The following is a 178365-nucleotide window of genomic DNA, read 5'->3' as shown; positions in this document are numbered from 1 at the left end:
GAAGCCGCAGCCCCAGCCCCAGCCGCAACCCCAGCCGCAGAAGCCGCGGCCGAAGCAGAGGTCCCAACCGTCGCCACGCGCCGCCGCCTCCTTCCTCCTGCGCTGGTCGGTGTTTTTCGGCGCCGTCCTCTGCTGGGAGGCGGCTGCCCGTGCCCGGCACAACGTGTACTTCCCGCCGCCCCTGCGGATCGCCCGGCACACCCGCGACCTGTGGTTCTCGGGCCCCGCCCGCCGGCTGTTCCTCACCTCGGACGCCGTCGGCACCATCCTGCCGAGCCTGGGCCGGATGGCGGCCGGCTTCACGCTCGCCGCCGTCTCCGGGATCGCCCTGGGGATCGCGGTGGGCCGCTCACGCCGGGCGTACGCGCTGTGCAACCCGGTGCTCCAGTTCGCGCGGGCCGTCCCGCCGCCCGCGCTGGTGCCGGTGTTCGTCGTCGTCTTCGCCGTCGGTACGCCCATGCAGGTGGCGTCGATCGTGTTCGGCGCCGTGTGGCCGGTGCTGGTCAACTCGGCGGAGGGCGCCCGCGCCACCGATCCGCTGCGGCTCCAGGTGGCAGCCGTGCTGCGGCTTACGGCGCCCGAGCGGCTCTGGTTCCTGATCCTGCCCTCGGCGCTGCCCCGGATCTTCGCCGGGCTCAGGCTCAGCCTGTCGCTGTCCCTGATCCTCATGGTCTTCTCGGAACTGCTGCCGGGCAGTGCCGACGGCATCGGGTTCACGCTCACCGACGCCGAGACCCGCTCCGACCTGCTCACGGTGTGGTCGGCGCTGCTGCTGCTCGGCGTACTCGGGTATCTCCTCAACTCCGGACTGCTGGCGGTCGAGAAGCGGCTCGCCGGCCAGGCATCGCCCGCAGGGAGGACGGCATGACGACGACCACGGTGCGCGAGGCGGTCGTACGGTTCCTGCGCGACACCGGCATGACCACGGTCTTCGGCAATCCGGGCTCCACGGAACTGCGGATGTTCCGCGACTGGCCGGACGACTTCACCTACGTCCTCGGTCTGCAGGAGTCCGTCGCCGTCGGCATGGCGGCCGGTCACGCGCTCGGCACCCGGCGGGCCGCGTTCGTCAGCCTGCACTCGGCGGGCGGGGTCGGGCACGCGCTCGGCGCGGTCTTCAACGCCTTCCGCGACCGGGTGCCGCTGGTGATCGTGGCGGGTCAGCAGACGCGCTCGCTGCTCCAGCTGCGGCCGTTCCTCGGCGCCGACGAGCCGGCCCTGTTCCCGCGCCCGTACGTGAAGTCCGCGCGCCAGCCGGAACGGGCCGAGGACGTACCGGCAGCGCTCGCCGAGGCCCACCGGCTCGCGATGACGCCACCCCGCGGCCCGGTCTTCGTGTCCGTGCCCGAGGACGACTGGGACCGGCCCGCCGAGCCCGTCACCCCGCGTACGGTGCACTCGCAGTTCACGGCCGACGAGGACGCCCTGGCCGCGCTCGCCGCCCGGCTGGAGACCTGCGCACGCCCGGCACTCGTGGTCGGTCCCGGAGTGGACGACGAGGACGCGCTGGAACCGGTCCGCGCGCTCGCCGAGCGGCTCCGCGCCGGCGTGTGGATCAGCCCCCTCTCCGGCCGCTCCGGCTTCCCCGAGTCACACCCCCTCTTCCAGGGCTTCCTGCCGCCGGTCGCCCGGCCGCTCGCCGCGCGCCTCGCCCCGTACGACGTCGTCGTCGCCCTCGGCGCACCGCTGTTCACGTACCACGTGGCGGACGGCGGCCCGCCGCTCGCACCCGGCACCGAGCTGTTCCACCTGGACTGCGACCCCGCCCAGGCCGCCTGGCTGCCCACCGGCACCAGCATCGTCACCACCCTGCGGCCCGCGCTGGCGCGGCTCACCGGACTGCTCCGGGACCCCGACCGCGCCCCGCCGCCGCCCCGTCCGGCACCGCCCCCGGCCCCCGCCGACGGACCCGTCACCCCCGACCTGCTCTTCGACCTCCTGCACACCCGGCTGCCCCGCGACCGCGTCCTCGTCGAGGAGGCGCCGAGCCACCGGGACACGCTGCACGCGCGCGTGCCCATCGCGTCGAGCGGCGGCTTCCTCACCACGGGCAGCGGGGCGCTCGGCTGGGGCCTGCCGCTCGCGGTGGGCCGGGCCCTCGCCGACCGGCGCCGGGTGGTGTGCGTGGTCGGGGACGGCTCGGCGCTGTACTCGGTGCAGGCCCTGTGGACCGCGGCCCGCCACACGGCACCGGTCACCTACGTCCTGCTGGACAACGGCGGTTACTCGGCCGTCCGCGCGCTGGGCCGCCGTATCGGCGTCGCACCCGTCCCCGGCGCGGACATCGCGGGCATCGACTTCGCGGCCCTCGCCGCCTCCTTCGGCTGTGCCGCGGCCCGCGTCGAGCACTCCGGGGAACTGCCGGCCGCCCTGGACCACGCCCTGGGCCGCGGCGACGACGCGGGCCCCTTCCTCCTGCACGTCGTGGTGACCGACAGCACGGACACCCTCCACGGCACCCGGACCGGGTGAGGGGATGCTGCGCCTCGACTCCGTCAGCCGGCACTTCGGCGACCAGCACGTCCTGGACGGCATCAGCCTGACCGTGCCGGACGGTCAACTCCTCAGCGTGGTCGGCCCGTCCGGCTGCGGCAAGTCCACGCTGCTGCGCACCGTCGCCGGGCTGCTGCCCCCGCAGGACGGCACCGTCACGGTCGACGGCACCCCGGTCACCGGCGTACCGGAACGCCTCGCGGTCGTCTTCCAGGAGTACGGCCGCTCGCTCCTGCCCTGGCTCACCGTCCGCGACAACGTGGCCCTCCCGCTGCGCCGCCGGGGCCTGACCCGCGCCGCCCGCCGCGCCGAGGCCGAGGCGATCCTCGAACGCGTCGGACTGCACGGCGCCGCCCGGCGCCACCCCCGGGAACTCTCCGGCGGCATGCAGCAACGCGTCGCCATCGCCCGGGCCCTCGTCTGCCGGCCCTCCCTGCTGCTCATGGACGAGCCGTTCGGCTCCCTGGACGCGGGCACCCGCGAGGACCTGGAGGACCTCCTCCTCCAGGTCCATCGCACCGACGCCACGACCATCGTCTTCGTCACCCACGACATCGACGAGAGCGTGTACGTCGGCGACCGCGTCGTCGTCCTCTCCCCGGGCCCCGGCTCCCGCGTCATCCGCGACCTCCCGGTGACCCTGCCGCCCGACCGGGACCAGATCACCACCCGCAGCTCTCCCGACTTCGTCGCACTGCGCACGGAGGTGGGACGCGCGGTGCGGGGCGCTCCACGGGGAGGGCGGAGCATTCCGGGGGAAGGGCCGGCATGAGCGTGGGCGCCGGTCCTACTTCTCGACGAAGACGAGGTCCTCGATCGGGCGGGTCATCCGGAACGGGCCGTTGGTGACCTCGACCACGTGCTGGAGGCCCACGACGCTGTCGCCTTGGCCGGCGACGAAGAACTCGTCCGCGCCCCCGGCCGGACAGGCGGGGAGACAGGCGAGGGAGGGGCCGAAGAGCCGGATGTGGTCGGCGACGCGACGGAACGGCTTGGGCACGATCACCAGATCGTCGGTGAGCCACGCGAGGCTTTCGACCTTCGCGCCGCTGGTCGTCACGTCGTGCGCCCAGACGCCGTTGGCTGCCATGGCCGCCCCAGCCTGCCGCGTGGTGGCCGCCATGTCCTCCGGCAGCACCCGGGGGAGGTGGCTCGAAATCAGTGTCGCAAGCCGGACCGGCGGCGAGTCCGTACCCCTGGCCTAGAACGTTACAGAGAAGGGTCCCGGCGAGGCGCCGGGCCGCTCGTCGCGCGCTCCACCAGGCGGGGGGTGAGCACGGTCTCCCGCGGGATGCCGCCCCGGACCAGATCCAGTGCGGCGGTCACGGCGGCCTCCGCCATCGCGGACGCGTCCTGGGAGACGGTGGTCATCTGCACGTGCGGCATCTTCGCCAGCCGCGAGTCGTCGTAGCCGACCACGGAGATCTCCCCGGGCACGCTGCGGCCCTGATGCGCGAGGACGTCCAGGACACCGGTGGCCGTACGGTCGTTGAAGGCGATGACGGCCGTGGGCGGCGGCACCTGACGGCCCAGCAGGTAGCGCATGCCCTCAGCGCCGGCCTCCTCGGTCAGGCCGCCCGCGAGCACGTCGGCGGAATCGGCCAGCCCGTGATCCGCCATCCCCTGGAGGAAGCCGAGCCGGCGATCGGAACTGCCGGGGGCGCCGGCGCCGTCGATGTGTGCGATCCGCCGGTGTCCGAGGCCGACGAGGTGGTCCACCGCGAGCCTGATGCCCATCATGTCGTCACCGCGGACGGACCCCACGCTCGCCAGTGTGCTGCGGCGGGCCACGAGAAGGGTGGGCAGTCGGCGGGCCAGGCGTTCGAGTTCCTCGTCGGACAGGCGGCTGCCCAGCAGGACGGCGGCCTCGCAGCGCTCCCGGAGCAGGGCGTTGACCGCCGTGGACTCCGCACGGCTGGGAGCCACCGCACTGATCACCGCTTCGTAGCCGTGGCGGGCCGCGGCGGCGTAGAGATGCTCGACGAGGTCGCCGTGGAAGGGCTGCTGGAGCTCGAAGACGACACCGAGCACCCGCGAACTGGACCGCCGGAGCTTCTGGGCGCGCTGGTCGGGGACGTATCCCAGTTCGTCGGCGATCCGCAGGACGCGCCGCCGGGTCTCCTCACTGGCGCCGGGGACACCGCGGATCACGATCGAGACCAGGGCGGTGGAGATACCGGCGGCTCGTGCCACGTCCGCCATGGTCGGGCGCCCGCCGCGCGTGGGGTCGGGTCGCCCCTTGCGCGTGGCGTCGTCAGGGGCCTGCGCGAGGGGCGACTGCCCGGCGCCGTCGCGGGCGTCGTCGTCCGACTCCCTCACGTCACCACTCCCCACCTGCCCGAATGCGGTCCCGCCGCCGGTCCCGGCGGCCTTGTGCCGAGCATATCGACCCCTTGACCGACTTCCGGGTGTGCGCCTACCTTCCCGACTAGAACGTACTAGTTCCCAGGAGTCGCCGACATGATCGTCGCTGTGAATTCCCCCGGCCCTCTCACGCTGCGGTCGGCCTGGACCGCCGCGGGCCGTATCGGGTCCGGCCACGCGGCGATCGTCGCCCCGGACGTCCCCGGCGTCACACCGGCCGATGTCACGTCGGCGGCCGTCCCGTCGGCCGTTGTCACGTCTGCCGCTGTCACGCCGGCGGCCGTCGCCGGTCACGGCGCCCGCCGGGCCCTGAGGTCTGCCGCTGTCACGCCGGCGGCCGTCAGCGGTCACGGCGCCCGCCGGGCTCAGCCCATCGTCCTGGCCGCGATCCGCAGCGTGCAGACCGACCGCCCCATCACGATCGCCGAGGTGACCGCATGACCCGCACCACGTCTCCCTTCGTCCTGGCCGCGAGCGCCGAAATGCTCTACCGGGACCGCCCGTTCACCGAGCGCGTGACCCGGATCGCCGAGCGCGGCTTCCAGGTGGAGATCTGGGGCTGGTCGGCCAAGGACCTCGACGCCCTGGCCGCCACCGGCGCGACCTTCTCCTCCATGACCGGCTACCTCACCGGCAACCTCACCGACCCCGACGGCATCGAAGCCCTGCTCTCCTCCGCGCGCGCCTCCCTGGAAGCCGCGGCCCGGATCGACAGCCCCCGTCTGAACCTGCACGGCACCGGCCTCGACGACAAGGGCCTTCCCGTCCGCCCCGTCGAGACCGTGACCCCGGACATGTGGCTCACGGCCGCCGCCACCCTGCGGCGCCTCGCGGAACTGGGCGAGGCCGCGGGCCGGGTCTTCACCCTCGAGAACCTCAACCTGGCCGTCGACCACCCGGGCACGCCCTTCGCCCGCGCCGCCGACACCCTCACCCTCGTCCGAGCGGTGGACAGCCCCTACCTCCGGATGAACCTGGACCTCTACCACGCCCAGATCGGCGAGGGAAACCTCGTGGAACTCTGCCGCCGGGCGCTGCCGTACATCGGCGAGATCCAGGTCGCCGACGTTCCCGGACGCTGCGAACCGGGCACCGGCGAGATCCACTACCCCGCCATCGCCCGCGCCCTCCACGCCCTCGGCTACACCGGCGTCATCGGCCTCGAAGGCTGGGCCCGCGACGACTCCGACGCCGCCCTGGACGCTTTCCGAGACGCCTTCACCATCGCCGTACCGGCCTCCCCCAACGCCCCCACGACCGACTCCGCTGCGGCCGCGGTCGGCACCTGACGACTGCGTATACGAGCGAACCTGCAACTGGATCTGCACAGCGAAGGCGCAACTACGGCACAGGGGGGTTCGGTTGATGCGGAGTTGTCCGGGTCGAAGCAGACCTGGCAACAGCTGGTGGCCCCCATGTGCAGCACCACATGTAGAGAAGCTGCCCCCAATTCGTGTGCGGACAGCCACGGATGAGTGGCCGCCCCCCTCAACTGCCCTGCTGGGAGCAGCGACCGACTGGATGCCGGGCACCCTCCGTGGTTTGATCCTTCGCACCGCCGGGATCGCGCCAAGGAGTCCGGAAAGGGATGGCGCGGCCGGCGGTCGCGGCCGACCGTCTGTCCCCAGCTTGGCCGCTCCCCCTTGTGGAACATCCATACGAAGGGCAGTTTCATCATGAACTCCGCTCCCCAGGTTCAGACCCTCGAGATCTCCGACGCCGAGCTCGACACCGTCTCCGGTGGCCTGAGCCCGCAGATCGGCATCACCGCCGGCCCCACGGCGATCAGCAGCTCGGACCTCGTGTCTCAGCTCGGCGCGGTCAAGGACGAGGTCCTGGGCACCGTCGGCCAGTACCACCAGGTGGGACTCGCCGTCTCCTTCTGATCGTGGGGTCGCGGGACTCCGTCATGGGCTTGATCGCCTCCTGACACGACGAGGGGCCGGCTCAGGAGGAAAACCCTCCTGAGCCGGCCCTTCCTGCTGTGGCCCGGCAGGATTCGAACGCGTGACACCCGCTTCAGAGCGAGCTACGGGTGTCTCGTCACACCTTCTCGACTCGCACGGCCTGTCCCGCGAGCAGTTCATTCATGTCGTCGGTGTCGGCGAGGAAGACGGTTGCCTGGGCTCCGTGCGCGGTTGCCCGCCCGGCCACAGCCGCCTAGGACGGCGGTGACGGCGGACGTGTGCCCATGCGGGCCTGCCGCCTTCAGCATGTCGCACGCCATGGCGATCACCTGGTGTGGATCTCGCCGGCGCTACCAGGCCGGTCCGCCTGGAGGCAATCCGAAAGGATGTTTCGGACGTATTGGAAGTAGGCCGCATTTTGGGAGCGCGTACCTGATCGGCCGGTCCAGTAGAGCGGGATCTTGGATGCGGGACGTGCTCCTCGGCTGCAGCCATTCCATCTCGTGCCACCGAGAGTCGCGCGAGACGTCGGAAGGAAGGGCGTATCCATCATGCGAGCACAACGCGCGAGGCGTCTCGGCGCGACGTTCGCTGCCAGCATTCTGATGGCCGGCGGCGCTGCGGTCAGCGCAGCCGGCACGGCCGCGGCAGCCCCTGCCGTGCACACCCAGGCGCCCACCGATTGGTGCTTCGGCAACAACGACTGGCGCTGCTCCGACCACGGCGGGTTCCGCTTCGACAACCGCTTTGACAACCGCTTCGATCACCGCTTCGACAACCGCTTCGACAACCGCTTCGATCACCGCTTCGACAACGGGAGCATCGTGATCGTCGTGCCTCGGTAGCGGTCACCGCAGTTACACAAGGGCGCGCCCGTCCTGGGCGTGCCCCGAGTCACTCCACACCCTCCTCACAGCGGCAGGAGCCGCGCCCGCGTGGTGACGGAGATCCTCGGTCGCTCCCGGAGTCATCGCCAATTTGGACGTGTACACGCACGTCGGAAACCTGGCGTGTGGTCATGAGCCACGTCGGACCGACTGTCCAGAAGGCGTCCCGGTCGTCAGGCGGGGACCGTCCGGTCACGGTCAACGGTCAGACGCGAGCGCGGCCCTCGCTGACGAGCGTACGCAGTTCGTGGGCGCTGAACTGTTCGCGCATGTGCTGGGAAACGTACGGGCGGACGCTGATCACATAGCCTCTCCTGGCACGCGCACGACAAGGGGAGGATCATGCGAGGCAGAACGGCCTGGGTCGCGGCCGGCGGGGCGGCGGCCCTGGCGCTGGTGACGGCGACCGGAGCGCACGCGGAGGGGCGGGGCGACGTCCGGGTGGTGAAGACCGTCGTCAACGGCGGCGGCAACGTCATCGTCGGTACGTCGAAGACGATCAAGTACCCGATCGACATCACCGTCAAGGACAACTCGGGGGTGAAGGGGCTCACGCACGTCAGCACCTTCAACAAGACGAACGCCTACACCTTCGCGACCTGGAACGACGACTCGTCCTGCACGAAGAAGAGCGCGACCACCTCGGTGTGCCGGGCCACGATGACCATCGACCCCGCCTGGATACCCGACAGCGACGACATCGACTCCAACAAGGTCGCCGGCGTCTGGCGGGTCGACGCCACCGTCAAGGCGAACGACGGTGACTACTGGATCTCCGACGACGTCGCCGAGTACAAGGTCGAGCGCGCAGCCCAGCTCACCACCGTGATCACGCCCGCGAGGGTCACCAAGGGCGCCAAGGTGACCGTCACCGGAAAGCTGTCGCGCGCCAACTGGGAGGACCTGAAGTACCACGGGTTCACCGGGCAGCAGGTCAAGCTTCAGTTCAGGAAGAAGGGCGCCGCCCACTACAGCACGGTCAAGACCGTGACGACGGGCGATGCCGGAAAGCTGACCACCAAGGTGACCGCCACCTCGGCGGGCAGCTGGCGCTGGTACTTCCCCGGCACCACGACCACCTCACGGAAGGTGTCAGTTGGAGACGTACTCAACCTGAAGTAGCCGTCAGCACGCATCCAGGCCGGCCCATTCAGGCCGGGGCGGGGGACGGCGGAGCGGGCCGTCGCGGTGCCTTTCCTCTTCATGGCCTCGGTGACTGGGCCTGCCCGCGTCGGGAAAGCGGACCTCGTCACGGAGCGTCGCTCCGCTGACCTCGGGGCGCGACAGTGATTCCCACCGTCGAAGCAGGCACCGGCGTCGGGCCGGTCCCGGAGATTCCGGCCCCCCGGCGCTACGGAGTAGCGTGATAGGGGCGAGGCGAGTCCCGGGTTCGCACCGGTTCCGGAAGACGGGTGGTCTCCTATGACCGGCTCCGATTCACCGCCTGTTTCCCGGCACCTGCCGAGTGGCGTTCACGCGGCCGTGCGGCCAGGGTGTGCGCTGCTCCGGCTGGAGACGACGGAGTCGCGTGAAGGTGTCCTGGACGGTGCGTGGTGGCCGCGGTCGCGCGACATCGTTGCCGAGCTGCCCGCGCTGCTGAGCGCTCTCATCGCACATCTCGGCCCCGTGACGCGCGTCGGGCTGGACTCCGCTGCCTGGGAAGGACTCCCGACGCGGATCGTCGTCGACGACCGGGTGGTGCACATCGACTCCTTCCCGGTGGGCGATGACACTGTCCTGATTACCCGCGGCGACCACGACGTGTTCTCACTGCTGGTGGTCCCGCCGCATGCGACGCCGGAGGCCGCACATGCCGCGATGGCACAGGCCGTACGGGCCGACAACATCAGTCAGGCGGAACAGATCCTCATCGACACCGGGAGCGGATGGGGCCCTCGGACGGACGAGCCGTCCCGTCCCTCGGCGGAGGCCGACGGACGACAGCGATGAAGGTCAGACGAAGGTCATCCACGCCACTCCACCATGAGAAGCGTCGCGTCATCCGTGGTGTGTCCGCCCCGCGCCCGCTTGAGTGTGTGGGACAGGCAGCGCGTCACCGCCCGGACCCCGCGGCCGGTTCTCTCCAGCTTGTTCACACAGGTGATCAGCTGGTTCTCCCCGAACTCCTTCCTGCTCATCTTGTGCTCCTCGACCAGTCCGTCGCTGAAGCAGAGGACGCGGTCCCCGCGCTCCAGTCCCAGTTCGCTGATCCGTGGCTCGGCACCGCCCAGGCCGACAGGGAGGGTCGTCGGGGCGTCCAGGCGGCCCGCGACGCGGTGGTTGCGGACGAGGATCGCCGGCGGGTGCCCTGCGTTGACCCACCGGATCCGTCCTGTCGTCGTGTCCAGTTGCATCATCTGCGCGGTGACGAAGTGCTCGGGACCGAACTGCTTCGCCACCGCGCGGTCCATGAAGTCGTAGATCTCCGAGAGCCCGATGCCGGCGCGGCGGGCGTGGCGGTAGGCGCCGATGGCCACGGTGGCCATCGTGGCCGCGTCCAGGCCGTGTCCCATCGCGTCGATCATGACCACGTGGAGGATGTCCCCGTTGAGTGCGTAGTCGAAGCTGTCACCCGCCACGTCGTAGGCGGGTTCCAGGATCCCGGCCACGGCGACCCTGGGCATGATCATCGCCAGCGGTGGCAGCAGGGACCACTGGATCTCCGCGGCGACGCTCATCGGCTCATCACGTCGGGTGGCGAAGAACAGGTCGGAGTAGCCGTGCTTGGTCACCAGCAGGTCGGCCACCAGGCCGGAGATCCTGTGCAGCAGGCGGCGGTCGTGGTCGTCGACCCTGTCCAGCGTCACCGCCATGACACCCACCTGGTCACCGCCGTCCAGCAGCGGCAGGTGGACCCGTACGCCGTCGTCTTCGGACACCTCGACGCAGACCGCGTCGAGGAAGCAGCGTCCCGCGTCGGACTCGTCGATCAGCTGCGGCTCCCCGCCCGCGAGGCCCTCGCCGGGCAGGGGTACGAGCATCAACTGGCCGTAGTCCTGCAGCAGAACCTGCGGACGGCGGCCCCCCAAGCGCTCCGCCACGTCGGCGACCAAGGGACCGATGAGATGGGGAGGAAGCTCGTGCGCGCGGTCGAGAACCGCTCCCAGCAGCGCTTCCCCGAAGCTCTCGGAGCGGTCCGCGGGCCGTCCGGGCATCACCCGCTCACTCGCCATGATCCGCACGCATCGGTCGCGGCGGGGTGGGACGACGAAGAGATCGTTCGTGCCATGGCTCCACCGGCTACGTCGACGACCGGACCGGGTGGCCGGTCACGTGGGCCCGACCGCGTCGGGCCTCTCACCTGAGTCCGGCGCCTCCTTCCGACTCCCATGTGGCTTCTCCGCCGAGGCCGCTCTCGGCGAGTTCCAGGATGCGGGGAGCCGACAGCGGGTTTTCGGTGTCGGCGGCGGCGGACAGCAGCCGGGTGGCTGCTCCGGCCGGCTCGTCGGGCGGGATGACCAGCAGTTCCCAGCGTCCCGTGGTGCTGCAGTCCAGGGTGATGGCATGCGCTTCGGCTGCGAGGCCGCTCTGGGCCACCTCGATCACGTGGCCGGGCGTCATCACCTTCTGCGGGGCATCGGGCCAGGACGCGGGGTCCACGGTGACCCGGGTGACGGTGCCGACGGCCGGGTCCAGTGAGCCGACCAGCGCGGGCAGCTCCAGTTCCAGCGCGTCGCAGCGCGGCCACCACGCTCCGTCCAGCGGGCCGTGGCTGACGCCCGGCGTAAGGCTCAGACGGGGCAGGGGCATCCGGTAGATGTGCGCATCACCTAGTTGTGTGCCTTCGGCGGGTGTGATGGTGTCCATCGTGCGATCCCGTCCCGGGCGGTCCTCGGCTGCCCGCGTCTGTCACTCGCCGGGAACGGCCTCGCCGTGGTCGTGCGGCCGAAAAGCTCTCGGTGACTGCCAGAATACTCCCGGCCGTGGTGGACGGCGCGGGGCGCAACCGCCGTGCGCAGGGCGCATCCGCACTGCAGATGGCGGCTGGCAGCCTGCCGCGGCTGGTACGACCCGCCGGGTCGTCGACGACAGCGGTCTGATCACCCGCCTGCCGGTGAGGGGCTCTCCAGGGGAAGGGTCAGCACGCAGGGGGCTGTAGGGCCGGGCAGCCCGACGACCTGTCCCATGTTCTGCCAGCCCCAGGACTCGAATGCGGCATGTCCGGCCTGGTCGGCCGGATGGAGCAGGGCGACTCCGAGGGCGGCGTGCCGGTCGGCGAGCAGGCGCTGTTGCAGTCGGCGGGCGATGTCGCGGCGCTGAGCGTGCGGATGGGCGACGACCTGCGTGAGGACTACGAACCGTGCGTACGTGGTGAGCCGTTGGATGCTCTCCTGCAGCGATCGGTCGAACCCTCGCCGGCCGTAGCCGTCCGGGCCGAGCGGAAAGCCGTAGGCACAACCGACCAGCACCGTCGTCTCGGCGACCAGCAGCGCGAAGCCGGGCCGCCTGGCACTGGCGGCCAGGTGGCGCAGGAACTCTCCGCGGCTGTGGAACGACGCACCGGGAGTGTCCGCGACGGACGCCATGGCCAGGTCCGCGATGTCCTGCTCCACTCCTTCGGTCTGCCAACGGGTCAGCCGACGCAGGCGGATTCCGTCCTCGAGGACCCGTTTGCGAGCGGTGTCCTCAGGCGTCCGCGTTCCGTCGGCCGACGGACCCGAGGAGGCCGCTTCCAAGAGGTCGCGGGGCAGCGCGGGCGGCACGGGACCCGTGGGGGCTGCGAGGAGCAGGGGGGTGCAGCCGGTGACGGCGATGAGCTGGGTGATCTGCGCGCACGGGTGGTGCAACCGTAGGGACGTGTGCACCCGGCCGGCGCGCTGTGACATCGACAGCAAGACGTCCAGGCCCCTGGCGTCGCAGGAGCCGACCGTGGTCAGGTCGACGTCGATGACGGTGACGTCGTCGCGCAGACACTGCTCCAGCGCGGCCCGCAGCAGCGGTGCCGTGGCCGGTCCGATCGCACCGGCGAGCGTGACGAGCGCACCCTCCCCTCGGTTCCGCCGGTGGATGTCCAGCCGGGAAAGGACCATCACGCCTCCCCACGGCAGAAACGCGGGCCGGTGCGGGCACGCGGTACGCGGGCGGCCATGACGAGCGCGCCCGGAGTTGCTTCGACCGCGGCGGACATGATGCCGACCCGTCTCCGCGCCGACCGCTGGGGTGGCTCGGGGTTTCCTCTCTCGCCGAGGACGGCCCGGCGTGGCGGCCGGAGTGCGTGATGCCCTCGGTACTTCCCACCGTACGTCGCCGAGGCCGGAAGCGGCCGCAGCGAGGGTGCCCAGGAGTACGTCGGAGAGAGTCGAGGGTACTTCGTACTCCGGTGACAGGACTGGTCTCGTCCTCGGCGCGCGGCACGGTAGGGCCGCGTGACACGAGCCATTCCCACGGCCCGGGGCAGGTGCCGATCATGACCACCCAATCCCTGCAGTCGCACTCACCCTTGACTGAGAACTTCCCGGACGACGCTCCCGCCGGGGGCACGGTCGAGGTGCGCATCGTCTCCATGGATGCCGAAGTGGCCCGGCACGTGGCGGACGCTCTCCGGCTGCTGTTCGCCGGGGGCGAGCAGCGCAGCTATCCGGCGTTCACGTCGGGGCGAGGGACACGTCTGCACCTCACGCTCGACCCCGCGCGGGCGCCGGCCCACTCCGTTCCTGGCCGGACGTCAGCAGACCGCCCGTCGACCGGACGCATCCGGGCGAGACGAGCCGAAGTACCCGGGCTGGTTCGAGGTCGACCTGCCGTCCCTGAACGGTCGTCCTTACACGGCCTTCCGTTCCCATGACGGTTCCCATGGGGCCCTCGGAGGCCCTTCGGGACCGGGGGTAGGGGAGTCGTCCGAGGTCAGCTGCGGTCGGCGAAACGGTGACCATCGCAGACCCTTTGGGGGACGACGAAGGCCCCGCCCCGCCAGGCGAATTCCAGCGGGTAGGGGCCTCTGGACGTCTGCGCACGCACCGCCGTGCCGCTGCGCACAGGTCAGCGGCACGGGCTGATCTGCACGTGGGGCACACTCTCTCCGGTGGTCCCGATGTGCGCTACCCTCACCGGCCCGAAGCGGGGGGAGCCTTCCCGAGCCGCTTCATCAGGCGCTGATCCGGCGCCGTGTCGCACCGCGATGTGCGAAGGCCATGGTTCACGAGTGACCCACAAGGCCACACACAAGGGGTGCGCACCGCACCGACGGCGTTCACCAGGGCTCTCCTGTTACCGCTGCCCTACCTGGCCAGGCGGGCGAGAACCAGGTTGGGGTCCTCGGCGGTGTTCCAGGCGGCGCTCAGCACGTAGACGGTGTCGCCGTGCAGGGCGATGGACGTGGGGTTCTGCAGACCGTCCGCCGGGCTCAGCACGGTGGAGTGGCTGCCGTCGGGCTGGACGAGCGCGACCTCGTTCGACCCGTCCAGGGCGGCCAGGAACTGGTCGCCGCGGCCGGTGAAGGCGATGTCGTCGATTCCGGGCATGCCGTCGGCCCGAGTCTGCGCCTGGCCGGCGCGTCCGTCCCTCAGGACGGGGATGCGCAGGACGGTGCCCCGGTCGAGGTTGGTGGCCCAGACCGCGCCGTCGTGGACCTTCAGCCCGTTGGCGCCGAGGAAGCCGGCGGGGGCCAGCTCGGGGGCGGTGGACCAGGCGGTCGCGGTGCCGCCGCTGGTGGGCACCTTCCAGATGGTGCCAAGCACGGAGTCGGCGACGTAGAGGGTGTGGGTGCGCGCGTCCAGTGCCAGTCCGTTGGGCAGGCCGTCCGCCGGCAGCGCGGCGATCCGTTCCGGTCGGCCGCCGGGGCGCATCCGCCATACGCCGGTGAGGTCGGCGGTGCCGGTGGCGTACAGGAAGTACAGCGTTCCGTCGTGGGCTCGGGTGATGCCGACGGTCAGCGGGAAGCCGAGAGCGGGGGTGTGAACGCCGCCGTCGGCGGGTTCGGGCAGGGTGGCCAGGATCCGGACCGTGCCCTCGGGGGAGACCTCGGCGATCTGGCGGGCCTTGGCGAAGGTGAGGTACGCGCGGCCGCCCGGTGCCAGGGCGACGTTCTCCGGCGTCTGGCCCTGGGCCAGGTCGAAGTGCGCGGCGATCCGCGCACCGCTCAGGGGCGCGGAGGCGGCCGAGGCGGGAGCGGGGTTGAGCACTGTCGCAGCGGCGGCGACCAGCGCGCCGACCGCCGCAGCGGATATGGAGAGCTTCTTGAACATGGCTTCTTTCTCGTCTTCGGGCTGTTTTCAGGCATGCGGCGGCAACACGCCGACGCATGAGCTGGGATACGTGGGTTCTTCCTGCGGGGTGGTGTCCGGCGGGAGCCCTGAGGTAAGGCGGGTCAGGGCCGGGACTCGGGCAAAGGACGGGCGTCGGCCCGTTGAGGCAACACCTGGTGATGGTGTGGGTATCAGCCCCTGTCGGCGCGGGGCCGTGGCTGCACCGCGTCGGAGGACAGGTCGGCCCGGGGGGCGGCACACTCGCCGGTGGCCTGGGCGAGCAGGGTGAGAGCGGCCCGCGACGGCGAGCCCGCCTCTGTGGTGGCGACCACGACGACGGGACCTTGCCCGCTGCTCATGGTCTGTTGGATGACGGTCAGCGGCCCGACCAGCGGATGGCGCATCTCGTATTCGGCGACGGCACAGGCCTTGACCCGGTGGTCGGCCCACATCGAGGCGAACTCAGCACTTTTCGCGGACAGTTCGCCCAGGAGTGCGTGCAGTGCCGCGTCCTCCGGATACTGGGCCGCGGCCAAGCGCAGGTTGCCCACGACGGCCCTGGCCTTGCTGGGCCAGTCCGCGTACAGGTCACGGACGTGGCCGTCGAGGAACACCAGCCGGGCCATGTCGGGACGCCGCGCCGGCAGGTCGGGGGCATCGAAGTCCAGGTGCCCGGCGAACAGCGCATGGCCCAGGCGGTTCCACGCGAGCACGTCGCTGCGTCGGCCGAGCACGATGGCGGGAACGTCGCCCAGTACCTCCAGGAACTGGCGCAGCGCCTCCGGCACCTGTTCCGGCGCCGGCCGCCGCCCCCGGGTGCGCCGCCTGTCCACCCGGGCCAGGTCGCGCAGGTAGCGCCGCTCGGACTCGTCCAGTCGCAGCGCCCCGGCGATCGCATCGAGAACCTCGGGCGACGCGCTCAGCGACTGTCCCTGCTCCAGCCGGGTGTAGTAGGAGGTGCTCACCCCCGCCAGCAGCGCCAGCTCCTCGCGTCGTAGCCCTGGCACACGCCGGCGCTCCCCGTAGGTGGGCACCCCGATGTCCTCCGGGCGCAGCTGGGAGCGCCGCGTCTGCAGGAAGTCTCCGAGCTGCGTCTTTCCGTCCATGGCTCCGAGTATGGGCCGCCACGCGACACCCGGCCTGACCCAGCTGTGGATAGGAAACGGCGGGTCAGGTTCCCCGCCCGCATCCTCGATGAAGTGGGAGGCGCCGAATGCGGCACCCCGCGCTCACCCAGGAGGCCACCTTGAGCACCACCACCGAGAACGCTCCCTCCGAGGGGCTGGACGCGGCCGACTTCGCCTTCACCAGACGCACTTGGGTCGACGCCGCGCCCGCCCTCGTCTACGAACTGGTCAGCGAGGTGTCCGCGATCAGCCGCTGGAGCCCCGACGCCGACGACGTCGCTTTCGACCCGGATGCCGGCCCCTGGGCCGGTGCCTGGTTCAGCGGCCGTAACCGCAGGAACGGCAAGCTGTGGACCAGCCGCTCCCAGATCGTGCGAGCCGACCCCGGGACGGCTTTCGGCTTCGTCGTCGGCGGCGCGGAGAACGGCATCGTGTCCTGGGAATGGACCCTCACTCCCCAGGGGCGCGGAACCGTCGTCCAGCAGTCCTGGCGACTGCTCCGCCTCGATCCGGTGCTGGGCGCCACCCGCGCCGACCTGGATGCGCTCCGCCGTCACATGACGGTCAGCGTCGAGAGCACCCTTGTCGCCCTCGCCGAGTGGCTCGCCGAAGAACGCTGAGGACGACACACGCTTCGGCCGCGTCGGGCGGAAGTGAGGCGTCGTACGTCGTCGATGTCGACCTGTTCACGCCTGGAACTCGGTGAGATCGATGGCATGAACGCGCAGTGGGTAGCCGTACACCGGGTGTACCGTCTCCCGCTCGGGCACCATGCCGAGCTTGCGGATGACGCTCTCGGAGGCGTTGTCCCCCACCCGGTTGATGCTGATGACGCGTTCCAGGCCGCGGTCCTGGAGCGCGAACTCCAGCGTGGCGTGCGCGGCTTCGGACGCGTATCCCTGGCCCCAGAACTGTGAACCGAGCCGCCAGCTGATCGCCACGGCGGGGATCACCTCCGGCAGGAACTCGGGTACGGACAGTCCCGTGAAGCCGATCAGTTCACCTGAGGCCAGCAGTTCGACGGCGAAGAGTCCGAAGCCCTCCTCGTCCCACTCCTCCTCCCACCGCTCGATGTCCTCGGCCGTGTGGTCCAGGTCGCGCACCGAGCCGTCGTCGATCCAGTGCATGACCCGTGGGTCCGCGTTGATGTCCGCCATCGGCATGAGGTCGTCGTCGTGCCAGCCACGGAGGAGGAGACGGGGTGTGCGGATCTCGGTCATGCGCCCATCCTGCCGAAGGCAAGCGCCTCATCGGTAATCCGGCACTCGCCCGCGCTGCCGCTCCGGAACCACAAGGCGTCAAGCCGCCTGCACCACACACCGTGACGACACTGCGACGAGGGAAACATAGGGCCGACGGCTGGGCAGACGACGTACCGCTTCGGCAGCGCGGTCGCAAGGTGAGACCTATGCGGGGCAGCCTGCCGCAGCACCAAGATCGTTCACGGAAATCGCGGTTCGCGCCCCGCTGACAACAGAACTGAATCCGTTCCGGGAGTGGTGACTGGCCATGGAGACCGTCACCCCCATGCCCCGAGGGGCAGGCAGTCCGAAGCGTGCCACGAGTGAGGTGCGATCATGTCGTGGTGACGGCAGGACCCGCAGCGCGGTTCGTGGCGGCCCCGATGCTCACCCTGGGACTGCTGCTCACCGGCTGTGTCTCCGGGCCCACACGGTCCGCGAAGCCGGTGGACGACGCGGTGCGGCGGGTCACGACACCGCAGGGCCGGTACTTCGGGGTGAGCACCCGGCAAGCCCCCTGGTCCCGGGCGGAGACGGACGCGGTGGCCCGCAGGGCGGGGAGCGCGCCGAACCTGCTGGAGTACTTCGTCAAGTGGACGGAGGACTTTCGTCCGGCCGCGGTGCGGGCGTCGTATGCGCAAGGCGCGGTGCCGCTGCTGACCTGGGAGCCCTGGGCCGGCTCCGGCGCGGGGACCCGGCAGCCGCGGTACGCGCTGGCACGGATCGCCGAGGGCGGCTCCGGCGCCTACGTGACGCGCTTCGCGAAGGCGGTACGCGCGCAGGGGCGACCGGTGGTGATCCGCTTCGCGCATGAGATGAACGGCACGTGGTTCCCGTGGTCGGAGCAGCGCAACGGCAACCACCGGGGCGACTACGTGAAGGCGTGGCGGCACGTCCACGACCTCTTCGAGCAGGCCGGCGCCGACAACGTCGTGTGGCTGTGGAGCCCGAACGTGGTGCGGGACGCGCCCGCGGTGTCGCTGCGGGGGCTGTACCCCGGGGACGCGTACGTCGACCTGGTGGGGATGACGGGCTATCAGGACGACGAGTCCACGGCGGGCGCGGTGTTCGACGCGACACTCGCCGGGCTGCGCGGGCTCACCGGTCGCCCGGTGGTGATCGCGGAGACCGGGGCCCGGCCGGGCCGGAAGAAGGCCGCCTGGATAGCCGCCTTCTTCCGCTGGTTCGCCGCGCACCGGGAGGTGATCGGCTTCGTGTGGTTCGAGCGCAGCCGTGCCGAGGGCGGCCACCAGGACTGGCGCTTCACCCAGACCCCGGGGACCACCCGTGCCTTCGCCGGCGGGCTGGAGACCGTACGGCTGGCGAGGATCAGCCGTTCGTAGTGGTGGCGGAGGCCGTCGGGGTCCCCGACGTGGACAGGTCCGCCGACCCGGTCAGGTCGATGTGTGCGAGCCCGTGCCGGAATGCCTTGAGCGTCGCCTCGTTCTCGGTGAAGCGCCAGTCCGCGCCGCCGCCCTGTTCCCGGTCGCGTTCGAACCAGACGAAGCCGATGACGTCGTCCTGCTTGCTCTTCCCGAGCCACTTGAAGAAGTCAGTGATCCATGCCGCCTTCGACGCGCCGGGCTGCGCGCCGGCCTCGGTGATGACGATCGGGTGGCTGGTGAGCTTGCGCAGCTTCTTCAGGGTCGGGTTGAAGACAGCGACCGCGGTCTTCTCGTGCACGGCGTAGCCGACCGTGCCGATCCAGTCGGTGTAGTCGTCGCCGGGATACAGCTCGGCCAGGCTCACCTTGGGCACCGGGCGCAGGATGTTCGGGCTCCACAGCCAGATGACGTTGTCGGCGCCGGCCTGCTCGAAGAGGTCGTGGACGTGCCGCCACGCCTTGACGTAGTCGCCCTTGTGGTTGCCGCTGCGCTGCTCCGACCAGGGGTACCAGGCGCCGTTCATCTCGTGCGCGAAGCGAACGACCACGGGCCACCGGTGGGCGGCGACGGCTTTCGCGAAGCGCGTGACGTACGCGTCGTACGCGCCATCGGCGATCTTCGAGAGGGCGTACTTCGGCTGGTCGGCGCCGTACTTCCGGCCGGCCCAGGGCTGCCAGGAGATCACCGGGAGCATGCCCTGCCGGTAGGACGCGTCGACGGCGGTCGGGTCGAAGCCTTCGTTCCAGTTGACGAAGTACTCGGACATGGTCGGCCGCTGTCCGGCCGCCTTCGCCAGGGTGTTCGTCTTCTTGGACGACCAGGGGATCTGGGTGCTGCTGAGTCCGAAGTACTTGCCTCCGGGAGCGGTGAAGGAAGCTTTCTTCGGGACGGTGGAGCGGGCGGTGGACGTTCCGGACGTGAGCCGGTCCTTGATGCCCGGCTCGGCCGCGGGGACACCGAGGCCCTGGTAGACCGGCTCGGAGCTGGAGTTGGCGAGGAGGTAGACGCCGTAGCTGAGGAGCGTCAGTACGACGACGTTGACGGCCATCCACAGCCGCAGCCGGACACCGCTACCGCGGTTCCACCAGTGCAGGCGCTGGGCATGGGACCGGCCGGAGGACTCGGCTGTCTCAGACACTCATCATCACCGATCCGAAGAGCAGGGCGGCGCCCAGCAGGTAGGGGACCACGACGAGGGGGCTGCGGGTGCGTTCGCCGGCGAAGCTGTCGGCGCGGGTTCCCCAACTCGCGTTGTGGGCCATGCGGAAGAAGCCGAGGAGCCGTACCGGGAGCAGGAGCAGCGTGTTGATGATCATGAACACCGGCAGGAAGACCATGTCCTTGGGCCGGTAGGCGAAATGGCGGCCGAAGCGGATGGCCATGGAGATCAGGGACATGAGGGCGGCCAGGCCGAGGACGAACACCAGCGCGTGCCACGGGGTGTGCGGCAGCGGCAGCTGGTTGTAGATGCCGGGCTTGTCGCGCTGCCAGGCGGCGACCGCCCAGGACGCGAAGGTGCCGAGCAGGACGAAGGGCACCAGGATGTCGGCGACGTAGAACAGCCAGAGCATCTTCGCGTGGCGCAGCATCCACCAGAACATCCGCAGGGTGTTGTACTGCGAGCCGCGCGCCCAGCGGTACTGCTGCTTGGCGAGCTTCCGCAGCTCCAGCGGGGCGTCGGTGTAGACCAGCGAGGTGGACTGGTAGACACTCCTGTACCCGGCCTTGAGGGTGTAGTTGGTCAGCGTCCGGTCGTCGCTGACCTCCAGGAAGACGCCGAGGAACTTCTCGCTGAGGAAGTCCTCCATGCAGTCCTCCAGGATGTTCCGGCGGAAGGCGATGGTCCGGCCGGGCAGGCAGCCCACCGTGCCGACCACGCTCATCGCGGGCATCGAGTAGTGGCAGCGGACGCTCTCCAGCCAGTCGGCCCAGCGGGTGAGTACCGAGCGCCCAGGGTCAAGGATCCGCTGCCGGGTGGTGACACCGCCGACCTCGGGATCGCGGAAGGGTTTCACCAGTTCGGCCAGGGTGTCCGTGGTCCAGATGGTGTCCGAGTCGACGAGTACGGCGATCTCGCCGGTCGCCTCCGCCAGGCCGACGCGCAGCGCGTTGCGCTTGCCGGGGGTCTCGGTCCAGCGCCAGTCGACACCCATGTCGGTGCAGATGTCCTCCAGGACCGGGTTGCGCCGGCCGTTGATGACGACGATGACCTCGGTCGGCTGCTGCTCGGTTATTCGCTGGAGCACGGAACGGAAAAGGCCTTCCGGCTCGTCGACGACGGGAATGATGACGGAGGTCGTCGTCTGCCAGGGTCGCTTCCACGGTTTGTAGCGGCGGGCCAGCAGAATGCGGATGATCCAGAGCGACCAGACCATGGTCATGAAAACAGCGAACGGGTAGACAGCCCCGTTGTTCCGCCATTCTCTCAATTCCAGCAAATATGCAAGCATGACGTTCCCTGAGCCGTGGAATCGGAGATTCAGACACGGGAGGTCCTCTGCCGGCAGGCCGTGCCGACTGCTCCGCCGGGCCTGTGCAGCCCCGGTCGCCCTCCAGCCCCTGGTGTCGGCGACCTCGACACTGATCTCGCCAACTGGCCGGAAACTAGCAGGAGTTACAGTGCGCTAAATCATGAAAAACACCTCAAAACACCACATCAAGATCGTTCGTTATTGAACGGAGATGTGAAAGATGTGTGAGGGTTACACGTTCAGACCGCGAAAGATCACGCTCGTGTGACGTTTGTGCGGCATGGGCTGGTGGGGTCGATTCACCCTCTTCCCCGGGGTTATGGTTCCGCTCTCCACAGACCTCCAAAGGGTCATTGAGCACCATGTGCGGAAGGCGATTCAGTGTCTGCCCGTGTGACAGTCATCGGTACCGGGTATCTCGGTGCCACCCATGCTGCCTGTATGGCGGAAATAGGCCACGAGGTTCTCGGGCTTGACGTCGACCCGGACAAGGTTGCCGCACTGCGATCCGGCCGGGTCCCTTTCTATGAACCCGGTCTGGAAGAACTTTTGGCCAAACACGTGGCCACCGGGCGGCTGCGCTTCACCACCTCGTACGAGGAAGTCGCCGAATTCGGCGAAGTCCACTTCTCCTGTGTTGGTACCCCGCAGTCGCCCGGCGGCAACGCGGCGGACCTGCGCTACGTCGACGCCGTCATCGAACACCTGGCCCCGCTGTTGGCCGGCCGGAACGCGCTCGTGGTCGGCAAGTCCACCGTCCCGGTCGGCACCGCCGAGCGACTGGCGGCGATGCTGCCCGAGGACGCCGAACTCGCCTGGAACCCCGAGTTCCTCCGCGAGGGCTTCGCCGTCGAGGACACCCTGCGCCCCGACCGACTGGTCTTCGGCGTGCGCTCGACGACGGCGGAGGCCCGCCTGCGCGCGGTCTACGCCCCCGTCATCTCGAACGGCACCCCTGTCGTCGTCACCGACTTCCCGACGGCGGAACTGGTGAAGACCTCGGCCAACGCCTTCCTGGCCACCAAGATCTCCTTCATCAACGCCATGGCCGAGGTCTGCGAGGCCGCCGGCGCCGACGTCACCCTCCTTGCCGAGGCCCTGTCCCACGACACCCGCATCGGCGGCCGCTTCCTGCGCGCCGGCGTCGGATTCGGCGGAGGCTGCCTGCCCAAGGACATCCGCGCCTTCATGGCCCGGGCGGGAGAACTGGGGGTGGGCCAGGCCCTGACCTTCCTCCGCGAGGTCGACGACATCAACATGCGCCGCCGCAGCAGGGTCGTGGACCTGGCCCGCGAAGCGGCCGGGGGCGGCTTCCTCGGCCGCCGGATCGCCGTCCTGGGCGCTGCCTTCAAGCCCGACTCCGACGACATCCGGGACTCCCCGGCCCTCAACGTGGCCGCACAGATCCAGCTCCAGGGCGGCAACGTCAGCGTCTACGACCCGAAGGCCATGGACAACGCTCGCAAGGCGTTCCCGACCCTGGCCTACGCGGCCTCCGCCGAGGACGCCCTGTCCGAGGCCGACGTCGTCCTCCACCTCACCGAGTGGCAGGAGTTCCGCGATCTGGACCCCGCCGTACTGAGGGACACGGTGGCGCGGCCATACGTCATCGACGGCCGCAACGCCCTGGACGCCGGACGGTGGCGCGCGGCGGGATGGACGTACCGGGCCCTCGGCCGCCCCTGAAATCAGCCGACGCGCCCGACGAACGCGTCGACCGGAACAGCCCCGGGGCGCGGGGGGATGAGCGCCCCGGGGCTGTTCCGGTCGAGCGGCCGCAGGAATCGCACCACCCGCACGGTGCTCCGGACCGCGCCCGGCATCCTGGCCGCCCTGCCCGTCGTCGTCGCATCCGGAGTTCGGTCCGGACCCCACGCACGCGGACACGAAGGACCGCGGCAGCCCTGCGACCAGGCGCCGCCCCTCACGCGATCACCCGCCCAGGACCCCGGCTCGCTCACGAAGGAGCCGCAGCATGACCACCGCCACCGTCGAACTCCCGACCGTGCCGGAGGTCATGACCCCGGCCCAAACTCGGACGCTCCAAGGTCTACGACCTGATCCGGTCGCACCGCCTCGTCGCGATCAAGATCGACGGCGCCCGGCGGATCCCCGTTGCTGCGGTCCGGGACTTCGTCCTCGGCCAGATGGAGGAGGCTGCCTGATGGCCAGTCAGCGCAAGCGCAACCCGAACGGTGCCGGCACCATCACCAAGCCCCTCGTCACCGACACGCTCGGCCTGGTCCTCGCCGTCCTCATCGCCGCCGCGAACGTGCACGACACCGCAGGCGGCAAGCACCTCCTCGATGACCTGGCCGCAGCCCATCCGAGCGTGACCAAGGTCTGGGCCGACGGCGGCTACCAGAGCAGCATCCTCAACCACGGCGCCGGGCTGGGTCTGCCGCACGATCGGGTGACATCTTGACCTGTCACCCGAACCTGCATCAGACCCCATCAGCTTGGGAAGCTGCGGACATGCAGGCCCCGTTGTGGGGGCTGACCTGGTCGAACGGCTGGTCCGTGATCTCCGCGGACTTGTGTGCAGTCACCGTGATTCCCCACTCCCCGGTCGATCTGGTCCGCTTGTGGTGCGCCCTGTCCCCCATCCAACTGCTCACCAGGTCGCCCGTAGCTGCACGGGCCGTGGGTTGCGATCAGTCTTGATCGCAGCGGTTTCCCATGGGATCTCCGACTGGCACCGGCCCCGGCCCGGGACACAGACCCCGTGCCACCCCAAATCCAGGCACGGTCCTGTGATCTCCGCTCCGGCTGTCGGTGCCCGACTGGCCCGTGCTACGTTGCGCCCCTTGATCGTGAAGGTTAGGTGGGGGCCTTTCATGAAGCTGGCGCGATTCTCGCCGCCAACCGCGGCAGCGCTGCTCCTGGGACTGACGACTGTCATCGGTCCCGGCGCGGTCGACTCGTACGCGGCGTCGGACATACCGCTACCGATCGCGCACTTCGCGCACATGGTCGTGGACGCTCCGCACGGACACCTGTTCATCAGCGGCGGTGCTGGCACCGACGGCATTCTCGTCACCGACCTCGACGGCGGGAACCCGACGATGATCAGTGGTGAGCCGGGTGTCACGGGTCTCGCCCTCTCCGACGACGGAGCCGCACTGTACGCGGCTCTCCCGGACCAGGACGCGATCGCGGCGATCAGCACGGAGAAGCTGACCGAGTCGGCCCGTTACGGCACGGGCGCGGGCACCCATCCGGACTCGCTGGCCGTTGCCGGGGGCGCCCTCTGGTTCGGGTACGGCACGGCAGGCGTCGACGGCATCGGATCCGTCGACGGGTCCGGTACGGTCACTTTGCGGCAGGATTCCGGGAGTTGGGCAGCGCCACCCATGCTGGCGACGACCCCGACGCCCTCCGGCGTCCTCGCGGCCGCCGTACAGACGGGCGACACCTCCGCCTTCGTCACGTACCACGCCGAAGGCGGTGCGCTGACCCGGCAAGCCGCGAAGGCGCTGCCTCTCCCCGACCTGAGCGACTTCGCGGTCACGGCGGACGGGCAGCATCTGGCGGTCTCGACCCGGTCGGACACGTGGTGGAACGACCGGTACCGCACCTCGGATCTGACGGTGGACGGGCAGTTCGCCACGGGAGTGGGCACCGGTGCCGTCGCCGTAGCCCCGGACGGCACCATGGCCAAGGCCTACAACCGCCTGGTCGAGACATTTCCGGAGAGGGGAGAGGGCTACTACAACGACTACTCCTACGAGGATCCGCTGCGCCTGGCAGCACACGGTCTCGCCTGGGCACCGGACGGGAGCCGGCTCTACGCCGTGGCTGTGGACGCCTCCGGGGTATCACCGACCCTCCAGATTGCCCGTAGCCCGGAAACCACGTGGGTCCGTCTCTACGGGGACTCGACCACCACTCCGCTCGCCCCCGGCGAGGCTTATTCGTTCAGGGCAGGCTTCGATTCGCCCCTCAGCCTCGATGCCGGACAATCCATGATTCCAGGCACCGTACGGATCACGCGCTACGACGACGCCGATCCGGACGGTGTGCTCATCCCGGACCCGACAACCACCCCGGCACACGAGCCGGTCGACTTCTTCGGCTCCTACTACGTCACCGGCACCGCTCCCCTCACCGGTCCGCTGAGCTTCCGCGTCGACTACTCCGGAGGCGGCCACTACGGCCCGGCCATCGGGACCTTCGACATCCCCGTCGCGAAGTATGCGCCCACCATGGCGCTGACCGCTCCCTCCGCCAGCGACCGCGCCGCGGCGATGACCGTCGTCGGGCAACTCACCTGGCCGCATGCCCATGTGACGACCGGCGCGGTCCACGTCGTCAAGACCGACCTGGCGCACCCCTCCGGCTACTCGGTGGGCACCGTGCCCGTCGCGGCCGACGGCGGCTTCGCCTTCCACGACAACCCGCAAGTCGGCGGCGTGAACACGTACGCCTTCACCTACGACGGCGGCACGTCCTACCTCCCGGTCACGGCGTCGGCGAAGGTGCAGGTGTCCCGAGCCACTCCGGGCCTGACCGTGGCGACCGACGCGAAGTCGTACCACTCCGGCGCGACCGTCAAGGTCACCGCGCATCTGGGGACCACGTACAACTCCCGTTCCGTGACGCTGTACGACCAGCCTGCGGGCATGTCGCGGACGCAGCTCAAAAGCGGCAAGGTCGACGCGCACGGGAATCTCGTCGCGTACTACAAGGTCACCCGCAACACCGTCTTCAGCGCGGCCTTCGCGGGTGACTACCGCTACGCGCCGCGCACGGTGACCACCAGTGCGACCCTCACGCCGACGGTCCGGACGCAGATGCAGTGGCCGGTCTCGACCACCCGCATTGGATCCACCACCTACCAGGTCTTCTACAAGTCCGAAGTGAACATGGGCTTCGACCTCCAGGTCACTCCCCATCAGTCCGGCGGCTGCACGTCGGTGTACCTCGAGCACTACTACTCGGGGGCCTGGCACCAGGTCACCTCGCAGAGTTGCGTGCCCTTGTACTCCGACGGCTGGTACGGCTATGGCCGCGCTCTGAAGCTCTTCACGAGCAACGACCACTACCGCACCCGCGGCCACTACACGCCGCCGGCCAAGGGCGCACAGACCGGCAGCGTGTGGAGCCAGTGGACCTACCTCACCGTTCGCCCCGGCAGCCCCTCGTGAGGCCGGAGCCCTCGGGGCCGTCCAGCACCCGCAGCTGAGCCGAAGCGAGTCCGCATGGGGCGCCGCCCGGCGTACAGCACGACCGCGTCCGCCTTGAACTCCGGTGGGTACTGCTTTACGACCACACGGTGGACCACCTCGCCGACGTGCGATCCGCCTTCGGTACATGCGACGGAAGGGCATTGAGACTCAGGACCTGGACAGAGCGGTGCAACTCCTGGCCGGAATGACCAGCCGGTGCGCGTCGGTCAGATCACAGCTGCCGACCGCACATGGATCTTCACGCTAGGAGCGAGGTTGGGTGGCGGCTGGCGTGACCTGCGGGTCTCCTGCCTTGGCGGCGTCCGTCGACTGTGCCGGTGAGTACCGCGGCTCCCCGTGAGTCACCGCCTGTTCTGGCACACGAGTGGCACGCCCGGTCTACTGAAGCTCTCGCCGGGCACCTGGGATGCCGGGCGGTGTTTGAACGTCAGTGCTTACCTGGCCGCCCAAGGTCATCACGTTGAGGGTCGCAGAGTTCTCGTTGGCGATTGCGCTCTCTACACGGGCGACCAAGGTCGTGAACGCTTCGCTCTCCGAGAGACCTGAGTAGGGCCCGACCTTGGTTTCGAAGTAGATCCGCTCATGCCCAAGAAGCTGTTCGGTCGACCTGTAGTTCTTCCACTGTTCGCGGTAGCGGTACACGCTCTCCAAGGAGACGGAGCCGACAACGATCAAGCTCAGCACCGTAGCGGTGAGCTTCGCGAATGACAGGTCAAGGTTGACTAACACGGGGACCAAGGCTCCTCCGACGACGGATATCGTCCTCATCCGGAGATGCATGGCCTTCGTCTTAACGGCCTTCTTGTCGTACCACTTCTGGTACTGAGACAGCCTCCCCTCCACGTAGTCCTGCGCTACAGCCACCGGCCGGGAGGCAGTGGGGTGAGCTTCGAGTGACTGACCGTCATCCGTTGCTGACATGCGTGGAAGTACATCTGTGGTGGGACGACGCAGTCAACTCGGCGGCTCTGCCCTGGAGCACCAGTTTGGAAGATCGTGTATGTGGACCGGGGCTGAGCTGGCGATTCGCTGACCTGGCGTTTCCCGGTCCGCTCCCCGGTGTTCCCCGTCACTCCCCGCCGGTTGCCGTTCGGTCGGGCACGTGGGGGACACACTCCGGACTTCCCGCCTCGCTGGCACGTGGGCTACGGCTCACCCCACTCGGGGACGCACATCATGCTGTGTGCCGGCACGACCGGTTCGCCCGGACGCGGATCGATTCCACGGACCCGTACGGCCACGATATCGGCGGGGGTGGGGGAAGATCGGGTCGGGAGCGGCATCAAACGCCATCTGAAGGCCTCTGGGACGTCTTTGGCGGGCAGCTCCAGCATGGCGAGGCTGACCCATCGGTCATAGAGCGTTGGGTAGATACGAATCAAGGCGCCGCATTCGGGGCAAACCGGCGGCTCGATCCAGGTCACGTCATCGGGGTCGGGCTCCGGTCGGGGTGGGGCTGTGGCTCCGTCGGCCTCGGCCATCTCGTTGGCGAGGGCGTCCCAGCACCTCTGGCAGTAGCTCGCCATGAGGCTGATACGCCCACGCTCGCGTACGGAGCCGCCGGTCTCTCCGCAGCGAAGACATGCGACCTGGTCACTATCCCGCGTCGCCCCCACGGGTTCGAGTGTGAGCGGATCTGGCCGGGTCCTAGTAGGTCGCGATTTAGCCTCATTTGGCGATCACGTCGGACTGCGGCTCCCTCGAACCGCATCGATCAAGACTCTCGCGGCTCCCCCGAGGCAGTGTCATCCGTGGAACCTCTGCGGCCTCGTCTGGTTGCTCGAATTCGGTCGATGACGAGTCCCGCAAGTGCAGCCAGGAAACAGATCGCCGCTAGGCCGAAGCCCACCCGCAGTAGTGTCGGTCGCCCGTTACTCAACGCGCGGGCGCAGGCCCAGACCGCTGCGGCCGTGAGTCCGAGACCCTGTAGCCACCATTTCTCACCCTTGGCGTCTGTCATGTTCTTCATCAGTGCCATGCGTGATGATCCCACTCATCCCAGCTCCCATCCCGTCTGCCGTCGGCCCACACACCGTGGAGCGGGCGCGGTTCATGGCGTCCAGGCGGAGCGCGCCACTGTACGAACGACCTGGACGCCATGGGCCGCGTCTGCTCGGCTCTGCCTGGGTCGATGGCAGACCGGATGGGAGCACTCCGCGCACGCCACTGCTCGCCGGCACTCGCGAACGGCGCCCCGCCATCTCGGAGCCTGAGCGCCCCCGCCGGAGGCTGTTCTGACCGGGGCCGCCTCTCTATGGTGATCGACTCATGACCCGGCCGGCGTGCACGTGGGCGCGCGTCGGCGCAGCGCGGGCGGAGCGGGCCGAAGGCAGGAGCGTCGCCCGGAGCGGAGCCGGAGCGCGCCCGGCGGAGCGGAGCGCAGCCGGGACTTGATCAATGCCAGGAAGGATGCCGGGGTCACGGTGGATGCCCACTTCCACGATCTTCGGCACACGGGGAACACCCTCGCTGCGTCCGGTGCGAGCCTGCGTGAGCTGATGACCAGGATGGGGCACAGCACGCCCCGCGCGGCACTGATCTGTCAGCACATGGTCAACGGCCGTGACCGCGAGATCGCTGATCGGCTCGGTTCGATGATCCGGAAGGAGCGTGGGGATGTGGCACCGTAGTGGCATTTCTGGCACGTGAGTGGCACGGCCGCGATTATGGCGAAGGGCCAGTTCGAGAGGATCAAGCCTCTGAACTGGCCCTTCGTCGCGTGCCCCCGGCAGGATTCGAACCTGCGACACCCGCTCTAGGAGAGAGTCTATTGATCACCCTGTCTGTCCTGACCTTTCCCTGGCTTCACCGTTCATGCTGGTCAGCGCGGCGGAGTCTTCCGGCTCCTTCCGGTTCCTCCCTGTCTTTACTCGGCCTTCCGTTCCCACGACGTTCCCATGAGGGGCCCGCAGAGGCTCCTGGAAACGGGGGGTGGGGGAGCCGGCAGAGGCCAGCCGGGGAGGCCGAAGCGGTGAGCACCGCAGACCTCTTGGGGGCGGCAAACGCCCCGCTCCACTGGAGGACGAACTCGTGATCACGGTCAGCGACAACGGCCCGGGCACGGAGGACAAGTGGGGTCGGGGGCTGCTCGGGCTGCGGGAGCGGCTGGCGCTATACGGCGGAGCGTTCGATGCGGGGCCGCGCGCGGAAGGCGGATGGCGGGTGAGGGCGGTTCTGTCGGCATGAAGGTCGTCAGCGCCGATGATCAGGCGCTGGTCCGCGGCGGGTTCCGGCTGATTCTGCGGGAGGCGGGAATCGACGTCGTGGCGGAGGCGGCCGACGGAGCGGAGGCGGTCGTCGCCGCTGCTCAAGTACATCTCACCCGAGCAGCTGGTCGCCTCTGTCCAACTCGTCCGCGCCGGAGACGCGCTCCTGGCCCCGTCGATCACCCGGCGCCGCCGGGCCGCCCCCTCGGCTTGACCGATCGAGGATGCGGGCGATCAGGTGCTGGTAGCAGCGGAGTATCCGCGCGGACCAGCCGGGCTCCCAGCCCATGATCGCGTCTACGACCGTGTCCGGAGCCCAGAGGCTTACGGCGCAGAGTCCTTCACGTTCTTGGCAAGGGCGTACGCCTCGGTCGGAGAGGTGCTGGACGGCGGGTGATCCTCGCTGGTGGGCATACCGTTGGCGTCCAGCCCGATGACGTCGTTGTAGGGGCTGACCGTCGCACACTTCCTGGTGTCGCCGGTCTGCTGGTGGGAGCCGTTCAGAGCCACCTGGGTGTCGACGTGCGTCGGAGTCGGCCCCCCGCCGGGGAAGGTGTCGCCGGTCGTCCAATCGGTGCCGATGAGCAGCACGATCTGGGAACCGGTGCCCTGCGCGACCGTCCTGGACGGGAGGCCGAGCGCCTTGGCGACCGCCTGGGCCTGCGCCTTCCGCCCGGCCGGGTAGGTCAACGAGGTGGCGGTCGAGAAGGTCCCGTTTCCCGAGTCGGTCTCCTTGCTGAAGCCCTGGTCGATCAGCGCCTGGGCGATCGACAACCCCCGGTGGTACACCCCGGTGCCGTTCTCGACGTGGACGGCGACCGAGGCGGCGGAGATCGGGCCGGCGGTCGCCGAGGAGGAGCCCTTCTTCCTGGTGGACGCGGTGAGCGACTCGTCGTCCGCGATGGTCTTGAACAACTCCTTGGCGCCCGGGCCGATCAGCGTCTCGGACCCGCCACCCGGCAGGTCGACGTCCTGGGTCTGCATGGTGGCCCAGGTGATCCGGTCGGCGGGCACCTTGTTGAGGTCGAGGGCCAGGTCGATGAGCTTGTTGGCGGAGTCCAGGCTGTTGTCGACGGTCAGCGCCTTGGTAGCGGCGTTGGCTATGCCCCACATCTCCGAAGGGCTGCTCAGCGTGCCCTTGCTCTCCAACTGGTTGAGGAGGGCGTTGAGGAAGATGTGCTGGGCGTCGGTCCGGCCGCGGCTGTCGCTGGAGTCACCGAAGCCGTGCCGGGTCCGCACAAACTCCAGCGCGGCATCACCCTTCAGCGTGTGCGACCCCTCCTTCAGCTTCAGGTGGCTGTAGGGGTCGTAGACATTCTTGCTGACGCAGACGCGCGCCCCGCCGACCGCGTTGGACATCGCCACCACGCCGGCGAAATCGATCATCATGAAGTGGTCGATGGGTATCCCGGTGAGCTGGTGCACCGCGACGACGCTGCAGCCGGGGCCGCCGTTCAGCGCCGAGTTGATCTGCGCGCGGGTCTGCGTCGGCATGCTCGGGTGTCCCGGGTCGTGGCAGCCGCTCCAGTCGGTCCGCAGGTCGCGGGGGATGCTCATCACCGTGGCATTGGACCGGTCGGCGGATATGTGGACGATCATCTCCACGTCCGCTCGGGCACCGCCGGCCGTTCCGCAAGCGCCCCCGAGCCTGCAGTCCGCCGCGCTGTTACGGGTGTCGGATCCGATGACCAGGATATTGATCGGGCTGCGTCCGAACGCGTCGGTCTTCTCGTGCCCGGCGCCGTCCTTGCCGTTCGCGGACAGATCGTCGGACTTGATGTTGCTGTTCAGCTTCCAGTACGCGTACGCGGCAGTTCCGACGCCGAGCACCAGCACGAACCCGAGCAACAGCCCGACGATCTTGAGCGCGCGCCTTCTGTCGGGCTTCTTGCCGGCTCTGCGCACGGCAGCCCTGCCACCGCCGGCCAACTCCGCCGGATCCGCCTTCTCGGCCCTGATCCGGCCGATGGCGTGCCTTCGCGATCTGAGGGACTGCGTCATGAGAACTTCCTCGCACCTTCAGGAGGCGACGAACGGAACCATCCGTAAGTGGGTCTCGCAGAAGGCAAGTTGGGTTGAGTATGGCTTGTTTCGAGGGGACACCTGACCAGGGAGCCGTGCTGGCTCCGCGCCGCCCGCGCGATGTCGTTCCGCGCCTGTAGGCAGATCAGTACTGCCGGCGCGAGCCCCGGCGCGGTCAGGCAGTCGCCGAACGCCGAGGTGATCTGCTCGCCATGATCGTGTCGGCCCGCCGCACGGCCGCGGCGGGCGTTACTGCCACTGCGAACTGGTTGCGATGGTTCGTAGTTGGGCCAGTGTCAGGACCGGCGTAGAACGAGTCGAGGGGGCGTTCCGGCTTGGTGCCCCCCACTGCATGATGGTGATGTAGAGCCCGTCAGGATGCAGAACGTTCACCGTCTCGTGCCCGGGGTCCGTTCCGGGTGGTGCCTGCCGGGACTGGATCAGGGTGCCGTCGGCCAAGGTCGTCGCGCTGGCGAAGACGTGGCTGCGGATCGCGGTGGTGGAGGTCTGCCGGGAGACGTGTACCTCGAACAGCGACTTGCCGTGGCCGTCGTCCACCCACAGCTGTCCGGACCGCCCGCTGCCGGGCGGGATCGAATGCGTCAGGCCGGTCGGCAGCAGCGCGGTCAGGATGGCAAGGGCGCGGTCGGCGGGCAGTGAGCCGGTGAAGGTCGGCTTCGGGGTGGCGGATGCCGTGGCCGCGCCGGTTGTGGCCGAGGCCGCCGGACCGGCGATCGTGTGGTGTGTTGTTCGTCCGACGGACAGTAGTCCGGGAACGGCCGCCGCGCCGAGCCCGACGAGCGCGAGTACGGCTGCTCCGCTCACGCCGACGACCGTGGCGCGGCGCCGCCGCCTGCGCCGGCCGTTGCGGACACCGGCCTGTACAAGTGACGGGGTGTTGGGCGGCTCGAAGGTCAGGAGGGTGGTGCGGAGGGCTTCGGTGAAGTCTTCTTCGATGGGCATGGTGGGTCACCGCGTTTCGGGGGTCGGTGATGAGGGCGAGGTAGGTGCCGCGGCACCGGGGTCAGGGGCTGACGAGCTCGGACAGGTCGTGGCCCAGAAGGTCCCGGATCCGAGTGAGCGCGCGCATGCTCTGGTTGCGTACCGCGCCAGGCCGGACCTGAAGGATCGCGGCGGTCTGTTCGACGCTGCGGTCCTCCCAGTACCGCAGGAGCAGCACGGCTCGGTCCCGGGCGGAGAGCCGGCCGAGAGCTTCGAGCAACGTGACCCGCAGCGTGGCGTCGTGCTCGGTGATGGCACCGGAGTCCGGAAGGGTGCCGATGGGCTGCTCAGAGCTGCTGCGCCGACGGCGGTAGGAGAGGTAGGTCCGTACAAGGACGGTGTGGGCGTAGGCCGCTGGGTCGTCTATCTGCGCGTTCTTGCGCCAGTTGGCATACATGCGGCCCAGCGTGTCCTGCACCAGGTCCTCCGCGAGGTGTACATCACCGCTGGCGAGGACGCACGCAGAACGGAACAGAGGTGCGGATCGCGCAGCGGCGAACGCCATGAATTCCTCTTCGTACCGGCGCTTCATCCCAGATCCTGTTCGTCGTCCACACTCTGAAGACGCTGTGGCCGCAGGGTTACGTCCCACCCGGAGAAGCAGATATCTGGATGCCACAGGCGACCTTCCATTCGGCGACGTTGGCGTCGGCCTGTTCGCACGCCTACAAGGAAGGGCACTTGGTGCCACGGCGCCCGCCCTCCCGGCCTATCTCCTTTTCCTGGGACAGGAGTTGGCCGGACAGCACATCACGGTCGGAGTGTTCGACGGCGCCCGCTGGCGGGATCTCGGCGCGACCTGCAACCCCCGAGGTCGGTACACCAGGAAGCGCGGCGGGTGCTTCGTGCGCACGCAGTATGGACCCGAGGCGCGGGACGCCGGGCGGGTGTGCGCCAGGGTGGTCGAAGCGGTGAGCGCCGCTTTCGCCGGTGGATTCTCCAGATGCGCGAGCCAGGTGCTTCCGCTCCGCTGGGCGTCGCCCAGAGAGTAGTTCGCCGGGGCTGGCAATTCCCCCTAGATCATGATGAAGCCACGAAAGGCAACCATGAGGTAATCGACGAAGGGTTACTACTCGTTACCCATCGTGCCGTTCCCATCAGGTTCCCATCTAGGGCAAAAGCACCCGCCTGCGATCCTCGCCGACGGGTGCTATGTCCAATTATCCAGCACTTTGTTGTGCCCCCGGCAGGATTCGAACCTGCGACACCCGCTTTAGGAGAGCGGTGCTCTATCCCCTGAGCTACGAAGGCGGGGGCTGGTAGAAAACCTTGTTGAAAATCCAGGATGTGGATCTTCGACGAGGAGCACAAGCCCGCTGGTCAGACGTGGTGCGACGCTCTCCACAGGATCACCTGAGCAGACAACGCGACGTACCGACGGCTGACCAGTCATAGCGTAGCGGATGCGCGTCGGCGAGGGTCCTCCGTATAGGGACAGGAGGACAGGAAGGCGAGCTGGAGTGCCTCTGACCTGCTGTGCCTGTGGCTCGGAGTGCATGATTGGTGGACGCTGAGGGGGCAGGGGCCGAGGGCGGTTGGACCGTTCTGCTCCCTGTGTCAGCTTGTGGGGCTGCTTGCCGCTGCCTCGGGGCGCCTGGCAGGACAAACCGCCCCTTGTGCGTGGAGGTAGGGGCCTCATGCGCTGCCCGCAGACCGGGGCTCACATTTCGCTGGTGCGGTGGCCAGGCCGCGTCCGCCAGGGAGGGCGGGAAATCCACAAGGCAGACGGGCATCAGACTGAGCATGGAAAATCAGCTGACGGTTCTGGCTCGTCGTTTTCTCCATCGGTCGAGTGGAGATCGGTTTAGCCGACCTTCGATGATTAGCGCGGAGATGGCGTATCAGCAACGTCGGGTTCGAACCTGCGTTCCGGTTCCGCTGGCTGAGTCTCGACCACCGGCGGCGCGGCAAGGCGTGTGTGCTCAGATTCCCGGCGGTCGCCCGGGAGCGGAAGGTCCTGCTCCGTCCAGATGCATTTGCCGTCGCGGAGATAGCGGGCGCCCCAGCGCCGGGACAGGGCGGCGACGAGTTGCAGACCGCGGCCGCCTTCATCGGTGTAACTGCGGCAGACGGTCCCTGTCTCCCCGGACGCCCTGGCCTACCTGGCCTCCTACCTGGAGGAAGCGGGTCTGCCCGCTGGTGACGAACCCGTCTGGCGCACCCGGCGGGGCGAGCCCCGGACACTGAGTTACTGGGCAGCGCGCCGGATTCTTCAGCGCGCCGGTGAGCGACTGGGCACGAACTGGACGCTGCACGATCTTCGGCATACCGCTGCCACACGGATGGCGCGATCCGGCGTTGACGCTGGTAGAGGTGCAGACCATCCTGCGGCACGCGCATATCAACACCACCGCTCTATACACGGCGGTGCGCCTGGACGACCTGCTCGATCAGCTCGCCGAACATTACCGACGGCCTGCAGACCCAGCCCGGTGGTCAGAGAATTACGACGCCGACGACATTGCGGTGGTGTTCGGTGACCGATAGCGCCGTCGGGCCGAGCATGCGCCCGCACCTGACCTCGAACCGGATCCGCCGCCATGCCGCCGAGCCCGCCACCCTGCTGCCGGACGGGCAGCTCACCCAGATCGTGCCGGAACCGCCGCCGGTCCCGAACCGGCCGCCACGGCCGCTCGGGGAGTTGTCGTCCGCCACGATCGACCAGATCGTCGCGCTCGTCGCCGAGGAGTTCACCGATGTCAACCGCAACACCCAGGCCGACTACAAGCACGGCATGCGCCGCCTGCTGCAGCAGCTGGCCGCCGAACCGGAGCAGACCTGGCAGGAACGATGGGAGGCGGCCGGCCTGAACCAGCCCGGCCAGGTGGTCGCCAATCTGGCCGACGGCCACTCCAAGTGGATCAGCCGGCTCACCCGGGCTGCCGGGATCGCCTTCGCCATGCGGCCGATCCAGCCAACCGAGGACGCCTTCCGGGCCACCAGCCCTCCGCAGTACACCGAGAAGTTCCTGGCCCTCAGCCGTGATCCGCTCCTGGAGGAGTTCCGCACCCGGCTGCAACGGCACCCCGTCAGCGCCGACGGACGCAAGAGCGCGATCCGGCACCTGTGCCGGGCCCTGACCGTCTACGGGATCAGCCTGGCCGACCTGACCCCGGGCGCGCTCGTGCACTACGCCAACGCCCATCCCGGATGCGGGATCGCCGCTGCCTGGCCGTTGCTGCGCGACATGGGTGTCCTGCCGGCCTGGGTCCCGCAGACCTTGCAGGACGCCAGGGTCCGCGGCCGCCAGTCCGTCGACGACCTGGTCGACCGCCACCAACTGCGCAACCGCGAGATCCGCGACCTGCTGGTCGACTACATCCGCCGCCGCGCCGTCGAGGTCGACTACGGCACGCTGGACAACCTGGTGCGCAACCTGGTCCGGTACTTCTGGAGGATCGTCGAAGAGATCAACCCGGACCAGGCCGACCTGCGGCTGAGCGAAGAGATCGTCCAAGCCTGGAAGGAACGACTGCTCGTCCGCCAGGACGGCAAGCCCCGCCAGCACATCGACGGCCCTTTCCTCGCCGTCCGCGCCTTCTACCTGGACCTGCAGACCTGGTCGGCGGCCGAGCCCGAACGCTGGGGACGCTGGGTGGCTCCCTGCCCGATCAGGGACGCCGATCTACGCTGGTTCCACATCCGCCGGCGCCGCCTGCAAGAGCGGATGGCCAACCGCACCCGCGAACGCCAGCCGCTGCTGGCGATCCTCTCCGAGCACGTCACCACCGAATGGCACCGCCTGCGCATCCTGCTGGAGGCGGCGAAGACGGCCCGGCTCGGTGAGCAGTTCACCGTCGACGGTGTTGCTTGGCAGCGCGCCGCCAGCGAGTCCACCGTTCGCAGACCCGAACTCCTCGACTCTGAACCGATCCGAGCGATCAACAGGGACAGCGGCGAACTGGTACGCCTCACGCACGAGGAGAACAACGCCTTCTGGCAATGGGCCGTGGTGGAGACCCTCCGCCTGGCCGGCCTGCGCCGCGAAGAACTCGTTGAGCTGACCCACTTGAGAGTCCGGCAATACCAGCGCCCCAACGGCGAGGTCGTCGCCCTGCTGGTGATCAGCCCGTCCAAGAGCGACCGCGAGCGCGTCATCCCCATGTCAGCCGAGCTGTTCCACGTCACCGCGCAGATCATCCGCCGCCACCGCGAGGGGTACGGGACCGTCCCGGTCTGCCCCCGCTACGACCAGAGCGAACGCACCTGGTGCGAACCGCTGCCCTACCTCTTCCAGCGAGTGCAAAGCGGCACCCAGCGCGCGCTGTCGGTCAGCGGAGTGCGCCAGATCGTCCTCAACGCAGCCAAGGCCCTGATCCCCACACACCCGGAGTTCGCCGAGATCCGCTTCGCCCCGCACGACTTCCGCAGGCTGTTCGCCACCGACCTGGTCAACAACGGCCTGCCCATCCACATCGGCGCGGCCCTGCTCGGCCACCTCGACGTCCAGACCACCCGCGGCTACGTCGACGTCTTCGACGAGGACGTCATCGCCCACTACACCGAATTCCTTGACCATCGCCGGGCCAAGCGGCCGCCCACCGAGTACCGCCGGCCGACCGACGAGGAGTGGAGCGACTTCCAGGAGCACTTCGACAAGCGCAAGGTCGAACTCGGCTCCTGCGGACGCCCTTATGGCACGCCCTGCGCGCACGAGCACGCCTGCATCCGCTGCCCGATGTTGTCGATCAACCCCAAGATGCTGCCCCGCCTCGACGAACTGGAGACCGACCTGCTGACCCGCCGTCAACGCGCGATCGACGAAGGCTGGCGCGGTGAGGTCGAAGGACTCGACCTCACTCTGAGGTTCCTGCGCAGCAAACGCGCCCAGGCCCACCGGGCCGCCGCCCCAGGCAGCGTGGACCTGGGCATGCCCGCACTGCCCCGGCACCGCCCCGGCCACGTCCGTGCTGGCCGGCGCCCACGGCCGGGCCGCGAACCGCGTTCGGGGCTGACGGGCACTGAGTGGCGTGCATCGTGAGGTGCTGGTCACGGGTCTGGTGTGAGGGTCGGGAGAGCTACTCGCGTTGGTCGTCGGCCGGTGTCCATGGCGAAGATCGTCTGACATGTCGTTCGGGGCGGTCCTCGGCTTCTGATGCGCCGACCGCTGTGGCGCTCCTACGATCCGTGGCTGGCCGGTACGCCGGGAGAGCCTAAGCCTCGATCCACCGGCTGATGGTCGGTCCAGTAGCCAGATATGACAGCGCGGATGCCCTCTGAGCTGGGACGGTGGAACTTCCTACGGCTTCATATCTACAGATCGGGAGAACATCCGCGAGATGCGATCTTTCGATGCCGCTTTGGCGGTCTCCGCCGTGTTCGATGGGCTGAACCTGATGGCGGACGCCGGTCTGGTCCCGGTGGTCCGTCTGGCGGAGCGGGCCCGGCTGGTGGCGCTGGCCCGGGAGTCGATACGCATCATTGACGCGGATAACGGTGGCGGGGCGAATCCGGACGCGGAGGTGATGTCGCTGATCGCAGCGATGTGCACCGGGGCGGACAGTATCGAAGACGCCGGCCGGCTGCGGCACGGTGCCATGCCGACCTGCCTCGGCGGCATTCGCGCTCCCTCGCCAGTTGGCGCGGATGGTCGAGGCGGTCACGAGAGCGCGGTTCGCATCATTAGCGACCGGCTGACGCCGGTCGGCTCTTGACGGACGTGGCCGCGGTCTGTGGCGCCCGGTCGAATCGTTCGCGGGATTCCTCGATGTGTTCCAGGTACCGGCGAGTCCATGCGCACATGCCGTAGACGGTGTGCCGCAGCGCCTGACCCGCGTCCGTGAGCGTGTATTCCACGCGCGGCGGCACGGTCGGGTAGACGGTGCGCTCGACGAGCCCATCGCGTTCGAGGCCGCGCAGCGTCTGCGTGAGCATCTTGTGGCTGATGCCCTCAATCTCACCGCGAAGTTGCGTGAAGCGCAGGGTGCGCTCGCCGAGGATGCTGACCACCAGCAGCGTCCACTTGTTCGCGATGCCGGAGAAGATCTCACGCGCCAGGGAGTGGGCGCGCGTCACATCGGCGTCCTCCGAAGCGCGCCTGACCTCTTCGGTAACCACCAGGTGCCCTTCTCTCGCAAAAGTGCGTTCTTCCCTCTGACCTCTTCACTCTCCTACGGTTCCCAGGTATTCACAAGTTACCGTGAGGACACGCCATGACCATTCTCAAGACGTACGCACGCCTGTGGACCGACGAGTTGGACAAGTCGCTGGCACTGCTGCGGGAACTGACCGGTGCAGAACCCGATCTCCGCTTCGCCTTCGACTCCATCGAACTCGCAGCGATCGGTGACTTCCTCGTCATCGCAGGGCCGCCTGCGGAGCGTGCCCGCTATTCCCACGCCAGCGCCACCGTGATCGTCGACGACCTCGATACCCTGACCAAGACGCTCGCGACCGCCGGCGCCGAGATCACCACACCGGAAAGCGCCAGCGCCACCGGTCGGTTCCTGTACGCGCGCCATCACGGTGGCGCAGAGGTCGAGTACGTGGAATGGGTCCCGGAGTTGGTGGAGCGCATCGTGCAGGCGTAGCCAGTGCGTCCGTGCCCTCCGACGAGCCCGGGGCACGGACTCTCCCTCATGTCGGCGGCGTGTACGCCAACTGCTGCCGCAGCAGCCGCTCCACCGCTCCCGTGTCACCGGTCGCCACGGGGCAGGCACGAGCCGGGGGCTACCGGTCAGCCCGTGTCCTGTGGATAAGGAATCGAAGAGAGGTGCCTGCTGACCTGCGAAGATGGGAGTTACCGCACAACCATCACGCACACTCGGCAAGGCAAAAGTTTGCCACACTCCGGCGGCGGTCTCCGCTGCGTTCGATGACGCGAATCTGATCGCGCATGCCGGGCTGGTCCCGGTGATGCGGCTGGCCGAGCGGTGCGGGCTGTCGCGGCTGATCGCGGGGAAGGTGAAGCTGACCGGGGCGAAGAACGGCGCGGGTGCGGCGGCGGACGCCAAGGTCACCAGCATCGTGGGCGGCATGGTCGTGGGCGCGGGCAGCATCGACGACCTGGACGTCCTGCGGCACGGTGCGATGCCCACCGTGTTCGGCGGTATCCGCGCCCCGTCCACGCTGGGGACGTTCCTGCGCGCGTTCACCGACGGCCACGCCCTCCAACTCCACGCCGTCCACCGCAGATTCCTCGGTGAACTGGCCGCGCACACCCCGCTGCTGCTCGGCTCCGGCGAGAAGCCGTTCATCGACATCGACTCCACCCACAAACGCGTCTACGGCCGGACCAAGCAGGGCGCCGAGTACGGCCGGTTCAAGGGCATCCGCACCCTGCACCCCCTGCTTGCCACCATCTGCACCCCTGCCTCCCGGCCGGTGATCGCCACAGTACGGATGCGCCGCGGCAAAGCCGCCGACTCCCGCGGCGCTCCGAAATTCGCCGCCGAGGCCCTAGCCACCGCCGTCGAGGCAGGCTGCACCGGAACCCGCATCCTGCGCGCGGACTCCCAGTTCTACAACGCCGGTGTCATCGCCGCCTGCCGCCGGGCCGGCGCCCGCTTCTCCATCACCACCGGGATGAACCCCTCCGTCAAACGGGCCATCGCCGCCATCCCCGCCACCGCCTGGCAGCAGATCACCTACCCCACCGCCGTGCCCGACCCTGAGACCGGCGTCCTCGTTTCCGACGCCGAAGTCGCCGAGATACCCGCGTACACCGCGTTCGCCAGCCGCAAGAAGAGCGAGCGAGTCACCGCACGGCTGATCGTGCGCCGCGTCCGTGACCTGGCCAAACCCGCCGTCATCGGTGAGCAGGGCGAGTTGTTCCCCGTCTGGCGCCACCACCCGTTCTTCACCGACAACCCCGCGCCGACACTCGTGGCCGAGCGGGAACACCGTCACCATGCCGTCGTCGAACAGGTCATCGCCGACAACAAAGCCTCCGCCCTGGCCCACCTGCCCTCCGGGCACTTCAACGCCAACGCCGCCTGGCTCACCCTGTGGGCGATGGCCTACAACCTGCTACGCGCCACCGGCTCACTGGCCTCCGCCTTCCACGCCAAGGCCACCACCGCCACCCTCCGCGCCCACCTGATCCGTGTCCCCGCCCGGATCGCCCGCTCCGCCCGCCGTATCACCCTGCACCTACCGCATAACCGGCGACGGCAGCACGCCTGGACACGCTGTTCGACACCGTCCACCGCCCACCAGAACCCGCCTGACAGCCCCTGCCCACCCCGCCCGCCAGGACCCGACCAGAACCGAAACGTGGAAAAGCTGGGCAACCAGCGGATACAGCATGCCCATGCCCATGCCCATCGGCCGATCCAACACCGGCTCGGAAACCCGTCAGAAGATCACTTTCAGACACGTCGGTGGATCAAGGCTAAGAGGGTGGGGACGCGGAAGCTGGAGCGGATCACGGCTCGCCGGAGTGAACTGGACACGCTCGCTGTGGAGTTGGCCAGGCAGTTGCAGGAGGTCCAGGCCGAGCGGGAGGAGTTCGTGATCGCCGAGCGGTCCTGAACCGGGTGGCCAGGCAGGACCGGGCCGCGGCGGAGGCCGCCGCAGTCGTCGCCCCGATGCCCGCCCGGGAGGAGGCTGACCCGGAAGAAGCCTGCCCGCGGCTGGGCGAAGAAGCCGAGTTCCAGCGGCCGAGCTCGCCTACGAGGAAGACCCGGCCCTCATCGCCGAACTGCCGGTGTCGGGTCATCGAGCGGCGAGGACGTGCGCCCACGGCTCATCGATGTCGGCCAGACCCAGCACGGCGACTACGTTGTCGAGCATTCCGGCGCCGAACCAGCGCCGCACGGCGTCGTCGTCGCCCAGCAGTTGCCGAACGGTGTCAACCTGCTTGGCGTAGCACCGGCGCACGGCCTCTGCTACCAGCGGCTCGCCGGCGGCACAGTTCGCGTGCATGAGGAAACGCAGGATGTTGCGGTCCGCGACGAGCGCGGCGTAGGCGCCGCGCGCCGCATCCAGCGCCGCCTCGGGCGCCGACCCGGCCCCACCCGACGCCGGCGAGTGGGCGACCAGCGTTTCGGTCATGACGACGGACACGTGGTCGACCGCCGCCGCGAACAGCGCTTCCTTGTTCGGGTACAGGCGATAGAGATACGGCTGGGAGATGCCGACCCAGTCTGCGATCTCGTGCGTAGTCGTACCGTAGAAGCCTTTTTGCGCGAAGCAATCGACCGCGGCGGCCATGATGGTCCGACGTCGTTCGTCGCTCTTCGTGCTGGTACCGGCGGCGGGCATGGCGATCAGTTAAACAGGCTTCCCCCTCAGCCTCCAAAAGTCACGCTGAGGTCAGGGTCGGACGGCACGTCGTGGGGTGTGAGCGCCTCGATCGCCACCAGCGGGTTCCAGTAGTCCAGGTAGTGGGTGATGCGCGCGTCGTCATCGGTCCGGACGACGGAGATGCATGTCTGCTCGTACGGCTTGCCGGTCGGCAGCGCCGTGCCCGTCGAGCGGAATTCGGCGATCACCAGACTCGGATCGGCCGTCTCGTGGAACACCAGGTCGACGAACTCGACGTCAAAGGTCTCGGGAAAGTTGCTCATGTGCGCACGCAGGGCGTCTCGCCCCGTTACCCGCTGGGGCACGCCGGCCGGCGCGTACGGGAACTCGAGCACCGCGTCCGGGGTGAACAGCTTCACCCACTCCTCGGTCTGTCCGGCAGCGGTGAGGCGCAGGTGCTCTGCCACGGCGTGCTGGGCAGCGGTGCGGCGGGCGGCGTCGTCTTCCTGGACTGTCATCTTCACTCCTGAATTAGTGGTCGACCTATAACCTAGCATGGCCGCGGCCGTTGCGGGGAGTCGAGCAGAGGTAACGCATTGACGCCGCCACAGCCACGGTCAAAGGGCTCACCACCGAGATCGACCGCCGCCTTGAGCCCTACCGGCGCCAGCTGGAGCTGCTGGTGACCATCCCGGGAATCAGTCTCACCGCAGCCCAACTCGTGGTCGCGGAGATCGGGGTCGACATGCGGCGCTTCCCCACAGCCGGCCACCTCGCCTCCCGGTCCGAGGCCTGCCCGGGCAACCACGAATCCGCCGGCAAGGTCACCAGCGGACGCACCCGCCACGGTGAATGCCTGGCTCAAGGGAGCCCTGGGCAACGCTGCCGCCGCAGCGGCCCGCTCGAAGAACACCTACCTCGCTGCCCAGTTCCGGCGCCTGGTCGGCCACCGGGGCAAGAAACGCGCCCTCGTCGCCGTCGAGCACTCGATCCTCGTCGCCGTCTGGCACATCCTCACCGGTGACACCCCCTACCAGGACCTCGGCGCCGACCACTTCATCAACCGCATCCGCAAGTCCCGGCAGACCCGCAGACCCTCGGCCAACTCACCCAGCTCGACTACGACATGACCCTCGAACCCCGCACCGACGGCTGATCGGACGAGGATCTTCAGAGCAGATCGAGGCTGAGGCGGTCACCTGCCACCGTGAGCCAGCCAGCCAGCCAGCCAGCCAGCCAGCCAGCCAGCCAGCCCGCCGCCGTCGACCTCGATCCGTGTGCCGGTGATGCATGAGGCTGAGGCGATGCCAGGAAGGCGACCACATCTGCGATCTCTTCCGCCTCGGCCATGCGCCCCAGCGGTGTGCGGTGGGTGATGTCCTTGTCGGAGAAGTTGCCCGCGCGCATCGCTTCCTCGGCCAGCGATGTGGTGACGTATCCGGGAGCGACGCAGGACTCTCTTGAGGTTGCTGTTGCCCTGTCGGGTGCGGCCGGACTGTTCACCCCCGCTAATTCGTTCTGGCCAGGACGGACACCGATCCACGAGGCGAGGTGCAACGCGTCGTGTCCCCTCCCGTCTCCGTGAAGATGATCTCTGCGGCAAGCCGGCCGATGCCGGGGGTCGAGTCCAGCCGGTCCAGATCGGCTTGCCGGTCCGCCGGCATGGTCATGCCGTGAGTTCTGTTCTCACCGCGCCGGGCCGGTCTCTGGTCCTGTGGTGCGTGCGGCGTGGGCATAGCGGGCGGCGAGGTCCCCGAATGCGGTGGCCAGTTGCGGTGGGCCGATGACTTCGATATCGGTGTCGAAGCGTCCGATGGCGGCGGCGAGTCCGGTCCATGACCAGGAGCCGAGGATGAGTCGGCAGTGGCGGGGGCCGAGTTCCTCAACGATTCCGTCCTGGGCGAAGGGTGCGACGTTGGCGGCCGGGAGGCGGAGGATGACTTCGCCTTGGCAGGGCCAGTCGATGGTGGTGCCGTCGTTGCCGCGGAATCGGCTGGTGATGAAGGTGGAGACGTTGCCGCCGGGGAGTTCACGAGGGGTGAAGCGGGGGCCGGTGGGTGTGCGGGGCCGGATGCGGTCGACGCGGAAGGTACGCCAGTCCTCGCGATGGAGATCCCAGGCCACGAGGTACCAGTGATGACGCCAGGTGACCAGGTGGTGGGGTTGTACACGGCGAGGGTGATCGGCGGTGCTTGAGCTTGGGGCGTAGTCGAAGCGCAGTTCCTCGCGGGCATGGATGACGCGGCTCAGGTCCATCAGGACCTGAGCCGCGACCTGGAGGGTGTCATGAGCCGCGGGCGGTTGGACCGCGGTGGTGGCGCGCAGCAGGTCGATGTGGTGGCGAAGGCGGGGTGGCATGACCTGGCGGAGGGTGGCCAGGGCGCGGGAAGCGTCTTCGGCGACGGTGGTGCCGGCGGCCGCAGTCTGCAGCGCGACGGCCAGGGCGACGGCCTGGCCGTCGTCGAACAGCAGGGGTGGCAGGGTAGTGCCGGCCTCCAGTCGGTAACCGCCGGCCGGTCCCTTGACGGTGGTGATCGGGTAGCCGAGTTCACGTAGACGGTCGATGTCACGGCGCACGGTGCGCGAGGTGATGTCGAGACGTTCGGCGAGATCCTCTCCCGACCAGTCACGGTGCGTTTGAAGCAGGGAGAGCAGCGCGAGCAGCCGCGAGGACGTTTTATGCATGACACCCGCTTCCCAGCAGTACAGGACACAACCTGTCCTCTAACTCTGCCATCGTGGCATACGAGTCGTTCGGGAGGCATCGCTCCTGGTCACGACGGCCGCCGCTGGATCTTGGATGGCCGGCGGCGTATTCATCACATGGAGCAAGGAGCAGGTCAATGCCTTTCAAGACCACCACTCACCTGAACTTCCGGGGCACTGCACGTGAGGCGCTGGACTTCTACCAGTCCGTCTTCGGCGGACGTACTGTCGCGGTCACCTACAAGGACGCGGGCGCCGTCCAGAACGAGGCCGAGGCGGACTGGGTGATGTGGGGCGAGGTGGCCGGCGACAACGGCTTCCACGTCATGGCCTACGACGTGCCCTCGCAGCTGCCCTGGAACCAGGGCGAGAACCCGTTCTTCGTCTCCGTGCGCGGCGACGACGCCGAGGAGATCAGCGCCCTGTGGGGCAAGTTCGCCGAGGGCTCGATCATCGTGCGTGCGCTGGAGCCTGCGCAGTGGGCACCGCTGTACGGCATGCTCACCGACCGCTTCGGCATTACCTGGGTCCTGGACGTCACCGCTCCGTACAACGGCTGAACCTACCGACCGACCTGACGTGCCTGCGCCGTCCGGGCCGCCGCAGCCGCACGGGCGGCCCGGACGGCGCAGGCACCGAACACGTACAGCAGCGGAAGGAAACGGGGCCGTGAGGATGCGGAAGCTGGGACGGACCGGCATCGAAGTGAGTGCTTACTGCCTGGGCACCATGGTGTTCGGCAAAATGGGCAATCCTGATCACGACGACTGCGTGCGCATGATCCACCAGGCGCTGGATGCGGGCATCAATTTTGTCGACACCGCCGATGTGTATGGCTACAGCGAGACCGAGGAGATCGTCGGAAAGGCCCTCAAAGGGCGCCGCGACGAGGTCGTGCTGGCAACCAAGTTCAACGGACCGATGGGCGAGGAGCCCAACCGCATGGGCAGCTCCCGGCGCTGGGTCGTCCAGGCGGTCGAGGGCTCACTCAAGCGGCTGCAAACCGACTACATCGACCTCTACCAGATCCACCACCCCGACCCGCACACCGACATCGAGGAGACCCTCTCCGCGCTCACCGACCTCGTGCGTGCCGGGAAGGTCCGCGCGATCGGCTCCTCCAACCTCCCAGCCTCGGAAATCGTCGAGGCCCAGTGGGTGTCCCAGCAGCGTGGACTGCACCGCCTGCGAACCGAGCAGCCCACCTACTCCATACTCAACCGCGGCATCGAGCGGGAGGTCCTGCCCACCTGCCGCCGCTACGGCCTGGGCGTTCTGGTATGGAGTCCGTTGGCCATGGGTCTGCTCACCGGCCGCTACCGCAAGAACGCCCCGCGGCCCGACAACGCCCGCATGCAGTGGGTCTCCCGGCACCTCACCGACGAACGCAAGCTTGACGCGGTGGAGCAGCTGCTCACCCTCGCCGAGGAAACCGGCCACTCCCTCACGCACGTGGCCATGGCCTTCGCCACCAGCCACCCCGACGTCACCGCCGCCATCATCGGCCCGCGCACCATGGACCAGCTGGACGACTTGCTCGTCGGCGCCACCCTCACCCTCGGCGACGACATCCTCGACAAGATCGACGCAATCGTCCCGCCCGGCACCGACATCAGCCCTCTGGACGTCTCCTACGTACCTCCCTCCCTCACCCACACGAACCTGCGCCGACGCCCGTCCCACGAGCGAGCCGCCCGCGTGAGAATGCCATGACTGTTCTTGACGCCCGTGCCCTCAATCGCGCCGCCCTCGCCCGTCAGCACCTGCTCAAGCGCAGCGACACATCCGTGTCGGAGGCAGTGGCCCATCTGTGCGGCCTGCAGGCACAGGATCCTCAGGAACCCTTCACCGGGCTGTGGTCCCGCCTGTCCGGCTTCAAGCCCAAGCAACTGGACGATGCGCTGACCGGTCGCGTGGTGGTGCGCACTCACCTGATGCGGCGCACCGTCCACCTCGTCACCGCCGACGACGTGGTCACCTGGCGAGCCCGCCACGACACAATGCTGCGCCAGCGAGTGCTGGGAACATACCGGCGTGAACTGGCCGGCATCGACGTGGACGAGGTCGCCGCAGCCGGCCGCGCGGTCATGGCCGACCACCAGCCCCGCACCATGACCGAGCTCGTACAAGCTCTCGAAGACCGCTGGCCTGGCCCACCACGCCGTGTCCTGGGCGAGCTGCTCATCGCAGCCCTCATCCCCATGGCCCAACTCCCGCCCCGCGGCCTGTGGCACCAGACCGCCGGCGTACGCAACCTGCCGTTGAGTACCTGGCTGGAACGGGACCTGGACCCCCTGCCCGTCGATGGCAGTGATCCTGTCGGACAGCAACTGCTGCGCCGCTACCTCGCCGCGTACGGGCCTGCCGCCAGCGCGGACCTACGTGCCTGGTGCGGCCTCGCCGGCCTTCCCGTCGCCGTCAAAGCCGCCCGAGAAGAACTCATCGTCTTCCGTGACGAACGCGGCCGCGAACTGCTCGACCTGCCCGACGCACCCCGTCCCCACCCTGACACTCCCGCCCCTGTCCGGTTCCTCCCGGCCTTCGACAACGCCATCCTCGGCTACCACGACCGCAGCCGCATCATCGACGCCCCCCACCTCGGTCTGTCCGTCACAGGCCACCGCACCGTCCTTGTTGACGGACGCGTCACCGCCACGTGGACCGTGCGCGACCACCAACTCCGCATCAGCTCCCTGCGCCCCCTCACAGCCCTGGAACAAGAGGCCGTTTACACCGAAGCCCAGGACCTGACCACCTTCCTGGACAACGACATCGAGCAGATCCAACTCGACACCGAAAACTGACGATCACGCACTCCAGGTCCCGACGTGCCGGGACCATTCGCACAACGTGCTGGCGCGGGTCTGTCAAACGAACGGCCCTGTCTCACATTCGGTTTGCGCCGTGAGGCGCTGTTGGTTCGAGTGGAGGTGGAAGACCTGCACCAACCCGCTGTCGCAGCAGTGGCGTTGAAGCTGAGGGCAGCCTGATCCGGGTGATGCCGGGAAGGGTGGGAGCAGCCCTGACAACGCCGGGACGTGTCCAGTACTGCCAGATGGGGCGGGTCCGGCAAGACCGCCGAAGCTCCAGCCAGCGATGCGGATCCAAAACCACCGTCAGCCGCCCCTCTGCCACCCCGAACCGACAGCAGCAGACTCGTGGCCCTTGCCCCTCACCGCATCAAGAACGGTGCACTCTCATCCGTACGAGGTGGTGCACGTTCACTTGTACGCGGACAACTACCAGCGCAAGAGGGACGAAGGGAAGGGACACAAGCAGGCGCTGCTGGCGCTCGCGCGCCGCCGCGTCAACGTCCTGTGGGCCATGATCCGCGACGGGGGCGTGCTACCAAGCCACACCACCTGTCACGGCAGCGGCTTGACATCAGCATTGGAAGCCTTTCTCGGCTCGTGGGCAAGTGCAGTCTGAGTGCCTGCCGGTGGAGGCGGTGGCGTGTCCGCTGCGAGTCAGCCGACCGGGCCGCATCTGCGTGAGGGAGATGGCGGTTGCGAGGGGGCTGATCACCAGACTGGGCCCTCGGTGAGCGCCCGCAAGCGAACCGCTCCGTGTGCGTGTTACACCGCGACGAACCGAAGCTGTTCGACGATCTTGCCGCCCTCACGGCGGGTGAAGGTGGCCGATCGCTTGCCCAGTTCGTGGCCGCGGATGACCGCGCTCCAGCCGGGACGGACGTCGGCTGCCACCTGAAGCGGCTCGCTGTCGGGCTGGTGATGGTGACGAAGGGTTTCTCGGCGTTGAGGTCGGGCGCTGCCTGTGCCAGCTCTCGCATTCAGGACAGGGCCCGCCGTCAGAGGTGTTACGAAGCAGTCAGCGTTGCCGGGGCCTTCGTGAGGTGCCGGGCGAGGTAGCTGTTCCAGGTATGGCGGAAGCTCTCCGCGAGATGGGACTGCGGGGCGAACAGGTCGAAGGCGTGGTAGGCGCCGGGGTAGAGGTGCAGCTCGACGGGGACGCCGCAGGCGCGCAAGCGCGCGGCGTAGTCGAGGTTCTCGTCGCGGAAGACGTCGAGTTCACCGACGCCGATGAAGGTCGGGGGCAGGCCGGCGACGTCGGTCGCCCGGGAGGCGGCGGCATAGGACGTGACGTCCTGGGTGTCGACGCGGTCGCCGAGGATCGCCTGCCAGGCCAGGAGGTTGGTCGCGCGGTCCCAGATGCCGATGTCGGTGATCTCTCGGCTCGAGTCAGTCGTGTTGCGGTCGTCGAGCATCGGGTACATCAGCATCTGGAACAGGGGGGTCACTGCGCCGCGGTCGCGGATCACAAGGGCGGTGGCGGCGGCGATGCCTCCGCCTCCGCTCTGGCCGGCCAGGCCGATCCGGGTGGGGTCGAGGCCGAGATCGGTGGCGTTGTCGCTGATCCACCGGTAGGCGGTGTATCCGTCCTCGGCGGCGCCGGGCGCGGGGGTTTCCGGGGCCAGGCGGTAGTCGACGGCGGCGACGGTGCAGCCCAGTGCCGCGCTCAGCTGCTTGAGCCAGGGGGCGTCCTGGGCGGCGAAGCCGAGCACCTGCCCACCGCCGTGGAACCACATGATGACCGGCAGCGGTCCGGGCGCGTTCTGCGGACGCAGCAGGAGGACCGGAACGTCGGGGGCGTCGGCGCGCGGCACGTGGATCTCGTCGGTGGTGACGGTGGGTTCGTCGGGGATGGTGCTGGCGATGGATTCAGCGAGCGCGCGGACGGCCTGGCGTGTGGCGGGGATGTCGGTCAGGTCGAAGACGCCGTTCGGTCCGATCGGCATGGCCTGGAGTGCTGCGGCCAGTTCGCTGTCGATCGCGGGACGGGAGCGGGGCATGGTTCTTCCCTAAGAATGGTTGGCGGTCCGGGACACGGGAGGGTGATCAGGCCGTCGGTGCGGTGAGGTCCTCGCCGCACCCCAGGTCTTCGAGCAAGCCCGGCTGGCTGAGTGATCAACCGAGCAGGGCCCGGATGCGGCGCGGGGACAGGGCGGGATGGAGGTGGGGCGGGCTCAGCGTGTGGTGCTCGCCGGGACGTCGAAGTAGTGGCCCTGACGGAGGTCTGCGAGGAGGCCGGGCTGGACGGGCTTCCAGCCGAGGAGGTCCTGGGTCAGCGTGCTCGAGGACAGGTTGTCGGCCGTGGCGTGGGCGCTGAGGAAGCCGAAGTGGGCGTCGGCCTGCGTCGACGGGATGCTGACCACGGGCACGTTCAGCCCGCGGCCGATGGCCTCGGTGATCTTCCGGAAGGCGATCCCCTGGTCGTCGACGGCGTGCAGCCGGGATCCCGCCGGCGCGGATTCCAGCGCCAGCCGGTACAGGCGGGCCGCGTCGAGCGTGTGCACGGCGGGCCAGCGGTTTGCCCCGTCGCCGACGTAGGCGGCGACGCCCTTGGCGCGGGCGAGGGAGATCAAGGTCGGGATGAAGCCGTTGTGGTCGAGCGTGCTGTGCACGGTCGGAGCAAGCCGGACGACAGACGACCGGACGCCGCGCTGTGCAAGAGCGACCACCGCGTTCTCGGCGTCGATCCGCGGCCCTGCGTCGATCACGTCGGCCTCGGTGGCGGCGTCTTCCAGCCCCGCGAAGGCGAGCAGCATGGTTCCCGACGTGGTCACCAGAGGCTTGCCGGTGCCGGCGAGCGCGTTTCCGAGCGTCTCGATGGCGCGCAGATCCGCTGTGACCGCGCTGTCGAAGTCGCCGGCGAACATGGCGTCGTGCTTGAAGGCCAGGTGGATGACGCCGTCGACCGCCGCGGCGGCCGCGGCGAGGCCGTCGGGATCGTCGAGGTCGCCTCGGTGCACCTGGGCACCGGCGGCCGTCAGCGCGGCGGCGGACTTGTCCGAGCGGGCCAGGCCGACGACCTGGTGTCCCGCTTGAAGGAGTTCGGGAACGACGGCGGAGCCGACGTGTCCGGAGGCTCCGGTGACGAATACGCGCATGGTGCGCCCTTCCTGCTGCGGCAACCCCGCCCAGGGGCGGGGAACCTGATGTCAGTTCGTGTCATCACCGTAGCGGCGATGTCAGATCCTGTCATCACCCGATGTCAGATTCTGTCATCGCGGGCTAGGATCGGAGCATGAGCCGATGGAAACCCGACGCACGAGGCCGCCTGGAGAAGGCGGCGCTGGAGCTCTACAACCACCAGGGCTTCGACGCCACCACCGTCGCGGAGATCGCCACCCGCGCCGGGCTCACCGAACGCACCTTCTACCGGCACTTCGCCGACAAACGGGAAGTCCTCTTCCCGGGCGACAACCCCCTCGCCGACATCCTCGAGGACGCCACGGCTACCGCCCCCGTCCCACTCCCGCCGCTCGAGGTGATCACCCACGCCCTGACCGAAGCCGCTCCCGTCTTCGAAGAACGCGCAGACCTGGCACGGCAACGCCAGGCAGTCATCGCCGCCAACCCCGAACTCCAAGAACGCGAACTGGCCAAACTCGCCGCACTCTCCGCCACGCTCGCCCACGCCCTGCGCGAACGCGGTCTGCAGACCACCACCGCAGCACTCGCGGCCGAAATCGGGATCGCTACGTTCAAGGTCGCCTACGACCGCTGGGTCAACGACCCCGACCGACACCCCCTCGCCCAGCACATTCGGGAAACCCTGGACACCGCCAGGCACCTCACCGCACCCGCCGAACATGTCGCCGCGACCGACGACGTGAACTTCACAGGCCAGGAAGGAGCGGCGTAAAGGCGGGCCACCCCTGAGCAAGGGGCCCGCGGGCTATCAGCGTTCCGATATTCCCGAGGGCCTCACGCACCCACCACGTACGCCGTGGCGGGATACTCATCCCAGGCCCGGCCATCGAGCAGGCGGCCAGCAGCCTTCGGGGTCAGCCCGCCGACCTGCTTGAAGAACAGAGCCACCCGAAGATCGACACACCGATCGCGAATGTCACGGACCCGGGCCAAGTTCAGCGGCCGGTGAGCCGGGCACTCTCACCACCGACGACCACCCAGTCGATCCGCGACAACTCCAGGGACGGCACTGGCCCAAGCAGCGGCTCCAGCCGAGCTCGACTGGGACGCCTACCGGGAGCGCTACGCCGGCATCCGGCTGCTATAGATGATCAGTCTGCTCCGGGTGTCGACGAGTATCTTGAAAGCAGTTGCCGCTGTTGCCCCTTCCATGGAGCGGGCGTACAGGCCGAGGACTTCCAGGGCCTGGGCCGGGCTGGGGACGGCCCGGATCGCCGCGCTCAGGGCACTGCGAAGCATGCCCATGACGGCCGCGGCGTGCAGACCGTGACCGACGACGTCCCCGACCGCCACGGCGAAGCGGTCGGGTGGCAGGTCGACGACGTCGTACCAGTCGCCGCACACGTTGAGTGATGTCGTCGCCGGCAGGTATCGCACGGCGATCTGCTCGATGTGCCGGTGCAGGTCCGCGACATCAAGCATGGCTTCCTGCAAGGTGACCGCCACCTGGCGCTCCCGGGCATTCGCCTGGCGGAGCTCCTGGTTCAGCCGGTACAACTCACGGGCGCGGACGTAGAGTTCAGCCGCCATACCTTTCTCGCGCTCGGTGAAGTCACTGGTGAGCCGACGCACCCGGGGCGAGTGCACGAAGGCGGTGACGTCCTCGGCTCGTTGAACGACCCACTTCACCCGGCCGTCGGGCCCGGGAAGCGGGGTGTGGGCAAAAGACCACCACCGCTCCTGGAACCCAAGCGGCCGTCCGGGGGCAGGGAGGTCGTACCGTTGCAGCACCAGAGAGTCCGGGGTGCCGGTGTCGACGACCTGGTGCAAAGACGCCTTCAGATTCTGTCCCTCGTGGTCGGGCGGAGCTTTGGGGTTCTCCGGCAGCGCGTCGAAGAAGTACTTCCCGGTCACCTCTTCCCCGGCCACCCCGATGGCCTGCAGATACGCCCGGTTTGCATAGCGGATCACCAGGTCACTGTCGAGCACCAGGTACGGACTCGGGGTGGTGGCGAAGAACGCCGTGAAATCGATGTCCGCTGTCATCACGTGCTCTCCGTGGTCACGGAGCGTGGCTTCTGCCCTTACCAATGTACGAGCCCTCTCCGATCTGGGCCTGTCGACCGGGAGCCCGCCCTTGCCGGTCGTCGCTTCGGACAGGTGCGAGCCGGCAAGCGCGGCGATTCGGCGCTCCGCGGTGGCGTCGTCGGCATAGGCTCCGAAGGCGAGGGTTCCGTTTCACGGAACGGACCATGGGAGACAGGATGAAGTGGTTGGTCTCGCTCGTCGGTGCCGGGCTCGTCATGATCACCCTGCGGGACCTGTTCCACACCCTCTGGCACCCCACCCGTCACGGCGGCCTGAGCCGTCTCGTGATGACCACGCTGTGGCGACTGGCCAGGAGTCTCCGGGCGCGCAGGCGAGTGGTCGGACTCGTCGGGCCGCTCGCCATGGTCACGGTGGTGGTCATGTGGGCCGGCACCGTCATCCTCGGCTGGGCCATCGTCTACTGGCCCCACATGCCCGGGGCGTTCACCTTCTCGCCCGGTTCCGAAGCGGCACAGGAGCCGGCGGTGCTGGACTCCGTCTATCTGTCGCTCGTCACGGTGGCCACACTGGGCCTGGGGGACATCGCACCTGCGGACAGCTGGCTGCGCCTGGTCTCACCGTTGGAAGCCCTCGTCGGCTTCGCCCTGCTGACGGCCACGGTCTCCTGGGTGCTGGAGATCTACCCGACGCTCACCCGCCGGCGGGTCCTGGCCGTCCGACTGGCGCTGCTGCGCGACTCCGCCCCGATGACGCAGCAGATCGACTGCACGGCGGGGGCGCTGCTGCTGGATGGCCTGGCCACCGAAGTCGTACGCGTCCGTATCGACTTCACCCAGTACGCCGAGGTGTACTACTTCCATGACGGGGAGGACCACTCGTCGCTCGCGGCCACGGTCGGCTACGCCGACGCCCTTGCCCAGCGCGGCCGGGCAGCGCGGCGGCCGGAGGTGCGCCTGGCTGGTGACCTGCTCGCCGGTGCGCTGAAGGACCTCGCCACCATCCTCGACCAGCGTTTCCTCCATACGGGCGGAACACCCGCGGAAGTCTTCGCCGCGTACGCCGCCGACCACGGCCGCAGCCGCGCGCAGCCCTGAGCCGGGGAACACCCTGAAAAGGCGGGGCCCGCTCCTCGGGACGATGGCCGGGGTCATGACGGGAGTGATCCGGAGAGACGCCGACCCGAAGCCCGCTGCGGAGGTCAACCGGCACCGGGGAGCGGCTCCCGCCACAAGTCTGTCGTCGGACTACTCTCCACCACTGGGCACACGATGGCCCCCTCCACCAGCTTGACGATCTCGTAGGGAACCTCGTCCAAGAGCAGATGCCCGAGCCATCGAGGACGTGCACCGTAGTGCCCAAGTGCCGATGCGCTGCCGGCTCTACGCGCCGAGGCGGCAGGTGACGTCGTGGCGGCCGGTGGCTACGAGGCACGGCACGAGCCTTCAGTCGGCCAGCAGCGCCCGCGGCAATGGAGGCGGGGCAAGAAAGCAGGCAGAGAGCCGCCGACTGATCTTCTCGGCAGTACTACGCCGGCTTCCGCCCAGTTCCCACCACCTGCAGTGCCCCTGATCGCTCCAGGGAGACGCGTCTGCTGGTGGCGTTCTGGGCGAGGGCGAAGCCGAGGAGGAAGACCTTCTGGCGTTCGAGGCCGTAGGAGATCATGCGGTTGTTCCACATGCTCTGGTCCAACTGGTTGTGTACGGACTCGGAGTCGCTGCGGTAGGGGTAGAGCTGCTGGTGGGTGAGGGTGGACTCCGGGATCTGTTGAAGGTGTTCGGCGCGGTGGAAGTCGCGCTCGGCGTCGCTCTTCAGCCTGCGGCCGGTAGCCGGGTCCGTGCCGATGCGGTCATTGGGGGTCGTGGTGATCGCGACCTGGACGCGGTACGCGTGGGCGCCGTGGCGGCAGGGGATGAGCAGCAGGTGGTACCAGCGTGACTTCGTGCGGCCCTGCCGGTGTTCGAGGCGACTGATGGGGACGGGGATCAGGGTGCTCGTGCCGTCGTCGAGGAGGACGCGCTCGGCGATGCGGCCCTGGTCGCACCACAGGTCGTGGCGGCAGCGCCCGAAGCGCAGGAGTTCGTAGGCACGCGGCTTGACCGAGCCGTGCTGCCGGTTGATGACCAGCAGTCCGCGCCGGGCGAGGGCGTCGCGGTGGACGCCGCGGAACGCTCCGTCGTAAATGACGCCCATGCAACCGGGCAGCAGGCTGCTCAGATGGCTGAAGGAACGGACGGCGACGGCGGCCTCGTCTTCGTAGTCACCGCCGGCGACATGCCGGACGGCCAGGATGACACGCCGCCAGTAGCCGTCGTCGCGGGCCGAGGCGAAGAACCACTTTGTGCCCCGTGCGGGACGCTTCTCCTTCTCGCCGTTCTCATAGTAGAGGCGGGCCGCGGGGTCCACCCGATGCCTGCGCATCTCCCCGGTAGTGGTGTCGACGGTGAAGGAGTGCTCCGCTTTGGAGGGCGCTTTGGGGACAGTGGCGTCGCCGACGAGGAGCTGGCGCCGCTCGGGCCTCACCCAGTTGCGCGTGGCGTTCTCCGGGAACAGGCCCTGGCGCAGAGCCTGTTGGACAGCGTGCTGCTCGAAGAGGTCCTGGAGCAGATCGATGCTGGGGGCCAGGAGCTTCAGCTCGGCGTACTGGTACTGGAAGCGACTCGGTGCGGTGAGCGGTAGCAGGGCGGCTGCGGTGCGTCCGGCGTTCCGTCGTATGGAGGCGCGGACGGCACGCCACTGTTTGTCGTCGAGGGTGCCGACGGCGGAGCGTTTGGAGCCGGTGACGGTCATCAGAGCGGCGAGCAGGAGGTAGACGACGGCTGGGTACTGGCGGGGGCAGCCGCGGCTGGCCGGCGCGGGCAGGTGCTCGGCCATCTCGTAGATGAGGGGTTCGTCGAGGCAGTCCGCGATCCGCTGTGGCTGGGTGCGCTGTTCCTTGTCGCTCAGCTGGCGCTTTCTGCTGGGCCGGAGTTCCTGAGGGACAGGGTCGCCGAAGATGTCGTCAGGCACCGACCGCCTCCTGCCCGTCCTCAGCGCTGGGAGTGCGCCACGTGTGGCCGACGACCGCTGCGGCGCGATCCAGGGAGCGCAGGCCGAGGCGACGGGCGGCGTCCTCGATGCGCCCGGTGCGTTCGAACTCCGCGACCGCGGCCCACGCGGTGATCGAGGACGGTTTGACGTCCTCCTCGTCACCCAGACCGATGCGCCTGAGGAGGTCGCCCAGGGCGACACAGGCACGTGCCTGCAGGTAGGCGTCGGAGCCGTGCCGGTCGGACACGGCCAGGCGGGCGTTGGGCGCGGACTCCTTGCGCAGCTGCCGTGCGCTGACGAACTTGGCGCGGCTGGTCAGGACGTTGAGGCTCCAGTCGTCCAGGGGGCACCAGCGGGCGTCCACCTTGGTGGAGCCGTGCATCCACACGCGGCGACGGTTGACGTCGAGGTCTCGTACGCGGATGTGCCCGATCTCCCCGCTGTGACCGCCGGCCAGCGCGAGCGCGGCGGCGGCTCCATGACGGCTGGGGCGGGTGACGAACGAGGCGCGGTGGCGCAGGTCGATGACCTCGTCCTCGGCCAGCGGCCGGACACCACCGATCGCACGAGCGGGCAGGACGATGTCCCGGGTGGGATCGGTGTCGCTCAGACCGAGTTCGCGCAGGGTGCGGTAGGCGGTGCGGACCACCGAGCGGCGTAGCCGCATCGTGGCCGCCGCAGAGTCGGTGACGTGGCCGTGGCGGCTGCGGCCGCGGGCGGTGACGAAGTCCTCCGCCAGATCGGCGGTGACATCGCCGAGGACGACGACGCCGCGCAGCTGCATATAGCGCTCGCAGCGTTTGAGCAGCAGACCGAACTTGTCGAGGGTCTGCTCGGTGAACTCGCCGCATGCGGCCATGGTCTGCCAGGCGTCCTGGACACGGTCGAACGCGTACGCGAGAGAGGGGTCGCTTCCCACTGTGAGGGCCCTTCGCCGGGGTGGCACCAGCACAACCGGCTCTGATCCGTGAACAACAGGATGCGCGAACGGAGGGATCAAAACGGTTGAAATCGTGGTGTTCCATACATGCGACACCTTGGGCATGGATGATCTCCGTGGCAACAGGAGGAGCGTGAAGGGGTGAATGACGCCGCATGGGCAGGGGTGATCACGGCGCGCCGGCGTTCCGGTGCGCCGCGGTCGAGCGAGCGCGGCATGAGGGGGTGAATCGCACGACTGGACGGGCAGGGGCGCATGCCGGGGTGCGGGCCGTATGCAGGCCCGAGGCACCCCTCATTTGGTAAGCGCTGGTCAGCTGCCGGGCTGACGCGGGATCGTCGGCGTGAGGGACGCGAAGACCGTCCTGTAGGCACTCATCAGGGCGATGAACTCAGCGTCGGGCAGGGCGGAGAGCTGCTCAGCGGACGCGTTCAACAAGGGGTCGAGGACCCCCATTGGGCCAGAGGGCCCCGGGCCGGAGGGTGCCGCAGGCTGCTGCGTGGCAGGCAGGGTGAAACGTCCCTGCTCGTCACGCTCGATCAGCAGGGCGTACGTCATCCATTCCGTCAGATACAGTCCACGCTCGACCGGCCCGGGCCGGTCGGCGCACAGATGGGCGGCAAGTTCGGGTGGACCGCAGCCGGGCCAAGGAGTACCCGAGCTCGGTCACGGCCCATGCGCCCCGGCCGGGACGGAGGATCCCTGCGTGCGTGAGGAACCCGGTCGCTCTGCTGATGGTCTTCGGCGTAATACCGAGTCTGGCGGCAAGAGCCTTGGCAGTTACGGGGCGGCAATCCGGGCCGCCGAGGTCGGCGATGGCGTCGACCACCGCGAGCTGGCGGCGCGGAGTGAGGCGCTCGGTGGGGAGCGCGTTCAGTTGCTGGGATCCAGCGATGGTCACCGGCTGCCTCCCGCCGGTGCGCAGGCGGACGGGGTGGGAACCGCTATGCCGAGACCGTCGTCACGGGACGGTAGGAAAAGAGTCATTTTGGGCCCTCAAATAGTGCGCGAATGCAGGGATTTCCTAGCGAGGGCCTGGCTCGGACGAGCGGGCATGGCGCTGCACGAACGGGCGGGCATGCCTTAGGGTGGATCCGATGCGTGGGCCCTCAGCTGACGCGTCGCGGGCGCCGCTGGAAGACCGACCAAGTATTCCGGCGGCGCCTTTGTGCGCGTCACTAGGGTGATGGATGCGTTGTGATCTCTATCCGTCCGTCTGGTAGTCCTCCGGAAGCTTCAGGAGACGGTAGACGCTCCGACTGACGATCTCCACGGAGCCCTTCTTGTGCAGCTGTGACAGCGCTGAGCGGACCGCACTGTTGGTGGTTCCGGGCCGCAGGCGCCGCACATCCCCGTAGATGGCGTGGAGCTCGGTGGCTTTGTCCAGCTCCAGAGTCTTCACGATCAGATGCATGACTGATCGGGGTTTCGGACCCGCTGGCGTCGTCGGTCCCGCCGTGGGTGCGCTGTCTGATTGGGGCTCGGCGGCCTTGTGCTGCGTGTCGGCGAGGTCGAGATCGGCTGCGTAGGCTTCGGCGGCTTCGACCGTCGCGAGGACAGCGGCGTGCCGCTCTGCCGCGACACGCTGAGCCTCGCGTGCTTCCTGCAGGATCCGCTCGGCTTCGGCGACGGCCGCTTCGGCCTGCTGCCACCGGGTCTGCTCGGCGTCCGCGATCTGCCGCAGTCGGGCGATGAGCGGCTGCGTGGGCCCGCTGGTCGCGTTGCTCAACACACCCTCCTCATCCGCATCCGAAGCGACTTGCGGCACACCCTACCTGTCCTCGAAGCGGAGCGCACTCACTGCCCGAATCATCGTGAAGCCAGACGCATCTGAGGTTTCGTCATGTACTGGAGAGTGGCAGATGAGGCCATGTGCAGGACTGTGGGATCCGTTCGTAAAACTTGGTTCTGTTTAGCTTTAGGGGAGTTGGCGTATCGCCAGAGTGACGTCATCCCAACTGTCCCGTCTGGCACGGCCTTTACCGTGAATCATGGGTGCCAGAGCGAGGGCGGCGCCGGAGCGCCCTCGGGCGGCGGCAGCTGACCGCAGAGCAAACAGGACGCGGAAGGTGGCGCCAGACGCCGCGCAGAGAGCCCGGTCGAGCCCGGCGGTCCTGGGCGGCCGTGGCACGCCACGACAGCCCGCGGGCCTGCCGAAGTGATCTTTGCCGCGTGGCACGATCGGAACATGCCGCGCAGTAACAACGACAAGTACCCACTGTTTTATGTAGCGGACGGCACCTGGCCCGAGGTGATCCTCGCTGCTGACGCACCGCTGAGCGCACACTGCGGCCTGTTGCTCGCCCGCGACTTGAATAGGATGATGCGATCACGTGGCCTGTCCCTGAGGAGCCTGGCTGAGACCGCCTGCGTCGCTCACTCCACTGTCGCCCGCGTTCTCAACGGTGACGTCCTGCCGGACATCGGCACTCTCACCCGCCTCGAGGACGCCCTCGACTTTCAGCTCTGGCCGGGACCGTCCGCGGTCAGAGCCGCCGCTTCAGGTAGGGCACCGCTTCATAAGAGGTGACCTCAGCCGCGCCTCAGGCGTGGTTCCAGCGCCGCAGCGCGCAGACGTCCCACGAGAAGCTCCGAAGTCGTGCTGCTCGACATGCGTGGCCATGTCGCCGTACCTGGTGTTGAGATGGCGTCCGAGGGCGACGACTGCCACGCTCCCCGCGCCGGCCGACTTCAGAGCTTCCGCCGCGGTCTGGGCGTGGTTGCCGGTGGTCCAGGTGTCGTCGATGAGCAGTACGTTGTCGCCCCACAATGCCGATGACGTGTAGCGCTGTGAGGAGGCGGCGCGGCCGAGAGCGGCCGCGTCCGGCATCGGGCTGAGCAGGTCGCGGTAGCCGGTTCGGGTGATGGCGACCAGGCCGGCGACGATGTCCCGCAAGGGATGGGTCGGGCGTCCGCTCGTGCTCGGCACCGAGGTGACCGTCGAGGGCGGGTACCGCGCAGTGCGCTGCGACACAGGCTTCGTGCAGTGCGAGAAAGCGACAGTTCGCCGACGGTTGCCACCCGGGCCGCCGGTTAGGCCCAGGTGAGCTCGCCCGTGGAGGGTAACGAGGGAGTCGAGTTGGGCGAACACGTCGTCCGGACCGTCAATGACGGTGGTGTTGGGCCGAGACGCGTACTCGCGCGCCCATACATGGGTCATGAGGGATGGCACCCGACAGGGTGCCTTCGACCACGTCGCGGAGCTGAGAGCGGGCGGTGATGCCCAGTTTGGGGAACACCCGGTAGAGGTGGGAGCCGACCGTGCGCGGCGAGAGGAACAGTTTCTCTCCGATCTCACGGTTCGTCAGGCCGCGGGCCGCGAGCTGGACGATCTGCTGCTGCTGAGGGCTGAGTTCGGTGAAGGCACTGGGCACTACGCTGCCGGCGGCCTCGATGCCGGCGGCGCGCAGTTCTGCCTTGGCCCGCTCGATCCATGGCCGAGCGCCCAGCCGCTGGAAGGTTTCCAGGGCGGCGCTCAGCAGCGGACGGGCCTCGGCGATACGGCGCCGCCGCCGGAGCCATTCCCCGTAGTCGAGCCGTGTCTGCGCCCGCTCGAACGGCCACTGCTCACCTGTAATGTCCGCCAGTGCCGCCTGGAAGTACGGTTCCGCGTGCTCCGGTTCGGCGAGCAGGGCGCGGCCCCGGTCGATCAGTGCGGTGAGCCGTGCCGACATGCCCGTACCCAGGCGCCGCGCCGATCGTTCCAGCAGTTCGGCGGCGTCCTCCTGTCGGCCTCGGCGGACGGCCGCCGCGGCGAGTTCGGCCAGGACGGTGTAGGAGACGTGGTAGTGAACCGGATCGCCGTCGTCGGTGAACGCTGAGCGGAACTGGGCGTACGCGGTGTCGTAGTCGCCGTCGGCCACCGCCGCCAGGCCCAGGGCCCGACGCGCGAAGACCGCGACGGAGCGGCTTTCCAGCGGGTCGACAAGGGCCAGCGCCTGCTCGGCTCTCCGTCGCGCGTCGGCCGGCTCGCCGAGCAGGGCGAGCACCGTGGCGTCGAGTGCCTGGGCACACGCCTCGGCGTGGTCGAGTCCGGCCGACGATGCCATTGCCGCGATGTCGGCGGCCACCGAGCGGGCCTCGGCCCATCGGCCCTGCTCCAGGCGGGTCCAGCCCGCCGCGCATCCCAGTCCGTCCGGGAGCTGTCCACGGGCCTGCCACTGGTCGAATGCCTCGTCGAAGGTCCTGGCGGCGAGGGTGGTCTGGTCCAGCAGCCAGGCGACGATGGCCAGTGCGGTCAGGCGACTGGCGTCGCCCTTGGCCTCGGCGATGAGCCCGGGCAGCACCGGTGCGAGGGAGGCTCCTGCGCTGCTGGGGTCGGATATGGCCAGTACCCAGACGTGCAGGGCCGCTCTGGCGGCATCGTCGGGCATGCGGGAGAGCAGGCTCTGGATCTGTCGCTGTTGGGACTCCTCGCCCGAGTAGTAACGGACCACGGCCGCCGCGGCCAGCGCGTCGAGTACGAGGGGCGACCGGGCGTCCGCCGCCTCGTCGGCGACACGCATGAGCAGGGCGAAGGCTGCTGTGTGATGGGGGCCCAGGGACATGAGCTGTCCGGTGGCCAGCGCGGCCTTGCTCAGCAGTGCCTGGTCGTCGGTGCACTCGCGGACTGCGGCGGCCAGGTGTTCCACCCAGCCGAGCTGACCGGTGAAGACGGCGGTGGCAGCGGCTTCGGTCAGCAGGCGCGCCCGGTCCTCGCGGCGCGGGCTGAGTTCCGCGGCGCGCTCCTGGGCCGCGGCAGCGGCCGCGAAGCCACCCCGGCGCCGGGCTCGGTCGGCCGTCTGCTGCAGGGCGGCCGACACGTCCTGGTCAGGGCGTATGGTCGCGGCGGCGAGGTGCCAGGCGCGGCGGTCGGGCTCCTCGCGCAGCAACTCCCCGAGGGCGAGGTGCGCCTGCCGGCGTTCCTCGAACGACGCGGCATGGTAGACGGCGGAGCGGACGAGCGGGTGACGGAAGGAGATCCCGGCCCCGTCCTGGCGTACCAGACCGGCCCGGTCCGCGGGTACCCATGCCTCGTCGTCCACCTCGGGAAGTCCCACGGCCGCCGCCTGAGCGTCCGCCGCGTCGGCGGCCGCGAGCAGCAGCAGGATGCGGCGGGTCGGTTCTGGCAGGTCCGCCGCGTGCCCCGCGAAGATCCGCTCCAGTCGGTCGGTGACCGGCAGCGGGCCCTCCACGCCACTGCCCTCGGGGTGCAGGATCGCGGTGGCGTGGGCGAGTTCCACCAGGGCCAGCGGGTTGCCGGCCGCCTCCTCGAGGATTCGCACCCGGGTTCGGCCGGTGGGCGGCGTGGGCTGCCGGTCCAGCAGCCGGTTGGCCGCCTCGGCGTCCAGCGGGCCGAGTTCAAGGCGCTCGTATCCCTTGTCGAAGCCGGGCAGCGCGTCCGCGGTGCGGACTCCGACAAGCAGCGTGACGGGCTCGCTGTCCATGCGTCGCGCCACGAAGGAGAGAACGTCCAGTGATCCACGGTCGATCCACTGGGCGTCGTCGACCACCACCAGCAGCGGGGCGGTTTCCGCCAGGTCCGACAACAAGGTCAGAACCGCCAGACCGACGAGCATCGCGTCGGGAGTCTCCGCACACTCTTCGAGCCCCAGGACGGCACGGAGCGCGGAGCGCTGCCGCGACGGCAGTCCCTCCGCTTCACCGAGTACCGGGCGCAGCATCTGATGAAGACCGGCGAATCCAAGGTGCGCCTCGGATTCGCTCCCCACCGCCCGCAGCACTCGGCCACCCGCACCCCGTGCGCGATCGGCCGCGAGGCCGAGCAGCGTGCTCTTTCCGGCACCGGGATCACCCGTGACGATCAACACGTCGCTGTGGGACCGGTCAGCGCCCACACGCCGGATGATTTCTGCGGTCTCGGTTTCTCGGCCCACCACCGCCAGACCGGAATTCCGCATCGAGGACTGGTCCCCACGGGCCCTTCCATCGTTTTCCACGGATGCTCCAAGGAATCGAGATACCCCCCAGACACTAGCGTGGGGGAACAGCCGCAGCGCCCGCAGGAGCGGTGTCGAACCCGCTCGAGAGCGGCCGGACAACCGGCAGACGTATACGCCCCACCCCTGTGCACGAACAGCGCCGATGCAGTCACGTGACGCATACCCCGGCTGTTCGTCCAGCCACAGAATCGTGAAGCAGGCACGGCCGCGCCTTTCCGGGTCGGCGGGCAGGAACGGCCGTGCGCCGCCGGTGGTGTCGTGCCATCGAAGACGGGGGATCGCGTAGGCCGTACATCCCAACCGGAAGGCCCTGTCATGGTCACTGGACGCTCGTGGCTGGTCGGACTCGGGTTCCTTACGCCATGCGGTCGGCTTGTACGCCACTTCCACGTAGTCGAGGGCATGGCCGATCCGGAAGCAGGCCCACGAGGCAGCTCTTGAACGGGCGAACGACCCGAGCGAACGCGCGGGGCGCGGAAACCTGCGGCTCGACGGCGGCGCCGCGCCGTCGCCAACGCCGACAACGGACGCCTTGTCTCGTTTCACCGTCCAGGCCACCGTGACTACGCCACGGTTCTCCGCCTGCGTGCCGCAGAACCTCCGAGAGCAGTCACCTGACGCATACCGGACGGAACCTCCGCGCACCGAGACTGGCGACGCGGGCGGTGGCCGGCCAGAACCTCGAGACACCCCTCACGGTCGTGCACACGCGAAAGGACCTACGGAGATCACCATGGTGGCAAGGGCAACGGCATCGCTGTGGGACCGCTTCGCCGCCTTTGACCCCGGGCTCATACGTCTGACCTCCGCGATGCGCGCCGTGCTCGGCTCAGCCGCGGCCCTTGCCGTGCTGACAGCGCTCCGAGCGCCCGAAACGGCGCTGGTGGTCGGCGGTTTCACCGCGATGACGACGTCACTGGCGATCAGCGACCTGCATCCGCGCAACCAGCTCATCACCCTCGGACTCGGCGCCCCGCTCTCTCTCGCGTCCCTGGCCGCCGGAGCCGTGCTGACGCCGTACCCGACGGCAGCCAAGCTGATCTTTCTGGTGGTGATCTACCTCGCCGTTCAGGCCCGCCGGTTCGGCCCACGAGGGCTGGGCCTGGGGATCTTCGGTTTCATGGCCTTCCTGCTGTCTCAATTCATCCAGGCCCGAGCAGACCAGCTTCCGCAACTCGGGGCATCGGTACTTGTGGCTTTCGGGGCCGTCACGACCGTGTGGTACTGCGCCGGCCCCATCACGGCGGCCGGAGCTCTGAGGCGGCTGCGGCACGCATTCGACGTGCGTCTGCACGACGTCCTGCGGGACACGGCCTCGATGGTCGCCACCGGGCAGGACGACGGCACTCTGAGCCACTTGTTGCAGGACCGCCTCGACAGACTGCACGCATCCGTGCTGCTGATCGAGGACTTTCTCGACGAGCGCGCCGTCGACGAGGGCACCGAGGCCCTGCTGCGGCACCTTGGTCGTGTGGAGGTGGCCGCGCAGCGCTTGGCCGTACTCACGGTCCGCGCGGTCCGCACACCGGCGGCCCGCCACGATCTGGCGGAACGGACGGCGCGACAGCGGCTCGCGCAGCGGATCCGGGCTCTCCGGCACCAGCTCACCGTGGGAACGGCCTGTGCATCCGAACAGTGCGAGGAGAGGTACGAAGGCGGCCCGGCGAACCGGCCGGCCGGCTCCGCACATGTGCAGGACTGCTTCCCAGCGGTCGACGAACTCGCCGCAGCCCTGCGGGTTCTCGGACCACGCGGCCGCACAGCAGGGTTCGGGACACCTCTTCACAAGCCCGCCCCACCAACCGTCGGGGCGATGCCGCGCAGGGACGCAGACACCGAAAGCCTGAAGCGCCAGGCCACCCGTCAGGCGTTCCAGGTGACAACTGCCTCGGCCCTCGCCGTCGCGGGCGGTCATCTCCTGTCTCCGCACCTGTGGTACTGGGCCGTCGTGACTGCATGGGTCGTCTTCATCAGGACCGAGAGCACCGGCGAGGTGCTGCTGCAGAGTGCCCGGCGACTGGCGGGCACCGTCCTCGGCGTGGTGTTCGCCTACGGCCTTGCCGCCCAGGTCGGCGGCGACGGCCCTGTCCTCCTGCTCCTGCTCCTGCTGTGCATGTTCGGGATGTTCTACACCCCGTCACAGGCCTATTGGGCCGTGACGTTCTTCATCACCGGCACACTCAGCATGCTGCTCGCACTGCTGGACACCTTCTCGACGCACGTGCTGCTCCTGCGTGTCCAGGAGACCGCACTGGGAGTGTCCTGCGGGATCCTTGCCGCCGTCCTCGTACTTCCCACCACGGTCCGCCGGGCCAGTGACGAGGAACTGGTCGGTTTCCTGCGCGTCCTCGACCGCCTCCTTCGGGCCATCGCGTCAGGAAGCACGGACGCGGAAACCCCGACGAGCTGGGTCCGCGCGGCACACGACCTCGACCAGGCACTGGAGTCCTTCCGCAAGGCCTGTCTGCCTCTCACCCATCCGCTCAATCCGCAGCGCGGCCGACGTCACCACGCCCGCCACCTGCTGGAACTTCTTGAGGCCGGCGCGTACCACGCACGGAGCCTGGCCGCCACGGCCGAGCGTCTCCCGGCGGGCCATGTCCCGGAGTGCGCCCCCCGCCTCACCGCCGCGGCCGACCGTGCGCACGAGACCGTGGCCCACCTGATCCGCGTCACCGGCCATCGACCGGGAATCTCCTCGCACACGGCACGCCCCAGAGTCGTCAGGGCACTGTCCCTGCTCTCGGAGGAGCGGCGTGTGAGCCGCAGCCGGCCGTCGCCGGAGTATCGCCTGCTGCTGCACATCAATCGTCTCGACGCGACCTTGACCGCGCTTGTGCGAGCCCTGGACCCGCTCGTCTCGGACCCCGGCCGCACCACCATGGTTCCGTCCGAGAGCGTCGACATTCCGTCGCCGCACGGGCCGGCCCCGGCTGCCGCGGTGCGCTGCGTCGATCTCGCGGACCAGTGTGAACGGGCCCAAGCCGTCTGACACCCCGACAGAACGCATCACGGGGTGACCGCACACCCTTGCATTTCACTGATCGGCAGGCATCAAAAAGCCGCAGACGTGAAAGGCAGGGACAGCCACCGCACACGACACGGCCGGCAAGCGGGCATACGGATCCGGCTGCCGCCCCGTGAACGCGGCGAGGTAGCCACGTGCTCGTCCAAAGGTATCCGGGAATGGAACTCGGAACGGGGAGCCGCCTCGCCTTTCACCTGGCCTACAAGAGGAAAAGCCCCGTGCTCAGAGCCGTACGCACCGGTGCAGTCACGTGACGGATACCGCGCCCGCTGGAGCCGCTCGTACGGTTGGGTAAACCTTCCGAACTCCAAGGAAATCGCATGGAACAGATCACACTCGGCAACGTCTCCATCACCCGTGTCTGGGAATACTACGGGTCAGTCGGAATGGAGCCCCACGCCTTCTTCCCGGAAAGTTCGCAGGAAGTCTGGAAGGACGGCGTCCACTGGCTGGCCCCGCATTTCCTGGACTCCGAGACCAACATCGTGAATTCCGCGATCCAGACCTGGCTGCTGCGCAGCGGGGGCAAGACCATCCTCGTCGACACCGGTGTGGGTAACCACAAGGAGCGCCCGTACGCGCCGGTCTGGAGCCACCTGGAGACGGACTTCCTGGCCAACCTCGCCCGGGCAGGCGTCCAGCCCGAAGACGTGGACATCGTGATCAACACGCATCTCCACATCGATCACGTCGGCTGGAACACGTACCTGGACGGGCGGAGTTGGGTTCCCACCTTTCCCAACGCCACCTATCTGATGCCGAAGGACGACTTCGACTTCTGGAACCCGGCAAACGGCCACCAGCCGCTGCTCGGCCGCGGCAACCAGAACGTCTTCGAGGACAGCGTGGCCCCGGTACACGAGGCCGGCCAGACGCTGCTGTGGGAGAACAGCCACCAGATCGACGCCGACCTGCGCCTGGACGCGGCTCCCGGTCACACCCCCGGCTCCTCCGTGCTGACCCTCAGCTCCGGGACGGACCGCGCGGTGTTCGTCGGTGACATGCTGCACAACCCGGTGCAGATCATCGAGCCGGACGCCAACAGCTGCTTCTGCGAGGACCCCGCAGGCGCCCGCGCCACCCGCCGCAAGGTTCTGGGCTGGGCGGCCGACAACAACGCGCTCCTGATCCCCGCGCACCTGGGCGGCCACGGCGCCGCCGAAATCGCGCGGAACGGCAACACGTTCGACATCAAGGGCTGGGCGCCCTTCGCCCCGTACTCCGAGCAGGGCTGACACCCGCGGAAAGGCACAGCTGTGAGCAACCAACCCGACCCCGTCGTCACCACCGCACGGGGAGCCGTCCGCGGTCTCCGTCAGGACGACGGCACCGCCACCTTCCTGAACATCCCCTACGCCGCTCCTCCGCTGGGCGCCGGCCGGTTCGCCCCGCCGCAGCCGCACGAGCCCTGGGACGGTGTACGGGACGCCACCGCGCCCGGCCCCAACGCCCCGCAGTCCGAGCGCAAGCTCGGCAGCATCGACATGGCCCCCTACTTCGGCGCCGGCTGGAGCCGCGGCGAGGACTACCTCACCGTCAACGTCTTCCAGCCCGCGGCCGGTGACGGCGACCTGCCCGTGATGGTGTTCGTCCACGGCGGCGGATTCGTTGCCGGGTCGACGCGGTCCGCGCTGTACGACGGCTCCGCCTTCGCCCGCGACGGCGTCGTCCTCGTCACCCTCAACTACCGGCTCGGCATCTCCGGGTTCCTCGACATCCCCGGGGCACCCGCCAACCGCGGCCTGCTCGACGTCGTCGCCGCACTGCGCTGGGTGCGGGAGAACATCGCCGCCTTCGGCGGTGACCCGGACAACGTCACCCTCTTCGGCCAGTCGGCCGGGGCGACCGTCGTCGGCGGCGTCCTCGCCACCCCTGAGGCCGCGGGCCTCTTCCGCCGGGCGATCGTACAGAGCGGCAGCGGTCTGGGTGCCTTCACCACCGAACAGGCCGCCCGCGTCACCAAGGCCGCGACCGAGGAACTGGGCATCGAGCCGCACGTCGACGCCTTCGCGGACATCTCCGACGAGCGCCTGGTGGAGGCCGCCTCCCGGCTCGCGGGCATCGACCTGCAGACCGAGACGCACCACGACCCGCTGATCGGCCTCAGCCCCTTCAGCCTGGTGCTCGACACGCAGCCCGCCGTATCCGTCGCCGCCGGCCTGAGCGCCGATGTCGACCTGCTCGTCGGGACCAACACCGAGGAGGGAAACCTCTACCTGGTCCCGGTGGACAAGTACGCCACCTCGACCGCCGACGATGTCGACGACACCGCGGCGCGCTCGCACCCGAAGCCCGCGCAGCTCGTGGAGACGTACCGCAACACCCGCCCCGAGGCGTCCTTCGGTGAGCTGCGGTCGGCCATCATGGGCGACGCGCTGTTCGGCGCGGGCAGCTGGGCCCTGGCCGGCGCACATGCCGCCCACCCCCAGTCCGCCACGTTCAGCTATGAGTTCGCCTGGCGCTCGACGGCCCTGGGCGGAGACCTCGGCGCCACCCACGCGATGGAGCTCCCCTTCGTCTTCGACATCGCGGAGCTCCCGCAGCTGGCGGGTGAGGGCGCCCTGCTCGGCCCCGACAAGCCCCCTGCGGACCTCGCCGCCCGCACGCACGAGGCCTGGATCCGCTTCGCCAGGACCGGCAACCCCGGCTGGGACCAGTACGACACCACACGCCGGGCCACGATGCACATCGACGCCGAGTGGACCCAGGTCGACGACCCCCGCAGCCAGGAACGACAGGCCTGGGCCTGACCCCTCGCACAGACCGCTCTGTGCGCCCTTCCGTCAAGGACACACCATGACAAGAACCGTCATCACCACCGAGAACGCACCCACTCTGGCAGCCCCACTGTCCCAGGGCGTCCGCAAGGGCCCGATCCTGCAGGTCTCCGGGCAGCTCCCGTTCGACCCGGCCACCGGCGAGGTCGTCGGCACCACGGTCGCCGAGCAGACCACGCAGACCCTGCGCAACGTCACCGCCGTACTCAAGGCGGCCGGCGCCGGCCTGGAGGACGTCGTGATGCTCCGCGTCTACCTCACCGACCCCGCCCACCTGCCCGAGCTGAACGAGGCGTATGCGGCGGCCGTCGGCGAACCCTTCCCCGCCCGCACCACCGTCTACATGCAGCTTCCTCCCGGACTGCTCGTGGAGATCGACGCCCTGGCAGTCCTGGACGACTGACTCGGCTGCAGAGCAAGGCCGGTCTGGCACGGTCCCCGGGATCGCGCCAGACCGGCCTCCCTCCCTGAGAGAGAAAAGGGGGCACGATGGATGATCGCCTGTCGAGGGCGTGCGTCAACCTGAGGGTTGTACCGGTGGACCTGCTGGACGCCTTGTGCTCCCTGTCGGGGCGCCCCTCACCGCCCTCCGGTTCTCATCCGGTACGGCGCGTCTACGAGCACGTGCTCCACGCAGCGGCCTCACTGCCGCTGGGCGCGCTGCAACCGGGCGACGTGAGCGCGGCCACCGAGGTGCGCGCCGGCCTCCTGAACGCCGACGTCCCGCCCCCGTCGGACGCGGCCGCCCGCTGTATCCAGCACACGGTCGACGACCTGGGACCCGCCGACCTGTGGACGCTGGCCCACGGCAGCGCCATGACCCCCGACGACCTCGCGTGGGGCGCCGCCGCAACTCTGACGCGGGAACGCCTCGAACAGCCGGACTCTCTGGACGAGATCGCCGCGCAGGCCATCGTGGGCGAAATCGCCGAACGGACCCCATGCCGGTGGGGCCGTCACCACAGCGACGCGGTTCGTGCCGCGCTGTATCGGATTCTGGCCGACCTCGCCGACGTCCTCCTGGAAGTGTCGGAGTCCTCCCCGACACCCCTGGCCTGGAGCACCGACGACGACGTAAGGCGCGCCTCAACGGTGATCGGCGGAGTGGTCCACGACGTACTGGTCCAGAATGCGGAGACTCCCCCCTCCTCCGCACAGCCCGTCTGGCACCACCCCTCGCCCCCTGCCACACGCACCGCCTGGCAGTGGCGTATCACGGACGGACCGGCCGGCCGTGCCTCCCACGGTTGCGGGCCCTTCCCTTCCGCGCTCGCGGCACGGCACGCCGCCGAGTGCGCGATCACGGCACTCGCCGCCGGGAGATGCAGCCTATGAGGGGCGTCGGCATGTGAATCCGTGCCGGCGCCCACGCGACATCGTGTCTCCCACAGTTCGTTCCGCGCTCGGAGTGCGACAGCGGCCGAGTCATGAACAGATACCGGGGTTACCAGGGCAGTGGGAAACGATCTCCGTGAGCGCGGGAAACGACCTCCGGCCAGCCTCGCGTACGCGCTGATCAGCGAGTTCCGTCGGTGCCCCGGACGGGGAGGGGCGGTCTTGGACGTGTCCGGGGAACTGGCGACTGTGGGGACGGCCGGTGCGTTGGCGCTGGTCACAGCAATGACGACCGACTCGTGGCGTGGTGTCCGCACATGGTTCGGACGGTGGCTCGGAAGAGGGAGGTCCGAGGCCGAGGCGCATCAGCACACCCGCCTGGACCGGGACCAGGGAGTGTTATCGGCCGCGGGAGCCGATGGCGAGGAGCAACTGGCGCGCGAGCTGGCCGCGGCGTGGGCCGTCCGGCTGCAGGACATCGCGGACATGGACCAAGGCGCGGGCCGAGAATTGCTGGAGTGGGTGGCCCGGTGGCGGGCGGAGAATCCGGAGGCTGCCCGGTCGGCGGCGGTCATCAAGCAGAACACCAAGGGGAGCGGACGGTCCCGCATCACTCAGGTCGGCGGCAACCAGACCATCATCCGCCCGGAGCGCTCATGACAGCCGGGGACGGGGCCGCTCCTGAGCGGCCACAGATGGAGGCAGAGGCATCCGACCACGCCGTCGTCACACAGGTGGCCGGGGACTACGAGGAACACCATCACACCTATGTGCGCGGCTGGGAGTACCTGAGCGCTGTCGGCGTCAGCGAGGACGAGATCAGCTTCGTCGAAGAGGCTTACGTCCATGACACCAGCGACGCCGGGGTGGCACAGCCGGTCCAGCGTGCCGTCAACGCGCTCAGGCGCCCGGTGGGCCAGGGCAACATCGTGATCCTGGTCGGCCGTTCGGGGACGGGACGCTACACCACAGCGCTCCGCGTACTGCGAGACGTGGGAGTGGCGGGTAAGGCCATCCACAGCCTGATCCCAGACTGGGACCGGCCCCGCACAGCCCAGGTTCCCAGCACCTCGGGGCACGGCTTCATCCTTGACCTGTCCGCCTACAGGAGTCTGCCGAAGGACTTTTACCAGGGCCTGGGTGACTACCAGCGGGAGGCCGCGGGCAAGGACGCGTATCTGGTCGTGCTGGTCACGCCGGAGACCTGGAAGCCCGGAGGCCTGGTATCGGTACCCGCCGTCGAGTGCGTGGGACCGCGGGCGGACAAGGTCGCCAGGGCGCATGTCCGTCACATGGCAGCCGATCGTGAGAACTGGCTCGACGAGCTGAAGAATCTGATCGGCAATACGACGTCGCCGGAGGACGCCGCACGGCTCGCCCGGATCATCGCCGGTTACCAGGGTCGTGATTGAGGAAGGCGACGAGACCACCGTGCGGGTTCTGTCTCACGGGGACGGGTCGGAGTCATCAGAGCCGTCAGCGACCCCATGGAGTTCCGTAAGGATCCGCCGGATATCCGCAGCCAACGTCACGGGTGTGGCAACCCTGCCGGCTCGAACGGACAGAGCACCCGGAGTGTCAGGGGGATCAGCCTCCACCAGATAACCCACTTCCGTCAGGATGCCGAACACGGCCGCGTGCAGATGGCGTCGAGCGGCTTCCTGTGCACGGTCCGCAGCACCCATGGGCCAGCCTCGCAGCTGCTCGTCGGCCGCGGCGCGGCGCAGACTGCGAGAGACGAACCACTCCACGCCGACTGACTCACCGCGATCGGTCACCAGGACACCGTGGGCGCGGTAGCGGTCGTCGTTGTCTGCTTCGGGCAGTCCGGCGGCCGCCAGAAGCGTTCGGATCTCCAGCCTCAACGGGCCACGACTCGGAGGCTGGCGCCGGTGCTGAGCACTTGTCACAGGGCACGCTCCTTGGTTGGAACTGAGCGGTCATTCGACGAGAGTGATGACGCCGTCAGGAATCCATCCCTCGATATATCCACGGAGAAATGGGCCGAGCTCGCGTGGGTACACATCGAATTCCTCGTCCTCGACATTCGACAACGGATGCCAGACGTAATCGGTGTCCGTGTTGGTTCGGGCGCGGGCGCGAAGGCTGATCGATCTCATTTTTCCGTGACGGACCACAAAGATGCGCGTCGATTCGTTCGGACTGTCCCGGTCGGGTAGCGGACTGTAGCTTCCGACAACTGGAGTGCGCGCAAGGAACCAGTGCGAGAAGAGTGAGTCCAGAACGTGAATGACGGAGAGTTGTGACGGCAAGATGCGGATTACCCGAGAAGTGACCGGTCGACAAGAGGACTCGCCATGAACCCTGCATAGCAGTACACGATCTTCGAGGTCGATCACGGCCAAGGCTGTGTGTCGCGACTTATTTCGGAATGCGGTCCTCATGTCTTGATCATCAGTCAGAACAGGTACACACGCCCACGCTGAGCCGGAAAGGAATGAAGCCGAGAAGAATGGGCCATTCATTGAAGCGGGACGTTGGCTACGACGGCGTCTGGCTGTTGATGCTGCAACGCTGGCCGACGCAACCGAGGACAGGCCCTGACCTGCAGCGATCCGCTGAGCGTTCCCGAATCGACGGGTATGCGTTCCGGAGCGATCTCCTGGCCACCCGCTGACCTGCGGCGGCGGAGTTCTCTACAAGCCCCACGAAGGCGGGGTGTGGCCGCCATCGGTGGCGGTCCCTGACAGCGTAGCGGATCAGCGAACGGCGGTGGGGCGAGGTGGGGGCCCGAGGCGTGGTCGGGCTGGGCACGCTGGGTGCTCGGCTCATGTGGGCAGGCGGGGTGAGTCGTCTGAGGTTGGTGTGTTCTGCGTGGTGTCGGCGGCGTGGAACGTGACCGATGTGCCCGAGAAGTGGGCCGTGAGGCCGGTCTCCGTGGCCGTGGCCGAGCGCAGGTGCAGGCCGTCGGGGATGTTCTGGAGCTGGATGGGCTGCTCGAAGGCCTTGTCGAGGATGGTTTGCGCCGGCCCGGACACGAGGCCGGCCGTGACCTTGAAGTTCTTGAAGGTGATGCGGTTGCCGGGAGCTGCGGAGAGGGTGGTCGTCGCGGTGACGGTGTTGCCGAGAAGGAGGGTGGCGGTCGCCCTGAGTTGGTCGGGGCGGCTGCCCTGGGAGATCTCCAGGCCGAGGGTGTGGGAGATGTCCGGGTAGGTGAGGAGGGCGGTCGCCTGGGCCGAGCGGGCCCGGGCCTGCTGGTCGTCGTCGGACTTCGTCAATCCCCTGAGGTGCAGGGAGAGTTCGCTGACCGGCAGGAGGCCGGCCGTGTCGTCGGCGGGGATGTCGTGGGCGGTGACGTCCACGTCCCGCAGGCGGCCGGCCGCTATCTGGGTCAGGACCGGGAAGCCGTGCACGTGGACCTCCGGCGGCAGCGGGGTGTGCATGCCCTGCTGGAAGGCCTTGGCCGCGCGTGACTCCACGTGTACGGCCATGAAGCGGTCGACGGCGACGGGGATCAGGAGGAGGGGAAGCAGGGCGGCGACGGCGATGACGGCCGGGCGTCGGTTCTTGTCGCGGCGTACGGCGGGCGGCTCGTAAGGCTCGTAGGGCTCATGCGACTGGTAGGGCTCGTAGGGCTCGTACCGGTGGGGCTGCTGCATGCGGGTTCCTTCAGTGGGGAGCGGGGCGGGTTCACGTCGTGGTGTGCAGGTGGTGGACCGTGGCTGTGGCACGGGCGTTGTCGACGCCCGCGGCGATGAGGGTCGTGGTGGCGGCGGTGGGGCCGTCGTTGGTCCAGGGGGTCGAGTCGGAGGTCTCCAGGAGGGACAGCAGGTAGGCCTCCAGGGCCCGGCTGAGCGGGCCGGGCGGGACGGTGGTGTGGAAGACGCCCTGCCGCTGGCCCTGGGCGAGGATGCCGGCGACCGCGGTGCGGGCCGGTGTGAGGACTTCGGTGACGCGGTGGGCGCCCAGGTCCTGGCGGGCGAGGTTCACGAGCACGAGGTAGCGGTCGGCCGCCGGCCACAGCGTGAGGACGAAGCAGGCCAGGGCGGTCGCCGGGTCGGGGGACGGGGTGCGGCTGGCCTCGCTCGCGAGCCGGACCGCCTCGGCGGCGTCCGCGGCGAGCCCTTCGACGAGTGCTGCCCGGCCCGTGAAGTGGACGTAGACGCTCCGTCGGGCCACCCCCGCGGCCTCGGCGATGTCGGCGAGGGTGCAGTCGGGGTCGCGGCCGAGTTCGAGCCGGGCCGCCTCCAGGATGCGGGCGCGGGTGCGCGGAGCGGTGTAGGGGCGAGTTCGGAGGTGCGTGGGGGTGGTCACGTCGGTGGGTACCTCGGACGCGGATGGACGGGGCTCTCGATAGTTGCACACCGGCGAGCAATAAAATAGCGTGCACATCGATGGGTAATTAAGTGAGGCCCTCGGCCCCTCGTGCAACCCGCGTCCCTGGGAGACTTCCGTGCCGTTTCTTGCCAACACCCCCGTCGAGAAGATGAGCGAGCCGTATCCACGGCGCTGGTGGGCCCTGATCGTGCTGTGTCTGAGCCTGCTGATCGTCGTCATGGCGAACACGTCACTGATCGTGGCGGCGCCGGACATGACCACGGACCTGGGGCTGAGCAGCAGTGATCTGCAGTGGGTGATCGACGGGTACACCGTCCCCTACGCCGCGCTGATGCTCGTGCTCGGCTCGATCGGGGACAAGTACAGCCGTCGCGGCGCCCTGATCCTGGGCCTGCTGGTCTTCGCGGGCGGTTCGGTGATGGGCAGTCAGGTGCACCACACCGATCTGGTCATCACCGCCCGCGCGATCATGGGCGTGGGGGCGGCTGTCGTCATGCCGGCCACGCTGTCGCTGCTCGTCGCGATCTTCCCGAGGCATGAACGGGCCCGGGCCATCACCGCGTGGACCGCGACGTTGGGGCTGGCCATCGCGGTCGGGCCGCTGGTCGCCGGGTGGCTGCTGGAGGACCACGCCTGGGGTGCGACGTTCCTGATCAACGTTCCGATCGCCGTCGTCGCCGTCTTCGCCGCCCTCGCGCTCGTGCCGCCGTCCAGGGCGGAGGACCTCGGCCGGATCGACTACGTCGGCGGGCTGCTGTCGATCGTGTCGGTGGGCAGCCTCGTCTACGCGACCATCGAGGGCCCGCACTTCGGCTGGGGGAAGGGCCCGGTCACCGCGGCGGTCGTCGCGGGTGTCGGGCTCGTCGCGTTCGTGGGCTGGGAGCTGCGGCATCCGCACCCCATGCTGAACGTGCGGAAGTTCGGCCGGCGCCCGTTCTCCGGGTCGATGCTCGCGGTGCTGTTCTTCTTCTTCGGCACGTTCGGCGCGATCTACTACGCCACCCAGTTCCTCCAGTTCGTCCTCGGCTACAGCGCGCTGGAGACCGGCGTACGGCTGCTGCCGCTGGCCGGGGCGGTCTTCGCCGGCGCCGCGATCACCGGGCGGCTCACGCCGAAGCTGGGCATGAAGCCGATGGTGGTGGCCGGGATGGTGATCGGCACCGTCGCCGTCTTCCTGCTCACGCGGGTCGACAAGGGCTCCGTCTACACCGACTTCCTGCCGACGATGACGATGCTCGGCTTCGCGATCGGCCTCAGCGTCTCTCCGGCGACCGACACCATCATGGGCTCCTTCCCCGAGTCGGAGCTGGGAGTGGGCGGCGGCGCCAACGACACCGCGCTGGAGCTCGGCGGGTCCCTGGGCATCGCGATCCTGGGCTCGCTGCTCGGCACCGCCTACCGGGACAGGCTGACTGGGCTGGTGGGCGGCCACCTCCCGGCCGCCGCGCTGGACACCGCCAAGGACTCGGTCGGCGGCGGGATCGCGGTGGCCGAGCAGGTCGCGAAGAACCCGGCCGCCGGCGGACCGCAGCAGGCCCAGGCCCTGCTCGACGCCGTCCACGAGGCCTTCGCCCACGGCGTCGCGCGGACCAGCCTGATCGGCGGGATCATCATGGCCGCCGGGACGATGATCGTCCTCGCCGTACTGCCCGGACTCCGGGGTGAGGCCGGGCCCGAGGAGACCGCCGAACCGCAGGAGAAGGAGCGGGCCGGCGTCGCCTGAACCGGGCGCCTCCTCCCGGGGGAGCGGGCGTCGCCTGAGCCGCGCACCCCCGGGCATCGCCGGAGCCGTGCCGTCCCCCCGGGCGGACCGTGCGCCCAAAGGCTCCGGCGGCTCAGGACAGCGGGACGCGCGTGAAGCGGGACGCGATGTGGAGGTCGTCCTGGACCTGGGCCGCCGTGGCGTGCAGGGCGGGCAGTACCTCGCTCACGCAGTCCGCCAGGGTGCGGCGGGCCGCATGGGTGGCCACGTTCACGGCGGCGACCGGGCGGCCCGCCCGGTCCCGTACCGGTACCGCGATCGAGCGCAGACCCGACTCCAGCTCCTCGTCCGCCAGGGCGTACCCGCCCGGCTCGGCGAGGCCGAGCAGGGCCCGGCCGAGCGCCGTACGGCTCGCCGGCAGGCGGGTGCCCACGGTGATGTCCACCGTCAGGACCCGGCGCGCGGCCGCCACCGCCACGTACTGGATCTCCGCCGGACCGGTCCCCGGGACCAGCACCGCCAGCGCCGTCGGCTCGTCGAGCCGGTCCGCGAGGGCGCGCAGCCGGGGGGCCGCGAGGCGGGAGAGGGTGGTGCGGGACAGCGGGGGGTAGCCCAGCGACAGCACCCGCGGGGTGAGGGCGAACTCGCGGCCGTCCGCGGTCACCAGGCCCAGGTGCTCGTACGTGATCAGGGCCCGCCGGGCCGTCGCCCGGGCCAGGCCCGTCGCCTTCGCCACGTCCGTCAGGGTCAGCGCCGAGCGGCCCTCGCCGAAGGCGGTGAGGACCGTCAGGCCCCGGGCCAGCGATTCCACGAAGTCGCGGCCGAGTTCGTGCTTCGAGGCGGTGGTCCACACGGCGAGGCCGGCGGGTGGCGGGCCGGGCTCCGCGGGCCGGGCCCCCGCCTCGCGCAGCTCCGCCTCCATCGCCGTCACCGCCGTACGCAGCCGGGGGAGCAGGGTCTCGCGCAGGTCCGCCGCCGTGTGGCGGCTGGTGTGGCTGACGACGCTCGCCACGCACGCGATGCGCCCGGTGCCCGGCTCGCGCACCGGGACGGACACCGCGACCAGGCCCGGTTCGACCAGCTGGTCGTCCAGGGCCCAGCCGCTGTGCCGGGTCTCCTCGGCCCGCGCCTCGAAGTCGTCGGCGGCGGCCGGGTTCCGGGGCGGTACGGCGGGGAAGCCCGCGTCGGTCGGGTCCGCGGCGCGCCTCGCCCGCCAGGCAGCCCACTCCCGCTCCGTCCACTCGGCCGCGAACAGCGCGCCGGGGGCGGTGCGTTCGGCCGGCAGCAGGTCGCCGATGCGGAAGCTGACGGACATCGCGCGGCGCCGGGTCGCCTGGTGGATGAACCGGATGCCGTCCCGGTCGGCGACCGCGAGGGAGACCGACTCGTCCAGTTCGTCGGCGACGGCGTCGGCGTGTCCGTCCAGGAGCGCGGGCAGGCGCAGGGCGGCCAGGTAGGCGTTGCCCAGTTCCATCACGCGGGGGGTGAGCACCGAGTCCCGGCCGTCCGGGCGGACGTAACCCATCCGGGAGAGGGTCGCGGTGATCCGGTCCACCGTGGAACGGGCGAGGCCGGTACGCCGTTCCAGCGCGCTCGCGCTCAGCGTGCCGCCCGCCTCGGTCAGCGCCGCCAGCACCGCCACCCCCCGGATCAACGGCGTCACCGCCTCGGCGGGCGGCTCCTCCGCCACGGGGGACGAGGACAAGGGGGCGGTCATCGACTCTCCGGCTCCGATACGACGGTTCCTGCGATCTCTGCGATCTCTGTGATCTATGCGATCTGCGCCCACCGTAAACCGTGCCCCGCCACCCCCACCGCCCCTACCCCCGAGTCACCCGCACCCGGTAGTTCCCCTCCCCGTCCACCCCCGTCACCACCACCTCGATCCCGTGCGCGGGATCCTTGAAGCTCTCGCCCGGTCCGAACGGAGCGTCGGAGAGCTCCGCCTGGACGTTGGGGCTGCGGGTGCAGCCGCCGGTGTCGCGGTGGGCGTCGTACACCTTGATCGGTCCGCGGCCGGTGTCGACGTTCGCGTCGACCTTGTAGATGAGGACGCCGGGGTGGCAGATCTCCTCGTCGTTGCCGCCCGGGGTGCGGACCTCCAGGGCGTAGCCGGTGCGGGCGTCGACGGGCACGAAGACCAGTTTCCTCCCGCCGGGGCGGGAGAGGGGGGTCAGCGTGTACTCGGTGCCGCCGCGGGCCGCCGCGCAGCTGACCTGGTCGGGGTCGAGCCAGCCCAGCTTCCACTTGTGCCAGGCGAGGAGGTCGTTGTCGGCGCCCCAGTCCTCGCTCATGATGTCCCAGTGCCCGACCGCGCCCCCGCCCTCCTGGGTGTAGAGGTCGGGCAGGCCGAAGACGTGGCCGTTCTCGTGGGGGAGGACCCGGTAACCGGTGCGGGCGTAGGAGCCGGAGCCGTCGTCCTGGCGGGAGTAGACGAAGGAGGCGTTGGAGACCGGCGTGCCGTCGGCGACCGGGGCGTCGCCGTTGCCGGCGAAGGTCACGGACAGCACGGTGTCCAGGGCGGAGGGGCCGGCGTTCGGGGTGACCAGCACGTTCAGGAGGTCGTACGACCGGAAGTCCACGTCCGGGTCGGCGGCGGCCACGATGTCCTGGACCAGTTGCCGGTAGCCGGGGTCGAAGGGGGCACCGCGCTCTATGCCGTACGCGCTGAACGGCTTCGGCATCCGCAGCCAGTGGTCGATCGGGGCGTCCGGCCGGTAGTCGAGCTTCCCGTAGGAGGCGGTGCGGAACCACTCCTGGGTCTGCGGGAAGAACTCGTGGTAGCGGTCGAGCGCGCTGCCCTGGCCGGGCGCGTCGGGGAAGTCGACCATCAGGGTGAGGGCGTGCACGGTGCCGGTGGAGCGGGAGTAGCCGCCCGGGGTGGGGACGCCCTCGGTCATCTGGATGTCGCGGCCGCCGCTGATCATGCAGGGGCCGTAGACGGAGGAGCGGGCCAGCGCGATCGGGCCGGCGCCGGCCGGTGTGGGGGCCGCCGTGAGACGCCCGGAGCCCGCCGAGGTGCCGACCGCGAGGATCAGCGCGGCCACGGCGGCGAGGCAGACCGCACGGCGGGGGCGTATGCGACGGCCAGGCGGTATCCCGCGACCCCGGGCCGGGGCCGGGCGCCGGGACGGCGGCGTACGACGGCGCGGCGAGCTGTGGAGGTGCGGGAGGTCCGTGCGGCTCCGAAGTGTCAGTAGGCGAAGGGGTATACGGCGGCGGGCGGGTATACGGCGGCTGGGCTGCGGCTGCATGCACGGACCTTTCGCGCCACGGCAGCCGCCGGTCTCCGACTGCACCCTTTGGATCACCCTGTGTCGGCGGGGCGGCGGGCGCGCGCTGGAGGGGCCGATCGTGGGATCCGCCGAAGCGAGAGGGTGTGACTCAGGTCACGTGAAATTCGGGGAAGGCGGGGAAATAACCGGGGACCGTCTCCCCGTTTAGACCTGTGTCCGCGCGAAACGGGGAGCGCCTCCCCGGATCGCGGAAGCCCGTAGACCAGGAGTACGCCGTGCAGACCGCGACCGCCCTCCCCGCCGTGCGCAAGGCACCCCGGCCCCGCGCCGACGCCCTGCGCAACCGGGAGCGGATCGTCACCGCCGCCCGCGAGATGTTCACCGAGTACGGCCCCGACGTGCCGCTCGACGACATCGCCCGCCGGGCCGGCGTCGGCAACGCCACGGTGTACCGCAACTTCCCCGACCGCGACGCGCTCGTCCGTGAGGTCGTCTGCTCCGTGATGGACCGGACGTCCGAAGCGGCCGAGCTGGCGCTCGCGGAGACCGGGGACGCCTTCGAGGCGCTGGAGCGCTTCGTGCACGCCGCCGCCGACGAGCGGGTCAGCGCGCTGTGCCCCATGGTCTCCAGCACCTTCGACAAGAACCACCCCGACCTGGAAGCGGCGCGTCAGCGGTGCGAGCAGCTCATCGAGCAGCTCATGGACCGCGCCAAGGCGGCCGGGCAGCTCCGTCCGGACGTGGGCGTCGGCGATGTGATGATCGTCGTGGCTCAGCTCAGCCGGCCTCCGTTCGGCACCGACTGCCTGGTCAGCGACCGCTTCGTCCACCGCCATCTGCAGCTGTTCCTGGACGGACTGCGGGCCCCGGCCCGCTCCGCCCTGCCGGGCACGGCCGTGACCGTGGAGGACCTGCGCCAGGCCTGAACGACCGAGAGCGACAGCACAGTCCCGTAGGGGCCGATCAGTTCCGGACCGAACACCGGTCCCACCTCACACGGCCCTGGTTCCGCACCGAACACGCGGTCCCTGTTCCGCACTGATCACGCGGCCCTGGTGCCGCACCGAACACGCGGTCCTTGTGTCCCGCGCCGACCACCCAGCCAGCGCTTCACCGATCCGTTTTCCCGTCACGAACCATCGACTTTCCGTCATGAAGTCACGAAGTGGGTACCCCCATGTCTGAAACAGCCGCCAAGGCTCCTGGCGCACCGGCGCAGTCCGGTGATGCCAACCGCTGGAAAGCGCTCGTCTTCATCGCGCTCGCCCAGCTGATGGTCGTCCTCGACGCCACCATCGTGAACATCGCGCTGCCCTCCGCCCAGTCCGACCTGGGCATCTCCGACGGCAACCGGCAGTGGGTCGTCACGGCCTACGCCCTCGCCTTCGGTGGCCTCCTCCTCTTCGGTGGCCGTATCGCCGACCTGTGGGGCCGCAAGCGGGCCTTCGTCATAGGCCTGACCGGCTTCGCCGCGGCCTCCGCGCTCGGCGGCGCCGCGACCAGCGGCGCCATGATGTTCGGCGCCCGTGCCCTCCAGGGCGTCTTCGGCGCCATGCTCGCCCCGGCCGCGCTCTCCCTGCTCGCCGTGATGTTCACGGACGCCAAGGAGCGCGCCAAGGCCTTCGGTATCTACGGTGCGATCGCCGGTGGCGGCGGCGCCGTCGGCTTCATCCTCGGCGGCGTGCTCACCGAGTACCTCGACTGGCGCTGGACGTTCTTCGTCAACATCCCCTTCGCCATCGTCGCTGCGCTCGGCGCCTACTTCGTCATCCGTGAGCCGGAGGGCGGCCGCAACCGCAACCCGCTCGACATCCCCGGCGTGCTCCTGTCCACCCTGGGCCTGGTCTCGCTGGTGTACGGCTTCACCCGCGCCGAGTCCGACGGCTGGGGCGACGCCACCACCGTGGGCCTGTTCGTCGCCTCCGCGGTGCTGCTGATCGCGTTCGTCGTCACCGAGATGCGGGTCAAGGCCCCGCTGCTGCCGCTGCGCGTGGTCCTCGACCGCAACCGCGGCGGTATCTACCTCTCCCTCGGCGTCGCGATCATCGCGATGTTCGGCACCTTCCTCTTCCTGACCTACTACCTCCAGGTCATCAAGGGCTTCTCGCCGATCAAGACCGGCTTCGCCTTCCTGCCGATGATCGCGGGCATGATGATCGGCTCCACCCAGATCGGCACCCGGCTGATGACCCGGGTCCCGGCCCGGGCGCTGATGGGCCCCGGCTTCCTGGTCGCCGCGGCCGGCATGCTGGTCATGACCCAGATCGAGATCGGCTCGTCGTACGCCTCGACGATCCTGCCCGCGATGGTGCTGCTCGGTCTCGGCATGGGTACGGCGTTCATGCCGGCCATGTCCCTGGCCACGCTCGGCGTCGAGCCCCGGGACGCCGGTGTCGCCTCCGCGATGGTCAACACCTCGCAGCAGGTGGGCGGCGCCATCGGCACCGCCCTGCTGAACACGATCGCCGCGTCCGCGACGACGTCGTACATCAAGGACCACATCGCGACCGCCACCTCCAGGTCCCAGCAGCAGCTGGTCCAGATGCAGGGCGCGGTGCACGGCTACGCCAACGCGATCTGGGTCGCCGTCGGCATGCTGGTGCTGGCCTCGGTGATCGTGGTCGCCCTCGTCAACGCCGGCAAGCCGGAAGCCACGCCGGTGGCCTCCGGGGACGGCGCGGAGGACGAGGTGGCGGTCCCGGTGATCGCCCACTGAGCCTCTGAGCGAACGACCGTAGGGTACCCGCACGCGGACCTGTCCCTGAGCTCCTCAGCGGAGCCAGGGCAGGTCCGCGCCCGCTTCGTCGGGCTGCAGGCCCTCGGCGACGATCTGCATGATCTCGCCGAGGGCCTGCTGCTGTTCCGGCGTCAGCCGCTCGAACAGCGCCTGCCGTACGGCGGCCACATGGCCCGGCGCGGTGCGCCGCAGCACCTCGGTGCCCTCGGCGGTCAGGACGGCGAACTGGCCCCGCTTGTCGGAGGGGCAGTCCTCCCGCCGTACCCAGCCGTTCTTCTCCAGGCGGGCGATGGCGTGCGAGAGCCGGGACCTGGTGATCTTGGCCTTCATCGCCAGCTCGGTCATCCGCAGCCGTCCCCCGGGAGCCTCGGCGAGCCCGACGAGGAGGCCGTAGTAGATGTGCGGCATCCCCGCGTCACGCTGGAGCTGACGGTCCAGATGGTCCTCCAGCAGGGTCGTGGCGTGCAGGTACGAGCGCCAGACGCGCTGTTCGTGGTCGGTGAGCCAGCGGCTCTGCGTGGTGGCGGATCCGGATGCCGTAGTCATGTGTCCCACTGTACGAGGCCTCTCCTTGAAACTTAAACAAGTGGGGCGTAAACTGAGGCACGGAAAGCTTGAGAGTTAAAGCAGTCGTCGCGTGAAGAGTCGAAGGATGGGGGCCGGGAAGGCAGCCCGGCACCCGGAGGGAGCCGCCGCCATGTCCGCCGCCGCACCGGAGCGCATGCCCGCCCTCTATCTGAGCCACGGCGCGCCGCCGCTCGCCGACGACCCCGTCTGGCCCGGCGAGCTCGCCGAGTGGAGCGCCGGCCTCCCCCGTCCCAAGGCGATCCTGATGGTCTCCGCCCACTGGGAGGAGGCCCCCCTCGCCCTCGGTGCCGTGCGGACCGTCCCCCTCGTCTACGACTTCTGGGGATTCCCGAAGCACTACTACGAGGTGCGGTACGAGGCCCCCGGCGCGCCCGGGCTGGCCGAGTCCGTGCGCAAGCTGCTGCGCGCCCCCGGCACCCCCGTGCAGGACATCCCGGACCGCGGTCTCGACCACGGCGCCTACGTGCCCCTGGTGGAGATGTTCCCGGCCGCCGACATCCCCGTCCTGCAGATCTCCATGCCCACCCTCGACCCGGTCCGCCTGATGGAGATCGGCCGCCGGCTCGCCCCGCTGCGCGACGAGGGCGTGCTGATCGTCGGCTCCGGCTTCTTCACCCACAACCTGGCCGCCCTGCGCCACACCGGAGGCGGGGTGCCGACCTGGTCCTCCGAGTTCGACGACTGGGGGCACCGCGCCTTGGAGAACCGTGACTGGGACGCCCTCCTCGACTTCCTCGACAAGGCCCCGGCCGGCCGCTACGCCCACCCGCGCACCGAGCACTTCGCCCCGCTCTTCGTCACCATGGGCGCGGCGGAGGCGGGCGGCGAGCTGGACGCGCAGAAGTCGGTGATCGACGGGTTCTGGATGGGGATGGCGAAGCGGTCCGTGCAGTTCGGGTGAGCTCCTCGCGCCGTCAGAGCGGGCGCTCGTACCAGGCCACGTCCCAGTAGCGGCCGAACTTGCGGCCCACTTCGCGGTACGTGCCGACGTACCGGAACCCGAAGCGTTCGTGCAGCCGGGTGGACGCCTCGTTCGGCTGCGCGATGCCCGCGTAGGCGCGGTGCACGTCCTCGCCCGCGAGCGCCTCGAAGAGGGCCTTGTAGAGGAGCGTGCCCACACCGCGCCGGCCGGCCTGCGGGGCGACGTACACCGTGGTCTCCACGGAGGTCGCGTAGGCCGGTTTCGCTCGGTAGGGGCTGGACGTGGCGTACCCGAGAATCTCCTGTGAGTCCGCTGACGTGGCAACCATCAGGCGGTACGGGCCGTCTTCCGGGTGGGAGAGCAGCCACGGACGACGCTCTTCCGGCGTGAAGGCCACCGTGTCGAATGTGATGGGCGTCTCACGAACGTAGTGATTGTAGATCTCCGTGAGGGTTACGAGGTCCCCCTCGGCTCCCGGTCTGACCTGCACCTCTGTACGTTCTGACGGCACCGCGCCTCCTCACGTGGTCGCACAGGGTACTGCATGATCAGAAAAATCGGGGGGCAGCATGGGAATTCTGTCCGGATTCCAGTCGTTGTTTCCTTCAGATGCCGGGCACTCGACGACAGTCCGAGGAGTTCCAGAAGTGGAGTTCCGGGGCGCTGCAGTCCGAGTGCCGAGCATTCGCTGAAGGACCGAGAAGAACCGACAGGACCACCCGCCCGCCCACCATCGCAAGGGAGCACGCATGGCAACCCGTGCCGTCGCCCGTCGTCAGTCCGCCGCCACCGGCGAGACGGCCGACTCGGCAAGCAGTGTTCGCGCCCATGGCGTTCGCGGCCATGGCGGCGAGATCGCCGACCGCGATCTGGTCGGCATGTACCTCGACGAGATCGCGCGCACACCGCTCCTCGACGCCGCCAAGGAAGTCGAGTTGTCCCAGACCATAGAGGCGGGTGTGTTCGCGCGGCAGGTCCTCGACGGCGAGGAGGAGTCCGCGTCCGACGCCACCCGCGAGGAGCTGGAGGCGCTCGTCGCCGCCGGTGAGCGGGCGAAGGACGTCTTCATCCGCTCCAACCTCCGCCTGGTCGTGGCCGTCGCGCGGCGCTACCCGCGCAGCGGTCTGCCGCTCCTGGACCTGATCCAGGAGGGCAACGCCGGCCTGGTGCGAGCCGTCGAGAAGTTCGACTACCGCAAGGGCTTCAAGTTCTCGACGTACGCCACCTGGTGGATCCGCCAGGCGATCACCCGCTCCATCGCCGACCAGTCCCGCACCATCCGGCTCCCCGTCCACCTGGTGGAGGAGCTCGGCCGGATCCGCCGCGTCCAGCGCGAGTTCAACCGGGAGAACGGCCGCGACCCGGAGCCCGCCGAGATCGCCACCGAGCTCGGCTCCACGCCGGAGCGCGTGATCGACGTGCTGGACTGGGCCCGTGACCCGGTCTCGCTGAACATGTCGGTGGACGACGACGGCGACACCCAGTTCGGCGACCTCCTGGAGGACACCTCGGCGGTCAGCCCCGAGCAGTCCGTCCTGACCCTGCTGCGCAGCGAGGAACTGGACGACCTGATCGGCCGCCTGGACCAGCGCACGGCCTCGATCATCAAGATGCGGTACGGCATCGAGGACGGCCGTGAGCGCACGCTGACCGAGGTCGGCAAGGAGCACGGCCTGACCCGTGAGCGCATCCGCCAGATCGAGAAGCACGCGCTCCTCGAGCTGAAGAAGCTGGCTCGCTCCACCGGGTTCGAGCCGGCGGCGTAAGGGAGTTGTACGGGGGCAGGGGGTTCGCACGAGTGGGGCTCGCGTGACCAGTGCGCGCGAGGCTCCACTCACGTCGGGGCGCGTGCGCCGGGTGGCGAAAGACGGCGCAAACATGGCGCGGTACCGTCGCTTCGGGGCTCCGCGTGTAGGGAACAACCATCCAGGGCCGGGGAGTCGAGGTCCAGGGTGGACCACTTCCCGCGCGGCCGAAGGCTCCTGACGGGGCGGCAGCCGCCGACGGACCACGACGACCCGGACGCCCCCCCTCGCTCCAACAAGCCACGTCCCGACGCACCATCCCCCCGGCGCCGGGACTCTCCCCGAGCCGGGCTCCGGCGCCCAACCCCCCCGGGTGCCGGAGCCCGGCTCCACCTCTGCGCGGAGGCTCTCCACAAGGGCTTCCCGCCAGGGCTCCCCGCTGGGGCGCTGGGCCCGTGATTGCCCTGGCCCGGTGCCGCCGGGCATGCTGAAACGGTGGTTCACCCCGTACCTGAACCACGGGGTGAACCACCGGATGGCAGATTCTGCCACATGGGCATAGCCTGCCGAGATGAGCACCACCGGCAGCACCCCCACGCAGGACCCCGCCCCCCTCTCCCTCACGGAACGGCGCAAGGCGGAGACCCGCATGGAGATCGCCCGGGCGGCCGCAGGCCTCTTCGTACGGCGGGGACTGCGGGCCACGCGCGCCGAGGACATCGCACACGCCGCGGGCATCGCACCCCGCACGTTCTACCGCTACTTCGCCACGAAGGAGGAGGCGGTGGCCCCGCTCTACGCGGCGGGCGCCCGCCGCTGGGCGGAGGCGGTACGGTCGGCCCCCGCGTCCCTCTCCGTCCCCGAGGCCCTCGAGCACGCCGTCCGGCACACCCTGCTGCCTGGCGCCGGGGTCTCCGCGGCCTCCTGGGACTGGGTCCGCACGCTGATCCACCTGGCCGACACGAGCCCGGCGCTGCGGAAGGTGTGGGCGGAGGTGTGCCAGTCCTCGGACCAGCTCCTGACGTCGATCCTGGCGGAACGCACGTCCACCCCGGCCGACAACGTTGCCCCGCCTGCTCACCTCCGCTTCGCGGCGGCGGTGGCCGGCGCGGCGGTGCGGGTGGCGGTCGAGTCCTGGGCGTCGGGCACGGCCGCCCCCACGGGGCCGGAGGGGCCGGCGGCCCTGGCGCTCCAGAACCTGACGGCACTGCGAGGGTTCGCGTGGGAGGGCCCCGGCGGCACGTAGCCGTTCGGCTGCGGGCGGGTGGGGGCTGGTCGCGCAGTTCCTCCCCAGCCTTCGGCTGGGGGTACCCCCAGCGCCCCTGACGGGGCGCTGCAGTCGCGTCAGCTGCATACATAGCTGCGGGCAGGCGTGCCGCAGGGCGGCACGGGTGGGCGCTGGGGGTCCCCCGGCCGAAGGCTGGGGGTGGCACCCTGCAAGCGCCGGTAAGCCTCCCCACCCCCCGCCCCACCCACCCGCACTCCTCACCCGCCCCCGGCCCGGCTCAACCGGCCCCCCAACTCCCGCACGCACGACACCAGTTCCGCAGGCTCCCGCACCACGAACTCGCACCCCACCGTCGCCAGCCGCACGGCCAGCCACTCCACCGGCTCCCCGGTGTCCCCCCGCAGCACGCACCAGCCGCCGCCCCCTTCCTCGGCCACCGGCGTCCCCAGCCACCCCGGCAGCCGGGCCCCCACCTCCGCCGCCGACCCGGCGAACGCGACAGCGAACCGGTACGTCTCCTGCCGCCGCTGGATGGACCGCCGCAAGTATTCCGCCGCACTCCCCGTCGGCATCTCCCGCGGAGCGAACCGCGCCCCGGTGGCGAACGGCTCGCTCACCCGGTCGACCCGGAACGTCCGCCAGTCGCCGCGATCGAGGTCGTACGCCACGAGGTACCACCGCCGCCCCGTCGACACCAGCCGGTACGGCTCCGCCTGCCGCCGGGTCTCACTCCCGTCCGCCGCCCGGTACGCGAACCGCAACCGCTCCCGCCCCGCGACCGCCGACGCCATCACGGTCAGCGTCTCGGGCGCGATGCTCGCCCCGTCCCCGCTGGTCAGCGGTGTGGTCGCGGCCTGGAGCGTGGTCACCCGGTGCCGCAGCCGGGCCGGCAGTACCTGCTCCAGCTTCGCCAGCGCCCGCACCGACGCCTCGTCCACCCCCGCCACGGCATGCCCCGCCCCGGCCCGCAGCCCGACCGCGATGGCGACGGTCTCCTCGTCGTCGAGCAGCAGCGGCGGCATCGCCTTCCCGGCGACCAGCCGGTAGCCCCCGTCGGCCCCCTTGCTGGCCTCGACGGGATACCCCAGCTCCCGCAGCCGGTCGATGTCGCGCCGCACGGTACGCCGCGACACCCCGAGACGGTCGGCGAGCTCACCGCCGGGCCATTCACGGGGTGTCTGGAGAAGAGACAGCAACTGGAGCAGCCGAGCGGGAGTGTCTGTCGTCATGCACCCGAGCATGCCTCACCACTAGGACAGAATCTGGCCTAGTGCGTCCCTACGGTACGAACATGACTTCCACGGCCACAGGCGCCCTGAAGGGGCACGGGACTGTATCGATCAGCGGCTCCGCCGCGGTGCGCAATCAGCCACGACGAACCGGCACGGACACCACCACCACACCGACCCCGACGGCGCTCGAACCGTCGGCCTCCCCCGGTGCACCGCACCGCTGGCTGGCCTTGGCGATCGTCATGACGGCCGCCTTCATGGACCTCGTCGACGTCACGATCGTCAACATCGCCATCCCCTCCATCCAGCGGGACGCCGGTGCCTCCTTCAGCCAGATCCAGTGGATAACCGCCGGCTACGCCCTCGCCTTCGCCGCCGGCCTGATCACCGGCGGCCGTCTCGGCGACATCCACGGCCGCAAACGGCTGTTCCTGATCGGCGTCGCCGGCTTCACCCTCGCCTCGGCCCTCTGCGGCTTCGCCGCGAACCCGGAAATGCTGGTCGCCTCCCGCATCCTGCAGGGCGCCATGGCCGCGCTGATGGTCCCGCAGGTCCTGTCGATCGTGCACGCCACCTTCCCGGCCCACGAGCGCGGCAAGGTCTTCGGCCTGTTCGGCGCGATCGTCGGCCTGGGCGCGGTCTCCGGCCCGCTGCTCGGCGCGCTCCTCACCGAGTGGGACCTCCTCGGCCTCGAATGGCGCCCGATCTTCCTGATCAACCTCCCGGTCGGTGTCGCCGCCCTGCTCCTCGGCCGCCGTTACATCGGCGAATCCAAGGCCCCGCGCGCGCTGCGGCTGGACCTCGTCGGCGTCGCCCTGGTCACCGTCGGCCTGCTGATGCTGCTCTACCCGCTGACCCGCGGCCGTGAGCTCGGCTGGCCGTTGTGGGGGTACGCGTCGATGACCGGCGCACTCGTCGTCTTCGCCGTACTGGTCGCCTACGAACGCCGCAAGGCGGCCCGCGACGGCTCCCCGCTCATCGAACCGTCCCTGTTCACGGTGAAGAGCTTCGCGGCCGGCATCGCCGTGCAGACCGTCTTCGGTGTCGCACTCGGCATCTTCTTCCTGGTCTGGACGCTGTACATGCAGGTCGGCCTGGGCTGGAGCCCGCTGCACGCCGGTCTGACCGGGGTGCCGTTCTCGATCTCCGTCTCGGTCGCGGCCGGGCTGTCCGTGCAGAAACTGGTCCCGCGCTTCGGCCGCAAGGTGCTCCAGGCCGGCGCCCTGCTGATGGGCCTCGGGGTGCTGCTCTACGTCTGGGAGTCGCACCGCTACGGCCTCGCCATCGCCTCCTGGCAGATGGCCCTGCCGCTGGTCGTGATGGGTGCGGGCATGGGCCTGATCGTCGCCCCGCTGACGGACGCGGTGCTCTCGGAGGTGCCGCGCGAGCACGCCGGTTCCGCCTCCGGCCTGATCAACACCGTGCAGCAGATGGGCAACGCGCTCGGCCTCGGCCTGGTCTCGGTGGTCTTCTACGGCGTCGTCGACGACCGCCTGACCTCCTCTGGGGTCGGTCCGGCCTTCGCGGACGCCTTCCGGCACGCCCTGCTCTGGGTGGCCGCCGTCCTGGCCGTGATCTTCCTCCTGATGTCCGCCCTGCCGAAACGCCCGGCGCAGCACCTGGAGGCGGACGACAGCGAGGCACCGCTCCCCGCCGCGGAGGAGAGGCCCGAGCTCGTCCACTGACCGCCTCCGGTCGAAGGGCCCGGCGCCGGAGGGCGCCTGCCCTTCCGCGTGGACATCCTGGGAGGCGCCTCCGATCCCTGGGAGGCGCCTCCGAGCCGCCCTGAACAGGCCGAACGCCCGATCATGTCCGTTTGCGGCCCGAACCTGTTTACTTTCCGGAAATCCCGGCGTAGCCTCCTCGCGAAACCACAAGTTCGGGCATCAGTCGGACGCGGTCGGACATGAGTCAGGCGCGAGTCGGACATGAACCGGACGTCGGTGGCACGTATCTCGGAGCGGAGGCGCAGGGCATGTACGCACCGGAACGGCAGCAGGAGATCCTCCGGCTCGCCCGTGACGGCGGCCGGGTGGACGTCGTGTCGCTCGCCGAGGAGTTCCAGGTCACGCAGGAGACGATCCGCCGTGACCTGAAGGCCCTCGACCGTGCCGGCCTCGTCCGCCGGGTGCACGGCGGTGCCATCCCGGCCGGGCGGCTCGACTTCGAGCCGGACCTCGCCGAACGCGAGTCCACCTCGGCCGACGAGAAGGACCGCATCGCCAAGGCCGCCGTGCCGGAACTGCCGACCGAGGGCACCCTGATCCTCGACGCCGGGTCCACGGTCGCCCGCCTGGCCGCGGCCATCCCGCTGGAGGCGGCCCTCACCGTCGTCACCCACAGCCTCCCGATCGCGGCGCGCCTCGCCGACCACCCCGGCATCCAGCTCCACCTCGTCGGGGGGCGCGTACGGCACCGTACGCGCGCCGCCGTGGACGCCTGGGCGCTGCGCGCGTACAGCGAGATCCGGGCCGACGTCCTCTTCGTCGCCGCCAACGGCTTCTCCGCCGACCAGGGCCTGACCACCCCCGACCTCGCCGAGGCCGCGGTCAAGCGGGCGGCCGTCGCCGCGGCCCGCCGGGTGGTCCTGCTCGCCGACTCCGCCAAGCACGGCCAGGAGCACTTCGCCCGCTTCGGCGACATGGGCGACGTGGACCTGCTGATCACCGACAGCGGACTGAGCCCCGAGGACGCCGCCGCCATCGAGCGCGGCGGCACGGAAGTAGTACGAGCATGAGCACCACGAGCACCACGATCGGTACGGGCATGATCCTCACCGTCACCCCCAACCCCTCCCTCGACCGGACCTACGAGGTCCCGGCCCTGGAGCGCGGCGAGGTCATCCGCGCCTCCGGCGAGCGCATGGACCCCGGCGGCAAGGGCGTCAACGTCTCCCGCGCGGTCGCCGCCGCCGGCCGCCGCACGGTCGCCGTCCTGCCCCTGGGCGGGGCGCCGGGCGCCCTGATCGCCGACCTGCTCGACGCCCAGGGCATCGAGGTCGCGCCGGTCCCGGTCGCCGGGGCCACCCGTTCCAACATCGCCCTCGCGGAGTCCGACGGGGTGCTCACCAAGATCAACGCGCCGGGCCCGGAACTCTCGGCCGAGGAGCAGGAACTGCTCCTGGAGACCGTGCGCGAGCAGTCCCGCGACGCCGACTGGATCGCCTGCTGCGGCAGCCTGCCGCGCGGGCTCGCGCCCTCCTGGTACGCCGATGTCGTCGCCCGGGCCCACGCCGGGGGCGCACGCATCGCGCTGGACACCTCGGGGCGCGCGCTGCTCGAGGCGCTGCGCGCGCAGCCCGACGTGGTGAAGCCGAACGCCGAGGAGCTGGCGGAGGCCGTCGGGCGCCCCCTGGCGACGGTGGGCGACGCGCTGAAGGCGGCCGAGGAACTGCGCGGTATGGGAGCCCGCGCCGTCCTCGCCAGCCTGGGCGCCGACGGCCAGCTGCTCGTGGAGGACGGGGGCGCCTGGTTCGCGAGCGCCCGCGTGGCCACCGTGCGCAGCAACGTCGGCGCCGGCGACTCCTCCCTCGCCGGCTTCCTCGTCGCCGGTGGCAGCGGCCCGAAGGCCCTCGTCTCCGCCGTAGCGCACGGCGCCGCCGCCGTCCAGCTGCCCGGCAGCGTGATGCCCACCCCGGCCGACCTGGACCCGACGGCGGTCACCGTCACCGACGTCGTACCCGTCGACCGCGAACTGACGGAGCCGGTGTCATGAGGACCCAGATTCGTACGACCGCCCACCCCGCCGCGCCCCTGCCCGGCGCCGCCCGCCGACAACCGGCCCAGGAGCGGCAGGGCGTCTCGTTACTCGCCGCGCCGACGGGCCGGCGGGGCACCCTGAGCCGCCCCGCCGTCCCCGGGAGGCGGGGCTTCCCCGGCCCCGTCTCCCGACCCGCCCCCCACGGCACCCCCGTCCCCACCCCCGCCCACCCCACACTCCGGGCGATACGCGTGCATAGGAGCCCGCGATGAGCGACATGATCACCGCGGACCTGGTCGATCTCGACCTGTCCGCCGAAACCAAGGAAGCGGCGGCGCGCGCCCTCGCCGAGCGCATGGTGGCCCTGGGCCGGGTGACCGACCTCGAGGGCTTCCTCGCCGACGTGGCCGCCCGCGAGGCCCAGATGCCGACCGGTCTCGACGGCGGCATCGGCATCCCGCACTGCCGCAGCGTCCACGTCACCGAGCCGACGCTGGCCTTCGGGCGCAGCGCTGCCGGCGTCGACTTCGGCGCCCCCGACGGCCCGGCCGACCTGATCTTCCTGATCGCGGCCCCCGCCGGCGCCGACGACGCCCACCTCACGATCCTCTCCTCGCTGGCCCGCCAGCTGATGAACAGCGAGTTCACGGACGCGCTGCGGTCGGCGGGCGACGCGCGGACGGCGGCAGCGCTGATCCGCGGCGACGAGACGCCCGCGCCCACCGAGGGCGCGGCGGCGGCCGCGAGCGCCCCTCAGAACCCCGCTGCGGCGCCGGTGGCGGCCTCCGCCGGCACCGCAGCGGCCACCGGGGACGCAGGCCCCAAGGCCGGTGAGCGCCCGTTCCGCATCGTCGCCGTCACCTCCTGCCCGACCGGCATCGCCCACACCTACATGGCGGCCGAGTCGCTGGAGAACGCGGGCCGCGAGGCGGGCGTCGAGCTCGTCGTCGAGACGCAGGGCTCGGCCGGTTTCACCCGGCTCGACCCCGAGGCCATCGCGGCGGCGGACGGCGTGATCTTCGCGCACGACGTGCCCGTCCGCGACAAGGACCGCTTCGCCGGCAAGCCGACCGTCGACGTCGGCGTGAAGGCAGGCATCAACCGCCCCGCCGAGCTGATCGGCGAGGTCCGCGCCAAGGCGGCCCGCGGCGAGGTGACGTCCGGCTCCGCCCCGGCCACCCCGGTGGAGCGCGCGGGCGAGGCCGGCGAGGGCTACGGCACCAAGCTGCGCAAGTGGCTGATGTCCGGCGTGAGCTACATGGTCCCGTTCGTCGCGGCCGGCGGTCTGCTGATCGCCCTCGGGTTCGCGATCGGCGGCTACGAGGTCAAGTCGGCGCCGTCGGTGCTCAACCACTTCGTGTGGACGCAGACCGACAGCTGGGCCGCCCTGATGTTCCAGATCGGCGCCGTCGCCTTCGGCTTCCTGGTGCCCGTCCTGGCGGGCTACATCGCCTACGGCATGGCCGACCGGCCCGGCCTGGTCCCCGGTTTCGTGGGCGGCATGATCGCCTCCACGATCAACGCCGGCTTCCTCGGCGGCCTCGTCGCCGGTCTGCTGGCCGGTGGCGTGGTGATGGCGATCCAGAAGATCGACATCCCGAAGGTGCTGCGCGGCATCATGCCGGTGGTGGTCATCCCGCTGATCTCCACGGCGATCGTCGGCTTCCTGATGTTCGTCGTGGTCGGCAAGCCCATCGCCTCCGCGCAGAAGGGCATGACCGACTGGCTGAACGGCCTCTCCGGCTCCAACGCCATCCTGCTCGGCGCCCTGCTCGGCCTGATGATGTGCTTCGACCTCGGCGGCCCCGTCAACAAGGTCGCGTACACCTTCGCCACCGCCGGTATCGCGGTCTCCAACCCCAGTGACTCCGCGATGAAGATCATGGCGGCGGTCATGGCGGCCGGCATGGTCCCGCCGCTGGCGATGGCCCTCGCGACGACCGTGCGCGGCAAGCTCTTCACCGAGACCGAGCGCGAGAACGGCAAGGCGGCCTGGGTGCTGGGCGCCTCCTTCATCTCCGAGGGCGCGATCCCGTTCGCGGCCGCCGACCCGCTGCGCGTCATCCCGTCCTCGATGGTGGGCGGTGCCATCACCGGCGCGCTGTCGATGGCCTTCGGCGCCACGCTGCGCGCCCCGCACGGCGGGATCTTCGTGGTCCCGCTGATCGGCAACCCGTTCCTCTACCTGATCGCCATCGCCGCCGGTGTCTGCGTCACCACGGCCCTGGTCGTCGTCCTCAAGGGCCTGCGCAAGCCGGCCCAGCAGGCCTCGGCGGGCGGCTCCGCCGGGACGGCCGCGACCGCGAAGGAGGACCGGCAGCCGGTCGCGGCCTGAGCCCCGCACCGCGTCGCCGTCTTGTCCCTTTGATTCGCTGTGAGTTGTTCACGGCACCTGCGAGATACGTCACGGTCCGGGACCAAAGTCCCGGACCGTGGTGTGTACTGGGGCGTATGCCCGCGCACGTCTCGACCCTCCAGCTGATCGGCATGACCGCGCTCACCCTGGCGACCGTCGCCTGGGCGGCCGTCGTGACGCGCCTGCTGCGCCGCAACCGCCGCGAAGCCCTCGCCTGGCACGCCGCGCGCACCCTCCCCGCCTTCCCGCACCAGTACGAGGCCGCCCCGCCCCGCGAGGCCGTCGAACTGACCCCCGCCGAACAGGACGCCTTCGCCGGCCTGGTACGGCGCCTGGGCCACCGCTGAGCCTCCCGGCACGGGAGGGCGGGCTACCTCTGCCGCGCCGCCCGCCGCTCCATCGCGTCCCGGGCCGCGTCCTCCGACGGGTACACCTCGCACATGTGCCGGCCGTCCGGCGTCGCCGTGTGCTCGACCTCCCACAGGGACAGCTCCCGGCCGTCCCGCAGCAGGAACGCGTGCTCGTAGAGCGAGAAGACCAGCCCCGGCCTGCCTGTCCGCCCCGGCCGTCCGAACGCCTGGGTGATCTGGTGTGCGAACGCCGCCGACAGCGCGTCGGCCGTCTCCGTGCCCGGCCGGTCCGGGTTCTCCGCACGGCGCAGCAGCCGGCGCGCGTGGTCCGCCGAGTCGTCCGGCACGTACACGTGCCTCGGCTCCGGGACCGGCGCCAGCGTCACCAGCACCGGCAGCTCGAAGTCCGGGGTGTCCGGCGGCAACGGCAGCCGCGCGGTCGCGGCCCGCAGCTCCTCCTCGTCGACGTACACCTCGTGCTGCGGGTCGCTGCCCGGCACGGTGTTGTGCACGATCTCCCACAGCGTGACCGCCGAGCCGTCCGCCAGCAGCCAGGTGTGCCGGTACGTCTCCCGGTGCAGCCCCGCGCTGTGGTGCGCCGAGTGCAGCGAACTGTCGTGCGCCAGCGCGCAGTCCAGTTGCCTTATGGCCTCGTCGGGCAGCTCGAAGGAGTTCAGGGCACGGCCGAGGAGCCGCGCGAGGTGCTCCTCCGGAGACTCGGGCGACTCGGCTGGTTCGTACGCTGCCGTCTCGTACGGAACGCTCAAGGTTTCTCCCGGCGTTGCTGCATGTCACCTTGTGGGTGCATACCGTAGCTCCTCGGTCGGACATCATGTCCGGGAACCGGGAAAACGTACGCCGGGAAAACGCGCGGGCCGCGCGAAAAGTTCCCGCGCGGCCCGGCGATCAGTCAAAAGGTGCCGGTCAGACGGCACTTCCCGCGGTCCACTCGCTCCACGACAGGTTCCACCCGTTGAGCCCGTTGTCCGGCTGCACGGTCTTGTCGGGGGAGTTCTTCACGATCACGACGTCGCCGATGAGCGAGTTGTCGTAGAACCACTTGGCCGTGGTGTCGCCCTGCGCCCCCTGCACGTCCGCCATGCCCACACAGCCGTGGCTGGTGCCCTGCTGCCCGAACGGCGGGTTGGACTTGTTGTACCAGTAGTTGCCGTGGATGAACGTCCCCGACGTCGTCAGCCGCATCGCGTGCGGCACGTCCGGGATGTCGTACTCCCCGCCGAGGCCCACCGTCTGGCTGTTCATCCGGGTCTGGGTGAACTTCTCGGAGATCACCATCTGCCCGTTGTACGTCGTGTGCTCCGGGCTGCCCGTGGAGACCGGTACCGACTTGAGGAGCTTGCCGTCCCGCATCACGGTCATGGTCTGCGTGTTCGCGTCCACCGTGGAGACCTGCGAACGTCCGACGGTGAACGTCACCGTCTTCTTCTGCACCCCGTAGACGCCGTTCGCGCCCTCGACGCCGTCCAGGTCGATCTTCATCGTGACCTTGGAGCCGGCCTTCCAGTAGTCCTGCGGCCGGAAGTCCAGCCGCTGCGCCCCGAACCAGTGGCCCACCACCTGCTGGCCGCTGCTGGACGTGACCGTGATGTGCGACTGCACGGCCTTCTTGTCGGCGATGACCTTGTCGAAGGTGAACGACACCGGCATCCCCACGCCGACCGTCGTCCCGTTGTCCGGGGTGTACGTGCCGATGTAGCTGTTCGCCGAGTTGACGGTGGTGAAGATGGAGTTGGCCGCCGCCGTGAGCCCCCCGGAGTCCTTGGCGGTCGCCGATATCTCGTACTTCGTGCCGCGCTCCAGCTGCTCCTTCGGCTTCCAGCTGCCGCCGTCCGCCGAGAGGGTGCCGTCCACGGCCTGCCCGGACCCCGCCACGGTCATCTTGACGTCGGTCAGCTTCCCGCCGCTGACCTGCACGCCGGTCGTGTTGATGGACGCGCCGGTCGAACCGTCCTTCGCCGAGATCACGATCCTCGCGGCCGACGTCTTCGCGGCGGTGTCCTGCCCGCCCTTGCCGTCGTCGCCCTTGTCGTCGGCGTTGGCGTTTCCGCCGCAGGCGGTGAGGGTGAGGGCGCCGACCATCAGGGCGGCACAGGCCCCCAGTGCGCGCCGCGCTGCAATGTCCGGCGATGTCACGGGCTGCTCCAGGTTCTTATGAGTTCTTGTGATGTGCGTGATCCGCTCCAGTGCGTGGAGGAAGAGGCTCAAGGCCCCTGCCGGGGTTCCCTCCGGAGCCCGCGAACGCCATCACGTGACAGAACCAGGACAATCGACAGCTACGCGCAAGGTTCGGGACGCGCCGACGACGGTCCGGGGGCGCGCCACCCTCTCACCTCTCCCCGTACAACTCGCTGTACGACGGCCACGCCCCGCCCGGCCCGTCGACCGACCCGGCGGCCCGCACCGCCCGCACGATCGAGCGGGTCACCAGGTCGGCACCGGCCGCGAGGATCTCGTTGAGCGCGCCCGGGCCCGCGTCGAGCGGGCGCGCGCCCGTCGCCAGCGCGAAGACCGTGTCCCCGTCGTGCAGCAGGTGCACCGGCCGCACGGCGCGCGCGATCCCGTCGTGCGCCGTCCCGGCCAGCTTCTGCGCCTGCGCCTTGGAGAGTCCGGCATCGGTCGCGACCACCGCGAGCGTGGTGTTGAGCGGCGGCAGTGCGTTCCGGGCGGCGGTCTCGGCGAGCCGCCGGCGCGCGGCCTCGTGCACCCGCTCCTCGGGATACTCCACGCGCCCCTCGAACAACTCCCCGTACAACACCCCCGTTTCCGGATCGAGGACCGCGCCGGCCGCGTTGGCCACCACCAGCGCGGCCACCGTGATCCCCGAGTCCAGCACGGTGCTCGCGCTGCCCACCCCGCCCTTCAGCGCCCCGGCCACGGCGCCCGTGCCCGCGCCCACGCACCCCTGGGGCACCCGGGCACCCGGCCCGCTCGCCGCGGCGGCCTCCACCGCCGCCCGCCCGGTCGCCGCGTCCGGCCGGGCCCGGAAGTCCCCGCCCCGCCCCAGATCGAAGACACAGGCCGCGGGCACCACCGGCACCACATGCGCCGGATCCGGCCCCACCCGCACTCCGCGCCCCCGCTCCTCCAGCCAGGCCATCACCCCGGACGCCGCGTCGAGCCCGTACGCGCTGCCGCCGGTGAGCACGATCGCCTCCACCCGCTGCACCAGGTTGCGCGGGTCGAGCGCGTCCGTCTCCTTGGTGCCCGGGCCCCCGCCCCGCACGTCCACCGCGGCCACCGCGCCGCCCTCGGGGGCCAGGACGACCGTGGTGCCGGTGAGCCGGCCCTCGCCGGTGCGGGTGGCGTGCCCCACCCGGAGCCCGGCCACGTCCGTCAATGCGTCAACAACTGTCATGACGGCCAGTCTGGCCCAGCCCGGCACCCCCGCGGAGAGGTCAGGAGGCGGTCGCCGCGGTGTCGGCCGGGCGCCGGCGGCCGGCCGTGCGCGCCGTCAGGGTCGTGCCCGTGACCACCGCGGCCGCCGACACCAGGCCCGCCGCCGGCACCGCCCAGTCGCCCAGGAAGGTGCAGCAGATCACCAGCAGCGCGGTGACCGGCAGCACCAGCTGCTGGGCGAGACCCACCTTGAAGTGCCGCGAGTGCAGCGCCCACACGGTCAGCAGGTACAGCGCCGTCGGCACGGTCACGGCCGCCGACGCGGCCGTCGTGGAGAGGTGCGCCTTGCCGACCGCCTCCTCGACGGCCACCTCGATGCCGGCGCCGATCGAGGCCGCCGACGCGAAGATCAGGTAGTGGCCGTAACCCCACAGGAAGGACTGCCTGTTGGAGCGCAGATGGCCGTGGATCGGCACCACGAAGTAGATCCACCACGCCGAGAACACGATCAGCAGGCCGCCCGCCGCGATCGGCAGCAGCTCGCTCACCGCGTCGTGCTCGGCCACGGCCGACTTCACGGCCACCGTCGCCGCCGCGATCGTCTCGCCGAGCACGATGATCGTGAACAGCCCGAACCGCTCGGCGATGTGGTGCGGGTGCCAGGAGGTGCTGTGGTTCTTCTCGGCGTACACCGGCACGCACAGCTCGGCGATCGCCATCACCAGGAACACCCAGGGGCGCGCGTGCTCCGGCAGCACCACGAGACCGAGCCAGCCGACCTGGCACAGCAGCACCCCGCCCGCGTACCGCAGCGCCATGGTCCGCTCCGCCCCCTCGGCCTCCCGCGCGGCTCGCAGCCACTGCGAGGCCAGCGCCACCCGCATGATCACGTAACCGATCAGGACCAGTGCGAAATCGTGGTCCGTGAAGGCCCGCGAGACACCGGCCGCCAGCACCAGGACGCCCGCGATCTGGACCAGGGTGACGACCCGGTAGAGGGCGTCGTCGTTGTCGTAGGCCGAAGCGAACCAGGTGAAGTTCATCCAGGCCCACCAGATGGCGAAGAACAGCATCGCGTAGTTCAGGACGCCCTCGCCCGCGTGGCCCACGGCGACCGCGTGCACCAGTCCCGCGCCGGCCTGGGCGATGGCCACCACGAAGCACAGGTCGAAGAAGAGCTCGAGCGGTGAGGAGACCCGGTGGGACTCCTCGCGCCCGCGTGCGGTCAGGCGGCGCAGCGGCCGGAGGGGCTGGGGCGCGCCCGGGGAGGCGGGCGCCGGGGTGGAACTCGACGTCATGCCCCCCAGCACAGCAGAAAACCGCGGCGTTATCGCGCGCGGGGTCCGGTGCGGGGCGCTGCGCGGGCGGCCGGACCGGGTCGGGAGCGGGCGGGCCGGGAACGAGCGGGCCGTACTCTTGACGCATGAGCAGCGCCCCCGAGCCCGAGCCGCGCGACCCGAAGCCCGCGCTGATCTTCGACGACCCGCTCGACCGGCAGTCGTCGGACGACACCGACCGCGGCTGGGGCGACCGCCCGGAGGGCGACTCCGCCGCCGACCTCAGGCGTTTCCTCGACGAGAAGCCGCCCCACCACCTCTGAGCCGCCCGCGCGACCGCCCGCAGCCTCCGCGGCAGCGCCGCTAACGCTGGATGTGGCCGTTCCCGCGCTGCGCCACCAGCGCGTCGCGGATCTCCTTCAGCACCTCCAGCTCGGTCACCTCGACCACCTCGTGCGTGCCCTCCCGCGCCTTGCGGCGGGCCTCCACCCGGGCCAGGTACTTCGCCATCGGCAGGACCATCAGGAAGTACACGACCGCCGCGGTGATCACGAAGGAGAGCGTGGCACCCAGGACCGAGCCCCACATGATCTGGATGCCGCTCCTGACCGTGCCGTCCGCGGCCACCTTGCAGGGCTCCTTCAGGCACGAGCTGTAGCTGTCGAGGTTCTTCGTGCCGATCGCGCCGACCACCGGGTTGATGATCCCCTTCACCACCGAGTTGACGATGTTCGTGAAGGCGGCGCCGATGACCACCGCGACTGCCAGATCGACGACGTTGCCGCGCATCAGGAAGGTCTTGAAGCCCTGCCAGACACTCGGTTCCTTCTTCTCGATCACCTCGGGGACTCTCCTCACATGCACAGGGTGTGGAACAAAGCGCTCCGCAACCTACGTCACCATGCGGCCATTGCGCCCAGTCCCGCAGCTCGAACGAGCGACTTGACACAGAGTGTCCCGGAAATCGCCCCAGGCTGTTCAGCACAGTGTCACCGCCAGCCGTGCCGTGGCGCTCGCGCCGACCAGTCGTGCCGCGGTGTCGCGCGGAGCCGAGAGCACGACCAGTGCCCCGCTCTCCGCCGCCGGGCCGACCGGCTCCGGCAGCCTCGTCACGCGCACCCCGCGCGCGATCACCCGGGCCGCCCCGCCGGCCGCGGGATCCCCGGCGGCGATGACGTCCACCCGGTCACCGGGGCGCAGCAGCCGGACGGTGGCCGCGTCGGCGATCCGCACCGGCGCCGTCACCATGTCCACCGGCGGGGCGTGCCGTCGTACCGGCTGGGTGACGACCGGGTGGCCCCGGGGCCGCTCGGCCCGCAGGGCGTCGAGGGCGGCACGCGGTCCCGCCGCGACGAGCGCCGCCGCCGTGACCGCGAGGCCGGCCGCGAGGGCCCGCCTGCGGTGCCGCAGCAGCCGGTCCAGCCCGTACCGCCCGCCGCGTACCCGCACCGGTTCGAAGTGCGGGACCTCGCAGGTGGCGGGGGCGTCCGTGCCCAGCGGGCGCGGGACGCGGAGGGGAGGGGGGAAGGCGGGGGACAGCGAGGGGGGAACGGACATGGGGATCACCACCTGCGACGGGAATCGGCTTGCGGGACCACGATGAGGTCTCGCGCCGGAACCCGCCGGAGCCGGTGTGCTACTGGCCGGTTGTGGACAACTCGGCCACCCGAACGAGGAGTTCAGCCTCTGCCCGCCCGGTGGAAAGCGACCGCGTCACGGCCCGCTCGACGGCCCGCTTCAGGGCAGCGCGAACCCTGGGTCCATGCCGCCGAGCGCGTGCGTGCACAGGCAGTCCCGTGCCGCGTTCTCCGGCAGGGCCGCCACGGCGTCGAACAGCACGCCGCGCAGCCGGTCCACGTTGGCCGCGAACACCCGCAGCACCTCGTCGTGCGAGACGCCCTCGCCGGTCTCGGCGCCCGCGTCCAGGTCCGTGACCAGCGTCAACGACGTGTAGCAGAGCTCCAGTTCACGGGCGAGCGCCGCCTCGGGGTGGCCGGTCATGCCCACCACCGACCAGCCCTGCGCCTGGTGCCACAGCGATTCGGCGCGGGTCGAGAAGCGCGGCCCCTCGACCACCACGAGCGTGCCGCCGTCCACCGGCTCCCACTCCCGGCCGCGCGCCGCCTTCAGGGCCGCCGTCCGGCCGGTGGGGCAGTAGGGGTCGGCCAGCGAGACGTGCACCACGTTCGGCACGGCGCCGTCGGGCAGCGGCAGCCCGTCGAAGTACGACTGCGCCCGGGACTTCGTACGGTCCACCAGCTGGTCCGGTACGAGCAGCGTGCCCGGGCCGTACTCGGGGCGCAGACCGCCCACCGCGCACGGGCCGAGCACCTGCCGCACGCCGACGGAGCGCAGTGCCCAGAGGTTGGCCCGGTAGTTGATGCGGTGCGGCGGCAGATGGTGGCCGCGTCCGTGGCGGGGCAGGAAGGCGACCCGGCGGCCGGCGATCTCGCCGAGGAAGAGGGAGTCGCTGGGCGGCCCGTAGGGCGTGTCGACCTGGATCTCGGTCACGTCGTCGAGGAACGAGTAGAAGCCGGAACCGCCGATTACGCCGATCTCTGCGTTCACCATGCGCAGCACACTAGCCGCCCGCCCGAACCGGCCGCCCGGGCAGGTGCCGGGGTCCGGCAACGCCTCGGACCCCGCTGTCGCGCGACGGCGGGGTCCGAGGGGTGAGGTCTCAGGCGGCGGAGCTGCTGGCCGAGCCCGACGAGGACGACGTCGAGGACGACGCCTTCGAGTCGGAGGCCTTCGAGTCGGACGACTTCGACTCCGACGACGTGCTCGACGAGGCCGAGCCCGACTTCGACGCGGGGCTGCTGCTCGACGAGGAGCCGCGGCTGTCGTTGCGGTAGAAGCCCGAGCCCTTGAAGACAATGCCCACCGCGGAGAACACCTTCTTCAGGCGGCCACCGCAGTTGGGGCACTCGGTCAAGGCGTCGTCGGTGAACTTCTGCACCGCCTCGAGGCCCTCGCCGCACTCGGTGCACTGGTACTGGTAGGTCGGCACTGTCTTCCTCCTGGCACTCTCACTCAGTGAGTGCTAACGACGGTCCATACTGACGTATTCCTGAGGATCAGTCCACCGTCAGCGGTACTCGGTGACCGACGCCACGTGCGACGGTACGGTTCCGGGGCGGGCCGACCAGCCGTGCGCGCAGCGCCACGAGGGTCACCAGGGCCAGCACTGTGCCGGCCATCGGCACCAGGAACCCGGCACCGCCCCACAGGCGGTCCTCGAGCTGGCCGGCGACCGTGACCGCGGCCGCCTGGCCGAGCGCCACCGCGCCGGTCAGCCAGGTGAACGCCTCCGTGCGGGCCCCGGCCGGGACCAGGCCCTCGACCAGCGTGTAGCCGGTGATCAGGGCGGGCGCGATGCACATGCCGACCAGCAGGCCGAGACCGGCCAGGACGAGTACCGAGTGGGACGTCCACAGCGCCGACGCGGTCAGCGCGAGCGCCGCGTAGCCGACGACCAGGCGCCGGTGCGGGGCGGCCTTCCAGGCGAGCGCGCCGCAGACGATGCCGGAGAGCATGTTCCCCGCGGCGAAGGTGCCGTACAGGACGCCGTTCAGGCCGGGCTCGCCGATCGACTCGGTGAACGCGGCGAGGGAGACCTGCATGCCGCCGAAGACGGAGCCGATGCCCAGGAAGGCGACGACCAGGGCGCGCACGCCCGGGACGCGGAGCGCCGAGGCGTGCCGCACGCGCGCGTGGCCGCTGCCGGTCACCCGGGGCTGGGTGCTCTTGCGGGCGGCGAACAGCAGACCGCCGGCCAGGGTGAGGGTGGCCTCCGTGACCAGGCCGGCGGCCGGGGCCACGGTGGTGCACAGGGCGGTCGCGAGCAGCGGGCCGAAGACGAAGGTGAGCTCGTCGGTGACGGACTCGAAGGCGGCCGCGGTGGACATCAGGGGGGAGTCCTGGAGCGTCACGCCCCAGCGGGCGCGCACCATGGGGCCGATCTGTGGCACCGAGGCGCCGGTCGGCACGGCAGCCGCGAACAGTGCCCACAGGGGCGCGTGCGCCAGCGCGAGCGCTGTCAGGACGAGGCCGGACAGCGTGTGCACGAGCACGCCGGGGACCAGCACCGCGCGCTGGCCGTAGCGGTCGGCCAGGCGGCCGCTGTAGGGCGCGAACAGCGCCATGGAGACACCGGTGACGGCCGCGGCGGCGCCCGCGGCGCCGTAGGAGCCGGTGGTGTGCTGCACGAGCAGCACGATGGAGATGGTGAGCATCGCGAACGGCTGGCGCGCCGCGAAACCGGGGAGCAGGAACGTCCAGGCGCCGCGGGTGCGCAGCAGCTGTCCGTATCCCGGGCGGGACGGCGCCGCCGGGTTCTCCGACGGCTCGGTGGTGACCGTGGATGCCACGGCCCGTGCCTTTCTGCCGCCTGGTAGCGCGCCCGTGCGGGGGCGCCGAGAGCTGTCCTCTTGCGCGGAACTGCGGTAGATACCGGCGCCCACTGCGAGGAGTGATCCGGCCGCCATACGGTCGCGCCAGCTCTGCGTCAGGCAGAGTTGGTTCGATCAGGGTGCTTTCATCGTACAGGGGGGAGGGTCCGGTACACCTGTGAAAACGAGCACCGTGACCCCCGTTCACCTGGGATTGCCCGAGGTGTGAAGTGCCCGAAACACGCCCTTAACGCACGCCCGCCGTCCCGTTCGTGCCCAGCCAGCCCGCCAGCTTGCCCCCGGCGCCGACCGCGCGCAGCCGCCGTTCCGCGGCGTCCCGCACCGGGTCGGTGGCGACCACGAGGAGTTCGTCCCCGCGCCGCAGTACCGTCGCGGGCAGCGGAACAAACGATTTTCCTTCGCGGACGACCAGGGTGACGGCGGCCCCGGCCGGCAGCCGCAGCTCGTTGATCTCCACGCCGTGCATCCGGGAGCCCTCGGGGATCGACACGGACAGCAGGTGCCCGCGCAGCCGCTCCAGGGGTGCGGACTCGATGCCTAGGTCGGCGGCCTCCGGGCCCTCGCCGAGCCGCAGTTTGCGGGCCAGCCAGGGCAGGGTCGGCCCCTGGACGAGGGTGTAGACGACGACCAGGACGAAGACGATGTTGAAAATCCGGTGGCTGGTGTCGACGCCGTTCACCATGGGGATCGTCGCCAGGATGATGGGCACGGCGCCGCGCAGCCCGGCCCAGGACATCAGGGTCTGCTCCCCCCAGGGCAGCCGGAAGGGCGCGAGACTGACGACCACGCTCAGCGGCCGCGCCACCATGGTGAGCACCAGCCCGATGACCAGTGCGGGCAGGAAGTCGTCGCCGAGCTCGTGCGGGGTGACCAGCAGGCCGAGCAGCACGAACATGCCGATCTGGGCGATCCAGCCGAGTCCCTCGGCGAAACCACGGGTGGCCGGCCAGTGCGGCAGCTTGGCGTTGCCGAGCATCATGGCGGCCAGGTAGACCGCGAGGAAGCCGCTGCCGTGCGCCAGCGCGCCGGCGGCGTAGGCCGTGACCGCGATGGCCATCACGGCGATCGGGTAGAGGCCGGAGGCGGGCAGTGCGACGTGCCTCAGCCCCCAGGCGCCGAGCCAGCCGACCGCGAGGCCTATGGCGGCGCCGATGGCCAGCTCCATGGCTATCTCGCCCAGCAGCACGTACCAGTGCTCGACCGGTCCCGCCGTGGAGAAGGCGACGACCAGGATGACCACCGGGGCGTCGTTGAAGCCGGACTCCGCCTCCAGCGTGCCCGTCACTCGCGCGGGCAACGGAATGCGCCGGAGCACGGAGAAGACCGCCGCCGCGTCCGTGGAGGACACCACCGCACCGATGATGAGCGCCTGCCGCCACTCCAGTCCGACCAGGTAGTGCGCGCCCGCGGCGGTGACACCGACGCTCACCCCGACCCCGGCCAGGGCCAGCATGGAGGCGGACGCCAGGACGGGTTCGACCTCCTTCCACTTCGTGCCGAGACCGCCCTCGGCCAGGATCACGACCAGGGCCGCGTATCCGATGACCTGGGTCAGCTCGGCGTTGCTGAAGTGGATGTTCCCGATGCCGTCCTGGCCCATGAGGACGCCGATCCCCAGGTACACGAGCAGGCTGGGGAGCCCGCTGCGCGAGGAGATCCGCACGGCCGCGACCGCGACGAGCAGGACCAGGGAGCAGACGAGCAGAAGCTGGTTGAGGTGGTGGACAGTCAGCGGCGGTTCCCTTCCTTGGCTCGCGCGTGGGCGACGCGGAAGCGCACGTACACAGGACCGAGAGTGCGGCACTCCGCACCCAAGTACTTCGTTACCTTACCTAACTCTTGACGCTTTCTTGACGCTTCCCCGGGCAAGATCGAACGCCCGTGCCCGCAGGTTCCCCACTCCGGGTCAAGTGGCGTGAGGCCCTGCGCCTATGGTTGCTCCAGCGCTCAGTCAAAAGCACATGCCCGTCTGCCGCTCGCGTTAGGACAGCAAGGACAGCGATGCCCCCCAACACCACCGCCACAACGGGTGACAAGCCTGGCAAGTCCGGCAGGAAGAAGGGGCGCAGAGCCCGTCTGATCGTGCTCGTACTCGTCCTGGCCGTCGTCGGTGGCGTCTTCTACGGGGCGTACTGGTCGGTCAGCACGGTCCGCGCGTCCTTCCCGCAGACCAAGGGTTCGATCACGGTCGAAGGCCTCTCCGGGCCCGTGACCGTGAAGCGCGACAGCTACGGCATCCCGCAGATCTACGCCTCGACCGACGAGGACCTGTTCATGGCGCAGGGCTACGTCCAGGCGCAGGACCGGTTCTACGAGATGGACGTGCGCCGCCACATGACCTCCGGGCGCCTGTCGGAGATGTTCGGCAAGGGCCAGGTGAAGAACGACGAGTTCCTGCGCACCATGGGCTGGGACCGGGTCGCGAAGGAGGAGTACGACACCAAGCTGTCGGCCTCCACGAAGAAGTACCTCCAGGCCTACTCCAAGGGGGTCAACGCCTACCTCCGGGGCAAGAGCGGCAAGGACATCTCCCTGGAGTACGCGGCCCTCGGGTTCGTCAACGACTACAAGCCCGAGCAGTGGACCCCCGTCGACTCGGTCTCCTGGCTGAAGGCGATGGCCTGGGACCTGCGCGGCAACATGGACGACGAGATCGACCGCGCCCTGATGACCAGCCGTCTCGGCCCGCAGCAGATCAAGGACCTGTACCCGGACTACCCGTACAGCCGCAACCAGCCGATCGTCCAGGAGGGCCAGTACGACGAGGTCACCAGGACGTTCGAGCAGAGCGGCTCCGCGAGCGGCTCCGGGACCTCGACGGGCACCGGTGGCACCACCACCTCGTCGTCCGGCGGTTCGGCGGTCACGAGCCAGCTGGAGCGGCTCTACGACGTCCTGGACGACGTCCCCACGGCCGTCGGCGTGAACGGCCAGGGCATCGGCTCCAACTCCTGGGTCGTCGGGGGCCAGTACACCATCACCGGCAAGCCGCTGCTCGCCAACGACCCGCACCTGTCGGCGTCGCTGCCGTCCGTCTGGTACCAGATGGGCCTGCACTGCACCACGGTCTCCAGCAAGTGCCAGTACGACGTCACCGGCTACACCTTCGCCGGCATGCCCGGTGTGATCATCGGCCACAACGCGGACATCGCCTGGGGCATGACCAACTCGGGGGTCGACGTCACCGACCTCTACCTGGAGAAGCTCTCCGGCGACGGCTACCTGTACGACGACAAGACCAAGTCCTTCACGACCCGCACCGAGACCATCGAGGTCGCCGGCGGCGCGTCCAAGAAGATCGTGGTGCGCCAGACCGCCGACGGCATGCCGCTGCTGTCCGACCGTGACGACGAACTCGTCGAGGTCGGCAAGAAGGCCTCCGTGGACACCGCGGCACCCGACCGCGGCGACGGCTACGGCATCGCCCTGCGCTGGACCGCCCTGGACCCGGGCACCACCATGGACGCCGTCTTCGCCATCGACAAGGCGTCCGACTGGAGCGAGTTCCGGGCCGCGGCCGCCCAGTTCGACGTGCCCTCGCAGAATTTGATCTACGCCGACACCAAGAACAACATCGGCTACACGCTGCCGGGCAAGATCCCCACGCGCTCGTCGGCGGACGACGGGTCCATCCCGGCGCCGGGCTGGGACTCCACGTACAAGTGGACCGGCTACATCAAGCAGGACGAGCTGCCCTACGAGTACGACCCGAAGCGCGGCTACATCGTCACCGCCAACCAGGCCGTGATCGACAAGGACAAGTACCCCTACACGCTCACCACGGACTGGGGCTACGGCACCCGCAGCCAGCGCATCACCGACCTGATCGAGTCCAAGATCAAGGACGGCGGCAAGATCTCCACCGACGACATGCGCCAGATGCAGACGGACAACAGCAGCGAGATCGCCAAGCTGCTGGTGCCCAAGCTGCTGAAGATCAACCTCGACGACAAGGACGTCCGCGAGGCGCAGAAACTCCTCGAGGGCTGGGACTACACCCAGGACGCCGACTCGGCGGCCGCGGCCTACTTCAACGCGGTCTGGCGCAACATCCTCAAGCTCGCCTTCGGCAACAAGCTGCCCAAGGAGCTGCGGGTCAAGGGCCAGTGCCTGTGGGTCGACAAGATCGACAGCACCGGTCCGGTGGACGACGACGCCAAGGTGCGCGAGTGCGGCGAACGCGACGCCGACCAGGCCCAGCCGGACGGCGGCGACCGCTGGTTCGAGGTGGTCCGCAACCTCATGAACAAGCCGGACAGCGACTGGTGGAAGACGCCGGCCGGCGCGGGCGACCGCCCCAAGGCCGACACCATGGACGAGCTCTTCAAGCGCGCCATGATCGACGCCCGCTGGGAGCTGACCGCGAAGCTCGGCAAGGACATCGACACCTGGAGCTGGGGCCGGCTGCACCGCCTGTTCCTGAAGAACCAGACCCTCGGCACCGACGGCCCGGCCGTCGTCCAGTACATCCTCAACCGCGGCCCCTGGAAGCTCAGCGGCGGCGAAGCCACGGTCGACGCGACCGGCTGGAACGCCGCCGGCGGCTACGGCGTCGTCTGGGTGCCGTCCATGCGGATGGTCGTCAACCTCGACGACCTGGACAAATCCAAGTGGATCAACCTCACCGGAGCCTCCGGCCACGCCTTCAGCGCCCACTACACCGACCAGACGGGCAAATGGGCCGCCGGCGAACTGCTCCCGTGGTCGTTCTCCGACAAGGCGGTCGACCAGAGCACCAGTGACACCCTCGTCCTGAAGCCCTAGACCCGACGGCCACCCGCCGCTGGAACGGCCCTCCACGCACGCGTGGGGGGCCGTTTCGCGCCGGAGCGGCTCAGGGGCTCGCGAAACGTCGCACCCCCGACGGCGTCACCACCGCCTGCACCGGCCGGTCGTGCGGCTGGGCGGGCACCCGCTCGACGACCTCCGTGTCGTACAGCAACACCACGAGGGCCGGGCGCGCGCCCGCACGCTCCAGACGCGCCAGCACCCGGTCGTAGGACCCTCCGCCGCGCCCCAGGCGCATCCCGCGCGCGTCCACCGCGAGCCCCGGCAGCAGCACCACGTCCGCGGCGAGCACGGCATCCGGCCCCAGTCGTTCACCGGAGGACTCGAACAGCGCCATCTTCCCGCCGTGTTGGACGCGGGCGAGGGAGCCCTCCCCGGCGTACGCGCCCCAGTCCAGGTCGTGGTCCGGCAGCAGCGCGGGGAGCAGTACGCGCACCCCCCGTGCGACCAGCGCGTCCAGCAGCGTGAGCGTGCCGGGCTCGCTCCCGACCGAGACGTACGCCGCCACCGTGCGCGCATGTGCCAACTCGGGCAGTTCCAGCGCGTGCCCGGCCAGCGCGTCGGCCGCTTCCCCGACGACATCCGTCGTCAACCTGTTCCTCACCCCGAGGAATTCTCGGCGCAACGTTCGCTTGTCACTCTCGGCCTCAGGTCCACCGTGCTCCACAGGTCGTTCCCGCACCCTTCCCTAATCAGCCCATATGGGCACCAATTGTCCGGAGCCTCGGATTCTCCGCAAAGGCACCCGATAAGGTTGCGGACATGACTCAGTCGCACCCCAGGATCAGCAAGGCTGTCATTCCCGCGGCAGGCCTCGGCACCCGGTTCCTGCCGGCCACCAAGGCGACTCCCAAGGAGATGCTGCCGGTCGTCGACAAGCCGGCGATCCAGTACGTGGTCGAGGAGGCCGTGTCGGCGGGGCTCGACGACGTCCTCATGATCACCGGACGCAACAAGCGTCCGCTCGAGGACCACTTCGACCGCAACTACGAGCTGGAGTCGGCGCTCCAGAAGAAGGGCGACGCCGGCCGGCTCGCCAAGGTGCAGGAGTCCAGCGACCTCGCCACCATGCACTACGTCCGCCAGGGCGACCCCAAGGGCCTCGGCCACGCCGTGCTGTGCGCCGCCCCGCACGTGGGCCACGAGCCCTTCGCGGTCCTGCTCGGCGACGACCTGATCGACCCGCGCGACCCCCTTCTCCAGCGCATGATCGAGGTCCAGGAGCAGCACGGCGGCAGCGTGATCGCGCTCATGGAGGTCGACCCCGAGCAGATCCATCTCTACGGCTGCGCCGAAGTGGAGACGACCGTCGACGGCGACGTCGTCAGGGTGACCGGCCTGGTGGAGAAGCCGGACCCGGCGGACGCCCCGTCGAACTACGCCATCATCGGCCGCTACGTCCTCGACCCGCACGTCTTCGACATACTGCGGCGCACCGAGCCGGGCCGCGGCGGCGAGATCCAGCTGACCGACGCCCTCCAGAAGCTCGCGCAGACGTATTCGTCGGCGGCCACCGCCGCGGAGAAGGCCGGCGGCCCCGTGCACGGCGTCGTCTTCAAGGGCCGCCGCTATGACACCGGCGACCGCGGCGACTATCTGCGTGCCATTGTCCGTCTCGCGTGCGAACGTGAAGACCTGGGCCCGGACTTCCGGACCTGGCTTCGCAGTTACGTAGCCGAGGAGATGCAGCAGAGTTGAGCAGCACCGCGACCCGCCCCGCCGGCCCGGACCACCTGTGGTCGGTGGACGAGCACCTGGAGGACATCCTCACCGCCGTCCGCCCCCTGGAACCCATCGAGCTGCAACTCCTCGACGCCCAGGGCTGCGTCCTCGTCGACGACGTCACGGTGCCTCTCTCGCTGCCGCCGTTCGACAACAGCTCCATGGACGGGTACGCGGTACGGGTCGCGGACGTGGCGGGCGCGAGCGAGGAGTTCCCGGCCGTCCTGGAGGTCGTCGGGGACGTCGCGGCGGGCGCGGCCGAGCTGACCCCGGTGGGCCCCGGCCAGGCGGTCCGGATCATGACCGGCGCCCCGCTGCCGCCCCGCGCCGAGGCCGTCGTTCCCGTGGAGTGGACCGACGGCGGACTCGGCGAGGGACCGGTCGCCGGGATGCGGGCGCGCAGCCTCGCGCCCGAGGGCGCCGAGGGGCACGTGCGCGTGCACCGGCCGGCCGAGGCACGCGCGCACGTGCGCGCGCGGGGCAGCGACGTGAAGGCCGGCGATCTCGCCCTGGCGGCCGGCACCGTCCTCGGCCCGCCGCAGATCGCGCTGCTCGCCGCGATCGGCCGCGGCACGGCACGCGTGCGCCCGCGCCCGCGCGTGGTCGTCGTCTCCACCGGCAGCGAACTCGTCCAGCCCGACGAGGCGCTCGGCAGCGGCCAGATCTACGACTCCAACAGCTTCGCCCTCACCGCCGCCGCCCGGGACGCGGGCGCCATCGCCTACCGGGTGGGCGCCGTCGTCGACGACGCCGAGACCCTCCGCGCCACCATCGAGGACCAGCTCGTCCGCGCCGACCTGGTGGTCACCACCGGCGGTGTCAGCGTGGGCGCGTACGACGTCGTCAAGGAGGCCCTGGCGCACGTCGGCGACGAGGACGAGCCGGGCAGCGGCATCGACTTCCGCAAGCTCGCCATGCAGCCCGGCAAGCCCCAGGGCTTCGGCACCATCGGCCCCGACCACACGCCGCTGCTGGCGCTTCCGGGCAACCCCGTGTCGTCGTACGTCTCCTTCGAGCTGTTCGTGCGGCCCGCCATCCGCACCCTGATGGGCCTCGACGACGTCCACCGGCCCCGCACCACGGCGACCCTCAGGGCCGGCAAGGCGCTCGGCTCGCCCAAGGGGCGCAGGCAGTTCCTGCGCGGGACCTACGCCGACGGCGAGGTGACCGCGGTGGGCGGCGCCGGTTCGCACCTGGTCGCCGCCCTGGCGCACGCCGACGCGCTGATCGTCGTACCCGAGGACGTGGAGTCCGTGGAGCCCGGCACCGACGTCGAGGTGGTCCTGCTCGGCTGACGGGGGTCCGGTCCGTCCGGCGGCATCCGCCGGACGTCCCGCCGTTCCGCCACGCACGCGTACCGGTCCGCCGGACGGTCCTGCCCGCTGGTGCGGACCGTCTTGGCGGTACCGTGTCGCGCACAGCAGGCCCGAGCGCCGCACCGCGACGGGCCAGGACGAGGAGCGCTACACAGCATGACCGAGCCCTCCCGGGGGGACACCCCCGGACCCTCTGTGCCAGACCGGCTGACGCACCTCGACGACGCGGGCGCCGCCCGCATGGTCGACGTGTCCGGCAAGGACGTGACCGCGCGCACCGCCCGCGCCAGCGGACGGGTCCTCGTCTCGCCCCGCGTGGTCGAGTTGCTGCGCGGCGAGGGCGTTCCGAAGGGCGACGCCCTCGCCACTGCGCGCATCGCCGGGATCATGGGGGCCAAACGCACCCCGGACCTGATCCCGCTGTGTCACCCCTTGGCCCTCTCCGGTGTGAAACTGGATCTGGCGGTCGCGGACGACGCGGTGGAGATCCTGGCCACGGTGCGGACGACGGACCGCACGGGTGTCGAGATGGAGGCGCTCACGGCGGTCTCCGTCGCGGCGCTCACCGTGATCGACATGGTCAAGGCGGTCGACAAGGGAGCGGTCATCACGGACGTACGCGTGGAGGAGAAGACGGGCGGGAAGTCGGGCGACTGGAGCCGGGCGTGAACGCCGGGCCGTCCGCCGACGGTGCGCCGCGCGCGCCGTATCGCGCGCTGGTCGTGACCGCCTCCAACCGGGCCGCCGCCGGTGTCTACGAGGACAGGGGCGGACCGCTGGTCGCGGCGGGCCTGGCGAACCTCGGGTTCGGCGTGGACGGGCCGCAGGTCGTGCCCGACGGGGAACCCGTGGCGGCCGCGCTGCGCGCGGGGGTCGAGGCGGGGTACGACGTCGTCGTCACCACCGGCGGCACCGGCATCTCGCCCACGGACCGCACGCCGGAGGCGACCCGCGCGGTGCTCGACTACGAGGTGCCGGGCATCGCCGAGGCCGTCAGGGCGTTCGGACGGGAGAAGGTGCCCACCGCCGCGCTCTCCCGGGGCCTGGCAGGGGTGGCGGGACGGACACTGATCGTCAACCTTCCGGGGTCCACCGGCGGGGTGCGGGACGGCCTGGCCGTCCTGGAACCGCTGCTGGCGCACGCCGTCGACCAGATCCGCGGCGGGGACCACCCGGGACCCAGCAGTGGGGGTGCGAGCTGAACAGCCCATCCTGGCCCGTCGTGCTGGTGGACGGCGACGTCGTCCTCCGGCCCATAAGGGTGCGTGACCAGCGGGCCTGGCGCGAGGTCAACCGGCGCAACCGCGACTGGCTGCGCCCCTGGGAGGCCACCATCCCGCCGCCCACGCCCAGCGGGCCCATAGTCCACCGGCCGACCTACCGGCAGATGGTCCGGCACCTGCGGTCCGAGGCGAACGCGGGGCGCATGCTGCCGTTCGTCATCGAGTACCAGGGGCGCCTGGTCGGGCAGTTGACCGTCGCCGGGATCACCTGGGGGTCGATGTGTTCGGGGCACGTCGGCTACTGGGTGGACCAGTCGGTGGCCGGCCGCGGGGTGATGCCGACGGCCGTCGCGCTCGTGGTGGACCACTGTTTCCGCACCGTCGGTCTGCACCGCATCGAGGTCTGCATTCGCCCCGAGAACCGGCCCAGCCGCCGGGTCGTGGAGAAACTCGGATTCCGCGAGGAGGGGCTGCGGCCGCGTTATCTCCACATCGACGGCGCCTGGCGCGACCACCTCGTCTTCGCCCTCACCGCGGAAGAGGTGCCCGAGGGGTTGCTCGGCCGCTGGCAGCGGGCACGCTCCCAGAGCGCGTCCGCGAAGGCACCGGGCCCGGCGGGCACGGGCACCTCTCCGCAGGTGCCCCGCAATCCGCAGAACACTCCAGGGAATCCCGGCTAGTCGAACAAATTGAATGCTTGTTCGAAATTGATCGGTTCTTGACCGTCTCGGGGCGTTGAATTCGCGCCTCTACCGTGTGAGGCGTGAGCAGCAGCGGCCTCATCTACGCAGTCATTGTCGGGGCCTGGGCCGCCTACTTGGTGCCGATGTGGCTCCGTAGGCAGGACGAGCTGAACGAGGCCCGTCCGACGGAACGCTTCAGCACCGCCATCCGGCTGCTGTCCGGACGGGCGGGGATGGAGCGTCGGTACGCCAGGGACCTACGGGCGCGCTCCGCCTCGGAGGGGGAGCAGGACGCCGGTGAACCGGACGCCGCCACCGACTCGGTGGACGTCCGGGCCTTCGCCATGCCTCCGACCCGCCGTCAGGTCCGGGCGGAGGTGGAGCAGGAGGCGTCCGCGCCGGCGGCCAGGTCCGCCTCCGCGCCGCCCCGCCAGGCAGGCCCCGCATCGGTACCGGCCCCGGCATCCGCCTCCACGCCCGCGCCCAAGTCGGGCGCCACGTCCGCCCGCAGGCAGATTCCGACCCCCCGGCGCGCCCCCTCCGCACAGGCGGCCGCGGAACGCGCCCGGCGCTCGAAGGCGCTCGCCCGCCGTCGGCGCACCACCGTCATGCTCTTCGTCGCCTTCACACTGGGCGCGATCGTCGCCGCCGTCGGAGGGCTCGCGTTCCTGTGGGCACCGGGCGTGCCCGCCGTCATGCTCAGCGCCTACATCGCCTACCTGCGCGCACAGGAGCGCCGGCGCTTCGCCTACCAGATGGACCGGCGTCAGGCCGAAGCCGCCGCACAGCGGTTGCGGGAGCGCCAGCCGCGCCGGCGCGCGCCCCTCGACCCGGCCGGCGTCGGCGCGGACGAACCGGAGGAGGGACCAGGGACCGGGACCGACCCCGGCCTGTCCGCACTCGCCGCCGACCGGCGCGCCCTCGTCGAGCAGACCGACCACGCCGAGTGGGTCGACCAGCAGCGCGAGCGGCAGCGCCGGCCCGGGCACGGGGACAGCTGGGACCCGGTGCCGGTGCCCCTGCCGACGTACGTGACCGCACCGGTCGCGCCGCGCGCCACCTCCGACGTGGACCTCGGGGCGCCGGACGCGTGGAGCTCGGCGCGGTCCAGCGCCGTCGTACCGGAGCAGGAGACCAGGCAGGCGGCGCCCGAGGCCGAGGCCGAGGCGGAGGAGGCGGAGCGCGCCGCCGACGACAAGGCGGTCCCGGCCGGCGGCCGGACCGACGCACGCCGAGCGGCCTCCGCCCGCCGGGCCCGCGAACGCGGCCGCACGCCCCTCTTCGACCAGTACGAGGACGGCGACCGCCCCCGCGCGGCCAACGAATGACCTGACGGCGAGGGCGCGGGGCGCCTCGGCACCCCGCGGCTGACCAGTCAGGGAACGGATTTCCAAGCACCCCGACGGGGATGCTAGAGTTTCACTCGTTGCAAGGGCCTGTGGCGCAGTCCGGTAGCGCACCTCGTTCGCATCGAGGGGGCCAGGGGTTCAAATCCCCTCAGGTCCACTGCACGGTGAGACCCCGCACGATCGTAAAGATCGGGCGGGGTCTTCGTCGTTCTCAGGGCGACTGCCGTGTATCCGTATCGCATCTGTCACACCCGGACTCAGGTGCGCCGCCGGGATCCCCGCCGAGCGCGATCGGCTGACGCTCCGTAGGCCACCGCCGTGTCCGACTCGACCGGCCGGTGCGCGGCTTGGGCCGGGCGGAGCGCGGCGAAGGCCGCGGCGAGGTGGTCGAGCAGGGGCACTGCGAAGGGGTGGGGGTCGCGGCGTGGTGTGATCGCGTAGATCCCACGGGCCGGGGGATCGACGAGGGGCACGGTGGTGACGTCGGTCCGCAGCGCGCCCGTCAGCACACCGGGTATCAGCGCGATGGCGTGACCGGTCGCGACCAGGGCCAGCTTGCCGGGCAGATCGGCCGCCGTGAGATCGATACGGGCATCGACCCCGGCGCGGGCGGCATGCAGGCGCAGGAGCGCCGCCGACCCGTCGTTGTCCTCGACCCAGATCTGGTCGGCCAGCGCCTGCATGGGCACGGGGCCGCGCCCGGCCTGCGGATGACCGACGGGCAGTACGACGACCATGTCGTCCAGCCCGAGAAACCGGTGCTCGACCCGCTGGTCGTGGGGCAGCCCGGGCGGTGCGTCGGTGACGACGGCGATGTCGAGATCGCCGGCGATCACGCGGTCGTGCAGCTGCGCGCTGAGACCGGGCAGCAGGCTCCAGCGGACGGACCCGGATCGCCGGAGCAGGGCCCGGACGGCCTCGGGGACCATCCCCGCGGCCAGAGAGGGCGTCGCACCGACCGCCAGAGGCCGCTCGAACGCCCCGCCCCCGACATCCCGTACGGCGCGAACCGCGCGGTCCGCCTCGGTGAGCGTGGCCAGGGCATGGCGCCGGAACACCTCGCCGGCCGGTGTCGCGCGCACGCCGCGCGCATGGCGCTCCAGCAGCTCCACGCCGAGCTGCCGCTCCAGCCCGGCGATCTGCCGGGAGACGGCCGACTGCGTGTGGTTCAGCTCGGCGGCCGCCGCCGACAGCGACCCGAGCCGGCACACGGTCACGAAGGTCCGCCACACCGTCAGCTCCACGACCCCAGTATCCAGCCGGTATGCGCTCCTCGCAGAGCTGCCCTGCGAGATCTGCGCTTGTCGCAGCCGTCACGGTGCAGCACCGTGGCCCGTATGACCGCACCACACACGACTGCCGCGGACGGTGCCGTGCTCGAACCGCTCCAGGCCTACATCCGCGGGCACGCCACCGGCGACCCCGCCCACTTCCGCGACGCGTTCCTGCCCACCGCGCACATCGAGGGGATCCGGGACGGTGCATTCGTCTCGTGGTCCCTCGACCGGTACTGCGCGCTCTTCCCGGGCCGGCCCGCCCGGGACGAACCGGCGCGCTCCCGCCGCATCGACACCGTCGATGTCCACGGCACCGTCGCCACCGCGGCCATGACGCTCTTCCACGGCGCGGACACGTTCACCGACATCTTCCTGCTGGTCCGCGGCGACGACGGCTGGCGCATCGCCAACAAGGCCTACCACCGGCACCCTTGAGCGCGCGACGGCCCTACAGATCCGCCCGCAGGGCCTTCGCGAAGCAGCGGCTCGACTCGTAGTGGCGGTAGTAGCCGAACTTGGTGCACGGTTCGTAGCCGCTGGAGGTGTACAGGGCGATGGCCTCCGGCTGCTTGGTACCGGTCTCCAGGACCATGCGGAGGCGGCCGGCCGCGCGGGCGTCGGCCTCCAGGGCCGCGAGCATCCGGCGGGCGAGGCCCCGGCCGCGCATCGCCTCGACGACGAACATGCGCTTGAGCTCGGCGTCGCCGTCCTCGTTGCCCTCGCCGTTCGCGTCCTGGCTGCGCCAGCCGCCGGTCGCCACCGGGCGGCCGGACTCGTCGTACGCGATCAGGTAGACGCCGTTGGGCGGCTCGAAGTCGGCCGTGTCGAGGACGGTGGCGTCGCCGCCGTCGCCGTAGCGCAGCTGGTACTCGGCCTGGACCTCGTCGTTCAGCTTGACGGCGTCGGGGTGGTCGAAGGCAACCGGGCGTATATTCATGTGAGGCATCGTATATTCGTGCAGGCGGCGACCGCGGTGGACATCGGGACTCCGTCCAGTGTGCCGGTATCGTTCCCGCGTGCTGACTGTGACCTCGGTGAACGTGAACGGACTGCGGGCCGCCGCCAAGAAGGGCTTCGTGGAGTGGCTCGCGGAGACCTCCGCGGACGTGCTCTGCCTCCAGGAGGTGCGCGCCGAGCCGCAGCAGCTCCCGGAGGAGGTGCGCGCGCCCGGCGGCTGGCACGTGGTGCACGCCCCCGCGGCCGCCAAGGGGCGCGCGGGAGTCTCCCTCTACACCCGGCGTGAGCCGGACCGCGTGCGCGTCGGCTTCGGGTCGGACGAGTTCGACGCGAGCGGCCGCTACGTCGAGGCCGATCTGCCCGGCGTCACCGTCGCCTCCCTCTATCTCCCCTCCGGCGAGGTGGGCACCGGGCGGCAGGACGAGAAGTACCGCTTCATGGGCGAGTTCCTTGCCCATCTGAAGGACCTGCGCGAACGGGCCGCCGCCGACGGGCGCGAGGTCGTCGTCTGCGGCGACTGGAACATCGCCCACCGGCAGGCCGACCTGAAGAACTGGCGCGGCAACACCAAGAACTCCGGCTTCCTCCCGGAGGAACGCGAGTGGCTCGGCAACGTCCTGGACCCGGCCGACGGCGGGTACGTCGACGTCGTGCGCGCCCTGCACCCGGAGGCCGAGGGTCCGTACACCTGGTGGTCGTACCGGGGGCGGGCCTTCGACAACGATTCTGGTTGGAGGATCGACTACCAGATGACCACGCCCGGGCTGGCCGGCAGGGCGGTCAAGGGGTTCGTGGAGCGGGCGGCCACGCACGGCGAACGGTGGTCCGACCATGCGCCGGTCACCGTCGTGTACGACCTCTGACCGGTCGTTCTACGGGTTCTTGCGCAGCCTGCGGTCCAGCGCCAGTGACACCTCCGCCTCCACCACGCTGCGGGCCAGCGGGCGCAGGCGTTCCATGTCCTCCTCGGGGCCGTGGCGCAGGACGAGGTCGGCGAAGAGTTCGGCGAGGGCGTCGGCGTGTTCGCGGACGCTGCGGCCGGCCGCGAGGACCTCGGCGAGCGGGAAGCCCTCGCGGACCAGGGCCGAGGAGGCGTCCAGCAGGCGGCGGCTGATGTGGACGATGTCGTCGCCGTCGGTGCCGAGGTAGCCGAGGTCCATGGCGGCGGCGAGGTTCTCCGGGGTGACCTCGCCCTCGAAACGGGCGGCGAGCTCCTCGGGGGTCAGGCGGACCGGCTCCTCCTCGGTGGGGGTGTCGACGCCGAGGAGTTCGGCGACGTCCTTGCCGTGGTCGAGGGCCTCCGCCAGCTCGGCGATGCCGTTCAGGGTGTGGCCGCGTTCCAGGAGCGCCGAGATGGTGCGCAGCCGGGCCAGGTGGTGGTCGTCGTACCAGGCGATACGGCCCTCGCGGCGGGGCGGCCGGATCAGCTTGCGCTCGCGGTAGAAGCGCAGGGTGCGCACGGTGATGCCGGCCAGTGCGGCCAGTTCCTCCATGCGGTACTCGCGTCCGCCGCCCGGGGCGGAGGCCGTGGAGGTCGTTCGTCCGCCGTCGTCCGTCACGTGCGCAGCCTATGTGGTACCGCCGGTAACTTTCGTCCGTCCGGGGCCTACCCATCAGTACGGGGCTGTTCTACAGTCCAACCGTGCCAGTGTTCACTGGCGTAATCACGGGCGAGGTGTGGAGGCTCCGGGATGGCCCAGCACGAGCATGTACGGGTGGCGGTGATCGGGTCCGGGTTCGGCGGGCTGGGCGCGGCCGTGCGGTTGCGCAGGGAGGGGATCACCGACTTCGTCGTCCTGGAACGGGCCGGCAGCGTCGGCGGTACCTGGCGGGACAACAGCTATCCGGGGTGCGCCTGCGACGTGCCCTCCCACCTGTACTCCTTCTCCTTCGCGCCCAACCCCGACTGGCCGCGCACCTTCTCCGGGCAGGAGCACATCCGCGCCTACCTGGAGCACGTCACCGACGTGTTCGGGCTCCGGCCCCACCTGCGCTTCGACGCCGAGGTCAAGCGGATGGCGTGGGACGCGGAGGCGCTGCGCTGGGAGATCGAGACCGCCGCCGGGACCTTCTCCGCCGACGTGGTCGTCTCCGCCACCGGGCCGCTGTCCGATCCCAAGGTCCCCGAGATCCCGGGGCTGGACTCGTTCCCGGGCAAGGTCTTCCACTCGGCCCGCTGGGACCACGACTACGACCTGCGCGGCAAGCGGGTCGCCATGGTCGGCACCGGCGCCTCCGCGATCCAGATCGTGCCCGCCGTCCAGCCCGAGGTCGCCCACCTCACCCTCTTCCAGCGCACCCCGCCGTGGGTGATGCCGCGCGTCGACCGGGCCATCAGCGCCGCCGAGCGCCGGCTGCACCGGGCGCTGCCCTTCACCACCCAGGCCCGGCGCGGACTCCTGTGGGGCATCCGGGAACTCCAGGTCCAGGCGTTCACGAAGCGCCCCGACGAACTCGGCCTGGTCGAGAGCCTCGCCAAGCGCAACATGGCCCGCGCGATCAAGGACCCGGCGCTGCGCGCCAAGCTCACCCCCGACTACCGCATCGGCTGCAAGCGGATCCTGCTCTCCAGCACCTACTATCCGGCGCTGGCCAGGCCGAACGTGGACGTGGTGGCGAGCGGGCTCAGTGAGATCCGCGGCTCGACGGCGGTCGCCGCCGACGGCAGCAGCGCCGAGGTCGACGCGATCGTCTTCGGCACCGGCTTCCACGTCACCGACATGCCCATCGCCGAGCGGGTCGTCGGCGCCGACGGACGGACCCTCGCGGAGACCTGGAAGGGCGGCATGGAGGCGCTGCGCGGTGCCTCGGCCGCCGGGTTCCCCAACTGGATGACGATCATCGGGCCCAACACCGGCCTCGGGAACTCCTCCATGATCCTCATGATCGAGTCCCAGCTGAACTACATGGCCGACTACCTGCGCCAGCTCCACGTCCTCGGCGGGCGTGCGGCCCTGGACGCGCGCCCCGGTGCCGTGGCCGCCTGGAACCACAAGGTCCAGGAGCGCATGAAGCGGACCGTCTGGAACACCGGCGGCTGCACCAGCTGGTACCTCGACGCGAGCGGCCGCAACACCACCATCTGGCCAGGTACGACCACGGAGTTCCGGCGCGCGACCCAGCGGGTGGACCTCGCGGAGTACGACGTGATCCGCCCGCCCCTGCCGAGCGGCAGCGGCAGCGGCAGTGACATGGCCGGTGCGGAGGTGGGCGCGTGAGCCGGCTCACCCATGTGACCACCGGGCCGTACGCGCCGCCGGTCCCTGCCCGCGAACTCACCGTCGTCTCCGCGGACGGCGCCCGCCTGCACGTCGAGGTGCACGGCTCCGAGGACGCGCCCCCCGTCGTCCTCGCCCACGGCTGGACCTGCTCGACCGCCTTCTGGGCCGCGCAGACGCGCGAACTGGCCCTCGACCACCGGGTCATCGTGTACGACCAGAGGGGGCACGGGCGCAGTCCCGCGAGCCCCGCGTGCACCACCGAGGCACTGGCGGACGACCTCGAGGCGGTGCTCGCACAGACCCTCGCCCGCGGGGAGCGGGCCGTGATCGTCGGCCATTCCATGGGCGGCATGACCGTGATGGCGGCCGCCGCGCGTCCCCGTTTCCGCGAGCACGCCGCCGCCGTCCTGCTGTGCAGCACCGGCAGTTCGCGGCTGGTCGCGGAGGCGCTCGTCCTGCCGTTGCGCGCCGGCGGCCTGCGCACCTGGCTGACGGCGCGGGTCCTGGCCTCGCGCGCCCCGCTCGGACCCGTCACGCCCCTCGCGCGGCGCATCCTCAAGTACGCGACCATGGGCCCGGGTTGCGCCCCGCACATGGTCGAGGCGTGCGCGCGGATCGTGCACGCCTGCCCGCGCGCCGTGCGCCATGCCTGGGCGCGTGTCCTCGCCGGGCTCGATCTCGACCACGGCATAAGGGAGTTGCGCGTACCCACCGCCATCGTCACCGGCACGGCCGACCGGCTCACACCCCCGGTGCACGCCCGCGCGCTGGCCGCCGCGCTGCCGCACCCGCTCGGCCTCACCGAACTGCCGGGCATGGGTCACATGACTCCGGTCGAGGCTCCGGAGCTGGTCAACGGAAAGATCCGGGAGCTGGTCACCGCGTACGTGACCGGCGCCCCTGAGGAAGCCGGCGCCGACGGGCCCGAGCGGATCAAGGAGAGCTCATGAGCAGGGTCGGTCTCGAAGGACAGGTCGCCGTCGTCACCGGAGCGGCGCGCGGGGTCGGCGAGTTGCTCGCCCGCAAGCTCTCCGCGCGCGGGGCGACGGTCGCGCTGGTCGGGCTGGAGGAGGAGGCGCTCAAGGAGGTCTCCGGCAGGCTGCACGGCGACAGCGCGTACTGGTACGCCGACGTCACCGACCACGAGGCGATGAGCCGGGTCGCGCGGGAGGTCAAGGCGCGGTTCGGGAAGGTCGACGTCGTGGTGGCCAACGCCGGGGTGGCGAACGGCGGTCCGTTCGCCGACTCGGACCCGGTGGCCTGGCGGCGGGTGATCGAGGTCAACCTGGTCGGCTCGGCGGTGACGGCGCGCGCGTTCCTGCCGGTGCTCACGGAGAGCCGCGGCTATCTGCTCCAGATCGCGTCGCTGGCCGCGATCACGCCGGCGCCGATGATGACGGCGTACTGCGCGTCCAAGGCGGGCGTGGAGGCGTACGCGCACAGCCTGCGCGCCGAGGTCGGCCACCAGGGCGTGCGGGTCGGGGTCGGGTACCTGTCCTGGACGGACACCGACATGGTGCGCGGCGCCGACCAGGACGAGGTGATGCGGGAGTTGCGGCAGCGGCTGCCGTGGCCGGCGAACAAGACGTACCCGCTGGGCCCGGCCGTGGACCGGATCGTGGCGGGCATCGAGCGGCGCTCGGCGCACGTGTACGGGCAGTGGTGGCTGCGGGGCATGCAGGGTGTGCGCGGGTACCTGCCGGCGCTGATCGGCACGGTCGGGCAGCGGGAGATGAAGCGGTTCGCGCCCCGGTTGCAGGGCATCCGTACGGGCCTCGTCGGTGCAGGTGGGGCGGCCGACGAGGAGGCGCGCGCTACGCACCGTAACTGATCGAAATGCGCGCGTAGTCGGCCCGTGTGAATCTGGTCGAGGCCCCACTGAGGGCCGATTCCCCTCACCCTCCACGGGAGTGAACCCACATGGGTATGAAGGACAAGGCCGGCAAGATGCAGGGACAGGCCAAGCAGAAGATGCACGAAGGCCAGCAGCAGGCGCAGCAGCGCGGTCAGCAGGCTCAGCAGCGGGGCCAGCAGACCGCCCAGCAGGCTCAGCAGCGGGGCCAGCAGGCGCAGGAGCGCGGCCGGCAGGCGACTGAGCGCGGTCGTCAGAACCTGGACGACACCGAGCAGGAGATGCAGGACCGGTTCGACCAGGACTACGACGCGTAGTCGTTGCACTTGGCTCGGCCGAATTGGCGTGGGGCGCCCTCTTTTGAAGGGTGCCCTGCGTTTTTTGCGCCCAGGGGGAGGGGGTGGGGTGGGGTGGGGTGGCGGGTGCGGGTGTGTGGGGGCTGGCCGCGCAGTTCCCCGCGCCCCTTGGGTGGGGACGCTCCCCGGCGTCTCAAGAAGAGCGTGGGGGAAGTTTCGGGCGGGACCTGTTCGGGGCTTCGCTGTAGTCGGGGGGGACGGCTGCCGGGTGGTCGGTCAGGAGGTCGAGGGCCAGTTGGATGGCGTCGTCCATCTCGACGTGGCGGCCCTCCGCCCAGTCCAGGGGGGTGCGCAGGACCTCCAGGTCGGGGGCGACGCCGTGGTTCTCGACGGACCAGCCGTAGTCCTCGAACCAGGCAGCGTTCATCGGCACCGTGATCACCGTGCCGTCGCCCAGCTGGTGCCGGCCGGTCATGCCGACCACCCCGCCCCAGGTGCGCTGCCCGACGACCGGGCCGAGCTTGAGCAGCTTGATCGCGGCCGTGATCATGTCGCCGTCGGAGGAGGTGGCCTCGTCGGTGAGCGCGACGATCGGGCCGCGCGGGGCGTTGGAGGCGTACGACACCGGCTGGGCGTTCCTCGTCAGGTCCCAGCCGAGGATGGTCCGGGTGAGTTTTTCCACGACGAGTTCGCTGATGTGGCCGCCCGCGTTGCCGCGCACGTCGACGATGAGCGCCGGCCGGGAGACCTCCATCCGCAGGTCGCGGTTGAACTGGGCCCAGCCCGAGCCGCCCATGTCCGGGATGTGCAGGTAGCCGCACTTGCCGCCGCTCATCTCCCGCACCACCTCACGGCGTTTGGCCACCCAGTCCTGGTAGCGCAGCGGCCGTTCGTCGATCAGCGGGAGGACGGCGACCCTGCGCGGCGGCCCCGACTCGCCCTCGCCCGGGACGAACGTCAGCTCCACCGTCGTGGCCCCCGCCCCCGCGAGCAGCGGGAACGGCCCCGTCACCGGGTCCACCGGTCTGCCGTCGATGTGGGTGAGGACCGCGCCCTCCCGGATGCCGGTGCCGGCGAGCGGGGAACGCGCCTTGGAGTCGGAGGAGTCGCCGGGCAGGATCCGCTTGACCGTCCAGCCGGCGTCCCGGCGCACGAGGTTGGCGCCGAGCAGGCCCTGGAAGCGCTGGTAGTGCGGCGGGCCCTCGTTGCGGCGGGCCGGGGTGACGTAGGCGTGCGAGGTGCCCAGCTCGCCGAGGACCTCGCGGAGGAGGTCCGCGAAGTCGTCGGGGGAGGCGACCCGTTCGAGCAGTGGGCGGTACTGGTCGAGCACCCCGTTCCAGTCGATGCCGCACATCCCCGGGTCCCAGAAGTAGTCCCGGATGAGGCGGCCGGCCTCGGCGTACGACTGGCGCCACTCGGCGGGCGGGTCCACCTCGTGCAGGATGCGGCGCAGGTCGATCCAGACGGTCGTGTCGCCGTCGCCGGACTCGGCCGACGGCACGGCCCGCAGCTCGCCCTCGTCGACCACGACCAGCCGGCTGCCGTCGCCGCTGACCGTGAACCAGTCGAGGTGGTCCACGAGTTCGGACTTCTTCGCCTTGCTGATGTTGAAGTACTCCAGGGTCGGCCGCCCGCTGGTGTCGGCCGGGTTGACGAAGGTCTCGCCCAGTGCGCCCGAGATCGGCCAGCGCAGCCAGACCAGGCCGCCGCCCGCGACCGGGTACAGCGCCGAGTACTTGGAGGCGGTGACCGGGAACGGGGTCACGCGGCTCTCCAGCCCCTCGACCTCGACCGTCACCGCGCCGCCCTCGCCGGGCTCCTCGTCCTCGACCGGGTCCAGGCCCCCGGCGGCCGGCCGCCCGTCCGGGTTGAGCGCGAACGGGGAGGGGGTCGCCGAGGAGAGCGGGACCAGGTAGGGGCGGCAGCCGAGCGGGAACGACAGGTCGCCGGTGTGCACGTCGTACACCGGGTCGAAGCCGCGCCAGGACAGGAACGCGAGGTAGCGGCCGTCGCGGGTGAAGACCGGGTTCTCGTCCTCGAAGCGGCCGTTGGTGACGTCGATGACGAGCCGGTCGCTGATGCGGGCCATCTTGATCTGCCGCAGCGAACGGCCGATACCCGGATGCGACCAGGTCAACCATGACCCGTCCGGTGAGAAGGCCAGATCGCGGGCCGGTCCGTTGACCGACTGGATCAACTCGGTGACCACGTCGTCGGAGCCGGCACCGTCAACAGAGTCAATGTCGGCGGGTTCGTCGGCATCAACCTGGTCAATGTCGTCAACAGGCTGCTCGGTCAGGTCGATGAGCAGCAGGCGGCCGTCGTGTGCGGCCACCGCCAGCCGTTCGCCCAGCGGGTCCGAGACCAGTTCGAGCACCCGGCCGAGCTTCCCGCAGGCCAGCCGGCGCGGTGGGCGGGCGCCGGTCGCCCGGGGCAGGTGGGCGATCTCGACGGCGTCCTCGCCACCGGCGTCGGTGACGTAGGCGATCTGCCCGGTCGAGCCGAGCATCTCCGGGAGCCGTACCCGTACCCCGGGGGTGTCGGCGATGGTGCGGGCCGGGCCGTCGCGGTGGGTGAGCCAGTACAGGCTGCCGCGTACCACGACGGCGCTGGCCCGTCCCGTCTCGTCGACGGAGACGCCGTCGACGTGCTGGGCGGCCGGCACCTGGTAGGGGCGGCGCCCGGCCCGGGGCCCGGAGAGGCGCACGTCGAGCCTGCGCGGTGCCGAGTCCGCGCCGAGGTCGTCGACGAGCCAGAGATCGCCCGCGCACTGGTACACCACGCGTGTGCCGTCGCTGGAGGCGTGCCGGGCGTAGAAGGCGTCGTGGTCGGTGTGCAGGCGCAGGTCGGAGCCGTCGTAGGCGCAGGAGTAGAGGTTGCCGACGCCCTCGTGGTCGGAGAGGAAGGCGATCCGGCCGCCGACGAACATCGGGGAGTGCAGATGGCCGCCGATGCCGGCGAGCAGCCGCTGCCCGTGCAGCCACAGCCGGCCCATGGCGCCGCCCCGGTAGCGCTTCCAGCCGGCCGGTTCGTGCGGCGGGGTGCCGGTGAGCAGGAGGGTCCTGCGCTCGTCGGCGATGTCGGCGACCTGGATGTCGGCGACCGGCCCCCAGGGCAGCTTGCGGCCCGGGTCGCCGTCGGGGGAGACCTTGTAGGCCCAGGTGAAATAGGAGAAGGGCTGCCCGTGCGAGGCGACCGCCAGGATGTCGGCCGTGCCGTCCCGGTCGGGGGGCGTCCAGCCGCACACCTGGGTGTCGGCGCTGCCCCAGTAGGTCAGCTGCCGGCCGGGGCCGCCGTCGACGTCGACCAGGTGGATCTCGGGCACCAGGCTGCGCCAGCTCGTGTACGCGATGCGGCGACCGTCCGGCGAGAAGCGCGGGTGCCCGGTCTTGGTGCGGTCGACGGTGAGCCGCCAGGCGCGGCCCGGGGCGTCGAGCGAGGTCAGCCAGAGGTCGTCCTCGGCCACGAAGCACAACAGGTCGCCGCTGAGATGCGGCAGGCGCAGATAGCTCACCTCCCCATGCTTTTCCGGGTGCGGAGGGCCAGCAACTCGTGGGAACTCATGGATTTCTCAGCCACGTGAGACAGCACACGTACGAAACGGTTTCGTTTCTGTAGATCCCAGGGTATCTTCGAGATGCAAGCACGAAGGTGACGACGGAGCAGTGGAGGGTGAGTGGCATGACTGAGGTCGCAACGGCGCGTCGCAGTCGGATCACGCCCGAGCGCGAGGCCGAGCTGTACGGGGCCGTGCTCGACCTGCTCCGTGAGGTCGGTTACGACGCCCTCACCATGGACGCCGTCGCCGCCCGCACCAAGTCCAGCAAGGCCACCCTCTACCGCCAGTGGGGCGGGAAGGCCGAGCTGGTGGCGAAGGCGGTCCGGTACCACAAGCCGGGGGGCGCACTCGGCGAGGTCGACACCGGTTCGCTCCGGGGCGATCTGCACGGCCTCACGCTGCGCTCGGACGACTGCGAGATGGAGCAGAACTCCGCGCTGATGCGCGGGCTCGCCATGGCGGTCCACGGCAACCCGGACCTCCTGCAGGCGTTCAAGGAGCATCTGATCGAGCCCGAGATGGCCCAGTTCCGCCAGGTGCTGCAACGGGCGATCGACCGGGGCGAGGTCCGTGCGGACAACCCTGCGATCGACTTCGTGATGCACATGATGATCGGTGGATTCGCCGCCCGTTCGCTGATCGACGAGCAGCCGCCCACCCAGGCCTTCCTGCTGTCGTACATCGACGCCGTGGTGCTTCCCGCACTCGGCGCACCCACCTGCTGACCCTTCCCCGCAGCCAGCCCACCTGACGTCTCCGCTCACGTCGTCGGGTCGATCAGCCCTGCCACCCACCGGGCCGATCACCCCTGCCCCGAAAACCCCACGACCTGACCGGGAGTACGCCCTCGTGGCCACGTTCCTCTACAAACTGGGCCGTCTCGCCTTTCGGCGACGGCACTACGTCGCCCTCATATGGGTGGCGCTGCTGACCCTCGCCGGCGTCGCCGCCGCCTCCGCCCCCGCGGCCGGCTCCAGCTCCTTCTCGATCCCCGGCACCGAGGCCCAGAAGGCCTTCGACCTGCTGGACCAGCGCTTCCCCGGCTCCAGCTCGGACGGCGCCACCGCGCGGGTCGTCTTCAAGGCACCGGCCGGCGAGAAGATGACGGACAAGCTCAACAAGGCCACCGTCAAGAAGACCGTGAAGGAGCTGGCCGCCGGCGCGGAGGTCACCTCCGTCACCGACCCCTACAAGCAGCACGCCGTCAGCAAGGACGGCACGGTCGCCTACGCCTCGGTGCGCTACGACGTCTCCGGCACGGAGCTCAAGGACTCCACCCGCGACGCGCTGGAGCAGGCCGGCCACGACGCGCAGAAGGCCGGGCTGACCGTCGAGGTCGGCGGTGACGCGCTCCAGGCCTCGCCCGACGCGGGAGGCGCCGGTGAGGCCATCGGCCTCGCCATCGCCGCCGTCGTCCTCGTCATCACCCTGGGCTCACTGGTCGCCGCCGGACTGCCGCTGCTGACGGCGATCATGGGCGTCGGCATCGGCGTCTCCACCATCACCGCCCTCGCCAAGACGCTCGACCTCGGGGACACCACGTCCACCCTGGCGCTGATGATCGGACTCGCGGTCGGCATCGACTACGCGCTGTTCATCGTCTCCCGCTACCGCGGTGAGCTGGCCGAGGGCCGCGACCGCGAGGAGGCGGTCGGCCGCGCCGTCGGCACGGCGGGCTCGGCGGTGGTCTTCGCGGGCCTCACGGTGGTGATCGCGCTCGCGGGTCTCTCGGTCGTCGGCGTGCCGATGCTGACGAAGATGGGCCTCGCGGCGGCGGGCACGGTCGTGGTCGCCGTCCTCATCGCGCTGACCATGATCCCGGCGATGCTCGGCTACGCGGGCCGGCGGGTCAGGGCCGCCGGCGAGAAGCGCCGGACGCGCACCCGTGCCGTCCGGCAGGACAAGCCCGGCCTCGGTACCCGCTGGGCGAGCTTCGTGGTCCGTCGCCCGGCAGCCGTGCTGCTGCTCGGCGTGGTCGGACTGGGCGCGGTCGCCCTCCCGGTCTCCCAGCTCGAACTGGGCCTGCCCGACGACGGCTCGCAGCCCACGTCCACGACCCAGCGCCGGGCGTACGACCTGCTGTCGGAGGGCTTCGGTCCCGGCTTCAACGGTCCCCTCGTGATCGTGGTCGACGCCAAGGACAGTGCCGCCCCCAAGGCCGCGGCCGCCAAGGTGGCCGACGACATCAAGGGCCTGAAGGACGTCGTGACGGTGACCCCGGCGGCGTTCAACAAGGCCGGCGACACCGCGACGATCACGGTGATCCCGGACTCCAAGCCCTCCTCGGCGCAGACCGAGGACCTGGTCCACGCCATCCGCGGCCAGGGCGCCGACGTCAAGGCCGACACCGGCGCGCGGATCCTGGTCACCGGCACCACCGCGCTGAACATCGACTTCTCGCAGAAGCTCAACGACGCGCTGGTCCCGTACCTGGCGCTGGTGGTCGGCCTCGCCTTCCTCCTCCTGATCGCGGTCTTCCGCTCCATCCTGGTCCCGCTGAAGGCGGCCCTCGGCTTCCTGCTCAGCGTGCTCGCCGCGCTCGGCGCCGTCGTCGCGGTCTTCCAGTGGGGCTGGCTCGGCGGGCTGCTCGGCGTCGAGCAGACCGGCCCGATCATGTCGATGATGCCGATCTTCATGGTGGGCGTGGTCTTCGGTCTCGCCATGGACTACGAGGTGTTCCTCGTGACCCGGATGCGGGAAGCGTATGTCCACGGCGAGACGCCCGGCCAGGCCGTGGTGACCGGCTTCCGGCACAGCTCGCGGGTCGTGGCCGCCGCCGCCGTCATCATGATGGCCGTCTTCAGCGGCTTCATCACCTCCGGCGAGTCCATGATCAAGATGATCGGCTTCGGCCTCGCCATCGCCGTCTTCTTCGACGCGTTCGTGGTCCGCATGGCGATCGTCCCGGCGGTGCTCGCCCTGCTCGGCAAGCGCGCCTGGTGGCTGCCGAAGTGGCTGGACCGGATGCTGCCCAACGTCGACGTCGAGGGCGAGGGCCTGCGCACCCTGTCCGACAAGGACGCCGGGACCGGTACGGACGACGAGGACCGGGAGCTCGTACGCGTCTGACGTACGGCTCGTGACAGACCGCCGGTGAGGGTCCGTGGGGACGGGGCGCCCTCACCGGCTTCCTCGTGTACCCCGCACTTGACCACTCGCCGCCCCTTCCCCCGCCCCGTTAGCGTGCCCCCATGACGACGACAGCCGCCACTGACGCCGGCACCGGGGGCTCCGGTGCCCATCCCCGCTTCGCCGCCGCCCTGGAGGAGCTGGGGCTGGGGGAGCTGACCTCGCGGGTCCGGCGGTTCCCGGACGCGACCCGTACCGCGGCCGAGGCCGCCGCCGCGGTCGGCTGCGAGCTGAGCGAGATCTGCAAGTCGCTGATCTTCGCGGCCGACGGGGTGCCGGTGCTGGTGCTGATGGACGGCGCCTCCCGCGTCGACGTGGAACTGGTCCGCAAGGAACTCGGCGCCGCGAAGGTGACCCGGGCCAAGGCCGACGTCGTACGCGAGGCGACCGGGTACGCCATCGGCGGCGTCCCGCCCTTCGGGCACCGCACGCGGACCCGCGTCCTCGCCGACCGGGCGCTGCTGCGGCACGAGGTGGTGTGGGCCGCGGCCGGCAACCCGCACGCCGTCTTCCCGATCGCGCCCGCCGCCCTGGTGGCACACGCCGGCGCCACCGTCGTGGACGTGCGCGAGCCCTCCGCGTGACTCTGCCGTCACCGCGGCCGTCCTGCTCGCCGCGGTCACGCACGCCAGTTGGAACGCCATCGCCCACCGGATCACCGACAAGCTCGTCGGCTCCTCGCTGATCGCCGCCGGAGGCGTGCTGATCGGGCTGCTCCTGATGCCGTTCGCCGCCGCACCGGCGGCCGGCGCATGGCCGTACCTGGCCGCCTCGGCGGTCGTCCATGTCGCCTACTTCGCGCTGCTGATGCTCTCCTTCCGGCTCGGCGACTTCGGGCAGGCGTACCCGATCGCGCGCGGCACCGCGCCGCTCCTCGTCACCCTGTTCGCCGCCGTGTTCGCGCACGAAGTGCCCGACGGCACGGCGGCCGCGGGCATCGCCGTGTCCTGCGCCGGGCTCACCGGGGTCGCCCTGTGGGGGCTGCGCGGCCGCCGCCCCGACTGGACGGCGATCGGCGCCGCCCTCGCCACCGGCCTGACGATCGCCGCGTACACCGTCCTGGACGGCCTCGGCGTCCGGGCCTCGGGATCCTCCGTCGGCTACATCGCCTGGCTGATGTCCCTGCAGGGCCTCGCGATCCCCGCGTACGCCCTGTACCGCGGACGGGGCGAACTCCTCACCGCCGCCCGCCCCTTCGCGGCCCTGGGACTCTGCGGCGCCCTGCTCTCCGTCCTCGCCTACGGCCTCGTCCTGTGGGCCCAGACCCGCGCCGACCTCGCGCCGGTGGCCGCACTGCGCGAGTCGTCGGTCAACCCGTGCTGATGCGGTAAAGACTCCGCTGGTCAGGAGCTGATGAGGCCACATGCCCCGGGTACTTGGCCAGGACCAGAGGCGGTCGGTCCTCGGCGCACGGACCGCCGTCTTGGTGATCTCCATACTCTTGAAACCTGGTCAACTTCTGGGCGACCAGACAAAATTGCCAGCAATATCATGTGAAAACTGGGGGGCAGTGTTGCCACGTTCGATCGCAGCTTTCGCGGGCGTGGTCGGCCTTCTCGGCGCGGGCCTGGCGCTGGCTCCGTCCGTCGCCCGCGCGGATGGCAATACGCTGTACGTGAACAACCTCTCGACGTCGAACTGCTCCGACAGCGCAGCCGGCTCGGGCTCGCAGGCCCAGCCCTACTGCTCGCTGCAGACTGCCGTCGACGCCGCGCAGCCGGGTGACACGGTCATGGTGGTCAGGGGGATCTTCGGACCGCTCGATGTGAAGACCTCGGGTACCGCGAGTGCTCCCATCACCATCACCACCGGCACGAGCAAGGCGCTCATCCAGATCGTCACGCCCCCGTCAGGCTCCGGACCTGCGCTCACTCTCGACCACGTGCACGACGTGGCGGTGCACGGTTTCTTCATCGGGACGAACGTCCGGGCCCCGGTCGTGGCGGTCGAGGGATCCAGCGAGGTCACGCTGGACGGCGACCGCGTCGGGGGCGCCTATTCGGGCGCGCTGGTGAGCATCGACGGGCAGAGCAACGCCCTGACACTGAGCCGGGACGACATCGAAACCCAGCCAGGCGAAGACGGCGTGGACATCGCGTCGGGGGCGAGTGGGACGGTGATCACCGGCAGCGAGTTCTACTACGGGAAGAACACGCCCGTGAACGCAGCGGGTGCGCCCGGCACCGTCGTGGTGGGCAACACCTTCACCGACGACGGCGGCTGCAACACCGCGATCGCGCTCACCGGTACCTCCTCCGGTTCGACGATCGAGAACAACGCCTTCTTCCTCGGAACCTCCGGCGGCTGTGCGACGTACGGCACCAGCACGCCGGTGGTGGTGTCCTCCGGTTCGACCAGCGGCACCACCTATGACTACAACGTCTTCGAGTCCGAGTCCGATGGCGCGCTCTACAGCTGGGGCGGCCAGACCTACGCGACCGCCGCCGATCTGCAGACCGCGACCGGCCAGGGGAAGCACGAACTGTACGTCGCGGTGGCCCTGGACAGGACCGGCCTGAACATCACCCCGCTCATCGACTCCGCCGACGCCGACGCACCGGACGAGCTCAGCACTGACTTCAACGGCAAGCCCCGCGTGGACGACTCGCTCGTGGCCGACACCGGCACTGGCACCGGTTATTACGACCGCGGCGCGACGGAATACCAGGACCCCTACCAGGTGGCGCCCGCCGTCTCCGTCGACAAGGGTCCGGCCCCGCTGTCCGAGACGATCACGGCGGACGAGACCAACCCCTGGAAGACCCGGATCACCAGCTACACCTTCAACTTCGGAGACGGCAGCGACCCGGTGGTCTCCGCCACCCCCAGCGTCACCCACGCCTACGCCGCGATCGGCTCCTACCCCGTCACGGTCACCGCCACCACGGCGGCCGGGGCCTCTGTCGCCGGCAGCAAAAAGGCCTACGTCAACGTCGCGGCCGTAGCTCCGCTGGTGCCTGCCCTGTCGTTCAGTCAGGCCTATCCGTACAGCAGCCTCACCGTCCGGGCGGACGCCACCAAGACCACCGACGACTGGAGCATCGCCGACTACAGCGTCGACTACGGGGACGGCACCCCGGCCGCGGACCTCGGCACCAGCGGCGTCGGTGGCCACACCTATGCCAAGCCCGGCACCTACACTGCCACCCTGACGGTCAAGGACGACGGCGGGAACACCGCCACGAGCACCCAACAGGTCACCGTCGGCAGCGCATTCGTGCCCTTCGGGCCGACCAGGATCCTGGACACCCGCAACGGCACCGGTGCCGCCAAGGCGAAGGTCGGACCGGGCGCGGTGCTGCGGCTCAAGGTCGCGGGCGTCAAGGGCGTCCCCGCCACCGGGGTCACCGCGGTCACCCTCAACCTGACCGGCGTCAACGCCTCGGCCGGCACTGTGATCACCGCCTACCCCGACGGCACCGCCCGGCCGACCGCCTCCAACCTGAACCTGGTCCCCGGTCAGGTCACACCGAACCTGATCACCGTGCCGGTCTCCGCCAACGGCTACATCGATCTGTACAACCACTCGGGCAGCGTCGACCTCCTGGGTGACGTCGAGGGCTACTACAGCACCACCGCCGCAGTCGCCTTGGGCGGGACGGGCCTCGTCCAGACGACCGGCCCGACCCGGGTACTGGACACTCGCAATGGGACCGGCACCATCAAGGGCAAGGTCGGGCCGGGCGGGCTGGTCACGCTCACCCTGCCGAGCGGCAGCTACACCAACGCATCCGCGGTGCTGCTGAACGTCACCGAGACCAATGCCACCGCCTCCAGCTGGGTCGGCCTGGAGCCGAGTGCCGGCGGTGTCCCCACCAGCTCTGTACTGAACTTCGCGGCCGGACAGACCAGCGCCAACCTGGTCGTCGCGCCGGTCAGCGGTGGGCAGGTCCAGTTCTACAACCGCTACGGCGGCGTCCACCTGGTCGCCGACCTGGAAGGTTATGTGGTCTCCGACGTGTCGGACTCCCCGGCAGCCCTGGGCTTGCCGTACTTCCCGGTCTCGCCGATCCGCGTGCTGGATACCCGCAACGGCACCGGCACGGCGCAGGGCGCACTCGGCGCCAAGTCCAAGATCGGCATCAAGGTGACGGGATCCGGGGGCGTCCCGGCCGGAGCGAAGGCGGTGCTGGTGAACGTGACCGGCGTCAAGCCCACCATCGGCACCTGGCTCTTCGCCTACGCCGACGGATCAGCCCTGCCCGGCAGCTCCACCCTCAACCTCGCCCCCGGCACCACCCGTGCCAACCTGGCCCTGGTTCCAGTCGGTTCCAACGGGTCGATCGACATCTACAACAACAGCGGCAGCGTCAACGCGGTCGCGGACATCGAGGGCTACTACATCGGCTGATCCGGCGGCCGGGCGGAGCGTGGCCGGGAGGTCGTGCAGGTGTCGGGACCGGGCTCGAAGCCCTCGTGGCATCGACCGTGCGTCCAGCCCGGCACCGGCAGCAGCGGCCGGATGATCGCCGACTCCGCATCCGACATGTCCGGCGGACAGCACGGCCGCCGGGACCCGACAGGCGCGTCCTGTGAGCGCAGCCGTAGGGCTTGGTTCGCGTCCGTCGCCGCGCTGGGCGTCGCCCCAGCCAAGTGCTGCTCATGCAGTAATAACTTCGCTGCTCAGGGATGCTGAGGCACCGACGCATCAGCGTGGCGGATTCGCAAGGTCAGTACGCGTGAGCCGCCGTGACCTCTGCGGAGCGGGCCAGGGCCTGTTGGGCGTCCGAACCGCGGAGGGCCAACAGGGTGAGGGCGAGCGCGTCAACCACAACGAGATGAGCGAGGCGGCCTGCAACGGCTTCGAGGCCGAGGGTGAGGTCCTGGCCACCGGCAAGCAGCGTGCACTGGCTGGTCTCGGTCAGCGGTGAACGGGCATAGCTGGTGAGCGAGATGACCGTGGCTCCGCACGCGTGGGCCCGTCGGGCGGCGTCCACAGTGGTACGGGTGGCGCCAGTGTGGCTGACGGCCAGGCAGACGGCGTCCGCCGGAAGCAACGAGGCGGCCACCTCGGCGGTGAGCGGGTCGGTGGGGGCGTCGACGGCACAGCCCAGAGCCCTGAGGCGGTAGGCCGCGTCGGTAGCCACGGCGGTGGACAGACCCGCACCGACGACCAGGACCCGGCTTGCGGCGTGCAACGCCTCGGCGGCGGTACGGAGGTGGTCGGGAGAGACGGTCGTGGACAGCCCGTCCAGCACCTCGCGTGCCGCTTGCACGGTGTCGGCCAACGCGCGGGAGGTGGCATCGACACCTTCCGGTGTGGTGGGCCGGGGCCGGGGCACCTCCCGAGCCGCCGCGATCTTCACCTCCTGATAGCCGCGAAAGCCCAGCCGCTGACAGGCGCGAACCACGGAGGAGGCGGCTGTGTGCGCCATTGTGGCGACGTCACTGACGCTCAGCCGGACCAGTTCGGGCCCCTGATCGAGCAGGACCTGAGCGACCCTGGCCTCCGCGTCGCGCAGTTGCGGCAGCCGGGCACGCACGTGGGCAGCGAGATTCTGCACGTCAACGGCACGTGCGTCGGCAGAAGCACTCCCGACTGGGGAATCCTGTTCCATGCGATTAGCATAATACGGAATTAGATTCCCTACTTCTTCAGCTTCGGGAACGGTCGACACTCATGGGTGCGTTCATGCAAGCAGGTGCTGCCGTGCCTGTAGTGGTGTTGGCCGCGGCGGTGCTGCACGCCGTGTGGAACGCACTGGCGCATGCGATGCCACACAAGCTCGCCGGCTTCACCCTGATCAACCTCGCCTTCGTCGGCGTCAGTGCGGTCTGGGTCTGCTTCACCCCGCTCCCCGGTTCCGCTGCCTGGCCATTCATCGCGGCCTCGACCGTGCTCCAGACCGCCTATCAGGCACTGCTGCTCCAGGCGTACAAGCTCGGTGACTTCGGCCAGATGTACCCGGCGGCGCGCGGCGTCGCACCCATGCTGGTCGCCGTCGTCTCGGTGAGCGTTCTCGGCCAGGACCTGTCGGCCCGCGCACTCACCGGTGTCCTGGTCATTTCCGCCGGACTGGTCACCCTTGCCCTGGCGGACGGCTTGCCGGACCGCACCCAGCTGCCGGCCCTGATGGCTGCCCTCGGCACCGGCGTCATGATCGCCTCATACACGGTCGTCGACGGCACGGGCGTACGACGCTCGGACACCGTCTTCGGTTACATAGCCTGGGGTTTCCTGCTCCAGGGCACGCTCTTCTGTGCCGGTGCCTTTGCGCTGGCCGGGCGCGGACTGCGACACCGGCTGCGTGACGCCCCGATGCGCGGGCTGACCGGTGGGCTGCTCTCACTTACCGCGTACGCACTGGTGGTTTGGGCGCAGGACCACGGCGACCTGGCGTCCGTCGCCGCACTCCGCGAGACCAGCATCGTCATCGCCGCGCTGCTCAGCGCCGTGTTCTTCCACGAGCGGCTGGGTGGCCGACGACTGGCCGCGAGCGCCACCGTGGTGGTCGGCATCGCCCTGCTCCAACTCGCGCACACCTGAACGTCCGAGCCGACGAGTGCCTGGCCGTGCTAGTGACCTCGGTCATCGTCGGCGCCGCCATCGGAGCGGTCTTCTTCGAGGAGCGGTTCGGGACGCCCCGGATCGCGGCCGCCGGGCTGCTGGTGGTCGGGATCGGGCTGATGCTGCATTCCGGGTAGTCCGTCGGCGGCTTCGTCAGTCGCGTCGGGCCGAGACCAGGCGCGCGGCCACGGCCGACACCAGTGCGGCCGCGACGAGGTACAGCCCGAGGCGGGCTTCGGGCACCGCCGGTGACCAGACCCGCCAGGCGGACGGCGAGTAGCTGTCGGCCGCCAGGTAGTCCCGGTAGATCCTGACCGTCGAGCCGGTCCTTCCGCGCACCCACAGCAAGGCGCCGACGACGCCGCAGGTCGCGGAGACCGCGTAGAGGATCGTGGCGAGGCGTGGGGCCGGTCTGTTCACCAATTCACCTTCTGTGTTCGTCGTGGTGCATGGATTCTCTCCCCCCGTTGGCCGGTATGGGACGTGAGCCGGATGCCCGTCCGCCGGACTTGCCGTTGCCTTGACGAACCGTTCCACGGCCGTTCAGCCGAGCGTCTGTGCCTGGGATGTGTGTTCTCCATAAAGTCCCTGCGGATTGCGGAAGAAGGGACGCATGGGACTCATGGACACACTCCGCGCAGTCCGGGCCCGCGGGATCACCAAGGCCTTCGGTGACGTCGTCGCACTGGACGGCGTGGACCTGGACGTGACACGAGGTCAGATCCACGGCCTGGTCGGCCCGAACGGGGCCGGGAAGACGACCCTGCTCGGCCTCCTCCTGGGGCTGGCCGTGGCCGACGGCGGCCGGCTGGAGATCCTGGGGACGCCCGTCGAGCGGGCGCTCGCCGCTCCCGACGGCGTCGCCGGTTTCGTGGACGCGCCCGGTCTCTACCCCTCGCTCACCGCCCGGCAGAACCTGACCGCGCTGGCCCAACTCCGCGGCCAGGACGCGCGGACGGCCGGAATCGACGACGTGCTCGCCGAGGTCGGGCTCACCGACGTCGCCGACGACAAGGCCCGCGGCTTCTCCCTCGGCATGCGCCAGCGGCTCGGGCTCGCCGCCGCCCTGCTCACCCGGCCCCGGCTGCTCGTCCTCGACGAGCCGTCCAACGGCCTCGACCCGGCCGGCAAGAGACACGTGCACGGCGTCCTCACCCGGCTCGCCGCCGACGGCGCCGCCGTGGTGCTCTCCAGCCACCGGATGGACGACCTGGAGGCGCTGTGCTCCGAGGTCACCATCCTCGCCACCGGCCGCGTCGTCTTCTCCGGCCCGCTGACCAAGCTGGCCGCCGAGAACCGCGAACTCGACTACCGGCTGCGCACCTCCGACGCCGAGGCCGCGCGCCGGCTCGCCGCGGACCTGGCCGGCGTCCGGATCGTCGACGACACCGGCCCCGGCCTGCGGAAGGACCCCGACGCGCTCGTCGTACGCGCCCTGGTGCCCGCCCTCGACGAACTCGTCGCACAGGTCGTGCGGTCGGGCGTCGCGGTGCGCGAACTCGCCCCCGTCGTATCGCCCCTCGAAGCCGCGTTCCTCGCCCTCACCGAGCACCAGGAGTCCGGCCGATGACCACGACCAGCGCGCCCGCCGCGCCCGTCGCCGAACCCACCGCCGCCCGCCGGGTCCCGGTGTCCCGCGGCTACCGCTTCGAGCTGGTGAAGCTGGTCTCGCAGTGGCGGATCCGGCTGCTGGTGCTCGCCTGCTGGATCGCGCCGGGCCTGTTCGTCGCGGGGGTCAGCCAGCAGAGCACGCTCCCCGCCGACACGCTCTTCGGACGCTGGATGCACGCCACCGGCTGGGCCGGACCGCTGGTGATGCTCGGTTTCGCGGGTACCTGGGCGCTGCCGCTGCTGACGTCGGTGGTCGCCGGTGACGTGTTCGCCGCCGAGGACCGGCTCGGCACCTGGCGCCACCTGCTGGTGGCGGTCCGCTCGCCCGCGCGGATCTTCGTGGCGAAGTCACTGGCCAGCCTCACCGTCATCCTGCTGCTGGTGGCCGGGCTGGCCGCCTCCAGCACGCTCGGCGGTCTGGCGGCGGTCGGCGACCAGCCGCTGGTCGGTCTCGACGGGCATCTGCTGTCGTCCGGCGACGCGGCCGGCCGGGTCCTGCTCGCCTGGCTCGCGGCCCTCGCCCCGACCCTCTCCCTCGCCGCGATCGGACTGCTCGGCTCGGTCGCCCTCGGCCGCTCCCCGATGGGCCTGCTGCTGCCCCCGATCGTCGCGCTCGCGATGTCGGTCGCCCAGATGCTGCCGCTGCCGGTCGCCGTCCGCCTGGCCCTGCCCGGCTACGCCTTCATCTCCTGGAACGGCCTGTTCACCAGCCCCGCGCAGCTCACCCCGCTCCTCATCGCCGTCGCGGTGAGCCTGGCGTGGGCGGTGCTCGCCACCGTCCTGGCCTACGTGCTGTTCCTACGGCGGGACTTCACCAACCCGGCCTACGACGGCTCCGGGCGCCGGGCGCTCACCCTCGGCGTGCTGCCGCTGGCCGCGCTGACCGCCGTCACCGTCGGCGCGGTCGCCGTGGCGGCGCCGTCGACGGGTTCCGGGATCGGGCAGGACAAGGTGCAGAAGTCCCTCGCCACGGTCTTCGCCCACCTCTACCGGCTGCAGACCGAGCAGCTGCACCGGCCCGCCGTCACCGAGGCCCAGCTGAAGGCCACGGCGGCATGCACCAAGAGCGACGGCCGGTCCGCCCAGGAGGGCGCGGGCAACGACTGGCGTTGCGTCGTCAGCTGGCACCTCCCCGGCGTCACGGCGGTCACGGGGACGGCGATCTACCAGCTCGACATCACCTCGGACGGGCGGTTCGTGGCCGACGGCGACGGTCCCAAGGAAGTCAACGGCTACTTCCTCGCACGGACCTCGACCGGCGACGCCCCGAATCCGCTGTGGCAGTTCGACGGCAACGTCGACCTGCTCGACACCCAGTGAAGGGAAACAGTTCCGTGCAGGTAACCCGCCAGCGCCGGATCAACGAGAAGAAGCAGTTCCACCTCTTCGGCAGACACATCGGCCGCCGGACCCTGCTGGTGACGTCGGGTATCGCCGTCGCCCTCGGTGTCACCGGCACCGCGGTCGCCTCGACCTACCAGTTCGGCACCCAGCAGGTCGGCCAGACCACCGCCAACGGCCAGGTCGTCTCCGCCGACCAGTACATCAACCCCTACGGCACCCGCAGCGTCATCAACGACGGCAAGATCATGTCGTCGGTCGTCAGCCCGGACGGCACCCACCTCGCCGCCTCCGTCGCCGACGGCGACGCGTCCCTGGTCGTCGTGGACCTGGCGACCGGTCAGGTCAAGCAGAAGATCGGCACCAACGCCGCCGACGACCTGCGCATCAGCAGCGGCGCGGTGGGCCAGGAAGGCCCGACCTACTCGCCCGACGGCAAGCAGCTGTGGCTGGGCCAGGCGAACGGCTACACCAGGTTCACCGTCAACGCCGACGGCACCCTCGCCAACCCGACGGCCGTCACCATCGCGGCCGACGGCTCCAAGCAGGCGCTGGTGGGTGCGGCCGTGTTCTCCGCCGACGGCTCCATCGTGTACTCCGCGGTCAACGGCCAGAACAAGGTGGTCGCCATAGACGCGGCGACCGGCACGGTCAAGCAGACCTGGGCGGTCGGCAACGCCCCGCGCGGTCTCGCCCTGGTCGGCGGCAAGCTCTACGTCAGCAACGAGGGCGGGCGCCCGGCCAAGGCCGGCGACACCACCATCAACTCCTACGGCACCAACGTCGTGGCGAACCCGAAGACCGGCGCCAGCACCACCGGCACGGTCAGCGTCATCGACACCGCGGACCCGTCCGCCGCCGTCGGCAGCATCGACGTCGGCCTGCACCCCACCGCCGTGTACGCCAGCAAGGGCGCGGTGTTCGTCACCAACACCGCCGACAACAGCGTCTCGGTCATCGACAGCCGCAAGGACGAGGTCGTCCAGACCATCGCCACCCAGCCGTGGCCGGAGGCGTCCGTCGGCTACGAGCCGAACGCGGTCACCCTCACCGACGACGGCCGCCTCCTGGTGACCCTCGGCCGTGCCAACGCCGTCGCCGTCTACCGCTACACCTCCGCGCAGCAGCCCGCCCGCTACGTCGGCCTGATCCCCACCGACTACTACCCGTCGGGGATCACCGCCCTCGGCAAGGAGATCGTCGTCGCCAACACCCGCGGCGTCGACGCGCTCCGTCCCGACGCGGCCGGGCACAACACGCACGACACCACGTCGAGCCTCACCCGGTTCACGATGCCGAGCGACCAGGTCGTCAGGGCCGAGACGAACAAGGTGTTCAAGCAGAACGGCTGGACGTCCAACTCGGTCAGGACCGCGAAGAGCAACAGCCACAAGAAGGCCGTCCCGGTCCCGAGGCGGCTCGGCGACCCGTCGACGATCAAGCACGTCTTCCTGCTCGTCAAGGAGAACCGCACCTACGACCAGGTCTTCGGCGACCTCCCGCAGGGCAACGGAAACTCCTCGCTCACCCAGTTCGGCGAGAACGTCACGCCGAACCAGCACGCGCTGGCCCAGCAGTTCGGGCTGTACGACAACTTCTACGACATCGGCACCAACTCCGCCGAGGGCCACAACTGGCTGATGCAGTCGGACAACCCGGAGTACACCGAGTCGTCGGCCGGCGAGTACACCCGCAGCTACGACACCGAGGACGACGTCCTCGGCCACCAGAAGACCGGGTTCATCTGGACCGGAGCGCAGGCGGCCGGCAAGTCCGTGAAGGACTTCGGCGAGTTCCAGTCGTACGAGAGCAAGCCGGCCGGTGCGACCTGGCAGAACCTGTACTGCGACAGCAAGAACATGGCCGCGACCGGGGCCCAGACCGCCTACCCGATCAAGACGGGCTCGGCGATCCCCTCGCTCAACGACGTGTCGGTGCAGGGCTTCCCGCTGTTCGACCTCAACGTGCCCGACATCTACAAAGAGCAGATCTGGAAGCAGGACTTCGAGAAGAACGGCCCGGCGAACCTGAACATGTTCTGGTTCTCCAACGACCACACCGGCGGCCCCGCCAACGCCGCCGCCGAGGTCGCCGACAACGACCTCGCGGTCGGCCGCATGGTCGACGAGATCACCCACAGCAAGTACTGGAAGGACTCGGCGATCTTCGTCGTCGAGGACGACTCCCAGGCCGGCCTCGACCACGTCGACGGCCACCGCGCCCCGGTCCAGGTCATCAGCCCGTACGCCCAGCACGGCACGGTCGACGACCACTACTACTCGCAGATCACCATGGTCCGCACCATCGAGCAGATCCTCGGCGTGCACCCGATGAACCAGCTCGACAGCGCGGCCACCCCGATGTACGGGGCGTTCACCGGCAAGGCGGACGACACGCCGTTCACCGCGGTCCCGAACCGGACCTCGCTGACCCTCGGCGTGAGCCCGCAGCCGTCCTGCGGCTCGGACACCCCGGCGGCCCAGGACGCCCATGCGGCGGCCGCCCCGACCTCGGTCTCCGTGCCGGCGGCCGAGGCCAAGGTCGCGGCGCAGTGGAAGACGTGGGCCTCGCACCAGCGGCTGACGGGCAAGAACGCGGTGCCGGACTACGCGAACCCCACCCAGATGAACCGTTACACCTGGTACCAGACCCACAACTGGACCAAGCCCTACCCCGGCGACAAGAAGATCTACTCGCCGAACGACGTCCCCGGCGCCTACCTCCCGTCCGCGGAGAACGACGGCTGAGCCCGACCGTTCCCGCACCGGGACCCCGGCCGCGAAGGCCGGGGTCCCCGGCGTTTTCCGGCGCGCTGCCGGGATACCTGGACGCCGCGCGCCGGCCGGCCCGTGGTGCGTCAAGCTGGCTGCGGAACGTACGAGGACAGGGAGACGTCATGACCGACAAGCCGACCGTGGGCATGCTGGGCACCGGCATCATGGGCGCCGCGATGGCCCGCAACCTCCTGAAGGCCGGGCACACCGTCCGCGCGTGGAACCGCACCCGCGCCAAGGCCGAGCCCCTCGCGGCCGACGGCGCCCAGGTCACCGGCACACCGGCCGAGGCCGTCGAGGGCGCCGACGTGGTCCTGACCATGCTGTACGACGGCGCCACCGCCCTGGAGACCCTGCGCGAGGCGGCCGGGTCGCTGCGTCCCGGAGCCGTCTGGGTCCAGTCGACCACCGCGGGCCTCGACCAGATCCCCGCGCTGGCCGCGTTCGCCGCCGAGCACGGCCTGGTCTTCTACGACGCCCCGGTCCTCGGCACCCGCCAGCCCGCCGAGGCCGGGCAGCTCACCGTCCTGGCCGCGGGGCCGGAGCAGGGCCGGGAGAAGGCCACTCCCGTCTTCGACGCGATCGGTGCCCGCACGGTGTGGACCGGCGACGACGGGTCGACGGCCGCCGCGACCCGGCTCAAGCTGGTCGCCAACAGCTGGGTCCTCGCGGCCACGGCGGCGACCGGCGAGGTGGTCGCGCTGGCCCAGGGGCTCGGCGTCGACCCGCAGGACTTCTTCGACATCATCGAGGGCGGCCCGCTCGACATGGGCTACCTGCGGGCCAAGGCCGGGCTGATCCTCGGCGGCGGGCTGACCCCGCCGTCGTTCGCGGTGGACACGGCCGGCAAGGACGCCCGGCTGATCGTCGACGCCGGCGCGAGCCACGGGGTGCGCCTGGACGTCGCCGAGGCCGCCGCCGAACGCTTCGCCCGCGCCGCCGCCCTGGGCCACGCCGACGAGGACATGGCCGCCGCGTACTTCGCCAGCTTCGAGGACGGGCAGCCCGGGTCGTAGGCAGCGGACCGCGGGGCAGGGCCGACGTGACGGGCCGGGCCCCGAGGGAGCACCCTGGAAGCAGCGATTCCGGAGGTGGTCCCATGATGAACATGATGAAAACCGCTGTGGGATGGCATGTCGAGATGGAGTTCCTGGAGGACGACACGCACACGCGCGCGGTGGCCCTGGTGCGCCTGCCCGACGGTACCGAGGTACGGGCGCACGGCCACGCGAGCCGGCACGAGTCCGACAGCAACCAGCCCAGAGTCGGCGAGGAGATCGCCGGCGCCCGCGCCCTGAACGAACTGGCCATGCAGCTGCTGTCCAAGGCGCACGGCGAGATCGACGCACTGTCGGGACGGCACTCGCACCCGATCAACGTGTGAGCGGCGGACGCGGGAGCGCGGGTGCGTGCGGTGGTTACGACAGCGCCGTGCGCACCGCGCGCACCAGCGCCTGCGCCCGCGGGTCCGCCGTCACGCTCTTGCGGAAGCCGTTGGTGACATAGCCGAAGGCGATGCCCGACTCGGGGTCCGCGAAGGCGAGCGCGCCGCCGCGGCCCGGGTGCCCGAAGGAGCCGGGGGAGAGCAGCGGGGACGCGCTGCCGTGCAGCATGTAGCCGAGCCCGAAGCGGGTGGCGACGACCAGCACCCGGTCGGGACCGGCGGACTGCTCGGCGCGGGCCAGCTCCACGGTCCCCGGCGTGAACAGCCGCCTGCCGCCGTCGACGTCGCCGATCAGGGAGGCGTAGAAGCGGGCCAGGCCGTCGGCGGTGGCGATGCCGTTGGAGGCGGGCAGGGCGGCCGCGCGGTAGGCGGGGTCGTTCTCGTCCGGGAGCGGGCTGATCGCGCCGAACGCCCGGCGGGTCAGCGAATCGGGGTCGGCGTACGCCTCGGAGACGGCCCGCTTGGGGCGGGTCCTCAGCGCGCCCGCGGTCTCCGGCGCCGGCGCGGGCCCGACACGCCCGACGCGCCCCTGCTCCGCCTCCGGCAGCCCGAGCCACAGCCCGGCGCCGAGCGGTCCGGCGATCTCGTCCGCGATCCACTCGCCGACGGTCCGCCCGGTCACCCGCCGTACCAGCTCGCCCGTCAGCCAGCTGTACGTCTGCGCGTGGTAGCCGTGGTCGGTGCCCGGCTCCCACACCGGCGCCTGTGCCGCCACGGCGGCCGCGCCGAGGTCGGGATCGGCGGCCTCCGCGGGTGTGAGCGGCCGGTCCAGCACCGGTACGCCCGCGGAGTGCGCGAGCAGCTGCCGTACCAGCGTCCGCTCCTTGCCGGCCGCCTTGTACTCCGGCCAGTGGGCACCGACCGGCGCGTCCAGGTCCAGCTCCCCGCGCTGGTGCAGGAGCAGCAGGACGGCGGCGGCGACGCCCTTGGTCGCCGAGCGCACGATCTGGGCGGTGCCGCGCTCCCACGGCGCGTCCCCGGCGTCCCCGTCGAAGTCCCGGGTACCACCCCACAGGTCCACGATGCGGTGTCCGTCCCGGTACACGGCCACCGCCGCGCCCCGGTCCCCGAGCAGCTCGAAGTTGCTCGCGAACGCGTCCCTGACCGGCTCGAAGCCCGCCGCCACGGTGCCGTGCACGTCCACGTCCGGATCCCTCCGCCCACTCGTCGGTGACAGTGAGGGAAACATGGCCGCGGAGCTCCGGATTCCTCGGTACGACGTGGTCTGCGGCACGTGCCCGGGGCCGGCCGGGCGCGGTCAGCCGAGCACGATCGTCACCTCGATGTTCCCGCGGGTGGCGTTCGAGTACGGGCACACCTCGTGGGCGGCGTCCACCAGCTTCGCCGCGATGTCCGCGTCCAGCACCGGGAGCGAGACGCTGAGCGCGACCGCGAGGCCGTAGCCGCGCTGCTTGTTGGGGCCGATGCCCACCTTCGCGGCGACCGTGGAGCCGGTCAGGTCGTACCCCGCGCGGTTGCCGACGAGGATCAGCGCGTTGTGGAAGCAGGCGCTGTAGCCGGCCGCGAACAGCTGCTCCGGGTTGGTGCCGTTGCCGTCCCCGCCCAGCTCCGGCGGCATCGCGACCTTGAGGTCGATCTGGCCGTCCTGACTGCTCACATACCCGTTCCGGCCGCCGTGCGCGGTCGCCTCGGCGACATACATGATCTTCGTCGGACGAGAGTCGACGGTGGCGCCTTCGATCACGGCGGGACCTCCCCCAGGGCGGAAACGGTGGTGGGCAACACAGAAGTGTGCAAGCACATCGTGCACAAGGTACCGACCGGTAGGAACCCCTGTGGCTACCAGGGGGTGGAAACCGTGGGTAACAGCTGTCGTCTATAACGGCCGCAGGGCCGCCCGGCCCGCCCGCTGCGCGAGGTCCCGCAGCTCCTCGCGCAGCCGGGCCACCTCGGTCCCGCCGAGCCCCGTCGTCGTGAGCAGGGCGCCGGGGATGCGGGCCGCGCGCTCCCGCAGTTCCTCCGCGCGTCCGGTGCACGCCACGAGCACCGAGCGCTCGTCCCGCTCCGAGCGCTCCCTGCGCACCAGCCCCGCCCCCTCCAGCCGCTTCAGCAGCGGCGACACCGTGCCGTAGTCGAGCCGGAGCGCCTCCGCCAGTTCCTTCACCGTGGTCTCGCCCCGCTCCCACAGGACGAGCAGCACGAGGTACTGCGGGTAGGTGAGCCCGAGTTCGTCGAGGAGCGGGCGGTAGGCGGCGGTCACGGCGCGCTGCGCGGCGTACAGCGCGAAGCACAGCTGGTCGTCCAGCCGCGGCGGCCCCACGGGGGTCCCGGCGTCCTCTTGATGCGTCACGCGCCCATTGTCACGGACGCGGGACGAACCCGAAGGGCAGTTCCAGCCGGTGGGCGCGCATCAGGGCGTCGTCGGCCAGGAGTTCCGCGGTGGGCCCGTCGGCGGCGATCGTGCCGTCGCTGAGCACCAGGGAGCGCGGGCACAGCTCCAGGGCGTACGGCAGGTCGTGGGTGACCATCAGGACCGTCACGTCCAGGGAGCGCAGGATGTCGGCGAGTTCGCGCCGGGAGGCCGGGTCGAGGTTGGAGGAGGGTTCGTCCAGGACGAGGATCTCCGGTTCCATGGCGAGGACGGTCGCCACCGCCACCCGGCGGCGCTGCCCGAAGGACAGGTGGTGCGGCGGGCGTTCGGCGAAGCCGGCCATCCCGACCTGCTCCAGGGCGGTACGCACGCGTGCCTCCAGCTCCGCGCCCTTCAGCCCGGCCGCCGCCGGCCCGAACGCCACGTCCTCGCGGACCGTCGGCATGAACAGCTGGTCGTCCGGGTCCTGGAAGACGATGCCGACCCGACGCCTGATCTCCGCCATGTGCCGCCTGCCGACGGGCAGTCCGGCCACCGTCACCGTGCCCGTGCCGCCGCTCAGGATGCCGTTGAGGTGCAGCACGAGGGTGGTCTTGCCGGCGCCGTTCGGCCCGAGCAGCGCGACCCGTTCGCCGCGCGCGACGCAGAAGTCCACGCCGAACAGTGCCTGGTGCCCGTCGGGGTAGGCGTAGGCGAGGCCGGAGACCTCCAGGGAGGCGGGAGCGGAGGCGGAAGCAGCGGTCACAGGGCCCACCCCGACAGGCGGACGACGAGGGCGGACAGCGGCAGCGCGAGGGCGTACGACCACTCGGCCCGGGACGCGGTCACCTCGTCGATGACCGGCATCGAACCGGAGTAGCCCCGGCTCACCATGGCCAGGTGGACGCGCTCCCCGCGTTCGTAGGAGCGGATGAACAGCGCACCCGCGGACTTCGCGAGCACGCCCCAGTGGCGCACACCCCGCGCCTCGAAGCCGCGCGATCGGCGGGCGATCCGCATCCGGCGCATCTCGTCGGTGATGACGTCGCCGTAGCGGATCATGAAGGAGGCGATCTGGACGAGCAGCGGCGGCAGCTTCAGCCGCTCCAGGCCGAGGAGCAGCTCGCGCAGCTCCGTGGTGGCCGCCAGGAGGACGGAGGCGGCGACGCCCAGCGTCCCTTTCACCAGGACGTTCCAGGCGCCCCACAGGCCGTTCACGCTGAGCGGGAGGCCCAGCACGGCCACCCGCTCGCCCTCCGCGACGAACGGCAGCAGCACGGCGAAGGCGACGAACGGCACCTCGATCAGCAGCCGCTTCAGCAGGAAGCCGGCGGGCACGCGCGCGTGGTGCGCGACGACCGCGAGCAGCACTGCGTACAGCGCGAACGCCCACATCGCCGTGCGCGGGGTCGAGACCACGACGACCACGAAGGCGAGGACGGCGGCGAGCTTGGTGTGCGGCGGGAGCGCGTGCACGCGCGAGTGCGCGTGCAGGTAGAGCCGGTGCGTGTGCCCGACACCCACGTCAGCGCACCTCCGGAAGTGCGCCGGTACGGCGCCTGCGCACCGCCCAGAACACCGCGCTGCCCGCGACCACGGTGGTGCCGACCCCGATGACGCCCGCGAGGCCCCCGGAGAGCCGGGCGTCGGAGACGTCCTCGACGCCGTAGTCGGCGAGCGGGGAGCCGGCCGAGGCGTGCTCCTTCGTCTTCGTGTCGAAGCCGTGGTCGTGGGCGACCTTCTCCAGGCCGTCGGGGCTGGCGGAGGCGTAGTGGCTGACGAACCCGGCGAGCACCAGGGAGGTCGCCAGGCCGCTGATCCACAGCGCGCGGCGGGAGGTGCGCGCCGCGACGGGCGCGGTCGGCTCCGGCGCGTCCACCAGGACGCCGTTCACCCGCAGCTTCAGCCCTTGCCGCAGGCCGCGCGCCCCGTACACCAGGTCGGGGCGTACGGCGAGGACCGCGCCGACCGTCAGTGCGGTGATCGCGGCCTCGCCGACGCCGATGAGGACGTGCACGCCGATCATCGCGCCGGCCACCTTGCCGATGGCGACGTCGGTGGTGCCGCCGACCGAGTACAGGAGCGTGAAGGCGGCGGCGGCGGCGGGCACGGAGAGCAGGGCGGCGACGAAGGCGGCGCCGGTCACCGAGCGCCGGGAGCGGGGCAGGACCTTCAGCAGGCCGCGGAAGACGGCGTAGGCGACCACGGTGGTCACGATCGCCATGTCGGTGATGTTGAGGCCGAGCGCGGTCAGCCCGCCGTCCGCGAACAGGATGCCCTGCATGAGGAGGACCACGGACACGCACAGGACGCCGGTGTAGGGGCCGACGAGTATCGCGGCGAGCGCCCCGCCCAGCAGATGGCCGCTTGTTCCGGCCGCGACGGGGAAGTTGAGCATCTGTACGGCGAAGATGAACGCCGCCACCAGGCCGGCCAGCGGCGCGGTGCGCTCTTCGAGTTCACGGCGGGCGCCGCGCAGGCCGACCGCGAGGGCGCCGGCCGCGACCACCGCCGTGACCGCGGACGTGGGGGCGTCGATGAATCCGTCAGGTACATGCACGGTTCGATTTTAGGACTGTATTGCGAACCTTTTGCAAGAGCGAGAAGGAAGCGAGAAGGCCGTCGCATCCGGAATCGTGAGCAGGGATGCGGCGGCCTCGTCAAGCACAATACGGAAAATGTGCGACATTGGATGAGAAAGCGGATGCACAACTTTCGCACAGGTCACGGAGCGTAGAGGGCAGTCCGATGTCTGTAGTCGAGCAGTATGCGCGAGCCCACATCGTCACGGACGAGGACGCGCGGGACGAGCCGCCCGCGGTCCCCGTCGTCCTGCGCTACGACCCCGACGCCGATCCGCGGTCGGTACAGGTCGGCCTGCCCGGCACGGACGAGTGGACGTTCTCGCGCTCGCTGCTGGAACAAGGCCTCAGGGCGCCCGCGGAGAGCGGCGACGTACGCGTGTGGCCGCTCGGGCGGGTCCAGGCCGTGGTGGAGTTCCACTCCGACCACGGCACCTCGGTGGTGCAGTTCGAGTCGAAGGCGCTGCTGCGGTTCCTGAGGCGGACGTACATGGCGACCCCCGTGGCCGGCTGACGCCCTCCCCGCTACAGCGAGGCGCCGAGCTTCAGCAGTGCCGCCACGATCGGTCCGGCCGTGTCGCCGCCGTGCCCGCCCGCCTGGACCACGCCCGCCGCGGCGAAGTCCCCGCAGTACGCGGTGAACCAGCCGTTCGGCTTCTTCTGCCCGTCGACCTCGGCCGAGCCGGTCTTGGCGCCGCAGCTCGAACTCAGGCCCGACATCGCCTTGGCCGCCGTACCGTACGCCGCCGTGTACTGCATGACCTCCTTGAGCTGCGACTGCGTCTTCGACGACATGGTGCGCGAGGCCTTCGCGATCGTCCGGTTGTCGACGCTCGGGGCGACCAGGTACGGCTGGTGGAAGGAGCCGGTGTCCACCGTGGCCGACACCGACGCCATGTTCAGCGGGTTCATGCGTACCCCGCCCTGCCCGATCAGCGAGGCTCCCATCTGCGCGCCGCTCTGCACCGGGACCGAGCCGTCGAAGGTCGGGACGCCGATGGCCCAGTTGTTCATGCCGAGGCCGTAGACCTGCTGCGCCTCGGTGGTCAGGTCGCTGTTGGAGAGCTTGGGCGCGAAATCGATGAAGGCGTTGTTGCAGGAGGCGCCGAAGCTCAGCTTGAACGTGCCCTTCTTGATCTCGGAGTCGTCGTCGTTGTGGAACGTCCAGCCGGCGAGCTTGTACGTCTTCGGGCAGGGGTGCGAGGCGTCCGGGGTGATCAGCCCCTTCTCGAACAGCATGGTCGACGTGACGATCTTCATCGTGGAGCCGGGCGCGAGCGAGCCCTGGAAGGCCACGTTGAAGCCGTGACTGGAGTTGGCGACGGCGAGGACCTCGCCGGTCGACGGGCGCATCATCACGACCGAGGCGTTCTTCTGCGTCATGACCTGCTTCTCGGCGGCCGCCTGCAGCGTCGGGCTGAGCGTCGTCTTCACGGTGCCCGGGGTGCCCTTGCTGAGCTCCAGGAGCGTCTTGTCGGACAGCTTCGCCTTCTCCGACGCCGCGCCGCGCACCACGCGCAGTTCGACGCCCGCCTTGCCGCCGGCCTTCTTGCCGAACTTCTCCCGCAGCCCGTCGAGGACCGAGCCCAGTGACGGGTACTTGGCGGTGGTGATCTCCCCGCCGTCGCGGTCCAGGGCCTTGATCGGCGGGGTGCCGGACGCGCCGGTGACCAGGGTGTCGCCGTCCGCGAGGTCCGGGTGGACGACCGCGGCGTGCCAGTTCACCACCGGCTTGCCGTCGCTGGTCCGGCGGATCACGGTGAAGGCGGAGTCGTACGACAGGGGCTTGCTGACGCCCTTGTACGACACGGTCGCCTTGACGGAGAACGGGACCTTGCCGCCGGTGCGGGTGCCCTCGGTGAGGGTGACGCCCGTGACGTGGGCGTCCTTGGTGTAGCCGGTGAGGAGCTTGATGCAGGCCTTGCTGTCGTCCGTGACGGCGGCGGCCTGCGTGACCTTGCCCTGCTGCCAGGACGACAGGAAGGTGCGCGCCGTCGTCTGCACCTCGGCGGCGGACAGCGGGCCGGTCTTGACGGGCTTGTGGTCGGCCGTCTTCGCCGTCGACGCGTCGGCGGCCCCGCCGTCGTAGAGCGCGTACAGGCCGAAGCCCACGCCGCCGACGACGACGGCGATCACCCCGCCGATGACGGCGGGTCTGTGCTTCCGTCGCTCGGCGACGCGCCTTCTCTTGCCCACTGGTCCGTTCCTCCGCGCATTCCCCAGGGTCCCCGTCGCCCCGTAGCCCTCACGCTCCCCAACGACGGCACCAGCCTAGAGTCCCGGCCTGTGGGGGTGACGTCAGCCTCCGATCCGTAGCACGCTTGCGACAATCGGACCGGCCGCGTCGATGCCGTGGCCGCCGTCCTGGGTCATGGCCGCGGCCGCGACGTCGTTGCGGTAGCCGGCGAACCAGCTGTTCGACTTGGACTGGCCGTCTACCTCCGCCGAGCCCGTCTTGGCGCCGATGCTGCCGCTCAGCCCGCGCATCACCCCGGCCGCGGTGCCGCTGGTCGCGGTGCGGTTCATCATCGCGCGCAGCTGGCCGACCGTGGCGGGCGACAGACCCTTCGCGGTGGCCAGTTCACGGCCGTCCAGCTTCTGCGCGACGAGCACCGGCTGCCGGAAGGTCCCGGTCATCGCGGTCGCCGCCACCGACGCCATGTTCAGCGGGGACATCTGCACCTGGCCCTGGCCGATCAGGTTGGCCGCGGTGTCCGGGCCGCCGGAGGCGGGGACCCGGCCGTCGAAGCTCGGGACGCCCACCTTCCAGTCGTTCTTCCCGAGCCCGAACCGGTCCTCGGCCTCCTTGGTCAGCGAGTCGACCTGGACCGAGTCCGCGTACTTCACGAACGCCGTGTTGCAGGAGCGCGCGAAGCTGTCCGAGAGGGTGGCCTTCTCGTCCGGCTGGAGTCCCTTGAGGTTGCTGAAGGTCTGGCTCTGCCAGGTCGCGGTCGGCGGGCAGGGCGCCGGGCCGTTAGCCGTCGTCAGGCCGGTGTCGATGAGGGTGGCCGCGCTGATGATCTTCATGGTGGAGCCGGGCGCCAGCTCGCCGAGGAAGGCCGCGTTGAAGCCGTCCTCGCGGTGGTTGGCGACCGCCAGCACCTCGCCGGTGCTGGGCTTGACGGCCACCACCGAGGACTCGGCGTACTTCGTCACCGCGGTCTCGGCGGCGGCCTGCACGCGCGCGTCGAGCGTCGTCCGCAGCTTGCCCGCCCGGCCCTCCTTGAGGGTCAGCAGCGTGGTGTCGGCGGACTCCTGGGACGCGTGCTGGATGACCAGCTCCACGCCGGGCGTGCCGCCCGCCTTGTCGCCGTACCGGCTGCGCAGCTCGTCCAGGATCGGGCCCAGCGACGGGTACTTGTCCTTCGTGAGGACCGTGCCGTTGCGGTCCACGGCCTCGATGGGCGGGCTGGCCGCCTCGCCGGTGGACAGGGTGTCGCCGCGCTTCAGCTCCGGGTGGACCACCGACGGGGCCCAGTCGACCAGCGCGCGGTGCGTGGTCTCGCCGCGCACGATCGTCAGGCGGCTCCTGTAGGCGAGCGGCTTGGACGTCCCGCCGTAGGACACGGTCGCCTTCACGCTGTACGGGACGGTGGCGCCGGTCGCCTTGCCGGGCGTGATGTGCACGTCCTCGATGTGCGCCACGTCGCTGAAGGAGGTGAGCACCGGTTCGGCGTCGGCGGAGTCGTTCGTGTACGACGCCGCGGTCGCCGACTGGCCCTTCTCCCAGGCCGCGAAGAACTTCTGCGCGGTGTCCTCGATCTCGTCCTTCGTCGGCGGCCCGGTCCGCACGGCCGGTGTGCTGTCACCGTGCAATGCCGACAGGACGTTGTAGGCGCCGTACCCGCCCCCGCCCAGCACGGCTGCGCAGACGCCGCCGATCAGGGCGCCCTTGACCCCCTTGCGCATGGTCCGAAAGTCCCTCCCCGTGAGCTTTTGCGCATTTTGTGAACGCGTTCAAAAGCTGGTCGTGACTCGCACTGTAGGTCGTTGTGGGGCCCCTGTGGCAGGGGTTGACCGATTGTTGGCCGAACGGGGATCAGGGATGTGGCTCACACCCACGTATCGAGCCACATCCGTGAACGCCAGGAATCTATGGGGATCGCCGTGCCCGTGTACAGCGGCCAGAAGTAGATGAAGTTCCAGGCGATCAGGAGCACCAGGACGCCCGCGCTCGATGCGCCGACCAGTCGGCGGGTGTCGCTGGAGCCCGGTGGGCCGATGATCGCGCCGATCATCATCGCCACCGCGAGGCACAGGAACGGCACGAAGACGACGGCGTAGAAGAGGAAGATCGTGCGCTCCTGGTACATGAACCAGGGCAGGTAACCGGCCGCGATGCCGCACGCGACGGCGCCCGCCCGCCAGTCGCGCCGGAACGCCCACCGCCACAGGACGTAGGCGATCGCGAAGCAGGCCGCCCACCACAGCAGCGGGGTGCCGATCGCCAGCACCTCACGGGCGCACTTCTGGCCGGCGTCCGACGGGCAGCCGTCCACGCCCGGGGAGGGCGACTCGTAGTAGTACGACACCGGGCGGCCCAGCACCAGCCAGGACCACGGGTTCGACATGTACGTGTGGGGCGACGACAGGCCGACGTGGAACAGGTACACCTCGTGCTCGTAGTGCCACAGGCTGCGCAGCCAGTCCGGCAGGAACGTCCAGTTGCCGCCCTTGCCGTCGGTGGCCGCCCAGGTGCGGAAGTAGCCGCCGGTGCCGTCGGTGGGGGAGAGGATCCAGCCGATCCAGGACGTCAGGTAGACGGCGATCGCCACCGGGACCGTCGCGAGGAACGTGATCCCCGTGTCGTGCGCCAGGACCGCCTTGTACGGGTGCCGGGCACCGGCCACCCTGCGGGCGCCGACGTCCCACAACAGCGCCATCAGGCAGAACGCGGCCAGGATGTAGAGGCCGTTCCACTTGGTGCCGATCGCGAGGCCCAGCAGCACGCCCGCGGCCCAGCGCCAGGGCCGCCACCCGAAGCGGAAGCCGTCGGCCACGCGCGCGTCCGGCCGGACCCGGCCGTCCGCGTCCGGCGGCAGGGCGGCCGCAAGCTTCGCCCGCGACCTGTCCCGGTCGATGACCAGGCAGCCGAACGCGGCCAGCACGAAGAACATCAGCACCCCGTCGAGCAGCGAGGTGCGGCTCATCACGAAGTGCAGCCCGTCCACCGCCATCAGCCCGCCCGCCAGGCAGCCCAGGAAGGTGGACCGGAACATCCGGCGCCCGATCCGGCACAGCAGCAGCACGCTCAGCGTGCCGAGCAGCGCCGTCATGAACCGCCAGCCGAACGGGTTGAAGCCGAAGATCAGCTCACCGAGCCCGATGACGTACTTGCCGACCGGCGGGTGCACGACGTACGCCGCGTCCACCGGGATGCCGACGTGACCGGCCTTCTGCAGGATCAGGTCGTTGGCGTTCTTGTCCCAGTTGACCTCGAAACCGCGGTGGACGAGCGCCCACGCGTCCTTCGCGTAGTACGTCTCGTCGAATATCACCGCCTTGGGACTGCCCAGGTTCCAGAACCGCAGCAGGCCCGCCATCAGCGTCACCAGCAGCGGACCGCCCCAGCCCGACCAGCGCGTGATCCGCTCGGCGAGCACCGGGGGCACCCCCAGGGCGAGCCACAGCCGGGAGCCGGGCTGCGCGTACGGCGGCACCAGGCGGTCGACGACGTCGGCGTGCGCGCCGGACCCGGCGGCGCCTCTGCCCCCGGGGGCGGGCGCCGAGTGCGCCGGGCTCGCCGGGTAACCGAACCGGCGCAGCCGCTGCTGCCACGTCGGCCGCTCGTCGAGCGCTGCCTGGCCCTGCCGGGTGTCCGTGGAGGACGCGGTACTGGTCACCGCGCCATCGTAGGGAACCGTTCTGTGTGAGTCCCGTGCAATGGGGCTTCACGGTGGGTTCCTTTGCGTTCACCGCCGCGGGCGGCCGCCGGGGACGGCGCTGTCGGTGGCGGCTGCGAGGATGGAGGCGTGACTGGAACCCTTGTCCTCGCAGGCACCCCCATCGGCGACGTCGCGGACGCGCCGCCCCGGCTCGCCGCGGAGCTGACCGGCGCCGACGTGATCGCGGCCGAGGACACGCGGCGGCTGCGGTGGCTCACCCAGGCGTTGGGCGTGACGCCCAAGGGGCGCGTGGTGTCGTACTTCGAGGGCAACGAGGCGGCCCGCACCCCGGAGCTGGTCGAGGAACTGGTCGGCGGCGCGCGCGTGCTGCTCGTGACCGACGCCGGGATGCCGTCCGTCTCCGACCCCGGCTACCGGCTGGTCGCCGCCGCCGTGGAGAAGGAGGTCCGGGTCACCGCCGTGCCGGGGCCGTCCGCCGTGCTCACCGCGCTCGCGCTGTCCGGGCTGCCCGTCGACCGGTTCTGCTTCGAGGGGTTCCTGCCGCGCAAGGCCGGCGAGCGCCGCTCGCGCCTCCAGGAGGCCGCCGAGGAGCGCCGCACCCTCGTCTACTTCGAGGCCCCGCACCGCCTCGACGACACCCTCGCCGCGATGGCCGAGGTCTTCGGCGCCGAGCGGCGGGCCGCCGTCTGCCGTGAGCTGACCAAGACGTACGAGGAGGTGCGGCGCGGTCCGCTTGCGGAGCTGGCGGTGTGGGCCGCCGAGGGGGTGCGCGGCGAGATCACCGTCGTCGTCGAGGGCGCGCCCGAGCGGGGGCCGGAGGAGCTCGACGCGGAGGAGCTGGTGCGGCGCGTGCGGGTGCGGGAGGAGGCGGGGGAGCGCCGCAAGGAGGCGATCGCGGCGGTGGCGGTGGAGGCCGGGATTCCCAAGCGGATCGTGTTCGACGCCGTGGTCGCCGCGAAACGCTCCGCTGAGTAGGCGCCGAGTTTTCCGGGAGCGCCATTGTGGTTGCTCCTGTGCAGCGGACCGCGGGCCGTGGACGGCTGGTCGCGCAGTTCCCCGCGCCCCTGACGGGGCGCCTCGGGACCGGCGTTGTGTGGGGGCGCTCCTTGATCTCTGAGCAGGTCGCTTCTCGGCTGAGCGTGCGCCCCTGACCTGCGGTGATGTGTCCTCTGAGCGGGGCGCTTCTCCTCTGAGCACGCGCCCCACGGGACGGTAAAGCGGGGGCGGGAAACGCAAAGCCCAGCCCCCTGTGGCGAGGCCCGTTTGGCAAGCCGGATCCAAATCGCCTCCAACACTCGGCAGGCCTGTCGCATTCGCGCCGGTGAAGGCGTCCACTGGTCAGCAGGGACGCACCCGTCCCTCACCCCCATGGGATTCCGGGGGGAATCCCCGCGCCGGGGGTGCGTGCTTGTCCAAGCGGACAAGAGGAGCTGGCATGAGTGAGATCGCAGGGCAGACCGGCCTCCGAGGTGCGGCCACAGCCGTCGTCCACGAGTCGTATTCCTTCGCCTGCATGCGCTGCGGGCACGGCTGGGAGCAGTCGTACGAGATACAGCACCACACCGACGCCGACAACCACGAGTTCGTCAGGTACGTGGCGAACGGCCGGGTCGTCCCGTCCCCGCTGAGCAGGCCCTCGTGCCAGAACTGCGACGGCCAGGTCCTGCGGATCATGCGCGCGGGACAGGTCTCGTCGGTGCGGAACGCCGCGCAGCGGTCGCATCGGCCGTCGGCACAGGACCGCCCTGCCGGACAGGCCGGTGCGGAGAGCGGGCCGGCCGAGGCGACGGAGACCTCCGCGGACGTCGGTCAGCCGCACCACTGGCACCTGTCGGATCTCCTGCATCCCTTCCAGCGCAAGGCGAGCTGACCCGGGTCCGGCGCAAGGCGGGCGACCCGGGCGGGGAACCGGCGGGCATGCCCCTTTCGTAGGATCGGGGCATGCCTTCGAACGCCCCTGGTACGGCCTCCCGCACGGCGGACAAGAACGCGGCGCCGCCGCTCCCGGAACCCCTCCGGGTGCCCGTCGCCGACTCCCACACGCATCTCGACATGCAGTCCGGCACGGTCGAGGAGGGCCTCGCGAAGGCCGCGTCGGTCGGCGTCACGACCGTCGTCCAGGTCGGCTGTGACATCAAGGGCTCGCGGTGGGCGGCCGACACCGCCGCCGTGCACGCGAACGTCCATGCGACCGTGGCGCTGCATCCCAACGAGGCCCCGCGGATCGTGCACGGGGACCCTGGGGGCACCTCCCAGCCCCCTGGGGCTGGGGGAGGCTGGTCCCGGCAGGGGGCGCGGGTGGCCGGCGGGGACGCGGCGCTCGACGAGGCGCTCGCGGAGATCGACCGGCTGGCCGGGCTGCCCCAGGTGAAGGGTGTCGGCGAGACCGGGCTCGACTACTTCCGCACCGGGCCCGAGGGCAAGGCGGCCCAGGAGCGCTCCTTCCGCGCCCACATCGAGATCGCCAAGCGGCACGGCAAGGCCCTCGTCATCCACGACCGCGACGCCCACGCCGACGTGCTGCGTGTCCTCAAGGAGGAGGGCGCCCCCGAGCGGACGGTGTTCCACTGCTACTCCGGGGACGCCGCGATGGCCGAGGAGTGCGCCCGTGAGGGGTACTTCATGTCCTTCGCCGGCAACGTCACCTTCAAGAACGCCCAGAACCTGCGCGACGCGGTGGCGGTGGCCCCCCTGGAACTGCTGCTCGTGGAGACCGACGCGCCCTTCCTGACCCCGGCGCCGTACCGCGGACGGCCCAACGCCCCGTATCTCATTCCGGTCACGGTGCGCGCGATGGCCGCCGTGCGCGGCATCGACGAGGACGCGCTGGCGGCGGCCCTGGGCGCGAACACGGCCCGCGCCTTCGATTACTGAGGGTGTATCGATCATAACTGGCGCATAACGTTCGAGGGGGTGCGCCTTCGGTCTGGTCGCGACCCTGGGTAGTCGTGCCGCTTTGGAGAGTGACGAACGCTCCGCTAGGTTCTGGGGGCCCGATCCGGACCCCTCTGGCCCTCTGGAGCGTGTCGGCGTGAGCACATCGCAGTACGAGACGTCTGGGGCGTACGAGCCCTACGGTGCGCCCGGAGTGCACGGCGCGCAGGAGAGGTATGGCGCGCACGACGCCGAGACGCTTGCCTACGGCACGGCGTACGGGGAGGACACGTACCAGCCGGCGTACGAGGCCGCGGCGCAGGCGGCGCAGGCAGCGCGGTCGTACGTCGGTGAGCAGGTGCTGCCGCGGCAGGACGAGCGCGGGGCGGCGGAGGAGGCGCGGGAGGCGGGTGTGCGTGCCGGCGCGGGACGTCGCGCCGCACGCCGGCGTAAGGCGCGGAACTCCCGGCGCCCCGAGTCCGCCGTGCGCCGGCTGCTGCCGCAGGCCCTGGTCGTCGCGTTCCTCGCGGGCGGCACCACCGCGTTCCTCGCCAAGGACAAGGCGGTCGAGCTGACCGTCGACGGACGGCCGCGCACCCTGCACACCTTCGCGGACGACGTGACCGGCCTGCTGGCCGAGGAGGGCGTACCGCTCGGGGCGCACGACGTGGTCGCGCCCGCCCCCGGTACGGCCCTGGCCAGCGGCGACGAGGTCGCGGTGCGCTACGGCCGTCCCGTACGGCTCACGCTGGACGGCGAGCGGCGCGAGGTGTGGACGACGGCGCGCACGGTGGACGGGGCGCTCAGACAACTCGGGGTGCGTGCCGAGGGCGCGTACCTGTCTGCCTCGCGCTCCCAGAACATCGGACGCGCCGGGCTCGCGCTCGACGTACGCACCGAGCGCACGGTCACCATCCTGGCCGACGGCCGGACCCGGACCATCCGCACCAACGCCGCGACCGTCGGCGAGGCCGTCGAGGAGGCCGGGATCACCCTGCACGGCCAGGACACCACCTCCGTCTCCCAGTCCGGCTTCCCGCGCGACGGGCAGACGGTGACCGTGCTGCGCGTCACGGGCAGCAAGGAGGTGCGCGAGGAGACCATCCCGTTCCAGGTACGGCGGACGGCGGACCCGACGCTGTTCAAGGGCACCGAGGTGGTGGAGCAGGCCGGGCGGCCGGGGCTGCGCCGTGTGACCTACTACCTGCGGTCCGTCAACGGCGTCCGGCAGAAGCCGCGCCGCGAGACGGCCGAGGTGGTCCGCCGGCCGCGCACCCAGCTGGTCAAGGTCGGGACCAAGCCGCACCCCGACTCCGTGACCGGCGCCGACGGCCTGAACTGGCACGGCCTCGCCGTCTGCGAGTCCGGCGGCCGCGCACACGCCGTGGACCCCTCCGGGACGTACGGCGGGCTGTACCAGTTCGACACCCACACCTGGCACAGCCTCGGCGGCAACGGCCGCCCGCAGGACGCCTCGGCGGAGGAGCAGACGTTCCGCGCGAAGAAGCTCTACGTGAGCCGCGGCTCCACGCCCTGGCCGCACTGCGGGGCGCGCCTGCACAAGTGACCGGGGAAGCGGCGGCACGGGCGACCGGCCGGAGGCGTCCCCGGCGGCCCGTACCCTTGTCCCGTGAGCAGCCCCATCCCCGACGCCCTCCTCGGCCCCGCCGACATCCGTGAACTGGCGGCAGCGCTCGGTGTCCGCCCCACCAAGCAGCGCGGCCAGAACTTCGTGATCGACGCCAACACGGTCCGGCGTATCGTCCGCACCGCCGAGGTCCGCCCGGACGACGTCGTCGTGGAGGTCGGCCCGGGGCTCGGGTCCCTCACGCTCGCGCTCCTGGAGGTCGCCGACCGGGTCACCGCCGTCGAGATCGACGACGTGCTGGCCGGCGCCCTGCCCGCGACGATCACGGCGCGCATGCCGGCGCGCGCGGACCGGTTCGCGCTGGTCCACTCCGACGCCATGCACGTCACCGAGCTGCCCGGCCCGCCGCCGACCGCCCTCGTCGCGAACCTCCCCTACAACGTCGCCGTCCCCGTCCTCCTCCACATGCTCGACACCTTCCCGAGCATCGAGCGGACGCTGGTCATGGTGCAGTCCGAGGTCGCCGACCGGCTCGCCGCCGGACCCGGCAACAAGGTGTACGGCGTGCCCTCCGTCAAGGCCAACTGGTACGCCGAGGTGAAGCGCGCCGGTGCCATCGGGCGCAACGTCTTCTGGCCCGCGCCCAACGTCGACAGCGGGCTCGTCTCCCTCGTCCGGCGCGCGGAGCCGCTCAAGACGACCGCCTCGAAGCGCGAGGTCTTCGCGGTCGTCGACGCGGCGTTCGCGCAGCGCCGCAAGACCCTGCGGGCGGCGCTCGCCGGGTGGGCCGGGTCCGCGGCGGCCGCGGAGGCGGCGCTGGTCGCCGCCGGGGTCTCCCCGCAGGCCCGCGGCGAGGCGCTGACCGTGGAAGAGTTCGCGAGGATCGCCGAGCACAAGGAGTCCGGTAAGTGAGCGTCACGGTACGCGTCCCCGCCAAGGTCAACGTCCAGCTCGCGGTGGGCGCCGCGCGCCCCGACGGCTTCCACGACCTGGCCAACGTCTTCCTCGCCGTCGGCCTCTACGACGAGGTCACGGTGACGCCTGCGGACGAGCTGACCGTCACCTGCGAGGGCCCGGACGCCGCCGAGGTCCCCCTCGACCGCACGAACCTCGCGGCACGCGCCGCGCTCGCGCTCGCCGAGCGCCGGGGCATCGAACCCGCCGTGCACATCCACATCGCCAAGGACATCCCGGTCGCCGGCGGCATGGCCGGGGGGAGCGCGGACGGGGCGGGCGCGCTGCTCGCGTGCAACGAGCTCTGGCACGCGGGCGCCTCCCGCGCAGAACTCCTCGCCATCTGCGCCGAACTGGGCAGCGACGTGCCGTTCAGCCTGGTCGGCGGCGCCGCCCTCGGCATCGGACGGGGCGAGCAGCTGACCGTACTGGAGACCGGCGGCACGTTCCACTGGGTGTTCGCGATGGCCGGGCGGGGGCTGTCGACGCCGGCCGTCTTCCGCGAGTTCGACCGGTTGGCCGAGGGGCACGAGATCCCCGAGCCGGTCGCCTCCCGCGACCTCCTCGACGCCCTCGCCAAGGGCGACGCCGACGCGCTCGCCGCCGCCGTCTCCAACGACCTCCAGCCCGCCGCGCTCTCCCTCTTCCCGGAACTCGCGGACACCCTCGCCACGGGACGCGCGGCCGGCGCGCTCGCCGCCCTCGTCTCCGGCTCGGGCCCCACGACGGCCTTCCTCGCACGCGACCCGGAGACGGCCACGAAGATCGCCGACGCCCTACGCACCTCCGGCACCTGCCGCACGGTCCGCACGGCGACATCCCCCGCCCCAGGCGCCACGCTGACCCACCAGCCCACCGACCGCTAAAGCGCCCCAAAAGGGCCGCGGGGAACTGCGCGAGCAGCCACGACGGCGTGGCGGTCGACACGGGCACGGCGCCCCGGAGGGGGCGCGGGGAATTGCGCGAGCAGCCACGACGGCGTAGCAGTGGACACGGGCACGGCGCCCCGGAGGGGGCCGCGGGGAACTGCGCGACCAGCCACGACGGCGTGGCGGTCGGCACACGGCATGTCGCGGCACTCCCAGCGGAGCGCATAGGCTCCGCTTCCGACGCGGCCGGTGAAGAGGGAGCGCACACATGGGCACGGGGGCCACGGACGCGGACCGGCTCGTCGCGGCCGTGGAGCACGGGGACGCCGAACAGGTCCGGGAACTCCTGGACGCCGGCGCCGATCCGGACACCCTCGGCGGGAGCGCGGGTCTGCCGGTGCTGTGCATGGCGATCTCGGCGGACGACCAGCCGGTCGCCGAGGCCCTGGTGCAGGGCGGAGCCGACCCGCTGCGGGGGCTGCCCGACGGCACCACCCCGCTGCTGCGGGCGATGGCGGACGGATCGCCGGGACTGACCCGCGCCGTCCTCCCCGAGGTCGCCCTCTACCCCGGGCCGCCGCGCGAGGAACTGCTGAGCCACGCCCGCCGTCTCGCGGCCACCGACCCGGAGGCCGAACTGCGGCGCCGGACCGGCCTGCCGAACCCCGTCGCGCGGACCCGGCAGTTGGACGACATCGGCTGCTGGTACGAGCGGCTCACCCTCGGCGGGCTGACGCTGGGCGACGGCCACGCCGCCACCCTCACCGCCCTGGAGGCGAGGCTGCGGCTGCGCACGCCCTTCGCCGAACTGTTCGCACGCGCCCTGACCCGCCCGGACCGCGACCACGCGGTGTGGACGGCATCGGTACTGGCGCTGGGCGCGCGGCTGGACGACCAGACCTGGGCCGAGGCCACCCGGCTCGGCCGCGAACCCGATCCGCTGCACCGGCTCTTCGCCGCGGACGTGCTGCTGGGCACGATCATCGCGGACGCCCAGCGCCCCGAGCCCACGCTTCAGGACCGGGCCCTCGACCTCCTTCCCTGGGCCGAGCGGGAACGGGACACGGACGTGCTCTCCGTCCTGCTCAACGCGTTGACGTGGACGAGCGGTCCCGAGACCGACGCCATCGGCCTGGCGCACGTCACGCACCCCGATCCCCGGATCCGCGGCTTGGTGCCCGACCTGCTGGACAGGGACGAGGGTGTGCTGCGCCCGGAGGGCCTGGCCGCCGTACTCACCCTCGCCCGCGACCCGGACCCCGAGGTTCGCGGGCGCACCTGCTTCTGGTTGTGGCACTACCGAGGCCCCGAGCCGGAGATCGGGGACGTGCTGGTCGAGCTCACGTACGACGAGCGGCAGCGCACGCGCGCGGAGGCGGTCGCGGCGCTCGCCCTCCGCGACGACCCGCGCTGCGTGGCGGCCGACCACCGCATCGGCCCCCTGGAGCCCGGCACGGACCCCGACACCCTGCCGCTGACCGCGGTGTGGTGGTACCAGCGGCGTCATGGGGAGCAGAAGGGGGAGCCGGTGGAGGAGCAGAAGGACGAGGGCTGACCTCCGACTACCCTGGATGGGCGATCCATCCCCCGTGCGCAGGAGTGAAATGGCCGTCAACCTGGTCAATGTCGAGAACGTCAGCAAGGTCTACGGCACCCGTGCCCTGCTGGACGGCGTCTCGCTCGGCGTGTCGGAGGGCGACCGCATCGGTGTGGTGGGCCGCAACGGCGACGGCAAGACCACCCTCATCCGGATGCTCGCCAAGCTGGAGGAGGCCGACACCGGCCGTGTCACCCACTCCGGCGGCCTGCGCCTCGGCGTCCTCACCCAGCACGACTCCCTCGACCCCGCCGCCACCGTCCGGCACGAGGTCATCGGCGACATGGCCGACCACGAGTGGGCCGGCAACGCCAAGGTCAGGGACGTCCTGACGGGTCTCTTCGGCGGGCTCGACCTGCCGGGCTTCCCGAAGGGCCTGGACACCGTCATCGGGCCGCTCTCCGGTGGTGAGCGGCGGCGCATCGCGCTCGCCAAGCTGCTGATCGAGGAGCAGGACCTGCTCGTCCTCGACGAGCCGACGAACCACCTCGACGTCGAGGGCATCGCCTGGCTCGCCCGGCACCTGCGCGAGCGCCGCTCGGCCCTGGTCTGCGTCACCCACGACCGCTGGTTCCTCGATCAGGTCTGCACCCGCATGTGGGACGTGCAGCGCGGCGCCGTCTACGAGTACGAGGGCGGCTACTCCGACTACGTCTTCGCCCGCGCGGAGCGCGAGCGGATCGCGGCCACCGAGGAGACCAAGCGGCAGAACCTGGTCCGCAAGGAGCTGGCCTGGCTGCGCCGCGGCGCCCCCGCCCGTACCTCCAAGCCGCGCTTCCGGGTCGAGGCGGCCAACGATCTGATCAAGGACGTGCCGCCGCCGCGCGACACCTCCGAGCTGATGAAGTTCGCCTCCTCCCGGCTCGGCAAGACCGTCTTCGACCTGGAGGACGTGACCGTCCAGGCCGGGCCCAAGGTGCTGCTCAAGCACGTCACCTGGCAGCTCGGTCCCGGCGACCGCATCGGCCTGGTCGGCGTCAACGGCGCCGGCAAGACCTCGCTGCTGCGCGCCATGGCCGAGGCCGCCCGGTCGGAGGGCGAGGCACAGCCGGCGGGCGGCCGGATCGCCGTCGGCAGGACGGTGAAGCTGGCCTACCTCTCCCAGGAGGTCGCCGAACTGAACCCGAACACCCGGGTCCTGGAGGCGGTCCAGCAGGTGCGCGAGCGCGTCGACCTCGGCAAGGGGCGCGAGATGACGGCCGGGCAGCTGTGCGAGACGTTCGGCTTCAACAAGGAGAAGCAGTGGACGCCGGTCGGCGACCTGTCCGGCGGTGAGCGCCGCCGGCTCCAGCTGCTGCGCCTGCTCATGGACGAGCCGAACGTCCTCTTCCTCGACGAGCCCACCAACGACCTCGACATCGAGACCCTCACCCAGCTGGAGGACGTCCTCGACGGCTGGCCCGGCTCGATGATCGTGATCTCCCACGACCGGTTCTTCGTCGAGCGCACCACCGACCGCGTCTTCGCCCTCCTCGGTGACGCCACGCTGCGGATGCTGCCGCGCGGCATCGACGAGTACCTGGAGCGCCGGCAGCGCATGGAGGAGGCGGTCGCCACCACCGCCGCGGCCGCCGCCCCCAAGGCCGCCACGACCGAGCGGAGCGCCGCCGACCAGCGCGCCGCCAAGAAGGAACTCCAGAAGATCGAGCGGCAGCTGGACCGCATCTCCGAGAAGGAGACCAAGCTGCACGACCAGATCGCCGCGAACGCCACCGACTTCGCGAAGGTCGCCGAACTCGACGCGCAGCTGCGCGACCTGTCCGGTGAGCGGGAGGAACTGGAAATGCGCTGGCTGGAGTTGGCGGAGGACGCGTAACGGGCGCACCGACCGGCGTGAATCAGCCCTCTGCGGGCCCGCGCGCAACCCCCTTGCGGCGGCCCCGGTGAAGGGGGCGTGAAGGCGCGTAACGGCGCCATCACGGGCCGGTTCTCCCTTGGGAACAGCGGCCCATGAGGGTCCGTGGGCTGTCGGTGCCGGGTGGTAGAAAGGTCAGTCTGAGAACTGCCTGAGTGCGACCGCGGGGCCGTCACCGGCCTCGGGCAGTGGCTCGAAATCAGTGAACGAGGGGGAGAACGCTGATGACCCAGCCGCCCGGCCAGCCGCCGCAGGGCGCTTTCGGAGCGCCGCAACAGCCGCCGGCGCAGGGGGCTTTCGGCGCACCTCCGCCCCAGCCGGGTTACGGCTACCCGCAGCAGCCCGCCCCCGGCCCCTACGCGACACCGGGTCCGTACGGACCGCAGCCCGGGTACGGCTACGCCCAGCAGCAGCCGCAGTACCCCGGCGGGCCCGGGATGCCCCCGCCGCCCGGCGGCGGAGGCGGCCGCGGGCCGTTCAGGGGGAAGCCCGCGCTGATCGTCGCGGCGGCGGTGGCCGGGCTGCTGGTCGTCGGCGGCACGGTGTACGCCCTGACCGCCGACGGGGGCGGCGGCAGGAAGCCGGTCGCCCGGCAGTCCGACGACCCGAAGGCCTCCGGCACCCCGGTCGACCCCGGTGACGGCAGCGGCGGCGGTGCGGACCCGGACAACCTCAACGCCGGCCGCAAGTCGGGCGAGGCCAAGGTGCTCTGGTACAAGTCCGCGCCCGACGCACCCGCCTCCGGCGCCGACGCGCCCGGCATGTGGATCACCGGGAAGACCGCGGTGAAGGCGGCGTACAAGCAGGTCTTCGCCTACAAGGTGGGCAACGGCGACCCGGCCTGGGCCCCGATCACGTTCCCGCAGAAGATCTGCTCGGTCACCTCGCAGAAGTCGGCGGACGACAAGGTCGTCGTGGCCTACATGAACGGCACCAGCGACCGCGCCAAGTGCAACCAGCTGCAGGAGATCGACCTCGACACCGGCAGGAAGGGCTGGACCGCGACCGTCGCCGACGGCGGCCTGTTCGACAGCGCGCTCAGCATCGAGCTGACGATCAGCGGGAAGACGCTGATGGTGGGCCGTTCCGAGTCCGGTACGGCGTACGACCTCGGCAGCGGCGACAAGCTGTACGACAAGGAGAAGTACGGCGCGTCCTGCTTCCCGACGGCGTTCGCGGGCGGCACGGGCCGGCTGGTCGAGGTGGCCTCCTGCGGCGCCGGCGGCAGCGCCGAGCACGACGAGATCTCGCAGCTCGACCCGGCCACCGGCAAGGTCGAGTGGACCCGGCCGGTCAAGAAGGGCTGGCAGGTCGAGCGCACCTACTCCGTCGACCCGCTCGTGGTCTACATGACCAACGAGGCGAAGAAGGCCTGGAACATCTCGGTCCTGGATGCCAAGGGAGCGTTCCGTTCCGAGGTCAAGGTCGACGAGAAGTTCGCGCCCCAGTGCGGCTGGGCGCTCCTCGCCCGCGACCTGCAGGGCTGCCAGGGCGTGGCCGCCGACGCGGACACCCTCTACCTGCCGACGGACGTGAGCGGCAGCGCCAACGAGATCGTCGCGATCAGCCTCGCCGACGGCAGGGCGAAGTGGCGGGTGAAGTCCCCGACGGACGAGTCGATGTACCCGGTCAGGACCGAGGGCGGCAGACTCGTCGCCTACGTACGGCCGTCGTACGACGCGGGCGGCCAGGTCGTGTCGGTCCCGACCACCGGCTCCGCCCACCCCACCACCCGGCTGCTGCAGAACCCGCAGCACACCGCCGACATCGAGGGCGGCTTCTACGACGGCGCGGTCGACTGGGCCGACGGCCGCCTCTACCTCTCCTCCACCCGGCTGACCGGCAGCGACGACGCGAAGGAGAAGCTGATGATGGCCTTCGGCAACTGAGCGGGGCCCATCCCGAGCCGCCCCGAGCCGTCCCGCAGTCCGCGCCGTCCCAGCCGTCTCACGCGCCGTCCCCGAGGTACTTCCGCCATGACCCAGCCGCCCCCGCCCCCGCCCAACCAGCCTCCGAACCCGTACGCCCAGCAGCCGGGCTACGGCTACCCGCAACAGCCCCCGAACCCGTACGCCCAGCAGCCCGGCTACGGCTACCCGAACCAGCCGCCCCAGCCCGGTTACGGCTACCCGGGCGGCCAGCCGGGACAGCCGGGCGGTCCCGCCCCCGCTCCCGGCTCGGGCCCCGGCCGCAACAAGCCCGCGCTGCTCATCGTCTTCGCCGCGGTCGTCGCCATCGCGCTGATCGTCGGCGGCGGCATCTGGTACGCCAGGTCCTCCGGCCCAGACGCCCAGAAGGACGACACGGCGAACTCCAGCGGCGGCGGCACCGGCGGCCAGGACGCGGACGGCGGCAAGAACGGCAAGGGGACCGAGAAGGTACCCGCGGACACCACCTCCAAGATCCTCTTCCAGGTTCCGCTGCCCACGGCGAAGGACACCACCGTCACCGCCGGTTCCTGGCTCACCGACAAGGTGTACGCGAAGACCGGCATCGCCCAGATCACCGGCTACGACCCCGCTACGGGCGCCAAGCTGTGGACGGTCCCGCTGTCCGGCCCGGTCTGCCGCGCCACCGGACACGTCAGCGCCGACGGCCGGACCGCGGTCGTCTACCAGCCGAAGATGCCGGCGAAGGGCTCCACGGCCGGCTGCACCCAGGTCGCCGCGATCGACCTGAACACCGGCAGGAAGCTGTGGACCCAGACGGTCAAGTCCGGTGATGTCCCGATCGGCTTCGACAACGTGACGGTCGCTCAGCAGACGGTCGCGGTCGGCGGCTCCAGCGGTGGCGCCGCCTTCGACCTCGCCTCCGGCAAGATCCGCTGGCAGCCGAAGGCGGCCGACAGCTGCCACGACGCCGGCTACGGCGGCGGCCCCGAGCTGGTCGCGGTCCGCAGGTGCGGCGACGGCGACGCCGGCCAGCTGCACATCCAGACCCTCGACCCGGTCACCGGCAAGGTGCGCTCCGAGTACAGGATGACCTCGGGCATCGACTACGCGAGCGTCGTGTCGACCGACCCGCTGGTGGTGGCCGCCGACGTCAACGACAGCGCGGGCGACGGCAGCGGCTTCTCGGACGTCTTCTCCATCGACGGCAGCACCGGCGCGCTGCGCACCCGTATCTCCACGCCGGGCAGCTCCTACGCGGCCCGCTGCGACGGAATCTACGACCTGGAGAAGTGCACGGGAGTGGTGGTCGGCAACGACAGGCTGTACCTGGCGACCGAACAGCACGACGGCGACGGGGACTACACGAAGACCAACGAGATCGTCGCCTTCGACCTGGGCACCGGCAAGCAGACCGGCCAGCGCGCCGACGCCGGGAACAACTACACGATCACGCCGCTGCGCATGGACGGTCCCGATGTGATCGCGTACAAGAACGCGCCGTACGACAAGGGCGCTCAGGTCGTCAGCATCGACGGTGGTTCGTTCAAGGAGACCAAGCTCCTGGAGAACCCGGTGACCACGGCGGTCAAGGCCGTGGAGACCACCATGTCACCCGACTACGCCGAAGTCCGTTACTCCCAGGGCCGCCTCTACCTGTCCGCCGCGTACGCCCACGCGCCCGATCCGTCCTCGTCGCCCAGGCAGTACCTCGTCACCGCCTTCGGCGCGGGTGGCTGATACGCGCTCTTCACCCGCGAATACGAGAAAACCCAGAGATTCCTCCGATCCGGGGCACTTCTCATCAGTAGGGGCAGCGCAACGTCGAACAAGCGTGTAGCTTCCGGGGGCATGAAGGACGGGGTGCCGGGGGGCCCTCTGTCCATGCGGACCAGTGGGCATCCATAGTGGGGCATCCATTGGGGGGACTGGGGGGTTGCTCTATGGGAGTGCGGCTCATGGTGGTCGACGACCACCGGTTGCTCGCGGAGGCGCTGGCCTCGGCGCTGAAACTGCGCGGCCACCGGGTGCTCGCGGCAGCGGCACCGGCGGCCGGTGCGGCCGATCTGGTGATCACACGGGCACCCGAGGTGTGCCTGCTCGGTACCGCGACACCGGCCGAGCCGGGGATCTTCGACCCCGTGGTGAAGATCAAGCGGGAGCGGCCGCAGGTCGCCGTCCTGGTCCTGGGGCCGGTGCCGTCCCCGCGGGGCATCGCGGCCGCCTTCGCGGCGGGCGCCTCCGGGTACGTACGGCACGACGAGCGGATCGAGGGCGTCGAGCGGGCGATCATGAAGGCACGGGCCGGGGAGGCCGCCGTGGCACCCGCACTGCTCCAGGGCGCCTTCGGTGAACTCCTCAACCCGGCCGCCCAGCCCGACGACGAGGGCCAGCGCCTCCTCCAGATGCTCACCCCGAGGGAGGTGGAGGTCCTGGTCCGCGTCGCCGACGGCGAGGACACCCGCCTCATCGCCGCCGGCATGGGCATCGCCCCGAGCACGGCCCGCACCCATGTGCAGAGGGTTTTGATGAAGTTGGGCGTGGGGTCCCGCCTGGAAGCGGCCGCGCTCGCGGCCCGCACCGGGCTGCTGGACAGGGCGGGACCTCTCAACGGCGGCACTGAAGCGCCCCTTTAGGGGCGCGGGGAACTGCGCGACCAGCCCCCACGCACCCGCAGCCACAACCCAACCGAATCAGTCGTCGGCGTCTTCCGCCGGAGGCGCCGGCGGGGTCGGCCGAAGCCAAAGCCACACCAGAAAGAACACCCCCAGCAACAACATCCCGATCCCGGTCCACAGGTTGATGTTGATCCCCTGTGCCTTGTCGATCTCGGCCTGCGAGTCCGTGATCCCGGTGATCGTGACGATGATCCCGTACAGCACGAACAGCCCACCGATGATCCGCCGCAGGTCGAAGATCCGCGCGGCGGTCGCGGACCGCCCCTGCAACTCGGTGACCTCGCGCTGGACGTCCTGCTCGGAGTAGTGGAACCCGGAGTGCCCGGAGTCGTCGGTCATGGTGTCTCCTTTCTCCATTCTCCAGCGGCGGCGATCAGAACGAGAACGGGATGTAGCAGAGGGCCGCGAGGACCACCGCACCCCACCCCAGCAGCGCCGGCCGCCGGTACCAGGCCTCGTCACCGGGCGCGGGCGCCTCGGCCATGCCGGGCGAGCTGGTGCCGTAGACGAGCCCGGCCAGCTCCGCCTCCGGCTTCGGCGCGGTGAACAGGGACACGATCACCATCACCACCGCGCCCGCGACGAACCCGGCGATCGCCGACACGAAGTTGGCGCCCTGGTCGGAGGGGATGGCGATGATGTCCTTCTTGTAGAGGACGAAGTAGTTGACCATCGCGGTCACGGTGCCCGCGAGCAGCCCCCAGAAGCCGGATTTCGCCGAGGCCCGCTTCCAGAACATGCCGACGATGAAGACGACGAACATCGGCACGTTGAAGAAGGAGAACAGTGTCTGGAGGTAGCTCATGATGTTCGAGAAGGACGACGCGAGGAACGCCGTGCCGATGGACGCGCAGACGCCGATCGCGGTGATGAGCCGCCCGAAGCGAACGTAGTAGCCGTCCTCGCGGCCCTTCACCACGTACTTGGCCCAGATGTCGGTGGTGAACACCGTGTTGAAGGACGACACGTTGGCGGCCATGCCGGCCATGAAGGCGGCCAGCAGCCCGGTCACCGCGATGCCGAGCACGCCGTTGGGCAGCAGCTGTGACATCAGGTACGGGATCGCGTCGTTGTACTGGAGGCCGGACTTCGCGGTCCCGATGTTCGGTACCAGCGCGGCGGCGACCAGCCCCGGGATCATCACCAGGAAGACGATGAAGATCTTCGGGTAGGCGGCGATCAGCGGGGTGCGCTGGGCGGCGGACAGGTTCTTCGCCGACAGGGCCCGCTGCACCTCGGCGAAGTTCGTCGTCCAGTAGCCGAAGGAGAGCACGAAGCCGAGGCCGAGGACGATGGTCAGCCAGTTCGCGCCGAGCGGGTTGACGGAGCCGATGCCGGTGCCGCCCCAGGCGGTGGTGAAGTTGTGGCCGTGGGTGGCGGTGAGCTTGTCGACCAGTCCGTCCCAGCCGCCGACCTTCTTCAGGCCGAGCACGGAGAGCGGGATGAGGGCGGCCAGGATCACGAAGAACTGCAGCACCTCGTTGTAGATGGCCGAGGAGAGACCGCCGAGGGTGATGTACGCCAGCACGAACGCGCCGGCGACGACGATCGCCACCCACTGCGGCCAGCCCAGCAGCGCCTCCACGACGATCGCCAGGGCGTAGAGGTTCACACCGGCGATCAGAATGGCCGCGAAGGCGAACAGGATCGAACTGAGCAGGTGTGCGGCTCTGTCGAAGCGGAGGAGCAGCATCTCGGGGACCGAGCGGACCTTGCTGCCGTAGTAGAAGGGCATCATCACCAGGCCCAGGAAGACCATGGCGGGAACGGCGCCGATCCAGTACCAGTGCACGGTGTACGCGCCGTACTGCGCGCTGTTGGCGGCCATGCCGAGGATCTCGGTCGCCGCCAGGTTCGCCGAGATGAAGGCGAGACCGGTGATCCAGGCGGGCAGCGACCGTCCGGAGAGGAAGAAGTCGAGGCTGGTCTTCACCGAGCGGCGGGCCGCGAAGCCGATGCCCAGGACGACGGCGAAGTAGATCGCCAGGATCGTGTAGTCCAGGCCGTTGGTCGGGAGCCGCAGCCCCGCCGCGAGGTCCGTGGTGAGGTCCGTCGCGAGGGATGTGGGGGATACGGGGGCATCTGTGGGGTTCTGCACCCAGTAATTCAACACTTTCGTTGTCTCACCTTGATTGATTGCGATGTTGACTGGCGTGGTGAGTTGTGTTTTGGTGTGTTCGGTTCTGTTTGATGGTTGGCTGGCTCGATCAATGGGAGTCCGCAGTGAAGAAGACCTCGACCCGGCTGGCCGACGGTCGCGAACTCATCTACTACGACCTGCGCGACGACACCGTGCGGGACGCGGTGGACCGCCGTCCCCTGGAGCGGACGCACACCACCTCCGAGGTCCGCCGGGATCCGCTGCTCGGCGACCAGGTCGCGATCGCCTCGCACCGGCAGGGCCGCACCTACCACCCGCCGGCCGACCAGTGCCCGCTGTGCCCGACCCAGGGTGACCGGCTGAGCGAGATCCCGGACTCGTCGTACGACGTCGTCGTCTTCGAGAACCGTTTCCCCTCGCTGGCCGGCGACTCCGGGCGCTGCGAGGTGGTCTGCTTCACCTCGGACCACGACGCCTCCTTCGCGAGCCTCACCGAGGAGCAGGCCCGCCTGGTCCTCGACGCGTGGACCGACCGGACCTCGGAACTGTCGCATCTCCCCTCCGTCGAGCAGGTGTTCTGCTTCGAGAACCGCGGCGCGGAGATCGGCGTGACGCTCGGCCACCCGCACGGGCAGATCTACGCCTACCCCTTCACCACCCCGCGCACCGCGCTGATGTTGCGTTCGCTCGCGGCACACAAGGAGGCGACGGGCGGCGAGAACCTCTTCGACGCCGTCCTGGAACGTGAACTCGCCGACGAGCGGGTCGTCCTTGAGAGTGAACACTGGGTCGCCTTCGTGCCGTACGCGGCACACTGGCCCTACGAGGTCCACCTGTACCCGAAGCGCCGCGTCCCCGACCTGCTCGGGCTCGACGAGGCGGCGCGCTCAGAGTTCCCCCAGGTTTATCTGGAACTCTTGAGGCGCTTCGACCGTATCTTCGGTGAGGGTGAGCCTCCCACGCCCTACATCGCCGCCTGGCACCAGGCGCCGTTCGGGACGCTGGAGGAGTTCGAGGGTGTCTCGCGCGACGACTTCGCGCTGCACCTGGAGCTTTTCACCATCCGCCGAACGTCCGGCAAGCTGAAGTTCCTCGCGGGTTCCGAGTCGGGCATGAGCGTGTTCATCAACGACGTGCCGCCGGAGCGCGCGGCCGAGCGACTGCGAGAGGTAGCGAGTTGATGAAGTACCTGGTGACGGGCGGGGCGGGATACGTCGGCAGCGTGGTCGCCCAGCACCTGCTGGAGGCGGGCCACGAGGTCACCGTCCTCGACAACCTGTCCACGGGCTTCCGCGAGGGCGTCCCGGCGGGCGCCTCCTTCGTCGAGGGCGACATCCGCGACGCCGCCAAGTGGCTGGACCCCTCCTACGACGCGGTGCTGCACTTCGCCGCGTTCTCCCAGGTCGGCGAGTCGGTCGTGAAGCCCGAGAAGTACTGGGACAACAACGTCGGCGGCACCATGGCGCTGCTCTCCGCGATGCGCGAGGCCGGCGTCCGCAAGCTCGTCTTCTCCTCCACCGCGGCCACCTACGGGGAGCCGGTTCACACCCCGATCACCGAGACCGACCCGACCGCCCCCACCTCCCCCTACGGCGCCACCAAGCTCGCCGTCGACCACATGATCACCGGCGAGGCCGCCGCCCACGGCCTGGGCGCGGTCTCCCTGCGCTACTTCAACGTGGCCGGGGCGTACGGCGCGCAGGGCGAGCGCCACGACCCCGAGTCGCACCTGATCCCGCTGGTCCTCCAGGTCGCCCACGGCAGGCGCGAGGCCATCTCCGTCTTCGGCGACGACTACCCGACGCCCGACGGCACCTGCATCCGCGACTACATCCACGTCGCCGACCTCGCCGACGCCCACCTGCTGGCCCTGACGGCCGCGCAGCCCGGCGAGCACCTGATCTGCAACCTCGGCAACGGCGAGGGCTTCTCGGTCCGCCAGGTCATCGAGACCGTCCGGCAGGTCACCGGGCACCCGATCCCCGAGGTCGTGGCTCCGCGCCGGGGCGGCGACCCGGCCGTCCTGGTCGCCTCGGCGGCCACCGCCCGCGAGAAGCTGGGCTGGAACCCGACCCGCGCGGACCTCGCGGGGATCGTCGCGGACGCCTGGGAGTTCGCCCGGACCATCAGCGCAGCAAGGGAGCAGTAAGTGGGGGCAGCACAGCAGGTCAGAGACGCCTTCGAGGAGCTGTACGGCACGGTTCCCGACGGCGTCTGGGCGGCGCCCGGCCGGGTCAACCTGATCGGCGAGCACACCGACTACAACGACGGCTTCGTGATGCCGTTCGCGCTGCCGCACGCGTCGACGGCGGCCGTCGCCCGCCGCACCGACGGCGTGCTGCGGCTGCACTCCTCGGACGTCGAGGGCGGGGTCGTCGAGCTCTCCCTCGACGCCCTGGAACCCGGCACCGACCAGGAGTGGACGGCGTACCCGGCGGGCGTGGTCTGGGCGCTGCGGGAGGCCGGCCATCCGGTCACCGGCGCCGACGTGCACCTCGCGTCCACCGTGCCGACCGGCGCGGGCCTGTCCTCCTCCGCGGCCCTGGAGGTGGTGATCGCCCTCGCGCTCAACGACCTCTTCGAACTGGGCCTGCAGCGCTGGCAGCTGGCCCGCCTGTGCCAGCGCGCGGAGAACGTCTACGTCGGGGCGCCGACCGGAATCATGGACCAGACGGCGTCCGCCTGCTGCGAGCAGGGCCACGCCCTGTTCCTGGACACCCGCGACCTCTCGCAGAAGCAGATCCCCTTCGACCTCGCGGCCGAGGGCATGCGCCTGCTCGTCGTCGACACCCAGGTCAAGCACGCCCACAGCGGCGGCGAGTACGGCAAGCGCCGCGCGGGCTGCGAGAAGGGCGCGGCCCTGCTGGGCGTGGACGCGCTGCGGGACATCGCCTACGCCGACCTCGACGCGTCGCTCGACCGGCTCGGCGACGAGGCGGAGGTGCGGCGGCTGGTCCGGCACGTCGTCACCGAGGACCACCGGGTCGAGCGCGTCGTTGCCCTCCTCGAAGCGGGCGACACCCGTGCCATCGGCCCGGTCCTCACCGACGGCCACGCCTCGCTGCGCGACGACTTCCAGGTCTCCTGCCCCGAGCTGGACCTGGTCGTGGAGGCGGCGAACGCGGCCGGTGCGCTGGGCGCCCGGATGACCGGCGGCGGCTTCGGCGGCTCGGCGATCGTCCTCACCGAGGCGGCCGACGTGGACACGATCACCAAGGCGGTCGAGGAGGCCTTCGCCGCGGCCGGCTTCAAGGCCCCGCGGGTCTTCGAGGCGGTGCCGTCGGCGGGCGCCCGCCGGGAGAGCTGAGGCTCAGCCCAGGCGCTTCGTCAGCGTGTACTCCGTGATCCCCGGCGGGTAGTCGGGGATCACGCACACCACGTCGTACCCCTGCTTCCGGTAGAACTCCGGGGCCTGGAAGTCCCAGGTCTCCAGGCGTACGGCGGTGCAGCCGCGGTCCTCGCGGGCGATGCGCTCGGCCTCCGCGAGCAGGCCGCCGCCGAGGCCCGTGCCCCGGTGGCGGGCGTCCACCCAGAGGTAGGTGACGTGCAGCCAGGACGTCCAGGTGTGCCCGACCAGCCCGCCTGTCAGGTCGCCCGAACTCCCGTCCATCGCCCACAGGTGCAGTGGCGCTTCGCGTTCGGCCGGCGTGCCGCGCAAGGCGGCGAGGACCGGAGAGGCCGCCGTGTTGGTGGCCAGCAGCCGTGCGCGGAGCAGTTCGCGTCGTTCCTTGTCGACTTCCGCCTCAATACGAAACATGCGGCACACCATAAACGCGTCGGCCGGGCAGTTCTGCAAATTGCCTTCCGCTCACGGCGACCGGCCGTACTCTGATGAGCAGTGCCGGTGGGGGCCGGCGCTGATCAGGGGGCGAGGCAAGTCGGATACGGCGCCCGCGGTGGGGGTAGCAGTTCAGGCACGGCGGCGGCCGTGCGGTTCCGCCCTCCCGCGGGTGTCGTGTCCGCACGGTTCGTCGTTCTCCGGACCTTGGGTATCCCCGGCTCGTGAAGAGCACTGGGGAAGGGGGTTTCGTGGTTCGCATCCGAGTTCTGGTCGTCGACGACCACCGCATCTTCGCCGAGTCGCTGGCTGCCGCACTGGCCGCCGAGCCCGACGTCGACGTGTCCGCGGCCGGCAGCGGTCCGGCCGCGCTGCGCTGCCTGGAGCGCGCGGTCGCCGAGGGCCGCCGCTACGACGTGCTGCTCGTCGACGCCGACCTGGGCGGTCAACTGCCGGGCGGACGGGCGGCCGTACCGGTGCAGGAGGCCAACGCGGAGGGGCTGGTCGACGGCATATCGCTGGTCGCCGGTGTCCGCTCGGCCCACCCGGCCGTCCGGGTCGTCGTCCTCGCGGAGAAGGACGACCCGCGGCGCGCGGCCCTGGCCCTCCAGGCCGGCGCCTGCGGCTGGGTCGCCAAGGACTGCTCGCTGTCCCGGCTGCTCAACGTCATCCGGGGCGTGCTGCGCGACGAGACGCATCTGCCGCCCGCCCTGCTCACGGGCGTCCTGCGGGAGCTGACGGCGGCCCGCAAGCACCGCACCGAGAGCGAGCGCCTGGTGGAGTCCCTCACGCCGAGGGAGCGCGAAGTCCTCCGGTGCATGGTGGCGGGCCTGGGGCGCAAGGCCGTCGCCGAGCGCCTCTTCCTGTCCCCGCACACCGTCCGCACCCACATGCAGAACGTCCTCGGCAAGCTGGGCGTCCACTCCACCCTGGCCGCGGTGGCGCTGGCGCGGCGGGCCGGGGTGGGGCCGGTGGACCTGGGCCCTGCCGGACGGATCATGCCGGAGGAGAGCAGCAGCGCCTGAAGAGCGCCCCGTCAGGGGCGCTGGGGATGCCCCCGGCCGAAGGCTGGGGGAGGAACCGCGCGACCAGCCACGACGGCGCGGCAGCCGACTGGCACCGGAGTGCGGCACCTTCCAGCGGAGCGCTCAGCCGGGGATGTTGTCGAACGGGGCGGTCAACTGGCGCAGCAGTCCGGCGAGTTCGGATCGCTGGGCGTGGGAGAGTTCGCCGAGGATCGCTCGTTCCTGAGCGAGCAGGCCCGCCAGGGCCTGGTCCGCGCGGTCCTGGCCCTCGGTGGTCAGCCGGACCAGCACACCGCGCCGGTCGCTCGGGTCCGGCAGCCGCTCGACCAGGCCCTTCTTGGCCAGCCGGTCGATGCGGTTGGTCATCGTCCCCGAGGTGACCAGGGTCTGGGTCAGCAGCTGCCCGGGGGAGAGCTGGTACGGCGTGCCCGCGCGCCTGAGCGCGGTCAGCACGTCGAACTCCCAGGGCTCCAGGCTGTGCTCGGCGAAGGCCAGCCGACGTGCCCGGTCCAGGTGCCGCGCCAGCCGGCTCACCCGGCTGAGCACCTCGAGCGGTTCCACGTCGAGGTCCGGGCGCTCCCGGCGCCACGCAGCGACCAGCCGATCGACCTCGTCCTCCATGTCGATCAGTGTAGTGGTTGTGTCGACATGAAGTCTCTTGATGTCGAGTCTCTTGACATCGAGATATCTCCACGGGGAAGGTGGAGGACATGACGACTCCCGCCTGGGACCCCGCCCAGTACCTCCGTCACTCCGGCCCCCGCGCCCGTGCCTTCGCCGACCTCCTCGCCCACGTGCCCGCCCTCCCCGGCGACCCCCCGGCCATCGCCGACCTCGGCTGCGGCCCCGGCAATGTCACCGCCGTCCTCGCCGACCGCTGGCCCACCGCGCACATCACCGGCTACGACAACTCGGCCGCGATGCTCGACAAGGCCGAGGTCGACCACGCCGGCCCCACCCCCGGCGGCGGCCGCCTCGACTTCGCCCACGCCGACCTGCGCACCTGGGCACCCGAACGGCCGTACGACCTGATCGTGTCCAACGCGGCGCTCCAGTGGGTCCCCGGCCACCTGGACCGCTTCGCCGGCTGGCTCGACGCGCTCGCTCCCGGCGGCACCTTCGCCTTTCAGGTGCCCAACAACATCGACGCGCCCCTGCACGCCCTCATGCGCGAGCTCGCCGCCACACCCCGCTGGAAGGTCCGGCTCGCCGACGTGCTGCGCCACGAGGACTCCGTCCATCCGCCCGCCGCCTACCTCGACCGGCTCGACCGCCTCGGCTGCGCCACCGACGTCTGGGAGACCACCTACCTGCACGTCCTGACCGGCGAGGACCCCGTCCTGGACTGGGTCAAGGGCACCGGGCTGCGCCCCGTCCTCACCGCCCTCGGCGACGACCCCGAGGCCCGGGAGGCCTTCGTCGCCGACTACCGCGACCTGCTGCGGGAGGCCTACCCGAGCGCCCCCTACGGCACGGTCCTGCCCTTCCGCCGCCTGTTCGCCGTCGCCCGCAGGGAGAACGCCTGATGCTCACCGCCCTCGACCACGTCCAGCTCGCCGTACCGCCGGGCTCGGAGGACCTGCTGCGCGCCTACTACGTCGATCTCCTCGGCATGACCGAGATCCCCAAGCCGCCCGTGCTCGCGGCCCGCGGCGGCTGCTGGTTCCGGGCCGGGACCGTGCACCTGCACCTGGGGGTCGAGGCGGCCTTCCGCCCCGCCCTGAAGGCCCACCCGGGACTGCGGGTCACGGACATCGAGGCCTGCGCCGAACGGCTCGAAGCTGGCGGCGCCCCCGTCACCTGGGACGACGACCTCCCCGGACACCGCCGCTTCTACTCCCAGGACCCCGTCGGCAACCGCCTGGAGTTCCTGGAAGCGGTGCGCTGAGCCCGTTTGCCGCGGTCCGCTCCTGGTTACCCGGGGCAATGACCCCCCCGTACCTATCCGCTTCAGGAGGGATCGACGGTGTCAGGACACCAGAAGGCCAAGGGCAAGAAGGAACAGATCAAGGGCAAGGCCAAGGAGGCCGGCGGGCGCGCGACGCGTGACCTGCCCCTGGAGGCCGAAGGACGCCTGGAGCAGTCGAAGGGCGACGCCCGCCAGGCCAAGGAGAAGGCGAAGGACATCTTCAAGCACTGAGCACACCGGGCGCACCGGGCTCCGAGCGCACGGGCTCAGGCCTTGCGGTGCCCTATCAGCCGCGGCTTCTGCTCCAGGCCGTCCAGGCCGTGCCAGGACAGGTTCACCAGGTGGGCGGCGACCTCCGCCTTCTTCGGGCGGCGCACGTCCAGCCACCACTGGCCGGTCAGCGCGACCATCCCCACCAGCGCCTGCGCGTACAGCGGGGCCAGCTTGGGGTCGAAGCCGCGGCTCTTGAACTCACGGCCCAGGATGTCCTCCACCTGGGTCGCGATGTCCGAGATGAGGGACGCGAAGGAACCGGTCGACTGGGGGATGGGGGAGTCCCGGACCAGGATCCGGAAGCCGTCCGTGTACTCCTCGATGTAGTCGAGCAGGGCGAACGCGGCCTGCTCCAGCAGCTCCCTCGGATGTCCGGCGGTAAGGGAGCTGGTCACCATGTCCAGCAGGCGCCGCATCTCGCGGTCGACCACCACCGCGTACAGCCCCTCCTTGCCGCCGAAGTGCTCGTACACCACCGGCTTGGACACCCCGGCCTTCGCCGCGATCTCCTCCACCGACGTGCCCTCGAAGCCCTTCGCCGCGAAGAGGGTGCGACCGATCTCCAGCAGCTGCTGGCGGCGCTCCGCACCGGTCATACGGGTACGACGCGCCCGCCGCTGCTTCTCGGGACTGGGGGTGCTGGAGTCGGTCGCCACGGCGTCAATCATGCCGCCTTCGCGGCCTCCGCCCCCTGCGTGGAGCCGCCTTCCCCGGTGTTACGGCGTGAATCGATACGTGAGCGTGACGGCCAGCGCACGTCGTAGGCCCAGCCCAGCTGCTCGCACCAGCGGATGATCCGCGCCGACGAGTCGATCTGGCCGCGCTCCACCCCGTGCCGCGCGGAGGTCGGGTCGGCGTGGTGCAGGTTGTGCCAGGACTCGCCGCAGGACAGGACCGCCAGCCACCACACGTTGCCCGACCGGTCCCGCGACCGGAAGGGCCGCTTGCCCACCGCGTGGCAGATGGAGTTGATCGACCAGGTCACATGGTGGAGCAGCGCCACTCGGACGAGTGACCCCCAGAAGAACGCGGTGAACGCGCCCCACCAGGACATGGTGACCAGCCCGCCGATCAGCGGCGGCAGCGCCAGGGAGGCCACCGTCCAGTAGATGAAATGGCGGGAGATGGTCCGGATCGCCGGGTCCTTGACCAGATCCGGCGCGTACTTGTCCTGCGGGGTCCGCTCCTCGTCGAACATCCAGGCGATGTGTGCCCACCACAGGCCCTTGATCAGCGCCGGCACGGTCTCGCCGTACCGCCACGGCGAATGCGGGTCACCCTCCGCGTCGGAGAACTTGTGGTGCTTGCGGTGGTCGGCCACCCAGCGCACCAGCGGCCCCTCCACCGCCATCGACCCCGCGATCGCGAGCGCGATCCGCAGCGGCCGCTTCGCCTTGAAGGAACCGTGCGTGAAGTAACGGTGGTAACCGATCGTCACGCCGTGGCAGCCCAGGTAGTAGAAGAACACCATCAGGCCCAGGTCGAGCCAGCTCACGCCCCAGCCCCACGCCAGTGGCACCGCCGCCAGCAGCGCGAGGAACGGTACGACGATGAACAGCAGCAGGGTGACCTGCTCCAGCGAACCCTTCCGCTCACCGCCCAGGGTGGCGGACGGGGGCGCGGTGTCAGCCGCCTTCCTGGGGTCTTCCATCACATCCGAACTTGACGAGGTCATGCGCGTCCCCTGTGGGGTCGAGGGTTGAGAGATGCGCCGATCCGCGGCGACCGAACGGGACGGCAAAGGAGCTTCCCTACGGTTCCGTAACCTACGGCGACGTAAGTATGGCAGCGAGGCGTCTTACGGCAAGAGCCCCAGAACCTGCGCGTCCTCATGGACACCTATCCTTGGAGTCGGTCGGACAGCGCGGTCCGCTCTGTTTCCTTCCCTGATGTCCGGCCGCTATGCGGACAGGCGCCACCTGCCGCCCGGCCGACGGACGGGTTCCCTCCAGACGAGCTTCAACACTGCAAGGAGCCGCACCTGTGAGCAGTGCCGACGACCAGACCACCACGACCAGCAGTGAGCTGCGCGCCGACATCCGCCGGCTGGGTGACCTGCTGGGCGAGACCCTCGTCCGCCAGGAGGGCCCCGAGCTGCTGGAGCTCGTCGAGAAGGTCCGCCGCCTCACCCGCGAGGACGGCGAGGCCGCCGCCGAACTGCTGCGCGGCACCGAACTGGAGACCGCCGCCAAGCTGGTCCGTGCCTTCTCCACCTACTTCCACCTGGCCAACGTCACCGAGCAGGTGCACCGCGGCCGCGAGCTGCGCGCCCGCCGCGCCGCCGAGGGCGGCCTGCTCGCCCGCACCGCCGACCGGCTCAAGGACGCCGACCCCGAGCACCTGCGCGAGACCGTGCAGAACCTCAACGTCCGCCCGGTCTTCACGGCGCACCCCACCGAGGCGGCGCGCCGTTCGGTCCTCAACAAGCTCCGGCGCATCGCCGCGCTCCTGGACACGCCGGTCATCGAGTCCGACCGCCGCCGCACCGACATCCGCCTCGCCGAGAACATCGACCTGGTGTGGCAGACCGACGAGCTGCGCGTCGTACGCCCGGAGCCCGCCGACGAAGCACGCAACGCCATCTACTACCTCGACGAGCTGCACGCGGGCGCCGTCGGAGACGTCCTGGAGGACCTCACGGCCGAGCTGGAGCGCGTCGGCGTCAAGCTGCCCGACGACACCCG

The 178365-nt window shown here is 70.6% G+C and carries 160 protein-coding genes, 2 tRNA genes and 8 pseudogenes; 96 read left to right on the top strand and 74 right to left on the bottom strand.

Annotated elements, in window-relative coordinates; genetic code table 11:
- Positions 1–97: 97 nt before the first annotated feature.
- The 3 genes from JF597_RS22915 to JF597_RS22905 are packed head-to-tail and all read left to right on the top strand — an operon-like array spanning position 98 to position 3265.
- Complete coding sequence (locus JF597_RS22915; RefSeq protein WP_293997726.1) at positions 98–868, top strand: ABC transporter permease subunit; 771 nt, start codon at positions 98–100, stop codon at positions 866–868.
- On the top strand, positions 865–2472 hold the full coding sequence (gene mdlC, locus JF597_RS22910; protein WP_293997700.1) for a benzoylformate decarboxylase: 1608 nt from the start codon (positions 865–867) through the stop codon (positions 2470–2472). The genes JF597_RS22915 and mdlC overlap by 4 nt, the downstream gene beginning before the upstream one ends.
- A gap of 4 nt (positions 2473–2476) precedes the next feature.
- The gene (locus JF597_RS22905) at positions 2477–3265 is read left to right on the top strand and encodes an ABC transporter ATP-binding protein (protein ID WP_293997697.1); all 789 of its coding nucleotides are present in this window, start codon (positions 2477–2479) and stop codon (positions 3263–3265) included.
- Positions 3266–3280: 15 nt separating this feature from the next.
- Here JF597_RS22905 and JF597_RS22900 read toward each other — a convergent pair whose 3' ends face one another.
- Both JF597_RS22900 and JF597_RS22895 read right to left on the bottom strand, forming a co-directional pair.
- Entirely contained in the window at positions 3281–3616 is a 336-nt protein-coding gene (locus JF597_RS22900) for a hypothetical protein (RefSeq protein ID WP_293997695.1), read from the bottom strand.
- Positions 3617–3702: 86 nt separating this feature from the next.
- Complete coding sequence (locus tag JF597_RS22895; protein WP_293997691.1) at positions 3703–4812, bottom strand: LacI family DNA-binding transcriptional regulator; 1110 nt, start codon at positions 4810–4812, stop codon at positions 3703–3705.
- Between the two features lie 141 nt (positions 4813–4953).
- On the opposite strand from JF597_RS22895, the gene JF597_RS22890 reads away from it, so the two are divergent.
- From JF597_RS22890 to JF597_RS22865, 6 genes are all read left to right on the top strand, one after another.
- Complete coding sequence (locus tag JF597_RS22890) at positions 4954–5298, top strand: hypothetical protein (protein WP_293997688.1); 345 nt, start codon at positions 4954–4956, stop codon at positions 5296–5298.
- Entirely contained in the window at positions 5295–6146 is an 852-nt protein-coding gene (locus JF597_RS22885) for a TIM barrel protein (RefSeq protein WP_293997685.1), read from the top strand. Before JF597_RS22890 ends, JF597_RS22885 begins: the two co-directional genes overlap by 4 nt.
- A 387-nt stretch (positions 6147–6533) precedes the next feature.
- The gene (locus JF597_RS22880; protein WP_293997682.1) at positions 6534–6743 is read left to right on the top strand and encodes a hypothetical protein; all 210 of its coding nucleotides are present in this window, start codon (positions 6534–6536) and stop codon (positions 6741–6743) included.
- A gap of 572 nt (positions 6744–7315) precedes the next feature.
- Positions 7316–7609 carry a hypothetical protein gene (locus tag JF597_RS22875; RefSeq protein WP_293997679.1) on the top strand — a complete coding sequence of 98 codons (294 nt, stop codon included), beginning with the start codon at positions 7316–7318 and terminating at the stop codon, positions 7607–7609.
- 384 nt (positions 7610–7993) lie between these two features.
- The gene (locus JF597_RS22870; RefSeq protein ID WP_293997676.1) at positions 7994–8773 is read left to right on the top strand and encodes a hypothetical protein; all 780 of its coding nucleotides are present in this window, start codon (positions 7994–7996) and stop codon (positions 8771–8773) included.
- Positions 8774–9073: 300 nt separating this feature from the next.
- Positions 9074–9601: a DUF5994 family protein gene (locus JF597_RS22865; RefSeq protein WP_293997673.1), complete on the top strand. Its 528-nt coding sequence runs from the start codon at positions 9074–9076 to the stop codon at positions 9599–9601.
- 14 nt (positions 9602–9615) lie between these two features.
- On the opposite strand, the gene JF597_RS22860 is transcribed toward JF597_RS22865, so the two are convergent.
- From JF597_RS22860 to JF597_RS22840, 5 genes are all read right to left on the bottom strand, one after another.
- Complete coding sequence (locus JF597_RS22860; RefSeq protein WP_293997670.1) at positions 9616–10806, bottom strand: GAF domain-containing SpoIIE family protein phosphatase; 1191 nt, start codon at positions 10804–10806, stop codon at positions 9616–9618.
- A gap of 142 nt (positions 10807–10948) precedes the next feature.
- Positions 10949–11458 carry a DUF5994 family protein gene (locus JF597_RS22855; RefSeq protein WP_293997667.1) on the bottom strand — a complete coding sequence of 170 codons (510 nt, stop codon included), beginning with the start codon at positions 11456–11458 and terminating at the stop codon, positions 10949–10951.
- 233 nt (positions 11459–11691) lie between these two features.
- Positions 11692–12681 carry an STAS domain-containing protein gene (locus JF597_RS22850; protein WP_293997664.1) on the bottom strand — a complete coding sequence of 330 codons (990 nt, stop codon included), beginning with the start codon at positions 12679–12681 and terminating at the stop codon, positions 11692–11694.
- Positions 12682–13869: 1188 nt separating this feature from the next.
- Positions 13870–14835 (bottom strand): hypothetical protein, encoded by a 966-nt coding sequence (locus tag JF597_RS22845; protein ID WP_293997661.1) that lies wholly within the window; start codon positions 14833–14835, stop codon positions 13870–13872.
- A gap of 191 nt (positions 14836–15026) precedes the next feature.
- Entirely contained in the window at positions 15027–15941 is a 915-nt protein-coding gene (locus JF597_RS22840) for a helix-turn-helix transcriptional regulator (RefSeq protein WP_293997658.1), read from the bottom strand.
- Between the two features lie 140 nt (positions 15942–16081).
- On the opposite strand from JF597_RS22840, the gene JF597_RS22835 reads away from it, so the two are divergent.
- Positions 16082–16582, top strand: a complete 501-nt coding sequence (locus tag JF597_RS22835; RefSeq protein WP_293997655.1) for an SRPBCC family protein — start codon at positions 16082–16084, stop codon at positions 16580–16582.
- Positions 16583–16648: 66 nt separating this feature from the next.
- Here the strand turns inward: JF597_RS22835 and JF597_RS22830 are convergent, their stop codons facing one another.
- On the bottom strand, positions 16649–17182 hold the full coding sequence (locus JF597_RS22830) for a GNAT family N-acetyltransferase (protein WP_293997652.1): 534 nt from the start codon (positions 17180–17182) through the stop codon (positions 16649–16651).
- Between the two features lie 365 nt (positions 17183–17547).
- On the opposite strand from JF597_RS22830, the gene JF597_RS22825 reads away from it, so the two are divergent.
- Entirely contained in the window at positions 17548–18546 is a 999-nt protein-coding gene (locus JF597_RS22825; RefSeq protein ID WP_293997649.1) for a glycosyl hydrolase, read from the top strand.
- Here the strand turns inward: JF597_RS22825 and JF597_RS22820 are convergent.
- Together JF597_RS22820 and JF597_RS22815 are read right to left on the bottom strand one after the other, a co-directional pair.
- Positions 18533–19726, bottom strand: coding sequence for a glycosyl hydrolase (locus JF597_RS22820; protein WP_293997646.1), 1194 nt, complete (start codon positions 19724–19726; stop codon positions 18533–18535). The genes JF597_RS22825 and JF597_RS22820 overlap by 14 nt on opposite strands.
- Positions 19719–20969 carry a glycosyltransferase family 2 protein gene (locus JF597_RS22815; protein ID WP_293997643.1) on the bottom strand — a complete coding sequence of 417 codons (1251 nt, stop codon included), beginning with the start codon at positions 20967–20969 and terminating at the stop codon, positions 19719–19721. Before JF597_RS22815 ends, JF597_RS22820 begins: the two co-directional genes overlap by 8 nt.
- A 471-nt stretch (positions 20970–21440) precedes the next feature.
- Here JF597_RS22815 and JF597_RS22810 point away from each other — a divergent pair, with 471 nt between their 5' ends.
- The 4 genes and pseudogenes from JF597_RS22810 to JF597_RS22795 all read left to right on the top strand — a co-directional run bounded on the left by JF597_RS22810 (position 21441) and on the right by JF597_RS22795 (position 26206).
- Positions 21441–22745, top strand: a complete 1305-nt coding sequence (locus tag JF597_RS22810) for a UDP-glucose/GDP-mannose dehydrogenase family protein (RefSeq protein WP_293997640.1) — start codon at positions 21441–21443, stop codon at positions 22743–22745.
- Positions 22746–23034: 289 nt separating this feature from the next.
- Positions 23035–23224: pseudogene (locus tag JF597_RS22805) on the top strand (helix-turn-helix domain-containing protein).
- On the top strand, positions 23224–23484 hold the full coding sequence (locus JF597_RS22800) for a transposase (protein WP_293997638.1): 261 nt from the start codon (positions 23224–23226) through the stop codon (positions 23482–23484). Before JF597_RS22805 ends, JF597_RS22800 begins: the two are co-directional and overlap by 1 nt.
- Positions 23485–23896: 412 nt before the next feature.
- Entirely contained in the window at positions 23897–26206 is a 2310-nt protein-coding gene (locus tag JF597_RS22795) for a hypothetical protein (protein ID WP_293997636.1), read from the top strand.
- Positions 26207–26626: 420 nt separating this feature from the next.
- On the opposite strand, the gene JF597_RS22790 is transcribed toward JF597_RS22795, so the two are convergent.
- Together JF597_RS22790 and JF597_RS22785 are read right to left on the bottom strand one after the other, a co-directional pair.
- Complete coding sequence (locus JF597_RS22790) at positions 26627–27169, bottom strand: DUF4231 domain-containing protein (protein WP_293997634.1); 543 nt, start codon at positions 27167–27169, stop codon at positions 26627–26629.
- A 224-nt stretch (positions 27170–27393) separates the two neighbouring features.
- Positions 27394–27672: a DUF6083 domain-containing protein gene (locus JF597_RS22785; protein WP_293997631.1), complete on the bottom strand. Its 279-nt coding sequence runs from the start codon at positions 27670–27672 to the stop codon at positions 27394–27396.
- Positions 27673–28641: 969 nt separating this feature from the next.
- Here JF597_RS22785 and JF597_RS22780 point away from each other — a divergent pair.
- Positions 28642–28878, top strand: a pseudogene (locus JF597_RS22780) (integrase); the annotation flags it as partial.
- 552 nt (positions 28879–29430) lie between these two features.
- A pseudogene (locus JF597_RS22775) lies at positions 29431–29644 on the top strand (hypothetical protein); the annotation flags it as partial.
- A gap of 134 nt (positions 29645–29778) precedes the next feature.
- Here the strand turns inward: JF597_RS22775 and JF597_RS22770 are convergent.
- The 4 genes from JF597_RS22770 to JF597_RS22755 form a co-directional block, all read right to left on the bottom strand.
- The gene (locus tag JF597_RS22770; protein WP_293997628.1) at positions 29779–31455 is read right to left on the bottom strand and encodes an LCP family protein; all 1677 of its coding nucleotides are present in this window, start codon (positions 31453–31455) and stop codon (positions 29779–29781) included.
- Positions 31456–31725: 270 nt separating this feature from the next.
- Positions 31726–32439, bottom strand: coding sequence for a hypothetical protein (locus JF597_RS22765; RefSeq protein ID WP_293997625.1), 714 nt, complete (start codon positions 32437–32439; stop codon positions 31726–31728).
- Between the two features lie 61 nt (positions 32440–32500).
- Entirely contained in the window at positions 32501–33010 is a 510-nt protein-coding gene (locus JF597_RS22760; RefSeq protein WP_293997623.1) for a SigE family RNA polymerase sigma factor, read from the bottom strand.
- Between the two features lie 646 nt (positions 33011–33656).
- Positions 33657–33729, bottom strand: a tRNA-Arg gene (locus tag JF597_RS22755).
- 809 nt (positions 33730–34538) lie between these two features.
- On the opposite strand from JF597_RS22755, the gene JF597_RS22750 reads away from it, so the two are divergent.
- The 3 genes from JF597_RS22750 to JF597_RS22740 all read left to right on the top strand — a co-directional run bounded on the left by JF597_RS22750 (position 34539) and on the right by JF597_RS22740 (position 38132).
- On the top strand, positions 34539–34958 hold the full coding sequence (locus tag JF597_RS22750) for a site-specific integrase (RefSeq protein ID WP_366916439.1): 420 nt from the start codon (positions 34539–34541) through the stop codon (positions 34956–34958).
- On the top strand, positions 34955–37459 hold the full coding sequence (locus tag JF597_RS22745; RefSeq protein ID WP_293997620.1) for a site-specific integrase: 2505 nt from the start codon (positions 34955–34957) through the stop codon (positions 37457–37459). The genes JF597_RS22750 and JF597_RS22745 overlap by 4 nt, the downstream gene beginning before the upstream one ends.
- A gap of 298 nt (positions 37460–37757) precedes the next feature.
- Entirely contained in the window at positions 37758–38132 is a 375-nt protein-coding gene (locus JF597_RS22740; RefSeq protein ID WP_293997617.1) for a hypothetical protein, read from the top strand.
- Here JF597_RS22740 and JF597_RS22735 read toward each other — a convergent pair.
- A complete protein-coding gene (locus tag JF597_RS22735; protein WP_293997614.1) occupies positions 38101–38535 on the bottom strand; it encodes a helix-turn-helix domain-containing protein in 435 nt (144 codons plus the stop codon). The genes JF597_RS22740 and JF597_RS22735 overlap by 32 nt on opposite strands.
- Before the next feature lie 95 nt (positions 38536–38630).
- On the opposite strand from JF597_RS22735, the gene JF597_RS22730 reads away from it, so the two are divergent.
- Together JF597_RS22730 and JF597_RS22725 are read left to right on the top strand one after the other, a co-directional pair.
- Positions 38631–39008, top strand: coding sequence for a VOC family protein (locus JF597_RS22730; RefSeq protein WP_293997611.1), 378 nt, complete (start codon positions 38631–38633; stop codon positions 39006–39008).
- A 202-nt stretch (positions 39009–39210) separates the two neighbouring features.
- Positions 39211–40608: pseudogene (locus JF597_RS22725) on the top strand (IS1380 family transposase); the annotation flags it as partial.
- A gap of 525 nt (positions 40609–41133) precedes the next feature.
- Here the strand turns inward: JF597_RS22725 and JF597_RS22720 are convergent.
- Positions 41134–41682: a TetR/AcrR family transcriptional regulator gene (locus JF597_RS22720; protein ID WP_293997609.1), complete on the bottom strand. Its 549-nt coding sequence runs from the start codon at positions 41680–41682 to the stop codon at positions 41134–41136.
- A gap of 26 nt (positions 41683–41708) precedes the next feature.
- Positions 41709–42182 carry a nuclear transport factor 2 family protein gene (locus JF597_RS22715; protein WP_293997607.1) on the bottom strand — a complete coding sequence of 158 codons (474 nt, stop codon included), beginning with the start codon at positions 42180–42182 and terminating at the stop codon, positions 41709–41711.
- Positions 42183–42346: 164 nt separating this feature from the next.
- On the opposite strand from JF597_RS22715, the pseudogene JF597_RS55640 reads away from it, so the two are divergent.
- Both JF597_RS55640 and JF597_RS22710 read left to right on the top strand, forming a co-directional pair.
- A pseudogene (locus JF597_RS55640) lies at positions 42347–42499 on the top strand (transposase); the annotation flags it as partial.
- A gap of 13 nt (positions 42500–42512) precedes the next feature.
- Positions 42513–42794: a hypothetical protein gene (locus JF597_RS22710; protein ID WP_293997605.1), complete on the top strand. Its 282-nt coding sequence runs from the start codon at positions 42513–42515 to the stop codon at positions 42792–42794.
- Positions 42795–42834: 40 nt separating this feature from the next.
- Here the strand turns inward: JF597_RS22710 and JF597_RS22705 are convergent, their stop codons facing one another.
- Together JF597_RS22705 and JF597_RS22700 are read right to left on the bottom strand one after the other, a co-directional pair.
- The gene (locus JF597_RS22705) at positions 42835–43071 is read right to left on the bottom strand and encodes a hypothetical protein (protein WP_293997603.1); all 237 of its coding nucleotides are present in this window, start codon (positions 43069–43071) and stop codon (positions 42835–42837) included.
- A gap of 279 nt (positions 43072–43350) precedes the next feature.
- Entirely contained in the window at positions 43351–44349 is a 999-nt protein-coding gene (locus tag JF597_RS22700; protein ID WP_293997600.1) for a YafY family protein, read from the bottom strand.
- Between the two features lie 158 nt (positions 44350–44507).
- On the opposite strand from JF597_RS22700, the gene JF597_RS22695 reads away from it, so the two are divergent.
- The 4 genes and pseudogenes from JF597_RS22695 to JF597_RS22680 all read left to right on the top strand — a co-directional run.
- On the top strand, positions 44508–44930 hold the full coding sequence (locus JF597_RS22695) for a VOC family protein (protein ID WP_293997598.1): 423 nt from the start codon (positions 44508–44510) through the stop codon (positions 44928–44930).
- Between the two features lie 109 nt (positions 44931–45039).
- Positions 45040–46083, top strand: a complete 1044-nt coding sequence (locus tag JF597_RS22690; RefSeq protein ID WP_293997596.1) for an aldo/keto reductase — start codon at positions 45040–45042, stop codon at positions 46081–46083.
- Positions 46080–47174: a winged helix DNA-binding domain-containing protein gene (locus JF597_RS22685; protein ID WP_293997594.1), complete on the top strand. Its 1095-nt coding sequence runs from the start codon at positions 46080–46082 to the stop codon at positions 47172–47174. The genes JF597_RS22690 and JF597_RS22685 overlap by 4 nt, the downstream gene beginning before the upstream one ends.
- 436 nt (positions 47175–47610) lie before the next feature.
- Positions 47611–47752 (top strand): annotated as a pseudogene (locus tag JF597_RS22680) (IS110 family transposase); the annotation flags it as partial.
- A gap of 193 nt (positions 47753–47945) precedes the next feature.
- Here the strand turns inward: JF597_RS22680 and JF597_RS22675 are convergent.
- The 3 genes from JF597_RS22675 to JF597_RS22665 all read right to left on the bottom strand — a co-directional run bounded on the left by JF597_RS22675 (position 47946) and on the right by JF597_RS22665 (position 50278).
- Complete coding sequence (locus JF597_RS22675; protein WP_293997591.1) at positions 47946–48074, bottom strand: hypothetical protein; 129 nt, start codon at positions 48072–48074, stop codon at positions 47946–47948.
- A 113-nt stretch (positions 48075–48187) separates the two neighbouring features.
- Positions 48188–49180 carry an alpha/beta hydrolase gene (locus JF597_RS22670; RefSeq protein WP_293997588.1) on the bottom strand — a complete coding sequence of 331 codons (993 nt, stop codon included), beginning with the start codon at positions 49178–49180 and terminating at the stop codon, positions 48188–48190.
- Positions 49181–49354: 174 nt separating this feature from the next.
- Entirely contained in the window at positions 49355–50278 is a 924-nt protein-coding gene (locus tag JF597_RS22665; protein WP_293997585.1) for an SDR family oxidoreductase, read from the bottom strand.
- Between the two features lie 137 nt (positions 50279–50415).
- On the opposite strand from JF597_RS22665, the gene JF597_RS22660 reads away from it, so the two are divergent.
- Positions 50416–51036: a TetR family transcriptional regulator gene (locus JF597_RS22660; RefSeq protein ID WP_293997582.1), complete on the top strand. Its 621-nt coding sequence runs from the start codon at positions 50416–50418 to the stop codon at positions 51034–51036.
- Positions 51037–51098: 62 nt separating this feature from the next.
- Here the strand turns inward: JF597_RS22660 and JF597_RS22655 are convergent, their stop codons facing one another.
- From JF597_RS22655 to JF597_RS22650, 3 genes and pseudogenes are all read right to left on the bottom strand, one after another.
- Complete coding sequence (locus tag JF597_RS22655) at positions 51099–51257, bottom strand: DUF5131 family protein (RefSeq protein WP_293997580.1); 159 nt, start codon at positions 51255–51257, stop codon at positions 51099–51101.
- Between the two features lie 2 nt (positions 51258–51259).
- Complete coding sequence (locus tag JF597_RS55635) at positions 51260–51334, bottom strand: hypothetical protein (protein ID WP_366916438.1); 75 nt, start codon at positions 51332–51334, stop codon at positions 51260–51262.
- Between the two features lie 67 nt (positions 51335–51401).
- Positions 51402–52310 (bottom strand): annotated as a pseudogene (locus tag JF597_RS22650) (PAS domain-containing protein); the annotation flags it as partial.
- 218 nt (positions 52311–52528) lie between these two features.
- Here JF597_RS22650 and JF597_RS22645 point away from each other — a divergent pair.
- A complete protein-coding gene (locus JF597_RS22645) occupies positions 52529–53407 on the top strand; it encodes a potassium channel family protein (protein WP_293997725.1) in 879 nt (292 codons plus the stop codon).
- A 430-nt stretch (positions 53408–53837) separates the two neighbouring features.
- On the opposite strand, the gene JF597_RS22640 is transcribed toward JF597_RS22645, so the two are convergent.
- The 4 genes from JF597_RS22640 to JF597_RS22625 all read right to left on the bottom strand — a co-directional run bounded on the left by JF597_RS22640 (position 53838) and on the right by JF597_RS22625 (position 58009).
- On the bottom strand, positions 53838–55319 hold the full coding sequence (locus JF597_RS22640; RefSeq protein ID WP_293997578.1) for a hypothetical protein: 1482 nt from the start codon (positions 55317–55319) through the stop codon (positions 53838–53840).
- On the bottom strand, positions 55312–56259 hold the full coding sequence (locus JF597_RS22635) for a hypothetical protein (protein WP_293997575.1): 948 nt from the start codon (positions 56257–56259) through the stop codon (positions 55312–55314). Before JF597_RS22635 ends, JF597_RS22640 begins: the two co-directional genes overlap by 8 nt.
- A 333-nt stretch (positions 56260–56592) precedes the next feature.
- Positions 56593–56838 carry a hypothetical protein gene (locus tag JF597_RS22630; RefSeq protein ID WP_293997573.1) on the bottom strand — a complete coding sequence of 82 codons (246 nt, stop codon included), beginning with the start codon at positions 56836–56838 and terminating at the stop codon, positions 56593–56595.
- A 646-nt stretch (positions 56839–57484) separates the two neighbouring features.
- Positions 57485–58009, bottom strand: a complete 525-nt coding sequence (locus JF597_RS22625) for a hypothetical protein (protein ID WP_293997571.1) — start codon at positions 58007–58009, stop codon at positions 57485–57487.
- Positions 58010–58468: 459 nt separating this feature from the next.
- Here JF597_RS22625 and JF597_RS55630 point away from each other — a divergent pair, with 459 nt between their 5' ends.
- Entirely contained in the window at positions 58469–58810 is a 342-nt protein-coding gene (locus JF597_RS55630) for a helix-turn-helix transcriptional regulator (protein ID WP_366916436.1), read from the top strand.
- Here the strand turns inward: JF597_RS55630 and JF597_RS22620 are convergent.
- Both JF597_RS22620 and JF597_RS22615 read right to left on the bottom strand, forming a co-directional pair.
- Positions 58781–59209 (bottom strand): phosphoribosyltransferase, encoded by a 429-nt coding sequence (locus JF597_RS22620; protein WP_293997568.1) that lies wholly within the window; start codon positions 59207–59209, stop codon positions 58781–58783. The genes JF597_RS55630 and JF597_RS22620 overlap by 30 nt on opposite strands.
- Before the next feature lie 175 nt (positions 59210–59384).
- Positions 59385–62180: a LuxR family transcriptional regulator gene (locus tag JF597_RS22615; RefSeq protein WP_293997565.1), complete on the bottom strand. Its 2796-nt coding sequence runs from the start codon at positions 62178–62180 to the stop codon at positions 59385–59387.
- A 775-nt stretch (positions 62181–62955) separates the two neighbouring features.
- Here JF597_RS22615 and JF597_RS22610 point away from each other — a divergent pair.
- From JF597_RS22610 to JF597_RS22580, 7 genes are all read left to right on the top strand, one after another.
- Positions 62956–65214: an FUSC family protein gene (locus JF597_RS22610; protein WP_293997562.1), complete on the top strand. Its 2259-nt coding sequence runs from the start codon at positions 62956–62958 to the stop codon at positions 65212–65214.
- Positions 65215–65570: 356 nt separating this feature from the next.
- Positions 65571–66485, top strand: coding sequence for an MBL fold metallo-hydrolase (locus JF597_RS22605; protein WP_293997560.1), 915 nt, complete (start codon positions 65571–65573; stop codon positions 66483–66485).
- A gap of 21 nt (positions 66486–66506) precedes the next feature.
- Positions 66507–68000 (top strand): carboxylesterase family protein, encoded by a 1494-nt coding sequence (locus tag JF597_RS22600; RefSeq protein ID WP_293997557.1) that lies wholly within the window; start codon positions 66507–66509, stop codon positions 67998–68000.
- A 46-nt stretch (positions 68001–68046) separates the two neighbouring features.
- Positions 68047–68430 (top strand): Rid family detoxifying hydrolase, encoded by a 384-nt coding sequence (locus JF597_RS22595; protein WP_293997554.1) that lies wholly within the window; start codon positions 68047–68049, stop codon positions 68428–68430.
- An 86-nt stretch (positions 68431–68516) separates the two neighbouring features.
- Complete coding sequence (locus tag JF597_RS22590) at positions 68517–69362, top strand: hypothetical protein (protein ID WP_293997552.1); 846 nt, start codon at positions 68517–68519, stop codon at positions 69360–69362.
- Positions 69363–69758: 396 nt separating this feature from the next.
- On the top strand, positions 69759–70022 hold the full coding sequence (locus tag JF597_RS22585; RefSeq protein ID WP_293997550.1) for a hypothetical protein: 264 nt from the start codon (positions 69759–69761) through the stop codon (positions 70020–70022).
- A 74-nt stretch (positions 70023–70096) separates the two neighbouring features.
- Complete coding sequence (locus JF597_RS22580) at positions 70097–70774, top strand: hypothetical protein (RefSeq protein ID WP_293997547.1); 678 nt, start codon at positions 70097–70099, stop codon at positions 70772–70774.
- 33 nt (positions 70775–70807) lie between these two features.
- On the opposite strand, the gene JF597_RS22575 is transcribed toward JF597_RS22580, so the two are convergent.
- From JF597_RS22575 to JF597_RS22560, 4 genes are all read right to left on the bottom strand, one after another.
- Positions 70808–71227 carry a hypothetical protein gene (locus JF597_RS22575; protein ID WP_293997545.1) on the bottom strand — a complete coding sequence of 140 codons (420 nt, stop codon included), beginning with the start codon at positions 71225–71227 and terminating at the stop codon, positions 70808–70810.
- Positions 71228–71302: 75 nt separating this feature from the next.
- Entirely contained in the window at positions 71303–71722 is a 420-nt protein-coding gene (locus JF597_RS22570) for a hypothetical protein (RefSeq protein ID WP_293997543.1), read from the bottom strand.
- 429 nt (positions 71723–72151) lie between these two features.
- A complete protein-coding gene (locus JF597_RS22565; RefSeq protein WP_293997540.1) occupies positions 72152–72982 on the bottom strand; it encodes a DUF2993 domain-containing protein in 831 nt (276 codons plus the stop codon).
- 31 nt (positions 72983–73013) lie between these two features.
- Positions 73014–73637 (bottom strand): TetR/AcrR family transcriptional regulator, encoded by a 624-nt coding sequence (locus JF597_RS22560; RefSeq protein ID WP_293997538.1) that lies wholly within the window; start codon positions 73635–73637, stop codon positions 73014–73016.
- Between the two features lie 139 nt (positions 73638–73776).
- On the opposite strand from JF597_RS22560, the gene JF597_RS22555 reads away from it, so the two are divergent.
- Positions 73777–75384: an MFS transporter gene (locus JF597_RS22555; RefSeq protein ID WP_293997536.1), complete on the top strand. Its 1608-nt coding sequence runs from the start codon at positions 73777–73779 to the stop codon at positions 75382–75384.
- Positions 75385–75496: 112 nt separating this feature from the next.
- Here JF597_RS22555 and JF597_RS22550 read toward each other — a convergent pair whose 3' ends face one another.
- Both JF597_RS22550 and JF597_RS22545 read right to left on the bottom strand, forming a co-directional pair.
- Entirely contained in the window at positions 75497–77080 is a 1584-nt protein-coding gene (locus JF597_RS22550; protein ID WP_293997534.1) for an IclR family transcriptional regulator C-terminal domain-containing protein, read from the bottom strand.
- A gap of 103 nt (positions 77081–77183) precedes the next feature.
- Positions 77184–78461 (bottom strand): M6 family metalloprotease domain-containing protein, encoded by a 1278-nt coding sequence (locus tag JF597_RS22545; protein WP_293997724.1) that lies wholly within the window; start codon positions 78459–78461, stop codon positions 77184–77186.
- Positions 78462–78874: 413 nt separating this feature from the next.
- Between JF597_RS22545 and JF597_RS22540 the strand changes: the two genes are divergently transcribed.
- Positions 78875–79525, top strand: coding sequence for a TetR/AcrR family transcriptional regulator (locus tag JF597_RS22540; protein ID WP_293997532.1), 651 nt, complete (start codon positions 78875–78877; stop codon positions 79523–79525).
- A gap of 251 nt (positions 79526–79776) precedes the next feature.
- Positions 79777–81315 carry an MFS transporter gene (locus JF597_RS22535; protein WP_293997529.1) on the top strand — a complete coding sequence of 513 codons (1539 nt, stop codon included), beginning with the start codon at positions 79777–79779 and terminating at the stop codon, positions 81313–81315.
- 54 nt (positions 81316–81369) lie between these two features.
- Here the strand turns inward: JF597_RS22535 and JF597_RS22530 are convergent, their stop codons facing one another.
- Positions 81370–81882 carry a MarR family transcriptional regulator gene (locus JF597_RS22530; protein ID WP_293997526.1) on the bottom strand — a complete coding sequence of 171 codons (513 nt, stop codon included), beginning with the start codon at positions 81880–81882 and terminating at the stop codon, positions 81370–81372.
- A gap of 151 nt (positions 81883–82033) precedes the next feature.
- On the opposite strand from JF597_RS22530, the gene JF597_RS22525 reads away from it, so the two are divergent.
- A complete protein-coding gene (locus tag JF597_RS22525) occupies positions 82034–82825 on the top strand; it encodes a class III extradiol ring-cleavage dioxygenase (RefSeq protein WP_293997524.1) in 792 nt (263 codons plus the stop codon).
- Positions 82826–82838: 13 nt separating this feature from the next.
- Here the strand turns inward: JF597_RS22525 and JF597_RS22520 are convergent, their stop codons facing one another.
- A complete protein-coding gene (locus JF597_RS22520; RefSeq protein ID WP_293997522.1) occupies positions 82839–83357 on the bottom strand; it encodes a GNAT family N-acetyltransferase in 519 nt (172 codons plus the stop codon).
- 238 nt (positions 83358–83595) lie between these two features.
- Here JF597_RS22520 and JF597_RS22515 point away from each other — a divergent pair, with 238 nt between their 5' ends.
- Positions 83596–84612 (top strand): sigma-70 family RNA polymerase sigma factor, encoded by a 1017-nt coding sequence (locus JF597_RS22515; protein WP_293997519.1) that lies wholly within the window; start codon positions 83596–83598, stop codon positions 84610–84612.
- A 628-nt stretch (positions 84613–85240) separates the two neighbouring features.
- Complete coding sequence (locus JF597_RS22510) at positions 85241–85837, top strand: TetR family transcriptional regulator (protein WP_293997723.1); 597 nt, start codon at positions 85241–85243, stop codon at positions 85835–85837.
- A gap of 239 nt (positions 85838–86076) precedes the next feature.
- Here the strand turns inward: JF597_RS22510 and JF597_RS22505 are convergent, their stop codons facing one another.
- Entirely contained in the window at positions 86077–87048 is a 972-nt protein-coding gene (locus JF597_RS22505) for a YafY family protein (RefSeq protein WP_293997516.1), read from the bottom strand.
- A 245-nt stretch (positions 87049–87293) separates the two neighbouring features.
- On the opposite strand from JF597_RS22505, the gene JF597_RS22500 reads away from it, so the two are divergent.
- The 5 genes from JF597_RS22500 (at position 87294) to JF597_RS22480 (ending at position 93453) form a co-directional block, all read left to right on the top strand.
- Entirely contained in the window at positions 87294–88736 is a 1443-nt protein-coding gene (locus tag JF597_RS22500) for an MFS transporter (RefSeq protein ID WP_366916437.1), read from the top strand.
- 290 nt (positions 88737–89026) lie between these two features.
- Positions 89027–89788: a DeoR/GlpR family DNA-binding transcription regulator gene (locus tag JF597_RS22495; RefSeq protein WP_293997721.1), complete on the top strand. Its 762-nt coding sequence runs from the start codon at positions 89027–89029 to the stop codon at positions 89786–89788.
- A 29-nt stretch (positions 89789–89817) separates the two neighbouring features.
- Entirely contained in the window at positions 89818–90765 is a 948-nt protein-coding gene (pfkB, locus tag JF597_RS22490; RefSeq protein WP_293997719.1) for a 1-phosphofructokinase, read from the top strand.
- Positions 90766–91018: 253 nt separating this feature from the next.
- The gene (locus JF597_RS22485) at positions 91019–93085 is read left to right on the top strand and encodes a PTS fructose transporter subunit IIABC (RefSeq protein WP_293997510.1); all 2067 of its coding nucleotides are present in this window, start codon (positions 91019–91021) and stop codon (positions 93083–93085) included.
- 116 nt (positions 93086–93201) lie between these two features.
- The gene (locus JF597_RS22480) at positions 93202–93453 is read left to right on the top strand and encodes a hypothetical protein (RefSeq protein ID WP_293997508.1); all 252 of its coding nucleotides are present in this window, start codon (positions 93202–93204) and stop codon (positions 93451–93453) included.
- 23 nt (positions 93454–93476) lie between these two features.
- Here JF597_RS22480 and JF597_RS22475 read toward each other — a convergent pair whose 3' ends face one another.
- The 4 genes from JF597_RS22475 to JF597_RS22460 all read right to left on the bottom strand — a co-directional run bounded on the left by JF597_RS22475 (position 93477) and on the right by JF597_RS22460 (position 98111).
- Positions 93477–94223, bottom strand: coding sequence for a DUF6227 family protein (locus tag JF597_RS22475; RefSeq protein WP_293997505.1), 747 nt, complete (start codon positions 94221–94223; stop codon positions 93477–93479).
- A 157-nt stretch (positions 94224–94380) separates the two neighbouring features.
- A complete protein-coding gene (locus JF597_RS22470) occupies positions 94381–95610 on the bottom strand; it encodes an Ig-like domain-containing protein (RefSeq protein WP_293997502.1) in 1230 nt (409 codons plus the stop codon).
- Between the two features lie 193 nt (positions 95611–95803).
- Positions 95804–96832: a P1 family peptidase gene (locus JF597_RS22465; protein ID WP_293997500.1), complete on the bottom strand. Its 1029-nt coding sequence runs from the start codon at positions 96830–96832 to the stop codon at positions 95804–95806.
- A 40-nt stretch (positions 96833–96872) separates the two neighbouring features.
- Positions 96873–98111 carry a low temperature requirement protein A gene (locus tag JF597_RS22460; protein WP_293997497.1) on the bottom strand — a complete coding sequence of 413 codons (1239 nt, stop codon included), beginning with the start codon at positions 98109–98111 and terminating at the stop codon, positions 96873–96875.
- Between the two features lie 125 nt (positions 98112–98236).
- Between JF597_RS22460 and JF597_RS22455 the strand changes: the two genes are divergently transcribed.
- Entirely contained in the window at positions 98237–98413 is a 177-nt protein-coding gene (locus JF597_RS22455) for a hypothetical protein (RefSeq protein ID WP_293997495.1), read from the top strand.
- Positions 98414–98453: 40 nt separating this feature from the next.
- Here the strand turns inward: JF597_RS22455 and mscL are convergent, their stop codons facing one another.
- From mscL to JF597_RS22425, 6 genes are all read right to left on the bottom strand, one after another.
- The gene (mscL, locus tag JF597_RS22450; RefSeq protein WP_293997717.1) at positions 98454–98930 is read right to left on the bottom strand and encodes a large conductance mechanosensitive channel protein MscL; all 477 of its coding nucleotides are present in this window, start codon (positions 98928–98930) and stop codon (positions 98454–98456) included.
- A gap of 138 nt (positions 98931–99068) precedes the next feature.
- Positions 99069–99647 carry a hypothetical protein gene (locus JF597_RS22445; protein WP_293997492.1) on the bottom strand — a complete coding sequence of 193 codons (579 nt, stop codon included), beginning with the start codon at positions 99645–99647 and terminating at the stop codon, positions 99069–99071.
- Positions 99648–99827: 180 nt separating this feature from the next.
- Positions 99828–100661 (bottom strand): S-methyl-5'-thioadenosine phosphorylase, encoded by an 834-nt coding sequence (locus tag JF597_RS22440; protein WP_293997490.1) that lies wholly within the window; start codon positions 100659–100661, stop codon positions 99828–99830.
- Between the two features lie 109 nt (positions 100662–100770).
- A complete protein-coding gene (locus JF597_RS22435; RefSeq protein WP_293997487.1) occupies positions 100771–101100 on the bottom strand; it encodes an FmdB family zinc ribbon protein in 330 nt (109 codons plus the stop codon).
- 67 nt (positions 101101–101167) lie between these two features.
- Positions 101168–102460, bottom strand: coding sequence for an MFS transporter (locus JF597_RS22430; RefSeq protein WP_293997485.1), 1293 nt, complete (start codon positions 102458–102460; stop codon positions 101168–101170).
- Positions 102461–102728: 268 nt separating this feature from the next.
- Complete coding sequence (locus tag JF597_RS22425) at positions 102729–104234, bottom strand: potassium/proton antiporter (RefSeq protein WP_293997715.1); 1506 nt, start codon at positions 104232–104234, stop codon at positions 102729–102731.
- Between the two features lie 269 nt (positions 104235–104503).
- On the opposite strand from JF597_RS22425, the gene JF597_RS22420 reads away from it, so the two are divergent.
- Complete coding sequence (locus JF597_RS22420; RefSeq protein ID WP_293997483.1) at positions 104504–107266, top strand: penicillin acylase family protein; 2763 nt, start codon at positions 104504–104506, stop codon at positions 107264–107266.
- Between the two features lie 70 nt (positions 107267–107336).
- Here the strand turns inward: JF597_RS22420 and JF597_RS22415 are convergent, their stop codons facing one another.
- Positions 107337–107957, bottom strand: coding sequence for a 5-formyltetrahydrofolate cyclo-ligase (locus JF597_RS22415; protein WP_293997481.1), 621 nt, complete (start codon positions 107955–107957; stop codon positions 107337–107339).
- A gap of 95 nt (positions 107958–108052) precedes the next feature.
- On the opposite strand from JF597_RS22415, the gene galU reads away from it, so the two are divergent.
- The 7 genes from galU to JF597_RS22380 all read left to right on the top strand — a co-directional run bounded on the left by galU (position 108053) and on the right by JF597_RS22380 (position 113740).
- On the top strand, positions 108053–108988 hold the full coding sequence (galU, locus tag JF597_RS22410; protein ID WP_293997480.1) for a UTP--glucose-1-phosphate uridylyltransferase GalU: 936 nt from the start codon (positions 108053–108055) through the stop codon (positions 108986–108988).
- Positions 108985–110307: a gephyrin-like molybdotransferase Glp gene (glp, locus tag JF597_RS22405; RefSeq protein ID WP_293997478.1), complete on the top strand. Its 1323-nt coding sequence runs from the start codon at positions 108985–108987 to the stop codon at positions 110305–110307. The genes galU and glp overlap by 4 nt, the downstream gene beginning before the upstream one ends.
- 177 nt (positions 110308–110484) lie before the next feature.
- Complete coding sequence (gene moaC / locus JF597_RS22400) at positions 110485–110997, top strand: cyclic pyranopterin monophosphate synthase MoaC (protein WP_293997476.1); 513 nt, start codon at positions 110485–110487, stop codon at positions 110995–110997.
- Positions 110994–111530 (top strand): MogA/MoaB family molybdenum cofactor biosynthesis protein, encoded by a 537-nt coding sequence (locus JF597_RS22395; RefSeq protein WP_293997474.1) that lies wholly within the window; start codon positions 110994–110996, stop codon positions 111528–111530. Before moaC ends, JF597_RS22395 begins: the two co-directional genes overlap by 4 nt.
- A gap of 20 nt (positions 111531–111550) precedes the next feature.
- A complete protein-coding gene (locus JF597_RS22390; RefSeq protein ID WP_293997472.1) occupies positions 111551–112231 on the top strand; it encodes a GNAT family protein in 681 nt (226 codons plus the stop codon).
- An 83-nt stretch (positions 112232–112314) separates the two neighbouring features.
- Positions 112315–113562, top strand: coding sequence for a gephyrin-like molybdotransferase receptor GlpR (gene glpR, locus JF597_RS22385; RefSeq protein WP_293997470.1), 1248 nt, complete (start codon positions 112315–112317; stop codon positions 113560–113562).
- Between the two features lie 104 nt (positions 113563–113666).
- Positions 113667–113740, top strand: a tRNA-Ala gene (locus tag JF597_RS22380).
- A 100-nt stretch (positions 113741–113840) separates the two neighbouring features.
- Here the strand turns inward: JF597_RS22380 and JF597_RS22375 are convergent.
- Positions 113841–114827, bottom strand: a complete 987-nt coding sequence (locus tag JF597_RS22375; protein ID WP_293997468.1) for a LysR family transcriptional regulator — start codon at positions 114825–114827, stop codon at positions 113841–113843.
- A gap of 126 nt (positions 114828–114953) precedes the next feature.
- On the opposite strand from JF597_RS22375, the pseudogene JF597_RS22370 reads away from it, so the two are divergent.
- A pseudogene (locus tag JF597_RS22370) lies at positions 114954–115295 on the top strand (nuclear transport factor 2 family protein); the annotation flags it as partial.
- A 13-nt stretch (positions 115296–115308) separates the two neighbouring features.
- Here JF597_RS22370 and JF597_RS22365 read toward each other — a convergent pair.
- Complete coding sequence (locus JF597_RS22365) at positions 115309–115797, bottom strand: GNAT family N-acetyltransferase (RefSeq protein WP_293997466.1); 489 nt, start codon at positions 115795–115797, stop codon at positions 115309–115311.
- Between the two features lie 79 nt (positions 115798–115876).
- Here JF597_RS22365 and JF597_RS22360 point away from each other — a divergent pair, with 79 nt between their 5' ends.
- The gene (locus JF597_RS22360; RefSeq protein WP_293997464.1) at positions 115877–116680 is read left to right on the top strand and encodes an exodeoxyribonuclease III; all 804 of its coding nucleotides are present in this window, start codon (positions 115877–115879) and stop codon (positions 116678–116680) included.
- A 9-nt stretch (positions 116681–116689) separates the two neighbouring features.
- On the opposite strand, the gene JF597_RS22355 is transcribed toward JF597_RS22360, so the two are convergent.
- A complete protein-coding gene (locus JF597_RS22355) occupies positions 116690–117310 on the bottom strand; it encodes a MerR family transcriptional regulator (RefSeq protein ID WP_293997713.1) in 621 nt (206 codons plus the stop codon).
- Between the two features lie 198 nt (positions 117311–117508).
- Between JF597_RS22355 and JF597_RS22350 the strand changes: the two genes are divergently transcribed.
- The 4 genes from JF597_RS22350 (at position 117509) to JF597_RS22335 (ending at position 121207) form a co-directional block, all read left to right on the top strand.
- Positions 117509–119035 carry an NAD(P)/FAD-dependent oxidoreductase gene (locus JF597_RS22350; RefSeq protein ID WP_293997462.1) on the top strand — a complete coding sequence of 509 codons (1527 nt, stop codon included), beginning with the start codon at positions 117509–117511 and terminating at the stop codon, positions 119033–119035.
- Positions 119032–119988, top strand: coding sequence for an alpha/beta hydrolase (locus JF597_RS22345; RefSeq protein WP_293997460.1), 957 nt, complete (start codon positions 119032–119034; stop codon positions 119986–119988). The genes JF597_RS22350 and JF597_RS22345 overlap by 4 nt, the downstream gene beginning before the upstream one ends.
- Entirely contained in the window at positions 119985–120869 is an 885-nt protein-coding gene (locus JF597_RS22340; RefSeq protein WP_293997458.1) for an SDR family oxidoreductase, read from the top strand. Before JF597_RS22345 ends, JF597_RS22340 begins: the two co-directional genes overlap by 4 nt.
- 89 nt (positions 120870–120958) lie before the next feature.
- Positions 120959–121207, top strand: coding sequence for a hypothetical protein (locus JF597_RS22335; protein ID WP_293997456.1), 249 nt, complete (start codon positions 120959–120961; stop codon positions 121205–121207).
- Between the two features lie 172 nt (positions 121208–121379).
- Here JF597_RS22335 and JF597_RS22330 read toward each other — a convergent pair whose 3' ends face one another.
- A complete protein-coding gene (locus JF597_RS22330) occupies positions 121380–124700 on the bottom strand; it encodes a S41 family peptidase (protein ID WP_293997454.1) in 3321 nt (1106 codons plus the stop codon).
- Between the two features lie 167 nt (positions 124701–124867).
- Here JF597_RS22330 and JF597_RS22325 point away from each other — a divergent pair, with 167 nt between their 5' ends.
- The 5 genes from JF597_RS22325 to JF597_RS22305 all read left to right on the top strand — a co-directional run bounded on the left by JF597_RS22325 (position 124868) and on the right by JF597_RS22305 (position 132225).
- Complete coding sequence (locus JF597_RS22325; protein WP_293997452.1) at positions 124868–125470, top strand: TetR/AcrR family transcriptional regulator; 603 nt, start codon at positions 124868–124870, stop codon at positions 125468–125470.
- Positions 125471–125594: 124 nt separating this feature from the next.
- On the top strand, positions 125595–127814 hold the full coding sequence (locus JF597_RS22320) for an MMPL family transporter (protein ID WP_293997450.1): 2220 nt from the start codon (positions 125595–125597) through the stop codon (positions 127812–127814).
- A gap of 122 nt (positions 127815–127936) precedes the next feature.
- Positions 127937–128458, top strand: coding sequence for a YbaK/EbsC family protein (locus tag JF597_RS22315; RefSeq protein WP_293997448.1), 522 nt, complete (start codon positions 127937–127939; stop codon positions 128456–128458).
- A 22-nt stretch (positions 128459–128480) separates the two neighbouring features.
- On the top strand, positions 128481–129197 hold the full coding sequence (locus JF597_RS22310) for a DMT family transporter (RefSeq protein ID WP_293997711.1): 717 nt from the start codon (positions 128481–128483) through the stop codon (positions 129195–129197).
- 220 nt (positions 129198–129417) lie between these two features.
- The gene (locus JF597_RS22305) at positions 129418–132225 is read left to right on the top strand and encodes a PKD domain-containing protein (RefSeq protein ID WP_293997446.1); all 2808 of its coding nucleotides are present in this window, start codon (positions 129418–129420) and stop codon (positions 132223–132225) included.
- A gap of 319 nt (positions 132226–132544) precedes the next feature.
- Here JF597_RS22305 and JF597_RS22300 read toward each other — a convergent pair whose 3' ends face one another.
- A complete protein-coding gene (locus JF597_RS22300; protein ID WP_293997445.1) occupies positions 132545–133378 on the bottom strand; it encodes a MurR/RpiR family transcriptional regulator in 834 nt (277 codons plus the stop codon).
- 128 nt (positions 133379–133506) lie between these two features.
- On the opposite strand from JF597_RS22300, the gene JF597_RS22295 reads away from it, so the two are divergent.
- Positions 133507–134361, top strand: a complete 855-nt coding sequence (locus JF597_RS22295) for an EamA family transporter (protein WP_293997444.1) — start codon at positions 133507–133509, stop codon at positions 134359–134361.
- Between the two features lie 26 nt (positions 134362–134387).
- The gene (locus tag JF597_RS22290; protein WP_293997442.1) at positions 134388–134519 is read left to right on the top strand and encodes a hypothetical protein; all 132 of its coding nucleotides are present in this window, start codon (positions 134388–134390) and stop codon (positions 134517–134519) included.
- Between the two features lie 16 nt (positions 134520–134535).
- Here JF597_RS22290 and JF597_RS22285 read toward each other — a convergent pair whose 3' ends face one another.
- Positions 134536–134802, bottom strand: coding sequence for a hypothetical protein (locus tag JF597_RS22285; protein WP_293997440.1), 267 nt, complete (start codon positions 134800–134802; stop codon positions 134536–134538).
- A gap of 202 nt (positions 134803–135004) precedes the next feature.
- On the opposite strand from JF597_RS22285, the gene JF597_RS22280 reads away from it, so the two are divergent.
- The 5 genes from JF597_RS22280 (at position 135005) to JF597_RS22260 (ending at position 141492) form a co-directional block, all read left to right on the top strand.
- On the top strand, positions 135005–135952 hold the full coding sequence (locus tag JF597_RS22280) for an ABC transporter ATP-binding protein (protein WP_293997709.1): 948 nt from the start codon (positions 135005–135007) through the stop codon (positions 135950–135952).
- Positions 135949–137313 carry an ABC transporter permease gene (locus JF597_RS22275; RefSeq protein ID WP_293997438.1) on the top strand — a complete coding sequence of 455 codons (1365 nt, stop codon included), beginning with the start codon at positions 135949–135951 and terminating at the stop codon, positions 137311–137313. The genes JF597_RS22280 and JF597_RS22275 overlap by 4 nt, the downstream gene beginning before the upstream one ends.
- Positions 137314–137327: 14 nt before the next feature.
- Complete coding sequence (locus tag JF597_RS22270) at positions 137328–140081, top strand: bifunctional YncE family protein/alkaline phosphatase family protein (RefSeq protein ID WP_293997436.1); 2754 nt, start codon at positions 137328–137330, stop codon at positions 140079–140081.
- A gap of 149 nt (positions 140082–140230) precedes the next feature.
- Entirely contained in the window at positions 140231–141124 is an 894-nt protein-coding gene (locus tag JF597_RS22265; protein ID WP_293997435.1) for an NAD(P)-dependent oxidoreductase, read from the top strand.
- Between the two features lie 92 nt (positions 141125–141216).
- Positions 141217–141492 carry a DUF1876 domain-containing protein gene (locus tag JF597_RS22260; RefSeq protein WP_089102439.1) on the top strand — a complete coding sequence of 92 codons (276 nt, stop codon included), beginning with the start codon at positions 141217–141219 and terminating at the stop codon, positions 141490–141492.
- 34 nt (positions 141493–141526) lie between these two features.
- Here the strand turns inward: JF597_RS22260 and JF597_RS22255 are convergent, their stop codons facing one another.
- The 6 genes from JF597_RS22255 to JF597_RS22230 form a co-directional block, all read right to left on the bottom strand.
- Entirely contained in the window at positions 141527–142696 is a 1170-nt protein-coding gene (locus JF597_RS22255; RefSeq protein WP_293997433.1) for a serine hydrolase domain-containing protein, read from the bottom strand.
- A gap of 114 nt (positions 142697–142810) precedes the next feature.
- Entirely contained in the window at positions 142811–143215 is a 405-nt protein-coding gene (locus JF597_RS22250) for an organic hydroperoxide resistance protein (RefSeq protein WP_293997707.1), read from the bottom strand.
- Positions 143216–143389: 174 nt separating this feature from the next.
- Positions 143390–143863 carry a MarR family transcriptional regulator gene (locus tag JF597_RS22245; protein ID WP_293997430.1) on the bottom strand — a complete coding sequence of 158 codons (474 nt, stop codon included), beginning with the start codon at positions 143861–143863 and terminating at the stop codon, positions 143390–143392.
- A gap of 10 nt (positions 143864–143873) precedes the next feature.
- Entirely contained in the window at positions 143874–144638 is a 765-nt protein-coding gene (locus JF597_RS22240) for an ABC transporter ATP-binding protein (protein ID WP_293997428.1), read from the bottom strand.
- Positions 144626–145387, bottom strand: coding sequence for a cobalt ECF transporter T component CbiQ (cbiQ, locus tag JF597_RS22235; RefSeq protein WP_293997426.1), 762 nt, complete (start codon positions 145385–145387; stop codon positions 144626–144628). Before cbiQ ends, JF597_RS22240 begins: the two co-directional genes overlap by 13 nt.
- A gap of 1 nt (position 145388) precedes the next feature.
- The gene (locus JF597_RS22230; protein WP_293997423.1) at positions 145389–146423 is read right to left on the bottom strand and encodes an energy-coupling factor ABC transporter permease; all 1035 of its coding nucleotides are present in this window, start codon (positions 146421–146423) and stop codon (positions 145389–145391) included.
- 188 nt (positions 146424–146611) lie between these two features.
- Between JF597_RS22230 and JF597_RS22225 the strand changes: the two genes are divergently transcribed.
- Entirely contained in the window at positions 146612–146959 is a 348-nt protein-coding gene (locus JF597_RS22225; protein WP_293997421.1) for an SsgA family sporulation/cell division regulator, read from the top strand.
- Positions 146960–146970: 11 nt separating this feature from the next.
- On the opposite strand, the gene JF597_RS22220 is transcribed toward JF597_RS22225, so the two are convergent.
- The 3 genes from JF597_RS22220 to JF597_RS22210 form a co-directional block, all read right to left on the bottom strand.
- A complete protein-coding gene (locus JF597_RS22220) occupies positions 146971–148641 on the bottom strand; it encodes a penicillin-binding transpeptidase domain-containing protein (RefSeq protein ID WP_293997419.1) in 1671 nt (556 codons plus the stop codon).
- A gap of 102 nt (positions 148642–148743) precedes the next feature.
- Positions 148744–150354 carry a penicillin-binding transpeptidase domain-containing protein gene (locus JF597_RS22215; protein WP_293997416.1) on the bottom strand — a complete coding sequence of 537 codons (1611 nt, stop codon included), beginning with the start codon at positions 150352–150354 and terminating at the stop codon, positions 148744–148746.
- A gap of 143 nt (positions 150355–150497) precedes the next feature.
- Positions 150498–152288, bottom strand: coding sequence for a phospholipid carrier-dependent glycosyltransferase (locus tag JF597_RS22210; protein WP_293997414.1), 1791 nt, complete (start codon positions 152286–152288; stop codon positions 150498–150500).
- A 129-nt stretch (positions 152289–152417) separates the two neighbouring features.
- Between JF597_RS22210 and rsmI the strand changes: the two genes are divergently transcribed.
- The 11 genes from rsmI to JF597_RS22155 all read left to right on the top strand — a co-directional run bounded on the left by rsmI (position 152418) and on the right by JF597_RS22155 (position 166553).
- The gene (gene rsmI, locus JF597_RS22205) at positions 152418–153266 is read left to right on the top strand and encodes a 16S rRNA (cytidine(1402)-2'-O)-methyltransferase (protein WP_293997412.1); all 849 of its coding nucleotides are present in this window, start codon (positions 152418–152420) and stop codon (positions 153264–153266) included.
- Between the two features lie 460 nt (positions 153267–153726).
- Entirely contained in the window at positions 153727–154161 is a 435-nt protein-coding gene (locus JF597_RS22200; protein WP_293997409.1) for a hypothetical protein, read from the top strand.
- A 71-nt stretch (positions 154162–154232) separates the two neighbouring features.
- A complete protein-coding gene (locus tag JF597_RS22195) occupies positions 154233–155165 on the top strand; it encodes a TatD family hydrolase (RefSeq protein ID WP_293997407.1) in 933 nt (310 codons plus the stop codon).
- A gap of 157 nt (positions 155166–155322) precedes the next feature.
- Positions 155323–156732 (top strand): resuscitation-promoting factor, encoded by a 1410-nt coding sequence (locus tag JF597_RS22190; RefSeq protein ID WP_293997405.1) that lies wholly within the window; start codon positions 155323–155325, stop codon positions 156730–156732.
- A gap of 63 nt (positions 156733–156795) precedes the next feature.
- Positions 156796–157665: a 16S rRNA (adenine(1518)-N(6)/adenine(1519)-N(6))-dimethyltransferase RsmA gene (rsmA, locus tag JF597_RS22185; protein ID WP_293997403.1), complete on the top strand. Its 870-nt coding sequence runs from the start codon at positions 156796–156798 to the stop codon at positions 157663–157665.
- Positions 157662–158573 (top strand): 4-(cytidine 5'-diphospho)-2-C-methyl-D-erythritol kinase, encoded by a 912-nt coding sequence (locus JF597_RS22180; RefSeq protein ID WP_293997401.1) that lies wholly within the window; start codon positions 157662–157664, stop codon positions 158571–158573. Before rsmA ends, JF597_RS22180 begins: the two co-directional genes overlap by 4 nt.
- A gap of 271 nt (positions 158574–158844) precedes the next feature.
- The gene (locus tag JF597_RS22175; protein ID WP_293997399.1) at positions 158845–160131 is read left to right on the top strand and encodes a HEAT repeat domain-containing protein; all 1287 of its coding nucleotides are present in this window, start codon (positions 158845–158847) and stop codon (positions 160129–160131) included.
- A 49-nt stretch (positions 160132–160180) separates the two neighbouring features.
- Positions 160181–161989: an ABC-F family ATP-binding cassette domain-containing protein gene (locus JF597_RS22170; RefSeq protein ID WP_293997397.1), complete on the top strand. Its 1809-nt coding sequence runs from the start codon at positions 160181–160183 to the stop codon at positions 161987–161989.
- A 263-nt stretch (positions 161990–162252) separates the two neighbouring features.
- Positions 162253–163917, top strand: coding sequence for a PQQ-binding-like beta-propeller repeat protein (locus JF597_RS22165; protein WP_293997395.1), 1665 nt, complete (start codon positions 162253–162255; stop codon positions 163915–163917).
- A gap of 87 nt (positions 163918–164004) precedes the next feature.
- A complete protein-coding gene (locus JF597_RS22160; protein ID WP_293997393.1) occupies positions 164005–165657 on the top strand; it encodes a PQQ-binding-like beta-propeller repeat protein in 1653 nt (550 codons plus the stop codon).
- Positions 165658–165860: 203 nt separating this feature from the next.
- Positions 165861–166553 carry a response regulator transcription factor gene (locus JF597_RS22155; RefSeq protein ID WP_293997391.1) on the top strand — a complete coding sequence of 231 codons (693 nt, stop codon included), beginning with the start codon at positions 165861–165863 and terminating at the stop codon, positions 166551–166553.
- Positions 166554–166610: 57 nt separating this feature from the next.
- Here the strand turns inward: JF597_RS22155 and JF597_RS22150 are convergent, their stop codons facing one another.
- Both JF597_RS22150 and JF597_RS22145 read right to left on the bottom strand, forming a co-directional pair.
- A complete protein-coding gene (locus tag JF597_RS22150; protein ID WP_293997389.1) occupies positions 166611–166934 on the bottom strand; it encodes a hypothetical protein in 324 nt (107 codons plus the stop codon).
- A gap of 34 nt (positions 166935–166968) precedes the next feature.
- The gene (locus JF597_RS22145; RefSeq protein ID WP_293997705.1) at positions 166969–168618 is read right to left on the bottom strand and encodes a sodium:solute symporter family protein; all 1650 of its coding nucleotides are present in this window, start codon (positions 168616–168618) and stop codon (positions 166969–166971) included.
- A gap of 200 nt (positions 168619–168818) precedes the next feature.
- On the opposite strand from JF597_RS22145, the gene galT reads away from it, so the two are divergent.
- Genes galT through galK form a run of 3 tightly spaced genes read left to right on the top strand, consistent with a single transcriptional unit; the run spans position 168819 to position 172003 of the window.
- A complete protein-coding gene (gene galT / locus JF597_RS22140) occupies positions 168819–169877 on the top strand; it encodes a galactose-1-phosphate uridylyltransferase (protein ID WP_293997387.1) in 1059 nt (352 codons plus the stop codon).
- Positions 169877–170845 (top strand): UDP-glucose 4-epimerase GalE, encoded by a 969-nt coding sequence (gene galE / locus JF597_RS22135; RefSeq protein WP_293997385.1) that lies wholly within the window; start codon positions 169877–169879, stop codon positions 170843–170845. The genes galT and galE overlap by 1 nt, the downstream gene beginning before the upstream one ends.
- Positions 170846–172003, top strand: a complete 1158-nt coding sequence (gene galK / locus JF597_RS22130; RefSeq protein WP_293997383.1) for a galactokinase — start codon at positions 170846–170848, stop codon at positions 172001–172003.
- A gap of 3 nt (positions 172004–172006) precedes the next feature.
- On the opposite strand, the gene JF597_RS22125 is transcribed toward galK, so the two are convergent.
- A complete protein-coding gene (locus tag JF597_RS22125) occupies positions 172007–172465 on the bottom strand; it encodes a GNAT family N-acetyltransferase (RefSeq protein ID WP_293997703.1) in 459 nt (152 codons plus the stop codon).
- A 260-nt stretch (positions 172466–172725) separates the two neighbouring features.
- Between JF597_RS22125 and JF597_RS22120 the strand changes: the two genes are divergently transcribed.
- Positions 172726–173499, top strand: a complete 774-nt coding sequence (locus JF597_RS22120) for a response regulator transcription factor (protein WP_293997381.1) — start codon at positions 172726–172728, stop codon at positions 173497–173499.
- A gap of 123 nt (positions 173500–173622) precedes the next feature.
- Here the strand turns inward: JF597_RS22120 and tamR are convergent, their stop codons facing one another.
- Entirely contained in the window at positions 173623–174120 is a 498-nt protein-coding gene (gene tamR / locus JF597_RS22115; RefSeq protein WP_293997379.1) for a MarR family transcriptional regulator TamR, read from the bottom strand.
- Between the two features lie 89 nt (positions 174121–174209).
- Here tamR and JF597_RS22110 point away from each other — a divergent pair, with 89 nt between their 5' ends.
- From JF597_RS22110 to JF597_RS22100, 3 genes are all read left to right on the top strand, one after another.
- A complete protein-coding gene (locus JF597_RS22110) occupies positions 174210–175025 on the top strand; it encodes a trans-aconitate 2-methyltransferase (protein ID WP_293997377.1) in 816 nt (271 codons plus the stop codon).
- Positions 175025–175387: a VOC family protein gene (locus JF597_RS22105; protein ID WP_293997375.1), complete on the top strand. Its 363-nt coding sequence runs from the start codon at positions 175025–175027 to the stop codon at positions 175385–175387. The genes JF597_RS22110 and JF597_RS22105 overlap by 1 nt, the downstream gene beginning before the upstream one ends.
- 78 nt (positions 175388–175465) lie before the next feature.
- Complete coding sequence (locus JF597_RS22100) at positions 175466–175639, top strand: CsbD family protein (RefSeq protein ID WP_293997373.1); 174 nt, start codon at positions 175466–175468, stop codon at positions 175637–175639.
- Positions 175640–175674: 35 nt separating this feature from the next.
- On the opposite strand, the gene JF597_RS22095 is transcribed toward JF597_RS22100, so the two are convergent.
- Positions 175675–176349 carry a TetR/AcrR family transcriptional regulator gene (locus JF597_RS22095; RefSeq protein WP_293997371.1) on the bottom strand — a complete coding sequence of 225 codons (675 nt, stop codon included), beginning with the start codon at positions 176347–176349 and terminating at the stop codon, positions 175675–175677.
- Positions 176346–177356: a fatty acid desaturase gene (locus JF597_RS22090; RefSeq protein ID WP_293997369.1), complete on the bottom strand. Its 1011-nt coding sequence runs from the start codon at positions 177354–177356 to the stop codon at positions 176346–176348. The genes JF597_RS22095 and JF597_RS22090 overlap by 4 nt, the downstream gene beginning before the upstream one ends.
- Before the next feature lie 308 nt (positions 177357–177664).
- Here JF597_RS22090 and JF597_RS22085 point away from each other — a divergent pair.
- Positions 177665–178365: phosphoenolpyruvate carboxylase (locus JF597_RS22085; protein ID WP_293997368.1), on the top strand; the 701-nt coding region annotated here is incomplete at its 3' end.

The sequence above is a fragment of the Streptomyces sp. genome (assembly GCF_019510245.1).
In the GTDB taxonomy this organism is placed as follows: domain Bacteria; phylum Actinomycetota; class Actinomycetes; order Streptomycetales; family Streptomycetaceae; genus Streptomyces.
Note: the sequence above shows the minus strand (reverse complement) of the source record. Positions and strands in the feature narration are given on the sequence as shown.

Excerpts from the sequence above, each read along its gene's own strand:
- mdlC (WP_293997700.1), top strand. The coding sequence starts at position 865 with ATGACGACGACCACGGTGCGCGAGGCGGTCGTACGGTTCCTGCGCGAC.
- JF597_RS22905 (WP_293997697.1), top strand. The coding sequence starts at position 2,477 with ATGCTGCGCCTCGACTCCGTCAGCCGGCACTTCGGCGACCAGCACGTC.
- JF597_RS22900 (WP_293997695.1), bottom strand. The coding sequence starts at position 3,616 with ATGGCGGCCACCACGCGGCAGGCTGGGGCGGCCATGGCAGCCAACGGC.
- JF597_RS22890 (WP_293997688.1), top strand. The coding sequence starts at position 4,954 with ATGATCGTCGCTGTGAATTCCCCCGGCCCTCTCACGCTGCGGTCGGCC.
- JF597_RS22885 (WP_293997685.1), top strand. The coding sequence starts at position 5,295 with ATGACCCGCACCACGTCTCCCTTCGTCCTGGCCGCGAGCGCCGAAATG.
- JF597_RS22880 (WP_293997682.1), top strand. The coding sequence starts at position 6,534 with ATGAACTCCGCTCCCCAGGTTCAGACCCTCGAGATCTCCGACGCCGAG.
- JF597_RS22875 (WP_293997679.1), top strand. The coding sequence starts at position 7,316 with ATGCGAGCACAACGCGCGAGGCGTCTCGGCGCGACGTTCGCTGCCAGC.
- JF597_RS22870 (WP_293997676.1), top strand. The coding sequence starts at position 7,994 with ATGCGAGGCAGAACGGCCTGGGTCGCGGCCGGCGGGGCGGCGGCCCTG.
- JF597_RS22865 (WP_293997673.1), top strand. The coding sequence starts at position 9,074 with ATGACCGGCTCCGATTCACCGCCTGTTTCCCGGCACCTGCCGAGTGGC.
- JF597_RS22860 (WP_293997670.1), bottom strand. The coding sequence starts at position 10,806 with ATGCCCGGACGGCCCGCGGACCGCTCCGAGAGCTTCGGGGAAGCGCTG.
- JF597_RS22855 (WP_293997667.1), bottom strand. The coding sequence starts at position 11,458 with ATGGACACCATCACACCCGCCGAAGGCACACAACTAGGTGATGCGCAC.
- JF597_RS22850 (WP_293997664.1), bottom strand. The coding sequence starts at position 12,681 with ATGGTCCTTTCCCGGCTGGACATCCACCGGCGGAACCGAGGGGAGGGT.
- JF597_RS22845 (WP_293997661.1), bottom strand. The coding sequence starts at position 14,835 with ATGTTCAAGAAGCTCTCCATATCCGCTGCGGCGGTCGGCGCGCTGGTC.
- JF597_RS22840 (WP_293997658.1), bottom strand. The coding sequence starts at position 15,941 with ATGGACGGAAAGACGCAGCTCGGAGACTTCCTGCAGACGCGGCGCTCC.
- JF597_RS22830 (WP_293997652.1), bottom strand. The coding sequence starts at position 17,182 with ATGACCGAGATCCGCACACCCCGTCTCCTCCTCCGTGGCTGGCACGAC.
- JF597_RS22815 (WP_293997643.1), bottom strand. The coding sequence starts at position 20,969 with ATGACCATGGTCTGGTCGCTCTGGATCATCCGCATTCTGCTGGCCCGC.
- JF597_RS22800 (WP_293997638.1), top strand. The coding sequence starts at position 23,224 with ATGGCCAGTCAGCGCAAGCGCAACCCGAACGGTGCCGGCACCATCACC.
- JF597_RS22795 (WP_293997636.1), top strand. The coding sequence starts at position 23,897 with ATGAAGCTGGCGCGATTCTCGCCGCCAACCGCGGCAGCGCTGCTCCTG.
- JF597_RS22790 (WP_293997634.1), bottom strand. The coding sequence starts at position 27,169 with ATGTCAGCAACGGATGACGGTCAGTCACTCGAAGCTCACCCCACTGCC.
- JF597_RS22770 (WP_293997628.1), bottom strand. The coding sequence starts at position 31,455 with ATGACGCAGTCCCTCAGATCGCGAAGGCACGCCATCGGCCGGATCAGG.
- JF597_RS22765 (WP_293997625.1), bottom strand. The coding sequence starts at position 32,439 with ATGCCCATCGAAGAAGACTTCACCGAAGCCCTCCGCACCACCCTCCTG.
- JF597_RS22760 (WP_293997623.1), bottom strand. The coding sequence starts at position 33,010 with ATGAAGCGCCGGTACGAAGAGGAATTCATGGCGTTCGCCGCTGCGCGA.
- JF597_RS22740 (WP_293997617.1), top strand. The coding sequence starts at position 37,758 with ATGCGATCTTTCGATGCCGCTTTGGCGGTCTCCGCCGTGTTCGATGGG.
- JF597_RS22730 (WP_293997611.1), top strand. The coding sequence starts at position 38,631 with ATGACCATTCTCAAGACGTACGCACGCCTGTGGACCGACGAGTTGGAC.
- JF597_RS22720 (WP_293997609.1), bottom strand. The coding sequence starts at position 41,682 with ATGCCCGCCGCCGGTACCAGCACGAAGAGCGACGAACGACGTCGGACC.
- JF597_RS22715 (WP_293997607.1), bottom strand. The coding sequence starts at position 42,182 with ATGACAGTCCAGGAAGACGACGCCGCCCGCCGCACCGCTGCCCAGCAC.
- JF597_RS22705 (WP_293997603.1), bottom strand. The coding sequence starts at position 43,071 with ATGCGCGCGGGCAACTTCTCCGACAAGGACATCACCCACCGCACACCG.
- JF597_RS22700 (WP_293997600.1), bottom strand. The coding sequence starts at position 44,349 with ATGCATAAAACGTCCTCGCGGCTGCTCGCGCTGCTCTCCCTGCTTCAA.
- JF597_RS22695 (WP_293997598.1), top strand. The coding sequence starts at position 44,508 with ATGCCTTTCAAGACCACCACTCACCTGAACTTCCGGGGCACTGCACGT.
- JF597_RS22685 (WP_293997594.1), top strand. The coding sequence starts at position 46,080 with ATGACTGTTCTTGACGCCCGTGCCCTCAATCGCGCCGCCCTCGCCCGT.
- JF597_RS22670 (WP_293997588.1), bottom strand. The coding sequence starts at position 49,180 with ATGCCCCGCTCCCGTCCCGCGATCGACAGCGAACTGGCCGCAGCACTC.
- JF597_RS22665 (WP_293997585.1), bottom strand. The coding sequence starts at position 50,278 with ATGCGCGTATTCGTCACCGGAGCCTCCGGACACGTCGGCTCCGCCGTC.
- JF597_RS22660 (WP_293997582.1), top strand. The coding sequence starts at position 50,416 with ATGAGCCGATGGAAACCCGACGCACGAGGCCGCCTGGAGAAGGCGGCG.
- JF597_RS22645 (WP_293997725.1), top strand. The coding sequence starts at position 52,529 with ATGAAGTGGTTGGTCTCGCTCGTCGGTGCCGGGCTCGTCATGATCACC.
- JF597_RS22630 (WP_293997573.1), bottom strand. The coding sequence starts at position 56,838 with ATGACGTACGCCCTGCTGATCGAGCGTGACGAGCAGGGACGTTTCACC.
- JF597_RS55630 (WP_366916436.1), top strand. The coding sequence starts at position 58,469 with ATGCCGCGCAGTAACAACGACAAGTACCCACTGTTTTATGTAGCGGAC.
- JF597_RS22615 (WP_293997565.1), bottom strand. The coding sequence starts at position 62,180 with ATGCGGAATTCCGGTCTGGCGGTGGTGGGCCGAGAAACCGAGACCGCA.
- JF597_RS22610 (WP_293997562.1), top strand. The coding sequence starts at position 62,956 with ATGGTGGCAAGGGCAACGGCATCGCTGTGGGACCGCTTCGCCGCCTTT.
- JF597_RS22605 (WP_293997560.1), top strand. The coding sequence starts at position 65,571 with ATGGAACAGATCACACTCGGCAACGTCTCCATCACCCGTGTCTGGGAA.
- JF597_RS22595 (WP_293997554.1), top strand. The coding sequence starts at position 68,047 with ATGACAAGAACCGTCATCACCACCGAGAACGCACCCACTCTGGCAGCC.
- JF597_RS22590 (WP_293997552.1), top strand. The coding sequence starts at position 68,517 with ATGGATGATCGCCTGTCGAGGGCGTGCGTCAACCTGAGGGTTGTACCG.
- JF597_RS22565 (WP_293997540.1), bottom strand. The coding sequence starts at position 72,982 with ATGCAGCAGCCCCACCGGTACGAGCCCTACGAGCCCTACCAGTCGCAT.
- JF597_RS22550 (WP_293997534.1), bottom strand. The coding sequence starts at position 77,080 with ATGACCGCCCCCTTGTCCTCGTCCCCCGTGGCGGAGGAGCCGCCCGCC.
- JF597_RS22535 (WP_293997529.1), top strand. The coding sequence starts at position 79,777 with ATGTCTGAAACAGCCGCCAAGGCTCCTGGCGCACCGGCGCAGTCCGGT.
- JF597_RS22530 (WP_293997526.1), bottom strand. The coding sequence starts at position 81,882 with ATGACTACGGCATCCGGATCCGCCACCACGCAGAGCCGCTGGCTCACC.
- JF597_RS22525 (WP_293997524.1), top strand. The coding sequence starts at position 82,034 with ATGTCCGCCGCCGCACCGGAGCGCATGCCCGCCCTCTATCTGAGCCAC.
- JF597_RS22515 (WP_293997519.1), top strand. The coding sequence starts at position 83,596 with ATGGCAACCCGTGCCGTCGCCCGTCGTCAGTCCGCCGCCACCGGCGAG.
- JF597_RS22510 (WP_293997723.1), top strand. The coding sequence starts at position 85,241 with ATGGAGATCGCCCGGGCGGCCGCAGGCCTCTTCGTACGGCGGGGACTG.
- JF597_RS22505 (WP_293997516.1), bottom strand. The coding sequence starts at position 87,048 with ATGACGACAGACACTCCCGCTCGGCTGCTCCAGTTGCTGTCTCTTCTC.
- JF597_RS22500 (WP_366916437.1), top strand. The coding sequence starts at position 87,294 with ATGACGGCCGCCTTCATGGACCTCGTCGACGTCACGATCGTCAACATC.
- JF597_RS22495 (WP_293997721.1), top strand. The coding sequence starts at position 89,027 with ATGTACGCACCGGAACGGCAGCAGGAGATCCTCCGGCTCGCCCGTGAC.
- pfkB (WP_293997719.1), top strand. The coding sequence starts at position 89,818 with ATGATCCTCACCGTCACCCCCAACCCCTCCCTCGACCGGACCTACGAG.
- JF597_RS22485 (WP_293997510.1), top strand. The coding sequence starts at position 91,019 with ATGAGCGACATGATCACCGCGGACCTGGTCGATCTCGACCTGTCCGCC.
- JF597_RS22480 (WP_293997508.1), top strand. The coding sequence starts at position 93,202 with ATGCCCGCGCACGTCTCGACCCTCCAGCTGATCGGCATGACCGCGCTC.
- JF597_RS22465 (WP_293997500.1), bottom strand. The coding sequence starts at position 96,832 with ATGACAGTTGTTGACGCATTGACGGACGTGGCCGGGCTCCGGGTGGGG.
- JF597_RS22460 (WP_293997497.1), bottom strand. The coding sequence starts at position 98,111 with ATGACGTCGAGTTCCACCCCGGCGCCCGCCTCCCCGGGCGCGCCCCAG.
- JF597_RS22455 (WP_293997495.1), top strand. The coding sequence starts at position 98,237 with ATGAGCAGCGCCCCCGAGCCCGAGCCGCGCGACCCGAAGCCCGCGCTG.
- JF597_RS22445 (WP_293997492.1), bottom strand. The coding sequence starts at position 99,647 with ATGTCCGTTCCCCCCTCGCTGTCCCCCGCCTTCCCCCCTCCCCTCCGC.
- JF597_RS22440 (WP_293997490.1), bottom strand. The coding sequence starts at position 100,661 with ATGGTGAACGCAGAGATCGGCGTAATCGGCGGTTCCGGCTTCTACTCG.
- JF597_RS22420 (WP_293997483.1), top strand. The coding sequence starts at position 104,504 with ATGCCCCCCAACACCACCGCCACAACGGGTGACAAGCCTGGCAAGTCC.
- galU (WP_293997480.1), top strand. The coding sequence starts at position 108,053 with ATGACTCAGTCGCACCCCAGGATCAGCAAGGCTGTCATTCCCGCGGCA.
- moaC (WP_293997476.1), top strand. The coding sequence starts at position 110,485 with ATGACCGAGCCCTCCCGGGGGGACACCCCCGGACCCTCTGTGCCAGAC.
- JF597_RS22365 (WP_293997466.1), bottom strand. The coding sequence starts at position 115,797 with ATGAATATACGCCCGGTTGCCTTCGACCACCCCGACGCCGTCAAGCTG.
- JF597_RS22355 (WP_293997713.1), bottom strand. The coding sequence starts at position 117,310 with ATGGAGGAACTGGCCGCACTGGCCGGCATCACCGTGCGCACCCTGCGC.
- JF597_RS22350 (WP_293997462.1), top strand. The coding sequence starts at position 117,509 with ATGGCCCAGCACGAGCATGTACGGGTGGCGGTGATCGGGTCCGGGTTC.
- JF597_RS22340 (WP_293997458.1), top strand. The coding sequence starts at position 119,985 with ATGAGCAGGGTCGGTCTCGAAGGACAGGTCGCCGTCGTCACCGGAGCG.
- JF597_RS22335 (WP_293997456.1), top strand. The coding sequence starts at position 120,959 with ATGGGTATGAAGGACAAGGCCGGCAAGATGCAGGGACAGGCCAAGCAG.
- JF597_RS22325 (WP_293997452.1), top strand. The coding sequence starts at position 124,868 with ATGACTGAGGTCGCAACGGCGCGTCGCAGTCGGATCACGCCCGAGCGC.
- JF597_RS22315 (WP_293997448.1), top strand. The coding sequence starts at position 127,937 with ATGACGACGACAGCCGCCACTGACGCCGGCACCGGGGGCTCCGGTGCC.
- JF597_RS22295 (WP_293997444.1), top strand. The coding sequence starts at position 133,507 with ATGCAAGCAGGTGCTGCCGTGCCTGTAGTGGTGTTGGCCGCGGCGGTG.
- JF597_RS22280 (WP_293997709.1), top strand. The coding sequence starts at position 135,005 with ATGGACACACTCCGCGCAGTCCGGGCCCGCGGGATCACCAAGGCCTTC.
- JF597_RS22275 (WP_293997438.1), top strand. The coding sequence starts at position 135,949 with ATGACCACGACCAGCGCGCCCGCCGCGCCCGTCGCCGAACCCACCGCC.
- JF597_RS22265 (WP_293997435.1), top strand. The coding sequence starts at position 140,231 with ATGACCGACAAGCCGACCGTGGGCATGCTGGGCACCGGCATCATGGGC.
- JF597_RS22260 (WP_089102439.1), top strand. The coding sequence starts at position 141,217 with ATGATGAAAACCGCTGTGGGATGGCATGTCGAGATGGAGTTCCTGGAG.
- JF597_RS22250 (WP_293997707.1), bottom strand. The coding sequence starts at position 143,215 with ATGTATGTCGCCGAGGCGACCGCGCACGGCGGCCGGAACGGGTATGTG.
- JF597_RS22225 (WP_293997421.1), top strand. The coding sequence starts at position 146,612 with ATGTCTGTAGTCGAGCAGTATGCGCGAGCCCACATCGTCACGGACGAG.
- JF597_RS22215 (WP_293997416.1), bottom strand. The coding sequence starts at position 150,354 with ATGCGCAAGGGGGTCAAGGGCGCCCTGATCGGCGGCGTCTGCGCAGCC.
- JF597_RS22200 (WP_293997409.1), top strand. The coding sequence starts at position 153,727 with ATGAGTGAGATCGCAGGGCAGACCGGCCTCCGAGGTGCGGCCACAGCC.
- JF597_RS22195 (WP_293997407.1), top strand. The coding sequence starts at position 154,233 with ATGCCTTCGAACGCCCCTGGTACGGCCTCCCGCACGGCGGACAAGAAC.
- JF597_RS22175 (WP_293997399.1), top strand. The coding sequence starts at position 158,845 with ATGGGCACGGGGGCCACGGACGCGGACCGGCTCGTCGCGGCCGTGGAG.
- JF597_RS22170 (WP_293997397.1), top strand. The coding sequence starts at position 160,181 with ATGGCCGTCAACCTGGTCAATGTCGAGAACGTCAGCAAGGTCTACGGC.
- JF597_RS22165 (WP_293997395.1), top strand. The coding sequence starts at position 162,253 with ATGACCCAGCCGCCCGGCCAGCCGCCGCAGGGCGCTTTCGGAGCGCCG.
- JF597_RS22160 (WP_293997393.1), top strand. The coding sequence starts at position 164,005 with ATGACCCAGCCGCCCCCGCCCCCGCCCAACCAGCCTCCGAACCCGTAC.
- JF597_RS22155 (WP_293997391.1), top strand. The coding sequence starts at position 165,861 with ATGGGAGTGCGGCTCATGGTGGTCGACGACCACCGGTTGCTCGCGGAG.
- JF597_RS22150 (WP_293997389.1), bottom strand. The coding sequence starts at position 166,934 with ATGACCGACGACTCCGGGCACTCCGGGTTCCACTACTCCGAGCAGGAC.
- galE (WP_293997385.1), top strand. The coding sequence starts at position 169,877 with ATGAAGTACCTGGTGACGGGCGGGGCGGGATACGTCGGCAGCGTGGTC.
- JF597_RS22125 (WP_293997703.1), bottom strand. The coding sequence starts at position 172,465 with ATGGTGTGCCGCATGTTTCGTATTGAGGCGGAAGTCGACAAGGAACGA.
- tamR (WP_293997379.1), bottom strand. The coding sequence starts at position 174,120 with ATGGAGGACGAGGTCGATCGGCTGGTCGCTGCGTGGCGCCGGGAGCGC.
- JF597_RS22110 (WP_293997377.1), top strand. The coding sequence starts at position 174,210 with ATGACGACTCCCGCCTGGGACCCCGCCCAGTACCTCCGTCACTCCGGC.
- JF597_RS22105 (WP_293997375.1), top strand. The coding sequence starts at position 175,025 with ATGCTCACCGCCCTCGACCACGTCCAGCTCGCCGTACCGCCGGGCTCG.
- JF597_RS22095 (WP_293997371.1), bottom strand. The coding sequence starts at position 176,349 with ATGATTGACGCCGTGGCGACCGACTCCAGCACCCCCAGTCCCGAGAAG.
- JF597_RS22090 (WP_293997369.1), bottom strand. The coding sequence starts at position 177,356 with ATGACCTCGTCAAGTTCGGATGTGATGGAAGACCCCAGGAAGGCGGCT.